Below are 230,686 nucleotides of genomic sequence, written 5' to 3'. Positions count from 1 at the left end.
CACTTGCGGCGCTCAGCGCTGATCCTGCCGGGCCGAACTGGGGTGGCATCAGGTTCAAGGGCTTACCGGCCGGCGAGCGTCGACGCTCGATCAGGACGCTCGAGCTGGTGCTCGACGCGGCCGGCGGAGTGCCGGACGGATTTGTCTTCACCGTTCCCAAACTGCGCGCAGTGGAGCAGGTCACGGCGACGGTGTTGCTCTGTGAAGAACTGGAGAAGGCTCACGGACTCGAGCCGGGTTCACTTCGGTTCGAGTTGCAGATCGAGAGCCCGCAGGCAGTCATCGCTGCCGACGGAACGGTGGCAGTTGCTCCGGCCATCCACCGCGGTGCCGGTCGTCTGACCGGTTTGCATTACGGCACTTACGATTACAGCGCGGCTTGCGGAATTGCATCGCGTCATCAGTCGCTCGAACATCCGGTGGCAGATCACGCAAAGGCTGTCATGTTGGCTGCTGCCGCGCAGACCGGCGTGTGGGTGTGCGACGGGTCCACTCAGGTCGCGCCAGTCGGGAGCGCCACGGCGATCCGCGACGCGATCACTCGGCACCATCGGCTCGTCACACGATCCCTGGAACGCGGTTACTACCAGGGCTGGGACATGCACCCCGGGCACCTGGTCACCCGCTGGCTCGCCACCTTCGGTTTCTACCGCAACGCGCTCGGCGCCGCAGCCCCGCGCATCCAGTCGTACCTGGGGCGCCAAGGCGGCGCCGTGATGGACGAACCCGCAACCGCCCAGGCTCTGGCAGCGGTGGTTCTGCGTGGGCTCGACGCGGGGGCCTATCCGGAATCCGAGGTTCTCCGGCTCGCACCGAGCGCCGACACCGACGCACTCCGCCATCTCGTAGGACGCACCACACCGATCACAGGAGAACACTGACCGATGAGCACCACCGAATTCACCTTGCTGCCCGACCTGGCACTGCGCACCCTCGGCGGAGCCGTCATCTGGGCGAACGACGAGGCATTCGCCGAGCGTGAGGCCCTGATCCGACCAGGTAAAGCTGGATACCAGCCGGCGACGTTCGGTCACAAGGGGCAGGTGTACGACGGTTGGGAAACGCGTCGTCGCCGGGCCGCAGGTCATGACGAGGCGATCGTGCGCCTCGGTGTTCCCGGAGTGGTGCGAGGCGTCGTCGTCGACACCGCGTGGTTCAAAGGCAACTACCCGCCTGAGATCTCGGTGGAAGCAATCTCCGTCGACGGGTATCCGGATCCTCTCGACCTGGCGGGATCCGACGAGTGGACAACCATCGTCGAGCGCTCGACCGTGCACGGTGACTCGGAGAATCCGTTCTCGGTGGCGTCGGAGGAGCGGTGGACGCACGTCAAGCTGACCATTTACCCGGACGGTGGTGTCGCGAGATTCCGTGTTCACGGTGAAGCGCGGCCGGACCCGCGTTTCCTCGACGCCGGGCCCTTGGACCTCGCAGCACTCGAAAACGGCGGCCGCGTGACCGACTGCTCCAACATGTTCTACAGCTCACCGCAGAACATTCTGTTTCCCGGACGCGCTGCTTCGATGGGTGACGGGTGGGAGACGGCCCGGCGTCGCGACGACGGAAACGACTGGGTGCAAGTACAACTCGCGGGTGAAGGCGTGTTGAGCTTCGCCGAGATCGATACCTCGTACTTCCTCGGAAACAGTCCGGGTGAGGGCGCTCTGACCGGCCGAACGCCGGCAGGGGAGTGGAAAGAACTGTTGCCGCGTACGACGCTGCGTCCGGACACGCGCCATCGCTTTCCGATCGAATCCGAAGTCCCGGTCACCGATGTCCGTCTGGACATCTTCCCGGATGGTGGCCTCGCGCGACTGAGAGTCTTCGGCGTACTCACCGATGCTGCTCGCGCTGTGATTTCCGGGCGCTGACGGTAAAATTGTTGGCATGAGCGACTATCCGCGCGATGACTATCCCCGGGACATGGTGGGATACGGGCCTCATCCGCCGCACCCACACTGGCCCGGCGACGCGCGGATAGCTGTTCAGTTCGTACTCAATTACGAAGAGGGAGCCGAGAACAACGTCCTGGACGGGGACGCGGCTTCGGAGACATTTCTGTCGGAAATGACTCCGGCAGAAGCATTTCCGAATCGCCACATGAGTATGGAATCGCTGTACGAGTACGGCTCTCGGGCCGGGCTGTGGCGTGTTCTCCGGACCTTCGAGCGGCGGAACCTGCCTCTCACAGTCTTCGCGGTGGCGCGCGCGATGCAGCGTAATCCGGAAGCTGTCAGTGCTTTTCAGGAATTGGGTCACGAGATCGCGTGCCACGGACTGCGATGGAAGTCTTACCAATCCGCGGACATCGAGCGCGAACGCGCAGACATGGCCGAGGCAGTCCAGATCCTGCGAGATCTGACGGGTTCGACGCCTCTCGGTTGGTACACCGGACGCGATTCACCGAACACTCGCGAACTGGTGGTCGAGCACGGCGGATTCGTCTACGACTCCGATTCTTATGCAGATGATCTGCCGTACTGGGTCGACGTATTGAGTGGCGCAGAGTCGGTGAAGCATCTGGTCGTTCCGTACACGCTCGATACCAACGACATGCGTTTCGCCTCTCCAGCAGGATTTCCCAGCGGCGACCAGTTCTTTGCACACCTACGTGACGCCTTCGACGTGCTGTATGCGGAGGGAACGGCCGGATCACCGAAGATGCTCTCGGTCGGGTTGCACTGCCGCATCGTCGGCCGCCCCGCCCGTGCTGCCGCCCTCGATCGATTCCTGGACCACGTGCAGTCGCACGAGAAGGTCTGGATCGCGCGGCGCATCGATATCGCCGAGCACTGGAAGTCCGCGCACCCCGCTTAGGGATCGGTCGGTCGACCGAAGACTTCATTCGAGCAGTTCGGGTACTCGTTCGGCCACCGCGTATTACGCCACCGAAATCTAGGCCATTGACAACTGGCACGGTTGTGGATGACTCTTTGGAGATGGAGAACCACACGGAAACCGAAGCGTCTTCAGGGTGGGCCGACTAGTGCCATCCAAGAAGTCGACCAAGAACCGCGGATCGAAGTTGTCCCACAATGCCCGCGCAGTGGTGACCGGCGCCGGAAGCGGAATCGGCCGGGCCTTTTCGTTGGAGTTGGCGCGCAGAGGCAGTGAGGTGATCTGCGCGGATATCTCGCTGGAACGGGCAAAGGAAACAGTGGCACTCATCGATGAGATCGGTGGTACCGCGCACGCCGTCCAATGCGATGTGTCGATTCGTGAGCAGGTTCAGGACCTGGCGTTGTTCGCGGAACTCGAACTTGCGGGACCGGTTTCGCTGGTGATCAACAATGCCGGGGTCGGTATCGGTGGAAAACCGGTGGGTGAGATCGGTTTCGACGATTGGGAGTGGGCACTCGGGATCAATCTGTGGGGTGTCGTGCACGGCTGTGAGATATTCGCTCCACAATTGCGTGCGAGCGGCGCCGGGGGATTCATCAACGTGGCCTCGGCCGCTGGGTTTGCGGCTGCGCCGCTGATGGCGCCCTACAACGTCGGCAAAGCGGCCGTGATGTCGCTCTCGGAGACCTTGTCCGCTGAGCTAGCCGGCACGGGAGTGCGGGTGACGGTGCTGTGTCCGACCTTCGTCAAGACAAATGTTGCTCTCGACGGTCGAATCACCGCGGAAGCAACACAATTGGCACAGGCGTTGATGCGACGAACCGGCTTTTCGCCGGAGCGCATTGCCGTCACCACTCTCGACGCCTACGACAAAGGTCGACTCTACGTGGTGCCGCAGTTCGATGCGAAGGTGATCTGGCGACTCAAACGGTATCTACCCGTTGCCTACACATGGTGCTGTGGAGTTCTCAATCGCTTTGCACCGAAACAGAAGCCGGGATCATCTGGAACCTCGGCGGTGCCGGAGACGAACTCGCTGAGCACGAAAGGAGTGTGACATGTCCTTCGATTTCGACGGCATGCTACAGAAAATCAAGGACCGCCAATGGGCTCTGGTGGACATCGACTGGGATGCTCCGGGTGCCGAGACGATCAGTCCAGAGCTTCATGCGAAGCTGAAACCGTTCATGTCGGACCTGATGTGGATCGAGAACGTCGGTGCCCGCGGCTTCGCTGCGATGGCTCTCAAGGCGCCGACTGAAACTCTCCGAGACATCTACCGGCATTTCCATGCCGAGGAACAGAAGCACGCCAACGCCGAACTCGCGCTGATGCGTAGGTGGGGAATGCTCGACGGCGACGAGATGCCCGAGCCCAACATCAACGTCAAGCTCGTCATCGACTGGCTGGACAAGCATTCCGACGGTTTGTCGCTCTCGATTCTCGGGACCGTCATACCGATGCTCGAGGTGGCGCTCGACGGAGCCCTGGTCAAGTTCATCATGGACGAGATCGAGGATCCGGTCTGCCAGGCTGTGTTCAAGAAGATCAATGCAGACGAGTCCAGGCATCTGGCGGTGGATTTTGCGGTCATCGAGATGCTCGGGCACTCGACGACGCGCAAGCTCGTTGTCGAAACCGTCGGCGCCTGGATGAATCCGGCACTGATCATCGGAACGCTTCGTTACATCCCGTTGCTGAACAAGATGCGCGACAACATCGTCGACATGGGAGTGAACGAGGAACGGCTCTACACCGCGATGAAGCGGTTCAGGAACGTAGGCGAACGGAGTCCGGCCGCGCTCCGCGTCCCGATGTATCGGGTGGTGAAGTGGCACGGCAACATGGTCATCAATCGCAACCATCCCTACCATCTGCTTGCCGATCGGATGGTCAAGGTCACGGGCCGACTTTCCGGCAGCAGACTCAATTCCGAGCCGACATGGGCCAAGGAACTTACGTACGAGCCACTCGCATGAGTACTGCCGAGCCGCTGTCAGTGGCGATCATCGGTGGAGGTTTCGCAGGAATCGGAGCGGCGATTCGGTTGAAGCAGAACGGTATCGAAGACTTCGTCATTCTCGAACGAGGCACGGAGGTCGGCGGGACCTGGCGTGACAACACGTATCCGGGCGCTGCGTGCGACATTCCTTCCCGTCTGTACTCGTACAGTTTCGCCCCGAATCCGGACTGGTCGCACACCTACTCGGCCAGCGCGGAGATCCTGGGCTACATCCGAACGATGGTGAAAGAGTTCGACCTCGATCCGAAGATTCGGTTTCGATGCAACGTCGCGGGCGTCGAGTGGGACGAGCAGACCGGTGTCTGGACGATCGCGCTCGAGGGCCGTGAAGGGGTCATTGCCCGGACCGTCGTCATGGCGTCCGGTCCGCTCGCGAACGTCAGCTTTCCTGCTGTTCCGGGTTTGGAGAGCTACGAAGGACACAAAATTCACAGTGCTCGCTGGGACCATGACTACGACTTCACCGACAAGCGAGTCGCAGTGATCGGAACCGGGGCAAGCGGCGTCCAGATCGTCCCGGAACTCGTGAAAACTGCACGATCTGTGAAGGTTTTCCAACGAACACCCGGATGGGCATTGCCGCGAGCAAACCTACGGACCCGACCTCGCACGAAGGAGCTGTACCGTCGTCATCCGGGCGTCCAGACTCTGGCGCGTCGGGCTTGGTACTGGGGACACGAATCGGTAGCGCTCGGGGTGGTCTGGGAATCCCCGTTGACGAGGGTGGTGGAGACAGTCGGGCGTCTTCATCTGCGTATGCAGGTGAAGGACCCGTGGTTGCGGCGACAACTCACTCCCGACTTTCGGGCAGGATGCAAGCGGTTGCTGATGACCAGCGAGTATTACCCGGCTCTCCAGCAGGACAACTGCACACTCGTGACCTGGCCGATCGCGAGATTGGCCCCGCATGGCATTCGCACAGTCGAAGGGATCGAGCATCAATTCGACTGCATTGTGTTCGCGACCGGCTTCGACGTTTCCAAGACCGGAACACCGGTCCCGATCATCGGAAGGGACGGACGTGTGCTCGCACAGGAGTGGAGATCCGGGGCGCGTGCGTACAAGAGCATTGCGGTATCCGGTTACCCCAACCTGTATTTCACCTTCGGACCCAACTCGGGTCCGGGGCACAGCTCCGCCCTCGTGTACATGGAAGCGCAACTCGACTATCTCGCCCAAGCGATCAAGATCGTCCTCGAGCGCAACCTCAAGGCCCTCGATGTTCGTCAAGATGTCGAAGATGCGTACAACGTCGAGTTGCAGCGGCGGCTGTCGAAGACCACGTGGAACTCGGGATGTTCGAGTTGGTATCTCACCGACGAAGGTTTCAACGCCACGATGTTTCCCGGTTTCGCGACCCAGTACGTGAACCAATTGAAATCGGTGGATCTTCGGGACTACACCAGCACGGCGCGCGAGAAAGACACTGCGCAGACCTGATCCCGGGTTCTGATCGGCCTGGTGTTGCCACTAAGTTGGAATCGTGACGACCGACGCGGCAGAGGAGACGAGGCGGTGACCGAGTACCGCATCGACGATCTAGCGCGCGCTGCGGGCACTACCTCGCGGAACGTACGGGCATATCAGGAACGCGGATTGCTTCCTCCGCCGGAGAAGCGGGGGCGGGTGGGCATCTACGGCGACGCGCACCTCGAACGCCTCAAGCTGATCGACACACTTCTTCAACGAGGTTTCACCACTGCGCATATCGACGACTTCATCACCGGGTGGGAAACCGGGAAAGACCTGACAGAGGTGTTGGGTCTGCAGCACGCGGTCACCGAATCATGGTCCCGCAGCGACACCGTGAGTATCGAGATGGCCGTCGTACGCGAATTTCTCGGGGGCGATGCGGATGGTCAACTGGATCGTCTCGTAGATCTCGGACTGGTACAGATCGAAGGAGAGAACTGCGTTTTCACCGATCCTGCTTTGCTCAGCGGGTTTTCGAGTCTCCTCGAATACGGTTTCACTCTCGATCAACTTGTCGATGTGCACGAAAAGCTCCACAACGCTGTGGACGGGATCGCCAAAGACCTGATTCAGGCGGCGAAGGATCGTATCGTCGATCAGCACGGGGTCGGTTGGCTGCCGGAGGGCGACGAGGTTGCCGGAACAGCCGAGATGCTCCAGACGATGCGTGAACTCGGTGTGGCGTCGGTACATTCGGCACTGGCCCGGGCGCTCGACGCGAACCTTCAGCGTGTACTCGGCGACTATCTCGCCGCTGCGATCGGCTCGCGGAGCGACGTCGACGAATCGGACTAGCAGCTTCGATCACGTTCGGGATGCGCTGACCCGTCGCGGTGCGCTCAGCTCTTGCGTGCCTCGATCAGGAATCGGCTCGAGTACGCGACAAACGATCTGTCGCGACGGATCTGCGCGTCGAGTTCGCGGAGTCGGTCTCGGTACTGCGCCACGGTGAATCCCGGAACCATCCAGATCACCTTGCGTAAGAAGTAGACAACGGCGCCGATGTCGAAGAATTCCATGCGCAGACGCTCGAAACGAAGGTCGACGATGGTGAGCCCGGCCGCAATCGCGTCAGCACTTTCGTCCTCGTAGTGCCGTCCGCGACGAGCCTCCGGCTGAGGTCCGAGAAAGTACTCGACAAGTTCGAACACGCTGGCGTGACCCACATGTTGGGCGAAGTACGTTCCCCTGGGTTCGAGCACACGCGCGATCTCGGACCACCACACTGTCGCGGGGTGCCGGCTCGTCACCAGATCGAATGCCGAATCGGCAAACGGTAGCGGTGGCTCGTCTGCGTCCGCGACGACCACCACACCTCGGGAGCGCAGAAGGGCAGTGGCCTTGGCGACATTTGGTGGCCAGGATTCGGTAGCTGCCATCACCGACGGGAGTGATGGTGCGGCGGCAAGGACTTCGCCGCCGCCCGTCTGGATGTCCAGCGCAGCGCCGGCACCGCCGAGACGTTCACCCATCAGTGTCTGGTATCCCCACGTGGGACGCCCGTCGAGCCACGAGAAATCCCACCCGTCGACGGAGGCGGATTCGGCTTCGGCGACAAGTTCGTCGAAACTTCGTGACATCCCCTGTGACTTGCCCTCAGGCGTTCCTTCTGACATCACATCATCATCGTCGCCGCCCACAGACGGTGCCAGTCATTTACGGCTACTTCGGGGTGGCGCCGAGCATCGGTGCAAGTTGGGTGGCGATCGGATTGAGATCGAGCTTGTCCGGGTCCACCTTGGGCTTGCTGTCCCACGGTTGCGAGGTGTTCGGGTCGGCGAAGGCGATGCGGTTGGCGCTACGGACACCCGTTTCACTGCCCTGAGGCGCCTGGCAGTTGGCAGCGGTGTTCAGCGGGAAGTCCTGTGTGGTGTCGTCGAAGTTCGGGTCTTTGCGCTTCATCTCGTCGAGGATCGCCATGGTCCCTTCGTATCCGACGGTGCACGAGAGCGGGTTGTTGGTCTCGAGCACCAAGCCCAGGTGCACGGTTCCATCCGCTGGTGCCACGGTGGGCGCTGCCCCGGCGAGCGCAGGAAGGAAGAGCAAGAAGGGCTGCAGGGTAGGCACTGTCGGAGCCGCTGCCGATGCAACGGCGGCGAGATTGGAGAGGTTGGTCGTGAGCGCGGGGCCGGCTTCGGTGACGAGAGAGCCGACTTGTTCGCTGGCCGGTATGCCGTTGTCGATCACGCGTCGGATGTCGGGATCGCTGGTGCGTAACTGCGCGGTCAGTGTGTCGAGGTCGGTGCTGAACTGCTTGATCGCTGACGATTGATCGGACTGGGTCGTGAGCACCGTCTGGCTGTCGCGGATCAGTCCGAGGGTCTGTGGAAGGGTATCGAGGCCTGACTGGGAAATCCCCGACAGCGAGTCGGCAAGTACCTGCAGATCTTCGCCCTTGCCGTTGAATGCCGCGCCGAGTTCCTTCGCGACGGTGTGGAGTGCGTCGACGGGAACGGAGTGCACCAGACCGTCGGCGCTGGTCAAGACGTTCTCGATCGGGATCGGAGTGGTGGTGTCGCCCACAGCGATCACCGAGCCGTCTTCGAGGAACGGACCCTGGTCGGTATCGGGCTGCAGGTCGACGTACTGCTCGCCGATGGCCGAGCGATTGGCCACTACGGCTCGCGCGGATGCGGGGATCTGGGGAGCACTGCTGTCGATCAACAGGTCGACTTCGATTCCCTCGGAAGTGAGCGACATGTTGCCGACGCGTCCGACGGGTACACCGCGGTAGGTCACTTCGGCATTGGTGAAGATGCCGCCGGATGTCGCCAGTTCGGTCTTGACCGTGTACTGGCCGAATCCCAGAAGATTGTCCAGCCGTACGTATTTCGCACCGACATAGATCAACCCGAGTAGCGCAACGGCGACGAGGGCGACCAGCTGCCATTTGGCGAGCCTCGACATCACCATCAGAGATCGAGCCCGAACTGATGTGGTGTGCTCATGGTTCGACTCCCGAATGACAAGCCGGGTACGGCTGATGTTGAGCGAATTGTGTTCACCCACGGACATTCTGAGGTGAACCGGAAAGTTCCAACAATTCGTTGTTGGCGATAACTATAAACAAGTCGTCACAGATAGAAAGTCGGGGCGCAAGTTTCCGCAGGTCGCTGAAATCCAAGTGGCACAGCTCACTTCGAGTGTCGATGTGTGATGCACGACCTTCCGTGTGCTGTGCAAGCTTGACTTCGCCTGTCGTATCTATAAAAGTAGATGCGTTCCGGTCGGCGAAGGGTGAGGTGTGATCGATGGATGCTTTGGCGATCTTCAAGTCGCTGTCCAACCCGACTCGCCTGCAGATCATGGAGTGGCTCGCACATCCGGCGAAGTACTTCGACGAAGACTCGTACACGCAACAGGATCTCGGTTTTCACATCGGAGTCTGTGTTGGTGACATTCAGTCGCGATCAGGGCTCGCGCAGTCGGTGATCTCGGGGTATCTGCAGGGCATGAAGGATGTTGGCCTGCTCGAGTCCGAACGCATCGGGAAGTGGACGTACTACCGACGGAACGAAGCCTTGATCGCCGAGTTCAGGGAATTCGTTCGCGAAAAACTGTGACAGTTGGGTTTTCCGCGACGATCTTTGTTCTTCAATCATATCTACATATCTAGATATATATCTGTTTTGCGCCCTGTGTGGCGCAGTAGGAGGAGTGTGTTGTGAAGTCGAAATTATTGATTCCCGTTCTGGCATTGGGTGTATTCGGAATCATCACCACGGAGATGGGGATTATCGGGGTTCTGCCCCAGGTCAGCGACAAGTTCGGCATCACCGCGTCCGATGCAGGATGGTTGGTCGGCGTGTTTGCGCTTGTCGTGGCGGTGACCGGTCCGTTCACCACGCTTTTCACTTCGGGAATCAACAAGAAGACCGTTCTGTTGGTGGCGATTGCAGTCTTCGCAGTTTCCAATCTGGTGTATGCGACAACGTCGAGTTTCGAGGTGATGTTCGCTTTCCGGATCATCCCCGCGGTCGTTCATCCGGTCTTCTTCGCTGTCGCGCTCGCGAGTGCAGTTCGTCTGGCGCCACCGGAGGAGGCAACTTCTGCGGTCACGAAGGTATTTGCCGGTGTCACCGTCGGATTTGCGTTCGGTGTGCCGTTGACGTCGTATTTGGCCGAGAACTTCACGGTGTCGACAGCATTCGTTTTCGGCGCCGTGGTCAACGTCCTCGCGTTTCTCGGAATTCTGACACTTCTGCCCTCGACCCCGGTGACACAACGCATGTCGTACGGCGCGCAGGTCGGAATGCTTCGCAGGCCCCGCGTGTGGTTGACCATTCTTTCCGTCACGTTCGTCTTCGCAGCCATGTTCTCGGTGTACGGATACTTCGCCGAATATCTCGGCGGGGTGACCGGAATGAGCGGATCGTGGATCAGCGCGATGCTCTTGGCTTTCGGTGTCGTGATGATCTTCGGGAACTTCGTGTTCGGCGCGATGCTCGGAAAGAGTGTGGTGCGAACGGTTGTGGCTTTTCCATTGCTGTACATCATCGTGTACGTCGTGATCTATCTGGTGGGTCCGTACTTTGCCGCGATGATTGTTGCCGTGTTGGTGTGGGGCATGGTGCATTCCGGTGGACTGGTCGTTTCGCAGAGTTGGATGGGACGAGATTCGGCTGATGCACCCGAGTTCGGTAACAGCCTGTTCATTTCGTTCTCCAATCTGGGGATCACGCTCGGAACAGCGACAGGCGGCCTGTTTCTCACACATCTCGGAACGCGTCAATTGGTCTGGGCCGGAGTCTTGTTCGCCGCTCTCGCCCTGGCAACGATCCTCGCTCGATTGTCGCTCGGGCGGGTTCACAACGAGAACGGCGCCAAGGTTCCGGTGTAGTTCTTGGGAAGTGGCCGCGAGAACTCGCCGCGCGCACTGGTCGACAATCCAAGCGTGATCAAAGATTGAACCATGGTGACGGCAGCGCCAACGCCGTCCACTACCGGCACCCCCACTTCGGCAGACAATTCGTGGCACAGGTCCGCCATACCTGCACAACCCAGAACGAGGACGTCCGAGTCGTCTCGTTCCAAAGCGTCGAAACAGGCTTCCAGGATCACTTTTCGCGCATCGGGATCACGATCGAGTTCGAGAACCGGGATCTCGCAGGAGTGGATACCGCGGCATCGGGCCTGCATCCCGTAACGGTCCACCAGGTCGGCAGCGCGGCCACGGGTCCGACCGAGGGTGGTCACAACGCTGAATCCACGGCCCAGGAAGCCGGCGTAGTTCATCGCCGCCTCGGCAATCGCGACCACTGGACCCTCTGCCAGTTCGCGGGCTGCATCCAGACCTGGATCCCCGAAGCAGGCGATGACGTATCCGTCGACACCGTTCGTCTCGCCGGACGCGATCTCGGCGAGAATACCTGGGACGCTGAGAGCTTCGTCGTAGTGGCTTTCGATCGACGCGGGACCCATGACAGGGCTGACAGCCTCGACGAATGTGCCCGGACCGGCGACGGCCCGGGCGCATTCCTCGATCTTGGCAGTCATCGCCCACGTGGTGTTGGGGTTGATCACCTTGATTCTCATGACGTTCAGTCGACCGTCGCGGTTTCTGAAGAAGAAGCATTCCGGACAGCAAGGGGGGTGCGCGTGGCGAGCAAGTAGTAGACCGCAAATCCGAGCCCGCAACCGATGAACCAGCTGTACTGTGCTGCCGTGTACATCCCGGTGAGATCTTTGGCCAGCACCGGGACCATCGCAACGACTGCTCCCACGGCGGTTGCGATCACTGCGGCCGGGTTGTATCCCTTGCTGTACCAGTAGGTTCCGGTAGGTGACATGCTGAACAGTTCGTCGACGATCACCTTCTGCTTGCGCACGAGGTAGTAGTCGGCGATCAGGATTCCGAACAGCGGACCGATGAAGGCTCCGAGGGTTTCGAGCGTGTAGTGAATGACGTCCGGATTGTTGTAGAGGTTCCACGGGGTGATGAGGATCGAGCCGATCGCTGCGATCATCCCTCCGGCGCGCCAGCTGATCTTCTGTGGGCTGACGTTGGAGAAGTCGAAGGCAGGGGAGATGAAGTTGGCGACGATGTTGATGCCGATCGTGGCGATGGTGAAGGTGAGTGCGCCGAGGACGATGGCGAAAGTGCTGTCGATTCGTGCCACGGTTGCAACGGGATCGGTGATCAGTTCGCCGTACACCGGCAGTGTCAACGATGCCGTGACTACGACCAGCACCGAGAAGACGAGGAAGTTGACCGGCAAACCGAGAAAGTTGCCCTTCTTGACTGCAGCGAACGACTTCCCGTAGCGGGAGAAGTCGCCGAAGTTGAGCATCGGTCCGGAGAAGTACGAGACAACCAGAGCGATTGCGCCGAGCATGACTGGTACGGCGTCGAAACCCGAGTACTTGACGTCGCCGAGCGTGAGATCGATTGCGCTCCAGCCTGCCTGGTAGATGAGGTAGCCGCACAGCATGAACATCACGACATACACTGCCGGCCCGCAGAAGTCGATGAACCGGCGGATCGACTCCATGCCTCGCCAGAACACGCAGGCCTGCAATACCCACAGCAGCATGAAACTTCCCCAGCCGAGAGCGGAGAGTCCGGCGAATCCGTAGTCTTCGACGACGGCATAGGGCGCGAGTGACGGAAAGAGTTTGATCAGTACGACATCGAGTGCTGCCGAAGCGAGGAAGGTTTGAATCCCGTACCAAGCCACGGCAATCAGGCCACGGATTATTGCCGGGATGTTCGCGCCGAGGACGCCGAATACGCTGCGGCAGATCACCGGATAGGGCACGCCGGTGGCCTGGCTCGGTTTGGCGACCAGATTGCAGAAGAAATAGACGACCGTGATACCGACCAGCAAAGCGACGAGGACTTGCCAGCTGGCCAATCCCAGTGCGAAAAGACTACCGGCAGTGACATATCCGCCGACGCTGTGTACGTCGGACATCCAGAAGGCGAAGATGTTGTACGACGACCAGGTCTGCTTGCGAAGCGGCGCCAGATCCTCATTGGTCAAACGTGGGTCGTAGCCGGGCTTGATCAAACCGCTGCCGACAGGGTGGCCCGCGGCTTCGACCAGGTCGCCCGGACCGGTTTCCATTGCGGGAGCTGGGGTAGAGGTCGTACGAGACGGAAGAATGTCGGTCATGACAGCTCCTGTGCATCAGTGCAGGAAATCAGCGGACAGAGCACAAGCTTCCAGCGTCAGTGATGAAAACCGTGTCGAGAGAAAGGTATCGACGCTGTATTGCACAGTTATTGCGCGATCGGTATATCTTTTTCGGCCAGCAGACCGGTGTTTGTGGGCAGAGTCGCGATCACGGTATTGAGTCGGCGATGATGGATTTCGGAAGCACTCAGAAGGGCGGCTGCGTCCCGGTGCAGGAATGCGTCCAGCATCGCGGTGTGATCCGAGTGCAGAACCTGGCGATCGACGCCGGCAACATGGACCATCGGCTGAACCGGTTCGGTGATGTTCCAGGCAGCTTCGAACATGTGCAGAAGTCGAAGCATGTGCGACGGCCGGGTCAGTGCGAGGTGAAAGTTTCGGCTCTCGCAGTGATAGGACTGAGAGTCGTCGTAGCGCAATGCGATCTCCAGACGGGAGTTCACCTCGACGGCGTGTTCGTGATCCTCCTCCGTGGCCTGCTCGACCGCGACGGCCAAGGCAGCTGATTCGAGAGTTTCGCGGACGATGTACATCTCACGCAGTTCCGCTGGCGTCAACTGAGCAACGGTGTAGCCGAATTGATGCCGGTGGTCGACCAAAGACTCTCCGACCAGGGTTTTCAGTGATTCCCGCACTGGTATTCGGCTGACACCGAATACTTCAGCCACGTCGCCGAGAGGAATCGGGGTGCCCGGAGGCGCCGAACCGGACAGAATCACTCGCCGCAGTTCGTCGAGGATCGCTTGTTGCGGACTACCGGGAGCATCGATGACCAGTTGCGTCAGCAGTACCGATCTACGGCGCGGCGGCATGTCGCTCTCCCTTCGTGTATCTGCCAGCGTAGGAATACGTTGTTTCGCCCGCGTGACACCGGTGTGGCCGTCGTGAATCGCGCACTCGAGGGAGAACAAGTGGGCTCCGATCACAAGCACGAGTGAGTGCTGCTCAGGAGGCCGATCGTGGGGGTAGCGTTGTTGTGTAGTGGTATGGCAGAAAGCGAGTCGGTCGATGGCATCCGCTGTGCGCTCAGAAGCCGACCAGCGAGTTGTCGGCAACTTACCCTTGGAGCTGACAAGTTTTGTCGGTCGGCGGCGCGAGTTGGCCGACGCCAGGAGATTGTTCGAGACGTCCCGTTTGTTGACACTGACCGGGATCGGTGGCGTGGGCAAGACACGGCTCGCGATCCGACTTGCGGGCGCGTTGCAACGAGTGTTTCGAGATGGTGCCTGGTTGGTGGAACTGGGGGAGCAGACCGATCCAGATCTCCTTGAAGATTATGTCGCCGTGACCCTTGATGTCCGGTCAGTCTCGTCGGCGGACCCGCTGCAGGCACTGATCGACTACTGCGCCGATCGGAGTCTGCTGTTGGTGCTCGACAACTGTGAACATCTGGTCGATGCAGTTGCACTGTTCACCGGGGCGATCCTGCGTCGATGTGCCGGTGTGAAGATCCTCGCGACGAGCCGCGAGTCGCTGGGTGTGGGTGGTGAAGCGACGATGCGGGTTCCTTCCCTCAGCACCCCGCTGCAATATGACTCGGGAGCGTTCGAGGGGCTGGCTCGGTACGAATCCGTGTCACTGTTCACCGAGCGTGCAGCCACGGTAGTCCCAGGCTTCGTCCTCACGGAAGGGAACAAGCTTGCGGTAGCCCGTATCTGTCACGATCTGGACGGCTTGCCGTTACCGATCGAACTGGCGGCCGCTCGCCTGCGTGGTATGTCTGCTGAGCAGATCATGAACAGGCTCTCGGATCGATACCGCCTTCTTACAACGGGTGGACGCGACGTTCCGAGTCGTCAACAGACGCTGCGATTGTCGATCGATTGGAGTTTCGACCTCTGCTCGCCATCCGAACAACAGTTGTGGGGGAGGCTGTCGGTGTTCTCGGGTGGGTTCGACCTCGAAGCCGCCGAGGGTGTGTGTGGGCAGGATATGAATTCGACCGAAGTGCTCGATCTCGTCACCGCGTTGGTCGAGAAGTCCATCCTGATTCGTGAGGAAACCAGCGGAGATGTTCGCTACCACCTCCTCGATCTTCTCCGGGAGTACGGACATGAAAAGTTGGAGTCCGCCGGTGAGTATTCCGATCTACGTCGAAGGCATCGTGATTGGTTCGAATCGTTTGTTGTACAGGCTGATTCCGAATGGATCAGTAGCGGGCAGGCTGGGTGGATCGAGTGGCTGAGTCGTGAACAGCGTAACGTGCACGAAGCGCTGGAATTTTCGATTTCGACGCCGGGTCAGGCACGGTCTGCGACACGAATGGTCGCAGCGTTGTACCGATTCTGGCTCAACGGCGGCCGGATCGGTTCGGCGAGGCGCTGGGCGGATCGGACCCTGAGCGCCTCCGATGGAGAGTCGGACATGTATCGCCTGGAAATTCTGTGCATCGATGCTGTGGCACACGGCATGCAGGGTGATCTCGTTCGCGCACGCGGACAGGTCGACGAGAGTTGGCGCCTTGCCGAGGTCATCGGAGACGTGCGCTCGCGCGGCCTGGCTGGGTGGGCCGACGGATATGTCGACGCGTTCAATGGCGAATTCGACACTGCCGCCGAGAAGTTGGAACTTGCCGTAACGCTGTTCCGATCAGCTGAGAATCTGCAGCACAAAGTGATTGGGTTGGGCACCCTCGGGCTCGCGTACATCTTTACCGGTGCTCTGGAGCGTTCTGTGGAGTGCTTCGACGAGTCCCTCGCGATCACCGTACCGCTGCACGAAGTGATGTATCAGGCGTCGACGTTGGCCAACCTCGGGCTTGTGGATTGGCTTCGGGGCGACCTCGAGCGCGCCCGTGACCATTTGACGCGAAGTCTGCGGACCACCGACGCCTCGTTGAACTCGGCATGGTGTGTCGAACCGATGGCCTGGGTTGCTGCAGCGCAACGTGATTGGAAGCATGCAGCGGTTCTGCTCGGTGCCGCAGCGATGTTCTGGCAGCGGGTCGGGGGTCGACTGAGCGGGCTTTCGAGTTTGTCAGCCCATCACGACAATGCTGCAGGTTCCGCTCGAAAGGCATTGGGTGAGAGTGCTTTCGAGAAGGAGTTTCGCAGAGGATTTGAGATGGCCGAAAGTGAAGCTGTCGCTTACGCGCTCGATGAGCGTCGTAGCGCCCCGGCTGCATCGCCGATCGACGCACCTCACCTGACCCGTCGTGAACAGCAGGTCGCCGAATTGGTGGCTCAGGGACTGACCAACCGCGCTATCGCGGAGCAGTTGGTCATCTCGCTGCGCACGGCTCAGGGGCATGTGGAGCACGTGCTGACAAAACTGGGATTCACTTCCAGAGCACAGATCGCGGCGTGGTTCGTCTCGACCGCGCAGGAGACCGACTCCCGAGGCTGAGACCGCAGGCAGAGGTGAGTGCTTCTCCGGGTGCAGTTTGCGAGGTCATCGGTTCAGCAGACCGGATCTGACGTCCGATTGCAGTTCGCCTCGAACCGTTCGCCAGGAAACGGCAGTACCGTCTCCGCAACATCGCGTTACGTCCAACCGCACCCCGCGACACCTGGTGCAGACGGCGCTCGCGGGGGAGGATGGCATCGCATTCCGCGCAATGGTGGAGCGTCAAGCATGCGGATCGCGACGAGCGGCCCGAATGTCGCTGCATTACAAGTCCCCTTATCAAGCTGACGTGATACATGTCAGTAACGTCGGGCGAGGTAGTACGGCATGGATCCCCACATGTTCCCCGCCGTAGTACAGGACCACGTCACCCGGTTGGAGGTCGTCCCGGGAAACCGGATCCGCTGTGGTTGCCTCGCCCGTTGCGGCGTCCCTGATGGCCGCCGACAGCGATCTCGTCGCATTGGTGCCCGAAAGACTCGCCCGATACTTTGCCGCTCGCCTCGAAGTCGCCTGGTTTGCGGTGCCGACCGAACTACCGGCCGTCACCATCCACCAACAGTGGCACGGTCAGCTGGATCACGATCCCGCTCACAGGTGGCTACACGGACATGTCCGTGAGGCAAGCGTCTAGCTGGATTCGGTGATCGTTCTGTACTCTCGCAGTCATGCAACAGCGGAGTACGGGAACGGTGACACGATCACTGTTGCTGCTTCTGCTGCCGTTCATCGCCCTCCTGGCCGTGCCGCCGCTCGGTTCCTCGGGCAGCGCCGCGGTGCTGGGAACTGCGATCGCAGTCTTCGTGGTCGCTGCCCTCGCAACCTCCGCGAAGTACGAACTTCTCCAACTGTGTGCGGTTTCGGCCACTGGCCCGTCTGATGACGAACGCTGCCTGCGTGGAGCTTTCCGCAGGCAGAGCAGCCCGGACGCGCCTGGCCGTCCGCAACCTCGAGCACCCGGAATCGGTCTGTAGATCGGCCGTCGGCGGGGTGAACTCGTCGTAGGTCGGTCAGACGTCTTGCGTCCACGACCATTCCCGCGCTCTCGATTGCCTGAGCGTGCCTCTCGGTGAGGTTCATTCGTCATGCTCGATTTTGTCTACTACCCCGTGTCCGGAATCCTCTGGTTCTGGCACAAAGTCTTCTCACTGATTTCCGGATCACCCGACAACGGCGTCGTGTGGGCGTTGTCGGTCGTATTTTTGGTCTTCACACTCAAGGCCTTGCTGTTCAAACCATTCGTCAAGCAGGTTCGCACCCAATTGGTCATGCAAAGGCTGCAACCACAGTTGAAGGCATTGCAGAAAAAGTACGCAGGCGACCGGCAGAAACTTACTGTCGAGATGGCAAAGCTGCAGAAGGAACACAACTACAGTCCGCTACTCGGATGCCTGCCGATGCTCGTCCAGGCACCGGTATTCATTGGTCTCTACCACGTCCTGCGATCATTCAATCGAACCGGAGCGGCATCCCATGTCCCGTTTCTGAGCCCGACCGAACCGATGTCGGTGGCGGACAACGCGAACACGGCCAACTACTTCTTCAGTGCTTCGGACGTCCAGTCGTTTCTCGACGCCAAACTGTTCGGCGCGCCGTTGTCCGCCATGATTTCGAGTCCGGCAGCGCAGCTGGAAGCGTTCGGCGACGTCAGTCGGATCTCCATCATTCTGGTTGCCGTACCGCTGATGATTTTTGCCGCCGTCGCTACACATTTCACGTCGCGGGCGTCCATCGCGCGCCAAGTGGACACCGGAACCGTCAACCCTCAAACGGCAATCATGAACAAGCTTGCTCTGTGGGTATTTCCGGTCGGTGTGATTGCCTTCGGTGCATTCGCGCCCGTCGCGATCCTGCTCTATTTCGTGAGCAACAACTGCTGGACGTTGGGCCAACAGCATTTTGTGTACGGACGCATCGCGGCGGAGCAGAAGGCAGCCGAATTGTCGCCGACACCCGCAGTGGCCACGCCCCCGGCGCGTGGAGCTGCTGCCCCACCGGCGCCAGGAGCAAAGCCGATTCGGGCCAAGCGCAAGCGATGACCGGAAAAATCGGCCCTCCCTACCGACGGGTAAGGCACGTACGCTGGAATGCATGACCAAATGGACCGCAGAAGACGTAGTTGATCAGACCGGCCGCACATTTGTCGTCACGGGGGCGAACAGCGGACTGGGTGAGGTAGTCGCACGAGCGCTGGGCAAAGCCGGGGCCGACGTCGTCCTCGCTTGTCGCGACACCACGAAGGCAGACGCCGTAGCCGCCGAGATCGGGTCCAACGCGGTTGTCCGCAAGTTGGACCTTTCGGATCTGTCGTCGGTACGAGCCTTTGCCGACGCAACGGAGAAGGTCGACGTCCTGGTGAACAACGCCGGCGTGATGGCGGTCCCGTTCCGCCGGACGGTCGACGGATTCGAAATGCAGATCGGCACAAACCATCTCGGGCACTTCGCGTTGACCGGGTTGCTGAAGGACAAGCTCACCGACCGTGTCGTGACGATGTCCAGTGCCTTGCATCAGCTCGGGACCGTCGATTTGGACGATCTCAATTTCGAGCGTCGGAAGTACAACCGCTGGTTGGCCTACGGGCAGTCCAAGCTTGCCAATCTGTTGTTCACGTACGAACTTCAGCGCAGGCTCGCGGCTTCGGGATCTCCGCTCAAGGCGCTCGCTTCGCATCCGGGATATGCGTCGACGAACCTGCAGGGGCACACCGAGTCGATCCAGGACAAGCTGATGGGAATCGGCAATCAGATCTTCGCGCAGTCCGCGGAGATGGGTGCGCTTCCCGAACTGTGGGCGGCCACGGCGCCGGATGCCTTCGGCGGCAGTTACATCGGACCGGACGGTCCGTTCGAGCAGCGCGGGTATCCGAAGGTCGTGGGGTCGAACAAGAAGTCACACGACAAGAAGACCGCCTCGGGCTTGTGGGCACTGTCGGAGAAGTTGACCGGAGTCTCGTTCGGGATCTGATTGGGAAACAACTGTGGCCGCGGACTTCGAGAAGTTCGCGGCCACAGTCATATCCGTTCGAGCTACTGACTGTTCGGGTTACAGCGTGACAACCATCTTGCCGGTGTTCGCGCCGCGCATCAGGTCGATGAAGGCCTGGGGTGCATTCTCGAGACATTCGACGATGGTCTCGTCCCACTGAATCTTGTTGTCGGCGAGCCACCCTGCCATGTGGGTGCGGAATTCTCCGCCGAGGTGGCGGTAGCCGCCCACGAGGAATCCGCGCAGAGTGAGCTGCTTGCCGATCACCAAGGCCAGATTGTGGGGAGCCGTGGGCTTGTCGGTGGTGTTGTACTGAGCGATGGCCCCGCACAAGGCGATCCGGCCGCCCTGGTTCATGGCGTCGATGGCGGCTTCGAGATGCTCGCCACCGACGTTGTCGAAGTACACGTCGATGCCGTCAGGCGCCGCAGCGGCCAGCAGTTCGGTGATCGGGCCGTCGTGATAGTCGAACGCCGCGTCGAATCCGAGTTCGAGAAGTCGGGCAACCTTTGCGGGAGAACCGGCGCTGCCGATCACTCGCTTCGCACCGAGCAACTTGGCGATCTGACCGACGAGCGATCCGACGGCACCTGCTGCGCCGGAAACGAATACGGTGTCGCCTTCCTTGAATTCCGCGACTGCGGTGAGGCCGGCATACGCGGTGAGACCGGTCATGCCGAGGGCGCCAAGGTAGGCCGTTGCCGGCGCGATGGACGTGTCGGCCGGAGTTACTGCGGATCCGTCGAGGACGGCGTATTCACGCCACCCGAGCCCGTGGACGACGACGTCGCCGACCGCGCGATCAGCCGACTTGGATTCGACGACCTCGCCGACAGCACCACCGTCGAGCGCCGCGCCGACCTGGAACGGCGGAAGGTAGGACTTCACGTCGTTCATCCGGCCGCGCATGTACGGGTCGACGGAGATGGCGATGTTGCGGACCAGGATCTGGCCGTCTTCGAGTTCGGGGAGTTCTACTTCGGCGGTGGCGAAGTTCTCCGAGGTGGGCCAACCGTTCGGGCGTGAAGCGAGACGGATTTCCCGGCTTACAGTGGTGGTGCTCATTCGTCGTCCTTACTTACTTCGAGGGTGACCTCGATGTTGCCGCGAGTTGCATTGGAGTACGGGCACACCTGGTGCGCCTTCTCCGTCAGCTCGACGGCTTGATCATGGGGCAGGTGGGGGAGTGAAACTTCCAGCGTCACAGCGAGTCCGAAGCCTCCTTCGCCGTTGGGGCCGATGCCGACCCGCGCGCCGACTGCGGAATCAGCCACGTTGGCCTTCTCGGCGCGGGCGACCATCTGCAGTGCGGAGTGGAAGCATGCTGCGTATCCGGCGGCAAAGAGCTGCTCAGGGTTGGTGCCCTCCCCGCTGCCACCCATTTCCTTGGGAATGGCGAGACCGAGATCGAGGCGTCCGTCCGAGGTGCGAGCGTGACCGTTGCGGCCTTCGCCGGTGGCAAGTGCTTCTGCGGTGTAGACGATGTTCATGACTTCTTCTTTCCGTCGGAGTGGGCATTGGATGCTTGAAGTGACTCGCCGAGACGAGTGAGAACGTCCCGGAGCTCGGTGAGTTCGTCGTTACTCAGACCAGTGGCACCTGCGAGCTTGGCCGGGATGTCTTCGGCCTTGCTACGCAAGGTGGAACCCGACTCGGTCAGGTGGATCTCGACGCGACGCTCGTCGGTGGTGAGGCGTCGACGTTCGATGAATCCCAGACCCTCGAGCCGCTTGAGCAGCGGCGACAGAGTCCCGGTATCGAGATCGAGTGCCTCACAGATCTCGCGCACGCCGCGGCCGTCTCGTTCCCAGAGTGTCAACAGGACGAGGTACTGGGGGTACGTGATCCCCAGGTCGTCGAGCATTGCTCGGTACGCGGCCGTAGTGGCCCGCGACGCCGAATAGAGGGCGAAGCAGACCTGGCGTTCGAGGGCGAGTGGGTTGGTCACGAGAACAACTGTAGCGCACAGTTAAGTTGTGCACAACAAAGAAGTGTCAAACAGATCTACGGATGTGCGGCCGTTCGTCTACGGTGTCGACAGAATCTCGGAGACACACTCGAGGAAGGTGTGCACTGTCCGGGCCGCGGGTGCCGGAAACCTGGTGCGCACTGCCAACCCGTCGTGAGTGCGTGAGAACCAGAACTGAACGTCGTCTGCGCTCGACACGCGACTGAGTTGCTGCGGATTGATCGGCGCAGGCTGTGATTCGCAGGACTGTGATTTACGGGGGCGCGATCCACCAGGCATGCTTCGGTAATCGGCGTAAGACACCGAGAAGATGTCTCTGCGAGTGGGCGAAACCTCGGGCCCCACGCTCTGCAAGACTTGTCTCGACGACACGGACGACAGTGAAAGTGACTCGTGGAAAGCGAGATTGACTGCCCGAGCAGTGCTGTGAAGATTGTCCATGCTCGTCACGGTGATGGGCGCATTGGCCACCAGCCATCCGAAGGTGTGGTTGTGTCGCGGTTCCCGACGCGTGTGGACCGGGAACAGTAGGTGTGTGTCCCTCTTGCCGGTCAAAAGTGTTGTGGCCAAACCGATCGACGCGAGAATCGCGCCGAAAGACGAGTGTCGATGATCGGCGCAGTTCTGGTCGAACAACTCTGTTTCGTCGGCGTCGAGGAGCATTCGGGTGTCTGTGCCCTGGGGCGACATGGTCCCGGCGGGCAATCCCAGATCTACGGGAAAATGGGGAGTGTCACCCCCGCATGATCGGAGGAAGGACCGCCAACCCGCAATGCGGTGGTCGCCGGGCTCTGGATCCGCAGTTGCCGATTCACGGAAGCAGTAGTTGAGGAAACTCCCGGGCTCCGGCAAGAGATCCGACGCGATCGGAACACGGTCCGCCTGCGTGTATTCGCGATACAGAGTGCTGATCTCGGTAATCGCGATGCTCATGGACCAGCCGTCGCAGATGGCATGGTCGAATCCGCAGATCACTGTTGACTGGTCCTCGCGGGTGATGGCACCGAGAAAGTAGGCGGGAAACGCAAAAGGATTGCACCATCGATCCAAACGCTCGCCCAAGAGTTCTCGCACCTGTTCAGGTGTTCGTGCGTCAGCCACTGTTTCCTCACGCAGGCGCAGATCGCCGACGTCGGCGACGAACAGTGCCGAGGATTCGCCCGGTTCTTCGGCCTGGGAGAACGAGCACGACAGGGCGTCGTGACGGGACGTCCATTCCTCGAAGCTGGCCTTGAGTGCGTCCGTGTCGATGGGGCCGGGAACGTCGAAAGTGGCAGCGAGCCACGTCGTATCGCCGCGGCTGCCGGCAAGATGCAGCTGCTGATTGGAGGTCGGAGGAACCGGATACGTCGATCCGGTGGAGATTTCGCTCGGCGTCCACTGCAGGATGCGGCCCGGCCGTGCCTCGAACCTGTCGAGAAAGGTGATGTGCATCAGGCGGTCTCCACTTCCTGACGTGCATCCGCCTGACGAACGACGCGGTAGTCGCCGGTATCAGCGACCGTTCTCAGGACGTTGCGGAGGTGTCGAAGGTACCGATCCACCGATGTGTGCGCCTGCTCGGTGTCGGGAAAACTGACCATCACATACGTACGGTCTTCCTTCCTGTTGATCCACATCGACAGATCACCCGTCGTTCCAGGTCCACCCAGTGCGCGCGCTTCGAGTTCGTCGTGGTGCTCGGCACCTGGAATCAGGCGCATGTCGATGTACGACACCATGGGTGGGACCGACGTTCCGCCGATGTCGGATCCGGTCAACTTCGACACCTCGGCGATCACCGAATGAATGGACACGTCCGCGAGCCCCTTCACTGCGGCGCGAGCAGCGTGGGCGAGGGGGAGTGCATCGGTGAAGCTCGTGACACCACTCAGCGTGAACGAGACCGGGACGAGATTGATGAACCAGCCTTGAGAATAGAGGTATTTCGGATCGGATCGAGTACCGACTGCGTTGAGCGCGAAGTAGTTCGCTCTGTCCGCGACCTCGATCTCTGTGAGGGCGAGGGCTGCGAATATCCCCGTGGAGAAGCCGACGCCAGTGGACTTGCACAGCGCTGCGAACGCCGCCGATTCGTCGCTGTCGAGAACGTCGATATGTGTGCGGGTCGACCGGGTCTGCTCGTCCCGCGCCACGCCGAGGTCGAGGGGGAACGTCGGGAGTTGTCCGGTATTGGCCGCGAGAATCGAAATCCACTGCTGCACAGGCGCTGCGGCCAGGTCGAGGTTCCCTGCGGCTGCCCGTTCTTCGCCGCTGTACTCGACATAGCTGCCGGGAGAGGGGAGTTGATCGTCGATGCCGGCGCTTTCGGCGACGTACAGCGCACGAAGTTCTTCGACGCCCAGCATCAGCGACAGACCGTCGGTGTGCGAGTGATCGACGCCGTAGTAGATGGTGAAGCCGGCGCCCGCACCATGTTCGACGGCGCCACTGATGAACGAGGGCCACTGCAGTGGGCTGGTATCGCCGGCGAAACTTCGGCTCACATGCTCGCGAACCGCATCTGTCGTGTTCAGGGGACCGACGCTGTGCGGCGTGAGTTCGATCGTCGACGCATCCACCACCCGACGGTCGATGACCCCACTACCGGCGGGATCTTCGGATGGTCTGACCTCGAACCAACTGTGCAGTGTGTTGTGCCGCAAGACAAAAGCCTCCACCGCCCGCCGCAGTGCCTCCCGATCGAGATCACCCGGCAAAGTGAAGGTGAATCCGATCCACGGTGACCAGTCGACGCCTTGTGCACGCTTGTGGTCGGCGGTACGAATGTGTCCCTCTTGTAGGAACGAGAGCCGTTGGTCGCTCCGTGGTGCCCTGGATGCCGCCGCCAGGGATTGCTCAGTAGGCCTGAACTCGGTGAGCGTCCCGGCTTTCGGTGCCCAGAGATCGATGGGTGTCATTTCCATGGGAGTTCTCCTCGATCGGTGCAGCGGTGTTGGTCGGAGGTGCGGATGTTTCGGTCAGGAAGGCAAAATCCTCCATCTCACGGCGTAGCAGCCCGGCGAACTGATGGATCTGGCGACTCGTGCGCGCATTGCCCGGGTGACGAATGGCCAGATTGAGCCCTTCCGGCGTCCGCGTCAGCCAGATGTAGACGTCGGTTCCCGAATGATCGCGACTACGAAGGCCTCTGGTCTGCCAGCTCATCCACTGATCGGCGCCGGGAACGTGACGAACGTCCATGTAGGAGAGCACGAACGGCAGGTGCTGCGGGCAGTCGATCAGCTCGCACACTTTCGAATACGGCAAGGCCGCTGCGGGTCGGACCCGTCGTATCTCCGCGCCGGCAATCTGGGCCAGATCGCTCACGGTAGCAGTGGGAGCAATCGGAATCCTCACCGGCACAACACCGATGAACCATCCCAGCGACGCAGCCCATCGAAGCTCCGAACGGGTGTGTTGTGGCACGACAACTCGGAATTCGTCTGCACCGGTGAGATCGCCGGTCACTTTGGCCGCGCACGCGAGTATCGCGGCCAGGAATCCTTGGTTGCTGCGCTTGCTCGCTTCTGCCAGGCGTTCGGCTCCCCGGGCGCTCAGAAGCCAGGCGGACAGGCTTTGCTGAGGAACTCGGCGTCCGGTGACCGGTTCGGGTAACGCCGGAAAGAACGGAGCCGCACCGTGCGTGTAGAACTCACGCCACGTCTGCACCGCAGGGTGGGAGCAGTCCGCGTGTTCCACGAGATCTCGTTCCGTGGCGCCGAAGTCGATGTAGCTCCCGGTCTCCGATGGTGAGGGAGAGCTTCCCCCGCTCAACGATCGGTAGATCGTCTGCAGTTCGTGCGCGGTCAGCGCAACCGAATATCCGTCCAGCAGAGCATGATCAGCGGCGAAAACCACGGTGAAATGGTTGGGGCTTTCAATCGTCGCGAATTGATATGCAGGCCAGACAAGTGGATCGGTCGAGCGGTCGAGCAGTTGCTGCAGATGCGTGAAGACGGACATCGAGGACGCCAGGTGCCCGACTTCGGTGCCCAGAATCCGGACGTCTCCGGGCTCCGCGGTGCGTCGGACTATCGCTTCGCCCTCTGTGGCGACGTGTGTCCGGAGCACTTCGTGGCGATCGATCCAATGATCGAGTGCGGCTGCCCAGATCCTTCGGTCGAGTCGGTCGTGGATGCGAAACGAGGTACCCAACCAGGACGGAGTGCATCCGTCGATCTGATGGTGCACCTGCTGTTTCGCCAGTTCGGCATGTTTCAAGTGTGCTTCGTGAATGTAGCTGGCGGGGCGCTGGTCGACCGGCCACTGCTCGCGCGGATTCACCGCGGCGGGAGTCCACTCGGTGACGGTCCCAGGCGGTAAGGGATAGTCGGCAAGTTCCGTGAATTCCATTGGGAAACCTGATCTCTCGAGATGGCGAAAGGTGGGGATCGTGGACGGGGCGGATGTTTGTAACCGAGAGTGACAGATGATTAGTCAAGGCAAGTAGAACGCGACCCGAGGCTGCGCGCAACTGCTTCGGCCCGGGATGTGACGAGGAACATTCCGCTCGTTATTTCGGACAATTCGAATACTGGACATCCGGTTTACGGCCCTGGTCACCTGTCAGTTTATCGATCAATCACTCTGTGGTGAAACAAATTTCATCAACCTGCTGCAACAGCTGCGAAATCGCGACATATTCGAACATGCAAATAGTGAAATATGTTTGTGTGTAGCAAGTTTCGAAAAGTTGGTGGTGTATCTCTTTTCATTGCAACAAGGTTCGTATGGGGCAGGCGTGCGAACCGGTGCCGCGGATTGTTCACCGAGTATTGACATGCTCGGCATCTGCCGGTCGTATGCAGACGGTATCTGTAAGCGATGACTGATCCGATGGAATACGACCTGGTTGTGATCGGCTCCGGCCCGGGTGGGCAGAAGGCTGCCATCGCGGCCGCCAAGCTGGGTAAACGGGTGGCGATGGTCGAGAAAGGCAACATGCTCGGGGGAGTGTGCGTCAACACCGGCACCATTCCGTCGAAAACACTGCGCGAGGCGGTTCTCTACCTGACCGGGATGAACCAGCGCGAACTGTACGGCGCGAGTTACCGCGTCAAGGAGAACATCACTCCGGCCGACCTGCTGGCGCGAACCCAGCACGTCATCACCAAAGAGATCGAAGTCGTGCGATCTCAGCTCCTGCGCAACCGTGTCGAATTGTTGGTGGGGGTCGGCTCGTTCGTCGACGAGCACACCATCCTCGTCGAGGACGCCTCGCGCGGAGACAAGATGACGATCACTGCGAAATTCGTCGTGATCGCGACCGGGACGTTGCCTGCCCGTCCGTCTGGCGTGTCCTTCGACAGTCACCGGGTGCTCGACTCCGATGGAATCCTCGATCTGACCTCCATCCCGACCACCATGGTCGTGGTGGGTGCGGGAGTGATCGGTATCGAGTACGCGTCGATGTTCGCGGCGCTCGGCACCAAGGTCACCGTCGTCGAGAAGAGAACGTCGATGCTGGACTTCTGTGACCCCGAGGTCATCGAATCGCTGCGGTTCCATCTGCGCGATCTGGCGGTCACCTTCCGATTCGGTGAGGAAGTGACGGCCGTCGACGTCGGAGCGAACGGAACGCTCACGACGCTGCGCAGCGGCAAGCAGATTCCCGCCGAGACCGTGATGTACTCGGCTGGACGTCAAGGTCTCACAGCGCCACTAGCGCTGGAGAACGCCGGGCTGGAGGCAGACGAACGTGGGCGTATCTACGTCGACGACAATTTCCGCACCAAGGTCGAACACATCTACGCCGTCGGTGACGTCATCGGATTCCCGGCATTGGCGGCGACGTCGATGGATCAGGGTCGACTCGCGGCCTACCATGCCTTCGACGAACCCGGCGCGAAGCTGATGGATCTGCAGCCGATAGGCATCTACTCGATTCCCGAGGTGTCGTACGTCGGCGCCACCGAAGTGGATCTGACCAAGGAGTCGGTGCCGTACGAGGTCGGGGTTTCCCGATACCGTGAACTCGCGCGTGGGCAGATCGGCGGTGACACCTACGGAATGCTCAAGATCCTGGTCTCGACGGATGACCTGAAACTGCTCGGTGTTCATATCTTCGGCTCGGGTGCAACGGATCTCGTGCATATCGGTCAAGCGGTGATGGGGTGTGGCGGGACCGTCGAATACCTCGTCGACGCCGTCTTCAACTATCCGACGCTGTCCGAGGCGTACAAGGTGGCGGCGCTCGACGTCATGAACAAGATCAGGGCTCTCAAGCAGTTCCACTAGGGGTCCAGGTGTCCTCAGGTACCGGTCGGGGTTGGTCGGTGTACTTCTCGGGTAGCACTTGTTCGAATACCTGAGGGTGATGTCAGGACTGGGGAATTAGGGCAGGGTTTACCTCTATGACCATTGCCCTGGAACTTCGTGTGGACTTTCGATGCTGATCGGACTGATTGCCGCGATCGTGGCGTGTGTCGGATACGGCGTTGCATCGGTGCTGCAGGCGTACGGTGCGCGCAAGTCGGCAGCTGCCGCCGAGCAGCGGGGCGAGGCCGGGCACGTGACGGCGTCGGGTGGTCCGACCTTGCGTTCGACGTTCGCAGCCGCGCTGACGGCGTCGTTCATCCTGGGCACCGTGCTCGATGCGGTCGGATTCGCCGGTAGTGCGATCTCCGCGCGGCTCATTCCACTGTTCTTGTCGCAGACAGTGGTCAGCGCCAATCTCGTCATCACGGCGGTGCTGGGGACCGTGGTCCTCGGCATCCAGTTGCATCGTCGCGACTGGTTCGCGATCGCCGCTGTGATCGGATCGCTCCTGCTGCTCGGCTTGTCGTCGGGTCACGCGGGCGGCGGGAGTTCCGATGACGTCGTCCACTGGGGTGTCCTTCTGGGCTCGGCGTTGATCTTGTCGATCGGCATCGGTTTGATCCGATGGTTGGGCTCACGCGCAGCAGTTGTCGCCGGGCTGATCTCGGGTGTGCTGTTCGGCTGTCTGGCCATTGCCGTACGCGTGGTCTACGGAATCGATCCGTTCGAAATCGGCACGATGCTCCGCGATCCGGCCGGGTGGGCAATCCTCGTCTCGGGTCTGGGCGGTTTCTATCTGCACACGGTCGCGCTGCAACTGGGGTCCGTCAACGGAGCGACGGCGGCCCTTGTCGTCGGCGAGACGGTAGTGCCGGGAATCGTCGGCGTCGTGGTGCTCGGCGACGCGTCGCGACCGGGCCTGGAATGGCTTGCCATCGTCGGCTTCGTCGGAGCGATCGCCGGTGCCGTCGCCGTGGCCGTCTTCGGCGCTGCGAGCCACGAGGAAAAACCGCTCGAAGAAGTGACCGTCTGATGCGGTAAAAGAAAGTGTCCTCGAGAACACGACCGCGAACACGACTACAGACGTGTTAGAAAGGCAGTTCAGGCCGATCTCGGAGGGGGTAGCGATGCACGGGGCAGAAGCGAAGCACGAGTCCGAAGCCATCGCCGGCAACAAGGCGAATTGGGATGATCGCGCCGATGTGCATGTGCGCTCCGAAATGTATGACGTCGGTGGGTTTCTCGCCAACGGAGCGACCATTTCCACAGTTGTGCAGAACGACTTGTCGATTCTGGCCCCGCATCTGCCGGAGTCAGGAGTGCGGGGTCGCTCGCTCCTACATTTACAGTGCCACATCGGGATCGACACCATCTCCTGGGCGCGACTTGGTGCGATCGACGTGCACGGGCTTGATCTCTCGCCCAACTCTCTGCACCACGCAGCTCGTATCGCAAAGGCCGACGACCGCCGGATCACCTGGGTGGAAGGTGATGCGCGATTCGCTTCGACGCTTGTCGACAGGCGTTTCGACACGATCGTCACCAGCGCCGGGACCATCGTCTGGTTGCCGGAACTCGCCACCTGGGCTCGGTCGATCCACGACCTCCTCGAGCCGGGTGGGGTGTTTCAGATTCGCGACGATCATCCGATCCTCGGCGCAATGGCATTCGAACCGTGGACGATCACCGACGACTACCTCTCCGGAGGCGGCGTGCGTTCGTACGAAGACTCTGCGACCTACACCGGGAGCTCCGACGGACAGATAGCGCACGCCACAAACCACGAATGGCGCCACGACCTTGGCGAGGTCATTGGTTCCTTGCTGGATGCGGGCCTTCATATCGAATCAGTTTCGGAACTTCCCTACATGGACTGGCCGGCCTTCCCCGAACTCATTGCGTGCGCCAACGGATGGACTCTGTCGGACCACGCTCCGAGGATCCCCCTGAACTTCGCCATCGTCGCCAGACGAAATCAACGAAGTGAGTAAGCAGGGCTGATTCCCTTGGGGGACTTCGCCTACTTCCTGGAGTGGCGTCCGCGTTTGGTGCATGATCGACGGATGGCCTTGTCCCGATTGTTGCGAGTTCTTGTCGCGTCGACGATCCTTGTTGCGGGTTGCGCCGAGGTGTCCGCGCCGCCTCGAGCGCCGTTGATCATGTCGTTCGACGACGGATGGGGCCAGGTCTTCGTGGCCAATCTGGACGGCAGCGGCCTCCGGCAGGTCAGCCCTACGGTCGGTGACGACAGCACTGACAGTCTTTACGGCCACTCCGCTGCGCTCTCACCGGACGGCACACAATTGGTGTACATCCGCGGAGGTAGGTTCATCGAACTGGTGGATCTCGATTCGAGTGAATCCCGCACGATTCGTGAGGGCGGTCAATACGCAGTTTTCTCCCCGGACGGCTCCCGCGTCGCCTTCAGCAGTGGCAGCGGTGTCAGCATCATGAACACAGACGGTTCCGACGTCCGCGTGATTGTCGAGGGACAGGGCGGATCTGGCATCACCTTCTCGCCGGACGGTTCGCGGGTGCTCTTCACCGTCGGCGGGTATATCGTTGCTGCACCGATGGCCGGTGGTGAATCGAAGGTGGTTCTGCGGGACCAGTTTTGGAACGCGGACCCCGCCTTCTCACCTGACGGTTCCACCCTGGTCTTCTCGAGCAACCGCGGCGGGAACCACGGCTCCGAGATCTACTCGATGCCATCTGGTGGAGGCGAAATCACTGCTCTGACAGACACTTACGCAGTGCATCCGAAGTTCACGCCTGACGGCTCACGCATTATCTACACCAGGGCAACGACGCAATCGGGTGAGACGGTTGTCGACATCGCTACCGGGAACCGCGCAGAGATTGCGTCCATGAATCCTGATGGTTCCGACCAGAAACGATTGACGCCGCGTTCGATCACTGCCCAGATGCCGAGTATCGGCGGGGGTAGCTGAGCGGTCAATTCGCCCTTATCGCCGTCGGTGCGCTGTGGGTCTTGTGAGCCCGGAAAGCGCGCGGATCGTAGTTCTTTCGAGCTAATACTTTTGGTGGTTGGCGCTTTCCGCTCGAACTCTGCACGGTGCTGTTGCAACAGTTCGACGAATCTGCAGTACCAGGGTTCGCAGGAACCTGTGTCGCTGTTCGGTCGGTCCAGCGGTAACGGAAACCGCATTTTCGCAGATAGTTCCAGTGCGCGACCGATGCCTCGCATACGTCATGCGGTCACAGGCAGCGGACGTAGACCGGAGGAAATCAATGAGCAGCTTGGACATTCAACGTTGGTCGAACGACTTCACCGCCCTCACCAAGGTCATATCGGAAGGCATCGAGCAGTTTGTTCTTCGGTTCATTTCCAGCTGAGGTGATCCGAGCTCGCTGCCTGGTGTGGATAGTTCGTTGGCCGCTACCGCGGTTCGAGTGCTGAATTGTGATGAAGCAGAGTTGCTTACGGAGTTTCGGAGGTCTGGACCGGGGCGAGCACGTAGGAGAACACGTACGTCACTACCGCGATGACCGCCAGTACGATCAAGGACGTCGGGAATCCTCCGGCGTCTCGCACCGGGTCACCCGTAGCGATGACAGCCGACATGAACACTCCGGCAACCAGTAGCGTCACCGCCATTGTCGAGTACGCAGCGAATCGATGCTTCCAGCGGCGGACTGTGCGCGCCGGCCATTTGTGCCCTGTGCTCAGCGCACAACGCCCGCCTGCAACAGCGCTGGATCCAACTATCAGCCCGACCAGCGCTCCGATGAATGCGGGTACGAACAGTCCTACCCAGGACCATGCTCCATCGCCGACTATCGGGATCATCACGGCGACACCTGTGACTGCGCCGGTAAGCGCGGCCAGACTCAGTTCCTTGTCGACCCAGCTCATGGATCAACTAGAACACAGGCACGATCCCGAGGCTGTGAAGTATTGCGATTCAAGGGCTGAAGAACTGGAGGCGGCGGTGCAGACGCGCGATCGACGGGTCTCCGATCGTGCGTCTGCCATCGGAACGGGCCTGGCTCGGGGTCATCCCGTAGAAGCCCTTGAACGCGCGCGCCAACTGGGACTTGGACGTGAAGCCGCAACGCTGCGCCAGCGCTTCGATCGTTTCGTTCGGCATCTCGGCTCGGGTCAACTCGCGATACACGAGTTCGAGACGCTTGCGCCTTATGACAAGAGCAATTCCGCCGTCGGACGCGAATGCACGGTAGAGCTGTGCCCGGGAAACCGACAACGCCGCGCACATGGTCGTCGGCCCCAGCCAAGTCTCGGAGAGATGCTCGGCAATGTAGGCGTACGCACGATCGCGGAGAGAGTGATCGGGCCGCGGCAACAAGTCCGGCTCGGCGATGCCCAAGCTGACGCGCAGAAGGGAAGCGACGACGTCCTCGTAGCCCGCCGCAGCATCGGGGTCGATATGCGGCAGCGCCAGTACGACCGATTGCATGCACTGAGCGAGAACGAAGGCAGGAACGCCGCGCAGGACCGTCCCGTGGAGGGAACGACCCTTGGACTCGGCCTCGACGAGAGAGCGCGGGGCGAGGAGCGTGATGGTGCGCCCTGTCGCCTCGGCTTCGGCGGTCCAGGTGCGCCCTAGGTCGAAGAACGTGACGTCCCCTGGGCGGGCGACAAAATCCACCCCCTCGGCATCACCACTCACCTGCCCGTCGAGGACGACCTGGATCATGTACTGATCGTCGAGTCCGCTCTCGGCGATGACAATTTTGTTTCGGGTGTACTTCTGCGCATTGAAGGTAGTTTCACCGATCAACGAGGTCCCGATGGGCAGAGCGGATATCGAGCCTTCGAGTGGAGTGTCGGCACCCACCGGCTCGGTGACGAAGAACGGACGCGTCGCACCGCGCCAGAAGTCGTCGGCATCTGCAGGGGCGACCGATCGGGTCGACACGCGAATGCGTGCGGAATTCATCGACACGCGGGCATGATATGTCAGATCCCACAGGCTGCAGTCACTCTCCCGCAAATAATCACCGATAGTGACAGAGCCCACATATTGAGACAAAACGGACGAGTTTTTGAGACGCACGGCCCTCGCGTGTTCTGCCGATTCTGTCTAAGTTGTTCGTTATGGGTGGACAGGCTGTGAGTTCGGTTCTCGAACGAAATCTCGAATTCGGCGGGGCTCGGCTGCTCACTGGTCGGCAATCGTGACGTCCCCTTCGAATCGATCACAGCTATCCCGAGCAAAGCGAAACCCGCGCGGAACGGGCTCGCTGCATCGGCGTCTCGCGGGGCGTGGACCCACCGTGGTACGCCCTCGCCTCCTGGCCTTGATGGAGCGCCCCGCGGGGCTGACGGTCATCGACTCGCCCCGAGGGTTCGGCAAGACCGAACTCGCCGCCTTGTGGCTGACGACTCTCGGGACGGTGCCGAGTAGACCGGTTGTGTGGGTGCCGGCACCGTCGAAACGGATGACACCCGTCGACTACTGGAACTCGGCGCGCGCCCTGATTCAGGATTCGTTGGAATCGCTGAAGGCTCCGCCGCAAATACTCGACGATCCAGTGGGAGCCGTCGAATCACTGCTCGACTCCTCGGCCGTGCCGTTCGTATTGGTGTTCAATCGCATCGACCTGGTCGAGGGAGACGAGGTGGGCCACCAACTCGTGGATCTGATCGTGCGCTTGGCCGGGTTGAAAGTGATTGTCACGCTACAGGACCGGTCTGCGACGGACTTGCTCGACGGTGTACGCGTGGACGAGTACCTATGCACGAACGACCTCAGGTACACACTCGACGAGTCCACGATTCTGTTTGCGGACGCCGGGATTCATCTTCCGTCCGGCATCGTGCATTCGATTTGCGAACGCGTTGCGGGCGTCCCTGTTCTGATGAAGGTTGCTCTGAGCGCGGTTGCGGGGTTGAGTGAACCGAATCGTGGGCGCGAACGCGTTCAGAAGCGGGTGGACCAGGCGATCCTCGCTTATGTCAGTCGGACCGCACCTCGATCGGGCAAATTGCTCGAGTTGTTCGACTTCGCGACGACGATCGCCGCCGCGCGCACGGTCACGCCTGCGATCGCGGGCGTCGTGTCCGACGACCTTGACGTGACGGGCAAACTGGACGTGCTCGAGTCTTTCGGACTCATCTTCCGGTACGGTCGTGCCGGGGAGCCGGCCTGGTATTTTGCGCCGTCGATTCGACTGGCATTCATGCAGATACGGTCCGAACAAGGGGCGAGATTCGGAGACCCCTTTCGGGCTCTCGTCGATCACGCTCTCGCGACTTCGGATTTCGCCAGTGCGGTCCGCTACGCGATGGACGGTCGTCAGTGGCTTCGGGTGCTCGACATTCTCGAACGGCACTGGGCCGATCTCTTGGTCGATCACACTGGATTGATTCGGACGGCGTTGCAATCGATTCCCAGTGACATTCTGGCCGAGAACCCTTCGATCCTGGTGGGGCGTGACATACTCGAATCGCGACTGCGTCCACAGTTGATGAACGGTGATTCGCTGCCGACGGAACCTGCGGAGTTGCGCGCAATAGGCGGTAGTTCGCGAGCATGCAGTGTGCTGAATGTCGGGACCGTCCAATCCGTCGTACTGAGAACGTCCGGAAAGTACCAGCGCTCGACCGAGATCACACGCAAACTGGCGCACGTCGTGTACGGACTCGGCGACGAGTCGTTGGGCGCGTTGGGGTCTCAACTACCCGCCCTGCGGCTGATCTGGGGAGTCTCGCATCAATTGACCGGTGACCTCGGTGATGCCGCGGTGGAATTGCGACTCGCGTATCACGGCGCCGTGCAGCACGGTCCGGAGTTCGTCCTGCGGCACGCTGCAGGCAATGCTGCGCTCAACTCCGCGCTGATCGGTGATGTCACACACGCGATAGAGTGGCTTCACCTCGAAAGCACGCACCCGGACGTTTCGGGATGGCTGGGACCACCTTCGCACATGGGCGGAGCGATCGCGCGTGCACTGGTGGCGTACGACAGCGTGGACCGGAATGCGGGCGCTGCCGCGATGGACGTGCTCGCCGAGATCACGCCGCCAGGGGATCTCTGGGCATTTGCCGCCTACGCGTACACGAGATTCGCACTGCTGCAAACAGACCCGTTCTCGGGCCTGATTTCTTTGCAGCGTGCAGTGGCTACGCATGGGCACGTGAATCCGTGTGAACGATCGCTCGGTGACGCACTTCTCGCCGCAGCACGCATTGATCTTCTGTTGGCGTCCGGGGAGGGCACGAAGGCGCTGGAAGAATCAGTTGCTGCCCCGCACACGTTTGCTGTTGTCACGGTTTCTGTCGCTCGTGCGCATCTACTGACCGGAGCGCCGTCACAGGCTTTGGAATTGTGCCGCGAAATTGACTGGAGTGGACAGTATCTCACCAGAAATCGCCTCGAATCGTTGTTGATCGAATGCGCAGCGCTGTGCGAACTGGGCACAATCGACGCTGCCGCGAGTCCATGGGAGCAGGCTCGCGGACTGCTCGAAACCTCGGGTGTCCTGTCGGCGCTGGCGACGATACCGCGGGATCTGATCAGGCGACTCGATGAGCGGGCCGAAGACTCGAGCAGCGCCGTCACGGCCTTTCTCGAATCCGAAGCGCCGCAGATGTATCCGGCGGCGATCGTTCGAGTTCAATTGACGAAGCGGGAGATGGACGTTCTCGTGGAACTGGGTCTCGGCATTCCGATCGGTGAGATAGCGCGAAAGCTGTTCGTATCCAACAACACGTTGAAGAGTCATCTCCGTGCCCTGTATCGCAAACTCGGTGCGCATTCCCGGGAAGAGGCCGTCGCGGCAGCGCACCGACACAACCTGCTCGGCAGCGGGCAGGACTGATTACCGGCTAGTGCAGGTTGCGTTCGGCGTAGACCTTCATCGCATCACGGACCAGCGAAGCGGTGCCTTCTCCGTACTTGTCGTAGTTTGCAGTGAAGCGGGGATCGTCGACGTACATCTGGCCGAGTCCGGTGAAAGCGTCGGCGCTGGGAGTCCTTCCCTGCCAACCGATCTTTATCCACTCGAACTGTCTCTGGGTAATAGACTGGACGTCGTCGCTCTCCGCGGACAGGCCATCTGTCAGTGCGGTGCCGAATGCCTCTGCGATGTCAGCTTGAGTATGCAGATGCGCTTTCCGGTCCTGCTCGGACATCGATCGCCACCAGTTGTCGCCGCTGGTGTAGGCGTCCTTGCCCCAACGCTCGATGACCTCGTCCTTGTATCGGGTGTGGTCGAACCCGTCGAAAACATCTTCCGGCATGAGTGATTCACCTTTCTTCGTTTTGTTCAAGGTCCTGTTGACCGATTCGATCTGTCTCGAGATCCGCGTGCGCTCTTGCTCGAGAAGTTCGAGGTGGGTACGCAGAGCGGAGGCCGTGTCGCGTTCACCGGTGAGGACTTCGGCGATGGCCGGCAATCCGAGTCCGAGTTCCCGGAGCAGCAGGATGCGTTGCAACCGCACCAGGGCGTCTTCGTCGTAGAAGCGGTAGCCGTTGGCGCCGATGCGGCTCGGTTCCAGGAGCCCGAGATCGCCGTAGTGACGCAGCGTTCTGCTGGTGGTACCGGCGGATTTGGCGAGTTCTTGGATGGACCATTCGCTCACGTGGAGTTCCTACTCTCAGATCGGTTGTGCTCATTCAGCATGCAAGTTGACGTTGCGTCAATGTCAAGGATGTCCTCTGTTTGCATTGTCGGGAACGTTTTATGTCCGTTTCGCCGTAGCGCCACGAACGGGTCTCCAACTGATTGATTCGATGACCTAGGTCACGTGATTTGGCTCACAAATTGTCAATTTGAATAGTTGAACAATCCTCTGTTGACGCTTTCACATACCTCGACCACGATCATCTGAACAGATCGAGTTACGCGGTTGTTGAAAATGCACGGTAGTTGAAATGCACTGCAGACGGAACGGTGGTCCACGATGACTGAACTGGTGTCGGGCGTAGCCCAGGCCAAGCCCTATGACCTCGATGATCGGTACCGGTCGGGGTCGGGACCGGTGTTGCTGACCGGTGTTCAGGCGATTGCACGTGGTTTCGTCGAGCAGCACGTTCGCGATATTCGTGCGGGTAAGCGTATTGCTACTTTCGTGTCCGGTTACCAGGGCAGTCCGCTCGGCGGCGTCGACAAGATGCTTCACGGGATGCCCAAGGTGCTCGCAGAGCACGACATCACCTTCATTCCCGGTTTCAACGAGGAACTTGCTGCCACGGCGGTGTGGGGAAGTCAGACGGATCTCCCCGCGGGAACTGCGACCCATGACGGTGTGACCGGTGTCTGGTATGGCAAGGGCCCTGGTGTGGACCGCGCTACCGACACCATTCGTCACGCGAACATGTATGGCGTGAACCCGAAGGGTGGGGTGGTTCTGCTGGTGGGTGACGACCCGGCGTCGAAGTCTTCTACGGTTCCTGCTGTCAGTGAGCGCTCGCTTGCCGCGATGGGTGTGCCGGTTCTGTTTCCGCGTAATGCCGAAGAGATCATCACGATGGGTATGCACGCTGTTGCTCTCTCGCGTGTGTCCGGTTGTGTCGTGGCGCTCAAGATCGTTGCCGACGTCGCCGACGGTGCCTGGACGATCGACGGCAGCATCGCGGATTTCGACATCGTGGTTCCGGAGGTGCAGTTCGAGGGCAAGCCCTTCGTTTACAAGCAGCGTCAGATGGCCGCGCCGCCGGACAGTGTCATCGCGGAGGCCGATTTGTACGGCCCGCGCTGGGATCTTGTGCACGCGTACGGAACTGCCAACAATCTTGATGTGATCGAGGTCAACCCGTCGGGCGCGAAGATCGGTATCGTGGCCACCGGTACAACTTTCGACTCCGTCCGGCAGGCGCTGGCAGATCTCGGTGTCGACGACGCTGCGCTGCACCGCGCCGGTATCCGCCTCCTCCGTATCGGCATGTGTTATCCCGTTGTGGGCGAGAAGGTTCGAGAGTTCGCCGAAGGTCTCGAGCAGATCGTCGTGGTCGAGGACAAGACTGCGTTCATCGAGGCTCAGATTCGGGAAGTTCTGTACGGCACCGATGATGCCCCACGCATCATCGGCAAGCGTGACGGTCAGGGCCGTCTGCTCATGCCTGCCAGCGGTGAGCTGACCGCAGGCCGGTTGCTCGCGCCGTTGCGCCGCGTACTCAAGCCGCACGTCGAGCTCAAGCGCACCCTCCCGGCGCCGCTGTCGCTGAATGTGCTCTCCGCCAAGCGAACCGCGTATTTCTGCAGCGGGTGCCCCCACAACCGTTCCACCGCTATCCCCGAGGGTTCCATCGGTGGCGGCGGAATCGGTTGCCACACACTCGTCACCATGTCCGGCCGTGAGGACAGCGCTGTCACCGGTCTGACGCAGATGGGTGGCGAGGGCAGCCAGTGGATCGGGCAGGCACCGTTCACCGACGTGCCTCACCTGTTCCAGAACATCGGCGACGGCACCTTCTTCCATTCCGGTCAGTTGGCTGTCCAGGCGTGCATCGCTGCAGGCGTGAACATCACCTACAAGTTGCTCTACAACGAGGTAGTGGCGATGACCGGTGCACAGGACGCCGAAGGTGCCCTCTCCGTTGCTCAACTCAGCCACAAGCTGACCACCGAGGGCGTCAAGCAGATCATCATCTGCGCTGACGAGCCTTCGCGTCACAGCAAGCGCGCGCTGGCCAAGGGCACCAAGCTCTGGCACCGCGATCGCCTCGACGAGGCTCAGAAGGAGCTTCGCGAGATCAAGGGCGTCACAGTGCTGATCTACGACCAGCACTGTGCGGCGGACGCTCGTCGTCAGCGCAAGCGCGGCACGCTGCCCACTCGCAACACTCGCGTGGTCATCAACGAGGCAGTGTGCGAGGGGTGCGGTGACTGCGGCGTCAAGTCGAACTGCCTTTCGGTCCAGCCCGTGGACACCGAGTACGGCCGCAAGACGAAGATCGATCAGACGTCCTGCAACACCGACTACACCTGCATGGACGGTGATTGCCCGTCGTTCGTGACCGTCGAACTGGTGCCGGGCAAGAAGGCTTCCAAGGCCGCACGTCCCGTCCCGCCGGTCGTCGCAGATCCTGATTTCGGCCTGCTCACCTCCACGCAGAACATTTTCCTGGCGGGTATCGGCGGAACCGGCATCGTGACCGTCAATCAGGTGCTCGCCACTGCGGCATTGCGCGCCGGCCTCGAGGTGGAGAGCCTTGACCAGATCGGACTGAGCCAGAAGGCCGGACCTGTTGTCTCGCACCTGCGTTTCAGCTCCAGTGCGCTCGAGCCGTCCAACCGCCTGACCCCGGGCAGTGCGGATTGCATCGTCGCATTCGACCTGCTGACCGCGACGGACAACAAGAACCTCGACTACGGAAACTCCGAGAAAACGGTCTCCATCGCATCGACGTCGCAGACGCCGACCGGCGACATGGTCTACGACAAGGCTGTTCGCTACCCCGAGGAGACCTCACTCCTCGCCCGCCTCGACAAGGTCTCGCGCACCCTGCGTTCCTTCGACGCCCTCGCAGCGGCGCAGGAGTTGTTCGGTAACACCGCAGCGGCCAACTTCTTGCTGATCGGCGCGGCCTACCAGAGCGGTGGACTTCGTCTGCCGGCCGAGGCCATCGAAGAAGCGATCGGCATCAACGGCGTTGCCGTGGACGCGAACATCGCGGCTTTCCGTTGGGGTCGTGCAGCAATCGCCGACCCCGCTGCGTTCTCGGCTGTCACCACGCCGGTCAAGTCCGTCCGCGAACCCGTGGTCGCACCGGCTCACATGTTCGCCGGAACCACCTTCTCCGGTGAAACCCTGCGACTGGTGGAACTGCGTGCTGCGCAGCTCATCGAGTTCCAGTCCGTCAAGATCGCGCAGCGTTACATCGATCAGGTCCAGGCGGTCTGGACCGCTGAGCGTGCCGCAACCGAGCGGACCGACTTCAGCGAAGCGGTTGCCCGCGGTCTGTTCAAGTTCACCGCGTACAAGGACGAGTACGAAGTGGCTCGTATGCTGGTGGACCCCGCTTTCATCGAGGACGTCAAGTCTCAGGTGCCGGCCGGGGAGAACCTGACCTACAAGCTCCACCCGCCGATCCTTCGAGTGATGGGCCGCAAGAAGAAGATCGGTCTCGGACCCAAGTCGCATGTTGCGTTGAAGGTTCTGGCCAAGGGCAAGAAGCTTCGCGGCACCAAGCTCGACCCGTTCGGCTACATGCACGTCCGTAAGGTCGAGCGTGAACTGCTCGCCGAGTACGAGGCCATGATCGCTGATCTCTCTCGTACGCTCGGCACCGACGGATACGATCGCGCCGTCGAGATCGCGGCGCTGCCGGACGTGGTTCGTGGCTACGAGGACATCAAGCTCGGCAACATCGAGCTGTACAAGACCCGCCTACGCGAACTCGGCGTCAGCGAGTAACAGCGTCGGTGAGTAAGAGCGTCAGCGAGTAGCTCGAAGAAACTGTGCCCCAGCAACCGTTGTTGCTGGGGCACAGTTGTGTTCGGAGCCGAATCGTACGTAGACAAGTTCAGGAGGGCGGGAACTGACCGTCGGCAACCACGGCGCTTCCGTTCCACGTGAAGTTCACGATGTTCGGTCCGCCTTGGGGGCAGCAGAATGCGTCGTCGTCCAGCAGCCAACGGTATTGGACGGACACCGAACCCTTGTTGCTGTCGATGACGTGTGTGTACGAGTACGGCTTACTGGTAGCCGTGCCCAGGTATGTTCCGTCACGGAAGAACAGAACATGTGTCTGATACGTTGCATCGCCGACGCCGTCGCCGTCGACCGAAACCCAGAGCAGGTCAGGGCAATTACCGACCTGCTCCTCGCTCGAGGATGTCGGTATCCAGTTGCCTCCGTTGACGTCGGTACCCAACGTGCTGATGGCATCGGTGACGAGCGGAGAGCCGACGTCCAGGCAGGGACCCGAAGTGGGGATTTTTGTGGTAGTTGCCGCCGTGGATGCGCTTGTGCGGGTGTCCGATTGGGGCGGGGGAGAACTCGCTACCGTCGTCTCGGATTCGCTTGCCGTCGAAGGTGCCGCTGCGGTTGAACTCGCCGCCGCTTCAGGTGTTCCTTCGGTCGACCCGCAACCGGCGACCATCAGGGCAGTGGCCGTCACCAGTGCAATGGCCGCGGCGACGACCGAAATCGGAGCTTTCCTGCGCATGCGTCCTCCAGAGAGTATGGGTTCACGTGTTCAAGTCCCTCCTTCGTTCTGTCGCCTGGATATGCGCTTGCGTTATCGAACAACTGGTAACGATCGGCTATCGGGCTTCGGTGTTCGCGGCTTCGGTGTTTGCGGCTCCGGTGTTCGCAACTTCCGTTGCGTCGTATCGCACGGATCCGGCAACCACGGTCATTGCGATCTCCGTGGTCAGGAGAGAATCGACCCCTTCGGTGAACGGATCTTGTTTCAGCACGACAAAATCGGCTGCTTTACCCCGAACCAGTTGGCCGGTCACATCCTCCCATCTGCACGAGTAGGCAGCGTCACGAGTTGCGTGCGCCAGCGCGTCCGCGAGGGGGAGGGCGTACTTCGGCAAATTGGGTGCCAGCGACGGATCGATTGCGGATCGGCGGGTAGTGGCGATGAACATGTTCGGCAGCGGCGGGTGAGGCGCAGTCGGAGCGTCCGAACCCAACGCCAGAACCGCTCCGGCCTCGGTGAATTCAGGCCAGGGATACGCGCGATTCACGCGATAGTCGCCGAGCATCGCCTGCCAGTTCTCCTGAATCGCAGGGTCAGCGTGAACTGGCTGCATCGAGGCGATGATGCCCAGGCGGGCCAGCCGTTCGACGTTGTCTCGCGTGATGGACTCCAAGTGTTCCATTCGGTGCCTGCGGGGAATGTCTCCGTTGGCGGCGATCGCGTACTCGAGTGCAGTCAATCCGATTTCCGACGCCTCGTCGCCGATCGCGTGCATGGCGATCTGCAGGCCTGCGGCGTCAGCTGCGGTCACGACCGGGATCAAGGACTCCAGATCCCAGATGGGCTCGGCGTTGGTGCCGTTCGAGTAGGGTTCTTTCATTGCGGCAGTGCAACTGTCGATCACACCGTCGATGATGATCTTGATACCGGCGATTCGGAGCCACGGCCCTTGGATGCGCTTGTGGAGCTCGATGGCATCGTGAACTTGCCGCACGTTGTCGGCCTCGTTGTCTTCGCGGGTCATCAGCCAGTGAGCCGCAACTCGTAGCGGCAGAGTGCCGTCCCCGGCGTCCAAAGCTCGTTCCAGCGAGGCCAATTCGTCCACGCCGAGAGCCATGTCCACCGCGCCGGTGACGCCGTCCTCGAGATAGTGGTGGAACGCGAGCGCGAGGGCAGCGTCCCGGTCTTCGTCCGAAGCGAGTTCCGCCAGTTTCGGCCAGACGTAGAGCATCATGGCCGTCTCGTACAGCATCCCGGTCGCTTCACCCGTTTCCGGGTCTCTGCCGATCCGACCGCCGATCGGGTCGGGAGTGTTGGCGTCGATGCCGAGTTCTCGCAGTGCTGCGGTGTTCACCCAGACCGAATGTACGTCGTTGGCGTCGAGGTACACCGGACGGTCGGGCACTACGGCGTCGATCATCTCTCGGTTCGGGTGCTCTCCGTTCAGTGCCGAGAACAACCAGCTGCGACCCAACAGGCGCGGCGCGTCCGGGTTCGATTCCGCGAATTGCCGGATGCTGGACTGAATGTCGACAAGATCGGTGGCATCGAGGAGATCGAGCTTCTGCAGCGCAAATCCCATCATGACCAAATGTGTATGGGCGTCGACAAAACCGGGGAGCACGACCGCACCTTCGAGATCGACCACTTCGGCGTCGGGAGCAAGGATTTCGGCATAGACGGTTTCGCCCACGAATCTGAACTGTTGGCCCTCGACGACTATCGATTCGGCCCACTCGTCCTCGGCGGCCGTGAAGATCTTTCCGTTGCGGTAGTGAGTGATGCTGTCATTCATGACTTCTACGTGATCCTTACGCGATGACTGTAGTAGTGATGGCGGCGCTGTGGTGACGATACGCACCCTCGGTACGTGCGGAGAGCCGCGATACCAAGGCGAACGGGACCAACAAGACGAAGCTGATCCCTGAGATGATGACTCCGAAGGTCGGATAGCCGAGGCTCGCAGTCACCGAAGTACCGAACAACGGCGCAAACGCGGAGCCGATGAGGTATGTACCCAGTAGTGGGGCGGACCATCGGCCGGCGGCGTCGAGGGCCGCCGAGATGGCAACCAAGACGATGAACGTCGCTGCGTAGGTTGTATTCCAGGCGATCACCAGGATGAGGTAGATCGTGGAATCGGTTGCGAGGCAAGCCGACAGCTTCAGGATTGCCCCGAGTATCAGGAGTGCCGAGATCGACACTGTCCGGCTGACGCGAGAACCCAGCGCGGTCAGGACAACTGCTGCGAGGACGCCACCTGCCGTTGATGCGCTCAGTGCGAGACCCATCTGTTGGTCCGAGAGCCCGGCGTGCTCCGAGCCCATGATGCCGAGTACTGCCCACAGTGAGTCCTCGCTGATCGCCCAGACGGCGAGCATCGCGAGGAAGGCAGTCCCTGCAAAAGTGAGTCGTTTCGCGCTGACTCCGGCAGGCAGAGTCGTGGTTGCCGAGGCGGATTCGTCTTTCTCGGGCGGCTCGTTTACCGAGGACTCTTTCACCGGGGATGACGGCAACCAGGTCACTGTCGCGGCGGTGGCAAGTGCCAGGACCGCGACGATGCCGAAAGCGTTGGTCATGTGTGTGCCGAGGATGGGAATGAGCGCGAGGACCGCTGTGACGACGACCCGATTCACGAGTCCGCTGATGCTTGATACCCGGTCCGGGTTCGTGAGCGCTGCCAGTGCCGCGCCACCGACGGATGCGGCTCCACCAGCGCCGACGCCGCCGATGATGATCGCGGCGCACGCGATCACCGTGGACGGTGCGATGGCCGCGACGCCGAATGCGGCAGCCATCGCGATCAGGCTGATGCGGCCGAGAAGATGACGATGCGGACCCGATGCGATCCGCGTGGTGGCGAGGCAGGTGACCGCGCAGACCAGCAGCGATGCGGTCAGGATGGCACCAGCGGCAGATTCGGTGACACCGAGGTCCTCGACCAGAGCCACGATCATCAGCGGTATGAGGTTCGCGGTGATGAACCCCATGACGCCGATGCTGAAGACGGCAATACCGCGGTTGGCGGTGAGTGGAACCCGGTCGGACTTCGTATTCGCAGAAGCGTTGATTGGCACTAGGGCAACCCCAAGTCCTGAAGGGGGTGGCGGAACCGACCCCTGATGGCGTGATGCGAGTCACTTAATGAATGTGATTCGTTAAGTATGGGGACGGCCGAGGGCTCGGTCAAGAGGTATAACGAATTTGATTCGTTAATTGTATGTTTCGGGATCCCGACTCCCGCAAAGTGGCGTCACCGGTCTGTTTCTTGTTGTGAGGCTTATGCTTCCGCAATGGCTGAGATTGCGGAACGAACCCGCTACTTCGAGCGCTACGTCACTTTCATCGACGCGATTGTCGCCATCGCGATCACGCTGCTCGTTCTGCCGCTGGTCGAGCTGACCAGCGACCACCACGGCACCACGTCCGAGTTGCTGCGCGAGCACGCGGCGCAGTTCTACTCCTTCGCTCTGAGCTTTCTGGTGATCTTCCGCCTGTGGTGGTCGCAGCATCGACTTCTTCGTTTTGTGATCGACGCAGACAAGGTGGTTGTGCGCGGACTGGGGTTATGGGTACTGACCATCGTGTTCTTGCCCTTCCCGACGGCGCTGGTTGCAGCGCCGTCCCAGGACGTGGGAACCAGGGCTCTCTACATCGGGACGATGGCCGCCAGCGCTGCGTGCCTGGCGGTGGTCGCGTGGGGTCTGGTCCGCAACCCGTCGTTGAGCGAGGAGAATGCAAAGCCGCATTTCACGGCCGAGATTGTCACCTTCCTGATAATGCTGGTGGCACTGCTTGTCAGCGTGCTTGTCCCAGTGACGTCGTATTTCCCGCTGTTTCTACTCCTACTGTCGACCCCGATCGAGAAGCTGTGGAACCGAGTGGCGTCGAAATCGAGTGGCGGCAAGCGTGAGATGAGTTAGTCGGCGCGCGCGGTCATCGCGGATTTCTTCGCCTTGTTTCCGCAGATGTTCATCGAGCACCAGCGTCGGTTGTTGCCGCGACTGGTGTCGACGTAGAGGCCGGTGCACCCGTCGCCTTGGCATGCTTTGACGCGGTCGCGGTCGGATCCGCCGAGCACCGCGATGGCGTCGGCAGCCACTATCGACAAAGCGTCGCGGATCGGATTGTCTCCGGTTGATTTCCAGAGGGCTCGGCCATTCTCGAGGACGAGGTGGGCATCACCGAGTTCGGATGCGGTGTTGACGATCCCGACATCGGCGCGTGAGGCGCGGCGGTTCTCGCACACGGCGGTTCCGATGCGATGAATGGCCTCACGTAAATCCTGCGCGCCGCGGAGGTCGTCTGCCGTCGCTCTTGCTGGGGTGTCCATCAGATCGTTGGCGCGTAACCATAATTCGAGTCGCTGCGGGCTCGTGAGTCGCTCGAACCTCGAGCCGTTCCGATTGGTGAGGGTGGCGGTGAAGCGGAACGCGAGCGTGTCGTTGTCGAGCCGAAAGACGTCCCGAGCGGATTGATCAGCTCCTGCTTCGTTCACTTTCGTCCTCCTTCGTGGCGAACCATCTCAACCGGTTCGACAGCAACTGTACCCGTGTGAGAGTCTTGAACCGTCTTAGATGGTTCAACACTTTCGAGAGGGAAATCCATGACTTCTGTTTCCGTGGTCGGGTTGGGTGCGATGGGTCGTCCCATCGCACGAAATCTGATGGGCGCAGGCTTCGACGTGACGGTGTGGAATCGCAGCCCTGAAGCGGAAGCCGAACTGGTCGAGGAAGGGGCGACCGGCGCGAAAACCGTTGCCGAGGCGTTCGAGTCCGGTGTGGTGCTGTCGATGTTGGCGGATGATTCGGCTGTGTCCGCGGCCATTCTGGATCCCGCCGTACTCGCATCCGTTCCGAGTGGGACCGTGCACGTCAACATGGCCACCGTCAGCGTCGACCTTGCCAGGCGCGCCGCCGGACTGCACGCCGAGTACGGCATCGGTTACGTCGCGGCGCCGGTGTTCGGACGCGTTTCTGTTGCTCAGGCTGGTCAGTTGAACATCATCGCCGGCGGCGACAGTGCCCTTCTCGAGCGAGTACAGCCGTTCTTCGACGTCATCGGGGCGCGCACGTGGCCACAAGGTGAGCGTCCGGAGCAGGCCAACATCGTCAAGATCATCGGCAATTATCTCATCCTCGCCGCGATTCAATCCTTGGGTGAGGCAATCACATTGGGGGAGAGGTCAGGTGTGGACGGAAGTCAACTCGTAGAACTGCTGACCTCGACGATCTTCCCGGGACCGGTCTACTCCAGCTACGGAAACCTCGTCGCGACGCGTCAGTACGAGCCCGCGGGATTCACCACAGCTCTGGGCTTCAAGGATCTGAGGCTTGCGCTCGACGCCGCCGGCAGCGTCAATCTGGATTTGCCGTTCGGTGGCGTACTTCGAAGCGTGCTCACTCAGGCTCTGGCGAACGGTCAGGGCGAGATGGACTGGGCGTCGATTGCAGAACTGGTCCGTTCCGGCCAGGCGGGCGAAGGCAGTCCCGAAACACCGACGAGGTGAGCGCGAACTCGGACGAGACTGCCACTTCGGCGCTGGCGGAGACCGATTCCGTCCGGACGCTACCGCTGGCCGGGTTGTCGGCACTCGCAATGGCGGGATTCATCGCGATCACAACCGAAACCATGCCGGCCGGACTACTGGTGCAGATCGGGTCAGGACTGTCCGTATCTGTCTCCGGCGCTGGGCAATTGGTCACTGCATACGCGTTGGGCTCGGTCGTAGGAGCTGTACCGCTGATCGCATTGACCCGGGGATTGCGACGACGCGCAGTCCTGGTGTCGGCGATTGTAGGGTTCGGTGTCTTCAATCTGGTGACAGCGCTGTCGTCGAATTTTGTTCTCACCTTGGGTGTTCGGCTTCTGGCGGGCATGGCGGCAGGTGTGGTGTGGGGATTGCTTGCCGGGTACGCACGCAGGATGGCGCCCCCTCACCTGCAGGGGCGGGCCGTTGCGGTTGCCTCAGTCGGACAGCCGATTGCGTTGGCAATCGGCGTTCCGATGGGGGCGTGGCTCGGGACCTTGGTCGATTGGCGCGTCGTCTTCGCATTGATGTCGGGTTCTGCGCTACTTCTGGTGGTGTGGATACTCGCAGTGATGCCGGACTTTCCCGGGCAACAAGCGGATCGGCGGCTGTCGGTGCGGAAAGTCCTGGTCTTGCCTGGCGTACGACCGATTCTCCTTGTCGCGTTCTTGTGGATCCTCGCGCACAACATTGTGTACACGTATCTGGCGGCGTTTCTGGACCGCATCGGTTTCGGCGATCGATTGGGAATCGTCTTGTTCGTGTTCGGACTTTTCGCCTTCGTGGGCATCGGTGTGGTCGGGGTGTTCGTCGACCGGGCGCTTCGAAGTCTCACCATGTTGAGCTTGGTGGTCTTTGCCGCAGCTTTGACGGCCTTGGGCGTCGGCGGTGACAACTTCGCAGTGATCGCACTCAGCGTTGCAGTATGGGGTGTGGCATTCGGAGGCGCTCCCACTCTCCTTCAGACTGCGCTCGCGGAAACGACGGGCGACGCGGTGGACACTGCGCAATCGGTTTTCGTGACGATCTTCAATTCGGCGATCGCAGCGGGCGGTGTCGTGGGTGGATTGGTCCTGGCGAACAGGGGTGCGGGAGCGTTGCCCTTGGTGGCGCTGGTGCTGATCGTGGTCGGTGTTCTTGCGGCCAGTATCCGACAATTCGGACATAGCTTGTGATTCACTTCACGCATGCGGAAGTCATTGTTGGTGGTTGCGCTGGTTGCTGGTTGGTTTGTAGCAGGGGCGATGCCCGCGGGGGCGGCGGACGCGAACTGGTCCGGTGATTACTCGCTCAAGCGCTTCGCCGCGACCAAGACGGGTACAAGTCTGGCCGCCAGCCAATGGGAGCCGGATTTCTTGGATACGTACACGTTCGAGACGGACTGCTCGGGCGGAGTTTGTGTTGCCACAGTGGTGGGCGGGCCGGCTCCCGCCAATCCGACTTTGCCGCAGCCGGCGCAATATACCTGGGACGGAACCAGTTGGGTGCACCCCTATGACTGGGAGTGGGATTGCTACCAGGGTGAGGGTGTGCCCAAGGTGTGGTCGCCGGCGCACTCGGACGCGTACTACACACCTCAGCCCGATGGCAGCCTGAAGGGTTCGTGGCATACCGACATCAAGAGTGGTCCCTGCGAGGGATCGGTGATCATGCACATCGAGGCGTACCCGGTCGGTCGATCTACCGGATCTTTCGGTAGTTGAGAACGATCTTCGGCCCGAGGGTGTTGAAACAAATCTGAGCCCGCGGGAATTGATCGAGCCCCATGCACGTTAATTGAGTCAGTAACGCTCAACTTTCTGCAAGGAGGCTTCGGAATGCCAGCATTCTTCGGGCCCGAGGGTCCCGGTCGCATCGATATTTCCCGGCTCATGAGCAGGGCCACCCAGCAACTCATGGCTGACGCTGCACGCGTAGCGGCTGCTCGCGGTGATTCGGATCTCGATGCACTGCACGTTCTCCGCGTGATGGCGGAGCAGGATCCGGTCCGCACGCTCATGCAGCGCGCCGGAGCCGACCCGAAATCCGTGGTCGACGCCGTCGACCTGCGACTACCACAGGGGCGTGAGCAGGGTGCATACTCTGCTCCCGCGCTCAGCAGTGCCGTCAAAACTGCTCTACTCGAGGCACATCAACTGGCCCGAGCCCTGGGATCGACGTACATCGACCCCGAACATCTCTTCATCGCACTGGCCGGTGACCCCGATCATGTCCCGGGTCGCCTGCTCGCTTCCGCCGGTATCACGCCGGAGAAGCTGCAGGCCGCTGTTCAGAATCCCGCGGCCGGTCCAGTGGAGGACGAGTCCACCACTCCGACGCTCGACAAGTACAGCGTCGATCTCACCGATCGCGCTCGCAACGGCGGCGTCGATCCGGTGATCGGTCGCGCCGACGAGATCGAACAGACCATCGAGATCCTCTCCCGCCGTACCAAGAACAACCCGGTCCTGGTGGGTGAGGCCGGCGTCGGCAAGACCGCCATCGTCGAAGGTCTGGCCCAGCGCATCGTCGACGGGGACGTACCGGAATCGTTGGTGGGCAAGAAGATCGTCCAGCTCGAACTGTCGAATATGGTCTCGGGTACCCGTTACCGCGGTGACTTCGAGGAACGGCTCACCAAGGTGATCGACGAGATCACCGCACACAAGGACGAGCTGATCGTCTTCATCGACGAGATGCACACCATCGCCGGTGCAGGCGGCGGTGCCGAAGGCGCGATGGACGCCGGAAACATCCTCAAGCCCAAGCTCGCTCGCGGTGAACTGCACATCGTCGGCGCCACCACGCTCGACGAATACCGCAAGAACATCGAGAAGGATCCCGCGCTCGAGCGGCGCTTCCAACCCGTACAGGTCGGAGAGCCGTCGATTGAGGACGCGATCGCCATCTTGAGCGGTTTGCGCAGTCGGTACGAGGATCACCACAAGGTGCACTACACCGACGAGGCGATCACCGCTGCCGTGGAGCTGTCGGCACGCTACATCGGCGACAGGTTCTTGCCGGACAAGGCAATCGACCTGATCGACCAGGCCGGCGCCAGGCTCCGTTTGAGGACGGCCACGGTAGACACCGCTGCCCTGCAGCAGCGTCTCGAGCAGCTCGAGAGCGACAAGGAAAAAGCCGTCGCCGACGAGTTGTACGAGAAGGCGTCGACCCTGCGTGACGAGATCAACGCCGTCGCAAAGCGTCTCGAGAAGGCAGGATCCTCTGCTCCTTCCGAGGAAACTCCGGATGTGACCGCTGAACAGATCGCCGAAGTTGTCGCTCGCGCAACGGGTATTCCGGCCAGCCAGATGACTCAGGCAGAGAAGGATCGTCTGCGCCGTCTGGAGGAGGAATTGCACGGTCGTGTCATCGGACAAGATGATGCCGTTCGCGCCATCGCACGTGCGGTGCGTCGTAGCCGGACAGGTATGAGCGATCCGGATCGCCCCGTCGGTAGCTTCCTGTTCCTCGGGCCTACCGGAGTCGGTAAGACGGAGCTCGCAAAAGCTCTGGCTGCCATACTCTTCGGTGACGAGAACAAGATGCTGCGCTTCGACATGAGTGAGTTCGGGGAACGCCACACGGTCAGCCGATTGGTCGGTGCGCCTCCCGGATACGTCGGCTACGGCGAGGCCGGACAGCTTACGGAGCAGGTGCGTCGTAACCCGTACTCGGTGATTCTTCTCGACGAGATCGAAAAGGCACACCCGGACGTGTTCAACACGTTGCTCCAGGTGCTCGACGACGGGCGCCTGACCGACGGCCAGGGGCGCACAGTGGACTTCAAGAACACCGTCGTGATCATGACCAGCAACCTCGGCTCCGACATCATTTCGAGCAAGTCCGGTGGACTCGGCTTCACCACAGGTGACGCAGAGTCGGCGGAGAAGCCGCTGCGCGACCGCGTGATGGCGAGATTGCGCGAATCGATGCGGCCGGAGTTCCTCAACCGCATCGACGAGATCGTGATCTTCCGCAAGCTCGACACCGAGCAACTGCACCGGATCACTGATCTGTTGCTCGACGACAGTCGGAAGCGGTTGCAGTCGAAGGGCATCGACATCGAGTTCACCGCCGACGCAGTGGACTGGATCGCCGAGCACGGGCATCAGCCCGAGTTCGGGGCTCGCCCGTTGCGCCGTTCGATCCAGCGTGTGGTCGACGACAAGATCGCCGACATGCTGCTCGACGATCTCCTCGAAGAGGGTGGCAGCATCACCGTCGCGGTTGACGAGGGTGAGTTGGTGTTCAGCTAGGAGGGGCGCAGCCCCCGTGAGCGGTTAGGGAGTCCCTGGACTCCCTAACCGCTCACAGGCGCGCAGCGCCCAAAATCTCCACCGCCAGGGCATCGTTGTGCCGGAAGAACCCTGCATTGGTGCGCGGGCGAGGGAACGCCGCCGACCAGTTGTGGCCGGCAACCCACGGCCCGGCAGCGAAGCGACGAGGATGAGCGGTGTTGTCCTGATGAAGAATTCGTGACGAGCCGTCGACTGCGAGCTTCGCGGAACTGTCGGCGGTGGCACGTAGTTCGACTGCCTCGCCCCGACCGTGAAGCATCCGCAGGAGCGAGTCACCGCTCGCGCTGATGGAAGCGACGGGCAAGCGTGCTTCCACGAGGGTGTTCGCGGCCACGATATCGGTGTGCGAGGCACTGCGAGCGACAAAGATCCCAGCCCCCGTTTCCGGATCGATCTCCGTGGAGAACACCGAATCCGGGCCGAGGAACTGGACGACGCCGGCCTCGTTGAGGGCGACCAACTGTTCCAGACGCTCGGGTGGCGGACCACTGGCAATGAAGCTGAAGAACGAATGAAGCCAACCCTCGACGTCCTTGGCTACGGATTCGGCCGGGATTCTGCCGCGCCGCAACAATTCTCCGACAGTCATGTACGTCGAGAGCAGAGCTGAGAAGACAGCTGCGTCGGCGCTGAAATACGGGTCCGACCGGCGCGCGACGTCTGCCGAGATGTATTCGGTGATCCGGGATTGGACCTCGGCAAGTCCGTCGTAGCGCTCGCCGCCGAGTGGGCGGTTCAGCCGTTCGAGATCCATACGGTCTTCCGGCTTCGGGACTGCGTTCTCGACCAGTTCCTGCAATCGAGGCGAACCCCAAGCCAGCGAGGCGAATTCGGCGTCGAACTCCTCCCAGGTGCCCACCGTCCGGTCCGGGTGTGACGCGAACAGTTCGTGATAGTGGGCGCCTGCCAGTTCTTTCGACGCCAAGGGCCAGACGTCGTTTCGGAAATCCAACGTCCCGTCGCCGGGAACAAGATCAGCGGTGAAGAACCGAGGTAGCGGTGGGAGAGCGTCGGCGATCGAGTACGAAATCTTGGAGTGATACGGCACGCCGCGACGAGATCCGGCATACAACAGTGGTTCCCGACCCGAGGGAGCGTAGGAGAGGGCGCCGTCGTCACCGCGTTCGAAAACGCCGCCGCGGCTCTCGGCGAGCAGAACCATCCAGTCGATGAAAGCCAACCCGAGTCCGGCGATCAGCACCGGCTCGCCTGCTGGAATAACATCGGCGTCGAGGTCGGCGGTATATCCCGGACCTACATAGGTCAACCCGTGTTCGGACGCGAAGCTGCTCAGTGCGGATTCGCGCGGGGCAGCCAACGCATCCGGGTGCCCTTGTGCGAGAAGGACGGCCGTCGCCTCGATGACAACGCCGTCGTCCAGATGAACATTTTGTAGTTCGCCGACGTTCACGATGTCGACCACGGATCGTCGATGAACCCGAACATCGACGTGCGCTGGTGCAGAGTCGACCGCGGTCTGGAACACCCAGTTCAGGTATCGGCTTTGCAGTGACCTCGATGCAAACGACGACGGCGTGACGGTCGGCACTTCTGCCGCGATTTCGGGGAATTGGGCAAGCTCAGCCGAGTTCTCGGCGACCCATTCCGCGAGCGTCGGACCCGGCAGTACCGGACCGGTGACTGCGGTGGTCGCGTCGGTGAACATCGTGACGTCCGCGGTTGTCGAATTCATCCACAGGAGCGGCGCCTGGCTGCCTCGCCAAATACGGCCGGCACCTGCCGGATACGGGTCGACGACATGAATGTCGATCGGCGTGGGATCGGCGTTTACCGATTCGTGAGCGAGGATACGCTCGAGTACGCCGGTACCGCGGGGTCCACCGCCCACGATCACGATGACAGTTGCTGTCCCCACTGAGGTACGGGGTCGATCGCCGGGCACGAGTCCTCCATCGGACCTGGCAGAAAGCACCCGCACCTCAGCTGAGGGGGTTGCTGCGACGTCACGGAGCCAGGACTCTCGATCGCTCTGGATGGTTAGTCCAGCTTATCTTCGGAGAATCGTGAGGCAAGGAATTCCGGACATCAGATCAGCGTGAATCAAACAGTTGTCAATCGGTCTCCCGAGTCGACAGATCGACGGTTACCTTTCGGTCTGCGTCGCCGGCAGAATACGGGCTTGAACATCCCCGAAGCCGATTCGTGAACCGCCGACACCGGGAGCGGTGGCTGAGATGGAGATGGTGTCGCCGTCTTCGAGAAAGGTGCGAGTCTCGGAGCCGACTGCGACGGGTTCTTTGCCGCCCCAGGTCAGTTCGATGAATGCGCCGCGCTGATCCTTGTCCGGTCCGGAAATGGTTCCGGACGCAAAGAGATCGCCGGTACTCGCCGCTGCGCCGTTGATGGTGGTGTGCGCGAGCATCTGCGCAGGCGACCAGTACATCTGCGCGTAGGGCGGTCGCGAGACGACGTGACCGTTCCATTCGACGGCCAAATCGATGTCCAGTCCCCACTTCTCCTCACCGCGCAGGTAGGAGAGCGGTTCGGGGTCCTGGACCGGAGTGGCGATTCGGGCTGCTTCGAGGGCGAGCAACGGTACGACCCACGGCGAGATGGACGTCGCGAAGCTCTTCCCCAGGTTCGGACCGAGGGGGACGTACTCCCACGCTTGGATGTCTCGGGCAGACCAGTCGTTCACGACGACGGCGCCGAAGACATGCTCGGCGAATTCGTCCGGGGTGATGGAATCACCCATCTTCGAGGGAGTTCCGACGATGAACCCCATCTCCGCTTCGATGTCGAGGCGACGCGACGGTCCGAAGTCCGGGTTCTCCTGATCGGGTGACTTGCGCTGTCCGCAGGGGCGAATGATATCGGTGCCGGAGACGATGATGGTGCTCGAGCGTCCGTGGTAACCGACGGGAAGGTGCTTCCAGTTCGGCATCAAGGGGGCAGCGTCGGGACGGAACAACCGTCCGAGGTTGGTTGCGTGATTCTCCGAGGCGTAGAAGTCGACGTAGTCGGCCACTGCGATGGGCAAGTGGAGCTTTACCGATTCGACGGAAAACACTGCATCCGAGTCTATTTCACCGGTCACGAGTTCCGAGATCCGGTCTCGCACTGATATCCACTGATCTCGGCCCTGAGCCATGAATGCGTTCAGGGTCGGTTCGGAGAAGACGGAATCACCCAGTGTGGCTGCGAGATCGACCACCGAGTCGGCGACCCGTACACCGATGCGCGGCATCCCTCCCGCGGGGGAGAAGACCCCGTACGGCAGGTTGTCGAGACCGAACAGTGAGTCGGCGGGAATGTCGATGGTCGTGACGGTCATATGAGTGTTCCTTCGGTTTTGTCGGAGCGGACGATCAATCCGAGCCCTTCGAGCTCGGTGAGAGGGTCCGAGATGCTGCAGGTACCGAACGAGAGGAATCGGCGACGCACTTCGGCGGCCTCGTCCTCGGTCAGGCTCGCCAGGGCTCGCGCGATCGATTCCTCATCGCGCTGCGCCAGTGCCGCAATAACTTCCGAGCGGTCAGCGCCCCTCCTCGCAGCGTCGACGGCCACCATGATGTTGAGGAAGCCGTGCTGCTCGAAGCCAGTTTCCGGATCGGTGTTGCGCACGCCGTGGTGCAGTCCCGCAGTTGCCTTGAACGGGATATTCGCTCGGACAACGGATATCACCGCATCGGCGAGCTCTTCCTCGTTCGGGTACGCCTCGGCGACAATTCCGCCGGTGCGAAACTTTGCGGAGTACCCGGCAGTTTCGAGAGCTGTCAGATAGTCCGCGCGCCGATCACCACGGGGTACCTCGACAAAAATGTCGACGTCGGGATGAGCGGCATGTAGTCGAGCGAGTTCCTCGAAGGCGGCATCGGCGTCCAGCCCGTCAGGAGATCCCACCTCGACGGCGGCGACGCGAACACCAGCGATGGCGAGTGCATTCGACAATGCGTCTGCCGTATCGGCTGGACCGGCCGGCACGGTCAGACTCAGCGTCACCGGGTTGTCGGCCGAAACATACGCGGCCAGTTCGCTCAATCGCGGCGAGGGAAAGACGAAGGGTCCGACCAGAGCGTCGTAGTCCGCCTGCAGGTAGGCGGCGTGGGCCGGAACCGACTCGGCGAGAGGAGCATTGCCGGGTGGGAAGAGTGCTGCGTCGTCACACAAGCCGCGGAGGAGTGGAGAGATGATTGTCATTGCCGAGGCCCCCGCCCTGCCCAACTCCAGGCGTAGGCTTCGTCTTCGCAAGCCAAGGCTCCCTCACCCAATTCGAGCGGCCGGAACGTATCGACCATCACGGCCAGTTCGTCGAAGAACTCGGCGCCGATGCTTCGTTCGTACGCGCCAGGTTGTGGGCCGTGGGCGTGGCCGCCGGGATGAATCGATATCGAACCCTGCCCGATACCGGAACCCTTGCGCGCCTCGTAGTCCCCGCCGCAGTAGAACATGATCTCGTCCGAGTCGACATTGGAGTGGTAGTACGGCACCGGGATCGACAGGGGGTGGTAGTCGACCTTGCGTGGTACGAAGTTACAGATCACGAAGTTGTTCCCCTCGAACGCCTGATGTGCCGGCGGCGGCTGGTGAACGCGGCCCGTGATCGGCTCGTAGTCCGAGATGTTGAAGGTGTACGGGTACAGGCAGCCGTCCCACCCGACGACGTCGAAAGGGTGTGTGGGGTAAACCATTCGGGTTCCGACGATGCCTGCCGACGTACGGTGCTTGACCAGTACTTCGACGTCGGTGCCTTCGGCGACCATGGGCGCGTTCGGTCCGTGCAGGTCTCGTTCGCAGAACGGTGCGTTCTCGAGTAGCTGGCCGAAGCGGGAGAGATATCGCTTGGGCGGAACGATGTGACTGTTCGCTTCGATGGCGTAAGCGCGGAGTGGCTTGTCGCCCCTGGGGATCCATCGATGGGTCGTGGACATCGGAATCAGGACGTAGTCACCCTCGCGGGCGTCGAGCGCGCCGAAGACGGTCTCGACGGTAGCCTCGCCGGACTCGACGTAGACCATCTCGTCACCGATTGCATTGCGGTACAAGGGTGATGGTGCGGAAGCAACCACGTAGGAGAGCCGGACGTCGGCATTGCCGAGTATGAGACGACGGCCGGTTACCACGTCGGTCTCGTTCCAGATGCTTTCGGGGAACAGTGCATGGAGTTTCAGATGGCGCGGTTTGAGGGGGTGGTTGGGTGCGGTGCTCTGGTCGCGCAGATCCCAGACCGTTGCGTCGACGATGGCCGACGGAATCTCGCGGTGGTAGAGCAGCGACGAATCGGAGGAGAAACCTTCCTCGCCCATCAGTTCTTCGTAGTAGAGGTTGCCCGACTCGTCACGGTGTTGGGTGTGACGCTTCGGTGGAATGTTGCCGAGTTGTCGATAGAACGCCATGACTGGGCTCCTTCTGTGCTGTTGCGCCTGGCTCACCTCCACCAGATAGTAAATACATTAACTAAAATTGTGTGATGGGCGCAACCCTCGGAGCGATATCGATCTGCGTCAGTTACGTCCGCGTACGTCGAATTGGCTGCGGTTGGTGATCAGTTTGTCCAGGAGCATGACAAGGATGCGCTGTTCGGCTTCGCTCAGGACGCTGACCCAGGCGTGTTCGCGTTCGTTTTGTTCGCGAAATGCTTCGACCATGGCTTCTCGGCCCTTGTCGGTCAGGTACAGCTGGACCGAGCGTCCGTCGTTCTCGGTAGGGCGGCGATCGATCAGTCCATCTGCCAGCAGGGATTTGGACAGGTTGGAGACCGCGGCTCGACTCATCCCGGTGAGCTCGGCGGCAGCCTTCGGCTCGATCGGTCCGGCAAGCCAGGTGACGAACAGTAGTCGGAACGATGACCATGACCAGCCGCGAGGGCGGTGGATCGACGACTCGAGATCGTAGGTGACCACGTTGGAGGCTCGATTGAGCGTCAGCAGTACCTCGGTGGCCAACTGATCGCGAAAGCCGTGTTCAGCGGCCAGTCGCTTGTTGGCCAGTTCGATGAACGACCAGAAGTTGAGTTCGCCGACGGTTGGCTGGTCATCGGTTGTCCGGTCATTCATGGCCTAACCCTAGCGTGGCCCGCAGTTGATCAAGGTATGTATTAGATCGCGAGTCTTCTCATGAAACTTTGTAACCTGGTAATTCGGCGACCTTCCTGAACTATCGTGACGCGCGTGACTGCGCGCAGCGACGAGTCTCCCCTGGATACGGACAGCATGTCGACGCAACTGGAACGGAGACGACGCCTGACGGCGGCGGTGGTCGAGTGGAGCGGGGTCACCACGAGAGGAAAGTTCCGCGGAATGGTGAGTGCCTAGAATTCGATTCTTGTTTCTGCCGCCCCCGATTCGAATTATCGCTTCAGCTTTGTGAAAACAAAGACGCAGGATTGGTCCATACCTAGAATTCACTTACAAATCTGTCGGGTGTCGGATTCAAGGTTCGACGTGTCCGTGAACTGTGAAAGTGAGTCGCAATGAAGCGCTCGTGCCGAGCTCGCGCTCGAATCTGGATGGTTGTCCTGGCGTCGGCGACACTGGTGGTGACCGGGTGCGCGGGTAGCAGCCAAGGTATGACGACGAATGCATCGGACGTGACGGTCGGAGTTGTCGGTGAGCAGAACGACGGGGGAGAGCCGCGCTCGGGTGGCACGGTGTCGTTTGCCACGTACAACGGGATCAGCAGTCTCGATCCTGGCGACCGTCAGGACGGCGGCGCTACCGGTGGAAGCGAAATGGCAGCCATCTACGACCTTCTGATGCGTTTCGATACCGCGGCGGGCGAATACGTTCCCCACTTGGCTCAGTCCTTGTCGGCTAACGACGACAACACAGTGTGGACACTGAAATTGCGCGACGGCGTCACCTTCAGCGATGGCACTCCGATGGACAGTTCGGCAGTCCTGTGGAGCATCGATCACTATCTGCAGAAGAAGGGAACTCACGCCCTGGTATGGAAGACCGCTGTGCGCGAGAACAATTCACCGGATCCGAGTACGGTCGTCTTCACCTTGGCGCAGCCGTGGGACGAGTTCCCGATCATGTTCACCACCGGTCCCGGCATGATCGTCGCACCCTCGTCGATGGCTACCGGCACGTTCACCCCGATCGGGGCAGGACCGTTCACCGTCGAGAAGTTCGCCTCCCAGGACGAATTGGTGCTCGCTGCCCGTCCGACGTACTGGGATGGGGCGCCGTACCTCGAGAAGTTGCGCTTTCCCGCAATCGTCAACGAGAAGAGCAAACTCGAGGGATTGCACACCGACGGAATTCAGGTTGCCTATCTGAAGTCTCCCGATTTCATTCACGAGGCTTTCGAGGCCGGCGACCCCGGATTTGTGTACTCGGCCAGCATGGCCGGAGTTCTGGCAATCAATCAGCGCGACGATCGGGTAGCGAAGGACGAGCGCGTGCGTAAGGCGATTGTCGCTGCGGTGGACCCGACTACGTTCAACGAGCGAGTTCAAGGCGGCTTCGGCGAACCCGGCACCGACATGTTCGCGTCGTGGTCGCAGTGGCACGGTTCGGTGTCCGGGAACGGTTTCGATCCCGAGGCCGCGAAGAAGTATCTGACCGAGGCGAAGGCCGACGGGTACGACGGAAAGCTGACATACGTCGGAATGAACGATCCGGCGACGCAGCGCAGCGCGCTGACGTTTCAGTCGCTCTTGCAGGCAGTGGGTTTCACGGTCGACATCACCTACGCAACCAGCATCAACGACCTGATCTCGATGCTGTACGCAAAGCACGACTACGACGTGTCCTACTTCGCGTTCAACGTGCTGGAAGAGTCACCGTTCGTGCGCATGTACGGCAATCTGTTCAGCGAATCACCGTCGAACATCCTCGGCTACAAGAACGCTCGGATGGACGAGTTGCTCGGCAAGCTGCAAACGGCGTCGGGCGAGGATGAGCGGCGAGCCGTCATCGACGACATTCAGACAGTGGTCAACGAGACGGCACCGATGGCCGTGGTCAACTCGGGCAAGGTTTTCATCCCGTGGCGCGAGAACGTTCACGGCGTGACTCCGAGCGCAGACGGAATCCTGCTCTTCGGCAATACATGGTTGAGCTGACCCCCTGTGCGCCTTTCCGGTAGTGCCCACTACCAAAAAGGCGCACAGGGGCTCTGCGCCTGAGGACCAGAGCATGCGTCGCCGTCACCGACCGGCGGTTGGGGGCGGCCCGACTACTTCCAGGTCCAGTTCGGCACGAGCGCGTCCGAATCCTTCACCCGGGAAAGTCATGTCGCCGCCTTCGACGTGGATGTGAGCCTCGGTCGGACGGTTCATGTATTCGAAGAACTTCTCGAACACACCGGTGGTCAGGAGTCCGAGCATCTGGGTACTGTGGCTGGCGAACGAGAAGCTGTGCACGGTGCCTGCAGGTGCGTGCAGGAAGTCGCCCTTGGTCAGAAGGATTTCCTTGCCGTTCGCGTGCAACAGAATCCGGCCCTCGAGGCAGAAGAAGTTCTCGGTGTGCTGACGGTGGAAGTGCAACGGGATGTATGGACTCTTGCCGCCGCTGGTGTGCATCGCGAAGTACGTCGAATCCGTGTTTCGGGAGCGTGCGAGATAGGTGTTGAGTTGGTCCATGCTCGCCCATCGGTCACCTTCTCCAGCGCGCAGGACATAGGCCGAACTGGACTGGGGCAAAATCGATCCCGGCGACGAGGGGAGATCCTTCTTTTCCAGGTCCAGTACTCGAACTCCGTACTGCGCTGCGAGTTCGGATTGACGCGCATCCGAAACGTTCTGGTCAGCGCGGATGTCGAAGACGTGCGACTGAGTGGCGGTGCCCGATGTTGCACCCCAACTGTGTCCGTCTCCGACGGTGAGCCAACTCAGGAATCGCGTGCGATGCGCGAGCATACGGTACGCGTACGGCGTGCCGGGTGGGATCGACACTGCGTCTCCCGCTACAAGGACGTTGGTTTCGCCCGGAAGCCAGACTTGGAGTCGACCGTCGGTGACGTACAGGAAACGGAATTCGTCAGAGTGCTGGACGAACGGCGTCTCTACACCTGCGCCGCCGTAGACGAAGGCGGCACCGAACTGTCCACCCGTATCCTGCGGGCGGGCGACGACCGTGAGGAGTTGGCCGCCTAGTTGGTATCGCTCGCCTTCGCCGGCAGAGAGGTGATAGGGCACGCAACGCCCTGGCAGAGAATCCGATTCGGGGACTGTGGACTGGACGTCGTCGAGGCTCGGAATGTCGAATGTGGTCATGTGACGGGTGCACCTGCTTTCAGCGTTCCAGAGAAAAATGCTTCGATCGTCGCGAACGACGCGCACGGGTGAAGTTCGACGAACTGCGTCCCGCGGTCGGTGGACGCTCGGATGGTTGCAGGCGCGGACGGATCACGCTCGAGATGCCCCTGATCGAGACTGAGCCCAGGCCCCAACTCCAGCACATGGCCAGGATTGAAGAAGCCGTGGCCGAAACCGTCGACGAGATACAGGATCACGTCGTTTCCGTAGGAGGCGAGCGACTCGTACAGGGCGATGCTTTGGTGGAATGGAACCATCGTGTCCTCGGCCCCGTGCATGACGAGAAACGGGGGTGTTCTGCCTTTGACTACGAGTGCCGGACTCGCGTCGCGTGCGGCGGTGAGGTTGTCTCGAACCGGTCCACCCAACAGTGATGCCTCGGGCGATCGTTCTTCGGCTTCGGAGATCGGATACGAAAGATTCACCAGTGCAGGAAGATCCGCTGGACCATAACCGTTGACGACGGCGTGGACAGCGGAGCTGACGGATGAGGCCTCTTCGTGTTCCAGGCGAAGCGTCGAGGAATGGATGCCGGCAAGCGCTGCGAGGTGCCCTCCGGCCGACGATCCCCAGAGCCCAATTCGATCAGGATCCACAAGATGTTCGGCGGCGTTGCTGCGAAGCCAGCGCACTGCGCTGCGAACGTCGAGCAATTGGCCGGGGTGAATTGTGTCCGGCGCCAACCGGTAGTCGATGCTGACCATCACGTATCCCTCTGAAGCGAAATACTTCGCGAGGTCTGGGCTGGCCGTGCGGTCTTGTAGCCGCCATCCACCGCCGTGGATCCACACGATCGCAGGCAACGGCTGCGGTGGGTCCTTCGGACGGATTATGTCGAGTTCTAAGCTAGGGGCGTACTCGATGGTGGAATGGCGGACATCGGTCGAAACCGTGTCCACGTGGGTGAACTCCTTCGACGTGAACCCGGGCCTGGGTCGTCGCTTTCGCGGTTGTAAGGCCTCTCCTTAGGTCACTGTCTAGTAAGGCAAGGTAACAGGAAAAGTCGGGTTCCGGAAGCGAACGTCCGATTTCTGAGAAGGATCGGCCACAGGGCACGTGGTTCAGCCGACCCCGGTGCGCCTTTCTGGTAGCGCCCACTACCAAAAAGGCGCACAGGGGCTGTGCCCCTAGAGTTCCGCTCGTACCAACTTCGCGGCTTCGACGAGGTTACGCAGCGACGCTTCGACCTCGACGGAACCGCGGGTTTTCAAACCGCAGTCCGGGTTGACCCACAACCGCTCGACCGGAACAGCTTTGAGTGCCTCACGCAGGGATTCGGCAATCTCGTCGACGCTCGGCACACGCGGCGAGTGGATGTCGTAGACTCCCGGGCCGACGCCGAGGTCGAACCCGACCGAACTGAGATCGTCGAGGACCTCCATGTGCGATCGCGCCGCCTCGATGGACGTGACGTCCGCGTCCAGACCGGCAATGGCGCCGATCACCGCTCCGAACTCGGAGTAGCACAGGTGCGTGTGGATGGCGGTGGAATCTGCGACGCCCGAGGTGGCCAACCGGAAGGCGCCGACCGACCAGTCCAGGTAGGCGGGCTGGTCCGCAGTGCGCAGCGGGAGTAGCTCACGCAATGCGGGTTCGTCGACCTGGATGATTCCGATACCGGCGGCCTGCAGATCGACCGTCTCGTCTCGAATAGCCAGTGCGACTTGATTTGCCGAGTCGGCGAGGGGTTGGTCGTCACGGACGAACGACCAGGCCAGAATGGTGACGGGCCCGGTGAGCATGCCCTTGACCGGCTTCTCGGTCAGGGACTGTGCGTAGGTAATCCAGTCGACGGTCATCTGCTTCGGACGCGAGACGTCGCCGTAAAGAATGGGCGGACGCACGCAGCGGGTGCCGTACGACTGGACCCAACCGTTGGCGGTGGCGAAGAACCCGTCCAACTGCTCCGCGAAGTACTGAACCATGTCGTTGCGTTCAGGTTCACCGTGAACAAGTACGTCGAGGTCCAGCTTTTCTTGGAGCACAACAACTTCGGCGATCTCGGCGCGCATACGGTTGACGTACTCGGCTTCGTCGATCTCACCCTTGCGCAACGCCGCGCGAGCGACACGGATCTTCGACGTTTGCGGGTACGAGCCGATGGTCGTCGTGGGGAGCGGCGGAAGAGAAAGCAACTCTTCCTGGGCAGCGCGACGCTCGGCGGCGGGCGCGCGACCGCTCGCCGAGTTCAGCACAGCGTCGAGACGGCCTCGAACACTCGCGTCATTGAGTCTGCGATCGTCCTTTCGCGTCGACGCGGCAGCTCGGGCCAGCGCGAACTCGTCCTCCACCGACTCCCGGCCCTGTGTGAGAGCGGTTGCGAGAGTTACTACTTCCTTGACCTTCTCGGTGCCGAACGCGAGCCACGAGCGCAGGGCCTTGTCGACATCGGCCTCTGCGGCGAGCGTGTACGGCACGTGCAGCAGGGAGCACGACGTCGAGACGGCAAGCGTGTCCACGCTGCCCAGCAAGGCGCCCAAAGTACTCAGTGCCGAATCCAGATCCGACCGCCAGATGTTTCGTCCGTCGACCACTCCGGCGACAACCAGTTTACGGGCGAGTTCGGGGACCGAGCCGACCGAATCCTGACCGGCCACCAGGTCGACGGCAAATCCTTCGACGCCGGTGGACGCGAGCGCGGGCAGCGCGTCACGCAGCGAACCGAAGTAAGACGCCAACAGGATCGACGGCCGCTCGGACAGTGCTGAAAGCTGTTCGTACGCAGCGCGTGCCGCTTCGATTTCCTCGTCGGTGCGATCGCCCACGAGCGCCGGTTCGTCGAGCTGAATCCACTCCGCGCCGGCCTTCGCGAGCCGACCGAGTAGATCCGCGTAGAGGGGGAGTAGTTCGTCGAGCCGCGAGAGCAGCGGCTCGTCGGTGCCGACAGCCTTCGAGAGCAGCAGGAAGGTGACCGGTCCGATGACGACCGGGCGGGCTGCAATGCCGTCGGAAAGTGCTTCTGCGAGTTCGGACAAGACCTTGGACGGGTCGAGTGAGAACGTGGTGGACGGCGAGATCTCAGGCACCAGGTAGTGGTAGTTGGTGTCGAACCACTTCGTCATTTCGAGCGGCGCGATGGTGTCCGTCCCACGGGCAGCTGCAAAGTAGCGGTCCAACGGATCGGCGACGGGTGCGACGCGATCGGGCAGTGCGCCGAGAAGAACTGCGGTGTCGAGCATTTGATCGTAGAAGGAGAAGGTGTTGACCGGGATCGAGTCGAGGCCCAGTTCACGGAGGTCGGCCAAGCCCTGCCGACGGAGGTCACGGGCCACGCTCTGCAAGGCGTCGGCGTCGATGCGCCCCGCCCAGTAGCTTTCGGTTGCCCGCTTGAGTTCGCGATGAGGACCGATGCGCGGTGAGCCCAGCACGGTCGAAGTGAATGTCGTTGTCACGGAGTTTCTCCAGATTGCCAATGCACTGATGGCCACTGCCGGCAGACGGGTACACCTCACGAGACCCCGAGCTTCGGCGGGCAGCACTGCCCGCACCGCACACGAGGTCCGTTGGAGATCTACACGCCCATTCCACGAGGCGGTGGACCGTCGGGCACGGCGTGCCCGACACAGTCGGCAGGTCTTCGGACTCGCGGGCACTCGATCGAGTTGGATCGAACCTACTGGCCGTCGCTTCCCAGGCGGATGCCCAGTGCACATAAACGGCGGTCGTTCCTGCTTACCGCTGCGGGACAGTCCCGGATTTTCACCGGGTTCCCTCTCACTCCGTTAGCTTGCGCTGACGGGGCTTCGACGCCGGGAACGGTCTTCGGGGCTCCTCATGACCGTGCCGGGCGAACCAGCTGCATTGACCAGCATAAGGCCAACCCTCCCGGAGCGGTCAAGGAGTGTCGACGAAGCCCTATGCGCGTGACATGTAGGAATTCGAATCTGGTGGTACGCGCGGAAGATTCTCCGAGGAGCGCAGATTCTCCGCCATTTCCACGAGTAGATCCTGCGAAGACGGTGAGAGGTCGACGACGCGGGAGGTGAGGTTTCGCAGGCGCACGTTGTGCAGCTGTTCGAGAAGCGAGAGGTCTGCCTCGCCGCCGGAGATGGCGGGCGGAGTGTGGTCGGACGGGGCGTAGAAGTAGTCCGGATGGACATTGAAGAAGTGTGCGAGGGCGGCAACCACTTCGGGTGACGGGTTGGTTCGGACGCCGGTGCGCAGCTGTGACAGATACGGAGTCGAGATGCGGCAACCGAACTCGGTCATGCCGCGAACAACCATCGCATTGGTGACGTGAAAGTCGGCAGTCTCGAACAGCGAGTTCAAGCGATCGTTGAACTGGTTCGACATCAGACGTCCCTTCCCCGTTACGCAGGCTCTGTCAATTCAATTAACTGCATCATAGCCAGTTATCGAACGATTAGCTGTTTGGACCTTCGCGGCAGGGTAGTTTTCCGGGCAAATCCCTAGGGTAGAAGGTCCCCACTTTGAGCGATCTGGACAAATTGCCATCAATGAACGAGCGGCGAACTATTTGCCGGGGAAGCGGATTCTCGCCTGCCCTGATCAGAGCCAGCCGTTCGACTCGGCGATTCTGACGGCTTCGGCACGTGTCGTGGCACCGGTTTTACCCATCGCGGCCGACAGGTGATTTCGAACCGTTCCCGGGGAGAGGAAGAGTTTCGCCGCTATGGCTGCCACGGGCGCGCCGTCGTGTGCAGCCCGGAGAACTTGGGTCTCACGTTCCGTCAGGGGCGACTCGCCACTCACGAGACTGTCGGCTGCAAGAGTGGGATCGACGACGCGAAGTCCGGCATGAACACGTCTGACCGCGTCGGCGAGTTGCCTGGCAGGTGTGTCCTTGACGACGAACCCGCCGGCCCCGGCGTGCAGGGCTTTGCGAAGAAATCCGGGACGTCCGAACGTGGTGACGATCAGGACTCGGGTGTCGGGTGCTGCCTCGCGAAGGGCTGCTGTCGCGGCGATACCGTCCATGCCAGGCATCTCGACATCGAGAAGCGCGACATCCGGGCGGTGCTCGAGAACGGCGGCCACTACCTCGTCACCGCGGCCGACCTCGGCCACCACGGACAGATCGGATTCTAAATCCAGCAACGCGGCCAAAGCTCCTCGTACGAGCGCCTGGTCGTCCGCCAAGAGCAGCCGTATGGATGCCCGCTCGCCCTGGTTGCTCACACTTTCTCCTGTTCGACTACCTGAAGTGCAAACCCCTGCGGCTGGGGATGAGTGATGATCACTCGTGCGCCCGACGCACCGGCTCGCTCTCGTAATCCGATCAGACCGTTGCCGGAAGACACCGACCCGGCCCCGTGTCCGTCGTCGACGACAGTCGCGCTTTTTTCGTCGACCGTGATCCGGCAGTGTGTTGCCCCGCTGTGCCGAACCACGTTGGTCACGCCCTCACGGATCGTCCATGCAAAGAGTTCACGAAAGCGAGTAGGAACCATGTCGGTACTGCTCGGCACCTCGTCTTCGATCCCTGCCGCACGCAATGCCTCTCGCGCACGGGCTATCTCGACGGGTAGCGAAATCCCACGAAATCCTTCGACTGCCGAGCGCACGTCTGCCAACGCGTCACGAGAGAGTCTTTCGAGGTCGTCGAGTTCGCTGCGCGCGCGTTCGATGTCCACGTCCAGTAAGCGGTTGGCCAGTTCGGCTTTGATCGTGATGACGGTCAGTGAGTGCCCCAGTATGTCGTGCAGATCGCGCGCCATCCTCGTTCGCTCCTCCATGATCGCCCGCTGCTCCTGCTCTTCGCGTTCATGGAGCATGGCGAAGTTACGGCTGATCAGGGACATGATGCCCCACGTCGCAAATGCGGCCGCGCAGACACCGAGTGAGAGTCCGGAGTAATTCCCCCACCCCGACGAGAGGCTCACTATCTCCACTGAGGCCGCGAACACCAAGGCGAGAATGCCGCCCGCGACGGTCGGCAGCAGCGTCACCGCTGTCACCGCGAGATACGGTGCGGCTGCCAAACCGGTCGGCCCGACGCTGACGATCATGACAGCGGCCAACGCGGTCAATGCGGCCAGAGTCAGTGCAGCTTCGCGAATCGTCGGCCAAGTCATTGTCATTCGGCGCCGCTGCTGCGTTGTGGCGAAGGTGTAGAGATAGAGCGAACTGAAGGCGATCGTCGCGAAAATCCCTGTCCAGCCGCGCAGTTCGTCGCGCAGATTCCACCCCTCGATCAGCGGCCCGCCGAGAAATACCATCCAGACCGCCGCGAAGAGAATGCCGAAACGATTCCGTCGCGGCAATGCGACGGAATCGTTTCGGTCAGTCGTTTCCGACAACTACACACGCTCCGTATCTCGTTGGAACCGCCAGATCGCTCCGCCGGCGAAGATGGCGAACCACACCAGGATATTGACGATCCAGGTCCAGTGAATGCTATTGCCCGTCAGCGGCGCGTGGGCGAGGGCATTGATGCCGAACATCGGTGTGAACTGTGCGATGCTCGCCCAGACCGAACCGTCTTCGAGCGGCACGAAGAGTCCGCCGCCGAAGGCGAGCAGGGCCAGGCCTGGTCCGAGCAATTGCATGACGTTCTCGCTCGGCAGCAGATACCCCATGAACAGGCCGAAGGCCGCGAAGATCGACGATCCCAGCCAGGCGATCAATGCCGTTGTAAACCACAGTGATCCGTCCATCTGCGCGGAGGTGAACGAGCCGACGGCGTAGACCACGAGAATCGAGACTAGACCGAGCAGCATCGCCATGATCAGTTTGACGGCGATGTAGGCCACCGGCGTCAGGGGAGTCAGCCGAAGTTGCCGGCTCCATCCCGACGCTCGTTCGATCGAGACCATCGCTCCGCCACTGGTAGTAGCCAGCATCGCGCCGTACAGCGCCATGCTGATCATGATGTACGCGGCGACATTGCCGTGCCCGATCCCGTGATCATCGTCGCCTTGACCGAGCCCGAAGACGAGGAAGAAGACAACCGGCATGACGAGCGTGAAGATCATCGTGCGCCGATTGCGGGTCAGACGACGGAATTCCAGTCGCAGAAGCGTCGTGTTGAATCCGCCTAGAGGTACGACGGTTCGCTCGGCTCCGTAGGTGCTCGGTTCGGTTTCAGTGGTCATCACTTCTGTCCTTCGGAGTTGTTCGACGTGAGTGCGATGAATGCGTCTTCGAGACCGCGCGAGACGATTTCGAGATCGCGAGCCTGCGTGTTGGTCAACAAGAACCGTGCAACGGCGTCGGTGTCACCCGAGTGCACGAGCAATGACTCGCCACGCACCTCGACGGCGTCCGAGTTCGGTATCGCGCGCAGGAGCTCGTCGGTGATGCCGGGGACTGTCGCGCGCAGGGTCCGTCCGGACGCCATGGACTTGACCTCGGCTGTGGTCCCGTCTGCGACCACGGTGCCTTGCCGGACCAGGATGATGCGGTCGGCGTAGACATCGGCCTCTTCGAGGTAGTGCGTCGCAAAGAGCACAGTGCGACCGTGATCTGCGTCGGCGCGGATGGCGGACCAAAAGTCCCGTCGCCCTTCGACGTCCATGCCGGTGGTCGGCTCGTCGAGAATGAGCAATTGCGGGTCCGACAGCAACGCCATCGCAAATCGCAGGCGTTGTTGTTGTCCGCCCGAGCATTTGCTGACAAGGCGATCGGAGATGTCGAGGATTCCGGCTCGCCCCAGCACCTCGTCGACCGGACGGGAATGGGCGTACAGACTGGCGGTCAGCTGCACGGTCTCGGACACTGTCAGTTCTTTGAGCAGCCCGCCGGTCTGCATGACTGCGGACACGAGTCCGCGAGCGATCGCAGATCGAGGTGACATTCCGAAGACGCTCACCTCGCCAGACGTCGGCCGGGACAGACCGAGAATCATGTCGATCGTCGTGGTCTTGCCTGCGCCGTTCGGCCCGAGGAATGCGACGATCTCGCCGGGGCGGATGCTCAGGTCGATACCCCTGACGGCGTCGACGGTGCCGAAACTCTTGCGAAGTCCGGTCAACCGGACGGCGTCGTGTGTCGATCCTTCACTGAGAGTGTGCAGTGCCTGCGGTGAATGCCGTGCCTGTGCTGAGGTCATACATAGAATCTGCTCGCTACGAGGACGTGAGCCCTCGTCTGTCCGTCATTCTTCTGCCATGACATTTGTCATCGGGTCGGCCGGTATCTGTTTCGGTGCAACCTGGCCGAGCCGGGCGAGGATCAAACCGGCGATGATTGCGGCGCCGCCCGCAGCTTGTAGTGCGGTGACGGATTCCCCGACCAGGATCCAGGCGGCGACAACCGCACACAGCACTTCGGTCAGCGCTACCAGGGATCCGACGGTTGGTCCCAGGAGCGTGATCGCGGCGATGCCGGTGAGATAGGCGACGACGGTGCTGACCAGGACGAGAACCGTCACCGGCAGCCACACGCCCACCGAATGTTCTGCCACGACTGTGTTCGAGGCCGAGAACTGGAAGGGGAGGATGCCGACGAGTCCGAGGGTGCCGATGACCAGTGCGCTGACGGTGAGCCCCGACGCCGCGAGTACAACGGGATGGAGGTCGCCGTCCGCGCGCTCGGAAATGACGAAATAGACTGCAAGACAAGCCGCTGCCGCCAGCCCCCACGCGACACCGACAGCGCTGATCTCCGCCGATCCGAAGACGTCGATCACCACGGCGGCGCCGATCAGGGCAAACGCTGCACCGAGAAGTGTCTGCACGCTCGGCCGTGCGCCTTTGGTGATCCACACCCATCCGATGACGATGATCGGTGCAAGGTACTCGAGGAGCAGCGCGACCCCGACCGAAAGATGTTGCACGGCATTGAAGAAGCACAGTTGAACGCCGGAGATCGCGAACACCCCGTACAGCAGTACCGTTCGCGTGTGGGCCCTCACCCGTCGTAGGCGAGGCCATTGGGTGGCTACCGCGATCACCGTCAACACCAGTGCGCCGCCGGCAACGCGTGCGAACACTGCGCCCCCGGGTGACCACCCTGATTCGATGAGAGATTTCGCGAACGGGCCCGATACGCCGAACGTTGCCGCGGACAGCAGAGCGAAGATCAAGCCGTTGCGAGAGTTCACGTCGTCACCCGTCAGGAGTAAAAGCGATTATGATGCTGACATTAGGTTGACAAGGCTCAGGAGTCAAAGTGCATTTTGCTGGTGACACGGAATCGGCGCTCGTCTTCGCTGCCTCGTTGGTCAACACGGTCCGCGGCGGGGCCGAACTCCTTCCGGGTCAAGAGGAACTGACACGGTTTCTCGACGCGGATCACTGGACCGGCAGGCGGGACGGCACGCTGGAGGAATTGGCGGCGGTTCGTGCACTGCGTCCACGACTGCGAAAGTTCTGGGAAGTCACGGGAGTGGACGACGCCGTCGAGGTGGTGAACTCGCTGCTACTCGAATCGGGCGCGAGGCCGCGGCTCACCAGGCACGACGACCTCGGCTGGCATCTGCACGTCACCGCTGACGATTCGCCCCTGGTGGACCGGATGGCTGCAGAAGCGGCGATGGGTGTGCTCGACCTGATCCGAACCGACGAATTCTCGAGGTTGCGATGGTGCGAGTCCCCGGACTGCGAAGCGGTCTTCGTTGATCTGTCGCGCAATCGTTCGAAGCGATACTGCGACACCGGAAACTGTGGGAACAGGGCGCACGTCGCCGCCTATCGTGCCCGTAGGTCCGGGGCGTAGCCGAGCGGTGTTCGGAGAGTTAGGACCACGCTGAGTGAATACCTTGGCGGGAGCCAGGATCGGTCTAGCGTTGTGAATTCGGAACAGATTTCGCGAAGCCAGGAGGATTTTCGGTGGCTGATCGTAGGCGTCCGCTCAAAACAGTGACCGGTGTCAGCGGGGCGGTGAGTATCTACGACGCCGCGATCGATCCGACGACTTCGACGGTCGCATCCGCGATCGAAGTCGCGAAGACGGCCGAGGCGAACAAGATCGACGGGCTGTTTGCCGCTGACCTGTTGAGTTTCGGTGCGCAGGGCGCGATCGGCGCGCAGGAGCCGTTGATCTTCCTTGCCGCGCTGAGTGCGGTCACCACCCATGTGGGGCTGATCGCCACCGTCACGACGACGTTTCATCACCCTTTCAACCTGGCACGGTTGTTCGGCACCCTGGACCACGTCAGCAATGGTCGAGCCGCATGGAATGCCGTCACTTCCTCACTCGGAGAGGAGAACTACAGCGACCTGGACCTGCCGAGCCCGGAGGAGCGTTACGCCCGAGCGGCCGAATCGCTCGAGGTCGTCAACGCGCTCTTCGACAGCTGGAAGCCCGGCGCCTTGATCCAGGGAGAGGGCTCTGCGGTGCTCGATCCGTCGAGGGTGGTCCCCATCGAGCACCGAGGCAAGTACTTCACCGTGCAGGGGCCGTTGAACATCCCCTCCCTGCCGCAGCGTCGTCCGGTCCAATTCCAGGCAGGCCAATCTGTCGGAGGTGTAGAACTGGGTGCTCGCTTCGCGGAGGTCGTATTCACCTCTCTCGCAACCTTCGAGGACGCGGTTACCTACACGAAGACGATCCGCGCGCGGGCGGCAGAGTTGGGGCGTGGGGACGAACTACCGCTGATATTCAGCTCGTTCCACGCAACGTACGGCGCCACCGAAGCCGAAGTCGAACGATTGGTCAGAGAGGCCGAGGAATCGACGGACTTCGACGCCGGACGCACGCGGCTTGCCGACATGTTCGGCGGCGACGTGGATTTCTCGGACTTACCGCTGGACCGGCCGATCCCGGACTCGTTGATTCCGGACCCGTCGTCGGTGAATCGACGACGGGGCCGGGTAGAGATCTTCGGCAAGCTCGCCGCGCAAGGAAAGACGCTGCGTGAGTTGATCATCGCGTCCAAGGACACCGGCCACTGGGCAGCGGCAGGCACTCCGGAACAGCTCGCGGACGCCATTGCGGAGCGATACGACGCGGGCGTCCTCGACGTCATCACGCTCGGTGACCTTGCCGATCCGCGCGCACGCGATTTCGTCACGAAGGGTCTGCTACCGGAACTACGCAAGCGCGGAATCGTGGGATCCGACTACGTCGGAGGTACCTTTCGCGAAAACCTCGAGTTGCCACCGCTGCCACCTGTTTCCGGTGTCTAGTCGTTGGAAGCGAGTGAGCGCATGAAGAACATGAGGTTGGCCGGTCGTTCCGCGAGGCGACGCATGAAGTAGCCGTACCACTGGCTGCCGTAGGGAACGTAGACCCGCAGGTGATTGCCTTCGGCCACCAATCTGCGTTGTTCGCCGTCGCGGATGCCGTAAAGCATCTGGAACTCGAAATCCGCGGCTGTCCGCTCGGACAGTGTGGCGAGTTCGAGTGCGGCGTCGATCATCGTGGGGTCGTGGGAGGCGACCATCGGGTATCCGTCACCCTCCATCAAGACCTTCAGGCAACGCAGGTACGACGCGTCGACGTCGGCGGCCTTTTGAAATGCGACTCCGGCCGGTTCTTTGTATGCGCCCTTGCACAGGCGAATTCGTGAACCTGGTCCGGAGAAGCGGCGGCAATCGGCCTCGGTGCGATGCAGATACGCCTGCAGGACCGTGCCGAGCGTCGGGAAGTCGCGACGTAACTCCTCGACGATGGACAGTGTCGAGTCGGTGGTGGTGTGATCCTCGGCGTCGACGGTGACCCACGCACCCACTTCGTCTGCCGCTGTGACGATTCGGTGTGCGTTCGCCAGCGCGATCTTTTCGCCGTCACCGGGGAGTGACTGCCCCAAAGCGGAGAGCTTCAGCGAAACCTCGAAGGGGTGTTGCGCCCCGGCAGCTTCGGAAAGCGTTGCATATGAACGGAGAAGTGAGAGATAGGCTTGGACGGTTGCGGTTGCCTGAGCTGGATCGGTGGTGTCCTCGCCGAGGTAGTCGACCGTCGCGAACCGGCCACTGATGAGGATGTCGCGCACGGCGGAGACCGCAGCGGGTTCCGCGTCGCCGGCGACAAACCTGTCTACCAGCTTGCGGGTCAAAGCCATTCCGGAGACTGTCTTCTCCAGTCGCGCCGAGCGCGCCGCCGCCAGAAGTACCGGGCGCAGCGGGTTGGTCAGAGACACGGCGCTCATCAACGGTTCTCGCTCTCGGCTGGATCGACGTCCTGATGGGGGTAACGATGATCGGTGGGAGGAACGAAGGTTTCCTTCACGGTTCGCGTCGACGCCCAACGGAGCAGATTCTGCGGCGAACCGGCCTTGTCGTTGGTACCCGAAGCCCGCGCACCTCCGAAGGGTTGCTGTCCGACAACCGCTCCCGTGGGCTTGTCGTTGACGTAGAAGTTTCCGGCGGCGAACCGCAGACCCTGATGAGCCTGATCGACGGCTGCACGGTCGGTGGCGATCACGGCGCCGGTCAGGGCGTAGGCGGATCCGCTGTCGATACGAGCGAGGGTGTCGGCGTAGGCATTCGGTGCGGAGTCGTCGTAGACGTGCAACGAGAGTATGGGACCGAAGTACTCGGTGCTGAATGCCTCGTCACTGGGGTCGTCGCCGAGCAGGACGGTCGGCGAGATGAAGAACCCTTCGCGGTCGTCGTAGTCGCCGCCCGCTGCGATGGTGAGGCTGCTGGTCGACTTGGCGCGGACGATCGCGGCGGCGTTGCGGTCGAAGGAACGTTGGTCGATGACGGCGCCGCCGAAATTCGTCAGGTCGGTGACGTCGCCGTACTTCAGTGACGACACCGTGTCGATGAACGTGTCGCCCATTCCGGCCCACAAGGACTTCGGGACGAATGCGCGTGATGCGGCCGAGCATTTCTGTCCCTGGTAGTCGAAGGCCCCGCGGATCAACGCCGTCGTGAGTACTTCCGGGTCCGCGGAACTGTGTGCGAGTACAAAATCTTTGCCGCCGGTCTCGCCTACGAGACGCGGATACGTCCGGTAGTTCGAGATGTTGGCTCCGACTTCACGCCACAAACGCTGAAACGTTGCAGTCGATCCGGTGAAGTGGATGCCGGCCAGGCGGGGGTCGGCAAGCGCGACCTCCGACACCATGGGGCCGTCGCCGAGAACAAGATTGATCACTCCGGGTGGTAGGCCTGCGGCTTCGAGTAGTTGCATCGTCAGGTACGCCGCGACGGCCTGCGTCGGTGACGGCTTCCAGATCACGGTGTTGCCCATCAGGGCCGGTGCGGTGGGTAGATTTCCGGCGATGGCGGTGAAATTGAAGGGCGTGATCGCGTATACAAAGCCTTCGAGCGGTCGATATTCGACGCGATTCCACACTCCCGGAGCGGAAACGGGCTGGTCGGCGAGTATCTGACGAGCGAACGCGACGTTGAATCGCCAGAAGTCGATCAGTTCGCACGGTGCGTCGATCTCGGCCTGATATGCGGTCTTGGATTGACCGAGCATTGTTGCGGCGGCGATGGTTTCACGCCACGGTCCGGAGAGCAGGTCGGCAGCTCTCAGGAAGACTGCAGCCCGGTCGTCGAACGAGAGGTCGCGCCAGGCGGGGGCAGCGAGAGTGGCGGCGTCGATTGCGTCTCGAACGTCCGAGTGCGTTGCGCCCGCAAATGATCCGATCACGGAACTGTGGCGGTGTGGTTGAACGACGTTCTCCCGCTTACCTTCCGCGGTTCGGTGGACACCACCGATGACCTGTCTGATGTCGGTCGGTGTTTCGGCCAGTTCGGTCAGTTTCGTGCGTAGGCGAGATCGTTCCGGGCTTCCCGGCGCGTAATTGTTGACCGGTTCGTTGGAGGGGTGGGGGACATTGGTGACGGCGTCCATGACGATCCTTCGGCAGACTCAGGAGTGGGCAGTTGTCGTGTTGTTCACCAGTCAAGTCGAAAGATCTCGGTGAGTAATCCGCTGAGCGGCCAAACATCTGCGGCCGTGTTTGTCCGATCGTCTGAACTGTTTTCGCAGGAAAATGCACTATTCTCGAAATCAAGGCGTAGGAACGGTCCGGAAAGTTGGTGGTACGTGTCTATCCGTGGGGTCAGGCTCGACGCGGTCCTTGGGGCGCTGGGTGGAGCCTTTGTCGAGCTCGTCCTCGCGCCGCCAGGCGACGACTTCTTCGTCGATTCCGTGGTGTTCGCGGAGATCGGGGACCTCGTGCGCCCCAGAACTGCAGACGCCGAATCCTCTGAGCTCTGGCTCACTGTCGGGGTCGGCGCGGCCGAACTGGCGGCCTGGTTGAACCGCCTCGATCAGAGGGGCTCAGCGCCTCGGGCTGTCATGTCGAAGGAGGCCTCGGACACGTCGGTGCAGGAGGCGGCAAAGCGCGCCGGGATCGCCTTGATAGCGGTCCATCCGGATGCTCGGTGGGATCGATTGTTCACCACGATCCGCGGCGTGCTCGATCATTCGGTATCCCGACAGGATTCGGACGACATCGTATTCGGCAGTGACACAGACTTGTTCGAGTTGGCGCAGAACGTCGCAGCACTCACTCGGGGAATGGTCAGTATCGAGGACGAGCGTTCTCATGTCTTGGCCTATTCGGCATCGGGGGATGCTGCGGACGAGCTACGCAAACGATCCATTCTCGGACGCGAAGGACCTCACGAATACCTCCGAAAGCTGCAGGAGTGGGGCGTCTTCGAAAGCCTGCGGCGCAGCGACGACGTGGTCGAGGTGCCTGCCCACGAAGACCTCGCGATCAGGCGACGGTTGGTGGTTCCGATACGCAGGATCTCCGAGAACATCAAGGGGGAGAGTGGTTTCAGCTCTGGCCTGCTCGGCACTATCTGGGTTCAGGAAGGCCCGCTTCCCATTTCCGGCGATGCCGACAGTGTGCTCCGCGGCGCCGCTGCCGTTGCTGCTCGGTTGATTTCGCGTATTCGGGACGCACCGAGTAACGAGGCGATACAGATTCAGCGGTTGCTCGGGGTGCGGGGCGGGGGTGTCGACGTTCCTTCCCTGGCGGCCTCGTTGTCCATTCCGATGGCCGGACCGGCGATGGTGATCGGCGTGGCGAGTGTCGGTGGCGGTGGGCTGCCGTCTTCGGGCGAACTGGTGTCGTCTTTGCGTCTGCACGCCAGCGCCTTTCAGCGTGAATCGCTGGTGAGTGCCGTCGGCACCCGGATCTATGTGCTGTTTCCGCGAACCCAGTCCGTGAAATCCACAGTCTCGTGGACCCGCGACGTTATCGCGCGTTTGGACAAGGTGTCGCCCTCGGGTTTGCGCGCCGCGGTGTCGTCTCCGGTTTCGACGCTCGCCGAGGTGGCCCAGGCTCGGGCCGAAGTGGATCGGGTACTGGACGGAACGTCGGGGGATGTTCGTGTGACCACCCTCGCGGACTCGCGCACCCCGGTGCTGCTGGGCGAAATCATGAACACGATCGCGGCCGACGAGCAACTGCACGATCCGAGAATCGACGCCCTGGACGTCTACGACAGACGTAACGGGTCGAACATGCGGGAAAGCGTCAGCGTCTATCTTGCGCTCTCGGGAGACGTCCGACGCGCATCCGAGCAGCTTCGCATTCACCCGAACACACTCCGGTATCGAATCAAGAGGGTCGAGGAGATCACAGATACCGACCTGTCCGAGCCGTCGGCGAGGCTGTTGATGGAGATTCAGCTGGCGGCGTCTGCTCGCGCAGTGAGGTCGCCGAACCTGTCGGACCCCAGCAGTACTCTTCGCGAATGATCGACTCAGCGGAGGTGCCAGGCGCAGCGCGCGCGTACTTCGACGGCGGCGACGTCCGTGACGTGTTCACCGACGACGCAGTGGTGCGTGACGACGGCCGGACGTATTTCGGCATCGATGAAATCGTGGCGTGGAAGTCCGCCGTGTCGACGGCGTTCACCTTCGCCCAGAAGATCGAGTCGGTGCACACCCCTGGCTCGGCCGTTGTCGTGTCTGTGAAGGTCGAGGGTGATTTTCCGGGAAGCCCCATCCAGTTACATCACCACTTCACTCTCGACGGTGATCGAATTTCCGCTCTCACGGTGTGCCCCTGATGCCCACAGCTGACGAACTTCTCGGGGTATCCGTCGTGGCCGATCTGGCAGCCTGCCTCGAGCGTGCGACTGGTGATACGCCCCTTGCCCTCGTTCGAGGTAGTTCATCCGAATTCGACGGAATGAGTCTCGGCGAGCGCACACGCGTCGTACGGGACGCGATGATCGCCGAACTGCCCGAGGACTTTCCAGTTTTCGCCGAGATCATCCGGCGTGCGCTTGAAGAGGAGACCTTCGCGGGTTGGATGATCTGGCCGGTCACCGAAGCAGTTGCCGTCACGGCGATACGGAGTGGTTCCGAGTCTGATTTCGACGGTGGAATGGCGCTACTCGCTGAGCTGACTTCGCGTCTGACCGCCGAATTCGCGATTCGAACATTCCTTGAAACGGACCTCGACCGTTCACTGACGATTGCACTCGCCTGGACCATGAACGAAGACGAACACGTCCGGCGCTTGGCTACCGAAGGCACTCGCACACGTCTGCCTTGGGGAAGGCGAGTGAAAGAATTGACGGCGCGCCCCGAGTCGACAATCTCCATCCTCGACGAGCTGTACCGGGATGCTTCCGAATATGTACGCCGTTCGGTCGCAAACCATCTCAACGATCTCAGTCGTGCTGACGCAGCGCTCGCAGTGTCGACTGCGAAGCGTTGGTTACAGACACCGGATTCCAACACACTCAAAATCGTCAAACATGCATTGCGGACGTTGATCAAGGCCGGCGACCCAGATGCTCTGTCTCTTCTGGGGTTCTCGCCGCCCACCGACGTCGTGGTCGAAGGGTTCGTCATCGACCGCGAAATAGTCGATGCGGGTGGAGAACTCACCTTCGACTTCGCTGTCACGAACAACGGCAGCGAATCCGTCACCGTCGTGATCGATTACATCGTCCACCACGTGAAGGCCAACGGGACGACGACGCCGAAGGTCTTCAAACTGACAACACGAACGCTCGAGCCTGGGGTGCCGGCCCGCATCGCGAAGAGGCATTCCTTCAAACAGATCAGTACCCGGAAGTACTACGCCGGCGACCATGCAGTCGAAGTGCAGATCAACGGTGTACGTCAGGTGCGAGGCGTATTCCGTTTGGAGGCGTAAGGCAGATCTGACCTGGACGCGGAGACCGGCAAATATCGGGATCGGGACTATTCGGATCACCGTTCAGGCCAACACCAGAATCAAGATGACAGTCGGCGACCATCGCAATTGATGCCAGAGCACGACGGGTCTTCCGCGTGCACGGGCGGACGTCCACGAGGCGTACGTGGACGTGAGTGCAAGCAGCATCACGAGAGCGAAGGCATTGAAGCGCACCGCCGCACCTATATCGCCGTGGATGAAGGAAGGGCGCTTGTAAGGCGTCAGAGCGAGTGATAACGCATTCAGCGTCGACGACCAACAGATCGGGGTCGTAGCTCAGTATCGATTCGGCATTTGGTTCGTTGTTCGTCCCACCGGGGCGAGCTGTCGACGTCCTTCGTCGACTGCAGGGGTGTGGCGCCGATGGAAGGGGAGGCCGTCAATCGGAAGGGCCTCATCAACCTCTTCGGCTGTGACAGCTGACGCCTTACTTGAAAATGCCAACCGCTCACCCGATTTGGACAGGCCTCGATGGTGGGTGTCGCAGAATTCCGTCCTCGAAGTCTGCTCGGGGTAGAGGGGCACGCCCATCCGATCCGAACTCGAGGTATCGTGACCGACATGCAGCGCGTTTATTTCTGGTTTAGCAGGCCGGCCCCGGGTGGGCCTGCCGGCGTAACCACGCGCTGACAACCTCCACCCAAGAGCCGGACTACAGACCGGCTCGCTGGAGTTTCTCTTCACCTCTGGGGTCGGCCTGAGAACAGGAAACCGAAAACCCCATGACTGTCACCATCGACACCACTGCAGCTTCGGACAGCCTCGACGATCAGCGCACTGTGAGTATCAGTCCGCTCGTGTCACCGGCGACTGTCCGTGCTCAGCACGCTCCGGACGAGGTCGCGGCCGCAACCGTGCGAACCGGTCGTGCAGACACCATCAACATCCTCAACGGTGACGACGATCGTTTGATCGTCGTTGTCGGTCCGTGTTCCGTGCACGATCCGGAAGCCGCGATGGACTACGCCCGCCGGTTGGCCGCCAAGGCCGAGGAGTTGCGGGACGATCTGCACATCGTCATGCGCGTCTACTTCGAGAAGCCGCGCACCACGCTCGGGTGGAAGGGACTGCTCAACGATCCGCACCTCGACGGAACCTTCGACATCAACACCGGGCTCGGTATCGGTCGCAAACTGCTTCTCGACGTGTCGAGTCTGGGCCTGCCTGTCGGTTGTGAATTCCTCGACCCGATCATGCCTCAGTACATTGCGGACCTGGTCAGCTACGGCGCGATCGGTGCCCGGACCGCTGCGAGCCAGGTGCATCGCCAGCTGTGCAGCGCACTGTCCATGCCCGTCGGCATCAAGAACTCCACCGAAGGTGACGTGCAGGTGGCCGTCGACGGTACCCGCGCCGCGGCAGCGACCCATGTGTTCCCCGGAACCGACCTGGACGGTCAGGCTGCCTTGATCCGCACCGCGGGCAATCCCGACTGCCACGTCATTCTCCGTGGCGGCAACGACGGACCGAACTACGATGCCGAGACTGTCGCGGACACCCTTGCCCGCCTGCGTAAGTCGAACCTGCCCGAGCGCGTGGTCATCGACGCGAGCCACGGCAACAGCAGCAAGGATCACGAGCGTCAGGTCATCGTCCTGGACGACATTGCCCGTCGTCTGACCGAGGGTGAGCAGGGAATCGCCGGCGTCATGTTGGAAAGCTTCATCGAGGCCGGCCGTCAGGACCTGACCTTGGGTAAGGCGGACGAGCTCACCTACGGTCAGTCGATCACCGACGCGTGCATCGACTGGTCCACCACGGCAGCGCAGTTGGACCGTTTGGCGCAGGCTGTTGAGGCTCGGAGGGGCTGACGCCCCCGTGCGCGCATAGGGAGTGCCTGGACTCGCTAAACGCGCACAGGGCCGCTAGGCCAACACCGCTCGCGTGGTCGTGACCAGGCGTTCCAGCCAAGCGTCCGTGCCGACGGCGCGGCGCAGCGGTTCGTTGGGCAATTCGATGCTGACCGGCAACCCGCCGGGCAAAGTCGACCAGATGTCGGCCACCGCGATACCTCCGGTGCCGAGGCTTCGTGCCCGAGTCGGCAGTGTCGACATCTTGATCAACAGTGCGGGAATTGTCGAGCCGTCAGCGCCGCTGGTCGACGTCGATCTTGCGGCCTGGCAGCGTACGTTCCGCATCAACGTCGAGGGAACATTCCTCATGCGGCGGGCATTCGTGCCGGGGATGGTCGCGTCGGGATGGGGGCGGGTCGTCAATCTCGCGAGTATTGCCGCCAAGGACGGAAACCCGAATCAGAGTGCGTATTCGGCGTCCAAAGCGGCCGTTGTCGCGCTGACGAAATCACTCGGCAAAGAGGTCGCCACCAGTGGTGTGCTGGTCAACGCGATAGCTCCGGCGGCCGTGGAAAGCCCCATGAATGCCGGCACCGATCCGACCATTCTCGCCCGTTCGCAGTCTTTGACGCCGATGGCGCGGATGTGAAAGGCGGACGAGATCGCCGAACTGATCTCCTGGCTGTCGTCGTCTGCGGTGAGTTACTCGACCGGTGCCGTCTACGACGCCAGCGGTGGCCGCGCAACGTACTGAATACCTTCTGGAGGAAGCCGATCAGAATTGGAGCAGCGACTGCCACAGTTCACGAGATGCGTCCTGGTACTCGAGCATGTGCGAGATCAGGTCTCGCAGTGGCTGCGTTGGTTCGAGCTCTTCCGGAAGCAGTGGATTGCGGACGATGACCGCGATGATCGCACTGCCCAGGGCAAGTGATTCGCGGGCGGCTTCCTCGCGGCTGATTGTCGCCAGACGTGCTTCCGCTCGCGTGAGTGCTTCACGGGCCTCGGCGATGTCGGCCAACAGGGCTTCCGAGTTCCAGAGTGTGCGGATTGTCGAATCGTCCTCGGGAGCAAGGTGATCAACTTCCATCAGCGACGATTCGGGAGCGGCGCCGAGTCGGCGGAGAGTGCGGCGAGCGCTGTCGATTCCGCCGTCGAGATTGTTCGGACGGACTGCCAGTGTGGGCTTCCAATCCTCGTAACCCGCCAGGCGCAACGCTTGATCGTGCCGGCGGGCGGCGGTGCGGTCGCTTCGTTTGAGCCCTGAGTGCTCGACGGCGATCCAGGTGCCGTCCCAGGGGCGTATGCGATCGGTACGAGTTCGCCACCCCTCGACCTCGCTGTAGGTGGGGATGCCGTCCGGGTTGAGGACGTACGTTCCCCGGGCGGTGCGACGCAGTTTGTCCTCGCGGCACAGACGGCCCGCTGCCACGCGAATGCTCGATGCGGTGACGCCGACAATCTCGCCGGCCCGGGTCAGCACGGCGGTGCTGAACTCGGTATCCGGGCTCGCCGTTGCGAGGTCCAGCACAACTCGGGTTGCGGACATTCCTCGATCAGTTTGTAACAACTTTTGAACAACTCCTGACAAATTCTGTTACAAGTGGCATGGTGGGTACCGGGAAACCTTATCCGCGAGCAGTGAGGAAATATCGTGACCGACTCCGATCGACCAGGTGGCGATGTCTATGTGGAGTGTGACGGTGGCGTCACCGTTATCGTGATGAATCGCCCCGATCGCAAGAACGCGGTGGACGGACCGATGGCGGCGCAGTTGCGTGATGCGTTCTTGGAGTTCGAGTCGGACGAGAGCCAGAAGGTGGCGATTCTGTGGGGTGCGGGCGGCACATTTTGTGCCGGTGCGGATTTGACCGCAGTCTCCGACCCCGCCCGCGTGCACGAGTTGCATCCGGAAGGCGGCGGCACCGGTCCGATGGGGCCGAGTCGGTTGGTGTTGTCCAAGCCGTTGATCGCCGCGGTCAGTGGATACGCGGTTGCCGGAGGGCTCGAGCTTTCGTTGCTCGCGGACCTGAGGATCTGCGAGGAAGATTCCGTGTTCGGAGTCTTCTGCCGACGCTGGGGAGTTCCTCTCATCGACGGCGGGACCGTGCGACTGCCGCGAATTGTCGGGCAGGGGCGAGCACTCGACATGATCTTGACCGGCCGTCCGGTCGACGCTCCGGAGGCGCTGGCCTTCGGTCTGGCCAATCGTGTTGTTCCAGTGGGGCAATCGCTCCAGGCAGCCAAGGAACTTGCACACCAGTTGACCGCTTTCCCTCAGCTCTGCATGCTCGCGGATCGTGCGTCGGCCTACCGATCTTTTGATCTACCACTCGCCGAAGCGCTGCGCTCCGAGGGCGTTGCAGGAAATCCCATTGTCATCGCTGAAGGTGTGCGCGGCGCTGCTGCGTTCGCCGCGGGCGCCGGCCGGCACGGCCGATTCGCGAACAACCGGAATTCGAACGAGGAAACTGAACCATGATGCCCATAACCAGAGACCTGATCGTCCGTGGCGCGCGACAGCACGGGGCGCGAACGGCCGTCGTCTTCGGCGATCGATCGATGACGTTCACGGAAGTGGATGAACTCAGCAGTCGATTGGCATACGCGTTCATCGCGCTCGGCATCGGGCGTGGTGCACGGGTTGCGTTGCTGGTCAACAACTCTCTTGCCAGCGTGCCCGTCGATTTTGCCTGCGTCAAAGCCGGAATCAATCGGGTTCCGCTCAACTCGCGACTCTCGGTCGACGAGCACGCGAGGATGCTCGAGGACACCGACAGTTCCCACGTCGTCTTCGGTCGTGACCTCGCGGACCGAGCCGCTGAACTCTCAGCCAGGTTTCCCGAGCGGACATTCATCGGGCTGGAAACGAGCTCGGAGGGACAGAGTTCCCTGCTCGACCAAGCGCAGAGCATGCCTTCGGACACGCCGGACGTCGAGGTGGCTCCCGATGATGTGATCCTGACGCTGTTCACCTCGGGAACTACCGGAACGCTGAAGGCCGCGCAGCACACTCAGCGCAGTTACGCAGCCATCTGCCGCAATGTGCTGCTCAATCTGCTTCCGGTGACTCAGGACGACACGATGCTGCACGCGGCATCGCTGATCCATGCCAGCGGTGTGTTCGTGCTTCCATTTTGGCTCCGAGGCGGCAAGACCGTCATCCTTCCCGGATTCGACCCGTCGACATTCTTGAACTCGATAACCGAGCATCGTGCCACCGCGATCAATCTGGTGCCGACGATGATTCAGATGCTCCTCGAGCGCCCTGATTTCGCGAGTGCAGACATCTCGAGTCTGAAATCCGTGATCTACGGTGCCTCTCCGATGCCACTCGCTACCATCGAACGTGCAATGCAGGTATGGGGGCAACACCGTTTCCTGCAGTACTACGGGCAGACCGAGGCGCCTCTGTGTATCGCAGTCCTTCGGCCCGAAGACCATACGGAGGATCGACTACTGTCCTGTGGTCAGCCCGCCATCGACGTCGAGATCAGGCTGCTCGACGGCGAAGGAGACGAAGTGCCGCAGGGAGAACCGGGCGAAATCGTGATCCGCTCGCCATCTGCGATCGCCGGATACTTCAACGCACCGGAACTGAATGCGGACACCTTCACCGAAGACGGTTGGGTCCACACACGCGACATCGGCCAGTTCGACGCCGACGGATTCCTTTTCCTGAAGGACCGGGCTTCGGACATGATCATCAGCGGCGGATACAACGTCTACCCCCGTGAAGTCGAGGATGCGCTCCTGACGCATCCGGCTGTTCGTGAGGTTGCCGTGGTGGGCACCGCCGATGTCAAGTGGGTGGAGGCGGTCACGGCCGTGGTTGTCCTCAAGGGCGGAACCGTCGAAAACGACGCACTGCAAGCATCATTGGTCGCTCACGTCGGCGAGCGACTGGCGTCGTACAAGAAGCCTCGTCGGGTTGTTTTCGCAGAATCCATACCGAAGACGGCCGTCGGCAAGCTCAATCGGAAGGCGCTGCGAGACGAACTCCGCGACGCTATCTAACTCCGCGAGTGCGGAATTGAACGCTGATTCTCGGCCCGAGGGCCCGCGCACTCTTCGGGACACAGTGTTCCCACGTGCGTTGGCAGGATCCGCCCATGACGAGTAGATCTCCGTGTCCGAGATTGAAGCGGATGGATTCGCCGCTCCCACGAGGGCGCAATAGGAGCGGGCGAGCCGCACCGAGAGACAGGATGGCCACCATCGTGTCCTCGGTGCGACTTCGTCCCGTGTCGTCCCCGTGCCAGGCAACGCTGTCGGAACCGTCGCGATAGAAACAGAGACCCGACGTGGCGAATGGTTCACCGAGTTCGTCGAAGTAGTGACTGCTCAGCGCGTCTTTGGCTTCGGTGAGAAGTGCGTCCGGCAGTGGTTGATTCTCTGCGTAGAAACACACCAGACGAGGGACGTCGACAACGCGGTCGTACATCTGACGCCGTTCGGAACGCCACGGCACCGTAGCTTCCAGATTGTCGAACACGGCCTCCGATCCGGTCAGCCAGGCCGGGCGATGGTCGACCCATGCGCCGGCGGTGAGAATACGTCGCTGCACCGTGCCGTCGAGATCGGCCAAAGAAACGCCGAGGTCACCGTTGTCGAACAGAGACGGTTGCATCGTGGCGGTCATAGGCTCCACCGTACACCGGAATCGAACATATGTTCCCATGAATTTTGATTGCAGTGCTGGACGGCTGTTCATCCTTGCTGGGTGATGTCCGTCGGCGTGAACCTTTGAATACTGTTCTCACGCTATTTCGCCGAAGAAGGGGACGTCATGACTGCTCCGCACCAATCTCATGCGAACCATCCTGTCCGACAAGGCTTTGCCATCGGGACCACGGTGGCGGCAGCCTGCCTGCTCCTCGTCGCGGGAATCGTCGCGTTGCTGCAGGGCATCGCGGCTCTCGCAGACAACGACCTGCTGATCGTCGGAGTCAACTACACCTTCGAATTCGATGTCACGACATGGGGTTGGATCCACATCGTGCTCGGAATCATCGGCATCGCGGTGTCGCTGGGATTGTTCGTCGGCATGACGTGGGCCCGCGGCATGGCCTTCGTGATCGCGGCGCTCTCGATCGTGGCGAATTTCCTGTGGATGCCGTACTACCCGCTGTGGTCGATCGTGATCATCGCCCTCGACGTCGCTGTGATCTGGGCCGTCGCGACCTGGCGACCTGACGAGGTGTGATCCTCTGACCGAAGTGAGTGGTTCACCTGCGACAGGTGAACCACTCACTTCGCTGTGTCCGGGCCTCCACGGTTGGCCTCATCCCTACGCGGCGTCAGCGCCGTTTCGGTGATTCGCGATCCTGGTCCTCGCGCGGACGCATGTCCTTCGCCGATCGGTGGGGGAAGCCATGGATCATCGAGCATGAAATCCAGCAGATCACGACCGTTACTATTCCGAGTCCGATCGACGCGAATGGTTCCTGTGTGGCCAGCCATACGCTGAGGCCGATGGCCGTCCCGACGATCAGAATCAGGATGGTGTCGATTCGTGTCGTTTGCATCGAAATCATCGCCTGGCGCAGATTGTTTTCGGCGGCCCGCTTGTTTTTGGCGGCCCGCCACCCGGCGAGTGACAGCCGGGGGCAGACCTTGCGCGGCTGACCCCTCGCTCTGGAAATCGCCGCCGCAAGTGATCAATACCCGCCAAATTCGCCTGCGAAACTCCTCGCAGGAAGAACAGGACCTTAGACCTGTTGCCCGGCATGCCGTGCCTTGACTGTGACGTAGCGTCATAGTTGATCCTGTTCGTATGCGAATCAGTGACGTGGCCAGAGCGGCGGGTACCACTCCGCGGACCGTCCGGCACTATCACCGACTGGGCCTACTGGCCGAGCCGAGACGGCTGTCCAACGGATACAGAACTTACGAACTGCCCGACCTGGTCAGGCTGATGCGCATTCGTTGGCTCTCTGCCGCCGGCATTCCGCTCGGCTCCATTGCCGCCATGATCGAGCCGAAGCCGATCGATGCAGGAGAACCGGACGACTTCGCCGAAGATCTGTCCTCCCTGATAGCAGAGATAGACAGGAAGCAGCGTGTCCTCGCTGACCAGCGGGTGCGCCTCGAGGAAATGCTGTCGGCGCGAGGTGCCGGGCGGGTGGTCTCGCCGCTTCCGGTGGAGTTGCTGTCGGCGTTCGAAGAATTGATCGCGTCGTCGCCGACGGACTCGGTACGGCGCTTGTTCGAGCGTGAACGCGACATGTGGGAATTGGTGGCGATCTCGGGAGCAGCGCCGCATGAGCTGTTCTCCACGGCTGCGCAGTTGCTGTCCGACGAGGGCGACCGGAAGCGAATTGTCGATCTGTACCGCCGCTTTGCTGCATTGGCTGGGCGCGAGGTAGCCGAGGTTGCGGACGAGATCGCGTACTTGTCGGGCGAACTGGAGGAGTCGCTGGCCGAGGTGCTCGGTGATGTGCGCTCAGACGGAGGATCTGCAGGTATGGGCTTCTCGGTCGGGATCGGGGATCTGGTGCCTGATCCGGCGCAACGGGAAGTGGTCGCTCGCGTCGCAACGCGTCTCATGTCTGGCGGTGCGGCGTGATCCGATCACTGTGGTTGCTCTCGACGGGCAGGGTGGACGGAGGTTCCGGTGATACAGCGACTTTCGGCTACACGGCGGGGACCATGTCGATACCGGTGGCTTTTGTTGCGGCGAGTGTGATCGAGGCCGTAGCGATTCACTTCCTGGTTCCGTGGCAGTGGCTTCGCGTCGTGCTGCTCATCGCAACGGTGTTGTCGCTGATTGCGATTGGCGGTTGGCTCGCCGGACGCGTCGTGCACCCGCATCTCGTGTCGGCTCGAACGGTGGTGTTTCGATCCGGCACGGGCGTTCGTGTCGAGGTGGACCGATCACGGATTTCGCGGGCGAGCATGGTCCGAAGATTCGGTGAGACCGCAAATGCGGTGATCGACGAGCGTCTCGTTCTCCCGGGGCCCGACGGGACTGTCGTGGACGTCGAATTCGATCGACCGCTGCCGGTGTCGCTTCCGAAAGGGCTGTCGAAGGGATCTAGTTCCACCATGATCGGTGGGCTGCGGTTGCATGTCGACCAACCCAAAGAATTCTGTGCTGCATTGTTGCCGAACTGAACTCACATCGCGTCGTTTGCTGTCGCTCGTCGTGCGACTGCTGCGCCAGACTGCGCCTGCCACCGTTCTTCGATGCGGCCGTACCGCCACACGAGGAGGGCGATCATCCAGGTGATGACAAAGAGTCCGACGATGATGAAGCCCATCGCGCCGAGATCCAGGTTCCCGATTGCGCCGAGAATTCCGTCGTGGATGTCGAGCTTGTCGGTGAAGATCGAGATGATTTCCTGGGTCCCGATCAGAAGGGCTACTGCCACCGAGAGCCCCGTGATCACCATGTTGTAGTAGATCTTTCGAATCGGTTGGGCAAACGCCCAACCGTAGGCGAAGTTCATGAACGACCCGTCGATGGAGTCGAAAAGCGACATCCCGGCGCAGAAGAGTATCGGTAGGACGAGGATCGAGTACCACGGGAGCCCCGTCGCCGCCGCGCCGCCGGCGATCACCAACAGTCCCACTTCGGTGACGGTGTCGAACCCCAGTCCGAACAGGAGACCGACCGGATACATGTGCCACGGCTTGCGGACCATCTTCATCACCGGTCCCAGGATCTTGTTCAGGGCGCCGCGGTTGTCGAGTTCCTTTTCGAGTTGTTCCTCGTCGAAGGTTCCGGCCTTGTACTTCGTGTATACCCGATGAATCTCGATGAGAGACAAAAGGTTCAGGATTCCGATCAAAATCAGGAACGTGCCGGAAATGGTGGTGCCGAACAAGCCGGTCCATTTCTCCAGATCGGAATTGTCGTCGGAAAGGCTGGTGGCCAGTTGCCGCACACCCAACGCCAGAAGTGCGACGAGAACGAAGACGATGGTGGAGTGTCCGAGAGAAAACCAGAACCCGACGGACATCGGTTTCTTGCCGTCCGCGACCAACTTCCGAGTGGTGTTGTCGATGGCGGCGATGTGATCGGCGTCGAAAGCATGGCGCATGCCGAGCGTGTACGCCGTGACGCCGAGTCCGATGCCGAAGACACTGCCCTCGATCGTGTAATGGCCGGGCACGACCAGACCGAGCAGAATCGCCCACCCGATGACGTTGAGTGCAACCACTGTGACGGTCATTCCGATGATGCTCCGACGCTGGCCTCGATCCAGACTGTGCCAGGCTCCGGCGATTCGGGTGCCCGTCGTCGTACTCGTCGTCGTGGACATCGAACCTCACCGATCTTTCGGTCGTGGCCGGCGGCCACACTACTGAAATCGTATAAGTGTTCAACTGTTCAGATAAGCGCCCGGAGGTTACAAATCACCCATCCAGGAGTAAAGATGCTTTGCTCCCGGATGAGAAATCCTCATGCGAACACGGTATTGACCAGGGCGACGTAGATTGTCGTTCCGACAACGATGCTCAGGACGGCATTCTTTCGCCACAGATGCGCCGCGACCGTGGCGCACACTGCGATCAGTTCGGGTACGCCGTGCGATGGTGCGGTGATCGACACACCTTTGAGCGAATACATCACGAGGATCAGCATGACACCGGCCGGCATGTAGATGCCCAGGTAGCCGACCAGAGCGGAGGAGCGCAGTGGCATGAGCGCGGCAAACGGTATCGCGCGCAGAGCGAAGGTGACCACGGCCATGACGGCGACCGCCGCAAAGATGTACGAGGTGTCAGGCATCGATCTTCGCCTTTCGTGAGTCGTAGACAAAGCGGCCGATCAGGAAGAGTACGAAGGCGCCCATCGCAATTGGCAGCATGTGTTCCGGCACCGCAAGCCGCGCGACCAGAGCGCAGGTGACCGCAGCGACCGGCACCGCGAATCCGTTCTGTGCACGAATAGCTTCGATCGAGAGTACGACGAAAAGCGCCGTCAGAGCGAAGTCGAGACCGACGATCGAGTCCGGAATCCATTGTCCTGCCGTTGCGCCCAGGATCGCGCCACCGATCCAGTAGCCGTGTAGGTACAGCTGGGAGTAGACGATGGTGCGGCCGGTGAGTGCCTTGGGATCGGCAGTCACCGACATCGCGTACGCCTCGTCGGTCAGCGCGAACATGCTGTAGAAGCGAGCGAAGGGATTTCGAATCTTTTCCAACGGAAAGCTCAAGGCGTAGAACACATGTCGAAAGTTGACCAACAGTGCGGTCAGGGCGACGTACGGAAGTGGAGTCATGGCCGCGACCATTCCGACAGCGAGGAACTCCAGTGATCCTGCGTAGATCAGCGACGTGAAAACGACTGCCCACCAAGGATTGAGCCCCTGTTGGACCACAAGAACTCCGAGAGCTATCCCGAGTGGGAGCAAGCCGAACCCGACCGGCAGCGACAGCTGGAAGGCGTGCCGCCACGCCGGGGTTCGCGGCGGGGATTCGACGGCAGGTGCGGCCGTCGACGATGCTGGTTCGATCACGACGCAAATCTATAACAAAGATCGAGGTGATCGATTGCTCAGAATGCCCACATATTGAACAGTGCGCAATAATAGTGCGATGGATGCCATGGACGACGCAATTTTGTTTCACCTTCGCCAAGACTCGAGTCTGACCAACACCGAGTTGGCGGATCTGGTGGGGCTGACGCCATCGCCTTGCCTGCGTCGGGTGAAGAAGCTCGAAGCCGACGGAATCATCACCGGGTACCGCGCGATCGTCAGTCAGGAAGCGCTCGGTCGAGGATTTCAGGTGATCGTCACCGCCGAGATCGGAGTCAACGACCAGGCGACCATCGAGGACTTCGAATCTCAGGTCGCGGCGTTCGACGAAGTGATCGAATGCCGGCGACTGTTCGGAATTCCCGACTACTTCATCCGTGTCGCTGTGAAAGATCTCGCGACGTACGAGAATTTCATGGTCACCAAGCTCAGTGGGCTTCCAGCCGTTTCGCGGGTGACATCGCTGATCACCATGAAGACCATCAAGAGCGTCGACTGACGGCCGGCCTCAGCCGAACCTGCTCTTTCGTGTCGGTGGTCGGCGTTAACGTCGGAACATGGGATACGAATTTCAAGTCACAGTAGATTCGGCGCACCCGCACGAACAAGCGAAGTGGTGGGCCGCAGCACTCGGGTGGGCAGCGGAGCCGAGCGATGAAGACTTCATCAGAGGCCTCGTCGCCGCTGGTCACGCCAAGGAATCCGACACCACGACGTTCGAGGGAGTCCTCGTCTGGCGAGAAGGTGCGGCCATCAGTGATCCGGAACATCCCGAACGCCCCCGCGTTCTGTTCCAACTGGTTCCGGAATCGAAAACGGTGAAGAACCGTCTCCACTTCGACATTCGGGTGGGCGACAAGCGCGAGGATGTTGCAGCCCAACTCGAGAAGGTGGGAGCGACGATTCTGCACCGAGGAGCACAGGGGCCGAGTGTGTGGATCACGATGACCGATCCCGAAGGAAACGAGTTCTGCGTCAGCTAGCGGTAGGAACTCGGAGTGTCGCCGGTCCATCGTTTGAAGGCCCGACGGAAGGCGCTAGGTTCGGAGAATCCCAATCGCGCCGAGAGCACTTCGACGGATTCTCCGCGTCGCAAACCGGCGATGGCTACGTCGCGGAGCACTTCCTCGCGTAGTTGATTCAGTGATGTTCCGTCACGCCGCAGTAGTCGACGCAGATGGGGAACGCTGATCGAGAGCATCTCGGCGATCTCTTCCGCGGTGGAGGTTCGGCCCTTCACTCCGAGTTCGAGGACCCGACGCACCTGCGCCGACGCAGTGCTGTCGTAGTCGCGTTCGGACATGAGCTGAATCGGTGATTCTCGGAGGTACTCCTCCAGTGTCTCTTCGGTCTGGATGATCGGTGCACGCATTGCCGAGTTGTCGAACTCCAGTGCCGCTCGTTGCGCTCCGAAGGTGACGGGCGCTCCGAAGATGTAGTCGTAGTCCTGGGCCAACCGCGCATCCGGTGCAGAGTACGGAAATTCGACTGCCCGCAGTCGGACGCGCTTTCCGATCAACCACGCGGAAAAGCGGTGCAGCAAGATCAGGACAAAATCGGTCGTGACACGTTCTGCGACGTCAGGTTCGGCGACACCTTCGCGAGCTCGGACAGCGAAACTCACTCGAGTGCTTTCCTCACCCTTCTCGATCGACAGTGGGGCCAGAGCCGGTAATGCACGGATCACGTCGGACATTCGAGCGAAGGCTGATCCGAGGTCAGGGCAATGGATCAACGTCAGGCAGATCAATCGGAAAGTGCCACGGGGCACCGGGGCGGATCCGAGGCCGAACAATTCGTCGTCGGTGAGCTGCCAGGTGGATTGGATGAAGGTGGTGACCTGAGTCGGGGTCAGCCGGGCGCGAGGGTCGGACAGTGTCTCGAGGTCGATCCCTGCAGCTCGCAGCGCGCCCGACAAATCGACGTCGTTGTCCGGTGAGAACGCGAGGTAGCGGTGGACGAAGGCGGTCGGGATTGTCCGCGCTGTCATGGGTGCGCCGCTCCTTGGGGGAGGTGGAGACGGCGTGCCGCTTCGGACAGAATGTGGTCCTGCTTGCAGAAGGCGAAGCGCACCAAGTGCTTCCAATCGTCGCGGTTGTCCGCGAACACGTCGACCGGTACGGCCGCGACACCGATTCGCTCGGGCAGCGCGCGGCAGAACTCTCCCGCGTCGGTCTCACCCAACGGTCTGATGTCGGCAAGGAGGAAGTACGTGCCGCCGCCGGAATGCACCGTGAAACCGGCTTCGGTCAGTGCTTTGCCGAGCACGTCCCGTTTGCCTTGCAAGCTCTGTCGAAGTTCGACCACCCACGGCTGTTCGTTGGTCAGCGCATACGCAACGGCAGGTTGGAATGGTGCGCCGGCGACAAATGACATGAACTGCTTGGCAGCACGAACGCCGTCGATGAGTTCGCGGGGGCCGATCGCCCATCCGGTTTTCCAGCCGGTGACGTTGAAAGTTTTTGCGGCACTGGACACCGTGACGGTGCGCTCACGCATACCCGGAAGAGACGCCATCGGTGTGTGGGTGAGACCGTCGAACACCAAGTGCTCGTAGACCTCGTCACTCAACACGATCAGGTCGCGTTCGCACGCGAGTTCGGCGATCGCTCGAAGTTCTTGATCGGTGAACACGGTGCCGGTGGGGTTGTGAGGACTGTTGACGATCAGCATCTTCGTCTTGGCGGTAATTGCGCTGCGCAATGCATCGAGATCGACCGCGAATCCGTCTCCGGAGGCGACCAGAGGAACAGTGCGACGCACCGCGCCGGCCAATGCGACGGATGCTGCGTAGGAGTCGTAGTACGGCTCGATCAGCACTACTTCTTCGCCGGGTTCGACCAGTCCGAGAATCGCAGCACTGATCGCCTCGGTGGCGCCGACGGTGACCAGAACTTCGGAGTCGGGATCACTGTCGAGCCCGTAGCGGATGCGCCGATCCTCCGCGATGGCCTGACGCAAGACGGGCATGCCCGGGCCGGGCGGGTATTGGTTGACGCCTTCGGCGATGGCCCGACGCGCTACTTCGAGCATGGCCGCAGGACCGTCGGTATCCGGAAAGCCCTGACCGAGGTTGACCGCGTCGTGAAGTGTGGCCAACGCTGTCATCTCGGCGAAGATCGTGGATGCGAACGGCTGCAGACGCGAGACGGTGCGGTTGCGGGGCGTCGAAGGCATCTTTGCAGCTTAGTCGGCTGAGACCGCATCCTCACATCTGCTCGGGCGCGGTGCTTGTCACGTTTGAATCGCCGCCATCGTCCAACTCTGTAGAGAGCATCGAATCCGGTGCTGAGAAGATACGGAGGCTTGCCATGACTCGCATTCCCGCAGTGACACCGTCAGAAGCCAGTCCGTTGATCAAGGTGGCCTACAAATTCGCCGCCAGGCAGTACGACGAAGTTCCCGAGCCTTTTGCCGTCCTGGCTAACCATCGGAAATTGTTCGTCGCCGCTGCCCGCCATGAGATGGCCGTGCAGAAGGCGTCGAAGGTGCTGCCGTCGAACATTCGTGAACTGGCTGTCTATCGCGTCGCCTGGACGATCGGCTGCTCGTGGTGCGTCGACTTCGGGACGATGCTTTCCCGTTTGGACGGTTTGGACATCGACAAGCTGAAAGAGATCGCAAATTACCGGGATTCACCGAAGTACAGCGAGGACGAGCGCGCCGCGATCGCCTACGCTGACGCGATGACCGGCGACCCACACGGCGAGCATGGCGTGACGGACGAGCAGGTCGCAGACCTCGAGCGCAGGTTCGGGCGCGCGGGCGTCGTGGAACTGACCTATCAGATCGGGCTCGAAAACATGCGCGCCCGGATGTACTCGGCGTTGGGGATTACCGAGCAAGGGTTCAGTACCGACTCGTGCCGTGTGCCCTGGGCGGAAGAATGATGCGGTAGCTGGTCTACGGCAACTGTCGACAATGCTCCGCAGATACGTGATCAGAATTGACTAGTTCACGCATCTGCGGAGCATTCGTCTTGTTAGGTCCGCACTTGCGACCTACGATCACCTCGTGCCCAACATTCGAATCCGCGAAGCTGCCGGTCTGCTCGGTGTCAGTGACGACACCGTTCGGCGTTGGGTCGACGGTGGGCTTCTCAAAGCGACGACGGACGACTCCGGCCGCAAGGTCATCGACGGCGCCGAGTTGGCAGGCTTCGCCCGGTCCAATGCCGGACCCGCACCGGCCGATCCGCTCACGGGCGCAAGTTCGGCCCGCAACCGGTTCGCCGGCCTCGTCACCAAGGTCGTCACCGACAAGGTGATGGCACAGGTCGAAATGCAGTGTGGGCCCTTCACCGTCGTCTCGTTGATGAGTACCGATGCGGTTCGGGAACTCGGACTCGAAGTCGGAAGCATCGCCGTCGCAATCGTGAAGGCAACCACCGTCATAGTGGAAACCCCGTAACTCTGAAACCCCGTCGGTCTTTCGAAAATACTGGAGGATATTCGTGAAACGCGTACTCGGACTTGTTGCAGCAGGCGCATTTTCGCTTGCCCTGGTGGCAGGTTGTAGTTCCTCCGACAATTCGTCGTCGGAGACGTCGTCGGCTGCACCGACCACAACCACTTCGAGCGAGAGTGCCACGGGAAGCATCACCGTCTTCGCGGCGGCGTCACTCAAGAACACCTTCACCGAACTTGGCAAGGAGTTCGAGTCCGAGAACCCCGGTTCCAAAGTCACTTTCAGCTTTGCGGGATCTTCGGACCTCGTCGCACAGATCACCCAAGGCGCGCCCGCAGATGTGTTCGCTTCGGCTGACGCCGCCAACATGACCAAGGCCACCGCCGCCGGTGTCGTCGCAGGGTCTCCTGCCGACTTTGCAAGCAATACCTTGACGATTGTTGTGCCTCCGGGCAATCCGAAGGGCATCGGGTCGTCCGCTGACCTGGGGAAGGAGGGGACACAACTGGTGATCTGCGCTCCACAGGTTCCGTGTGGCGCGGCGACGAAGAAGGTCGAGACGGCCACCGGTGAGACCCTCTCGCCTGTCAGTGAGGAATCTTCGGTGACCGACGTTCTCAACAAGGTGACGTCCGGCCAGGCCGATGCCGGCATCGTCTACGTCACCGATGCGAAGTCCGCTGGTGACAAGGTGCAGACCGTCGCGTTCCCGGAAGCAACCGCGGTGGTCAACCTGTACCAGATTGCAGTGCTGAAGGATTCGAAGAATTCGGCAACGGCAACCAAGTTCGTCGATCTCGTGAACGGGCCAAAGGGCCTGGCAGTTCTGAGTGACGCGGGATTCGCTGCTCCGTGACACGCCTACGACCGGCAACCCGCGCTCCGCTCGGGTTGCCGGTGTGGATTTACCTTCCCGCGCTGATCGGCGGGGCGTTTGTCATTGCCCCGTTGGTCGCGATGCTGGCCACCGTGCAGTGGTCGCAGTTCTGGGAACTCGTGACTTCCGAATCGTCGCTTGCTGCACTGGAACTGAGTTTGAAGACGGCGGCGATGAGCACGGTGCTGTGCATCCTGTTCGGGGTACCGATGGCCGCGGTTTTGGCGCGCAGTCACTTTCGGGGACTGTCCGTTCTCCGGTCCTTGATTCTGCTCCCGCTCGTTCTGCCGCCGGTCGTGGGCGGCATCGCGTTGCTGTACACGTTCGGCCGCAAAGGCTTGATCGGTGAGCAGTTGGAAGTGCTCGGCGTCCAGATAGCCTTCTCGACAACCGCGGTCGTTCTGGCGCAGACGTTTGTTGCCCTGCCGTTCCTCGTCGTCAGCCTCGAAGGTGCGCTACGCACTGCGGGCACGCGATACGAGGCAGTGGCCTCGACGCTCGGTGCCCGCCCTACCACCGTGCTTCGCCGGGTGACTCTGCCGTTGGTTCTTCCCGGTCTGGTGTCAGGGGCAGTTCTGGCCTTCGCTCGTGCGCTGGGGGAATTCGGTGCGACGCTGACGTTTGCGGGGAGTCTGCAAGGGGTGACGCGTACCCTGCCGCTGGAGATCTATCTCCAGCGTGAGACCGATCCGGATGCAGCGGTGGCGCTTTCGCTGGTGCTGGTAGTCGTCGCGGTCGTCATTGTGGTTGCGGTGCGTGGACGTGGATCGGCGGGTTCGTTGTGAGTGGCCTCCACGTCGACATCGAGATTCCTGAGCGCGACGTCGTCGCGGCGTTCGACGTCGCGGCCGGTGAGGTGACCGCCATCCTCGGACCCAACGGCGCAGGCAAGTCGACGGTTCTGGCGACTGTTGCCGGACTGCATCATCCGCGGCGCGGGTTCATCGAACTCAATTCCCGCGTTCTCACCGATACCAGCAGGGGAGTCGCATTGGCGCCGCATCGGCGCGGAACTGCCCTACTCGCGCAAGAGGCACTGCTCTTTCCACATCTCAGCGCGGCTGCGAACGTGGCGTTCGCGCCGCGCAGCGCAGGGCGGTCGCGTCGCGATTCCGCCGAGTCTGCGCGCCATTGGCTCGACGCAGTCGACGCCGGCGATCTGGCTGACCGCAAGCCTTCACAGCTCTCCGGCGGCCAAGCGCAACGCGTCGCAGTGGCGAGGGCATTGGCTGCTGAACCCGAACTGCTGCTGCTCGACGAACCGATGTCCGCGCTCGACGTCGCCTCGGCCCCGGCGCTGCGGTCGTTACTGCGCAGAGTGCTCCGGACCGGAGATCGCACAGCCGTACTCGTGACGCACGACGCTCTGGATGCGCTGGCCCTTGCCGACACCGTTGTCGTTGTGGACGGTGGTCGGGTTGTCGAACGTGGTGACGTACGAACAGTTCTGACCCGCCCGCGAAGTGCGTTCGCCGCACGCATCGCCGGGATCAACTTGCGCAGTGGCACGATGGCCGGCGACGGTGTACTCAGGAGTCCGACTGGAGTGGACATCGCAGGTCAGACCGAGTCCGAACTACTCGCGGGCAGTGCCGCCGTGGCGGTCTTCGAACCGCGAGCGGTGTCGGTCTACCTGGAACCGCCGCACGGCAGCCCACGAAACGCGTTTGCAGTCACGGTCGCCGAGATCGAAAACCGAGGCGATGTCGTCAGAGTCCGAGCCGAGGACGACGCCGGCCAGCCTGGTTTGTCTGCCGACATCACGGCCAGTGCAGCGGCCGAGCTCGATCTGGTTCCGGGAACGGCCGCTACGTTTGTGGTCAAGGCCACCGAGACACTGATCTACGCTCAGGGCGCCGGTTCGTAGACGTCCTCTGCGATCGAATCAGCATATAGGGCAGCGATTTCGGACGCGTACTTCTCGGTTATCGGCTTGCGTCTGAGCTTCATCGTCGGTGTCAGTTCGTCGCCGCCAGGCTCCCAGAACGTGGTGAGCACGTGAAACCGCTTGATCTGCTCGGCCCTCGAAAGTCGCGAGTTTCCTTCGGCGACAGCAGCTGCAACGATGTCGACGATCCGAGCGTCTTTGGCGAGCACCGCGGCGTCGACCGCAAGTCCCAGTGACCGCGCCGCTCCGACCGCGGCGTCGGCGCTCAGAGTGATCAATGCTGTGTTGAACTTCCGGCCGTCACCGATCGTCACTACTTCACCGATCAACGACGACGACGTCTTCACCGCCGTCTCGATGGCTGCGGGTGACATGTTCTTTCCCGATGCATTGATGATCAGCTCCTTCTTGCGATCGATCACCGTGAGGTACCCGTCCGCGTCGGCGGTAACGATGTCTCCGGTCGAGAGCCAACCGTCTGCACTGATCGCTTCCGCAGTCTTTGCCGGTTCGCCGCGATACCCCTTCATGACCAGCGGTCCTCGAACCAATAGCTCGCCGTCGGCCTCGATGCGCATTTCCATGCCCGGGAGCAACTTTCCGACCGTTCCGAGCTTGGTCGGCTCGACCGGCGCTGTACTCGCGATGCACGTCAACTCCGACATTCCCCAGATCTCCGAGATCGGAACTCCGAGGGCCGCAAAGAATGCCAAGGTGTCCGGCGGAATGGGCGCGGCGCCGGAGATGGCCCACTTCAATTCGGCAAAACCCAGTTTCGCACGCAGAGCGGAGAGAACCATCGCATCGGCTCTGGCACACTCCGCTTCCAGCTCAGCGGGGACGGACTGACCGGCCCGTAAATGTGCGAGACGAGTACGACCGACGTCGAGTGCCCATTGCAACGCCCCCCGACGCGCGTCGTCCGGTTCGTTGGCAACGGCTGATTCGACGGCAACCTTCAGCTTCTCCCACACACGGGGAACGCTGCCCCAGATCGTGGGGCGACAGTCGGGGAGCGCGGCCGCTACCTGGCCGGGATCCGGTACGACGGTGATCTGGGTGCCGAACACCATCTGCATGTACAGGCAGGTGAGCCGATCGGCGATGTGCGCCGACGGCATGTACGACGTGATGCGGTCACCGAATTCGACTGGCAGTACCGCGCTGACGGCGTTGGTCTCGAACAACAGGCACGCATGAGTCGTCTCGACGCCCTTGGGGTTGCCGGTCGTGCCGGAGGTGTAGATCAGCGTGGCGACATCGTTCGGCTTCACCGCACGCCAGGTGCTCTCGAAATCGAAATCGGCGGCGGCAGAGGACTTCATCTGCTCCAGCGTCAGGGTGCCGGACTGCTGGGCATGCGGCTGCGCATCGACGACCACGATCGTGTCGAGTGTGGCACCGGAGCGACGGACGATGTCCACGTACCGGGCTTCGCAGACGAGAACCCGCGCACCGGAATTGGCGAGGATGTAGCCAACGGCTTCGGGTGCCGACGTGTTGTAGATGGAGAAGGACGTCGCGCCGAGGTGTTGGGCGCCGACGTCGATCGGGTAGAACTCGATGCGGTTACTCATCATCAAGGCAACCGTATCGCCATGTCCCACGCCGATTCCGGCCAATCCTGCAGCAACATCGCGGACCTGTTCGGCGTACTCGCGCCACGTCAGTGTCCGCGTATCGCCGATGTCACGTAGGGCCACCGCGTCAGGCGCTACTGCCGACACTCGTTGGAAGGCTGCACACAACGTGGTCATGACGTTCTCCTGGGTACATCCGTCGGGGCTGTTGCTGTGGTTCTGGTTTCGAGTTCGCGGATCAGGTCGTGTGCCTGCTTGTCCCTGGCCAGGTAGCCGTCGGCCAGGACGTTGACGAAACCGCGTCCCCACGCCCAGGGTTCCCAGGCCGCGGGGGCAAGGGTCCGGCCGGCGCGGCGCGCGATCGCGTCGGCGATCACTGTCGCGGCACGGTCAGGGGAGATTCGATGGCGGAGGGGTCCGGGCAGTCGAGCGTCGAGTTTGCGCCCGATCTCGTCGTCGTCGAGAGTTGCGCGCGCAAGTTGTGTGTCCACCATCCCGAAGTACGCGACGCCGGCAGTGGCGCCGTAGCCGGCAACCTCCAAACGCAGTGCCCGCCCGAGCGCTTCGACGCCGGCCTTGCTGATCATGTACGAAGCGCCGCCCAAACCAGGGGCGAACGACGCTGCCGAGGACACGACGACGATGTGCCCACCGTTGCGGATCACCTCGTCGATGGTCGGATGCACGGTGTTGAAGACGCCGGTGAGATTGACGTCGAGCACTCGATCGAAGGTGTCGGGATCGATCTGGCGTAATGTTGCCGGGGGAGGGGTGATTCCGGCGTTGGCCACCACGACGTCGATTCTTCCCAGCTGGTCGACAATCGTGCGCGCGGCTGCTTTCATGCCGTCCCGATCGCGGACGTCGGCCGTCACCGTCACGACTCGCCGTGACTCGAATGCGCGCTCGGCTGCTGCCAGCGAACTCTGGTTGACGTCGACCAGCGCCACCGTCGCCCCACGTCGGTGGAGAGTGCGCGCCAACGCCGCACCGATACCGTCGCCTCCGCCGGTGATCAGTACGACCTTACCGGCGACGTCGTAGTCGATCCGGCGTCCGGGCAGTGGAATGCCCAGATCGCGGACTGTTCCCGCAAGTGCGGACAAGCGTCCCGTCATTGCTTCAGCGCCTTCCGTGGAGAGCGCGGATGAGAACCTTTACCAGCCAGTCGATTCGGGCGGTCCGACGAAACGTCGTCAGCGGTAATGGCGAACGGAACCGTTGCCTGGTCATCGAACGGGCATAGGTGAACTCCTTCAGGCCGTCTGGGCCGTGAACGCGTCCGAAACCGGATGCTCCGACCCCACCCAGCGGCAGGTTGGGAACTGCGGCATACATCACGTAGGAGTTCACCGACGCTCCTCCCGATCGGAGTCGATCGGCGACAGCAGCTCCGTCCTTGCCGAACACGCTTGCTCCCAATGCGTATGGCGACGCGTTTACCAACTCCACCGCCTCATCCATCGAGCTGACTTTGGTGATCGTCATCGTCGGGCCGAAAGTCTCCTCCGTGACGGCGAGGCTGTCTTCGGGTACGTCGACCATGATGGTCGGTTGCACGTACTGACCGGAGATCGTGCCGAGCCCGCCGAGAACGACACGCCCACCCCGCGACACCGCGTCGTCGATGTGGCGCCGGATGACGGCGACTTGTGAGGGCATGGTGATCGGACCGATCTTGTCGTCGGCATGAGAACCCGCATGAATTCGGGCAGCCAGAGTGGTTGTCTTGTCGAGAAACTCGTCGTAGACGTGTTCGTGCACGTACACACGCTCGACGCCCAGACAGGTCTGTCCGGAGTTGGACAACGCACCCCACACCGCAGCATCCGCGGCGGCGCCGACATCTCCGTCGGCATCCAGGACGAGTGCGTCCTTGCCACCACATTCCATCAACACCGGTGTGAGGGTCTCGGCGCAGGACGCCATGACCTTCTTGCCAGTGGCAGTGGATCCGGTGAACCCGATCTTGTCGACGCCGGCCAGGCACAGTGCCGCGCCGACCGAACCGTCACCTGTGACAACCTGCAGCACAGGATGTTCAGGGACGACCTCGGCAAATGCTCGGCCCAACCATTCACCGACGCCCGGTGCGAACTCACTCGGCTTGTAGACCACAGCGTTGCCGGCGGCCAGCGCGAACGAGAGCGAACCGAGCGGGGTGAAGACCGGATAGTTCCACGGACCGATCACACCGACCACTCCGAGAGGCCGATACTCCACCGAGGCGGCCTGATTGATCGTCAACAGACTGGAGCCGACGGTGCGCCTGCCCAACACCTTTCGAGCGTTCTTCGACGCCCACGCGAGATGTTCGAGAGCCATGGCGATTTCGAGCATTGCATCGGGGTGCGGCTTGCCCATGTCTCGGTGAACGACGTCGGCGAGTTCGGATGCTCGACGAGCGATGATTCCTCGCCACCGATCCAGTCGGCGGGCGCGTTGCTCGAATGTCAGTTCTGCCCACCACTCCGAAGCAGTACGTGCGTCGCGCACTGCCTGTGTCACCGTGTCCTCGGTAGCCTGCGCGGTCGTGTCGATCTCGGTTGTTGTCATCGCGGAGTTCCCTGAAGTGTGTGGTGGACGGCGCCGTCGGCCCAGTTGCGGGTCACACGGTCGAGGATCGGTCTGGCCAGGGACAGAATCGGGGCGAACCACGGCTGCGCCTGCACAGCGAACGTCCAGGTGAGAATGCTTCCAGTCGAAGTCGGTTCCAGCACCAGATCTTCGGCGAAACGGTTGAATCCCGGAAGTGACGCCGACTCCACGTAGAACGACATCCGGTTCCCCTCGTCCCAGTGAAAGAATCTCTCGTCCAGTGCAGCGAAAGCGCCGGCCCGCACAGTTCGCGTCGTCCCGATGCCGAATGGTCTTGCCGAGGTCCAGTCGGCTCCGGTGATCCCGCGCGCCCACGACGCGAGCGCACCGTCCGAGGTCAACGTCCGCCACAAGCTTTCGCACGTCGCCACGGACTCGATCCGGTGAGTGACCACCAGCGGCGCGGATCCGATGAAGACTTCGTCGGCCGCCGCAAGATAGAATTTCCGCTTCACAGGTCCACCACCAAAGATCCACCGGTGGAACGTGATCGACAGGTCAACATCGAATCGGTACGTTCCGATTCGGTGAGAAGGGTGTCCCGGTGATCGACGGTCCCGGCGAGCACCCGGACCTTGCACGTACCGCAGAAGCCCTGCTGGCAGGAATACGCGACGCCAGGAAGTGCGCGTCGTATTGCCGCCAAAGCACTTTCGGACTCACCGACATCGACGGTGAGACCGGTGCGCGCCAGGTGCACCGTGAACTCGTTGCCGTCGACTACCGGTAGCGGCGAGAAGCGCTCACTGTGCACCGATCCGGTCGGGTTGCTCGTGAAGGTTGCCGCGCGCACCATGTTCATCAGCGGCGCCGGTCCGCACGTGTACACCGCGGCGCCGGGATCCGCAGCGGAGACCAGTTTTTCGACATCCGGCGAGCCCAACTCGTCGTCCGGTCGGATGGTTACCTGCCCGCTGGAATACTCCTCGATCTCGTTCAGAAATGGCATAGCTGCGCGAGTTCGTCCGAGATAATCCAATCGCCAAGAGATTCCGTGACGGTGACAACGCTGCACCATGGGAAGTAGCGGAGTGATCCCGATTCCGCCTGCGACAAAGAGATACGACGGAGCCGCGACAAACGGAAACGCATTCCGCGGCCCTCTGACGTCCACCGCCATTCCAGGTTTCAGAGACTCGTGGATCTCGCGTGAGCCGCCACCGCCCTCGTCTATCCTCCGGACGGCGATCCGATACGACTTCAAGTCCTCGGGGTCGCCGCACAGCGAATACTGTCGTTGCCTTCCCGAGGGGAGAAAGACGTCGAGGTGGGCGCCGGGAATCCACGACGGCAGGGTGACGCCTTCCCCCGGGGTCAAGGTGACACTCAGGACGTCGTCACACTCGAACCGGACGGACTTCACGTCCAGCGTCATGTCGAACCCGCTGTAGCGAACCGGGTTGGGACGCGAAAGTAGCTGCGCTGCAAGACTGGTTGCAAAGATCCGACGGTATGCGCTGGTGGCCTGCGCGGCAAACCTCAACGACCGGGTCGGCGTGAAGTCGGGTGCATCGTGGGAACTGTCGGCAGTCGTCTTGTTCATCCTTCACTCTCTCCGGAGGAACGATTGGCGGCAGGCGATCGAGCGAGGTAGCGCATGGCGACGTCCATGTCCCCGATCTGAGAAGGGTGGAAGCTCGGCCGCAGATACGGGGGAATTTCGGTGATCAGGAATTTCATGTTCGGTACCAGGCCGCGGCGAGTGGCGCTGATCAGTTGCAGAGGCCACAGTCGGCCCTTCGCCTTCGACGGGTCCTGCCGGAACAGGTAATTCATCGAGGCGATGAACAGCACGAACAACGTGAAGCTGGCCAGCAGTGCCGTGCGAACGCGTCGGGCGTAGCTACCGTCCACGTACATATAGGCGTCGAAAGCGACGTTGCGGTGTTCGACTTCTTCGGCACCGTGCCACTTGACCATGTCGAGCATCATCGGGTGCATGCCGGCATCTTCGAGCGCGGGATCGGTGAGCAGCCATTCGCCGACCACTGCCGTGTAGTGCTCCATGGCAGCAAACAAGCCGAGACGTTCGCAGAGCCAGGCGTGCTTGGCTTTTCCGGTCAGTCCTTTGTCGCCCAATATCTTGTCCACGAGCCAGTCCATGCGGCGTGACATCGGTTTCATGTCCATGCCGAGGTCCGCAAGATGTTCGCGTGCACCTTTGTGCGACGACGCGTGTGTTGCTTCCTGGCCGACGAACCCCACCACCTCTTCGTGCAGTCGGGTGTCTTCGATGAGGGGGAGCGCTTCGGCGAGCGTCGCGGACATGGCCCGCTCTCCTTCGGGTAACACGAGATGCATGAAGTTGATGACGTGGGTGACCATCGGTTCGTTCGGCACGTAGTGCAGTGGTACACCTTCCCAGTCGAATTCGACGTCACGGGCGGCGATCGCATGTGCTTCGTCGGTGTAGCGGCGAGCGCCGGACGGTGCGACGACGGGTGTGCCTCGGAAGGCGTTGATGCCGAGCATTATCGGCTCCTCACGGTTTCTCGAGCAGTGGTGAGTGGTGTGGACGAGACGGGTTGTACCTGCGTGTAGTGAGTGAGGTCGGCCTGTTTGGTCCTGGCGCGGAAGGATCGGTTGAATCCGGGATAGAAGGTGTAATTGCGGCCGCCGTCGACGAGGTAGTAGCTACTGCACCCGCCTGCGTTCCACACGCTGGTGGCGAGTCGGCGGTCGGTCGCACGCACGAACTCCCGCTGCACGTCGGCGCGGACGTCGATTCTGCCGATGCCGCGATCTTCCATTTGGAGAATGCAACTCACGATGTACTCGACCTGCGCTTCGATCGTGACGACCTGCGAGGTGTAGACCACCGAGTTGGGGCCGAGGATCATGAAGAAGTTCGGAAACCCGCTGATGGTGGTGCCGAGGAAGGCCTCGGCACTGCCGTTCCACGCTTGTGCGAGGCTGCGGCCGTCCTTGCCTCGGATGATGTCGAAGGACGGGTTGTCTCCCATGCGAAAACCGGTACCCATGACGATGGTGTCTACTTCGCGGAAAGTGCCGTCCGCGGTGAGTACGCCGCGCTCCTGTACCTCGACGATTCCGTCCGTCACCACCTCCACGTTGGGTGACGCCAGCGCGGGATAGTAGGTATTCGAGAACGTCGGACGCTTGCATCCGAATGCGTAGTGAGGGAGTAGCTTTGCGCGAAGCTCCTGGTCGCGTACCTGCCGACGAAGATGTGCCCGGCCGAGTGCGGCCAACCCTTTGAGCAGCGACGGTTTGTACACGAATCCGGGTACCAGGGCTTCTTGAAGTAGGTCGAGTCCCTTGCGAGCGAGTCGCTGGGTGAGCGGTACCCGCTCGAACAGCGCGCTGGGCCAGCCCGTCATCGGCTGATCCGGGTGCGGCAGGATCCATGTCGGTGTCCGCTGGAATACGGTGAGCGTGTTCGCGAGCGGTTGCAGTCTGGGGATGACCTGTACTGCGGAGGCACCGGTGCCGACCACGGCTATGCGTTCGCCGCGAAGGTCGTGGTCGTGGTTCCAGTCCGCGGTGTGGAACATCTGACCACGAAACGATTCGAGTCCGGGGAGGCCGGGTGTGGCGGGCGCGCTGAACGGGCCGGTGGCCGCGACCAGGAACTGTGCCTCCCACACGGTTTCCGCGGTGTGTACCCGCCAGATCTGGGCCTGCTCGTCCCACGACGCTTCTGTGACGTCCTGGTTGCAGTGGAAATGACCGGCTAGTCCGAAGCGATGGACGCAATCCCGGAGATAGTCGTAGATCTCGGGCTGCAGCGGATACAGCCGCGTCCAGTTCGGATTGGGCGCAAACGAGAACGAGTACAGAATCGACGGGATGTCGCACTGTGCACCGGGGTAGGTGTTGACCTGCCAGGTTCCCCCGGGCTCCGCAGCGCGTTCCAGAACGACGAAGTCGTCGATCCCGGATTGCTTCAAGCGGACAGCCGTTCCGATGCCGCCGAAGCCGGCTCCGATGACGACGACTCGTGTTCGGCGAGTTGGAGTTTCCTCTTCTCCGGCCGATGGCCCCGAGGTTGGGTCGATGTCGACCATGTGTGACGCCTCCTGATTGGTGCGTGAACAACTGAACGAAGAGTAAGTCTGACATCATGTGATGTCAACAGCGGTTGATGTCAGAATTGAATTGGCTGACATCGAGCGATGTCAGTTCGCTCGCGGGAGCCGGCGCGATAACCTGAGGTCGAGAGCACTGCCGGTCAGTGAGAACATGGGGACATGACGGATACCGAGGCTCGGCGCACCGGCCCGCGCAGGTGGCGTGGGCAGGAACCGGAAGATCGTCGCGCCGCGCGCCGGGCACAGCTGATCGAAGCCGGGTTGCAGATCATGGGCACCGAGGGTGCGGCCGCCGCGACCATGCGTGCGACCTGCCGCGAGGCTGCGCTGACCGAGCGGTACTTCTACGAGAGCTTCGCCAATCGTGACGAACTGTTGGTCGCCGTGCTTGACGAGGTGGTTCTCGGCGCGCGAGACACCATTCTGGACGCGCTCGGAGCGGCACCTTCCGAACCGTCGGCACTGATCCGCCACGTGGTGAAGGCCTTCACCACCTACGTATTCAAAGATCCTCGACGTGGACGCATCATGTTCGTAGAATCCCAGGCGGAACCTGCGCTGTGGGACCGAGGGCGAGAACTGATGGCAGAGTTCACCAATCCGATTTCCGCGTCGCTGGAGCTGATGTACGGCGGCGAGGCGGCCGACTCCGCGAACTCCGAACTCAACTCGGTAGGGCTGTTCGGTGCCCTCGCGTTCATCTATCAGGCGCACACCCCGTCCTCCAAGATCTCTCGGAAGCGCTTGGTGGAACACATTTCGCTCATGGTCGAGGCGCAGGCGACGGTCAACAGTACGCCCGCGAGAAAAGAATGACGTCGGTGCCGGTCGCGGGCGGAAAACGCCTCGGGCCCGAGGATCGACGTGAACAGATCATTGTCAGCGCGGCAAAGGTTTTCGAGGAGAAGTCCTATGCCGACGTCTCGATGACCGAGTTGGCCAAGGCGGCCGGGGTCGGTCGTCCGCTGCTCAATCACTACTTCGGCTCCAAACGGGAGTTGTATCTCGACGTCGTGCGGCGATTCGTCTTCATCCCCGAAGTGGCGGTGGACCGCATTCCGCGATCGGCGAGCCCGGAGAAGCGGATCAGCGCCGTGATCGATCGGTGGCTCGACGTCGCCTGGCGTCATCGCGACATGTGGATCTCGACAGTCATGTCCGACGACCTCCGCCGTGATCCCGAGATGGATCGGATCCTGCAGGACGCGGACGACGTTGCCGCGCGACGCATGATGGATGCGCTCGGGATTCAACTGACTGAAGGCAGCGAGGCTGCTGTTCATTCGATGATCGTGGCGTACGGAGGATTGGCGAAGGCCGCCAGTAAGCAGTGGTTGGTGACCGGGTCGCTCGACCGCGAACAGGTGCACCTTCTGCTGGTACGCAGCTTGCTCGCCATCGTGCGTGAAGTGCTGCCGGCCTGCGAGGCAGACTCCTGATTGCTCAGAGTGATCTCGCCACGAGGTCTTTCATGACTTCGTTCGATCCGGCGTAGATTCGCTGAATACGAGCGTCGGCGTACATCTGGGCGATGGGATATTCGAGGATGTAGCCGTACCCGCCGTGCAGTTGTACGCAACGGTCGATCACGGCGCATTGCTGATCGGTGAGCCAATACTTGGCCATCGCGGCGGTGGTCGCATCGAGCTGCCCGGCAAGGTATTTGACGATGCAGTCGTCGATGAACGTTCGTGAGATACGAGCGATGGACGCGCACTCGGCAAGTTCGAAGCGGGTGTTCTGCAGATCGAAGAGTGTTTGCCCGAACATGTTTCGCGATTTGGTGTACTCGACGGTGAGGGCGACTGCACGCTCCATTGCCGCAGTGGCCGCAACCCCACAGATCAATCGCTCGGGCAGTAGTTGCTGCATCAGCTGCGCAAATCCTGCGCCTTCGCGTTCCCCGAGCAGGTTTGTTGCCGGCACCCGCAAGCGGTCGAAGAACAACTCGGTGGTGTCCTGGCCTTTCTGTCCGACCTTCTCGAGTATTCGTCCGCGCTCGAAACCCGGTGTGTTGTCGTCGACCTCGGCCACGATGAGCGATACCCCGCGCGCTCCGAGGCTCGGATCGGTTTTGGCGGCAATGATCACCAGATCGCAATTGCGGCCGTTGGAGATGAATGTCTTTGCGCCGCTGATCAGATAGTCGTCGCCGTCGCGGACGGCGCGGGTGGTGATGTTCTGCAAATCGGATCCGGTGCCGGGTTCGGTCATGGCGATTGCGCCCACCCACTCACCACTTACCAACTTCGGTAGCCAGCGCAGTTTGTGGTCATGATCGGCGTAGGCATTGAGGTAGTGCGGCACGATTCCCGAGTGCACACCGAGTTGGAGTGAATGATCACCCGCCATCACCTGCTCGTGGAACAGCACGGCGTCGTGCGCAAAAGTTCCTCCTCCGCCGCCGTACTCGGTGGGGATCGACATGCCGGCGAGCCCGAGCGTCCCGAGTTCCCGATAGGCGGATTTGTCGGGAAAACCCTGGGACGCGAAGCGTTTCTGATGCGGTGTGACGTGTTTGGCGAAGAAGTTCCTTGCCAGGTCGGCCACGGCCTCCAATTCGTCGTCCATCCACGGGGACCGGCGTTCGGTGGTTCGGGTTGCGGTAGATCTTTGCGTCATCGTGATTCTCCCGATCGATGAAGTGCGACCCGCGAGCGGATCCGACTCCACCTATCATCCACACTGTTGACAGAGTGTCAATAACGGGGTGGTCGAATCGACCTCCGGACCCTCCTCGAATTCCACGTCGGCCGCCCGCAAGAATGGGACGACACAGACACGAACAGGCCGGCGCGAAGGATGGGCAGTGGACCCCGAAGAAACATCAGCGGGTCACGAGTCCAACCTCCCGGCACCGCGTCCGGCGCGCAGCGTCCTGTTCGGATTGCCGCCGGTGGGAAACCGGTACCCCGGAGCGGTTCGCGTCGCCCTCGCCCTGGCGATTCCGGCGGCCATCGCCACACTGCTCGGATTCGGGTCGGCTTCGCTCCTGGTCGGCCTCGGTGCATTTGCATCGATCTACGGTGAGGGTCGTCCGTACCGGAGCAGGTGGAAGGCAGTCGGTATCGCCGCGACGGCGCTGACGATCCTGTCCTTCATCGGGGCATCAGTGGGTGAGCCGGTCCACCGAGCGATCGCCGAGGGCGCGCCGACGGTGCTGCTCGTCTTTGTCGTGCTGATCATGGCCGGGGTGGTGTCGACGTGCGCCTTTACCGTCGACGCGCTTCGATTGGGCCCACCGGGAGCGTTCTTCCTGTTGCTCACCACCGAGATCAGTTCGGTGATCGCCACTCCCGGGCAGCCGCCGGTCACGGTCGCGATGTGGACGGCAATCGGTGGGATCAGCGCGGTGGTCGTCTCGATGACGGGAATCCTGTGGGCATCGCGAGCGATCGAATGCAGCGCGGTACAGGCAGCCGTCTCCGCCGTTGCGGAGTACACGGAAGCGCAGGCGAAGTACGCCCCGCCGGAGCCGACGCGAGGCAAACGCCACGCTGCAGCACTTCGGCTGTCCGTTGCCTGTATGGCCGCGGGAACCCTCACCGTCGTGCTCGGCATCGATCGCCCGGACTGGGCGGTGATCGCCGCGGCGATGGTCCTTCATCAAGGACCGGATCGAATTCTGGGCACCTATCGCGGAATCCACCGCATCGGCGGGACCGTCCTCGGGTTGATTCTGTTGGGCGTCATCTACGCCTGGAGTCCGACCGGTCTGTGGTTGGTGGCGGTACTTGCCATCCTGATGGCGGGGATCGAGCTGTTCCTGGTGCGGAATTACGGGATCGCAGTCATCTTCATCACCGCCGTCGCAATTCTCCTCGGCGCGGCCGGTGGTGCGCACGGGGCCGTCCAACATCTGATCCTCAGCCGCATGCTCGAGACGGCAATCGGCGTCGTCGTGGCGTTAATCGTCCTGTGGACGGTCGGGCGCGGGGCACATCGACGCACTCTGATCTGGGTCGATGAGCGTGCCGGCAGTGTCCTGTTCAAGCTGCTGACCGAAATTCGTTCGAGGCACTATGCACCACAAGCGAATTGGTCCGAGCTTTCGGAGCTTCGTCGCGACCTGGACTTCGAACTACGAGGCAGCACGATGGCCGGGATCGACGCCGCCCACAACGAACCCGAATGGGCGTCGCAGCAGTTGAGAACGCACACCGCACTGCATCATCTGGGATCGGATGTGCTGCACCGACTGTGGTTCGGCACGCAGGTGTCCAGGTCTCACCTCGAAGAATGGGAGTCTCGCTACCTGCGCTCAGGTTCGGTGTGATCGAGCATCGGGACGGCACTGAACTTGGCTGGATTCGCAATGTCGTAGGCGGCACACACAACTCCGTCGCGAACCGTGAAGCCGGCAACGCGAGCGGCGAACTGCGGGTACCGGTCATCTCCGGGTGAGCCGGCGAATACACCACCGAGTTGTCCGTTGACGAGAACCGGTGACATCGAAAACAGCGCTGCCGGTCCGTACTTGCGGGCCAACCCCAGGTAGAACCGCGCCACACGATCACTGCCGCGGACGACGTTGACCGCCGTGCGGGTGGTTCCGCCTGCGTCACCGATCAGTACGGCATCGGGATCGAGTGCTTCGATCACGGCGTTCAGATCTCCACTCGCGATAGCAGTGACCAATCGTTCGACGGCGGCAGAATGCTCCTCGCTGCTGACCGGGACCGGCGCCGACGCTGCGGCTTTACGGGCCCGCGAGGCCAACTGGCGGGCGGCGGCAACCTCGATGTCGAGGATGCGAGCCACCTCGGCGAAGGGTACGTCGAAGCCGTCGTGGAGGACGAAGGCAACGCGCTGAGCGGGCGTGAGGGTGTCCAGGACGACGAGGGCCGCAAAACGATTCTGTTCCTGCGTCACGACGTACTCGAGTGGATCGGGTGTCGCTGAGGGTGTGCTCGCGGTGGCGTCGACGGGTGTGACGATCGGCTCCGGAAGCCACTGTCCTACATAGCTTTCTCTACGCACCGCGGCCGACTTGAGATGATCGAGGCAGATTCGGCCGACGACAGTGGTGAGCCATCCGCGCAGTTCGCGGATCTGCAACTCTCCACCTCGCGTGGTTTCGGCTACTTGAAGCCGTATCCATGCTTCCTGCACCGCGTCCTGAGCGTCGCTGAAACTTCCGGTGAGACGGTAGGCCACTGATGTCAGATGGCCACGATGTTGCTCGAAGTCCTGCGCGGTAGTCGGCGAAAGCATGCCCTCATGATACGGACTTCACACATTAAATCAGGCGTGAATGTAACCGTTGACCCAGGTAGTGGGTGCCGACGTATGGTTTCGGCACTGCTTACTGCTCGATTCTGTCTTCACATTCATTGGAGTGTCACGTGTTTCGGTCTTTCACGCTGATGTCGTTCGACTGTTGTCGTTGAACTGACATTCCCCACACCTGCCTGTGCCGAGCGCCGCGTACGGCGCTCCGGACAGGTGTAGCCGAGAACTGCACCAATCATCTTCTACAGGAAGCAACTTCATGATTCGCCCTCGTTTCGCGCGCTCGGTAGCCGCGGTCGTCGCCTTTGTCACTCTGTCCAGCTTTGCCGTTGCCTGCTCGGGCTCTTCCGACGAAGTCGTCAAGACCGCCGACGGCAAGACCGTCCTGCGGTACGAGGGAAGCACTGGACAGGTCTTGTTCCCCGAACTCGCTGCCGATCTGGGCTACTTCAACGACGTGGAACTCAATTGGATCGGTGACACGACCAGCGGTCCTCAGAGCATTCAGAATGCCGCGACCGGTCAAACCGACTTCGGCGGAGCGTTCAACGGCGCGGTGGTGAAGTTGGCGGCAGCTGGATCACCGATCACCTCGGTGATCGGGTACTACGGCTCCGACAAGCAGAGCTTCAACGGGTATTACGTACTCGACGACAGTCCGATCAAGTCGGCGAGAGACCTGATCGGCAAAAAGGTCGGGATGAATACCCTCGGCGCGCACCACGAGTTCGTCGTTCGTGAATGGCTTGCGCGAGAGGGACTTACACCTGACGAGATCAAGCAGGTGGAACTGATCGTGGTGCCGCCGGTCAACACGGAGCAAGCGCTCCGGCAGGGACAGATCGACGTCGCGACTCTCGGCTCGGTCTTCCGTGACTCCGCACTCGAACGAGGTGGTCTGCGGGAGCTTTTCACCGACGAATCCCTGTTCGGCTCGTTCACATACGGCACGTTGGTGTTTCGTGACGAGTACATCGCGCAGAACAAGGAAGCCGTCGCGGATTTCGTGCAGGGAACCGCGCGAGCCATTCGCTGGACTCAGACGCACCCGCGTGACGAAGTGGTGGCCAAGCTGACGTCCATAGTCAACAGTCGTGGACGCAACGAGGACACCAAGCTGATCAGTTACTGGAAGAGCCCGGGAGTCGCCGGCCCCGGTGGAACGATCACCGACACCGAGATCAGCACGTGGATCGGCTGGCTGACCCGCAACGGGGAACTCGAGGACGGCAAGTTGAAGCCGTCGGACATCTACACCAACGAATTCAACCCGTACGCCAACGGAACGTATTCACCCGACAGCGGTGCTGACGGACAGGCATTGGAGGCCGCAAAATGAGCACAGAACCGAAACTACGGCTCGAGCACGTCACCAAGCAGTTCGACATTCGGGGGACCGACGAAGTTTTCACCGCGGTCGAGGACATCAACATCGACGTGGCGCCGGGGGAGTTCCTGGTCCTCGTGGGGCCGAGTGGTTGCGGTAAATCGACTTTGTTGGACCTTCTCGGTGGACTCAGTTCGCCCACTTCCGGTCGAATCCTTCTGGACGGCAGGCAGATCACCGGACCCGGTCTGGACCGCGGGATCGTCTTCCAGCAGTACGCGTTGCTACCGTGGCGCACTGCGCGTCACAACATCGAGTTCGGACTCGAAGCGAAGGGCGTGAAGAAGAGCGAGCGACGCGAACTCGCCGAGCATTACCTCGAACTGGTCGGTCTGCAGGGCTTCGCGGATCGCTATCCGCACGAGTTGTCCGGCGGAATGAAGCAGCGAGTTGCGATTGCTCGCAGCCTGGCCTTCGATCCCGAGGTGTTGCTGATGGACGAACCCTTTGCGGCGCTGGACGCACAGACGCGAGAGTCGCTGCAGGACGAACTTCTGCGCATCTGGAAGGCCACCGGCAAAACGATCCTGTTCATCACCCACGGAATCGACGAGGCCATCTACCTCGGTCAACGTGTTGCAGTGCTGACGTCGAGGCCGGGGCGCGTCAAGACGATCGTCGACATCGACATCGACCGGTCCGGCGACGACGTGCGATCAGGTGAGGAGTTCCGTGTGTTCCGGCACCGGATCTGGACGCTGCTGCACGGTGAAGTCGAGCGCGCTCGGGCCGGCGAACTCGACCCAGCCAAGGAGGTTGCACATGTCTAGTGCATTGGCGACGCCGGAAGTGGTCGTGGACCCGAAACCGTTACCCGACACAACACCTGACATTCAGCAGCGGAGCCAGGCGGGCGGCAAGGCGGCGCGCTACATTGGTTCCACCGCCTGGCGGATTGCCAAGCCGTCTATTGCGATCGCGATCTTCCTCGGGCTCTGGGAAGCGGCGCCTCGGTTGGGGCTGGTGGACAAGGTTTTCCTTCCACCCTTCAGTGAGGTTGTGTCCGCATTCTTCACTCTTGCCGCGAACGGTCAACTTCAAGAGCATGTTTCGGCAAGTCTGACGCGTGCGCTGACCGGATTCTTCGTGGCCATCGCGATCGCGATCCCGTTGGGAATCGCGATCGCCTGGTATCGCCCGGTCTCCGATTTCCTCAACCCGATTCTCGAATTATTCCGCAACACAGCAGCCTTGGCGCTGCTTCCCGTCTTCGTGCTGATTCTCGGAATCGGTGAGGAATCGAAGATCGCCCTGGTGATCTACGCCTGCACCTTCCCGATTCTGCTCAACACGATCTCCGGTGTGCGCACGGTGGACCCGCTTCTGATCAAGTCCGCGGCCTCGCTGGGCTTCTCCTCGATTCGACTGTTCCAGAAGGTGGTTCTCCCGGCTGCGGTGCCGACGATCTTCACCGGAATTCGTATGGCCGCCGCGTCGTCGATTCTCGTGCTGATCGCCGCCGAGATGGTCGGTGCGAAAGCCGGTCTCGGGTATTTGATCACCGCTTCGCAACTCAACTTCCAGATCCCGAACATGTATGCGGGCATCGTCGCGATCTCGTTGTTGGGTCTGACTATCAACGCGGTTCTGGTCCTGATCGAACGCCGGCTCTCACGTTGGCGCGTCACCACCTGATCTGCACCTTTCACGGAAAGAATCTGCGAACTCATGTCCGAACGACAATTTCATCTGAACGCCTTCCTCATGGGCGTCGGCCATCATGAGGCGGCGTGGCGCCATCCGCGTACAAATGCGGCCAACCTGTTGAACGTCAAGCACTTCCAGGAGTTGGGGAGGATCGCCGAACGAGGAAAGCTGGACTCGGTGTTCTTCGCCGACGGGCTGGCGGTCGGCCCGCGGGTCAAGTACAACACACAGGCGATTTTCGAACCCGTCACCTTGCTCTCTGCGATCGCTGCAGCCACCGACAAAGTGGGTCTGATCGCAACCGCGTCGACCAGCTACAGCGATCCATACACTCTTGCAAGGAAGTTCGCGTCCCTCGATCACATCAGCGGCGGACGTGGCGGGTGGAACATAGTCACGTCAGCCGGCGCCGACGAGGCGGCCAACTTCGGCCTCGATGCAGTACCGACGCACAGTGGTCGGTACGAGCGGGCCGAGGAGTTTCTCGACGTGACACTCGGACTCTGGGACAGCTGGGAAGAGGGGGCAGTTGTCCTGGACGAGGAGACCGGAATTTTCGCCGATCCGGATCGTGTCCATTGCATCGACCATGACGGTGAACGATTCACGGTAGCCGGCCCGCTCAATTCGCCGAGGTCTCCGCAGGGACGTCCGCTGCTCGTGCAGGCCGGTTCTTCCGAGAGCGGCAAGGATTTTGCCGCGCGGTACGCCGAGGCCGTGTTCACCGCTCAACGGACTCTCGAACAGGGGCAGGATTTCTACAACGACCTCAAATCTCGGCTGATCAAGTACGGACGTAGTCCCGACGAGATCAAAGTGCTGCCAGGCATCGTTCCCTTCATCGCGGATACGGAAGAAGAAGCGAAGGCTCTGGAGCAGTCGTTCACGGACCTGATCTCCCCCGAGTATTCACTGCGCCAACTCTCGAACATGGTGGGCGTCGATCTCACCGAGCATTCCCTGGACGCCCCGTTGCCACCGCTGCCGGACATCGATCGGATTCAAGGGAACAAGAGTCGATACCAACTCGTCAAAGATCTTGCAGAGAGCGAAAAGCTGACGGTTCGGGAGTTGATCGGCAAACTCGGTGGCGGCCGCGGGCATCGTACGTTCGCCGGGACACCCGAACAGGTTGCCGACGAGTTGGCCGAGTGGTTCGACAAAGGTGCTGCGGACGGCTTCAACATCATGCCGCCTTATCTGCCAGGTGGGCTGGAGGTCTTCGTGGAACGAGTCGTGCCGATTCTGCAGTCGCGTGGGCTCTTCCGAACCGAGTACACCGAATCCACACTGCGCGGACACTACGGCCTCGACCGCCCGGCGAACCGGTTTTCCCGGGCCGCCGGCGCGGCAGAAGTGAGCGCGTGACGGAAACCCTGCCCAAGGAACAGCCGTCGATCGCCGGACTCAAGCCCTTGATCACAACGGTTTTCGTACCGGCGGCCATTTTCGGAATCGGTCAGGGCGCGGCCGCCCCCATCATGGCCGTCACCGCCCGCGACCTCGGTGCATCGGTCGCCGTTGCCGGATTGATCGTCGCACTCGGAGGTTTGGGGGCCGTCGTCGGCGATCTCCCCGCCGGCCGGATAGTGTCGCGATTCGGCGAGCGTCGGTCCATCATCGGTGGAAGTTCCTTGGGTGCGACCGGAGTAATTATCTGTCTGCTTGCGCAGACTCCCTGGATGCTCGGTATCGGCGCTCTGCTGACCGGACTGGCGAATGCGGTGTGGGGCCTCGCGAGGCAGAGCTACCTCGCCGAGACCGTGCCACGCGGCCTACGGGCCCGAGCGATGTCGTCATTCGCCGCGATGTGGCGGTTGGGGTTCTTCCTGGGGCCGCTCATCGGAGCCGGCGTGATTCTTCTGGTGGGCGCGCGCGGAGGATTCCTGGTCCAATTGGTGGGCGTCGTACTCGCCGGGGCGCTGATGGCCCGCGTCCCCGACCCGCCACGAAAGGCGCAGGCGGGCAACGGTGATCACGCGCACACAACCCTCCCGGACATCCTTCGCCGTCATCGCGTGGCACTGTCGACGCTCGGGACAGGCTCACTGCTGATGGGCGCCGCTCGTGCTTCGCGGGAGGCAGTGCTGCCGCTGTGGGCATTGCACCTCGGGTTGGATGCGGCCCAGGTGAGTGTGATCTTCGGTATCGGTGCGGCCGTGGATCTGCTGTGTTCGTATCCGGCCGGACACATCATGGACCGATACGGGCGCAGGTTGGTCGCGGTGCCTTCGCTGACGGTGATCGGAGTGTCGTACCTGATGTTGCCGTTCTCGACGAGTGCAATGGGGCTGACCGTGGTCGCTGTAGTGATGGGGATCGGCAACGGACTGGGCAACGGCGTGATCATGACTCTCGGCGCTGATATTGCCCCACCCGAAGAACGCGCCGAGTTCCTCGCTGCATGGCGATTGACCCACGACACCGGCATGTTCGGTGGGCCGCTCGCGATCGGTCTCCTTGCCGCGGTGTTCCCGCTCGGGTGGGCGTTCGCCGCACTGGGTGCGACCTCGTTCGCGGGCGCAGCGATGATGTTCCGCTTCATTCCGGTCTACTCTCCGCGGGTATCACCCGAGTCGCGCGTCGGGAAATGATAGGTAGGCTCGCTACATGCGATTCGGACTGTTCGTACCTCAAGGCTGGCGTCTGGACCTGGTCGGTATCGACCCCGCGAAGCAGTGGGAGGTGATGCGAGACTTCACGCTCCGCGCGGAGGCAGGACCGTGGGAATCGGTGTGGGTCTACGACCACTTCCACACCGTTCCCCAGCCGACGGAAGAAGCGACTCACGAGGCGTGGACGTTGATGGCGGCGCTCGGTGCGTCGACGTCGCGTATCCGGTTGGGCCAGATGTGTACCGCCATGAGCTACCGAAACCCGGCGTACCTGGCCAAGGTCGCCGCGACAACCGACCTGATCACGGGTGGACGCGTCGAAATGGGAATCGGCGGCGGTTGGTACGAGCAGGAGTGGCGCGCATACGGCTACGGATTCCCCTCTGCCGGTGAACGTCTGGGTCGGCTCGACGAAGGAATCCAGATCATGCAGCAGGCGTGGTCGACCGGCAGCGCGACGCTCGACGGCAAGTACTACCAGGTCGACGGAGCGCTGTGCCGTCCACTTCCGTTGCAAGAGGGCGGAATTCCCATCTGGGTTGCCGGCGGCGGCGAGAAGGTCACACTCAAGATTGCGGCGAAGTACGCGCAGTACACCAACTTCGACGGCACCCCGGACGGCTTCGCACGCAAGTCGGAGGTCCTGAAGAAGCACTGCGACACCGTCGGTACCGACTTCGACGCCATCGTCCGTTCGGCCAACTACAACGTCGCCATCGGCGCGACGGAAGCCGAAGTGGCTCAGCGGTTGGAGACGCTGAAATCCCGGCTGACGCCGTTGGTCGGCGAAGCTGCTGCGGATGCGTCGCTCGATGAGTTCCGCGGAATGCCGGCAGTGGGTACGCCGGAGCAGATCATCGAGAACCTGTCAGCGCTCAAAGCGCAGGGCCTCGAGTACGGAGTTTTCTACTTCCCCGAGGCTGCGTACGACACGTCAGGGATCGAGATGTTCGAGAAGGAAGTACTGCCCGCGCTCGCGTAGCTGTACGGCTAGCGCAGGGAGTCAGGAAGATCGGCCGGGTTGATCAGAACCCGGCGATCGGGGTGGGTGCGAACTTCTTCGGAATCGGGGATCCGGCTCTGCAGGAAGTTCCACTCGCTCGCACTGACAGCCGCAACAGCCCGTGCCAGCACCGCGGAGTCCTTGGTTCCCCACTCGATCGGCATGGGGCTGACCATCTGCCAGGTGTCCGCCTTGCTGCGGGTGGAACGATCCGAACGCAGTGCAACCGACGGAATTCGGTCGCCGACTCGCCACTTCGGATTGAGACGAACATTGCGGCTGACGAGTGCGTACTTCGGTGCCCCTTTTGCCGGCTTCGCGATGTCGATCAGCGCGGTCAGCGTCGCCGCACGCGGGTGGACCTCGGTGACGATCGCAGGGACCAGCGGGTTGTTCGCATACAGAGATTCGACGCTTCCCACCTTGCGAGGTGCCCACACGGCCACCCACAGGGAACTGGCCGCACCGATGGCCAGGACCGCGCCGATGATGATGGACCACACCTCGCCCATGCTGATCAGCCAGGCCCCGACCGCGGCGAGGACGATCGCGAAGATCACCGCAGAAATCTGCAGGCGGCGTACGTCGGCCAGTGTGTCGTTGACCGACTTGGCGTGAGCCTTGTCGACAGTGAACTGGAAGTCAGCCACGAAAAAATCCTTCGGGTGGTGCCGGACGATCTAGGACCGGCCCCCGATCGCCCGGGGACCGTCCACCAGCGTAGCTAGTTTCGCGCGCGCTCCCACATCTGCAGGTAAGCTTCGGCGCCGCGGCTCATGTCTTCGATGATGGTGTCGCCGTCGGCTCCCGCAGCGATGCGCATGTCCGCGATCCAGTCGGGAATCATCCCGTACTGCGCCACGCCGTCGGTGTTCACGTCGAATACCCGGGTGCCGGCGCGCTGCTGGTCCATGACCGTGCCGTCGAAGGCGGTGTACGGATACTGCAGCGGATTTTCGGCGGCGTCACCGCGCGGTGCGGCTTGGGGACCGAAGCCGTTGGTGTCGGCGCCGTAGCCGAAACCGAAGTAGTAGTTCTCGCTTCGCATTGCCCGCGCGTCGCGCCACTGGTCGATGAATCCGCGCTCTTCGGGCTTTTCGTCCGATGCGTCCAGTTGCCCGGCGTACAGGGCGACGAATCCACCGAGTGCGTAGATCCGCTTGTACAGGCTCGGGTCGCTCCAGCTGTGACTCGAGACGACGCCGGAGTAGTTCGCAGCTTCGAGAATGTCGAGTGCTGCTTCGGCGGTCTTGACGCTCATATGGTCGATGTCGACGATCATTCCTCGGTCCATCAAACCTCTGATCGTGTAAGCACCCAGGTCCGTCAGACCGTGTGAATTGCATTGCGGACCAGCGGGGTACACCGGAAGGGTTACTCCGGGCGGGAGTACAGCGAGAAGATTCTGTGCGCCGTCGACCTTGGTGGGCAGCACGTTGTCCTCGGCAACTCCGGTGCATGGTTCCGACTGCCAGAACTCCCCAGTGCCCAGGTAGTTGCCGATATTGACGGCCACGCCCGTGATCCCGCCGTCGAAACGGGCACCGCCCAGAGCGTTGTCGAACTTGTGCGTGACGATCATCTGCCGGACACCCAGGCCGTACAACTCGTCCAGGCCGCGGTCGATGTCGTCCTCGGTGCACTGCGGAATCCCGTTACGCACAGAGCAACCGAAGGGTTCGGATACTTCCACCCCGAGGGTGACGGCCAGCTTTCCGTCGGCGGCCACCTGCCGGACCTGTTCCGGGGAGCTCACGATGCGGAACCAACCCCGGCCGGGACCGCCGTACTGGGCGTCGATGTAGTCCTGGAGTGCGCGTGTCTGCTGCGCCTGGATTCGGACGGTCTCCATCTCGTCGCAGGGGTTTCGCTTGTTCGGATACAGCTCGCACAGGACGCGGTTGGCGACAAAGAGATTGGTGAAGATTCGCAGCCCGCCGCGCCAGGCCCGCTCGACCCACTTGTAGTACGTCTGCTCGTGCGTCAGCGAATCGTGAGCCGGCCAGTCGGCGAAGCTCGGCCAGCCGGTGGTGTCGTGAGTTTCGAAGGGATTTCCGTACGACAGAACGTTTTCGAGGAGTGCCGGTATGCCGTCGGGTTGATGGTCCGGGCAGTCGACGAGGGCAGCCGTGACACCTTGGGGGTCGAAAGGTCTGCCGCAGTGCAGGTTTCCGCCCATGAACTCGGAAGCATTCATGTGCACGTGTGTGTCGATGAATCCGGTGACTTCACCGTTCGGCCCGATTTCTCCGGGAATACCGTTTGTACCCACTTCGGCTTCGGGGAAATCGGCGCAGCCATCGCGGGGGACGAGAGTGAACGCAGATTCGGGAACGTCACCGGGATCGGACATCGTGAGCATCAAATCTCGCGAGATCAGTTGACGGCCGTTGGAGGTGGCGGTCAGAACGAAGGACTCGCCGGTGGACATCACGGTCCAGTCGGTGGACGGAGTTGCTTCGGAGGTGGCGAGTACGGAGTCTGCGCCGTCGTGCGAGAGCATCGACCCGTCGGGGCCGTACAGCATGAAACGACCCAGCTGAGCCGCATGTAGGCGGAAAGGTTCGGCGTCGGCGACTTTCGTGGCGTCGGTGAGGTACGCCGGTCCGCCACGACGGACGAAGTCGCCGGACTCCGTGCGAAGCGCATAGCAGCCGTTCGCAAGTGCGTACACCGAGTTCTGCGTGGTAGGAGCTGGACTCGGTGCCGCCGCACTGACGCCGGTCGTGGCAACGACGACGGCGGCAGTCAGCAGCGAGATGGTTCCGGCGAGCCGACCCCGTAGACGTGGAACTGAGCGCATGGTGCTGGCGACCCCCGGCCGATGGACACGACTGTGAGGGAACACTCTACAGATAACTGGACGTATGTCCATTTGTTTATGGAACGTGTTGCAGAAGTGCTCAGCCGATTGCAGGTCCGAGCAGGTCGTCGGCGTCGGTGATCCGGTAGGCGTAGCCCTGTTCGGCGAGGAATCGCTGACGATGTGCCGCATACTCCGCATCGAGAGTGTCGCGGGAGACCACCGAATAGAAGTGCGCCTGACCGCCGTCGTGCTTGGGCCGCAGGAGGCGCCCGAGTCGCTGAGCTTCTTCCTGCCTCGATCCGAAGGTTCCCGAAACCTGCACGGCGACAGACGCCTCCGGAAGGTCGATCGAGAAGTTCGCGACCTTGCTCACCACCAGCGTCTGGATCTCGCCGTTTCGGAACTGATCGAACAGGATCTCGCGTTCCTTGTTCTTGGTGGATCCCTTGATCACCGGGGCGTTCAGGGCTTCGCCGAGTTCGTCGAGCTGGTCGAGATACGCACCGATCACCAACGTCGGGGAATCCGGGTGCTTGGCCAGAATCGACTTCACGACAGCAATTTTGGTGTGCGCCGTCGAGCACAGTTTGTAGCGCTCCTCCGGTTCGGCGACGGCATAGGACATGCGTTCGGCGTCCGTCATCGTCACTCGCACCTCGACGCAGTCGGCCGGTGCGATCCAACCCTGTGCTTCGATGTCCTTCCACGGAGCGTCGTAGCGCTTGGGGCCGATGAGCGAGAAGACGTCGCCTTCGCGGCCGTCCTCACGAACCAGCGTCGCGGTCAGGCCGAGACGGCGGCGTGACTGCAGGTCTGCCGTCATCCGGAAGACCGGCGCGGGGAGCAGGTGTACCTCGTCGTAGATCACCAGTCCCCAGTCTCGGGAATCGAAAAGTTCGAGGTGCTTGTACTCGCCCTTCGTGCGACGCGTGATCACCTGGTACGTGGCGATCGTGACCGGTCGAATTTCCTTGCGTTCACCGGAGTATTCGCCGATTTCTTCCTCGGTCAACGACGTGCGCGCGATGAGTTCACGCTTCCACTGCCGACCGGCAACGGTGTTGGTCACCAGAATGAGTGTGGTGGCCTTGGCCTTTGCCATGGCAGCTGCGCCTACCATCGTCTTACCTGCGCCACACGGCAGCACGACGACGCCCGAGCCGCCCGCCCAGAACGAATCCGCTGCCATCTGCTGATAGTCGCGCAGTTCCCAGTGGCCTTCTTCGAAGGCGAGATCGATGGGATGCGCTTCGCCGTCCACGTAACCGGCGAGGTCCTCGGCCGGCCAGCCCACCTTGAGCAGCATCTGCTTGAGGCGGCCGCGCTCACTCGGGTGCACGATCACGGTGTCGTCGTCGACCTTTTCACCGAGCATCGGCGAGATCTTCTTGTGTCGCATCACCTCGGTGAGCACTGCGCGGTCGAGGCTGACCAGGATGAGGCCGTGCACCGGGCTCTTGACCAGCTGCAAACGTCCGTACCGGGCCATCGTGTCGACGATGTCGACCAGGAGGGGTTGCGGCACGGCGAATCGTGAGAACGAGACCAGTGCGTCGACAACCTGCTCGGCGTCGTGCCCGGCGGCGCGGGCATTCCACAATGCCAGGGGAGTGATGCGATACGTGTGGACGTGTTCCGGGGCCCGTTCGAGTTCCGCGAAGGGGGCGATTGCCTGCCTGGCATCGCCGGCACGCTCGTGGTCGACCTCCAACAGCAGCGTCTTGTCGGATTGGACGATCAACGGTCCGTCGGTCACGGAATCCTCCTAGTGAAGCAAACGAGGCAGCCACAGAGCGTTGCGCCGCGTTGTCGGCTGACGCCAACCCTGCCATTGTCCTGGTAACGGAGCACATACGCCAACAGGCGGCGCTCGCACAGCCCGAAGCGGGGGTGCCCGAGTGCGGGCACCCCTACGTCAACAGGGCAGGACCGACCGCTATTCCGGGAGGGCGGCGCCGGGCAGTACGAGGATCTTCACGTGTTCGTCGGGTGTGCGCAGAGCTGCGAAAGCGTCCGAGACACCTTCCAGACCGACCCGGCCGGTGATGATCTCTTCCGCGTCGATCTCTCCATCGGCGAGTCTCTGCAGGGTGATGTCGTAGGCATTCTCGTAGGGGCCGTGACCGAAGTTGATCGAGATCCTCCGGAACTGCCCGACGACGGGAATGATCGTCTCGTCGCCGAACGGCGCAGCCAGCACCTGTATCCGCGAGTTGAACGGCAAGGTGCGCATCAGCTCCCCGATAACCCCCGCCCGGCCGCTGCATTCGTAGGCGATCAGAATGCCGTTTGCGGCCTGACCGACGAGCGGGTTGCCCTCGGCGACCATCTGATTCCACAGTGCGATCGGATCCTGCTCTTCCGGATCGACGACGACGTCCGCGCCCATCTTCTTGGCGAGCTCGCGTCGCTTGGGGGAGGGCTCGGACGCGATGACGATCTGTGCTCCTCTCGCCTTCGCCGCGACGATGGCACCAAGCCCGATCGTCCCGCAACCGATGACGAGCGCCGAATCGGCCGAGGTGAGGCCGGACTGTTGAAGGTGCATCTCGCCGACGTGGAGAGGTTCGGCAAGTGTGGCGTGCTCGAGTGACAGGTGGTCGGGAACCTTGCGGACCCAGAACGCGTCGACGACGATGTGATCGCCGAACGCGCCGTGGTATTCGTTCGAGTAGCCGATGATCGTCGGGATCCCGGTAGCAGTGTCGGTGGCCAGGCCGATGCCCGCCACCCTGTCTCCGATCGTGAAATCTTCCACTGCAGAACCGGTTTCGGAGACGATGCCCGCATACTCGTGCCCCAGGACTACGGGGCGGTCAGGGTCGAAGGTGGCGAGCGGGTAACCCCCGCTGTCTGCGACCTCGACGAACCGGCACGGGTCTTTCGACATACTCAGATCACTGCCACAGATCCCGCAGGCGACGACGTCGATGCGGATCTGATGTGGTGCCGGCGGAGGTGCGTCGGCTACCACCGCTACTGCGAATTCACCGTTCTGGAATCGGACGGCCCTCATGCGCGTACGGCTCCCGTCTCGGCCGGCTGGCCGTAGTAGTCGGTATGGGCTTTGGTGAGCGCTCCGACCAGCCCGCCGATCAGGTATTCGCGGTTGTCCACGGCGAATTGCATGCTTGCCTGACGCCCGACGTTCCGCTTCCGGAAGTGCGGGACCACCTCCGACGCGAACAATTCGTAGCTGCGTTTGGTGTCCTCCCAGCTCGCCATGTCGACATGAAGGATCAGGAACGTGCCGAACCCTCCCGTCTTCTCGATCAGACGCTCGATCTGTGCGATCGCATCCTCGGGGGTACCGATGATCGCCTGACCGAACTCGCCGAGAGTGTCGTTACGCCACTGGTCGATGATCCCGGCCGGCGTATCTGCCCAGGCCGGGTTCTGGCCGGTCTGCCGATTCACGTAGGAGGCCATCGATCCGATCCGTCGGCTCACGGCGCGCTCGGCCTCGGCTCGGGTCTCTGCGATGAACATCGGAGTGACGACACGCCACGTCGCTCGGTCAGCGTGGTGGCCGTGCTCGGCCGAGACCTTCTCGTACACATCCCAGTTGCGATCCAATGCGTCGAATCCGCTGGGTGAACTCGCCGCCAATGAGAGCAAGGAGAGGCCGTTCTTGCCTGCGAGTACCGAACCGTTGGGCGAAATCGTCGACGCTGTCACGGTCTCGATGCCATCCGCGCGGTAGGTGGGCAGCTGTGCACGAGCATCACGCAACGTGAACCAGTCGGTTTCCATATTCACGACCTCGCCGCGGAGCAACGCGAGAATGGCCTCGAGCGCTTCGCCCTGGCGGCGACGCTGGTCCGACGGGTTGATACCCATCATGTGTGCGTCGAGGGGGATCTTGCCCGGACCGGTGCCGAAGATGAGTCGTCCGCGGGTCTGCAGATCGAGTTGAGTGATGCGGTCGGCCGTGATCAGAGGGTGGTGATAAGGCAGCGACGTCACGCCTGTACCGAACTGGATGCGCTCGGTCCGCTCTGCGGCGGCGGCGATGAACATGTCCGGCGCGGGCACGATTTCGGCGCCGGTCGAATGATGCTCACCCATCCAGGCTTCCTCGAAGCCGAGGTGATCCAGGTGTGCCATGAGATCGATATCGCGTCTGAGCTGCAAGGCGGGATCGGCGTCGAGCGGATGGTACGGGGCAAGGAAGGCTCCGAAGCGGATGGACGATGCGGACCACATGATGACATCTCCTGTCGACAGGGAAGTGATTTGGCTCACTCGCTCTGATAGAGATGTCTAACATGGATCAACTGATCCAATAAGTTGAATCTCCCGCAGAGTGGGAGGTTTGTAATCACTTGTAGTTCAACAATATATAGAGCATTTACGTCGTCTAAGGTTCTTCTAAGTCGATCAACTGAACCAGGCATTCTCAGAAGGAGCGTTGAAGAGGGCATGCAACTAGACGTCACAATCACCCCCACCTCCTCGACCGTCGAACTGAACGGCGTCGACGACTTCGCCAGTCTGTCGGTCGTCGTAGGCGGCGTCGATCAACCCGAGACTCTGAGTCGGGTATTGGAACCGTGGGGGGAAATCGAGGGGGATCACGTCTGGCTCGACATCGCTCAGCTGGAGCAAGCCGTCGCGGCCCAGGTCGGAAACGCGCAGTGGAGGCAGAAGTTCTCCGCGATGGTGGATTACGCACGCGCCCACGGCTGGGTTGACCACGACAACGGAGTGCGGGCACACCGTGAATCACTCTGACTCCGCGTCCGCCACTTCGGAGACGTTTGGCGAGCCCGTGCGAAGCTCGTTCGTATGACCGACTCCAGGCAGAACCGACAAGGCGACGCAACGCGAATGCGCTTGCTCAAAACTGCCGAGCGGCTTTTCGCGACAGAGGGATTGGATGCAGTCTCGTTGCGCTCGGTCAACGCCGCGGCCGGTCTCGGTCCGTCGTCTGTCCACTACCATTTCGGCACCAAGGACGACCTGGTCGCCGCGGTGCTGCTGGACTTGGGAACGTCGGTGCGAGATCAGATCAGCGCGAACGTGGACGCCCTCGCCGCCGAACAGACGCCGCCGACGGTCGAGGAACTGGTACGGGCGGTCACGGCGCCCTACAAGGCGTTGCTCCTTCGCCACCGCACGCGGGGAATGCGATGGATCAGGATCGTCACGCAGATCTCGCAGCCGCAGATGTCACGACCAGGACATCCCGCCCTCGAGGCAACCGAGCTGCACCTCCGCGATCATCTTCTCGACCAGGTCCGTCGTACCTTTCCCGCTGCCGATCCCGAAAGGCTCGAGACTCGCTGGGCGATCGCCTTGATGGGCTTCCTCCAAGCATTGAGCCGGGCGGACGATTGGAGCGGAAGCAGCAAGCTGCTCGCGCCGGAGCGGCTTGCCGACTTCTACGAGGACCAGGTCGTCTTTCTGATCGGTGGCGTGCGGCATTTATTGGGATGAACCCCTTATTTTTGCGCGACGACAGACTTTCGCATTTCCATTACATGAGTAATAGCCTCGGAAATTCCGGATCGATAACCGATATTCTTTTCGGAATCGCCCGGAGTGGAATCAAGCTCCGATTCGAGTCTCGTTTGAATACGGTCCAGGGTGTGGATTGTTCTTTTCACGATGGTTAATTCTCTTTCTGCGGAGAATCCGAAAGTAGTATTCCGGACTGCCGAGCGTGTTCGTCGAGGACGCAGAGTGAAGCGAGGGTCATGCCCGCTGCGTAGCCGCGCGAGCGCGCGTCAGTTCCTCGACTACGTGACTTGAACAGGTTGAATGTTTCGTGCAGGTGCACGAGGGTGTCGGTGGGGGCCGGCATTGGTCAGCTTCGCAGTCAGCTCGTCTTCCTCTGAACTGTGATGTCAGCTCCGCTTTCTCTTACGAATGAACTCGGAAGACTCCGCAGTTTTCGCCCGCTTTTCCGCACGGCGTTCCTTGATCGACTGGGCGGGTTTCTTCATGTTTTTACCCGGCGCCTTGTCAGCCATTGTCGCTCCTCATTTTTCGAAGTGGCAATCACAAACTGACCTCGACCATACTTCATTTACAGAAAAAAGCCAGTTACATCTTTTCTACTACTTTTTTCCGGAGTCGACGGGGCTGACGGAAGTAATGCGGTGCAACGTGAAACGGCGTACCGCACCACTTGCCGGGTCGAAGGCGTCCAACTGTCCGCCGCCCACACTGACGGGATCGACGATGCGATGGGTCGCCACCCCCTGAGCGTCGACGTAACCGATGTTGACGCTGGAATTGTCTCGGGCCGCCGTGGCCAGCAAGGCGACGGTGGCAGCGTTGTTCTCCCTCGAACCGTCCGTTCGAACGCCGCCACGGCCGGGGGCGGAAGCGCGGTCGCCCGCCCGCATCGTGCGTACCAACGACGCCAGCTGATCCGCCGACGGGCTCGCGGGCATTCTTGACGCCGGTCGGCTGCGACGGTTCGGTACGCGCGCCCCACGTGGGCGAAGATCGACCAGCGTTCCCGAGGAGTCTTCGCCGGCCGGCGCAAATCCCGCTGCGCGCAGTTCGGCGAGGACCTCACGTAGGGGGGCCTGGGAGATTGCGACCGTGGGAGCCAATGCGCGCAAAGCCAGGGGCTCGGCCACCGCCGATACGAGGACCTCCGCCAACAGTGACGCGTCCTCGCATCGGATGAACGACGCTGCAACCCCGGCACGCAGTCGTCCGTGCCGACGGGCAACGTCGTCAATGAGATACGAAAGTGATTGGGGGACAGGTGTCTTCGATTTCGAGGCGAACATGGCATGCAGTTCGGTGGCCGTCAGACCGGCGTCGAGAGCACGACGCACGCTGTCCTCGCTGATGCGGTACATGGACGCCGATCCTGCCGACTCGATGTCCGCGACCAGGCTCACCTGCTCGAGCAGGTCCGGTACGAGTGGGCCGGGCGCAACCAAAGTCAGATCTGCCTGGACCAGGATGTAGTCGATGGGCTCGGGTAGCGCGGACTGCATTTCGGCTTCGGCGTCCCCGCCGTGCAGCAATGCTCGTCCCGGTGACGACAAAGCGCCGCGGGCTACCAGTCCGAGCGCGGCGGCCTCGTCCAGAGTCCGCTCGATCGCGAAGGTCCGTAGGCGCCCGCTCCACCGCGGACGTCGCCACGCCAGTAGCCGACTGACCTCGACGGCCGACGCAGTCTGACCACTGTCGAGTTCGGAGAGCAACCCCAGAATTGCCTGGCGATCTCGCGGAGCCGCCGGAGCCCGGCCCTCCTCTGACAGCGCCGCGATCGGCTTGTCGGTGGAATCCCGCAGCCCGATCATCCACGGAACTCGCGGTACGTCGACCCAGGCGGATGCCAGGACCTCCCACCGTCGCGCTGTGGACGCGTTCAGCCAGCCGTCGACGGCGAGTGTGGGCGTCCAGTATTCGTCCCCGTTGTCCGAGATCGGCGCTGGGTCCGGCGTTCCGCTCGCAATGAGTCCGGCTGCCGAGAGCAATTCGACAAGCAGGCTCACTCGCGCTTCGTCGAGATCGGCCGTCTTGGCTACGCGTCTTAGTTCTCGAACACCGAGTCCGCCGGCTCGCAGCGCGGGGGCCGGTGCTGCTCCCAGAACTACGATCACGTTCTCGCATTGGCGTACCAACTCGAGCGCTTCGCCGGCTGCTGCGGCGTTCACGTCCGCCGGTTTGAGTTTGTCGCCCCCGATGACCGGCGCAGTGAGAGTCGTCGGATCGAAAACCGGCTCGCCGCGGATGACCTGACGAACCGTCGCCGGAAGCTCGACAGTCTGCTCGTCGAGCCACCGCAGCAGGCCGGCTGCCAGCAGTCGCTGAACCGGGCGATCGGGCGGCGTTCCAGGGGCAGCGTCGCGGGTGCGGCCGATCGGGCTGGAGTTGGCGAGAGTCTCGAGGAGATCCCGTTCGCGGGTGTCCAGAGCGTCGAGGGCTGCCGAGATTTCGGTCTCGGTCATCGCCTCGGCAGGTTCGAGGGCACGCCCCACACGCCAGGGAATCATCCCGATGACTGCCGGGACGACACTGATGGGATCTACACCCCAGATGAGGGCGGACTCGCGCATCTTCGCCAGTGACTTGTCGACGGCCTTCTTGGTGACCTTGCCCTTGCCGGTCAGTGCGCGTTCGGCGATCGCACTGTTGAGCTCCGCCCGCGTCATCGGGGTTTCCTCGGCGCCGCTCAGTGTCAACAATTCGAGAAGACCGAAATCGAGGGTGTCGAGTTCGTCGGCCGCTCGGCTGACCGACGCGCGTTGCTGCGCGCGTCCGCTGAGAACAACCATCGTGCTCGGCGGCGGTACGGCCAGATCGGGGCGCAGACGCAGCAGCTCCGTCAATTCGGCGTCACTGCGCGCCGAGAGCCAATCGGTCAGACTTTCGGCTGCGGAACTGCCCGCCGGGGTGCCACGTGTTTCGGTCATCAGGTATCAGATTAGAGACCTGGTCTGTACGGCGTAACGGCGTCCTGTCAAAATGACTTCGTGGCCAACAATTCGAAGCAACACTATGTAGATCCAGGATGGCCGGAAACTGCAGACGGAGATCACGCAGTGACCGAATTGTCATCGACCCGTGCAGGTGGACTTTCACCCTTCGGCGAGGACACCACCTTTCCGGTTCCGGTGGAGTCACTCCCTTACGTACACCCGCATACCGTCATCAACCGATAACAACTCGACACGAAGAAGGCCCGCACCGAATCGGTGCGGGCCTTCTCGAGTTCGAGCGTCCGAGCGGACAGTCTTGCCGGTGTTACTTGAGGAACGTCTTCGCGGTGTCGGCGACTGCGAAGATCTGCGGGTCGACCGGGATGCCGTTGGCCTTGGCGAACGCGATTGCCTGATCGATGGCGTCGGCAACCGGGTGTGCAACGGTCTGAGCGACCTGCTGTGCCGGAGCCGGCGCTGCCTGAGGGGCCGTGGTGGCCGGAGCGGAACGCTCGGTGGCGCCGCTGCTCAGTCCGAGGCTGGAGGAGCAGGACGGCCATGCGCCCCAACCCTGGTTTGCGAGAACACGCTCGGCGACAGCGATCTGCTGCTCGCGAGAGGCCTGGTTTGCGGTGGCTGCATACTGTCCGCCGCCGTGTGCGTTCCACGTGCTGGGGGAGAACTGCAATCCGCCCTGGTAACCGTTGCCGGTGTTGATGGCCCAGTTTCCGCCGGCCTCACACTGGGCGAGACGATCCCAGTCGGAGTCGGGGGCAGCGTTTGCGGTTCCGGTGGCTGCAATTCCTGCTACGCCCATGATGGCGCCGGTGACGGCGACCTTGGCGACAGTGCGGCCGGTGGTGGTGGGCTTGCGATGGCGTCCGCTCATGATGGTCGAAATCCTCTCCACACGCGCCTGCGAGGTCAGCTGTCGGGTTCGGGCTGAGAGGTCGCCCGGCCTCGCCTTTCCTGGCTGGAAAGGGTCTGGCTTCACCCCAAGATCCGGTCTTGCGACCGAACCGGTGTCCACTGGAGAACTTTTCTGTTCTCACAGAGGACTTTGGGTCCCCCGTCCTCGTCCCTGGAATGCTCTGTCGGAAGTCCGGTACCCGCGGGACAAGGCTTGGCGCGGCGGGCCGGAGGTGGCCGAGTTTCCCGGCCGAAAACGACGGTAACGGCTCGAGTCTCTCGTGTCACCATTTGATAACGCGGCGTGGCGAAAGACGTACAACGCGTCACACAAAGCGCAGGAGACTCTTCCCAGGTAGGTGGGGGTGCCTCAGTGAATGTCCGGTTGTGTCCGTTCCGTTATCCATCCGTAATGTGATCAAGGTCACAGCGTTATCGGGATGGATCCAACGGCTACGCGTATTGAGGCGCTCGACGGCTATGCGTAGTTGACGCGGTCCACGTCGACGATCTCCTTGCCGAGTGGCATCAGCGAGATCGGAATCATCTTCAAGTTCGCGACGGCGAGTGGAATTCCGATGATCGTGATTGCCATCGCGACGGCGGTGACGATGTGTCCGATCGCCAACCAGATGCCGGCGATGATCACCCAGATGACGTTGCCGATCATCGAACCGACACCGGCGGTCGGCTTGTCGACGACGGTCTTACCGAACGGCCACAGCGCGTAGATGCCGATGCGGAACGCTGCGATTCCGAAGGGAATCGTGATGATGAGGATGCAGCAGATGATGCCTGCGGCGAAGTAACCCAATGCCAGCCAGAAGCCGCCGAACACCAGCCAGATCACGTTCAGGAGGATTCTCATGGTCGGTGACCTTTCGGTTGGAGGCGGGAGAGATCAGCGCACGCGTCGACCGGATCTCAGCGTGTAGACGATCGCGAGAAGGAAGCCGATCGGGCACGCGAGTGCAACGAGATACAAGGCCAGGCCGGGCGGAGTGTCACTGAAGATGTGGACCGCGAAGATGGCCACGATCGCGAGGAATCCGACGATGAACAGTGCCATCGCCGTACGGAACAGACCGTTTCCGGTGCCGGAAGTGCGCGGGTTCGGTTGAGGGTCCACACCTACGAGGATAGTGCCTGTAAACCTGGGTGCCGACCCGGGTTCGTCACAGGTAGACTGTTAACAGACTGCGCGCCCCGCTGAAGCAAGTGTGGGGCGCGTTCTTTTGCATTCTTCCACCGGAAGCGATGCGAGCAAGGCCATGAGGCTCTTCCGAGAGCCTCCCGAGCACATTGGGGCAGATGCCCCAGTCGAGTGATGAGCAGGTGAACGCGGTGCCGACCGGCAAGGTGAAGTGGTACGACGTCGAAAAGGGTTTCGGCTTTTTGTCGCAGGAAGAGGGCGAGGACGTCTACGTCCGCGCTTCCGCTCTCCCCGAGGGCGTCGAGGGCTTGAAGGCCGGCCAGCGCGTCGAGTTCGGCATGGCTGCAGGTCGCCGCGGTCCTCAGGCGCTGAGCCTGAAGGTGCTCGAGCCGGCGCCGTCGTTGCGCGGCGCTACGGCGACGCGTCGTGAGCCCGTCGAGCGTAAGCACACCCCTGACCAGTTGCACGGCATGGTCGAGGACATGATCACGTTGCTCGAGGCGAAGGTCCAGCCGGATCTGCGCAACGGCAAGTACCCGGACCGCAAGACCGCTCAGCGGATCTCCGAGGTCGTCCGGGCCGTCGCTCGCGAGCTCGACACCTGATCGCTTCGATACGAGCCGGCATACACAGCTGCTGACAAAATGCCCTGCACACCAATCGGTGTGCAGGGCATTTTCATGGTCCGGGGATCAGGCGGTCTTGATCGACCAGATCAGCAGTCCCTGTTCGCTTCCCTCACCAACGGCGAGGTGGATTTCGACGCCGACGAGTTGCTTGACGGGATCACTCGAAGATTCGACCGTCACGGCCAAGGCCTCACCGGGCTCGAAGACTCGGGGCTCGCCGGTCTGGTTGCCGTCGGCATCCTCGTAGACGGCCAGCAGTGCCCACTGCGCATCCGAGACGTCCGTCGACATTGACAGCTGCAGCGGATAGCCCGCAGGAACGTCGAGTGCGTAGATGTCGCCCACCTGGGCGCACTGGGACAGATCGATGGTGCAGAACCCGGCAGGGTTCGTCTCGATGGTCTTGCCGTGCGCGTATGCGGTGATGACCGGCAGATTGTCGGGTTCGTCGTTGATGTTCTTGATGATCACGAAAAGAACGGAGACGTAAGCAACTAGTGCCACCACCATCAGGACACTGATCGCTGCCACGATCTTCTTTGTTCTCGAGCGCATCATCACTGCGGAGTACTTCCTTGTCCTCGGTTGGATTTACCGGTGTAAATCACTTCGGTCACTTCTTGTTCGGCCAGATCGGGTCGCTTCCCGCCGAGGCCTGGCAGGAGGCTGTTTCCTCGGTAGCTCAGGAAGGTCTGTAGGAGCCCGATCGTCAGGAACACCGATACAACAGTGAACCCGATCCAGTATTCGGTCGGAAGCAGAACCCCCAATGCGCCGCCGAGTACCCAGCTCAACTGCAGAACCGTCTCCGATCTGCCGAATCCGGACGCGATCGATTCTTCGGGCAGGTCGTGCTGCAGTGACGCGTCGAGTGAGACCTTGGCGAGTGCGCTGGCGGCAGAAGCGATGAGCGTGGCCAGCGCCGCGGTCATGAGGTTGTCCGTCAGAGCGGCGATCACGGCGATGATCCATACCGAGGCCGTGCACCGAAGCACGATCAACGCGGGCCGGCCGAGCTTGAGGCGAGCGCCCGCCGCATTTCCGGCGAAGTTACCCAGACCGGCGGCGGCGCCGACCAGGCCGAGCATCATGGCCTGCTGGAGTGGCTCGTGATCGGTACGTGATTTGGCGACGAACGCGATGTAGAGCGTCAGAAAGCCGGTGAGCACTCGGATGGTTCCGTTGCCCCAGAGACCGATGATCACTGCCCGTCCGAGAGGCTGACGGACCTTGGCCGGTTTCGCGTTCGGCTGTGGTGGGGCGCTGCCGGCGTGATGTGCCTCGTCCGGGTGGTAAGTGATGGTCGCGGGGACCTCACCCTCGGTGACCTCGACCCATGACGGGATTCGCATGCTCAGATACGCGCCGAAGACGGTCACGGCAACCGCGAACCACAAGGCTCCGGTGGAACCGAAAGCGAGGGCGAGCGCACCCGCGACGGCACCGGCCCCGATCGTCCCACCGATCAACCCGAAGACCGTCAGACGCGAATTGACTCGTACCAGGTCTATTTCCGGTGGTAGCACGCGTGGCGTCACCGCACTCTTGAGCACCGAGAACGATTTACTGAGCACCATCATTCCGAGCGCTGCCGGATACAGAATCCAGCTGTCGAAGTTGAAGACCAGGATCACCGCGAGGAGCGTCCGGACCCCGAACGACGACGCGAGCGCGATTCGGCGGCCACGCTGCAAGCGGTCGAGCATCGGACCGATGAGCGGCGCGATCACGGCGAACGGCGCGATCGTGATCAGGAGATAGAGCGCGACCTTGGTCTTGTCCTCGCCCGTCGCGGCCGAGAAGAACAGCGTGTTGGCGAGGGCGACGGAGATGGCCGCGTCGGTGGCATTGTTCGTCATCACCGCGTAGGTGAGAGCGGTCAGACCGGACTTGTCCGCGCCGTCGGCCTTCGCTGCGCGCTGGAAAGTCGCGATGCCCTTGTTCGTCAGCTCACGGCTGCGCATCGCTGCGACGCGGGTGACGGTGAGCTTGCGAGGCATCGGGGGAGCCTTGGGAGCGTCCGCACCCGGTGCCTTCGAACCGGACGCGGAATCCGAGTCTCCCCGTGACTCGGGGATCGGATGCAGCGGCGGCAAAGGCGTGCGGCGGGCAGCGGGACGGGCCGAAGGTGGGTAGTTGTCCGGGCGGGCCGCGGGTGGGTAATTGTCGTAACCGGGGTGCACCTGTTGCCCCTCCGGCTCGTCGTGGATTCGCCGAGTTTCGGGGTCGTAGGGTTCGCGCGGTCCGGTCACCACTTAATTCTGTCCTAGTGTCGGCGCGGCTACCACGCACACCCCTGCGAGTCCTCTGTCATGTCGGACTCAGTTAACAAAACGGACTTCGAACATCTGCGGCCAATACTTGCCGGTGAGCAGGAATCGATCGGTACCGGGAATCTGCGCGATGCCGTTGAGAACGTCGACGGTGCTGGTCGATCCGTCCGCGACGAGTTCTTCGCGTAGCGGCGACGCGTCGTACACGTTCGTGACGCTGCCGTCCGACGGGTCGATTCGGACGACGGTGTCCGTGGTCCAGACATTGGCGTAGACGGAGCCGTCTTCGGCGCATTCCAGTTCGTTCAGTTTGCCGACGGACTCTGAAGATCTGGTGACGTCGATCGTGGAAATCGACGCGAAGGTTTCGGGATCGCGAAAGGTCAACGTGGCCGAACCGTCGCTGGAGACCAGCCGATCCCCGAGCGAACAGATTCCCCATCCCTCGGTGTCGAGTGGGAACCGCCCTCGTTCGATCAAGGTGTCCTTGTCGCGGGCGATGGCAACGCCGTCTTTCCAGGTGAGTTGCCACAGTGTGTCTCCGACGACCGTGATGCCTTCACCGAACAACGGAGGGTCGAGATCGGCACGTGCAACTTCCGGTCCCGAAGCGGGGGACTGCTCGTCCGAGATCTCGTTCGAGCGGACCCAGGACCGGCCGACGCGCCCGGTACTTTCGTAGAGGCGATTTCCGTCGATCTCGAGGCCTTGTGTGAACGCGTCGGGATCGTGCGCGGACACTCGAACGATCTCGACGGAGCCGGTTTCGGTCGTGAGGTTGTCGGGAGCGCTGGGGGAATCGGAGCACCCCGTCAGCGCCGACGCGATCACGGCGACCGCTGCGAAACTGCGCACGGAATTGGCGTGTGACCTACTCATCTGCCCAGCATGGCAGCCCAGTGCGTTGCGGACTTGCGGTGGTGCGGCAAACTGGAGGAGTGAGTGTTGCTACTTCTCCAGAGCGTGCAGTGCCGCGCCCAGTACTGGCCGATGCGGTCGAGCTTGCCCGAACGGCAGTCGTCGACCTGCATGAAGGCGGTGTGGGGGCATACCTCGGCGTGACGTCGGAGGACGAATTTGCCGCCACCCATCGATTTGCAGCAGACATTCCGGGATACCGGGGTTGGCAGTGGGCGGTTGTCGTCGCTGCCGGGCCGGAGGACACCCACGCCACGGTCAGTGAGTTGGCGCTGTTGCCAGGTCCCGACGCGTTGGTTGCGCCGGAATGGCTGCCATGGGATCAGCGGATTCGTCCCGGCGATCTCTCCGTCGGTGACCTGTTGGCACCGCCGGCCGAGGATCCTCGGCTCGTTCCCGGCTACGTCGCCACCGGTGACCCGGAAGTCGACGAGGTAGCTCTCGAAATCGGGCTCGGCCGCAAACAGGTCATGAGCCTCGAGGGCCGACTCGATGCCGCGCAGCGTTGGTTCGACGGTGACTTCGGCCCGGAGTCGGAAATGGCGAAGGCCGCGCCGTCGACGTGTGGGCTGTGTGGGTTCTTCCTTCCGCTCGCCGGTTCGCTGCACGCAGCGTTCGGCGTGTGTGGCAACGACCTTTCCGCAGACGGTCGTGTGGTCAGCGTGTCCTACGGTTGTGGCGCGCACTCGGATACCAGCTTGCCGCTCGGTGCGGGTTCGCCGCAGTTCGACGCATTCGACGACGGAGCAGTCGAGCTGATCGCGGCGACTGCTCGCCCGTCGAGCGTTGTTGCAGTTGAGGATTCGGTATCCACCGAGTAGAAGATCCGTTCGGCACGGACGCACTCAGGGCGGCGACGCTGCGCGCGTGGTCGGAATCTCCGACGCGATTGCGTGAGGACGCGGCTGCTGAATCCGACCTCGCGAAGGCTGGGTACCGCGACCGTCTGCTCACCGAGTTGGCGCAGAACGCTGCCGATGCGGCTGCACGTGAGGGCATTGCCGGCTCTCTGTGGGTGGACGTGGACGGTCAGACGCTGACCGTGGCGAACACGGGCCGTCCGCTGGACGAATCCGGCGTACATGCGCTCACCGCGCTGCGAGCGTCGAACAAGGTCGACGCCGACGAAGGTGTGACGGGCCGGTTCGGCGTCGGATTCTCGGCAGTTCTCTCGGTCGGTGACGAGGTGGAACTTCGCTCGTCGACGGGATCGATTCGATTCTCTGCCTCGCAAACTCTGCGCGAGATCGAGTCTCACGAACTCCCGGTGCCGGAAACCGGTGTCCCCGTCCTTCGTTTGGTGTGGCCCTCTGGCGAATTGCCGAGCGACGGTGCCGATTCAGAAGTGGTGCTGACGCTTCGGCCGGAGGTCGATGCCGTAGCGCTGCTTGCGCAGATGACGCGCGAGGCCGTCGACTTGCTGCTCGAACTCCCAGCTCTCGGATCTATTCGATTGGGCGAGAAGATTTTTCAGCGCTCGGAACGAGTGCTGAAATCCGGTCTTGTCGAGATAGCTATCGGAGATCGCACGTGGTGGCAGTACTCGGCGCCGAACGCGCGATGGTTGGTTCCGGTCCGCGACGGGGTCGTCGAACCGGTGTCCGACGACGTCCTGCGGGCTCCGACGCGATCCGACGAGGAGCTGTCGATTCCGGCGATCGTCATCGCCGACATAGCGATGCAACCCGATCGCCGACGCCTCATGCCCGCTGCACCGATCGCTCCGCTTGCCGAGGGGTACGCGAAGTTCCTTGCTGCACTACCTCCTCGGCAGCGAACCGCACTCGTCCCGATTCCTGCCTTTGCCCGCAGCGAAACCGATTCGCTTCTGCGCGAAGCGCTTCTGAAGGAGCTGCAGGAAAACGAGTGGCTTCCGGTGGTCGGTGAACCCGACCGCGCGCCGCAGCGAGCATCCGTGGTGCCCGGGCTCAGCGATGACCTCGCCGAGTTGCTCACCGACATCATCGGCGGCCTGGTTGTTCCCGAGCTCTCCGGCCCCAAGCACGAGCGAGCACTTGCGGCGGTGTCGACGCACCGCATCGGGCTCGCGCGCATCGCCGAACTGCTCAGCGGCTTGGAACGTGAACCGAAGTGGTGGAATCGACTCTATTCGGCTCTCGAGCCCATGGTGATCGACACTCTTGCGGTGGAAGAGCTTGGAACGCTGCCGGTTCCGCTCTCCGACGGACGAACGGTGACCGGTCCACGGACCGTCGTCGTCGGTGTCGAACTGGGCGAAGAGGCACCGTCGGTGCAGTGGACGAGGTTGGTTCATCCCGTCGCGGCTCACCCCTTGCTGTCTCGATTGGGAGCACAGACCGCAAGCGCCACCGACCTGCTGTCCGATCCGGCACTGCGAGCATTGGTCGAAGATGCTGCGGATCAAGATGATTCGGTAGTGACGGACTTGGCGCAGGTGGTGCTCGGATTGGCGGCCCACGTGGCTCCAGGGGCGCTACCGTCGTGGATCGGTGAAGTGCTGCTTCCTGATTCGGAGGGCGAATTGCGTTCTGCCGATCAGCTTCTACTTCCGGGTGCTCCCCTCGCAAGTGTCCTGGTCGACGATTCTCCCTTCGGCATCGTCGACGCTGATTTCGTTCAGCAGGTGGGGGAGCAGGCACTTCGGGTAGTCGGTGTCGGGTGGAGCTTCACGGTGGTCCGTGAGGAATTGCCGTCCGGCCCGGATCACGATCTCGACGCCGAAGACGCATGGTGGGACACCCTCGACGAGGATCCCGAATACATCGAAGCCGTGCGCGATCTCGATCTCGTGGACGAAGACCGCTGGGCGCAGGCGTTGTCGCTATTGGTCGAGTCGCCGGCGACGCGGGAGCTGCTCGTCGACCGCCGCGGATACACGGCGTGGTGGTTGCGTTCGAATGCAGAACTGAGCGGTGAGGTTCTGGGACTGCTGCGCGCTCCGGGCGATCGCACCTTCGAAGGACTACTCGACGCTGCCGAACACCCCGACGCCGGATTCTTTTCCGGACTGCTGGCATCGGATACCGTCGATGATCCGGAACTGGCTCAGTTGCTGCTCGATCGGCTTGCCGACCCGCTACGGATGCCGGCCTCCGCCGTCGTCGCGCGGACGCACCGACTACTGGGTGAGGCAGCGCAGCGACGGGTTCTCGACCTGGAGGAACTGCACCTGCCGCCGTTCGTGCGCGGTCTTTCCGGCGATCTGGTCGATCCCGGCGACGCCCTTGTTCTCGACCGGCCGTGGCTGGGAGCGGCACTACCTGCACAACGAGTGGTGCTCGGCAGTTTCGAGACGGCTGACGCACTGGCAGATCTCCTCGATGTCGCGACGGCGTCCACATCCGTTCACGGACGAGTGAGCAGCACCGGCGTCGTGACTACGTGGGCGAACGAACCACAGGCAGTTCTCGGCTTCGCAGCCCTCGGCCGTGAGGTTCCCGGCGGCGAGGTAGTGATCCATCATGAACTGTCGGTGGAACTGACAGGGGCAGTGGAGGCGACAGTGACCGTGCCGTGGTGGGTGGACTCGGACGGCGTTCATCACGTGATGCGCACGTGGACACTGCCGCAAGGGATGTGAGGGCAGATGTCTTTTGATCAGTGGGTACTCGACAGCGCAGTGAGTCAGCGGACGGCGTGGCTCGTGGACGTGGTCGACGTCATCACCGACAGCGGCGGAACCCTCGCGTCGTGGCTGATCGCGACGCTGCTCACGATCGTGCTTCTGTTTCGGGGGCTCCGAACGGAAGCTCTGCTGATCGCCGGATCGATGTTGACCGGTCTGCTCGTGATGAGCGGATTGAAGCGCATCTTCACACGAACCCGCCCACCCGTTCCGGAGCGTTTGATCGAAATCGATTCGTACTCGTTCCCGTCGGGCCACGCGATGATGAGCGCGATCCTCGCGACTTCGGTTGCCGCCGTGATTCTTCGGCTTGCCTTGCCGAGGCTCGCGAAGATGGCAATGCTCGCGAGCCTCGGCCTGTACACGATCGCTGTCGGATTCTCCCGCGTCTACCTGGCTGCCCACTGGATGACCGATGTGCTGGCAGGTTGGGCGTTCGGGATGGCGTGGGCCGGAGTGTGGATCTGGGGAACTGCGCAGATCAGGACGCGGCGGGCGCTGGTTACTTCGTGAGCTCGGCGAGTAGTTGGCTTGTCGCCCACGGCAAGCTCAGTGCCGAACTCGCGGTCAGTGCCGCACCGACCTGCGGGGCCTGATCGTCGTTGACGTAGACGACGCGATTGTTCTTGACCACGTCGAGTTGCTGGAAACCCGGATTGTTTCGGACCGCCTGGGCGGCATCGGGATTGCCGATGACGACGAGACGGTCCACGTCGAGGAGATCTAGTCGCTCGGTGGAGATGGGCGCGTAGAACTCTCCGTTCATCAATGCCTCGACCGCGGGAGCAGGTTTGAATCCGAGACTTCCGAGGACCCGTCCGCGGGCGTCCTCGGAGGAGAAGGCGTAGAACTCCGGGGTCGTGTCGACGCTGATGATCACCGCGGTCTGGTCTGCAAATTCCGGGTGAGCGCTTCTGGCGTCGGCGAACTGCTTGTCGATATCGGCGACCAACTTCTCGCCGTCGGCTTCGCGACCCACTGCCTTCGCTGCGGTCTTCGTCGTGATCTGCCACGGAGTTGCGTAATCGCCGTAGGCCGGATCCTTCGCGACGGTCGGGGCGATCGCGGAAAGTGTGCTGTACAGGTCTTTGTCGATGCTCGAGTAGAGCGCGAGGATCAGGTCAGGCTCGAGCGCAGCGATCTTTTCGACGCTGATCGTGGTTTCGGGATTGCTGCCGACGACGGTCGGTTCGGTTCCGCCCCAAGGGCCGGTGACCCACGGCCACGTGCGGTTGACGTCCGGCTCGCCCGGGTACTGGTTGACCATTCCGACGGGCTTGATGCCCAAAGCCAAGAGAGCCTGCTCATCGTTGTAGCCGACGGTGACGATCCGCTGTGGTTCGGAATCGATCGTGGTGCTGCCGAAGGCGTGATCGATCGTGACCGGGAAGGCGCCGCCACCGGAAGTCGACGAACTACTTGTCGCGTCGTCGTCGCCCGATCTGCAGGAGACGAGTGCTGTGCCGACCAGTGCGACCAGGGCAACGGACGTCAGTCTCGTCCGATGTCCTCGGCTTTTACTACGGTCGAGGCTTTTCCAACGATTTCGGAGGGAGATATTCACGGTGACGTGTTTCCTTTCAGCGGCGGCAAGCCGGGGTCCGCACAACCGTGCAGGGTAGGCTTACCATACTGAAAGAGGTTGAATCGACTCGCTCAGTCGACCAGACCGGCGCCCTGTTGCGCGCCCTTGTCGCCGCGTACGGCTGCGCGCCGTTGAATCGAGAACAGAGCGAAACCGAGGAAGCCGACTCCGATACCCGCGTAACAAATCGGAAGTGCATCCGACCAACGGTCGCCGCTCACCGCGACCACGATCGTGGCGATCACCCACAACGCGGTGCCGATGATCAGTGCCGGCGCGGGTGCGGACAATTTGCCGATCAGGCCAGTTGTGTTGCGAGTCTCCGTCACAAAATTAACGCTACCCGTACCCCGGTGGCCTACTCTCCCTAGTGCGACCGGCTTCATGTGCGCCGGCACACGGCGACCTACAGCGATGGGGAAAGAACAAACATGGCGGCACCCGGCAAGATCCTCGACACCTATTTCAAGATCAGCGAACGAGGGTCGACGATCTCGACCGAGATTCGCGGCGGTGTCGTCACCTTCGTGGCGATGGCCTACATCGTGGTCCTCAACCCCCTCATTCTCGGCAGTTTCTCGGCAGACGACGCTGCGGCGAAGACCGACGTTCTCGGCAACATACTTCCGGTCAACCAGGTGGCTGCAGTCACCGCGCTGGTAGCCGGCCTGATGAGCATCGTCTTCGGTGTCGTCGCCAACTATCCGTTTGCCATCGCCGCGGGTCTCGGCATCAACAGCCTCCTCGCAGTCACCATCGCACCTCAGGTCACCTGGCCCGAGGCGATGGGCCTGGTGGTCATCGACGGTGTGATCATCGTTCTGTTGGCGCTCACCGGCTTCCGAACTGCGGTGTTCAACGCGATCCCCGCAGCGCTGAAGTCCGCGATCGCGGCCGGTATCGGCATGTTCATCGCCTTCATCGGGCTGGTCGACGCCGGGTTCGTCCGCCGCATCCCCGACGCCGCCGGTACGACAGTTCCCGTCGGACTCGGAATCAACGGCTCCATCGCTTCGTGGCCGACCGTGGTGTTCATCTTCGGCGTGCTGCTCATGGGTGTTCTGGTCGTGCGCAAGGTTCGTGGCGGACTGTTGATCGGCATCGTCGTCACGACGATCCTCGCCGCGATCATCGAAGCAGTTGCCGACGTCGGACCCTCACTCGGAACCAACCCCAAGGGCTGGAACCTCAGCATCCCCGCCATCCCGGACATGCTCGGCGGTATGCCTGATCTGAGCCTGGTCGGCGACGTCAGCATCTTCGGTGCGTTCACCCGCATCGGCGTTCTGGCCGCCAGCCTGCTGGTCTTCACCCTCGTGCTCGCGAATTTCTTCGACGCCATGGGCACGATGACGGGTCTCGGTAAGGAAGCCGGCCTGACCGACAAGGACGGAAACCTCCCCAACGTCGGTCGCGCGCTTGTCGTCGAAGGCGCGGGCGCGATCGTCGGCGGTGGCGCTTCGGCGTCGTCGAACACCGTGTTCGTGGAATCCGCGTCGGGTATCGCCGAAGGCGCCCGCACGGGCCTGGCAAACGTGGTCACCGGACTGCTCTTCCTCGTCGCGATGTTCCTGACGCCGCTTTACTCCGTCGTGCCGATCGAGGCAGCTGCGCCTGCCCTCGTCGTCGTCGGTGCATTGATGATCGGACAGGTCCGAGACATCGATTTCACCAAGTTCTCGGTGGCTCTCCCGGCGTTCCTGACCATGATCGTCATGCCGTTCACCTACTCGATCGCCAACGGCATCGGCGTCGGCTTCATTTCGTGGGTGGTCCTGCACGCTGCCAGCGGTGGTATCAAGAAAATCCACCCGTTGCTGTGGATCGTGGCGGCACTTTTTGTGGCCTACTTCACTGTCGGACCCATTACCGACGCCCTTACGTGAAATCGGGGTTGACCGGTATTCGATTACGTGAGCTACCGGCCAGCTCTTGACGTATTGTCTGACGCGTGACCACCGAAACTCGTGCGCTGGCCAGCGATCTTTCCCTGGCTGTAGTGCGTCTCACCAGGCATCTGCGCGGCCGCAGAGTCGACGCTCAGGTATCGCTGACGCAACTGTCCGCTTTGGCGAGCCTGGATCAGTACGGCCCGATGACTCCTGGCGTACTCGCAGCACGTGAGAAAGTTCAGCCGCCGTCGATGACACGGGTTGTTGCTTCTCTCGCCGAGCTCGGTCTGGTCGAGCGCTCGCCGCATCCCACGGACGGTCGTCAGATCATCGTGAATCTCTCCGACGCCGGGCAGGCGTTGCTGGCGGACGAGACCCATGCTCGTGAAGCGTGGATGAACGAGCAGCTGGCCGGGTTGGGTGGCGAAGAACTCGTGACGCTGCGCGGGGCTGTCGAGATCATCACGGAGATGGTCAACAAGACGGAGTAGCTCCGCAATGCCATAGGTTGCGTAGCTCCGCTACATGGAGGTCGTTGCCCAAACGAATTACTCGAGGGGCAAGATGGTGTGGTGCCTCGAGACCCCGATTCCGGCATGTTTGCCGCGCTCCACAACCGTAACTACCGCCTTTGGGCTTCCGGACAGATCGTTTCTCTGGTCGGCACGTGGATGCAACGCATCGCCCAGGACTGGCTGGTACTGACGCTCTCGGACGGCAACGCGTTGGCGGTGGGCATCGTCATGGCCTTGCAGTTCGGCCCGACGCTGTTCCTCTCGGTGTGGGGTGGTGTGCTGGCCGATCGGTACGACAAGCGTCGGATCCTGATCTTCACGCAGTGGGCGAGTGCGGTGTGCGCGCTCGTACTGGGTGTGTTGGACGTCGGTGGACTGGTCGCGTTGTGGCACGTCTTCCTGATTGCCTTTGCGCTCGGCTGTGTCTCGGCGCTCGACGCACCGGTGCGTCAGTCGTTCACGATCGAAATGGTGGGCAAGGAGCACCTTTCCAACGCCATCGCGCTCAACTCCATGACATTCAACACGGCCCGCATCGTCGGTCCGGCCATCTCGGGTGTTCTGATCAACCTGATCGGTACCGGGTGGGTGTTCCTGCTCAACGTCGTGACGTTCGGTGGGGTGCTCATCGCGCTCTACCTCATGAACAAGAAGGAGTTGATCCCGTCCGAACCGGCTCCGCGTACCAAAGGACAGGTGCGCGACGGGTTCCGATATGTGTGGGGCCGCAAGGATCTTCGGGTGATCATGGTGTCCGTCTTCATGGTCTCGACGTTCGGACTGAACTTCGCGATCAGCCTTGCGGTGATGGCGCGCAACACGTTCGGTCTCGAAGCCGACGGCTACGGACTCCTGTCGACGACGCTCGCTGTGGGAACCCTTGCCGGCGCTGCGTATGCCGCGAGGCGGAAGGAAGCGCCGCGACTGCGGACGTTCCTCGGTGCCGCCGTGGCTTTCGGTGTGTTCGAGGTCGCGGTGGGATTGATGCCCACCTACGCGTTGGTGGCACTGATGCTGATTCCCACGGGCGCACTGACGTTGACGTTCACGACGTCCGCGATGAACATCCTGCAGATGTCCGTGCCCTCCGAGATGCGCGGGCGGGTGATGGGCATCTACATGCTCAGTTTCCTCGGTGGCACACCGCTGGGAAGTCCACTGCTGGGTTGGCTCGCCGACTCCGTGGATCCTCGCGCGCCCCTGATCGTGGGCGGAGTGATATCGCTGGTCTCGGGCACTGCCGCCGGGGTGTACCTGCTGCGTAGCGAAGGACTGAAGCTTCGGCTCGCGAGGCCGGAAGACGGTGGCAGGCTGCCGGTGTTCGTCCTGCGTCCGGTGATCGTGTGCGATGCGACCGAACAGGCAGTCGAGGCTAGCCGCGCGCCATGACCTTCTCGCGCTTGGGAAATACCGTGTAGCTCGAGGCGATTGCTCCCCAGATCCCCAGATCCCCAGCACCACAGTCAGCTTGCTGATCCATCCGTCGAGGGCTCCCGTACGGGCAGGGTCGTCGACGAGGAAGATAGCCGCGGCGAGAAGTCCGCATGCGATGGCCCAGGCGATTGCGGCTTTACCGAACTCGCGCCATTCGCGCAGCGCCCGCGCACTCCCGTACTTGGGCGGTGCCACGGGCGCTGGGCCGCCGGCGAATCGGTGGGCGAACCTGGCGTCGGCCCAGGAGATGAGGCTGTGTCCGAACGCAACGGAGAAGCCTATATAGGCCGCAGCAAGCCCGTGGGTGAAGTTCGCCTCGCCACCGCCACGAAGATCGAGGGCTGTGGCGACGAGCAGTACAACGTCGACCAGGGGCGCGCAGATGAGCAGCGCGGCGCCCAGTGTCTTGCGGCGCAGCAGATAGCGGGCGGCGAGACCGGCTGCGATGAACACCCAGAACATGATTTCGCACGCGATGATCAGGTGGACGATCATGACTTCAGCTCATTTCTAGTACGACTGTGTTAGTGACAGAAAACTAGCACAGTTGTGTTAGTTTTGTGAAGTGGTGAAACGAAGCAGCCCCGATGAGCGCCGGGAAGAGATCGCCGAGGCGCTCTGGCGTGTGATCCGTCGAGACGGTGTGGCGAGCGCCAGCGTCCGGGCCGTCGCGGACGAGGCGAAGATGTCGACCGGTTCGCTACGGCACTTTTTCGCGACACAGTCCGAACTCTTGCTGTTCGCGATGCGGCTCGTGACCATCCGGGTGGAGGAGAGAATTGCCAGCATCGATTTCGATCCCGACATCCGCCGCGCGATCCGTCAGTTCACCGATCAGTTCGTTCCCCTCGACGAAGATCGGCGTGAAGAAATGCAGGTCTGGGAGGCCTTTGCTGCTGCCGCTCAGACCGATCCGGCGTTGACGGCGTTGCGTGACGAGACGGATCGGACTTTGTTCGAGCACTTCTTTTCGTTCGTCGAAGCAGTGGACCAAGCGGGATTTCTACGGCCGGGCGCCTCGGTCGAGATCGAGGCGATGAGATTGCATGCGGTGGCTGACGGGCTCGCGTCGCACGGCGTCGACAATCCCGAGCGAACCAATCCGGACGTGATCAGCCAGGTGCTCGACGCGCATTTTGCCACGCTCCTGCGCTAGGTCGGGAGTACTGACGGGGGCTTGCGGTGCGTACGGCACGATAGACCCGTGGTTCACGTCATCGACATCTCAGATCCCGCCGACCCCCGGCTGGATGACTTTCGCGATCTCAACTCCTCGGATCGACGCCCCGACCTGCCGGAGGGCAAGGGGCTGGTGATCGCCGAGGGAGTCTTCGTCACTCAGCGCCTGCTGACCTCGCGGTTCGAGCCGATCAGTCTCCTCGGCGTCGAACGACGGCTCGTGGAGTTGGCTGACGATCTCGACAATGTGGACGTGCCGTTCTATCGTACGAGCGCCGAAGTGATGGCCGAGGTCGTCGGATTCCACCTGAACCGTGGCGTCCTCGCTGCAGCAGCACGTCCGGCACCGCTCGCAGTCTCGGACGTGTTGAAGGACGCGAAGACGGTAGCGATCCTCGAAGGCGTCAACGATCACGAGAACCTCGGCTCGATGTTCCGCAACGCTGCGGGGCTCGGCGTCGACGCCGTTCTGTTCGGGAAGGGTTGTGCCGACCCGCTGTACCGGCGCTCGGTCCGCGTGTCGATGGGGCACGTGCTGAGAGTGCCCTTCGCGCATGTGGCGAAATGGCCGTACGACCTGGAGGAGCTGCGTGGCAACGGTTTTCAGCTGATCTCCTTGACCCCGAACCCGGAGGCGGTCACTCTCGCCGAAGCGATGACCGGGGAGAAGGTAGCGCTACTGCTGGGCGCCGAGGGGCCAGGACTGACTGAACATGCGATGCGGGCCACCGACATTCGCGCCAAGATACCGATGGCGCCAGGCACCGATTCGCTCAACGTCGCGACCGCGGCGGCGATGGCCTTCTACGAACGTGTGAGGACCGGCCAGTGACTCAGGACCGCACGCCCTGGTTCACCGGAATCGCGGTGTCGGTATTCGCCGCGATGCTCTCGACCAGTGCCGTCGCTGCGTTCTGCATCGCACTGGGCAACGTGAACGTGCTCCTGGCAGTCGTTGTCAATCTCATTGCGGTAGGCGGACTTGCGCCGACCGTGTGGCGCTGGCGAGCGATTCCCGTCTGGCGATGGGTGGTCTACGGCGCAGTTGTCGGCGTGCCGCTCGGGTGGATCGCAGCGATAGCCGTTTGAACGTGTGATGCCGGATCGAGCTACTTGAATCCGAAGTACCGGGCGAGGCGGCTGCGCGGCTTGGCTGCCGGTGCTTCGTGGATCGGCGGCATGTTCTCAGGTACGGGCGCCTCGGTCGGTGCCTGCTCGGGTACCGGCGCGGGAGCTGGGGGCGCAGGTTTGGGTGCCTCGCCGGAGCGGTGAATCTTGAAGCCCCACAGGAGAATCTGCGTCGTGTCGAGTTCGTGTTCTCGTGGAGCGCCGGTGTATCGGAATCCCAGCCACTCGAGGTTGGCGGACTCCGCGAACTGTTGCGGGTGGAACGGCAGTGACTGTGGATCGGGCAGGATCCCGGGCGGGTAGCGCAGGGGATGATCGCCGGCCCAGAATTCCCGTTCCCAGGTCTGCGGGATCCCCAGATTTTCGACGATGTCGATCGGGATGGCACTGAACGAGCGTCGTAGCTCGCCGTCCTCCCACAGTGCAAACGAGCCCTGCGCGGTTTCGGGGACGGAGCTGATCAGCAGCGTCGAACCGCCCTCGGCCGAAAGGTGCCAGGAATCAGGCAGTTTCGAGGGGACGAAGGTGCTGAGTTCGGCGCTGCAAACGACGCTCACCCGGTTGTACGCGCCGATGAAGACGTAGCCGGGGCTCACCGTCGCGGCCATCGACAGCGGCTGGGGCCCGAGGGATTCGAACTCCTTGTCCGGGTACAGCGACATGGCGATTTTCAGCGCCTCTGTCTGATCCGGCTGAGGGTACTTGCTCAATTCGGTGCGAGCGTCTGCGCCGCCCAGAAACCAGATCGTCGATACCCGTGCAGCCACCGGCAGCCCTCTCTCCTCAGCCTCGCTCGAAAGAAGAATACTTTCCTTCGGGTCAGCGACCGCTGCTGCGGACCCCGAGAAGAACGTCGTCCCACGAGGGCAAAGCAGGCCTTCCGCGCTTGTCCTTAGTCTGCGTCTGTTGCGGCGCGGTTTTCGGCGTCACATCCGGTGCGGGTTCGGGAACCTCTTCGGCGACGACGATTTCCGGTTCGACAGCAATCGGTTCGGGCGCCACGATTCGTTCCGCCACCACCGTCCGCTCGGGTACTACTGCGGGCTCCGGCTCGATCTCCGCCACCGGTTCGACGTCGAACCTGGACAGTTCGAGCTGTTCCGGCTCGTTCGAGGCCACCGGTACCAGGCCGCGGAGCGGGCGACCGAAGTCGGGATCGATCAAGTCGAATGCTGCGTCGTCGAGCGCGACGATTGTTCCGCCGTGCGCGTCGGGCTGGTAGCGCCAGTGCGCGGCGTTGGTGGTGCGGCCGGCCTGCCACTGCAACTGTGCTACCCACTGATTGTCCTCGTCGCGCCAGGCATCCCAGGTGGCCTCGTCGATGCTGTGGCCACGGGCACGGAATGCGTGCGTCACGATTTCGGAGAGGGTGGGAACCGTCGGACCGTTGTCGCGGACCGGGTGTCCGCCCTGCGCCATTTCCGCGGCGCGAGAGCGCTCGAGCAGAACGGGGTACGCAAAGCGCTCGACCTTGCTGATGGGGATCTTCGCTTCTTCGGCGACCTGTTCTACGGAAGCACCGGAACGGATGCGCGCCTGGATTTCGCGGGGACGGAGTTGGCTTTCCATTTCGATCTCAATCTGGCCGAGTCGAGCCACGTCTCCGCGGGAAGCTGCACGAAGTTTGTCATCGGCGGGAAGCCGGAATTTCTGGCCGGTTTCAGCATCTGCGCACACCACATGCGATCCATCGGGTTCAAGTCCGATCACTCTAAGCTCTCGCACATTGACCTCCTTATCGCGCCGGCTCGCGACTTTGCGCCGCGCTCAACTGTAATTCATTCGTGACCATGGGCTCGGCAGGACACGCAGGGCGAGATGACCTCGGATCCGCCTGCCGGTGTGGTAGCTCACAAGGTCTTGCACAAACGACGCTCGGCCCCCGACATGATGTCGAGGGCCGAGCGGTGAAGCAGTGTGAAAATCAGCCGAGCTGAGAAACGACCCAGTCGATGCTCTTGGTGAGGGCGGTGACGTCATCGGGGTCGATGGCCGGGAACATGCCGACACGCAACTGGTTGCGTCCGAGCTTGCGGTACGGCTCGGTATCGACGATTCCGTTGGCGCGCAGGATCTTTGCCACCTCGGCAGCGTTGACGTCGTCGTTGAAGTCGATGGTGCCGACAACCTGCGAGCGGTGCGCCGGATCAGCGACGAACGGCGTTGCGAACTCGCTGGCCTCGGCCCAGTTGTACAGGCGCGAGGACGAATCCGCGGTGCGAGCGGTGGTCCAGTCGAGGCCGCCGTTGCTGTTCATCCACTCGATCTGGTTGGCGAAGAGCAACAGGGTGGCCAGGGCCGGGGTGTTGTACGTCTGATCCTTGGAGCTGTTGTCCACGGCGATGGGCAGCGAGAGGAAGTCAGGCGTCCAGCGTCCCGAATCTTTGATCTCCGCGACGCGCTCGAGGGCGGCCGGGCTCATCAGCGCGATCCACAGTCCGCCGTCCGCAGCGAAGCACTTCTGCGGAGCGAAGTAGTAGACGTCGGAATCGGCGACGTTGACCGGAAGTCCACCGGCGCCCGAGGTGGCGTCGATGGCGATCAGGGCGTTCTCCGAACCCGCGGGACGCGAGACGGGGATCGACACACCGGTGGAGGTCTCGTTGTGCGCCCAGCCGATGAGATCGACGGACGGGTCGGAGACCGGCACCGGTGCGCTGCCCGGATCTGCGGAAACGACGATCGGGTCACCGATGAACGGGTTGGCCTTGGCGACCGAAGCGAACTTGGAGCTGAATTCGCCGTTGGTCAGGTGCAGCGACTTCTCGCGGATGAGGCCGAATGCAGCCGCATCCCAGAACGCAGTGGTTCCGCCGTTACCGAGGACGACCTCGTAGCCCTCGGGCAGTGAGAACAGATCGGCGAGGCCGGAACGAATGCTGGCGACAACGTTCTTGACCGGCTTCTGGCGATGGCTGGTGCCGAACACCGAAGCGCCCACCTCGACCAGGGACTGCAGCTGCTCGGGGCGAACCTTGGAAGGACCGCAGCCGAAGCGTCCGTCGGCGGGCTTGAGGTCGGCGGGGATGATCGGTGTGGAGGTCATCGCTTCTTTCTGTTCCTTCACTTGTGTTCTGTACTACCGTGATTGGCGAATTCGAGCGGGTGTCACGCGTGGCTGATCTGGTCCCAGCCTTCGACGGACTCAGGAGTGCGGGGCTCCGGGCCGGTGTAGATTGCGGCCGGGCGCACCAGTTTACCGAGACGCTTCTGCTCGAGGATGTGTGCACACCAGCCGGCGGTGCGACCACAGGTGAACATGGCGGGCATCATGTGTGCGGGAACCTCGGCGAAGTCGAGGATGACTGCAGCCCAGAACTCGACGTTGGTCTCGATCGCGCGATCGGGACGACGCTCACGCAGTTCCGTCAGTGCTGCCTGCTCGAGAGCTGCGGCAGCCTCGTAGCGGGGAGCGTTGAGGCGCTTCGCGGTAGCGCGGAGCACGCGTGCACGGGGATCTTCGGCGCGGTAGACGCGGTGTCCGAAGCCCATGAGCTTTTCCTTGCGGTCGAGGATTCCCTTGACCAGTGCGCGGGCGTCGCCGGTCTTCTCGGTCTCTTCGATCATCGGAAGAACGCGGGCCGGAGCGCCACCGTGCAGCGGGCCGGACATCGCGCCGATGGCGCCGGAGAGCGAGGCCGCGACGTCGGCGCCGGTGGAGGCGATGACGCGGGCCGTGAAGGTGGAGGCGTTCATGCCGTGCTCGGCTGCGGAGACCCAGTACGCGTCGATTGCCTCGACGTGTGCCGGATCGGGCTCACCCTTCCAGCGCACCATGAAGCGTTCGGTGACCGTCTTGGCCTCGTCGATGCGGCTCTGGGGGACTGCGGGCTGGTAGATGCCGCGAGCGGACTGCGCGACGTAGGACAGTGCCATGACGGATGCGCGGGCGAGCTGGTCGCGGGCGGTGTCGTCATCGATGTCGAGGAGCGGCTGGTAGCCCCAGATGGGAGCAAGCATCGCAAGTCCGGCCTGGACGTCGACACGGACGTCGCCGGTGTGAATGGGGAGGGGGAACGGCTCGGCCGGCGGGAGGCCGGGGCCGAAGCGGCCGTCGACGAGAAGGGCCCATACGTTGCCGAAGGTGACCCTCTGGCCGACCAGGTCTTCGATGTCGACTCCGCGGTAGCGCAGTGCGCCGCCGTCTTTGTCGGGTTCTGCGATATCGCTGGTGAAGGCGACGACGCCTTCGAGTCCGCTCACAAAATCGTCCGGTATTGCTGCGCTCGCTGCCATTCTCGTGGACTCTCCTCGTTCGAGTGCGCCAGGTCTACAGTCGCACTGCCTCAGCTTCAGTGACTGCGCCTCGGTGCTCGCAGGGATGAGCACGCACCGTGTTTAGTACTGCGCAATCGTCTCGTCCCGATTCGGTTGCTGTCGCTGGAGCGGCTCGCGGTCCGGGTCGGGTCTAGCCACGGCAAACTTTAGCGCGTGCCGCGTAGCCGTTGGCCAGTGAGTACCCGGGAGTAGCGTTCTCGGCTGTGTCGAATGAACGTCAGGACCCGCAGGCGGTGGACAACGAACTCGCGGCCATGCGTGTGGGCTATCCGCAAGCAGGCAGCGAATCGGAGTCCGTCGAGGACCGCATGAGTGCGGAATTGGATACCTCGGTGGTCGAGACCGGATGGCTGCCCCTCATGCGTCAATGGCTCGTGGACGCCGTCGAAGCGGACGCGCCGGAACCGAACGCCATGACTCTGTCGACGGTGGACGGCCGTGGTCACCCGGCGTCGCGGACCGTGCTCTGCAAGGGCCTCAGCGAAGACGGCGTGCTCTTCTTCACCAACTACGGATCCGACAAGGCTCGTCAACTCGACGCCCATCCGTACGCGTCGGTCAACTTCACATGGCTGACCCTTGCCAGGCAGGTGATCGTCCGCGGTGCGACCGAGCGGGTGAGTGCTCAACTGACGCAGGAGTATTGGCGAACCAGGCCGCGCGGATCGCAGCTCGGGGCGTGGGCGTCGTCGCAGTCTCGTCCGATCGACTCGCGTGCCGATCTCGACGAGCAACTGCGTGAGGTCGCTGCCCGATTCGGCGTGGACGGGGAGATTCCGGTGCCACCGAACTGGGGCGGGATTCTGATCCGGCCGGAGTCTGTCGAGTTCTGGCAAGGACGCGCGAACCGCATGCACAATCGAGTTCGCACGAGCCTGGTCGACGGACAGTGGTCCGTCGTCCGTCTCCAGCCGTGAGCCGGGTACTCGCGGACACGACTCCGCTCGAGAATCGCGACTATCGACGGCTGTGGACGGCCGGCATCGTCACCGTGATCGGCGCGCAGCTCAGTGTGGTCGCCGTACCGCAGCAGGTGTACGAGATCACCCGAAGCTCGGCCTACGTCGGTCTGACGGGAATCTTCGGTCTGGTACCGCTGATCGTTTTCGGTCTGTGGGGCGGGGCACTCGCCGACGTCATGGATCGACGACGGCTGTTGATGATCACCTCGGTCGGACTCGGTGTCACGTCGGTGCTGTTCTGGATCCAGGCTGCCCTGAACGTGAACAACGTGTGGTTGGTGCTCGGCTTGTTCTCGGTTCAACAGGCGTTCTTCGCGGTCAACCAGCCGACGCGGGCGGCGATCATTCCCAGGCTGATTCCTGGCCGGCAGTTACCTGCTGCGAACTCGCTGAACATGACCGTCGTGCAGTTCGGTGCGATAGCCGGCCCGCTGCTGGCCGGCGTCCTCATTCCGTCGGCTGGTCTGCAACTGCTGTACCTGCTCGACTCGATCTTTCTGCTCGCCACGTTGTGGGCAGTGTGGAAGCTCCCGGCGATTCCGCCGACCGGAACCTCTCGGCGGGCCGGATTGAGCGAGGTCCTGGGCGGTTTCACGTATCTGGCGACGCAGAAAGTTCTGCTCGCATCGTTCGTGGTGGACATCATCGCGATGGTGTTCGGGATGTCGCGAGCCCTGTTCCCGGAGATCGCACACGAATCCTTCGGTGACCCTGCCAGCGGTGGTTTTGCGCTCGGACTGCTGTTCGCGGCGATGTCGGTGGGAGCTGTTCTGGGCGGAGTCTTCTCGGGCTGGTTGCCGCGGGTGCAGTACCAGGGGCGCGCCGTGCTGGTCTGCATCGCACTGTGGGGCCTGTCGATGGTCGGCTTCGGCGTTGCCGTGTACTTCGCGAGTCCCGGTTCCAGCGTGATTCTGCTCTGGGTCGCGGTGGCGTTCCTTGCGTTCGGCGGCGCCGTCGACATGGTCTCGGCCGCATTCCGCAGCACGATGCTCCAGCAAGTGGCAACCGACGACATGCGTGGACGATTGCAGGGCGTCTTCATCGTGGTCGTGGCAGGTGGTCCGCGCATCGGTGACGTACTGCACGGCGGTGCGGCCTTCCTGTTCGGGACCGGTGTCGCGGCGGCCGGCGGCGGCTTCCTGGTGATTGTCGGCGTTGTCCTTTCTGCTCTCGCATTTCCGGCGTTCGTTCGTTACAAGGTGGGACGCGCCGCCTGACGTCCTGGTTAACCGGTCGCTCGTGGTGGAAACTGGTACGTATGACTGCGCCGCACAGCACGGGTAGGGGAGGGTTCGAGATCCGTGGTGGCGGTTACCGCGCCGAGATCGCGGCGGCCGGTGCAGGATTGCGGCTTCTTGATCACGAGGGTCCCAACGGTCAACGCGCGCTGACCGAAACCTGGGCCCTCGGATCGAAGCCACCGCTCTCTGCCGGATTGGTTCTCGCGCCATGGCCCAACCGGATTCGGGACGGGCACTTCATGTTCGACGGAATCGAGCATCAACTCGAGATCACCGAACCGGCACTGGGGAACGCAAGCCACGGGTTTGTCAGACGTCGTAATTGGACCCTCGTCGACCACACCTACGAGCGCGTCGAACTGTCGGTGGATGTCGGACTGCACAAGGGTTGGCCGTATCCGTTGCAGCTGTCGGTCGCCTACGAGGTCGGTGTCGACGGGTTGACGGTGACGCATACGGCCACGAACAAGGGCGCGACCTCGTCGCCGTTCGGGCTCGGAATGCATACGTTCATCCGCGCCGGCGACTTTCCTCTCGACGAATGTGCTCTGCATCTGGCCGCCGGCACGCGGCTGCCGATCGATCCGGCGAGGATGCTGCCGAATGCGTATTCGCAGGCAGTCGCCGGTACGGACTACGACTTCCGGACGCCGAGACTGCTCGCCGGGGTTCAGTTGGACACTCCGTACAGCGCGTTGGACGTCGTCGACGGGAGTGGTCGCACTCAGCACGAATTGCTCGCGCCGGATGGAACGGGCACCGCGCTGTGGACCAACCGCGAGTTCCCGTGGATTCAGGCATTCATCGCAGATCCTGCCAATGACAAGGGATATCCGGACCGTGGACGCGCATTGGCATTGGAACCGATGACCTGCCCACCTGACGCCTTCAACTCGGGCATCGATCTCCTGGTGCTTCAACCGGGTCAGACGTGGACGGGTAGCTGGGGCATCAAGGCTCTGTGATCCGTCTCTCATACCGTGGGATCGTGTAACGCCGCCCAGGCATCGGCCGATATCAAGCAGTTTTCAGTATCTCGTGTCAGTGGTCCGGAAGGTCCGTCGTTCGTCCACGTCTCGGGCTGCTGTCGAGATTTGCAGATCAGTGTGGGTAACCCACGACTCAGTAGACTGGAGTACCGGTCACGCGAGTGAGAAAACTCAACCTGAAACATGTTTCAGTTTCGGTGGGTATGTCGGGTTCGCGAGTACCCGGAAAATAGCCGTGGGGCGACCCTCCTTCGGCACGATATCTCCCGTGCGACTAGTTTCTAGTTGATCGCATGTAGTTACTCGTTGGTTCGAGCTTGAGAGGGATCCTTCGTGCCCGCTGACAATGACACAAAGCCCACGCTTACTTACCCCGGTGGTGAGTACACGATGTCCATTGCCAGGGCAACTGAGGGCAATGACGGCATCGAGCTGGGAAAGCTGCTGGCCACAACGGGGTACACCACCCTTGACCCCGGTTTTGTGAACACTGCATCCACCAGTTCTGCAATCACCTATATCGACGGTGAGAAGGGAATCCTGCGTTACCGCGGATATCCCATCGAGCAGTTGGCTGGTAAGTCGACGTTCATCGAGGTCAGCTACCTGCTGATCTACGGCGAACTGCCGACCGACGCCCAGCTCGAGTCCTTCACGGACCGCATTCGTCGACACACCCTGCTCCACGAGGACCTCAAGCGGTTCTTCGACGGTTTCCCGCGCAACGCTCATCCGATGCCGGTTCTCTCGTCCGCAGTGAACGCACTGTCGGCGTACTACCAGGATTCGCTCGATCCCGAGGACCCGGAGCAGGTGGAACTGTCCACCATCCGTCTTCTCGCGAAGCTGCCGACCATCGCTGCGTACGCGTACAAGAAGTCCGTCGGACAGCCGTTCCTGTACCCGGACAACTCGTTGAACCTGGTCGAGAACTTCATGCGTATGACGTTCGGCTTCCCCGCCGAGCCGTACCAGGGCGATCCCGAGGTCGCCAAGGCACTCGACATGCTGCTGATCCTGCACGCCGACCACGAGCAGAACTGCTCCACGTCGACCGTGCGTATGGTCGGCTCGTCGGACGCCAACCTGTTCACCTCCGTCTCTGCCGGCATCAACGCACTGTGGGGCCCGCTGCACGGCGGCGCGAACCAGGCAGTGCTCGAGATGCTCGACGAGATCAAGGCCAGCGGCAGTACCGCAGCCGAGTTCGTCCGCAAGGTCAAGAACAAGGAAGACGGCGTGAAGCTCATGGGCTTCGGGCACCGCGTCTACCGCAACTACGACCCGCGCGCCGCGCTGGTCCGCGAAACCGCGCACACCATCCTCGCCAAGCTCGGCGGCGACGATGAACTGCTCAACATCGCAATGCAACTCGAGGAAGCCGCCCTCACGGACGACTACTTCATCGAGCGCAAGCTTTACCCGAACGTCGACTTCTACACCGGCCTCATCTACCGCGCGATGGGCTTCCCGCCGCGTATGTTCACGGTGCTGTTCGCCATGGGCCGTCTGCCCGGGTGGATTGCGCACTGGCGTGAAATGCACGAGGATCCGGCTACGAAGATCGGCCGCCCACGCCAGATCTACACCGGCTACACCGAGCGCGACTATCGGGACATCACCACCCGCTAGCCCCTGCCCACAATTTTCGCCTCAACGAGGAGGACCCATGAGTAGCAAGCCCGTAATCGAGTTCCAGGAAGGCCCCGCGCCGACCGATCTGGTCATCAAGGACCTGGTTGTCGGAGAAGGCGCCGAAGCCGTTCCCGGTGGCACCGTCGACGTTCACTACGTCGGTGTCGAGTTCGAGTCCGGCGAAGAGTTCGACTCTTCCTGGAGCCGTGGCGAGTCCATTCAGTTCCCGCTTCGTGGCCTGATCAAGGGCTGGCAGGACGGCATCCCGGGCATGAAGGTCGGCGGACGTCGTCAGCTCACCATTCCGCCGGAGCTGGCATACGGCCCCGCCGGTGCAGGTCACCAGCTTTCCGGCAAGACCTTGGTCTTCGTGATCGATCTGCTGGACGCCAAGTAATCTACTGTGCGCCTTTATTAACCGCCGGCGGTTAATAAAGGCGCACAGCACGAGGGCCCCGCACCGTCAGGTGTGGGGCTTTCTTGTGTGATCAGCGCGCCGTCTTTCGTCGGTAGAGCCAGTTCGACCACACGAATCCCGAGGCCGCGATGCCCAGGCACCATGCGAGCGCGATGACGGCACTGTTTCCGATCGGAGTACCCATCAAGAGTCCGCGCACCGTCTCGATGATCGGTGTCACCGGCTGGTGGCGGGCGAACCCTTGCAGCCAGGACGGCATGGTCTCGGCCGGCACGAAGGCAGTGCTGACGTAGGGCAGGAACATGATGGCGAAGGTGAAACCACTTGCTGCCTCAGGGTTCCGGGCCAGGAGCCCCAATGCCGTTGACAGATATGACATCGCGAACACGAAGGCGACGATCACGGCGGCGACACCCAGCCACCGTAGAGGATCACTGGTCGGACGAAACCCCATGATGAGCGCGACGAGAACCACGATCGCTGTCGTCAGAACATTGCGGACGACGCTGGCGAGCACATGTCCGGTCAGGACGGACGACGGTGAGATCGCGAGCGTCCGGAAACGGTCTATGATCCCGTCCTTCATGTCGCTCGAGACGCTGACGGCGGTGGTCGAGGCGCCGAAACCGGCGCACAGAAGGATGATTCCGGGCACGACGTAGTCGATGTACTCGGTACCGGTGTTGATGGCGCCACCGAAGACGTAGACGAACAGCAGCATGAGTATTACCGGCAGTGCTATCGCAGTGATCATCGAATCCGGGCTGCGCAGAACGTGTTTGAGATTACGGCGAAGCATCACAGCGGAATCGACTGCAATGGTGGACGTCATCGAATGCTCGCAATCTCGGGTTGGCCGGATCCGGTGAGCGCGAAGAACACGTCGTCCAGGTCTGGGGTATGAACGGAGAACTTCTCGACGGTGATCGACGGGTCGTCGATAGAGTCGAGGATGGCCTTGATCGACGGAACGGTTCCGTCGGAAGGGATGTGCAGGGTCAAGGTCTCGGCATTCGAGTGTGCTTGTGGCAGTGACGCCGCGGCGAGATCGAGTTGGGTCAGGTTCTCGAATTGCAGTGCGACATGGCCGCCGGGAACAAGACGCTTGAGTTCGTCGGGTGTTCCCTCGGCGACCAGACGGCCACCGCTGAGCACGCCGACGGTGTCGGCCAATTCGTCTGCCTCGTCGAGGTATTGGGTGGTGAGGAAGATCGTGACACCCGACGCTGTGAGACCACGAACTATCGACCACATTTCGTGGCGGCTTCTCGGGTCCAAGCCAGTGGTGGGTTCGTCGAGGAAGACGACATCCGGCTGCGCGACCAGGCTCATTGCGATGTCGAGTCGTCTGAGCATGCCGCCCGAGTAGTCGCCCGCTCGCTTGTCGCCGAAGTCCGTCAGGTCGAACTGGTCGAGCAGTTCGTCGGCACGTCTACGAGAGTTCCTCCGGCCCAGGTGATGCAGTTCGCCCAGGAGAGTCAAGTTCTCGGAGCCGGTCAACAGTGTGTCGACGGCAGCATATTGCCCGGTGACGCTGATGCGTCGGCGAACGTTCTGGGGATCGCCGGGGAGTGAATGACCGGCCACGGTGACCTCGCCGGCGTCGAAAGGAATGAGGGTGGTGAGAATTCTTACCGCTGTGGTCTTTCCGGCGCCGTTCGCGCCGAGGAGGGCGTACACCGATCCTGCTGGTACCGACAGGTCGAGTCCGCCCAGAACCTGTTGATCGCCGTAGTGCTTGCGGAGTCCGCGGACCGAGATTGTGGGGATCGTTCCTGGCATTGAAACCTCCGAGGTAACTGTGTATGGCATAAACTCGTGTTTATAGCGTACACAGTTCTAGGATGATGGCAAGAGCGAAGAGTGGGAGCTGTATGGATGGCGGCGCGCTACCGAGAGCGGTCGAACTGGCATGGGGACTGGATCAGCCCGGAACTCGGGGTCCCAAGAAGGGGCTCAGTCTCGAGCACATTCTCGACACCGCGATCGAGTTGGCCGACGCGGAAGGCGTCACGGCGCTGTCGATGGGCCGGGTGGCCAAAGCGCTCGGGTTCACGACGATGTCGCTCTACCGCTACGTGGCGAGCAAAGATGAACTGATCGAACTGATTTCGGATCGAGTGATAGGCCCACCGCCGATAATTCCCGACGGCGTGACCTGGCGCGTCAAGCTCGAGGCGTGGGCGAACCAGGAGTACGCCACGATGCTGAGTCGGCCCTGGTGGCTCAAGCTGCCCATCACCGCCCCGCCGACCGGACCAAACAACATGGCGTGGCTCGACGCGGGGCTGAGCGCACTCGACGGCGTCGCTCTGAGTGCCGCATCGAAGTTCCAGGTGGTGACCAATGTGTCGTTGTTCGTGATCGGCCGCGCCCGATTCTCGGCTGACCTGGCTTCGCGGTCGGCGCAGTCTGCAGATGACGACGTGGCTTACGGCGCCCTCATCGCGCGAGTCATCAACCGCGAGGACTTTCCCTACCTCAGTGCTGCAATCGAGGAGGGCGGCTTCGAGGACGGCAGCCCGGAAGGCGAGGCGGCCGGCGATGATGCTTTCGATTTCAGTTTCTCGCTGGGCCTTCTGCTCGACGGAATCGAGAAACTGGTGCAGCGGTCAGGACACCAGCGCGGTGGCACTGACGTCGTCGATGATCAGGTCGGTGATCAGCCCGCCCCGTAGTGCTCCCGCCAGGGCGGGCAGTTTTGCTGTTCCGGCGACGATGCACACGCGTCTGGCGACCTTCTCGAAAAGGTCAAGTCGCGGACCACTCGCGCGCTCGTTGAGTTCGATGCCGCGATAGCTCCCGTCGGACCGGAAGAACACGGTTGCGATGTCCCCGACCACTCCGTCGCGTCGAAGTGCTTCTGCTTCATCGGGTTCGAGGTATCCGGCGGTGTAGACGTGACTCGGCACATTGCCGCCCGGGACGCCGATGCTGAAGACTGCCAGGTCCATTCGCTTCTGCATGTCCAGTACTCGCTTGATGCTGCGTTCGCGCCACAATTGTTCCCGGGTTTCCGGGTAGTCGAAGAATGCAGGTACCGGAAATCCTTGTGGCAGAGCGCCGTAGGCGTCGGCGATGGTTCTGATGATGTCGCTGGCGTAGGAGATTCCCGTGGTGCGGGTATTTGCGGCACCGTTGAGTTGCACGACGTAGGAGTTGTACGTGCGTTTGGGGGCGAGGTGCTTGCTGACTTCACTGAGAGTGGTTCCCCAGGCGATTCCCATCACCATGTCGCTGTCGAAGAACGAGGCCAACAGGCGCCCCGCGAAAGTGGCGACCTTCTCGAGTCGCTCGAGATCCCCCACCAGTTCCGGCACGGTCACGACGTGTGCGCGTACTCCGTACCGTTCCGAGAACTCGCGTTCGATGCGAGGCGCCTGGCCGTGCGGCGTGCTGATCTTGATCTCGACGAGTCCCGAAGTGCGTGCGTAGGTGATCAACCTGGAGACGGTGGATCTGGAGACTCCCATGTCGCGCCCGATGGCAGCCATCGTCTGATCTTGGAAGTAGTAGAGGCGAGCGGCCTGAACGGCGTCGGCGATACGCGGGTCCGCGGGATCGGAGGTCGGGGAGTCGGAAGTGGGAGTTGGAGTTTCCATGGTTCCGTCCTGTCTGCACGTACGTGCAAGAGCACTGAACCGAATCTTATCCGAGTAGGACCAGGCTGAATCGTTCGATCAGGCGAAGTCCCTGAAGTGTGTCTGTTACCCGCGTTACGGTGCGTAAATGGGCAACTTGCACATATGTGCACGGGCTATGCGTGAATGTGCAAAGGGACTTACGCTACGAGTGCAGCAGTCAAAACTGTGACATGCATCACAATCAAGTGAGGGTGGGATGGAGAAAGCCAAGCGATTGGGGCTTCCCGGCGAGTTGGCAGCCGAGTTTGCAGGAACGATGATCTTGATCTTGTTCGGCGTCGGGGTAGTGGCGCAGGTGGTGTCCGGCGGGAGCGCAGGGGGTCTCGGTGGACACGACAGCATTGCGTGGGCCTGGGGACTCGGCGTGATGTTCGGCATCTATGTCGCAGGCCGGGCGACGGGTGCTCATCTGAATCCGGCAGTCACGTTCGCCTTCGCGATCTTCCGGGACTTCTCCTGGCGCAAGGTGCTGCCGTACACGCTGGCGCAGACTGCGGGAGCCTTCGTCGCGGCGTTGATCGTTCGGTGGAATTACAACGACATGCTCAACGCCATCGATCCCGGACACACCACGGCCACTCAGACGATCTTCTCGACGATGCCCGGAAACGGAACGCTTCCGGTCAGTCTCGGCTCGGCGCTGATCGATCAGATCATCGGTACGGCCATCCTGCTGTTCCTCATCGTTGCCGTGACGGATTCCCGCGGCACCCCGCCGCTTGCGAATCTGGCGCCCTTCGTCGTCGGATTGATCGTGGTGGGAATCGGATTCGCCTGGGCGACCAACGCGGGTTACGCCATCAATCCGGCCCGTGACTTCGGCCCGAGACTGGCGTCGTACCTCACCGGCTACGGCAGTGCGTGGCGGGACCAGTACGGAAGTTTGTATTTCTGGGTGCCTATCGTGGGACCGCTGATCGGCGCTCCGATCGGGGTGTTCCTCTACGACAAGCTGGTTGGACGATTCCTGCCTGACGAGTCGGTGGAGAAGGCGACCGAAGAGCCGGCCACAATACCGGCGTGATGGCGAATCATCATCTCTGACAGTAAACCTTTCGCACTTTCTTCGACACCAAAGGGGTAGCACGATGGCGCAGTTCGTAGCCGCGATAGACCAGGGAACCACCTCCACTCGTTGCATGATCTTCGATCACAGTGGGCACGTGGTTGCCGTCGAACAGCATGAGCACTCGCAGATCTTCCCGCAGGCGGGTTGGGTCGAGCACGATCCGATCGAGATCTGGGACAACGTCCGCAACGTCACCGCGGGCGCTTTGGCAAACGCAGACCTGACCGCGGCCGATATCGCGTCCGTCGGCATCACCAATCAGCGTGAGACAGCGGTGGTGTGGGAACGCGCCACCGGAAAACCCGTCTACAACGCCATTGTCTGGCAGGACACACGCACGGATCGAATCTGTACTGCACTCGCCGGCGAGGACGGGCCGAAGAAGTACACCGAAGTGACCGGATTGCCGTTGGCCACGTACTTTTCGGGTCCCAAGGTCAAATGGATTCTCGACAACGTCGAGGGTGCGCGTGAGAAGGCCGAAGCAGGCGAGTTGTGCTTCGGCACGATGGACACCTGGGTGCTGTGGAACATGACCGGCGGCGTCGACGGCGGAGTGCACGCAACCGACCCCACCAACGCGTCGCGCACCCTGTTGATGGATCTCGACACTCTCGCTTGGGATTCGGCGATCTGCGCCGACATGGGCATCCCCGAATCGATGCTCCCCGAGATTCGCAGCTCGTCCGAAACTTTCGGATTCGTGCGCGAGCGTGGAACGTTGTCCGGCGTGCCGATCGCCGGAATCCTCGGCGATCAGCAAGCAGCGACTTTCGGTCAGGCCTGCCTCTCACCCGGAGAAGCGAAGAACACCTACGGAACCGGCAACTTCGTGCTCCTCAACACCGGCACCGAAAAAGTGATGAGCAAGAACGGATTGTTGACGACGGTCTGTTACAAGATAGGCGAGCAGCCCACTGTCTATGCGCTGGAAGGATCGATCGCCGTGACCGGTTCGCTGGTGCAGTGGCTTCGGGACAACCTCGGCATGATCGACAACGCGGCCGACATCGAGGTGAACGCACGCTCCGTGGACGACAACGGTGGCGCGTACTTCGTGCCCGCGTTCTCGGGTCTGTTCGCACCGCACTGGCGCGCGGATGCCCGCGGGGCGATCGTGGGTCTGACCCGGTTCGTGAACAAGGGGCACCTTGCCCGGGCGGTACTCGAAGCGACTGCGTACCAGAGTCGTGAGGTGATCGAGGCGATGAACCTCGACTCGGGTGTCGACTTGAAGGTACTCAAGGTCGACGGCGGAATGGTCGCGAACGAACTCCTCATGCAATTTCAGGCCGATCTGCTCGACGTCGAGGTGATCCGCCCTGTCGTTGCGGAGACCACGGCATTGGGCGCTGCGTACGCCGCTGGTCTCGCAGTCGGGTACTGGGAGAGCGAGGACGACATTCGCAGCAACTGGGCGAAGGACAAGAGCTGGACGCCGTCGATGGATTCGGCCGAGCGCGAGCGACTGTACGCAGGCTGGCAGAAAGCCGTCACTCGGACACTCGACTGGGTCGACGCAGACTGATCGCGGCGCCCGCATTTCTACCTATTTTCAAGTGAAGGAACAGTTTTCATGAGCACAGCACAAGCATTGAGTCCGTCCTCGCGGGCGGAGTCGTTGAAGAAGTTGGAAGAAACCGAACTCGACGTCCTGGTCATCGGCGGTGGCGTGGTCGGTGCGGGTAGCGCGCTCGACGCCGCAACTCGCGGTCTGAAGGTGGGCTTGGTGGAGGCTCGCGACTTTGCATCCGGAACCTCGAGCAGATCAAGCAAGTTGTTCCACGGCGGACTGCGTTACCTCGAGCAGTTCAATTTTGCGCTCGTGTTCGAGGCGCTGCGTGAGCGGTCGCTGGTTCTGAACTCGCTGTGCCCGCATCTCGCGAAGCCGGTGCCGTTCATCTACCCGCTCGAGAAGCTGATCGACCGGCCGTACGTCGGATTGGGCATCGGTGTCTACGACGTGATGGGCGCAGGCCGCGGGGTTCCTTCACACCACAAGCATGTGGGCAAGAAGAAGACTCTCGAATCCTTCCCTTCCGGGAAGCGTTCTGCTATCCGGGGTTCGGTCAAGTTCTACGAGGGTCAGGTAGATGATGCCCGCCACACGATGATGCTGGCGCGCACGGCGGCCGAGTACGGCGCCCTGTGCGTCAACAGCACCCGCGTCGTCGGTTTTCTCCGTGAGGAGGACCGCGTCGTCGGTGTGGAGGCGGTGGATCTGGAAACGGGTCGCGCCTTCGAGATTCGTGCTCGCCAGGTCATCAACGCGGCCGGTGTGTGGACTGACGAGATTCAGGAAATGGTCGGTGGGCGAGGACAATTCCAGGTTCGCGCCTCCAAGGGCGTTCACCTGGTTGTCCCGCGCAACCGGATCAACTCCTCGACCGGGATCATCACGCGGACCGAGAAGAGCCTGCTGTTCGTGATCCCGTGGGGAAGCCACTGGATCATCGGTACCACGGACACCGATTGGAACCTCGACCTCGCGCATCCGGCAGCGAGTCGAAGCGATATCGACTACATCCTCGGACATGTCAACAAGCTCCTTCAGGACGAGTTGACGCACGAGGACGTCGTCGGTGTGTATGCGGGATTGCGTCCATTGCTGTTCGGCGAATCGGATTCGACCAGCACTCTCTCGCGTGAGCACGCGGTGTCGAGTCCGGTCCGAGGTTTGACGGTGGTCGCTGGTGGCAAGTACACCACCTACCGCGTGATGGCCAAGGACGCAGTCGATTCCGCGGTGCACGGATTGGAACAGAAGGTGCCGAAGTCCTGCACCGAGCGTATCCAACTTGTGGGTGCCGACGGTTACTTTGCCGCGCACAACAATCGGCATCTCACCGCTGAGCGCACGGGACTGCACGTTTCGACCATCGAGCATCTACTGGGTCGGTACGGCACTCTGGCCGACGAGTTGTTCGAACTCGTCGAGGCGCGACCGGAACTGGGGCAGCCGTTGGACTCCGCCCCCGAGTACCTCAAGGCGGAGATTCACTACGCTGCGAGCCACGAGGGTGCGCAGCATCTCGACGACATCCTGACCCGTCGTACTCGCATCTCCATCGAGGTTACCGATCGCGGCGATGCGGCAGCTGCCGAAGTGGCGGAACTGGTTGCGCCGGTGCTCGGTTGGACTCCCGAGCACATTGCCGAGGAGATCGAGCACTACCGGTTGCGCGTTGCAGCCGAGCGGGAATCTCAGGAGCAGCCCGATGACCTGACGGCTGATGCGGCGCGCCTCGGTGCACCGGACGTTCGCACCGGAGTTACTGTCGGACAGGTTTGAGCCTGATGCACCAATGATCGGCCGGGGCACTGTGTCCCGGCCGATCGGGCGAACTACCTCGGTGTCAATCGAACTCGTCCGACGAGCACTCCGGAAGGTCGATCGTCACCACCGCGCCCCCGTTCGGATGGTTCGCGAAGTCGATCCGAGCGCCGATGACCGCCGCTTGCCCCACTACGATCGTCAAGCCGAGGCCCAGGCCCGAGTTCGGGCCGCGTTCGACGCAATCGGTCTGAAATCTCCTCGGCCCCTGGCGAAGCCACTCTTCAGTGAAACCGCTGCCCCGATCCTGCACCGTGATGCGGGAGTGATCGACGTCGACATTGATCGGCGACTTTCCGTGATTGCGAGCATTCAAGATCAGGTTGGCGATGATCCGCTCGAGTCTGCGTGCGTCGGTGTACGACGCAGGGGTGCCGTGAACACTCACTTCACAATCGACCCCGGTGGTGGAAATAGCGTGGCGCACCACCGGTGCCAGTTCCACCGATTGGATGTCTGCCTGCTCGGAGGTGGTGTCGAGGCGGGCCACTTCGATGACGTCCTCGGCGAGTCTCCTGAGTTTATGGACGCCGTCGCGCACCAATTCGGTTGGCCTACCGGGTGGCAGAAGCTCTGCGGCGCCGACCAATCCGGAGATTGGTGTCCTGAGGTCGTGCGCGATGTTGGCTGTCACGCGCTTCTCGGCGTCGAGCTGTCCTCGTAGCGCATCGGACATCGCGTCGACTGCATCCGCCAGTTCGGTGATCTCGTCGTCGAAGAGTGACCAGGTGACGGAGCGGACGCGGATGTCCGCTCCGGTAGACACTTTGCGTGCCGCACGGGCGGCCGAGCGCAACCGATACGACATCGCGAGTCCAAGCAGCACGCCCAGGACGGCTCCCGCTGCGATCACCGCGACGGTGGCATTGCGAAGTGTCCGATCGACGCTGGCGATCGATTCCCGCTGCGCGGTGTACGGGACGCGAATCGCCACCACCTGAGTGTTCACGTCGGCCGCTGCCCAGACGAATGGTTGGTCCCCGCTGTTGACGAGGTAGGTGGCGCGTTTGCCGCCGGCGACGGCCTCGCGCAACTCTTCCGGAACGTCCAGGCCATCCGTGGTGGCGCGGAACAATGCACGCATGCTGCCTGTTTCGTCCTGCAGCACCAGTTGGAGATTGCGATCAGCTGCCGCCCGGGCTGCGTCCTCCTGGTTGTGTGAAAAGGTTTGATGCATCACGGTACTGAGGGTGATCGAGGCGACGGCGATCACGAACGTGATGGCCGCAGCGATCTTCCACTGAAACGACAACCGCCTGCCGGTGGACGGGAGCTTGGCTGCCAGATCCCGCGATCTCACCGATGGTTGTCCATCGTGTAGCCGAACCCTCGGACGGTGCGGATCTGTTCGGAGCCGATCTTCGTGCGCAATCGCTGAACGTGAACGTCGACGATTCGGGTATCGCCGCCCCAGTCGTAATCCCAGACGTCCGAGAGCAGTTCGGAGCGAGACCAGACTTTGCGCGGCACACTCACCATGACCAGCAGCAGCTTCATCTCGGTGGGAGTGAGTGCCACTTCGTCACCAGAACGAGTGACCGTGACCAGCTCCCGATCGATCTCCAGATCGCCGAGAGTCACGATGTCTTTCTCCGTACCGGAATGGGATTCGACCCGCCGGAGCACACTTCGGATGCGTGCCACCAGGACACCGCTGTCGAACGGCTTGGTGACGTAGTCGTCGGCGCCGGCTTCCAATCCGAGAACTATGTCGACCGGGTCGTCGCGCGCGGACAGCATGATGACCGGCACCGAGAGTTCCTCACGAATACGACGGCACAGGCTGATTCCGTTGAGGTCGGGAAGCATCACGTCGAGGACGGCGATGTCCGGCTTGGCGCCGACGGCCAATTCCATTCCGGTCAACCCACCTGATGCGGTGATCACCCGAAAACCGTTGCGTTCGAGATTCAATTGTGTGGCTTCGCGGATGACGGCGTCGTCTTCGACCAGCAAAATCAACGGATCACTCATCGGCATTCGCTTTCATGGGAACGGAACACTCTCAAACCCTTCACCGGTCCACCTGTACGCAGTCGACGATTGACAGAACTCCGGAATGCCAGGGTCTTTGCACAGGTCGACCATGACCGACAGACCTCCGGGGGAGCCGACGACGTAGCGTCCTGGATCTTGCACTTCGAACACTTTGTGCGCGCCGGCTTCGTCGATCTGATAGACGAAGCCGGCGATTGTGAAAGCGACTGGCGGTGTGGGGCGTCCCCAGGCGCCGAGAGACTCGCAGGTGAAAACATTGACGACGGCATCTTGCCAAACGGCATCCGTCACAGGGGAGTATCGGATTTCGTAGGGGAAGTTCGCATCACCGCACAGCCGGAGACTGTCCTTGACCACATCGGATACCTCTGGGTCTGCTCTGATGAGGGCAACAGGATCGATGCTCAGTCCCTGCGATAGATCCGAAGGGTCGAGTGATGCCGCGACATTCGGAGCGGGTTCGGATTCTGGTTCGGTGGTACAGGAGGCGAGAGCAATCACGACCGGCAGGCAAACACCGGCGAGCATCACGCGACGACGGCGATCAATCACGGATGAACTCCATTCCATCCCAGTGGAACTCGGTTCGCAGCGGTGGACGTGGGCAACATTTGAACTCTGGAGGTCGCGGATCCGTTTCCAGGACTGACAAACTCGCGGCGCGCTGACCGCTGACGATGAACTTTCCGCGCTCTTCGACGGAGAACAGGCGCTCACCCAGTTCGCGATTGTCTTCACTCGAACCGGCCTTGCCGCTGCGGTAGACGTAGCCGGCAAGGTTGACCGAAATCGACACTCCGGTTCCGGGTTGGTGGGCCGGTTGGCACGGATACACATTCATGACGACGAGTTCGGTCTCCGGCACGATACGAGGTGCGCCTGGATCGAGAAGGATGGATCCGACCGAGATCGGATACCAGTCCGGGCAAGATCGAAGTTCGGTTTTCACTCCCTCTGACACCCCGGGATCGTCGAGGAGCGCTCGTCCCAATCTCGAATTTTCGGCAACCCGTCTGGCCAGGTCTGCGGGCTGCGTGACGGGCAACCCGGTGGACGCGACATCGCCTTCGATCACAACGCCCTGGGTGGATGCGCACCCGGTGATCACGGAAGCTCCGAGGGCTGCTGCCGCGAGCGCTGTACCGAACCGTCTGCGACTGCGGTCTGATCGACCGCCGCAGATGTCATTCCGATACAACACTTTCCCTCCCTGGCCGGTGCGAACTGTCTCATCGGCATGTGCACTTTCATACGATCACACGTGATCTCGATATCGGGATTTCGCCACCTACCGTTACGTAATCGTATGAATGTCAGGACCGTCGAGAGTTGGTACGCGACCGACGGAATTCTGTTACGAAACCGATGGAATCAGGCTCCTAGAGTGAGTCACGTCGGTGTTCACCGCGTGGGCGGAACGATCTGATCCGCGTATCGAGGAGTGTGAGAGCAAATGCCTGAAGTATTGCTGACCAACAAGACTCGGCGTCTGCGAGTGCTGCTGGCCGTACTGACGATCGGAGCGGTGTGTGCGATGACCGGGTGTTCGAGTGACGACACCAGCGTCCCTGGACACGAATCGACGACTACGTCGGTGGTCGCGGCGTCGACGACCGCACCGCCGCTGACCGCAGCGACCACGTCGGAGACAGTCGAAAGCTCGAGCTCTGTGGGCGGTGGTGCGGACACATCCACTCCCGGAGCCCCGGCAGGCGGAGCAGCGCCGGCCTGGACCCCGGTCTCGACCAGCGCGGTTGCCCCTGCGACCCCTGGTCCGGCTACTGGGCCGACCAAGTGCACCGATCAGATCAACTATGCAGGTGATCCTCGTTCGAATGCGGAGATCAACAGCATCGGAGAGCGGACGGGTTCGTGCCCGGCGCCGCTCCCACCCGATGCCGTCGAGCCCTCCGAGAAGTGCACCGACCAGATCAACTACGGCGCTGATCCTCGTTCCAACGCCGAGATCAACATCATCGGGGAACAAACCGGGATCTGCCCCGAGCCGATACGCCCCTGACGAGTTCAAAACCTGAGCAGTGTCGGGAATTCGACCGAGGGCCGAACCAGGGGGAGATCGGAATGACAAGCAGGGCAGGTGGACATTCGATCGACAGTGTTGCCGACGATGCGTCCCGAGGGGATCGGGATGCGATTGCGGAACTCCTTCAACGCATCGTGCCTCTGGTGACGCGGCGCTGTCGTGCCGAACTGCGACCGCTCGACGCTGATCGTATTGCCGTCAGGATCTGCAGATCCGTCCTGGCCGACATACGGCGACGAAGACGCGCCGGAGAAGCGTTCCTCGCGCATCTGTCCGACGCGATCAGTCGCGAAATCGATTCGCTACCCGCATCGAGTCGACTCACTCTGCCGTTCGGCGATCTGTCGGCCGTCGAACGCAATGTTTTGGTAGCTCGCATCGTTGTCGGCTTCGACGTGCGCGAGACGGCGCTGTCACTGAGAACGACAACGAGCGCCGTCGAACTCGTCCAACACCGCGCGCTGGCCAAGATCAGACGCGGCAGCCTGAGCGGCGCCTGAATCAACGCTCGAAAGTCAACAGCTGCAACCCTTCGCAACTCCCGGCAACCGTACGCAACTCTTTCTCTTCGCCCGTGACCTACACGAGACTGCATGGCGACGAGTGATCGAGAACGAGGAGTGTGACGGTGGTTCAACGGACGGTGCAGAAGCCGACAACGCCAGGCTCGAAAAAGACCGGGGCCTCTACTCGGGCCAGGAAGCCATCGCCGTCGGAGTGTGCGAGAACCTCAGCGACGCCGACTACATCGGATCCACTCACCGCGGTCACGGGCACTGCATTGCCAAGGGCTGTGACCTGAACGGAATGATGGCGGAGGTCTTCGGCACGCGCAGAGCAACGGCTGGGTCGACGAGGACGGAGAAGTGCTGCAGGCGCACGTCGTTCGCCGGCAGTAAAAGGGAACGGCTCAGACCATGTCGTTCTTCTGCAGCCATCGCAGCGTCGGCCAACCGCAGAACACCGGGAGCCAGCAGGTCAGTACTCGGTAGAGCAGGACCGACGGGACCGCGATGCTTGCCGGCAGTCCGAATGCGGACAGACCGCCGATGAGGGCGGCCTCGACGGCTCCGACGCCACCCGGTGTCGGAGCTGCCGAGGCGAGCGTGCCGCCGATCATCGTCACGATGGTGACGGTGATGAACGTCGTTCCGCCGCCGAATGCTTCGACGCTCGCCCACAGCGCCAGAGCGGCACCCAGAGTTGTTGCGGCGCTGCCGCCCACGATGATGAGGAAACGCGTGGGGTTTCGCGCGAGCTGGCTCAGTTCACCCAACACTTCGGTGATCTGAGGACGCAGATCGTCACGCAGCCACCCACGGAGCTTCGGGATGAACATGAATGCGCCGAGAACTCCGAGCGCGACTCCGCCCGCCAGATACAGAACAGTGGATCCCGGGATGAAGTGCGAGAGATTCGTATCGCGTCCGGCGACGACCGAGAAGAAGATCAGCAAGCCGACGTGGGTGACCACCTGAACCGTCTGTTGAAGCGCGACAGCGGCCGTTGCGCGGACGGTACCGAGCCCGCCCTTCTGCAGGAACCGCACACTCAGTGCGAGCCCGCCGACTCCGGCGGGAGTTGTCGTCGCCGCAAAGGTGTTGGCCACCTGCATGATCAGGAGGTTGCGGTAACTGACCATCGACGACGCGCACGCCCACAGGGCCGCTGCTGCGCCGACGTACGTCAGTGCGGAGACGCCGAGGCCGAGCAGCGCCCACCACCAGTTGGCTGTCTTCAGTTCGGTGATGAATGCCGGTACCTGGCTGATGAAGGGATAGGCGACGTAGACCAGACCGATGAGCAGAACGAGCTGGATGAGTTGATTGCGACTGAACCGGGTGACCTGTGCGGGAGCGACCTTCTCGATCCCGTTCTTCGCACCGACCTCGTCTCGGATCTCGGTCATCAGTTTCGCGGAATCCGCGACGGTCCGCCGAATGCGGTTAGGCAACGCCGCAGTGGTCAATCGGCCCGACGCCGCGAGAATCGTGTCTGCGCCTTGCGCGCGAATCGCGGCGTCCACCGCGGCGTCGACGCCGAACAGTGATGCGGTGGCGAAGAGAAGCTGGGCGTTGTCGGACTGCATCTGAACTTCGGTGGCGCCGAATTCGGAGTACGCGTATCCGCCGAAAAGGATGGTTCCGCCTTCGACACGAATCTCGGAAGCGCGCAGGTCACCGTGCGCCATCTGGTGCACATGAGCGGTATGCAGTGTTTGCCACAGCGCGTCGATCAGTTTGGTGGATTCTTCCTCGCCCGCCTGGTTCTCGACGGCGACGGTCAGGGGGATACCGCGAGGGCTCGGACGCGCGTACATTTCCCATCCGCGATCGAGGACCGAGATGGCGACGGCTTTGGAGCTGGCCAGACCGATGTCGGCGAACGCGATACCCATGAGCGCTCGGTGTTCGACGGCACGCCGAAGCGATCCGTAGGGCGGAGGAGTTTCCCGGTTCCGGAACGAGATCCAGCGAAACGTCTGTCGAATTGCTCCGCTGCTTCGCTGGTTCTGCCCGTACAACTCGACGATCAAGTCGTCGAAGGGGTCGTCGTCCGGTGCCTTGTCGATGGCGGCGGACATGACGAGAGGCCCGATTCCGGAAGGGCTCACGACGCGGAAAGTGGTGACCCGGTAACCACGCCGCGCGAGTACGCGCACTGCCGAGTCCAGCGGCACTTCGAGGGCTGGTGTGCCGACGACCAGAACGATCACAGCGCCGATCAGATAGCCGACCGCCAGACCCAGCATCGAGCGGGCAGGAACGATCGAGCTGACGATCAGGTGAATGGGAGCGAAGAGCAGAAGCAGCGTCCACCAGGCTCGTCGCCACTTTTTCGGAAGCCACGGGCCGGAGACGGTGAGCACCGCCGCGAGCATCGCGATCCATCGTGGATCGTCGAGGAATTGAGACAGGAACGTGGCGTCGAGTCTGTCCGGGACGTCGAGGTGCCACTTGGGCGCGGCGAGGCCCGTTCCGGTGAAAGAGAGCGCGACACCGGCGCACAGGCCGGCGGCGGCGTATCCGGCCAGCAACTTCCATCGGCGACCGACGATCAGTCCGATCAGAATGGCGAACGGTAGCGCCAGAATTGCGATGCCGTAGAGCAGGTACACAGTGTCGGACAGGCTCGGCGACAGAACGCCGACGATGTTGGACACCGACGTTTCGAGGGCGTCCCATTGACTTCGAGTAATCAGAGATCCCGCGATGACGCCGCCGAGCAGCACGGCAGCGATAGCGACCCGCATGATGTCGCTCGTACGGCGGTGCAGTGGTGGCAGGAGACTTCCCGTTACCGGGATCTCCCGTCCGTCTACTCGCATCTCGCCAGAACTCGCTTCTCTCGGGGTTACCGACCGTCTCAGTTACCTCGATCAAGGTACCGCGTGGGGGTTCGGCGACTGGGAAGCCGGACCTGTCGTTACCTCCTCGATGCCAAGCAACATTCGCTTCGGCCCCGCGGTGGTGGGCTTCGGCGCGTAAAATTCACTTTCCGGACGCTCGTTCATTTCTACGACAGGGAGTGCGTATTCATGAGTCCCGACGCCAGCGGTGTGGACGGTCGGGTTCCTGACCTGCCGACCCCGTCGACCAGAATTTCCGTCACCGAGGACTACGCGGCCGAGATCGATGAACTCTCGAGTCTCAAGCACAAGCTCGGCGAGCTGGAGCCTTCGGAGTTCGCGGATGCCTGGAAGCAGGGTTACCCCTACGAGAAGAAGATGTCGCGCCGCGAGTACGAGCGGAAGAAGCGGCGCCTGCAGATCGAGCTGCTCAAGCTGCAGCTGTGGGTCAAGGAAACCGGTCAGAAGGTGCTCATCATCTTCGAAGGTCGTGATGCTGCCGGTAAGGGCGGCTCGATCAAGAGGTTCACCGAGCATCTCAATCCCCGTGGTGCCCGCGTCGTCGCGCTCGAGAAGCCCACAGACATCGAGCGAACCCAGTGGTATTTCCAACGCTATGTCGCACACCTGCCCAGCGGCGGCGAGATTGTGATGATGGACCGGTCCTGGTACAACCGCGCCGGCGTCGAACGAGTGATGGGTTACTGCACGCCGACGCAGTATCTCGAGTTCATGAGAGAGACCCCGGACTTCGAGCGGATGCTCGTCAACTCCGGGATTCATCTGCACAAGCTGTGGTTCTCGGTCAGCCGCGAAGAGCAGTTGGCGCGGTTCGCGGCCCGTCGAACCGACCCGGTGCGTCAGTGGAAGCTCTCACCGACTGACCTGGCTTCGCTCGACAAGTGGGACGACTACACGCAGGCCAAGGAAGCGATGTTCTTCTACACCGACACCGGGGATGCGCCCTGGACGGTGATCAAGAGCAACGACAAGAAGCGCGCCCGCCTCGAAGCGATGCGTCACGTGCTCGCCAGCTTCGACTATCCCAACAAGGATCACCGGGCAGTCGGTACTCCGGATCCCTTGATCGTCGGGCAGGCCTCGGCCGTATTCGAAGAGGGCGAGCACGTGAACGTGGAGTTGCCTGCGCTCTAGCTGAAGTTCTCACTCAGATCGAGCTGGCCTCTGCCCACAGATTGATGCCGCTGTCCTTGGCGTGCTGATCGATGGAGGCCAGCTCCGCTGCACTGAATTCGAGATTGTCGAGCGCGCCGACGTTGGCTTCGAGCTGCGCGACGCTGGACGCACCGATCAGTACCGAGGTGACCCGCGAATCGCGAAGTGCCCAGCTCAGTGCAAGCTGGGCCAGCGACTGGCCGCGGGCTGCGGCGATGTCGTTGAGTGCGCGAATGTGGGTGAGAGCGTCGTCGGTCAGCCACGACGGGTCGAGTGACTTGCCTTGGGCGGCACGAGAATTCTCGGGAACACCGTTCAGGTAGCGGTCGGTGAGCATGCCTTGCGCGAGCGGTGAGAACGCGATGACGCCCACTCCCAGATCGTCGACAGCCGAAAGCAGTTCCTGCTCGATCCACCGATTCAGCATCGAATAGCTCGGCTGGTGGATCAACAAGGGAACCCCAGCATCGGCGAGCAGTGCGGCGATTTCACGGGTGCGCTCCGGTGAATACGAGCTGATACCCGCGTACAGGGCCTTGCCCTGCTGGACGGCACTGATCAAGGCGCCTGCGGTCTCGTCGATCGGAGTCTCGGCGTCGGGGCGATGGCTGTAGAAGATGTCGACAAAGTCGACTCCGAGTCGGCCGAGCGACTGATCGAGAGACGAGAGCAAGTACTTGCGGGAACCGCCGAATCCGTAGGGGCCGGGCCACATGTCCCAGCCCGCCTTGGACGAGATGACCAATTCCTCGCGGTACGAGGAGAAATCCTCACGCAGGATCCTGCCGAAGTTCGTCTCGGCGCTTCCGTACGGAGGTCCGTAGTTGTTGGCAAGATCGAAGTGGGTGATTCCGAGATCGAACGCCCGTCGCAGAACTGCGCGCTGGTTGTCGATCGGTACGTCGTCGCCGAAGTTGTGCCAGAGGCCGAGCGAGATCGCCGGGAGTTTGAGACCGCTCCGACCGGTCCGGCGGTAGGGCATGGCTTCGTAGCGGTCCTGCGCGGCGACGTACTGATCGGACATGGTGCCTGCCTTCACATCGTTGTGTTTGCGGTTGAGCGTTCATTCCCGACCATTATCGCCGATGGCGCTCAGGTGTGCTGGTCGCTGGGAGGTATCTCAGTCAAAATGCTTGCGGTTTAGAGCAATTCGATTCTTCTTCTGGACTGACGTTCAGGTTCGAGTCACAGTGTCAGGCGCCGGTGACGTCGACCACGTCTGAGTTCGCATCTAAGGGAACGGTAAGGAATCGCGGTTACCATGGTCACAGTCGATCGGCGATACCGGTCGCCGATTCGCTTCGAACATGTTGCCCAGCAGCCGGATCCGGGGTCCGGCGAGGAGATCTATGTCGACGCAGTCCGTAGTGCACGCACAATCACCCGCAGACGAGAGCGTCGTCGGGGATCCGTCTCCGCCGGGTGGTGGAAGCCGGCGTTATCTCGAGCAACTGATCAGATACGACGTGCCGGCGTCGCTGGTCGTCTTCCTGGTGGCGCTTCCCCTGTCCCTGGGAATTGCGATCGCGTCCGGGGCGCCGATCATGGCAGGTCTGATCGCCGCCATCGTCGGCGGAGTGGTGGCCGGAGCGGTGGGAGGTTCACCGCTGCAAGTAAGTGGTCCCGCGGCAGGCCTGACCGTGGTGGTCGCCGAACTGATCGGCAAGTTCGGGTGGAAAGTCACCTGCTTGATCACCGTCGGCGCCGGTCTTCTGCAGATCGTGTTCGGGCTCAGCCGAATTGCCCGGGCGGCACTGGCTATTGCACCGGTGGTGGTGCACGCGATGCTTGCCGGTATCGGCATCACCATTGCGCTACAACAGGTTCACGTGTTGTTGGGCGGAAGCTCTGCCAGTTCCGCGCTGGACAATCTACGGCAGTTGCCTGCGCAGATCGGTGCCTTGCACGTCGAGGACTTGATGATCGGACTCGTCGTCGTCGCCACCCTTCTCGGCTGGCGATACCTCCCCGCAGCCGTCCGAAAGGTGCCGGCGGCATTGGTCGGCATCGTATTGGCAACTCTCGCTTCACTCGTGCTGCCGATCGACGTCGAGCGAATTGCTCTCGACGGGTCCCTGCTGGACTCGATCGGACTTCCCGCCCTGCCGGACGGCCAGTGGCTCGGAGTCGCAACCGGCATCCTGACCATCGCCCTGATTGCCAGCGTCGAGAGTCTGCTCTCGGCTGTGGCCGTGGACAAGATGCACTCGGGCCCGCGTTCGAACTTCGACCGCGAGATGCTCGGTCAAGGAACTGCGAACATGGTGTCAGGGGCGATCGGCGGGCTGCCCGTCACGGGAGTGATCGTGCGCAGCGCCACCAACGTCGAAGCCGGTGCGAAGTCCCGTGCGTCGTCGATCATGCACGGCCTGTGGATCCTGCTGTTCTCGGCCGCGTTGGCCGGGTTGGTACAGCAGATTCCGAAGTCTGCACTTGCCGGTCTGTTGATCGTCATCGGTATTCAACTGGTCAAGCTGGCGCACATTCGGTTGGCCCGGCGGACCGGTGACCTGTGGGTGTACGGCATCACGGTGGTCGGCGTCGTGTTCCTGAACCTGCTCGAGGGCGTGCTCATCGGACTGGCGCTGGCGATCGCCCTCCTGGTCTGGCGTGTCATCCGCGCGTCGGTCACGGCAGAAGAGCTGGGTGACAAGGAATCCGGGAAGTGGCGGGTGCTCGTCGAGGGGTCGTGCACCTTCCTCGTGCTGCCCAAGCTCACGTCGGTACTCGCCGGCATCCCGCCGCGGTCGGACGTCACGGTCGAACTGTCCGTCGACTTTCTCGACCACGCCGTCTTCGACGTCATCGAGGAGTGGGCGAGGCAGTACGAGTTGGCAGGTGGTTCGGTGATCATCGACGAAGTCGGATCGGTGAGCATGGAGAGCGCGACTACCGGACCGCCCAAGCGCGGCGCAGCAGTCACCGACCTGAGAGGCCTGCTCGCTCCGTGGGGGAGTTGGCAACCACAGGCTTCGGGAAGGAATCTGAGTAGCCCGCCTGCCCTGCGGCCCATTCTCGACGGGGTGTCCAACTACCATCGCCATCGCGCCGAAGCGATACGGCCACACATGGATCAGCTGCGAGACGGGCAGAATCCGGACTCCCTTTTCCTCACCTGCGCAGACTCGCGAGTGGTGCCGAACATCATCACGAGCAGTGGCCCAGGTGACCTGTTCACTGTGCGCAACGTCGGAAACCTGGTTCCTGCCGGTGGCCGCGATACGTCGGTGGAAGCGGCATTGGCATTCGGGATCGACGAGTTGGGTGTCAGTTCGGTTATCGTGTGCGGACATTCAGGCTGCGGAGCGATGCAAGCACTCCTGACCAACAGTTCATCGGAATCGGGAGCCATCGGGGAATGGCTGCGTCACGCCGAAACGAGTTTGCAGGCCTACACGAGTGGCCACCCGGTTGCTCGCGCTGCCGCCGAGGCGGGTTTCTCGGAGGTCGATCAGCTCGGAATGGTCAACGTTGCAGTGCAATTGCAGACTCTCGAACGACATCCTCTAGTCGGTTCGGCCCGCGTCGACGGTCGCCTGCGTATCGCCGGGCTGTTCTTCGACATCGGATCCGCTCGGGTCATCGAAGTGACGGCGTCCGGGATCGGTGAGCTGATCGAGACCTGAAAGGGCTATTCGGGTCCGGGTTGATCCCTGAGTTCGACCAGCAGGCGAGCCCCGCCGAGCGGACTGTCGTGGAACGTCGTGCGGCCGCCGTGCAGGGCCGCCTGCTGCGCCACCAGCGCCAGGCCCAAACCGGAACCCGTCTTGCCTGCCGTCGACCCGCGGGTGAACCTTTCGAAGACGCTCGAGCGTTCCTCGGCCGGTATTCCGCAACCGTTGTCGTCGATGGTGATCGTGACCGTGTCCGGTGAATCGCTCGGGCGTGCGAGGGTGATGCGCACGGTGCTCGCGCCGCCGTGGCGGACGGCATTGGTGATCGCGTTGTCGAGGATCAACCGGATTCCGCCGGGAAGGGCCCGGATACAATAGGGGAGTGGGGAATCCACGGTGACGACGCTGACGTCGAGGCCGCGATGATGTCGGCGTGCGTCGTCGGCAGCGATGTCGCAGACCTCGGTCAGATCCGTGTCCTTGAAATCCTCGGCAGTCGACAGTTCACCCTTCGCCAGTCGCTCGAGGTCTCGCAGAGTTGATTCGACGCGGCCCTGCGCGCGGGCCAGATCTGTGAGGATCTCGCGTCTTTGTTCGTGATCGAGGTCGTGAATGGACAACACTTCGATGTCGGTTCGCATCGCCGTCAACGGGGTTCGGAGTTCGTGAGCCGAGGCGGACGCGAAGTCCCGAGCGGCGGCCAGGGCCGAGTTGGTCGCGGCCTGTGCCCGGGCGACATCGCTGAGCATCGATTCTGCTGCTGCGGCAAGCTCGTCCGCTTCACGGATGCCGGAAATTTCGGTGGCGAGATCGGGATCGCGTCGGGCGATCCGGCGGGTCAGTTCCACGAGTGGGCGCACCGCCGGACCACCGAACAACCACCCGAGAGCCGCAGCGGCCCCGACGGCTCCGACGCCGAAGAATGCGACCTGGCGTTGTTGGTCGACGGTGATGTCCCGCGCTTCGGCGTAGGGAACTGCCAGTGAGACAAGGGCATTGACGCTGTCGGCCTCGGCGGTGTATGCCCGGTACTTGGTGCCGTCGACGTCGACGGTGGCCGAGCCGACCGGGAGTTCGGGCAGACGGGTCGGGGTGCTGGATTTGACGGTTCCGTCGGTGTCGGAGCGGATGGTCACGGAAAACGCGCCGCCGTCTCCGAATGCTCCCAGGAAAGGCCCGGCAGTGGCTGCATTGGCCACGATCACTGTCGATGCCGTCTCGAGTCGACGGTCCAGCTGGGACAAGTTGTTTCGTGCGATGGCCAACGCAACGACTACGCCGAGAGCGATGACGATGAACGTCGCTCCCAGTGCCGCGGCTGCGGCAACGCGGGTTCGTAGTGAGAAGCGGCGACGCTTCACGGGTTCTCCCGAAGCACGAACCCGACGCCGCGAACGGTATGGAGCAGGCGAGGTGAGCCGCCGGATTCGAACTTTCGACGCAGGTAGCCGATGAACACGTCCACGACGTTCGTGTCGGCGACGAAGTCGTAGCCCCACACCAGTTCGAGGAGACGTTCGCGTGTGAGCACTATGCCGGAATTGTGAGCGAGTACTTCGAGTAGCTCGAATTCGCGTTTTGTGAGAGGTACTTCCTTGCCGTCGACACGAACCCTGCGGCCGGAGAGGTCGATGTCGAGGTTGCCGACGCGCAGGGTGTTCGTTCCCTCGGTGTGATCGCGGGCCGGAGTGTTGCTGCGCCGGAGCATCGCGCGGATCCGGGCAACCAGTTCGGCGAGGACAAACGGTTTGACCATGTAGTCGTCTGCACCGGATTCGAGCCCGGCGATGCGATCGTCGACCGAGTTGCGTGCGCTGAGCACACAGATCGGGATTTCGTTGCCGGCGGCACGAAGCGCCGTCACCACTCCCGTGCCGTCGAGCACCGGCATGTTGATGTCGAGGACTACCGCGTCCGGTCGCTTGTCGGAGATCACTCGGAGCGCGTCGGCACCGTCCACTGCCGTAAGTACGGTGAACCCCGAGAGCCGCAATCCACGTTCGAGTGAGGTGAGGACGTCTGCGTCGTCGTCGACTACGAGGATTTTCGGTATCTCGGTCACAGCCCCATTGTGCCTTGCCTGGTACGTCGTGTTTCGCCGATCAGACCGGCAAGTCGGTACCGTCTGGACGCAGACCGGCCATGAACACCGCGACCAACCGCGGAACCAGGTTCGGCATGGCCTCGTCGGATAATTCGATTTGCGGGCGCGTCAGTTTGGCCAGAGCCATGACGAATTCGAGCGGTTGCAGATCGGCGCGAACCAGTCCGGCGCTCTGAGCGGCGCCGATTGTCGCGGTCATCTTCGCTTTCGTCACCTCACGCACGGCCAGAACTTCGGGGGCCAACTCGGTGAAACTGCGTTCCACCAGTGCGGGAATGAGTGCACCCAGTCGCAGTTCCACGAGCCGATCCACCAACGTGTGCCAAGCGCTTGCCGGATCGGTGGGCATCGCCGCAAGCGCGATGTCGGCAGCCTCTCGGACGTCGGTCAGCGTTGCGACGGCGACGGCGGTCACCAGGTCCTCGCGCGTCGGAAAGTTCCGATACAGCGTGGCTATGCCCACTTTCGCGAGTTCCGCGACGGCGTCGAGGGGCGCATCGTGCCCGCGCTCGGTGAACACCGCTCGTGCGGCGTCGACTATTGCGTTCCTGCGTTCACGTGCATCGGCTCGCACATTCACCTCCGGTATTGACAGCTCATCATAACTGGAGGAATATCTTCCATAAATAGTGGAGGAAAAACTTCCACTTAGGGAAGGTAGTGATGAACGTCGAAGTCGAAGCACGGGACCGTAAGAAGCTGGTGGCCGTGGTGTTGGGCCTGTCTGCTGCGATCGGGCTGATGCTGCTCGCCTTCGTGTTGCCGTCGGTGAACGGTGGCCCGCACGAGCTGAAGTTGGGTATCGCCGGTCCGGCTCAGGCAACCGCACAGATCAGTGCCTCGCTCGAGGCGAGCAAGCCGGGTGCCTTCGACACCCAGGACTTCGCCGATGCCGACGCGCTTCGTGACGCGATTCGTAATCGAGACGTGGTCGGCGGAATCGTTGTCGATGCGACCGGCCCTCACGTGCTGATCGCGACCGCGGGCGGTATTCCGATCGCGCAAACCCTGACCGGTATGGCCAGTGGGCTCTCGGATGCGTCGGGAACAAAGGTTCCCGTCGAGGACGTGGTGCCTTTGACGGCGGAGGACCCGACCGGTGCGGGGCTCACAGCCCTGGCCTTGCCACTGGTGTTCGGTGGAATCATGCCCGCTGTTGTTCTTGTACAGCTGTTTCCGCGCAGCATTGTCAAGCGAGTGCTGGGCGCCGTCGGCGTTGCGGTTGTCGCAGGTTTTGCCCTGACTGCCATTCTGCAGTTCGGCACCAACAGCCTTGACGGAAACTACCTGCTTACCGCGCTCGCACTCACCATGGGCATTTCGGCCATCTCGCTTCCCATTCTGGGACTCGAATCCCTGCTCGGGATGAAGGGATTCGCGTTGGGAGCCGTCACGATGATGTTCGTCGGCAATCCGCTCTCGGGGATGGCAACAACTGCGGCGTGGTTGCCCGCAGGTTGGGGTGCATTGGGGCAACTGCTCCCGCCTGGTGCCGCTGGGGCATCCGTCCGATCGATGGCTTTCTTCGACGGCCACGGAGCCGTCACACCACTTCTGGTGCTGGTGTGCTGGATCGCCGTCGGGATCGCGCTGTGCGTGGCTGCCGGCCGGAAGAAGGCGTCGACGCCGGTGGTCGAATCGGAGGCTGCGCTGGTCTAGCCGGTGTGGGTTGCGTACGGGGTCAGGTCGGGAATCGGCCAGGCCCCGTCAACGCGTTCCACGGCCAGTTCGGCGACCACGGTGTCCTCGTCCATCGGTAGAGGTCGGAGGATTCGGGGCTTTCCGGCCTCCCATGCGACGTCGATGCCCGCGCTGGTCAAAGCGTCCTCGTCGATGACGGCGACGATCAGTGGCAGTGTCAGGTCGCCGAACACCAGATCGAGCACCGAAGCGAGTGTGTCCGGGGTGCTTGCGCGGATGAATCCCGCTTCGTCGTAACTGATTCCGCGCGTGGAGACCTCGTACTCACCGAAACGCTTGCATGCTTCCCAATCGTCGGCGATGGCGACGTGGACGAGTCGTTGTCCGGTCATGCGGTGCTCCTGTAGTGTTCGGGGTAATGAAACGTCAACGTAGCATTAATTGAATGGCACTGTATTAATTGAGCGGCACGGCAATGGGGGACTTGATGGAGCAACCTCGCAGGCGTGGGCGAACCAGCGACGCCGAGCGCGCCGATCGACGCAACGAGATTCTCGACGTCGCGGTCGACTCGTTTCGAGAAGTCGGGTTCGCTCGAACGACGATCGACGCGATTGCCACGGCGGCCGGCGTCGCCAAGCGCACCGTGTACAGCTACTTCGGCGACAAATCTGCGGTCTTCGCAGCTGCGGTTGCGCGTCAGCACGCGTATGTCGAGAATGCCGGCGCGGGTCAGTCCGACCTGCTGGCTGCCGCAGTGGACATCGTCATCGCCTTGCACAGCGACAACTCGATTGCGCTGCACCGCATGATGATCGGCGAGGCACTGCAGTTCCCTGAGCTGGCTGCCGCGTTCTACGAATCCGGACCGGCCAAGTCGATTGCCTTCCTGGAGAAAATCTTGCTCGATCAGCACGGCCAGAAGGCCGCGCTGAGTGCGGATCAGTTGTACACATTGCTGCTCGGTGAGGAACACCGGCGGCGACTGCTCGGGCTGGCCCCAGAGCCGACACCCGAAAGAGCTGCGCAACTTGCTGCTCGTGCGACAGGGTGCGTTCTGGGATCTGATCGGTAGGCTCGACGGGGTGAACAACTCTGTGGTCTGGTTTCGACGCGATCTACGGGTAGGTGACCTTCCCACCTTGAGCGCGGCGTCGGATGGCGGCGGGCAGACATTGGGGCTGTTCGTTCTCGACGCGAAACTGCTCGGACCGGCAGGCTCGCCCCGCCAGGATCAACTGTTTGCCAACCTGACGGCGCTCGATCACCAACTCGACGGAAAATTGATGGTTGTTCGAGGTGATCCGGCGGACGTGGTGCCCCGAGTGGCGGAATCCGTTGGCGCCGAAGAAGTTCACATCAGTGCAGATTACGGTCCGTACGGCCGACGGCGTGACGCTGCAGTGGCGGAGAAGGTGGAGTTGATCGCCACCGGTTCTCCGTACGCCGTCGCACCCGGACGCGTCACCAAGGCCGACGGTGATCCGTACAAGGTGTTCACACCGTACTTCCGTCAGTGGATGGAACACGGTTGGCGAGGCCCCGCGTCGACCGATGCGCGGACCGTCAGTTGGTTCGATCCGAGCGAGAAGGACGGTGGCCCGCGCCGGGTGAATATTCCCGTGCCGTCTCGCGAGGTCAGCCAATTCGTGGGCGAGGCCGGTGCGCTCGAGCAGTGGAAAGAATACTGCGAGAACGATCTTGACCGGTACGACGACGAACGAAATCGACCTGACCTCGACACCACGAGCCGGATGTCGATCCCGCTCAAGTACGGCACGATCCATCCGCGAACCATGTTGGCAGATCTTGCCAAGCGGCTCGGCGACGGCGCTCAGGCTTACCGTCGCCAGCTGGCTTGGCGAGACTTCTACGCAGACATCCTGTTTCAACGCCCGGACAGCGCACGGAAGAACTACGACAACAAGTTCGACCGCTTACGTCACGACGGCGGAGTCGACGCAGACGCTGCCTTCACTGCCTGGTGTGAGGGCAAGACCGGCTTCCCGATCGTCGATGCGGGCATGCGGCAACTCGCGGCCGAGAACTGGATGCACAATCGGGTGCGAATGATCGTCGCGTCATTCCTGGTGAAGGACCTGCACATTCCGTGGTGGCGTGGCGCACGATTCTTCATGTCGCAACTGGTGGACGGTGACTTGGCGTCCAACCAGCACGGGTGGCAGTGGACTGCGGGGTCGGGCACGGATGCCTCGCCGTTCTTTCGGGTCTTCAACCCGATCACTCAGGGGGAGAAGTTCGATCCCGACGGCACATACGTCCGTCGGTGGGTCCCCGAACTCCGCGATGTTCCCGGGAAAGCTGTCCACTCGTTGAAGGCGATGCGCCCGGTCGACTATCCGGATCCGATCGTCGACCATGCGCACGAGCGTGAGGAAGCCCTCCGTAGGTACGGCGAGATCAAGGGCTGAGTGCTCAGTGATCGGCGGGCGCTACGCGGAGGCGGTTTCCGTCCAGATCTGAAATGACGAATGTCAGACCGAAGACATCTTCGTTGGGCTCTTCTACGACCTCGACGCCCTTGGCCACCCACTCGTCGTAGATCGCCCGAATTTCGTTGCTCCCGCCGTCGACCAATATGCCGACTTCGAAATTTCGCGGTGTCGCGGGATCGAGGTCGCGTGACTTGCCGCTCCACAGTGCAAGGACCACACCGCCGCCCAGGTCGAAGGTCATGTACCGAGGGCTGAGGACTTCGGGCTTCGCGTCGAACAATTCGCCGTAGAACGCGGCTGCGGAGGCAGCATCGCTGACGTAGATCAGAAACTGATTGGGTAGTCGCACTGTTGTTTTCCCTCTCCCGTTGATATTCGGACCACCTGCAACGAGGCGTGTGCCTTCTCGTGCGGGGCTCTGTTCAACAATCCCCTCGCGCCGGACGAATGTCCAAGAACGAGTGCGTCTGAGAGGCAGATGGATTTCTTATGACGACGCCGCACTGAGGTGGTACCCGACGCTCAGGTTCGGGTAATAGCCGTCGATGTAGCTCGAGATGAAGTAGTGATCAGGGTCGGTGGTGCGAGTTCCGTCGCTGTCGAACTGCGGATAGTCGTTGGCCACGAAGACTGCTTGTCCGCCGCCGGGAGTGGAGTAGACGACGTCGACCGTCAGGCCTCGCGGGTCCTGATTGTATGCCGTGACGATCTCGGTCTCGTGGGGTGCGAGCGACTGGCGTGGGCTCTGCATCCACTGTCCGTAGGGGTTGTCGGCGCCTTCGAGATGAATTGTCTGTTCGGAGTCGTTGCTGATCGTCATCGTGATGGTATTGCCGGTTGCGGGAAGAGTTCCGGCGCTGGCGATTCCGCTCAACCCCAAAGTGAGGGCACCAGCGGCCAGGGCCGTGATTGCGGCAACTACGTAGCGTGGATTCGTCATCGTTGATGTCCTTGTCCGGGTGGGCGATCGGTTGTCTGTCTCGAAGACAACTATGTCGGAGCCGGCCGATACCGTATGTCCACTACCCGGACCGTACGAAGGAGGAATGGTGTGTCCACCGATCGGGGGACATCTACTCCGAGACGGAGACAGCTTTGACCTTTTTCTCGCCGGTGACCAGCAGTCCGATCAGTGCGGCGGCCGCGAGAACCATGACGAGCGCTCCGTAGCCACGCGTCGTATCCACCAATCCCACCTTGCCGACCAGGTAGCCGGCCAGCAATGCCGGAAGGCTGTTCGCCAGATAAGCGATGACGTAGACGGTAGACAACAATCCCGCGCGTTCGTGGTTCTCGGCTAGCGGCATGACTGTGAGGATGGTTCCCTGGAATCCTGCTCCGAAGCCGATACCTGCAACAGCCGTACCAACCAGAATCAATACTGCAGAGGATGTTTCAGCACCGATGAGTGTAATGGCCACCCCGAGCACCAAGGCGGTGGTTCCGATCAGCATCACGGTTCGGCCGCCGAGTTTGCGGAAGGTGAGCACCGCTGCAGCTCCAAATCCCGTCAGTGTTGCGACCATGATGGCACCGATGAGTGAGCTGTGAACGTCAAGTGCGTTGCGTGCCAAGGCCGGCCCGAGTGAGAGGTAGAAACCGCCCAGCGCCCAGACCGCGATCAGGCACGGTGCGGTGAGCGCAATCATCGTTCGGGCTTCGCGAGGAACGGCAAGGGTGGGGCGTAGCGACTGCCAGGCTCCGGGTCGTCCGCCCGATGTTTCGGGAGCGGTCCAAACTCCGAGGATTTCGAGAACGACCAGTACGAGAAGGACCAGGTAGACAGTGCTGGTGGGCCGGGGGAGGTGCTCGCTGATGAGACTCGAACCCACGGCTCCGACGGCAAGTCCCACTGTCGGAGCGACGCTGTTGATGATCGATCCGCGGCCCGGAGTGCGTTCGAGGTCGATCAACGCCGAACCTAGAGCGCTGATTGCAGCGCCGGTGGCAACACCTTGTACGACGCGGGCGATGAGCAGAATGGTCAAACCGTCGGCCGAGGCGAACAGTGCAAGTGAGATCGCCTCGAGAGCGAGTGCTCCGAGCAGGACCGGGCGCCTGCCGATGTGATCGGACAGGGATCCGGCGGTCAAGAGTGTGGCGAGCAATGCGAGAGCGTAGATACCGAACACGAGCGTCGACGCGAGCGAGGAGAATCCCCACAACTGTTGATAGTGCTCGTACAACGGTGTCGGGGTCGCGGAGGCGCCCAGGAACGTAGCGATGATGACGGCGATGAGTGTGAAAGCGGCGCCTCGCCCCAAGCGTGGGCGCGAGGTGCTCTCGGCCGGTGGTGAGATGGTCGTTGTCATTGTCGTAGCGCTTCCCGTGCGGGTGGTGAAGACTTCAAACGCAAATACTTTGCGTTTGGGACGCTACGCCTGGACGTAGCCTAATGCAATATCTTTGCGTTAGTATTGGATTTATGAGTCCGTCCGCAGGTCCGCGCCCCGGTGGCCGCAGTGCGCGTATCCAACAGGCTGTGCACGCGTCGGCGCGCAAGTTGCTCGAACAGCGTGATCGAGCCGAGATCACGGTGCCGATGATCGCGACCGATGCGGGAGTGACCCCGTCGACCATCTATCGGCGTTGGGGCGACATCAACGAAGTTTTTGCCGATGTCTCGATCGAGAGATTGCGCCCGGACGCCGACCCGCGTGAAACGGGTTCGCTCCGAGGAGATCTGACGGTCTGGGCGCAGGACTATCTCGAGGAGATGTCTGCGCCCGTCGGTCGTGCGTCGCTGCGAGATGTGTTGATGAGCGACGATCAGACGCACGCACCGGACGGTACGAAGAAGTTCAAGTGTGCCTTCTTCTGCCGGACGCAGATCGATGTGATCCTCGCGCGTTGGCCGGAAGCTGCCGGCGTGGATGGTGATTCGGTGGTGGACCATGTGGTGGCACCGATCATCTACCGAATTCTGTTCGACCTCGAACCGGTCGCGCCGCAGAGAGTTGCGGAATTGGTGGATCAGACACTTGCCCTCGCGGCGCGGGTAGTTGTCGAGTGACCTGCGGCTGATCGCTGCGTAGTCGGGCGTGGACGTGCATGTCGTGCCAGCCGTCGGCGTGCTTGGCGGAGCCTCGTCGAACACCTTCTTCGCTGAACCCTGCTTTGGTGGCGACTCGGCACGATCGTGGGTTGTGGATCGAGTGCTCGAGTTCCAGTCGGTGAAACCCTGCTTCGCGGAATGCCCACTCGGACAGTGCGGTTACAGCCTGGGTGCACAGTCCACGGCCGCGCGCCGCTGGGGTCATCCAATACGCGAGCTCAGCAGTGCCGTCCCACAGATTCACCCCCTTGGCTGCGATTCGGCCGAGGAGTTCATTCGTCTCGGGGGCGGTAATCGCCCAATGGCATTCGGATTCGCTTGCCCACCCGTCTCGCCACTTGGTGAGCCAATCCCGCGCCTCGTCGATCGAGTCCGCACGGCGGACGTGCCAACGCTGAATCGACGGATCCTGGAACGCCTCCATCACGGCCGGAGAATCGCGGAAGTCCCCACTCGTATCGAGGGCTGGTCCATCCCCTCGAGATAGCCGGTGGCGATCGCGGGCGTGGTCAACTTGGGCATGTGAAGCATTGTGTACTGCCTGTCGATCAACTGAACCCATCGATCGTCGAGTACGTCGACTTCACGAAGACGTTTCGGGGGAGCACTGTTGTCGAAGGTGCCTCGTTCAGTGTGGAATCGGGATCTGTGGTGGGTCGGCTAGGTCCCAACGGTGCGCGGAAAAGCACGATTCTTCGCGGGCTTGTCGGGCTCATACGGCCGACATCTGGAACTGCTCACGTTTTCGGAAAACCATTTCGGGAGTAATCCAACCCAGGTCGACGCGTCGGCGTTCACATGGAAGGGTTGGGTTTCGAGAGGGGAATCACTGCGCGCAGGCATCTGGAGATATGTCGACTAGCGCTCGCAGTACCGCGGACACGTGTCGACGACGTTCTGGAAGAAGTCGATCTCACTGCACACGCCGACAAGCGTGTGGGAAAGTTCTCCACGGGGATGCGGCAACGGTTAGGGTTGGCAACTGCGCTCCTCGGGGATCGGGAGCTGCTGGTTCTTGACGAGCCGGCAAATGGATTGGATCCCAGCGGCATTCGATGGCTCCGAGTCCTCCAGTGGAGCGCCTTTCATTCATGGACATAGCGCGCTTGCTGGAGCCGACGATATTTACAGTGCTGGCAGTATTCGGCGCACTGCGTATCGCCATCGCCCACAGACAGGGCGCTCTCGCCAGAGACGAAGTCCTCGCCTCACCCTCCTCGGTGGGTCGAGCCGCGTCGAGCTCGGCCCTGTCGGCGATCCTGGGCGGATTCGGCCTGATCGCGGTCGTCGTGACCGCACAATTTGCCGGTGCGCGAAGCGATGTACCAGTTCTGGCTGTCTTCACTTCAATCGCGGCGTGTGCGCTCGCAGGGTTGTGGGGGCACTGGGTCGGATTGATAGTTCGCAATCCGATGATCGCGATGTTTGTGGTTCCGGTTTTGCTGGTCGGTCCGTCGCTGGTAACGGGGTTGCTACCGGGCACGGCCGACGTTTCGTTGTCGCATGGGCTGGAGGAACTTTCGGCGATCAGAAGCGTGGACGACGGCAGGCTTCTCGGAATAGTGCCGACAGTGGTGTGGCTCGGAATGTTCGCAGTCCTCTCGCGAGCAAGCAGCAATCGGCGTGATGCGCTGTAAGTTCCCGACTCGTTCTCGAGTCGGGAATCAGCTCTGGCCTCATGAAGCATGCGTACTGCTCAACCCGCGGATCCCGATGTCGACCCGATACGGATCTGTCGGCGCACTTGATCGCGTTTGGTGCGAACTCTAGCCAGTGGCTCGGTTGTCGACAGACTTCGTGATTGAACATTGCCCTGTGAAGGGCGCGCGACGAGGTCGTCTCGGTTCGCGCGTACGGGCTCGTTCGATGCTCCCGACGTGCAGTTGAATCGAAGTGGGTGTGATACCGAGGGATGCCGCGATGGTCAGACTAGATTGCCGACAACCCAATCCATTGCCTCGGTGACAGCCGCTCGCGAAGCATCGGTGGCCTCTAGCATGTCGAATCCGTGACGGCCGTCGGGTACGTCGATGATATCGAGGCCGATGCCGTTAGAGTTCGCAGCGGCGGCGAATGCTTCTACACCGGCGGCGAATTCGGGTTTTTCGATACCGACGCGTGTTAGGAGAATCGGTAGGCTGCCAGCCGAATGTGCCTCGAGTGCAGTGATCGGGTGGAACCGTGAATCGACCTCCCACTCGGGAAGAAAATCGAGAACGGGGTAGGTCAATGCAACGCAGGTGAGCCACGACGGAGGATCGCGAAGCCAATCCGAAACGAGTATGCCGCTGCCGGAGAAGAACCACAGGGCCACCTTGTCGGGATCGACGTCGGGAAGGGAGCGCGCCTGTTCAATTGCCGTTGAGATCTCCTCCACGGTGGCGGCACAGTCTGCGAGGGAGTGCATGTGATGCTCGAGGGTGACCCCGACAGCTCCTTCATTCGCAGCAAGTGAACCATAGCCGACGAATGCCGGCCAATCTCGCGGAGCCGGTTGCATATTGGGTGGTAGGGGACCGCCGTGCACAAAAATGATCAGCGGCCTGCGGTGGCCGTCGTCAACTCCGTGATCGCGGTAGACATCGATGAAGGCGTGTTGCTCTCGATCGACTTCGGGGACGGTGAGTACAAACGACTTGGATTTCATTCGTTCTCCTAGATAGGCGGACTGGGGAGTGGATCGGTGGGTGATACGCGACGCTCGAATTGGCCGATTGCCCACTTTGCCCATCCGACAACAGCTTCGTCGGCGCGCAGGCCGTATTCGGCTGCAATGTGACCGAAACCGGCAGGTCCCGCCGGAATCTCGTCGGGGTAAGTGTGGCGAATGAGACGCATTTCTTCGGCCTCGGATTCCGCGTGGGTAACGATTTTTTGGAGGATGTTGATTGCATCGTCGGGATCGAGTGACGAAAGCAGAAACATTCGGAGCACGATCTCGTTGCGGGCGACAGGCGGTGTTACCGGCGCATCGACCAGCCAGGTACGTAGCTCATCGTGGCCATCGCCGGTTATTCCGTAGGTACGCTTTCCTCGAGCCCCTTCGTCTGTGACCTCGATCAGACCCAATCGGTGGAGTCGATTGAGTTCTGGATAGATGCTGGAGTGTCCCGCGTGCCATGCGTGTCGACCGATCCCCGTATTGCCCAGTGCTTCGGTTAGCGCGTACCCGCTGCGCGGTTCGACGGCAAGCAACCCTAGTAACGCATGAGGTAGTGACACATTCACAGAGTAGATTACATTTTCAACATGTCAATTACGACATGTCAATTACGACATGTGTGGAGACCCTGCGTCCTTGGGCAAAACAATCGCAAGGGACTTTCGCGTTGTCGTGAATACTGCAGTAATGCGACCCATTTATATGGCGGGTCCACGACCGGAAGTGCACAAGTCCTGTTGCGTCGAACTGGCGCGGTGATGGAATGTTTCGTTTCCCTGTTCGACTCCGGTCAAACCCATTCGAGGTTCAGTCGGCGCGCAGATTCCAGAGTTGCGATCGCCTCTTCGGTATCAACTCGCGCGAGGACCAGTGCACTTACCGTGCAGGAGAGAAGGATTCGAGTGCGATCCGAGAGCGTGGCGTCTGTCTCGGCCGGAAACGCGGTTTGTAACCCGCTGCGAATTGCAACGGTAAGTTCTTGCCGGTAAGCGCGGATCACGGCTGCCACCGCGGCGTCGTGCGCGCCGAGTCCGGCAGCAGTATTGAGAAGTAAGCAACCTCGCCGCGGTGAGTCGGCGGTCATGGTGCCGATCGCTTGTTCCAGCGAGGAAAGGTAGGCGTCGACGGCGTCCGGTCCCGGATCCGTAGTGAGGTTGCGCAGACGTGGACGGATGAGATCTTCGAGGTACATCTGCACTGCGGCGTCGAACAATCCGCGCTTGTTGGTGAACGAGTTGTAGAGACTTGACCGACTCAGTCCCGTCGCGGATTCCAGGTCGCCGAGCGATGCGCCTTCGTACCCATGTGCCCAGAACACGTCCAAAGCGGCAGCGACCACGGCTGTCGTGTCGAATTCTTGTGATCTGCCCATCAAGGCCTCGCTCTTTCTGTATCGTTCGTTCCAGTATATATTGGACCGAACGATACAGAATTCACTCGAAGCAACAGGAGCTCACCGATGAACGTCGCCGGCTACATCTTCGCGGGACTGGCCGCAGCAGTGCACGTATACATTTTTGTCCTCGAATCGATTCTCTGGACTGCCCCGAAGACCCGCGCCACATTCGGCGTCAAGTCGGAGGAGGAAGCGATCACCACGCAGCCGCTTGCCTTCAACCAGGGCTTTTACAACCTCTTCCTGGCAATCGTGTCCGTGATCGGCATCGTGATTGCGGCGACCGGTTCCGCGTCGGTCGGAATCGCCCTCGTACTGGCAGGCACAGGATCGATGGTTGCCGCGGGGTTGGTGTTGATTCTCTCTTCTCCTGACAAGGCCCGCGCAGCCGTCGTGCAGATGCTTTTCCCAGCTATTGCCGTTGTTTTGCTGGTAATCCACCTGCTCTGAGACCGTCTCTACCCGCCGCCGAGCACCAGTGATTCGATCAGAGCAAAGGCGCCGTTGAGTGCTCCGCAGTCGAATGCTTCGGCCAGGGCGTAACCGATGACGAGTTCGTCGTTGCTCGGAGTGCTCGACCAGACTGCGTCGGTCTGTCTGGGGTCGGATTCCTCGTTCTTGGAGAACAGAGCGATGCGAACCCCGTCCCGGGTGAAGGCGCTGTTCGCGTCATCGACTGGGGCGAAGTTCAAACTCACACCGTCGACGAGTGCAGAGACCGTATACGAGCGCCGGGACAGAAAGCCTTTGCCGACAGTGAGTTCGACCTCGTCGCCACCGAGAGTGAAGAACAGGTCGGCGGCAGCCCGCGTTCCGATGGGTGTGCCTTCGCGGCGCGGGGCGTCGACTCGGCGCGTCAACAGAGCGCGTGATTCGCCGTTTCGGACGTCCACGACCCCGGTGTCGACGTCGAAGGAGATCTCGACTTTTCCGTGAATCGGGTCCATCGCGGCGTAATTGACCGTCACTGTGCCTACCCCCTGTATGTGTGAACTCGGGTCCATAATACGTGGTGGGAGCGTTGTCCAGTATGCCCGAATCCAAAAAAATACTGCCGAATGACGCGCGTTTGCGGCCAAATGCTTCTACTCTGGATCTTGGGTTTGTTGCGCATCCCACAAAGGTTTTTCCCACGCCAGACGAGGAGCGCCTATGAGGTTGTCGACTACTTGTTCTGTTGCTACGAAGGCTTGATCAAGCCGGAATTGCCTCTGCCGGATGGTGCTCGAGACCCATCCGGCAGAGGCAATTCTGTGCCGGTCGAGCAGAGCAATTCTGTGTCTGTGCAGGCCTTTAGCCGCCGGCGAATTTTTCGGAGGTTCCGAGATCGATCGGCAGTGCGATCCCGGTGATCCCGCGTCCGGCCGGCCCCACCAGATAGAACACCGCATCCGCAATTACTTCGGGGTCGACCCACGGATGGGGCAGCAGATTCAGCTTCGACATGATCGGAGCGGTATCGGCGAGGACGGGATTCTCCAAGTCTGGACGGAACGCGCGAACCATCGGTTCGTTGTCGATCATCGTGGTTCGCACATTGCCCGGGTGTACGGAATTGACCCGAATGTCCGCCCAACCGAGTTCGTTGGCCAGAGACTTCGCCAAACCGCGAACGGCGTGCTTGGACGCGGAATAGTGTGCGATACCCGGCACGCCGCGAAGGCCGGCCATCGAGCTGATCAACACGATCGACCCACCTCGATTGCCGTTCATGATGTGCGGAATCGACACCTTGGTCGTCAACCAGACACCAGTGACGTTGATGTCCATCAGCTCGCGGAACTCTTCGGCGCTCAGATCCCAGGACAGCTTTGCCGACGCCGCGATTCCCGCGTTGGCGATCACAATGTCCAGTCGGCCGAGTTTCTCGACTCCGGCGTCGACCGCTGATTTCAGGGCATCGAGGTCGCGAGTGTCCGCTACGGATGCGACGATGCGCCGGCCTTGAGCTTCGACCAGGGCGACGGTCTGGGCGAGGTCGGCCTCGGTGGCCATGTCGTACCCCGCCGTTGCGACCGGCGCGCAGAGATCCACCGCGATGATGTCCGCGCCCTCGGACGCGAGCTTGACGGCATGCGCGCGCCCTTGACCACGCGCCGCTCCGGTGATGAATGCGACCTGACCGTCCAAATTGCCCATCGAACTTCCCCTGCCCGTGCGAAGCGCCAAAACTGGAACGTGTTCATACTGCTACGTCCGGAGCCGGGCAGGTAGGGGAATTCGCGAAATCCTTATCCGCGAAGGAGTTTGGACAGCTCGTCCAATACGCTCGCGTCCTCGATGGTCGACGGGACCGTGTACTCCTCGTTGTCAGCGATCTGCCGCATGGTCTTGCGGAGGATCTTGCCGGAACGAGTCTTCGGTAGTGCGGCGACGACGGTGACGTCCCGGAAGGTGGCGACGGCACCGATCTGGTCGCGCACCCGCGCGATTAGTTCCTGTCGGAGAGTTTCGGGATCGATGTCGACGCCGGACTTGAGCACGACGTAGCCGCTCGGCCGTTGCCCCTTGAGTTCGTCGTGAATGCCGATGACGGCGCATTCTGCGACGGCCGGGTGGCCGGCGACTACTGCTTCCATGCTTCCTGTCGAAAGGCGGTGTCCGGCAACGTTGATCACGTCGTCGCTGCGTCCGAGGACGAAGACATAGTTGTCCTCGTCGATGTATCCGGAGTCGCCGGTGAGGTAATAGCCTTCGAATGTCGACAGGTAGGACTTCACGTACCGATCGTCGTCACGCCACAGTCCGGCGAGTGTTCCGGGAGGAAGCGGCAGGCCGATCACGATGTTGCCCTCGGTGCCCGGTCCCACGAGTTCGCCCTTGCCGTCGACGATTTCGACGCGGTATCCGGGGCAGGCGACGGTGGGTGAGCCCGCTTTGATCTCCATGGGTTCGAGGCCGCGCAGGTTCGCGCAGATGGCCCAACCGGTTTCGGTCTGCCACCAGTGATCTACCACCGGGCGATCGAGAATCCGAGTAGCCCACTCGTAGGTGTCGGGATCCAAGCGCTCGCCGGCGGCGAACAGTGTGTCGAGCGACGAGATGTCGTACTTGGCAAGCTCTTTTGCATCCGGGTCGGCCTTGCGGACCGCCCGAACGGCGGTGGGGGCGGTGAAGAGTGCCGACACCTTGTACTCGGAAATGATGCGCCAGAATGCACCGGCGTCTGGGGTGCCGACGGGCTTGCCTTCGTACATGACCGTCGTGGCTCCGGCGAGCAAAGGTCCGTAGACGATGTACGAGTGGCCGACCACCCAGCCGACGTCGGAGGCGGTCCACCAGACCTGGCCGGGGCTGATGTCGTAGAGATTCTTCATCGTCCACGTCAACGCAACAGCATGGCCACCGTTGTCCCGGACGACGCCCTTGGGCTTACCGGTCGTTCCCGAGGTGTAGAGGATGTAGAGCGGATCCGTCGCGGCGACCGACACCGGGTCGGCAGGGGCGGCATCGGCGATCATCTCGTCCCAGTCGAACCAGGCTGCGGCACTTGACTTGTAGTCGGCAGCAGCGCCGGGAATCTGCTCACGGTTCTTCACGATCACGGTGTGAGCGGGAGTGGCGGACAGTTGCAGAGCCTTCTCGACCATCGGCAGGTACTCGATGGTTCGGCCTGGCTCCAGGCCGCCGGACGCCGTCACGAGCACCACGGGGCCGGCGTCGTCGATACGCGTGGCGAGTTCCTTGGCAGCGAAGCCGCCGAACACCACTGAATGCACAGCGCCGATACGTGCACACGCGAGCATCGCGATCGCAGCCTCGGGGATCATCGGCATGTAGATGATGACGCGGTCACCCGCCACCACACCCTGATCTTTCAAGACACCGGCGAAGAGTGAGACCTGCTCGAGGAGTTCGGCGTAGGTGTACGTGGCCTTGGTGGGGACCATCGCGGAGTCGAAGATCAACGCGGTCTGATCGCCGCGGCCGTCGCGGACGTGCCGATCAAGGGCATTGAAGCTGGTGTTCAGCGACGCATCCGGGAACCAGCGATAGATCGGTGCGGCGGAATCGTCGAGTGCCTTCGTGGGCGCGACATCCCAGTCGACGGCACGCGCTGCATCGAGCCAGAACTTCTCCGGCTGATCCATGCTCTCGCGATATGCGTCGGCATACGTGGTGTGGGACGACTGCTCAGAAGAGCTCATCGACGTGTGTCCTCTCGTGAACTTCGCTAACCCGTGACCTGAAGCACCTTAGGTTACCGTCAGTGCCGTGCGCCTCAGTGTGGGTGCGGGTGCGGTCCGTTTGCGCCGGACGGGCCTGTCCCGTCGGCCAGTGGTGCGTCGGCGGGTGGGATCGGCGGGTGGGATAGGCCAGGGATTGAAGGGGGAATCGGTGTGACGGATACAGCGCAACGTGCGGGCTTGTGGGGAGTCCTCGCTCAGCGTGATTTCCGACTTCTGTGGACCGGCGACGCCGTCAGCGGCATCGGAAACGGTGTCACGACCGTTGTGCTGCCGTTGATCGCGCTTCGCGAATTGGAAGCGAGTAACTTTCAGATCGGTGCGCTGGCCTCGGCGGTGTGGTTGCCGTGGTTGATCGTCGGACTACCCGCCGGTGCCTGGATCGACCGGTTGCCTCGCCGTCCGATCATGATGATCGCGAACGCTGCGTGCGCGCTGCTCTTCGCGAGCGTCGCGATCGCCGGCCTCATGGGGGCGGTGACATATGGCCACCTGCTTCTGGTCGGGCTGCTCACCGGCACGGCCACCGTTTTCTTCCAAGCGGCCTACCACGCGTATCTCCCCACGGTCCTCGACGAAGCGGATCTTGTCGAAGGGAACTCGAAGATACAAGGCGCCGAGGCCGCGACCCGGGTGATCGGCCCGAGTTTCGGTGGGCTGTTGGTAGCGACTGTCGGGCTAGCAGCCGGTCTGCTCGTCGATGCGTTCACCTTCGTCTTCTGCTTCGTGTGCATGTGGCTGATTCGTGTGCAGGAGACCGTTGATCGCGGACGCGGCCGCCGAGAACCGTTTCGGCGCGAGATAGCGCTCGGCCTGCGATTCGTCGCAGCTGATCCGTATCTGCGGCCCATCGTCGTTTACGGGACTCTTCTCAATTTCGGCCTTGCCGGGTACACCACGATCCAGATCGTTTTCCTGGAAAAGACGGTTGGTGTGGGGGAATTCGGACTCGGGCTTCTGTTGGCGATTGCCGGGGTCGGCGGAATTGTCGGGTCGATGATCGCGCGCCCGCTCGGGCGCCGATTCGGTACTGCCCGAAGCGTTCTCATCTGTCAGTTGGTGACGGGACCGTTCATCCTGTTGGCCCCTCTGACGTCGTACGGCGCCGGCCTGCTCTGGTTCTGTGCGGGAGGAATGGTGATGATTGCCGGCGTCGTGTCCTGCAACGTAGTGCTCGGCAGCTTCCGTCAGAGTTACTGTCCGCCAGACCGTCTCGGTCGAGTAGTGGCGACGAGTATGTTCCTGTTGCACAGCACTATTCCGCTGGGTGCGCTGCTGGCGGGGTTCCTGGGCGATCTCGTAGGTTTGCGCGGAACCATGTGGATCATGGCCGGACTGATCGCGCCGTGTGGATTGGTCTTGCTCTTCAGTCCACTGCGCGGCATCCGCGATCTACCGAGTCGGCCCCCCGAGTCACTGCGCTAGAGATTCACTGCGCTAGAGAATCACTGCGGTAGGGCTGCTGCGGACTCTTCGCTTCGAATCGCGATGCGAAGAGTCGCAAGCATGAACAGCGAGACGGCAAAACCGAACAGCGCGCCGAACTGGTCCTGCGTGAACAGGTACACCTGCGTCACCAGAAGGCTCACCACGATCGATGCCCGTAGTAGCCGCAAGGCCCGGAGGTAAGGACCGCGGAAGAGGAACCACACTCCCAGGACCACAAGAACTCCGGTTGCAGCCGTGGAGATCTGGACGACGAGATCGGAGACGTCGTCAGCTTCGACGCCGTTCTCGGAGACGAGTGCGTAGATCACCTGTACTACCGCGAGGAGGGCCTGCAATACGAACAGAGTCAGTACCAGTCGGCGGACGATGCGGTGCCCGAGCAGTGCTTCGGCCCGTTGGAAGAACACGTTGCGAGCACGCGTGATCTTCGATTCGATACCGCCGACCGGCGGAGTCTGTGTGTGCAGGCCGGCCTTGATCGAGTCGACGAGGTCCGTGAGGCTGCGGTCTTCGACGCCGTCGAGCACTCGGAGGGCGTGGTTGTACTGGATCTCGTCGAGCTGACCGAGAGCGAGGTCCGAGAGCGCTCGCGCACCGATGGCAAGCCGATGACGATCATTCATACCGCGCCGAATCACCACCTCGCGCGCGGCCAGATAGAAGACTACGAAGACGACGTACATGATCGCGATTGCAGGCTGGTAGAAGTAGTCGACGTCGGCGGTGACAAACTTTCCGACCTCGTCGATGAAGAGGCCGAATCCGATTCCGCCGACGAGGGTCGCCAGATCGCGCGTGCGAGAGCCTTCGGTGATGGCGGTCGAGACGATGGCGACGGCCATCAGCAATCCACCCCACAAAACGTGGGCGATGTGGAGGGAACCGCCCCCGATCTGGGGATAGCCGGTTGCCGCCAGGTAGGCACGGGTGATCAGCACGGTCGCTATGGCGGCGAACAGGAACAGCTCGAAACGAGCCAGTGCCGCACGGTCGTAACTGTGCGGCAGCGTCAGTGCAGTCCGGTCGTTCGTCGTCATTGCGGAACTCCCAGGTTTCGATAGCGCGCGATACGGGAGGACTGGCGATCGGTGTCTGACTCCTCGGCGAGAATGAAGAGTTCGTGCGCGATTGCTGCCCCTACTCTCTTGGAGAATTCCACGGGCTCGTCGGCCGCGTCAGGGGTTTCGGGAATGATGGCGTCGATCACGCCGTCTCGTAGCAGATCCAACGAACGAATTCCCTGCGCAGCGGCCATCTCCGGGGCATGACTGATGTCGCGATGAACAATCGCGCTTGCGCCTTCCGGCGGCAGGGGAGCGAGCCACCCGTTCTGTGCCGCGAGTACTCGGTCTGCAGGTAGCAGAGCCAGAGCACCACCGCCGGTTCCCTGACCGAGCAGCACTGACACTGTCGGGGTTCTCAGCGTCACGAGGTCGGCGATGCAGCGGGCGATCTCAGGGGCAAGTCCACGTTCCTCCGCTTCCTTGGACAGCGACGCGCCCAAAGTGTCGATCACGAGGACAAGCGGGAGTTGTAGTTCTTCGGCAAGTTTCATGCCCCGTCTTGCTTCACGAAGTGCGGCCGGTCCCATCGTGGTGAGCGCGGATTGTCCGCTGCGGTCCTGGCCGAGCAGGATGCACGGAAAGCCTCGGAAACGGGCGAGCGAGAGCAAGATCGTCTTGTCGGTTTCACCCTGCCCGGTGCCGCTGAGTGGTACCTGTTCGGTCGCGGCATGGCGGAGCAACTGCCGGATGCCCGGTCGATCCGCCCGGCGCGAGAGCATCACCGACTGCCAGGCAGGGACATCGGGAATCTCGGGCGAGGGAATCGGGTCCGCGACTGCCGGAGCCGGGGGATCGGTGAGCACGCACAACGCTCGATTGACCAGTAGGCGGAGGCGGTCCACCGGGACGACGCCGTCGATAACGCCGTTGCGGTACAGGTTCTCGGAGGTTTGGATCCCGTCGGGAAACTTTTCGCCGTAGAGGGATTCGTAGACACGGGGTCCGAGGAAACCCACCAGGGCGCCCGGTTCCGCGACGGTGATGTGGCCGAGAGATCCCCACGACGCAAAAACCCCGCCGGTGGTGGGATTACGCAGGTACACCAGGTAGGGCAGGTGCGCAGCCTTGTGAACAGCCACTGCCGCAGCGATCTTCACCATCTGAACGAACGCGACGGTCCCCTCCTGCATTCGTGTTCCGCCGGAGGTGGGCGAGGCGAGCAATGGGAGTTGTTCTGCCGTAGCACGTTCGACGGCGGTCACGATCCGTTCGGCTGCAGCAACTCCGATCGAACCGGCGAGAAAGCTGAATTCACAGGCAATTACCGCGACCCGACGCCCCCGAACTGTACCGACACCGGTGACGACGGACTCGTCTACTCCACTTTTGTCGCGGGCCTTCTTCAGGTCTTCCGCGTACTTCGGCCCAGGCCCGACGTCGACGGGCGGGGAGTCCCAGGAGACGAAGCTCTTGGGATCGAGTACCGCAGTGAGTAGTTCTTCGGCCGAGATTCGCACAACGTCCTCCAAGTAAGCAGCACCCCGTCCAGGATGAACCTACCTGGACGGGGTGCCGCCGGGATCGCGTGGCGTCAGTTGTGCGCCGGAGAATCAGCGTCCGAACGCTTCCTTCCATGAAACGACCTTGCCGATGCGAAGGATGGAGCGCTGGTAGATCTTTGCCGCGATCATCGACAGCGCAGCAGTCACGACCAGCATCAGCAGAATGGTTCCCACGATCTGGAACGGAGAAGCAACACCGGCAGAAATGCGCAGGGGCATGAGGATTGCAGAGAACGGCGGAATCCAACTCAGCACGTTGCTCAGGGTTCCTTCGGGATTGCTCACCGAAACGAAAGCCACGCTGACCATTGCCATGACGAGCAGCGCGAGGGGCATCGCGGTGGCATTGACGTCCTCCTGTCGCGAGACCATAGACCCGGCAGCGGCGTACAGCACGGCGAAGAAGAGGAAGCCGAGAATGAACCACCCGAGAGTGCCGAACAGAACGCCGATCGCAGTGCCCGTCACGGTCAGGACGCCCGTCGCCAATCCGGTGGCGACGCCCGCGACAGCGTAGGCAGCCATCTGCATCAGACCGACAGCGCCGATTCCGAGAACCTTGCCCCACAATAACTGCAGCGGACGCAGAGTGGAGAGCAACAATTCGACGACGCGACTGGACTTCTCCTCGACGACGCCCATCGCCACGTACGTTCCGAAAAGCAAGATCTGCATGTACAGGAGCACCACAGCAGCGATCGACATCGCTATACGTTGGCCCTGTTCGGGATCCGGGGGATCGATGGCATCGATGGTGACCACAGCGGTGGACGTGGCTTCGGCGAGCTGAGCCGGATCGATCCCTGCGGCGGAAAGCGCATTCGATTGTGCCTGTTGTGCAACGGAACTCTCGATGACGGCCCGCAGATTCGTGGGCACTTCCTTCTTGGTCACGACAGTGACGGCGCCGCCCGATCCAGCGATCACGGCCACGTCGAGGTCGCCGTCCTTGACCTGATCACGCGCGGTTCCGTCGTCGGAAACCTCCGTCACCGTCACCGGATTTCCGAGGGTGTCGCCGATGGACACCATCGTGGCACCGAGTGACTGGTTGCCGACCAAGCCGATCTTCGACTTGTCCTCGTCGCCGCCGGAGAAGAGTGAGAAGGCGATGATGCCGCCGATGATCGCGACCAGAATGATGACATTGCTGATCACAAAACTCTTCTTCGAGATCTGCGTCATGAATTCGCGTCGGGCGACCAACCCGATGGCTCGACCTCCGCTCAACTGGTTGCTCATGCGGCTACTACCTCTCGGAACAGATCGGTCAGTGACGGACGTCGTAGCGTGAACTCGTGCACCGGTCCGGTTTTCAACGCGGCGTGCAGGATCTGCTGATCGTCGGCTGTGCCGTCGACGCTCAGGAGCGTTCGACCGTCGAGGTGGCTCAGTGTGGTGACACCGATCAGATGGTGTGCCCAGCCGACCGGTGCGTCAGGAGCGAAGACTTCGATTCGGCCGTCCCCCTTACCTCGTAGTTCGTCGACAGTTCCGATCTCCCGCATGCTGCCGCGGCTGATGATGCCGACGCGATCACACAGCCGCTCCACCAGATCCAGCTGATGGCTGGAGAAGATCACCGGAACGCCGGTGCGAGCCTTCTCGACCAACACGTCACTCATGACGTCGACCGCTACCGGGTCCAGGCCCGAAAACGGTTCGTCCAGAACGAGTACCGCTGGATCGTGAACAAGCGCGGCCGCAAGCTGCACTCGTTGCTGATTACCGAGTGAGAGGGAGTCGACGGTGTCCTTGACGCGTTCGGCAATGCCCAGACGTTCGGTCCACCGTTCAGTGGCCGCATGCGCGTCGGCTTTCGAGAGCCCATGTAGCTCGGCCAGATAGGAAAGTTGCGCGCCCACCTTCATCTTGGGGTAGAGGCCGCGTTCCTCCGGCATGTATCCGATAGTGCGACGCACGTCGAGGTCGACGGGTTTGCCGCCGAGGCGAACTTCCCCCGAATCTGCTCCGAGTACACCCAGCGCAATGCGCATCGTGGTCGTCTTGCCGGCGCCGTTGCTGCCGACGAATCCGAAGATCTCGCCTGCGCGCACTTCGAAACTCAGGTTGTCGAGTGCAACGACATCGCCGTAGCGTTTCGAGATGCCGTCGATCGTGAGGGTGGCTGACATGGGTCCTTCCCATCGGTCGAGTGGTGCGCTTCGGTAATGCGGGTCAGAGGTCGAACTCTTCCGAATCAATCGGATCCGGGTCTGGATTGGTCCACGAGAGAATCATCGCGGGCGTGCACGCGCCGATCAGCATTGCAGTCAGTGCCAATAAACCTCCCGTGTAAGGCAGCCTCTCTACATTCCACTGCACCGACGAGGTGAAAATGAGGAAAATGGCGACAATGAACACCAATGTTTGGGTCACGCTGAGCCCGACGGAGCGAGCGTCGTTGCGTTGCTGGATCTCCCATTCGTCCAAAGCCTGCCGCGGTGCATCCCCTTGCCGGCCCGACACGATTTGAAGTGAGGACCACGTCGGCAGGAACAACAGGGTGAGAACCGGCCACGCGACCGCGAAGAGCGGATTGAACAGGCACGCTATGCTGACGGCAACCATCGTGGTGAACAGGACCGCGAGGGCGACGACGAGCATGCGGCGACGTCGACGGCTTCGCCAATTCGGGAGCCAATGTCGGAACGTCTCCTCGTTCTGCAGGAACCGCCGAGTGCGGTGGGCCTGGTAGCGGTCGACCAGATTTGATTCAGGCACTGGGCTTTTCACTCCCCCCGGTAGTAATGCGGTCATTCGGGTAGACCTCCGTCGACGGTGTATTCCGGTAGACCTCCGTCGACAGCGGACCGAACTCAGTCCGAGAGAACACCGCCTCGACCGGTAGGTCGAATACCCAGCAGATCCTGAATGCAAGATCCAGGCTGGGGTAGTGGTCGCCGCGTTCGAGCGCCCCCACCGTCTGCGGATTGACGTCGACGAGTTGTGCAAGCTGGGCCCGACTCATCTTCCGCTCGGCGCGAAGCACTCCGATGCGATTGAAGATGGGGAGCGCGTCTCCCCGCCGGACTGGGCTCATGCATCAAAGTGTTGTAAAAACCCAACATTTTGTCAACACGAACCGCGATTGTCCCGCTTCTGGGTGATGCCGGCGGATAAGGTTCGGGCAACGGAAGGGGCTTCACATGGTCGTCGAACAGTTGGTGCTCGAGAAGTCCCGCCTGGTCGTGCAGGTGCGCGAGGACGGTAGCTACTGCGTGGGACCACAAGGGCGCGAAGCGCTCTGGCGCGATCCGATGGAGAAAGGTGCCGTCATCGGTATCGGTCAGCACACTCCGGGGGATGTCGAAGGTAAATCATGGTGGGTCGTGTACGGCCAGTCGGACACCACGGCTGACGTCGCCGTTCGGCTCGAGGATGGATCGCACGTGCCGGTTTCGCGTCTCGGTGAGATCTTCGCCAGTGAATGGGTGAGCGCCCCGCAGCAGGCGCTGCTGTACCGGTCCGATCGCCCGGTGGAGTCGCAGCCCACCAAGCTGTCGGTGTTGTTCGCCAGGCCGAAGTTCATGCCCGAGGCGGCGTTTCCGGAGAATGATCGTTTGTAGCTCTCGCGAGGTCGGCTGTGGACGGGAGGCCTGGCCTACGCTCGAATTGTTACGGTACGTACTGTACCGTTTAACCATGACGACTTGGCCGAACGACCTCGCAGTAGTGCAGGTGCGCGTAGCTCGACCCACCGACCGACTCGACGACGTGATTGCGTTCTATCGCGACTGCCTGGGGTTGCCGGAGCTCTACCGGTTCTCCGGGCACGCCGGCTACGACGGGATCATGCTGGGACTGCCGGATGCGAACTATCACCTCGAATTCACCACCCACGAAGACGGAAGCCCGTGCCCGGCGCCGACGCAGGACAATTTGTTGGTGCTCTACTTTGCCGGCGAGTCGGCGATGTACGAGGTGGTTCAGCGACTGGGTGAGGAGGGGCACGAACCCGTCGAAGCCGAGAATCCGTACTGGGAGGAGAATGCGGGAATGACTTTCGAAGATCCTGACGGCTGGCGTCTGGTGCTCATGCCGCGTCCGGTGCTGTAGATGGTGCGCGCCCGCGACGAGCGGATCGACGACGCTGTACTGTCCGCGACCCTGGAAGTGTTGGGGGAGAACGGGTATGCGGAGCTGTCGATCGGATCGGTGGCGACGAGGGCGGGTGTACATCGCCCCGCCATCTACCGGAGATGGCCGTCGAAGCGGCATCTGGTGGTAGACGTCGTCGTGGCGCATATCGGCACCGATCCGACGCCGGACACCGGCGATCTCAGGGCAGACCTGGTCGCCGGCATCACGACATTGGTTGTAGGACTGAGTGAAACGGTAGTTGGTCGGATACTGCCCGCGTTGGTCGCGGATCTGGCCGCGGACCCGGAATTGGCGCAGGATTTCCAGTCGGCATTCTTTCAGCCGCGACGCGATTCCACTGCGGCAGTGCTGGAATCGGCGCGTCTACGCGGCGACATTCGGAGCGACTTCGACCTGGACTTCGTCCTGGACGCCTTGGCGTCCCCGATCTATTACCGGGCGTTGTTCCGTCACTTACCGCTGGACGCGCTCCTGGCTGAGCAGGCTGTCGATTCTGTTCTGCTGACGTTGGCTCCGCACGAGAATCTCTGAAGTCGTTTCGACTCAGTTTAATTCGAGTGGATCGGGTCCGACACGGCTGTCGGTGTTCAACGCTGCGATGGCAGCTGACTCGTCGGCATCGAGTGTGAAGTCGAAGATCGCGGCGTTGTCGCGCATGCGGGCAGGTGTGACCGACTTCGACAGCACTGTGTGTCCCTGTTCGAGATGCCAGCGCAGAATGATCTGCGCCGGGCTCTTTCCGTGTGCTGCAGCAATTTTCCCGATGGTCGGGTCGTCGAGGATAGTTCCCTGTCCCAACGGACTCCATGCCTCGATTTCGATGCCGTGGCTCTGTGCATACTCCCGTGACGCGTGCTGTTGCAGTCTGGGGTGCAGTTCGATCTGGTTGACGGCTGGGGTGATGGAGCTGTGCTGGGCCAGCAGGTCGAGGTGTTCGGGGAGGAAGTTCGACACACCGATCGCACGGGCGCGGCCGGAGGCGAGAATTTCCTCGAAAGCGGCCCAGGTCTCCACGAACAGGCCCTTTGCCGGTGCCGGCCAGTGGATCAGATACAGGTCGACGAAGTCGAGGCCGAGCTTGTCGAGGCTCGCGTCGAATGCGGCGAGTGCTCGGTCTTGGCCTTGATCGTCATTCCACAACTTGGTGGTGACAAACAGCTCTGACCTCGGAATATCCGAACCTGCGATGGCACGGCCGACCCCGGCCTCGTTGCCGTAGATCGCGGCCGTGTCGATGTGACGGTAGCCGATCTCGAGAGCGGTGGCCGTGACCTCTTCGGTCTGGGCGTCCGGTACCTGGAAAACGCCGTAACCGAGTTGCGGGATGGTGATCGGTTCGCCGGTGGTTCCGTGAGTCAGTGTTCGGTCGGGGATCGACAACATTGAAAAGTGCCTTTCAGGACTGTGCGTGGCGGTTCGACCGGGGATTGTGTCGCCTGTGAACCATCTATGCCGCGCATGCAACTATTGCGTGCGCCTGATAAATAGTTGCACACGCGGGTTGTCTGCGCAAGCAGCGCCGATCGGCTACTCCTCGAAGAGTTGTCCGTTCTCCATCCGCCACCGGCGCGTGCTGCGGGTGGATTGGAGCATGCGTCGATCGTGAGTGACGAGGAGGAGGGTTCCCTCGAACGACTCCATCGCCTGCTCGAGCTGTTCGATCGCCGGAAGGTCGAGATGATTCGTCGGCTCGTCCAATACCAGTAGATTCACGCCGCGGGCCTGCAGTAAAGCCAGTGCAGCCCTCGTTCTTTCGCCGGGGGACAGTGAAGCGGCGGACCTGAGTACGTGGTGTCCGCGCAGGCCGAACTTGGCGAGGAGAGTGCGAACATCGGCATCGGGCCAGTCCGGTACCTGAGCGCCGAAGGCCTCGACTACTGGTTGATCGCCTTCGAACAATCCGCGCGCCTGGTCGATCTCACCGATCGCGACACCGGAACCCAGGGACGCGATGCCCTCGTCCGGGACGAGTTTGCCGAGCAGGACGTTCAGGAGGGTGGTCTTGCCGGCACCGTTCGCACCCGTGACGAGGATTCGATCGCCCCAGTCGATTTGAGTCGTGACGGGACCGAACGTGAACTGACCGCGAGTTACCGTGGCGCCGTTCGTGGTTGCGACAACGGAACCGGACCGCGGAGCGGCCGCGATCTCCATGCGAAGGTCCCACTCTTTACGAGGTTCCTCGACAACTTCGAGTCGCTCGATGCGGCGTTGAGTCTGGCGGGCCTTCGCGGCTTGCTTCTCCGTCGACTCGGTCCGCAATCCGCGTCCGATCTTGTCGTTGTCCTTGGCCTTACGACGCGCGTTCCGGACACCGTGTTCCATCCAGTTGCGCTGCATCTGTGCGCGATCTTCGAGATCGGAGCGGGTGCCGGCATATTCCTCGAAGGCCTCGCGTGCGTGCTGGCGGGCTATCTCGCGTTCGGCGAGGTACGACTCGTAGCCGCCGTCGTACACGGCGATGTCCTGTTGTGCCAGATCGAGTTCCACGATCCCCGTGACGGTGCGCGAGAGGAACTCGCGATCATGGCTCACGACGACCAGCGCCGCTCGGGTCTCGGCGACAAATCGTTCCAACTGCCCGAGACCCCGCAGGTCGAGATCGTTGGTGGGCTCGTCCAACAGGAGAATGTCGTAGCGTGAAAGCAGCAGCGACGCGAGGCCTGCGCGTGCGGCCTGACCGCCGGACAATGCCGTCATGTGAGCGTCGAGGGATACGCCCAGTCCGAGCTCTTCGACTACCTTCTCGGCGCGCTCGAACAGATCGGCGCCGCCGAGAGCGAGCCACCGCTCCAGTGCCGGGGAGTACAGATCCTCCTCGGCTTCAGCCAGCGTCTCGGCTGCGGTGTTCATGACCGCCTCGGCGTACGCGACGCCGGTGCGTCGGCCGAGGAATTCGAGGACGGTCTCGCCCTCGATGCGGTCGGGTTCCTGTGCGAGGTAACCCACCGCAGCGTCTGGCGGGCTGAGGATGATCGAACCCTCGACGTCGGCAGTTCCGATTCCGGCCAGTGCGGTAAGAAGGGTCGACTTGCCGGCGCCGTTCGCCCCGACAAGACCGATGACGTCGCCGGGCGCGACTGTGAGATCGAGGTCGGAGAACAGGGTGCGTTCTCCCCGGGAAGCAGAGAGGCCGCTGATGCGCAGTGTTGCAGTCACCTGAGAAGTATCCCTGGTGCTGTGCGCCTGTGTTAATCGGTGCTGTGCGCCTTTATTAACCGCGGGCGGTTAATAAAGGCGCACAGCAGTCAGTCCCGAACCAGGTGGTACCAGCACGGATGCGCCGCACGGACCGGAAGTGGCGATTCGCTCACGTCCGCGGCCGTTCTCGAGGCCGTCGACCAACCGTCGAATGCTCGCATGACGTCTTCTTCGGAGACGCCATGTGGCATCGGCCAGCGGTGACCTGGTCCGAACGCGAACATGACCATGGACGCGCCCGGGGCGGTGATCGCGTTGACCGACCTCCCGTAGTCCCGTCGTTGATGTTCGGACAGCCCGTGAAAGCAGCCGATGTCGAGTACCAGCATGTGCCCACCGTCGACGGCTATGTGCAGGTCTGCCGCGTCCTCGTGGAGGAACCGGACGTCGACGTGGGCTTCACGTGCATGTATGCGCGCTTTGTCCAACGGCTCCTGCTCGGCGTCGACGCCGGTGACGTGCCAACCGCGTTGCGCCAGCTCGATGGAATGCCGTCCGGTGCCGCAGCCGATATCGAGTGCACGGCCACCTTCCGGAACAGGAATCGAGTCGAGAAGTCCGGACAGTTGAGCGTCGAACCCATGCCCGGTGTGCTCCCACGGAGTGACGCCGACCTTGTAGGCGAGACGATATGAAAGATTCATCGCTCTCTCTTTTCTCGAGGCGATTCCGATACTTGTCTTCCAAGGTAGACCGGCCTTTCGGGCGGTACAAGGGCACTGCCCGGAGGTTCTGCGGGGAATGCCTCCAGGCTCTCGCGCGTTGGTTCCGAATATGACCGAAACCAACGATGTGACCTCTGTACCGACAATTGTTCTGAACGACGGTAAGACGATCCCCGCACTGGGATTCGGTGTGTTCCAGGTTCCGGACGACGAAACACAGGAAGCCGTCTCCACCGCCCTGAAGACCGGTTACCGCAGTATCGACACCGCCAAGATCTACGGCAACGAGGTGGGCGTCGGCCGCGCTATCGCCGAATCCGGCATCGCCCGCGAAGACCTCTACATCACGACGAAACTGTGGAACGACGACCAGGGTTACGACTCGACGCTTGCCGCATTCGACGCCAGCCTCGACAAGTTGGGTCTCGACTACCTCGATCTGTACCTGATCCACTGGCCGGTTCCGTCCAAGGACCTGTACGTCGAGACGTTCAAGGCATTCCAGAAGCTCAAGGCCGATGGACGGGTTCGATCCATAGGCGTCTCCAACTTCACCATCGAGAACCTCGAGCGCGTCATCGGTGAAACCGGTGAGGTGCCGGTCCTCAATCAGATCGAGCTCCACCCCAAGTTCAACCAGGCAGAACTGCGCGCCTTCCACACCGGCAAGGGAATCGCGACGGAGGCGTGGAGCCCACTCGGCCAGGGAACCGTTCTCGGCGACCCCGTCATCACTGCCATCGCCGACGCTCATGGCGTCACCGCGGCCCAGGTCATCATTCGCTGGCACTTGCAGATCGGCAACGTGGTGATCCCGAAGTCGGTGACCCCCGAACGTATCGCCGCCAACTTCGATGTCTTCGGCTTCGAACTGACTCCGGAACAGATCAACGCGATCGGTGCTCTCGACGACCCGGCCGGCCGTATCGGCCCCGACCCGGTCACGCTCGGCAGCTAGAACTTCCGGTAGATCCACAAACGGCACTCCCGCAGTTGCGGGAGTGCCGTTTGTCGTGTGCGGTCAGTTCAGATGTGTTCGATGTTCTGCAGTGAATGCGATGTGCTCGTCTGTGCGTCCGGTGCGGAGCTTGTCGACCCACTCGGGATCGGCGAGCAGTGCGCGTCCGATGGCAACCATGTCGAATTCACCGTTCTCGTACTGAGCTTCGAGACGCTCCAGTCCGGTGACCGCCGATGCGGCGTCGCCGGTGAATGCCGTGGTGAACACGGAATCGAGTCCGACCGAGCCGACGGTGATGGTCGGCAACCCGGTCAGCTTCTTCGTCCAACCGGCGAGGCCGAGCTTGCCGTCTTCACCTTCGAGTTCAGCGAATGCCGGCTCCCAATGACGCCTCGTCGACGGATGCAGGACGTCGACGCCGGCGTCGACCAGGGGAGTCAGGATGTGGCCGAGTTCTGCCGGGCTCTGAGCGATACGGGCGTCGTACTGGCCGGACTTCCACTGCGAGAATCGGTAGACGATCGCGAACTCGTCCCCGACTGCCTCTCGGATTGCGGCGACGACCTCGGCCGGGAAACGGGTGCGAGCTTCGAGTGATCCGCCGTATCCATCGGTCCGGACATTGGTTCCTGCCCAGAGGAATTCGTCGAGCAGGTAGCCGTGTGCTCCGTGCAACTCGAGGCCGTCGAAGCCGGTGTTCTTCGCGTTGAGCGCGGCGTCCACCCACGACTGCTTCAAGTCGTCGAGATCCGACGTGGTGAATTCTCGTCCCAAATGGGTGCCGTCCAGCGCCAGACCGGAGGGGCTGACGGTTTCGACCTCGGGGTTCAGGCGCGAGTTCTCACCGCGCTCGACTCCGAGGTGCCACAGCTGAGGAATGATCGATCCACCCTCGGCGTGGACTGCGTCGACCACCGATTTCCAGCCGCCCAGGCTCGAATCACCGTAGATGCGCGGTACCCGAGTGTGCGGGCCGGCTGCCGGATCCGGGATGTACGTGCCTTCGGTGATGATCAAGCCGACACCACCTGCTGCGCGACGACGGTAGTACTCGGCCACGTCGGCGCCGGGGATTCCGTCCGGCGAGAACGCGCGAGTCATCGGGGCCATGGCGAAACGGTTGCGCAACGAGAGTGATTTGACCTCGAAAGGCTCGAAGAGGCCGCGCAACGCGGGGGCCTCGGGTGCTGTCGATGTGTCGGGAAGAGTCACGGGTTTGTTCAACACAGTGGACCCTCGACCTATTCCGCCGCTTGAGTTTATCTCTCCGAAATCCGCAAAAGCTTGCGTCCGTTCGGTTTTCGATCAGTGTATATGTAAACCGAATTTAGTTTGTGCATTAATTATTAACATGCGATATGGTCGTGCAGAAAGTTTCTGAGGGCGGGATCGAGCACGAAAGAGGACGCGCGAGCATGACAACGACGGTGCCGAACGAGCGGGCCGGAGAGCTGGAGCCGATTCCGGAGCGGCCGTATCCGAAGCGTCGTGATCCCAAGGGGTCGTGGATGCTCGAGATGATCAAGACGACCGATCACAAGAAGATCGGGATCATGTACTTGATCACTGCGTTCGTGTTCTTCCTGATCGGCGGCCTGATGGCGCTGTTCATGCGTGCAGAACTGGCCGTTCCCGGGATGCAGTTCCTCTCCAATGAACAGTTCAATCAGCTGTTCACCATGCACGGCACGATCATGCTGCTGCTGTACGCGACCCCAGTCGTCTTCGGATTCGCGAACTACATCCTCCCGCTGCAGATCGGTGCGCCCGACGTGGCGTTCCCGCGTTTGAACTCATTCGGGTTCTGGCTCTTCACTTTTGGTGGCCTCATCGTCCTCGGTGGATTCCTCACGCCGGGCGGCGCCGCCGACTTCGGTTGGACGGCGTACACCCCGCTCTCCGGCGCGGTACACAGCCCCGGCGTCGGAGCTGACCTGTGGGTCTTCGGTTTGACGGTTGGTGGCCTCGGCACCATTCTCGGTGCAGTCAATATGATCACCACCGTGATCTGCCTGCGAGCACCCGGCATGACGATGTTCCGCATGTCCATCTTCACCTGGAACATCTTCATCACCAGCATCTTGATCTTGATGGCGTTCCCGCTCTTGACGGCTGCGTTCATGGGTTTGTTCGTCGACCGTCACCTCGGTGGACACATCTTCGACCCGGCGACGGGTGGAGTTCTGTTGTGGCAGCACCTGTTCTGGTTCTTCGGTCACCCCGAGGTGTACATCATCGCGTTGCCGTTCTTCGGCATCGTCTCGGAGATCTTCCCGGTCTTCAGTCGTAAACCGATCTTCGGTTACACCGGATTGGTCTATGCGACGCTCGCGATTGCCGCCCTTTCGATCGCGGTGTGGGCTCACCATATGTATGCGACGGGTGCTGTTCTCCTGCCGTACTTCTCGTTCATGACGTTCCTGATCGCCGTGCCGACCGGTGTCAAGATCTTCAACTGGATCGGAACGATGTGGAAGGGGCAGTTGACTTTCGAGTCGCCGATGCTGTTCTCGGTTGGCTTCTTGATCACCTTCCTCTTCGGCGGACTGTCCGGTGTCATCCTCGCGAGCCCGCCCATCGACTTCCACGTCACCGATACGTATTTTGTTGTCGCCCACTTCCATTACGTGGTCTTCGGCACCGTCGTGTTCGCCACTTACGCCGGGATCTACTTCTGGTTCCCGAAGATGACGGGGCGCCTGCTCGACGAGCGTCTCGGCAAGTGGCACTTCTGGACCACGTTCGTCGGCTTCCACGGCACGTTCCTCGTCCAGCACTGGCTCGGCGGCGAGGGGATGCCGCGTCGTTACGCCGACTACCTGCCCTCGGACGGATTCACCGTCCTCAACTCGGTGTCGACGATTTTCGCCTTCGTGCTCGGCGCCTCGACGCTGCCCTTCCTGTGGAACGTATTCAAGAGTTACCGGTACGGCGAAGTTGTCACCGTCGACGATCCGTGGGGTTACGGAAACTCGCTGGAGTGGGCGACCACCTGCCCGCCGCCGCGTCACAACTTCACCGAGTTGCCGCGCATTCGCAGCGAACGTCCGGCCTTCGAGCTGCACTACCCACACATGGTGGAGCGAATGAGGGTGGAAGCGCACGTGGGTCTCACCGGGCAACCCGCGTCGACGCTGGAGAAGAGTGACGATCATCGCCGAATTAATTAGTGCAATAATAGTTACTGCACTAATTAATCTGATAACATCGGATTCATGACGACGAAGGCTCCGCAGATGCAGATGGATGATCCGCTGGCTCTCGACCGGCAGGTGTGCTTTGCACTTGCAGTCGCGAACCGAGCGGTGCTGTCCGTCTACCGGCCACTGCTCGAGCCGATGGGCCTCACGCATCCCCAGTATCTGGTGATGCTGGCACTGTGGGGAAAGTCGCCGATGGCGGTCAAGGAAATCGGGCAGGCACTGCAGCTCGATTCGCCGACGCTGTCGCCGCTCCTCAAGCGACTCGAGGCGTCCGGGTTGATCACGCGAACCCGTAGCCGCGCCGACGAACGTCAACTGGACGTGGACCTCACCGAAGCCGGTGTGGCACTGCGCGCGGAGGCGGAGAAGATCCCGCCGGCGGTTGTCGCGAAGCTCGGCGTCAGCCTCGCCGAACTCGAAGAACTACACAACGTTCTGACGCGGGTCAACGAGGCCGCGCTCCGCGCCGGAGCCTTGGACCAATGAGAGAAATGTGATGACTGCATCTGAAAGAAACGTGATGACTGCGTCAACGCTACCGATGCGTACCGAACAGGTGACTTCCGTGACTTCCAAAAACCAACGTACGAGCCCGAATCCTCTTCAGTGGTTGGGTTATTCAGTGGGGCGCAAGCTACCGGACTCCATGCAGGACTGGGTGCGAAACGACCTGATCGGTGACTGGGCTGTGCCGCGTCACCTGATCCGCAGCATGGTTCCGTTCCTTCCGGTCTTCACGGCCTTCATGCTCTTTCCCGGGCCGTGGGCCCTGCGGGCATCGATGGTGCTGCTCGGAGTGCTTCTGGCACTGTTTTATTCGGTCTCCTACATGGCTCAGAACAGGTCGCGTCGCCTCGAGCGTCACGGTTTGCCTTCCGACCTCGAGAACCCGAAGAAGATCTCGCGCCACGACGCCGAGAAGGCAGCCTACGAGAAGTTGCACGGCGGCCCCGCGACCTAGACACCTCGGTCAGAAGCCGTGGCGGGCGCTGCCGCCGTTCATTTCGCAGACGCGTTGCTCCACGGCCGCCGAGAAGCCACCCTCAGGCTCGGTCGAACGAAGAGCCGATTCGACATCTTGCTCGACCAGGTATCCGTTGATCGCGATTGCCGCGGTCGAACCGGCAGCGGCAGCGCCTATTACCTGAGCGCGAGGGTCGACGACGTTGCCGGCTCCCCAGACGCCTGGAACGCTGGTGGCGCCGGAAGGGTCGACAGCCACGAATCCCGTAGGGCCAGTTTTGCACCCGAGTCGCGTCAGATGCGTGTCGTTCGGAATGAAACGCGGCGCAACGAACAGTGCTGAGCGAGGGACTAATTGCCCGTTGTCGAGTTCGACGGCCTTCAGTTCGCCTCTCTCGCAGATTAATCCAGATACTTGTCCGACGACAACGGTCACCCCACGCGCAGCCAGTCGCGCGCGTTCGTCAGGGGTGAGTGAGATGTGGTGAGGGAAGAACATCACATCCGACGACCACTGTCGGAGTAGAAACGCCTGGTGAAGTGACATCTCGCGAGCTTCGCCGCCGAGAACGCCGATCGGTTCGTCACTGATCTCGTATGCATGGCAGTACGGGCAATGAAGCACGCTCTGTCCCCAAAGCTCCTGGATACCTGGTATTTCCGGGAGTGAATCCCGTAGTCCGGTGGCAACGAGCAGAGTGCGAGTCTCGAGGGTTGTGCCTCCTGAAAGTTCGACGACAAAGCCGGGTTCGATACCGCGCCAGGAAACGTCGACTACATCATCCTGTTTGAATTCCACTCCGTACGTCTGTGATTCGCTGCGTCCGACGGTGAGCAACTCACCGGGCGCCATGCCGTCTCGCGAGAGGAAGCCGTGCACGTGTGCTGCCGGCGCGTTGCGCGGTTTGCCGGAATCGATGACGGCGACCGTGCGCCGAGCACGACCCAACACCAGGGCTGCGCTGAGTCCGGCGGCGCCACCGCCGACGATCACGGCGTCGAGGATCTCTGTTTCGGTGTGTGTTCGCATGAGCACAGGTTGCCTGCGGACGAGTAGCTTCAGCAACTAGTGTTGCCATTTCTGGGAATCGTCGTCAGACTCGGACCATGAATGCCAACGGTCCGCACATCGATACCGCAATCTCGCAGATCGGCGCGCGCCTCAAACGCATTCGTACACAGAGGAACGTCACGCTCACAGCGCTGTCAGAGTCCACCGGTATTTCGAAGAGCACTCTGTCGAGGCTCGAAGCGGGGGAGCGTCGCCCGAGCTTGGAGTTGCTGCTTCCGATCGCGCTCGCCCACCAAGTGCCGTTGGACCAACTGGTGGCGGCACCGCAGGTCGCCGATCCACGCATCCAGAGTGCGCCTCGAAGCGTCAGCGGCCGAACGGTCTTGCCGCTGACTCGGCAGCCGGGTGGGCTGCAGGCATTCAAGATGACGATCCCGGCAAGCCAGACGGAACCGGACCCCCAAGTGCACGACGGCTACGAATGGCTGTACGTGTTGTCGGGGAGGTTGCGGTTGGTGTTGGCCGACCACGACATCATGATGGGTGCGGGTGAAGCTGCTGAATTCGACACCCGAAACCCGCATTGGTTCGGCAGTGACGGCCGCGGCCCGGTCGAGGTGCTGAGTCTGTTCGGCCCGCAAGGAGAACGCATCCACGTACGGGCCAAGCCTTCGACGAAGTGACGGACAGTCATACTTTGTTCGATGCCGGCGGAAGCGAAGTGGACAGTGAGGGATCTGTGCGAATCGAAGTTGACGACCTGAGTCGGGATGCGGTCCGTGCTCTACTGTCCGAACATCTCGCCGACATGCATGCGACGTCGCCTGCGGACAGCGTTCACGCGCTGGACGTCGCAGGTCTGACGGATAGCTCAGTCACCATGTGGACGTTGTGGAGCGAAGGTGACGAGCTACTCGGTTGCGTAGCGCTCAATGAACGGTCGTCGAGCGGCGGCGAAATCAAGTCGATGCGAACATCTTCGGCAGCTCGTGGGCGCGGAGTGGGAACGCGACTTCTTCAACACGTCGTGGACGAGTCGAGACAACGAGGCTACCGGCAACTCGAATTGGAGACCGGCACGCAAGACTTCTTCGATCCGGCACGTCGACTGTATGCGAAATTCGGGTTTGTGCCGTGTCCACCGTTCGGGAACTACCGCGAAGATCCGAACAGTGCCTTCTTTGTTCTCACGCTGTGAACAGTTCTCACGCAATGAACATTCGGGCAGTGATGCGTTGTACTGCGCTGTCGGAGTTCATGATTGAGGTGTCGAGCACCAGCCGTTCCATGGTCCACGGCTCGTAGTCTCGATCCAGGATTTCCTGCCACGTAGGTAGTACAAGATCCGGGATGTCGACGACACGCTGCTCCGCGCGTCTGCGATGCTCGTCGGGATCCGAGCAGATGACCTCGACGTTGAGCAAGCGCGCCGAATTATGTTGTGCGGTAGCGGACCAGGCCTTTCGTGTCATTTCGATCGGGTTGACGCATTCGACCACGACCGAGAGTCCCAGTCGCAATTGTTCGGCGGCGAGCGCGTACCCGGTGAAGTATCCAGCGGTCCCGGACACATCAGCAATAATGCTGCGGGTCAGTACCTGTTCGATGGTATCGATCCGCACGTAGGGAATCCGGTGATGCTGAGCAAGTGCCCGGGCGATCGTCGACTTTCCGGTGGCCGGCAATCCTCCGATCACGACCAGTGTTGCGCGGGCCGACAGCTGGGGGTTGTGTCCGGCATCCACCATCCTCGAAATGTACGGGGCGTCGTCGATTTACATCGACTCGCCCCGTACTCCTCTCAGTTCGAGATCGCGAACCTTCGTGCTTCGTACGCCAGGTCGTCGGCGGCGGATTCCATCCGAGCCGTCGCACGGTCGGGCGCTGTCAGCACTGCGACAATCGGAACTGCCAACGCCAGCAAGCCGAGAACGAAGACGGGGAAGAGGAAGGAGAACGCATCGAGCCCCTGCGGCGCCGGGGCTGCCGCGTCGTGGACAACCTCGACTGCGGCCATTCCGGTGAAGTGCATACCGACGACGGCGATACCCATGATGATTCCGGCGACAAAACGCAGAATCGTGGACTCGAGCGACATGGTGAACCACAATGCGGCGGTGCCGGCGACGACTGCGATGAGAACCGACAGTGCAACGAAGAGCATGTCGTAGTGGATCTCACCCTGAAAGCGTAAGGCGCGCATACCGGTGTAATGCATGACGTTCACGGCGAGACCGGTCACCACGCCCCCGATCAGAAGCCGAGACCAGCGGAATTCGGTCCCGATGATCAGCAGACCGACAAACACGGCACCCACCGAGATGATCGCAGAGATCACGGTCCATCCGAGGTTGTATCGAATGGGACTGCCGGGGACTGCGAAGCCGAGCATGGCGATGAAATGCATCAGCCAGATGGCGACGCCACCGATCGACAGGGCAGCCATGACGAGCCATCGCATGCGTGCGGCGGTTGTCGTCGCAGACGCTGAATGCCTGGTGCACGCCAGGCCGACTACCGAACCGACCACGGACACGACGTAGGCGAGCCCGAGCAGCCAGATTCCCATCGAGAAATGGTGCATTTCATCCGACATGCCAGTTCCTTTCGGCGACGATTCGCATCTGATGATTCATCTAGACGACTGCTTCGGCTGCAAGTCGTTCGAGGGAGTACTCGGTGACGACGATCAGCGCGCGTTTGGCCGATTCGCGGTTACGGGCGTCGATCTCGATCATGGGAACGCGGTTGGGCAGTGCCAACGCTTGCCGGAGATCGCTCGCAGAATGGATTGGTGCGCCGTCGAAACGGTTGACCGCCACGATGAACGGGAGACCTCGCGCCTCGAAGAAGTCGACTGCGGCGAAGCTGTCTTCCAGGCGGCGAGTGTCGACCAGAATGACCGCACCGATCGCACCGGTGATGAGGTCGTCCCACATGAACCAGAAGCGGCGCTGCCCCGGGGTTCCGAATAGATAGAGGACCAGGTCGTCGGCGAGAGTGATGCGTCCGAAGTCCATCGCGACCGTTGTGGTGCTCTTGTCTGGAGTCGATCCGAGATTGTCGATACCGTCGCTCGCGTCGGTGACCATGGCCTCCGTGCGAAGGGGGACGATTTCGGAGACGGTTCCCACAAGCGTTGTCTTGCCAACACCGAAACCCCCGGCGATCACGATTTTTGTCGATTTCACGCGAGACGATGAGTCAGAGTGCCCGAAGTCCACTGAGGGTCCTTTCGATCAGTTCGCGTCGCTCGACTCGAGATGCGTCGCTTCGCAGAGTGGCATGTATTTCCAGTGATCCGGCTACTACAAGGTCGGCAACCAGTACCCGCACGACTCCGATCGGAACACCTAGGTGGGCAGCGATCTCGGCTATCGATATCCGCTGCTCACACAGTGCGACGATCGACGCACGAATATCCTGCGGTGCAAGATTGTTCGAGACCACGTCTTCGATCGTCGCGATGATCGCTTCGAGCGGGAGGTCGATGGACGGCAGGGTCCGACCTTCGGTGAGCGCGTACGGCCGGACCAAGTTCGGTTCGGCGTCGTCGTACTCGGATTGATGGTGAGGCATCGAAATCAAATACCCTGCGATGTTCGCGGGGCAATGTCCATGGTTGCCCCGACGCGATCGACGAGAGTCGCCATTTCGTAACCGATCTGGCCGATGTCGCATCCGGCGACGGCGAGGGCGGCAAGGTAAGAACCACTACCGACACCCATGAGAAGCAGGTACCCGTTCTCCATCTCGACGACGGACTGCATGACGGCCCCACCGTCGAAGAGGCGTGATGCGCCCGCGGACAGGCTGGCGAGTCCGGAAGTGACAGCGGCCAATTGATCCGCTCGATCGAGCGGAAGGTGTGTGCTCGAGGCCGTCAACAACCCGTCGGCTGAGACGATGATCGCGTGACTCACACCCGGCACGTCTCGGGCAAAAGCAGAAACCAGCCAGTCGAGTGCGCGGGGAGTCTCTTGTGCTCCGACAGTGTTCACTGTTCTCCTTGATCGTTGTGCAACATCGTGGACGATTCGAAAGACTGTCCGCCATCGTGCTGATGGTCGGCGGCGTTCCGACGCCCTCGTTGTACTCCGGATTGGTAACTGCTCCAACCACGTTGGACGTCCGCCGGATTGGATGCATGACGCTGTGTCGAGCCGCCTCCGCCGACGGCGCCAGGAACCAGCCGGGCTCCGCGGTCCCGGATGGGAAGTCCGGAATCGGCGATCTTGGTGACCGGCATTTCGAATGACGTTCGGGCAGCCACCCAGCCTTGATCGGCGTCCGTGGTCCACGAACTGCCGGTGGAAGCCGCTGACGTCTCCGCCGTTGGATCGACGAGCCACTCCGACACCATCCGAGCAAAAATCGGCATCGTCGACGGGGCAGCGGGCGCGCCGTTCGAGTTACCGTCGCCGGCGCTGTCAGCGCGCACCGATGGTCGGGCAGAGAGCCCGTCACGGGTACGCGAGGAGAAGAACGCCGCGGTATTTGTCGGCGTCGGGGCTGAGAGCCGGTGCCGCGGCGGCGGAGTTGTCGACGGTTGTGGACCCGCCGAGATCTCGGGACCCTGTGCCGGCCAGGTGAATTCGTGCGACGGAGCACGAACGGGAAGGGCCGTCGATGCGTTTGTCCCTGCGGGATCGAGCAGAGGAGCGAAGGATGACACCGACGTAGCGGGTGCCGGAGTAGTCGAAGTCGAGGTACTGACCGCAGGTACTCCGCTTGTGCCCGGGGTGCGACGAGGTAACCCCGAAGGCGCTGTTGCCGGCGGCGTCGATTGCGGTGTGATCGGGTCGAACGCCTCAGTCTGATCGGTGCTGTTACCGGGCGTTCGACGCGGGAGATCAGCGAAACTTCTGGTCGCAGGCCGTGGGGGTGCGGATTCGGTCGGGACGGGCTGTGACCATGACGGTGCAGACTGTGCGGACTGTGCGGTCGGTGTGGGAGGAGTCCGATCGAGCGTGGGAACGGGTCCGGTTTGTGGCGTGCGGATCTCGGGTGTCCGAGAAGAATCGAGAATCGACGTCGGTAGGAGCACCGTTGCGGTGATGCCACTGTGCGTCGACGACGTTGCCGTCGGGCGCAGGCGCACAGAGATGTTGTAGCGACGACTGATTCGGCTCACGACGAACAAACCCATGCGACGCGCTGTGTCCGCGCTCATCTCGGCGCCGGCCGCGAGGCGCTCGTTGGCATCGAGGATATCGGCAGGTGACATGCCGATACCGAGATCTGCGATCTCTACGATCATGGAGCCGTCGATGGTGGTGGCAGCGTTGATGGAGACGGTGGTCTCCGGTGGGGAGTACCGCAGCGAATTGTCGAGCAACTCGGCAATGAGATGAACGACGTCCGGGGCCGCATGACCGGTGACGACTCCGGGCGGAGTCTGCCCGAGTTCGACGCGTCGATACTCCTCGACGCCTGATACCGCGGCGCGAAGGGTATCGCCGAGAGCGATGGGGGCGGTCCTGGCACGGCGTACATCGGTTCCGGCGAGAACCAACAAGTTGTCGCCGTTTCGGCGCATTCTCGCGGCGATGTGGTCGAGCCGGAACAGATTCTCGAGGCGACGCGGATCGTCTTCGTCCTGCTCCAACTGTTCGATCAATCCGAGTTGCTGGTCGACGAGGGACTTGTTGCGCCTCGACAGCGTTTCGAACATGTCGTTGACCTGGCGCCGCAGCGTGGCCTGCTCGCCGGCGAGCGTGATGGCCTGACCGTGCATGTCGTCCACGGCGCGTGCGAGCTCGCCGATTTCCTCGTGGGTGCGGATCGGGACACGGGCAAAGTCGAGTTCGTCGGTACTGGCACCTGCTCGTATTCGTTCGATCGCGTCGGGAAGTCCGCGTCTCGCTGCCTGCAAGGCGGCAAATCGCAACCGGCGGATCGGATCGATGAGCGATCGGCTGATGACGAGGGCGATGGCCAGTGCCAGCAGGACCGCGCCGAGCACAATTGCGGTGTCGCGAAGTGCTGCAGTTCGTGCGGCGTTGGATTCAGCGGTGACGGCGTCGCCGAACTCGGTGACGGTGGTGTCGGTAAGGCTGTTGTACTGGTCTTTTCCAGATTTCAGATCGGCGCCGACGCGGCTCCCCGGCGGAGAAGTCGACGGAGTTGATCCCAGTTCGTTGATCCGGTTCTGAGCCGAGTTGCTGAGTGCCTGGACGGTGTCGTTGGTTCCGTCGATCGCGAGGATGTTGTTCAGAGCGACCAGTTCGGCGCCGGCAGCGCTGACCATCGAGGTACGGGCCTGTTGGTCCGGATCGCCTGAGCCGAAGAGGATTCGTTGTTCGGCCAGGGCTCGTCGCGCTTCCCAGAGCGCGGAGAGTCGACCACCCTGTTCACGCAGGACTGGGCGCTGAGAATGCTCGACGACGCTGGTGAAGGTGCTGGAGAGGGCTCGTGAGACCTCACCGACCCGCGAAACCAAGCGTGCGGGTGCCACCGCGCCGGCGGCGATCTCCTCGGTGATGGAACGGCTCTCGGTCAACGCCGAAGTCACTTGGTCGTTGAGGGCATCGTCGGACTGGAACGTGCGGGCGGCATCGACGAGTTGGTCCATCGCGTCAGAGACTGCTTGCGTGGCAGGCCGGGTGTCGGGGCGTGCCGATGCAGCTTCGGCGAGTTCGTACAGCGCCGATTCCAGGTTGATCGCGGCAGGCACGGCGAGGGCGCGCTCGGACGAGGAACTCAGCTGTGCGGCTTCTTCGAGCTCCGTTTGAACTCGAAGGGCGCCTAGGACAACGGCGACGATCATCGGCAATGCGAGGACAGCGATGACCTTCCATCCCAGGCGCCATTCGCCGATCGACCACCGAGAGGTTGTCGTGTGTGAATCGTGTTTCATGCGGAACATGGCCCCTTCACGTCAACCCCCCGTGGGTCATTGCCCGAACCCTTCGACCCGGTTTGACCAGAAGGAGTAGTTAGCTGAACGGTAACAGGCTGTTTGCTGGCTCGCTACAGTCCAGTGGTCTTCTTGGATCGACAATGACTATATCCTGATTGTAAGACCAGGTGAAAGGCTAAACGGACAAGTGCGGCGAATGGGATAGCCGGGCTGTTCGATTTGGTAACTCGTTGATCCGTGGTTTGCGGCACGAGGGAATCTTCGTGGGAGATCTGCCTCTGCGCCGTACGTCGAGGACAGGTCCGTATGACGCGGACTCGCATGTCAGACTGTGGAAACCGCACCGATAACCGAATCGAACCTGGGAGCCATAGTGGGTGGACCTGCTCGCGACGCATTGCGCGCAATCGCGGAACTGCTGGCCCCGAACAGCCCGACAGTCATCGATCGTGTGACTCTCGCAATGGACTACCCGGAACGGTATGTCGAAGTACAGAACGAGCTGTACTCACAGTCGCTCGAGAAGCCACACCCCGAATTGGCGTGGTTCGCTCTCGTCGACGCGTTGCACGAACAAGAACTCCTGGTCTGGGTGGACTGGAACGAGGACGCGGCCGAAGTTCTCGGCCAGCTGCGAGAGCTGAAGTCGGCGCCCGCAACTGCGGGATCGTGGGAGTGGGCAGGCAGCCTTGCCGCGGCCTTTGATCGAGCTGCCGGACTGGAATCGCTTCTCGCTCGAGTCGGCGACAACATCGCCGGGGCAGGCGTTTCCGTGGCCTGGCTCGACAGCGACAGCGATACGTTTCTCGTCGTGCTGGTCCCGAGCGATCGAGCCGCAGTACTCGTCGAACTCGCGCTGACAATCGGGCACTGCGTGCGCGTGCTCTAGTGCCTCAGCGTTTGCCGAGGAGACGGCGTAGTCCTTCGATTCGGTCGCTCAGTCTGGGCGGCGTGCGCTCGGGATCCATCAGTGCGTTTTCAGCGAGTACGTGGTCTTCGCCTTCCACTGTGTTCCGGTCGAACTCGCGCAGACTGCGAGCGTTGGAGGTCGCAAGGGTGCGAACCGTCGACAACAGAGAGCGCTCACGCAACCCTTCGTCGACTTCTTCCTCGGTGACGTCGAGGTGCTCGCTGAGTAGCCGGCGCCTCAAACCGATGATCGAGGCTCGCAACTCGACGTCTGCGTCGTCGTCGGATTCGACGGCGATGTCGCACTCGGTATCGAAGCCCATCGAACGGTTGTTGAGGTTCGACGACCCGATTCGCAGGAGACGATCGTCCATCACAAGAACCTTGGCGTGTACGTAAATAGGTGCGCCAGAAGAGGTCACGGGATAAAACGCACCGAACCGGTCGTGGATATCGGCGGACCACAGCAGATGCAACAAGTCGTGGCGCGCCCCGTCCATCGCCTTTTGTTCCAGCCATCCGTCCGCGTTGCGCGGAATGACCAGAACGATCTCCGGTCCGTCGTCCTCACGGAGGCGCGCGGCGATCGCCTCGGCCAGAGTGCGTGAGGCGAGGTACTGGCTTTCGATGTACAGCGTGTGCTCGGCCCCGGCGATGGCCGCGAGATACAGCGCTTCGATCTCACGAACCTCTGTGCGCTCGCCGAGTTCCGGCAGTGTCCTGGCGACGGCTACGTCGACAACCCGCAAGGTGGGCGCCAGATTGACGGGCCACGGCGTCGCAGTGCTCTTGACGGGTGTCAGATCCTCGCCGGTTGCGGATTTCCAGCGTGCCCGCGCCAATTCGCCGATGGCCGCAGCCGCATTGCCATCGACCGCCGTGGTCGCGTCATGCCAAGGGCCGTAACGCCTTCCGCTCGGCGTGATTCGGTAATCGTTTCGGTCGACGTGATCCGAGGTGTCCCAGCGGTCCACCGTCATGTCGATGCCGCCGCAGAACGCCAGGGCGTCGTCGATGACGATGATCTTCTGATGGTGCGCCGCGCCCACCGGATGGGCGCCGTCGATCTCGAACCGAAGGCGCTCGTCGGTCAACCAGTTGGACACGAAAACGGGGGTCATACCGCGGCCGATTGCGGTGAACGCCCCGATGTTCCATTTGAGTACGAGGATTTCGAGGTCGGGTTTCTCGCGGACCAGCCAGCGGAGGAACATTCCCAACCGGTTGGGGCCGTCGAGCGTCTGCTCACCTGGTTCGAGTTTGATGCGCGTGTCGAAGTCCCAGCCGATCAACATGATTCGTTTCTCGGCTTGCAACATTGCGGACTTTGCATGATGAAAGTAGTCAGCGGCGTCGACGATGCAGGCAAGATTGTCCGCCGGCTCGATGCGCCAGCAGGTTTCGCCCGGAACAAGAATTCTGTTCATTCGCCGATTCCCAGGTAAGACGTCAGTTCGCGAGCAGCTGCTTGGCCGGCGCGGTTGGCCCCGATCGTCGACGACGACGGCCCGTATCCCACCAGGTGTACGCGAGGGTCGGCTTCGACCTGCGTCGCGAGGCGCCCGGTCATCGGGATTCCGCCACCCGGCCCGCGTAGGTGCAACGGTGCCAGGTGATCGAGCGAGCTACGAAAACCGGTGCACCACAGGATGACATCGGCATCGACGACGGTTCCGTCGGCCCACTTCACGCCGTTCGGAAGGATTTCGGAGAACATCGGAAGTCGATTCATCACACCGCGCTCACGTGCTGCGCGGATGGCAGGCGTTACGGGGTGGCCGGTCACCGAAACAACGGATCCCGGTGGAAGACCGCGTCGTACACGATCCTCGACCATGGCAACTGCTGCGCGGCCGATGTCCGGCGTGAACGGCTCGTCGCGGAACTCCGGTTCGCGGCGCGTCACCCAAGTGGTGGTCGTGACGCGTGAGATCTCGTCGAGCAGTTGGACGGCCGAGATCCCGCCGCCGACCACGACGACATGTTTGCCTTCGAACTCCGCGGCGGTTCGATAGTCCTTCGTGTGGAACTGTCGGCCACGAAATGATCCGGCCCCGGGGTAGTGGGGAATGAAGGGTCGCTCCCAGGTTCCCGTCGCGTTGATCAAGCCTCGGGCCGCGAACACTCCGTGGTCGGTCTCGATGCGCAGTCGCTCTTCCCTCGGACACACCACTCGCGTGTGTACCGGGCGGTGGACGGGAAGTTCGAATTGCTTTTCGTACAGTTCGAAGTAGTGGGGGACCGCCACCGATGCAGGCACCTGTTCGGCGTCGGTGCCGGTGGTTTCCGCGAAAGACATTTCCGGGAGGTCATGCACACCGTTGACGGTGCTCAGTGTCAGGCTCGGCCAACGGAACTGCCACGCTCCGCCCGGACCGGACGCATGATCGAGCACCACAAACCCCGATTCGGGTTCGATCCCGAACTTGCGCAGGTAGTACGCGGCGGAGAGTCCGGCCTGTCCTGCGCCGATCACCACCACGTCAACCAGTTGTGGTTGTTGGGCGGCAAGGTCGTCTGTACTCATCGGTAATCTAACCTCCTGATGTACAGAACTTAGCTGCAGAGAAGTATGTGGACGGTATCGGCGCCTCGGAACATCCCGGTGTCGCGCCTTCCGGAAACGAAAGTGAGCGGACATGATCGGGTTCTCCCGTGACGGCAACGTCGTGACCATCGAGTTGCAGCGTCACGAGCGTCGTAATGCGCTCAGCGCGGAACTCTGCATCGCGATACGGGACGCGATGAACGCGGCCGTCGCCGAGCACGCGCACGTCGTCGTCATCACCGGTGAGGGATCGGCGTTTTGTGCAGGCGCAGACCTCTCCGGCGATGTCTACATGGAGGGCTTCACCGACCGCCTGTTCGAGATGCTCAGGTCTATCGACACGGCGCCCATCCCGGTCATCGCCGCAGTCAACGGTCCGGCCATCGGCGCGGGTACGCAGGTGGCCATCGCGTCGGATCTGCGCGTCGTAGCACCGAGCGCTCGCTTCGGAATCCCTGCAGCCACCCTCGGTGTCTCGGTGGACAAGTGGACCATGCGCCGGCTCGCGTCGCTGGTCGGCGGCGGTCCGGCGCGCACCATCCTGCTCGGCATCGAACAGATCGGCGCGGAGGAAGCCTTCACCCGCGGCCTCGCCAACAAGATCGGCACCCTCGCCGACGCCCAGGAATGGGCGCACCGCATCGCGAATCTCGCACCGCTGTCCTTGCGTCACATGAAGATGGTCCTCAACGACGACGGCACCATGGAGGAGCAGTCTCCCGAGCAACTCGACGCCCTTCACGCCGCCTGGCTCAGCGAGGATGTCCAGGAAGCCCGCGCCGCCCGCATCGAAAACCGCCCTCCCGTATTCAAGGGAAAGTAAAGCCAGTTGCAGGGTAAACAGGCGCCACGCGCGCGGGGCAGATAGTGGCTACGCTCGTCTGAATGAAGAAGACGACGCTTCTCGGAGTTGCTGCTGTTGCCGCGGCAACAGGATGGGTGGCGCGAGCCGCATGGGGAATCCCGACACAGATCGGGGCATCGCGGAACACGGTGCAACCGTATGCGGCGATGTCCCCGCGGTACCGGGACCGGCAGTTCCACAATTCGGAGCCCAGCAGCACACTGGTTCCGGGCACCGATGCCGGGATGTTCAAGTCGATGGCTACGCGAGGGTCGACGGGTCGGCCGCGTCAGCCGATTCCGTTGGCCACTCCGCTGGCACCGGCGGTAGCGGGCGACGCGGCGGTGACGTGGTACGGCCATTCGAGCGTTCTCGTCGAGGTCGACGGTTACCGTGTTCTCGCCGATCCGGTGTGGAGCGAACGCGTATCACCCTCGGCCACAGTGGGTCCCGCACGAATGCATCCCGCTCCGGTTGCCCTGGCTGATCTTCCGGCAGTAGATGCGATAGTCGTCTCCCACGATCATTACGACCATCTCGACATGGCGACGGTCAAGACTCTGACTCGTACACAGACGGCTCCGTTTGTCGTGCCGATCGGTATCGGTGCTCACTTGCGGCACTGGAAGGTGCCCGAGAACCGGATCGTGGAATTGGACTGGGACGAGTCGACGAAAATCGACGACCTGGTTCTCACGTGCACCGAGGCTCGTCACTTCTCCGGTCGCGGCCTCGTCCGGAACACGACCCAGTGGGCGTCGTGGGTGTTCGCCGGTCCGAAGCACCGGGTGTTCTTCGGCGGTGACAGCGGATACACGTCCCGATTCGAGCAGTTGGGTGAAACGTACGGACCGTTCGATCTGACGCTTCTCCCCGTCGGCGCGTACGACGTGCGGTGGCCGGACATTCACATGAATCCGGAAGAGGCGGTGCAGACGCACATCGACCTCAACAAGGGCGACGGGGCGCGCGGTGTATTCGTCCCGATCCACTGGGCGACCTTCAACCTCGCGTTTCACTCGTGGTCGGAGCCGATCATTCGCCTCGACGAGGCGGCCGCAGAGGCAGGCACGACCGTGTCGGTTCCGATGCCGGGCGGCAGGATCGACGCGTTGTCGCCCACACCTCCGTCGAAGTGGTGGATACCGCTGGGATGACCGAGGCAGTTGCTCAAAAGCCGCCCTGGTCTTCCTCAATCCAGTCGGATTCCGAACCAACCCCCACGTTGATATTGCGGTTGGTGCGTCACTTGTTCACTGGTGAGGTCGGGTTTGGGTTGTCGTTTCGGTTCCCAAAGTTGCGTGACACTTTCGGACGCGGAGGCGATGAATTCTCCGTCGAGGGTGACGACCTTCTCGTCCATTCCCAGCTGTGGCCATGCTGTCGCGACTTCGATCGGCCCGGCAGGAGGTGTCGGAGCCAGCAGGTATTCACCCCGCACTGAGCCCGAGCGGCTTTCGGCCGAGCGCAACTCCAGCAGAAGGCCCCGCGTTTTCCGCGCGGTGGTCACCGATGTTCCGTCGGCGAAACCGAGACCGAGGAGTAGCGGTGCGCTGAAATGTGTGAACGTGGGACGCCCGTCGAAAGAGCCGAGGCTCAACGAGAGTGCCGGATCTTTGTAGCGGGCATCAATCGCGAACATCATCCCGAACGAGTAGACCCGCACTGCCGACAACCAGAGAACCAAGTCGTCGGTCCGATGGAGGTCGAGAGAAATCGGCAGGTCGACGGGCCGTTCGCACCGAAGCGCCTCGTCGAGACCTTTGTAGACGTATTTCATACCGTTCCTCGCTGGTCTTCTCTGCTCGTGCCGACCAGCATCGCAGAACCGCGGCGCACGGGTGTGATCTTCGTATAGCAGTCATTGCCACACGAGTCCGGCCCTGACTAGTTGCTCCGGGTGCGTAATCTTTGACCATGGCTCACGAGCACACCAGTTCAGAAGAGACAGCAGTGGCGGTTGCCCCTGAGCGATTGCCGGACGACGTCGACGTCGCCCGCGGTCTGACCGCCGATCAGGTTGCGGCCCGCATCGCGTCGGGACAAACCAACGATGTTCCGGACCGGGCGTCCCGCTCGGTCAAGGACATCATTCGCGGCAACGTCTTCACGCGCATCAACGCGATCCTGACCGTGTTGTTGGTGATCGTGCTCGCGACGGGCTCCATCATCGACGGCATGTTCGGACTGTTGATCATCGCGAACAGCGGCATCGGCATCATTCAGGAGATCCGCGCGAAGCGCACGCTCGACGCGCTGGCCATCGTGAGTCAGGCCAAGCCCATGGTCAGGCGTGACGGTGTCGCCGTGGCAATGGCGCCCAAAGATGTTGTGCTCGATGACATTATCGAACTCGGATCCGGTGACCAGATAGTCGTTGACGGTGAGGTGGTCAGTTCTGCCGCCCTCGAGGTCGACGAATCGCTGCTCACCGGTGAAGCTGATCCGGTTCACAAGGCGAGCGGTCAGCAAGTGCTGTCGGGCAGTTTTGTTGCCGCCGGCAGCGGTGCGTACCGCGCCACCAAGGTCGGTGGAGATGCATACGCGGCCAAGCTGGCTGACGAGGCGAGCAAGTTCACCCTCGTGCACTCGGAACTGCGCAGCGGTATCGACAAGATCCTGAAATTCATCACCTATCTGATGATTCCGGCGGGAGCGCTGATCATCTTCAATCAGCTCTTCACCATCGGCCTGCCGATCCGACCTGCCCTCAACGGCATGGTGGCAGCGCTGGTTCCGATGGTTCCCGAAGGCCTTGTGCTCATGACGTCCATTGCATTTGCGGTCGGTGTCATCCGATTGGGCAAGCGCCAGTGCCTCGTTCAGGAGTTGCCGGCGATCGAAGGCTTGGCCCGTGTCGACGTGGTGTGCGCGGACAAGACCGGAACGCTGACCGAGAACGGTATGCGGCTGTCCGAGGTCGACGTCGCACCGAGCGGTTCGGGGGAGTCTGCAGTCAAGTCCGCGTTGAGCGCGATGGCCGCGTCCGATCCTCGCCCCAACGCGAGTGTCTTGGCGATTCGCGAGTCTCTCTCCGACGATTCCGGCTGGGGCGAAGCCACCGCTGTCGCGCCGTTCTCCTCGGCGAAGAAGTGGAGTGGCCAGTCGTACGGCAGTAACGGCAACTGGGTGCTCGGTGCCCCGGACGTGCTGCTCGATCCGGACTCGGAGATGGCCCGCAAGGCAGAAGAAGTGGGTTCGAGCGGACTTCGTGTCCTCATGCTCGGCAGCAGCGACCTTCCCGTCGACGACGCCGACGCGCCGGGCACCGTCACCCCCGAAGCTCTGGTCGTCCTCGAGCAGAAGGTGCGTCCGGACGCCCAGGAGACGTTGGAGTACTTCGCCAGCCAGAAGGTCGCGGTCAAGGTCATCTCCGGTGACAACGCGGTTTCCGTCGGTGCCGTTGCAGGTTCCCTCGGGCTCGAGGGTGGTGACCGTCCGATCGACGCGCGGGATCTTCCCAGCGATCGGGAAAAACTGGCGGACACGCTCGACGGTGCAACAACCTTCGGGCGCGTGCGACCGGATCAGAAGCGGGAAATGGTCGCTGCCTTGCAGTCTCGCGGGCATACCGTCGCGATGACCGGTGACGGCGTCAACGACGTCCTCGCACTCAAGGACGCCGACATCGGAGTCTCGATGGGTTCGGGTAGCCCGGCTACCCGAGCCGTGGCCCAGATCGTGTTGCTGGACAACAAGTTCGCGACGCTTCCGTACGTCGTCGCGGAAGGCCGCCGAGTGATCGGCAACATCGAGCGTGTGTCGAATCTGTTCCTGACCAAGACCGTCTACTCGGTGGTGCTTGCGTTCCTGATCGGCATCACCGGCGTCTTGTCTCAGGTCTTCGACTTCGAGCCGCTGCCGTACCCGTTCCTGCCCCGCCACGTCACGATCGCAGCGTGGTTCACGATCGGTATCCCGGCCTTCATCCTGTCTCTGGCCCCCAACAACGAGCGCGCGCGAACCGGTTTCGTCTCCCGCGTCATGCGCTTGGCGCTGCCGTCAGGTTTGATCATCGGCATCACCACGTTCATCTCCTACGTGCTGGCCTACCAAGGTCCGGACCAGACGGAGACCCAGAAGATCCAGGCCGGAACCAGCGCGCTCATCACGTTGATCATGATCGCCGTGTGGGTTCTGGCCGTCGTGGCCAGGCCGTACGTCTGGTGGAAGCTCGTTCTGATCGGTGGATCGGTGGCCGGCTATCTGATTCTGTTCGCTCTGCCGTTCACCCGAGAGTTCTTCAAACTGGATCCGAGCAACGTCGCTGCCACGACGCTCGCGATCACCCTCGGCGCGATCGGCGTTGTACTGGTGGAACTCTCGTGGTGGATCAGTGCACGTATTCACGGGGAAAAGCGGAAGATGTTCGCCACGCCCGACGACCTACCCGGCGAGCATCACCACGCGCACAGCGAGTAAGTAGTTTCATCGCCTGAACATCTGCACCCAGGCAATGCGATCGCCGCCGCGCTTCTTGGCCCGGTACATCGCATTGTCTGCATGCTCGATCAGTTCGTTGACAGCTCGATCGGGTAAGTCCGTCTCGGGACAGAGGTAGACGCTGACGCCGGTACTGGCGGATACGGGATAGGGGTCGGAGTCGGACGAGACCGCCGAATGTATCTCGGTGGCGACCTGTTCGATTTCTCCTCGATCGACTCCGCGCAGGACGACGAATTCGTCCCCGCCGATTCGCGCCACCACCGCTTCGGGTCCGGCGGCAGCGATGAGGCGGTCGGCGACGGCGGTCAACGCGTCGTCGCCCGCGACGTGCCCGTGCGTGTCGTTGAGGATTTTGAACGAGTCGACGTCGATGAGCAGCGCGATCAGCGCCTGCGTTCGGTCGCTGCGAAGCAGATGCTGGGCCTCGTCCTGGAGTCCGCGGCGATTGAGCGTCGCGGTGAGGTAGTCCCGGTGTGCATTGCGTGCGTCGTCGGTCAGACGCAGCCAGACGATCTGCAGAATCCAGGCGGTGGAGAACACCACGCCGGCAACCATCAGATAGAGGTTCACGACCGCCCAGTTGTCGTTGACCGGTTCGGACATTGCCATGGCGGCCAGCGTCGTACAGACAGCAAGAGCCCAGCCGATGTGGGTGATGGCAACGCGTGGGCTGTGAACTATCGCCGCGTAGAAACCGATCGTGATGAACAGGATGCAGCCGATGGTTCCGACGAAAGCGGTGCGTATGGCGAAGAAAAGAGTGACGGCGAGCCACAGGTCGGCCCAGATGACGAAGGCCACTGATTGTTGCCAGGTGGGCCACGATTCGTTTCGTGCCCAACAGCAACCCGCGTAGATCCCGCTGATCGTTCCGACAGCGAGGACCGATCGTGCAAGGGCCGTGTCGGAACCGAAACGGCTCAATTGCATGGTCGTCGCGATCAGGGCGAAGAGGAAACACCACACGGCGACCAACTTGCGTCCGGGAACGGTCAGCCCGCGGGCGTCGAGGAACCGGGGGAGCCAAGTGAAATCAGTGTGGTCTGACCACCACCGAGACAGCAGTTCACGCGTCGGGTGGGGGTCGCTCCCCGTCCCGCGCAGTCCTGCATTCAAACCGGGCACCTGTCGATGTCGATGGGAGGTCAATCAGCTATTCGCGGGTTAACGCTACCTCGAGTAGCGCGCGGCTCGTGAGCACGGACCTGCTTTCTGGCGCAGAGGCCGTCGGCCTGTGAGAATCGAAGGGCGCGGAGGAACGATTCCGCCGAAGGATGTGCGTCAGCACCGGGAGAGGACACGGACATGGGTTTCTTGGACAACGTCAAGGGATTGGTCGAAAAGGGCCAGGAGCTCGCAGCGGAGAACTCCGACAAGGTTCACGACGCGATCGACAAGGTCGCCGACATCGCCGACGACAAGACCGGCAACAAGTACGGCGATCAGATCGACAAGGCAGCCGAGGCCGCCAAGAAGGCTGTTCCCGAAAAGCAGTGACTTCGGATTCGGAAACACTGTTATTCGGTAACGCTGCTTTTCGGTAACACTGTTTTTCGGTAACACTGTTTCTCAGGAGCCCGTAACCGAAAAGGTTGCGGGCTTCTGTGCGTCCGCTGGGTGAACTCGCAGGGTCGGCGGGCAGAATGAACGCGTGAACTTCACCTGGATTCTGCTGGTCGTCATTGCCGCCATCGCAGTCACCGGGCTGTCCAATCGACGAAACCTGCAGGCCCCGCTGGTTTTGGTGACGGTAGGTTCGGTCGCATCCTTCATACCCGGTATGCCGCGGCCCGAACTCGACCCCCACGTCATTCTCGGTGTGGTCCTGCCGCCGCTTCTCTACTCGGCCGCTCTCAAATTTTCGGTGGCGACCTTCAAACGCAACCTCGCACCGATCCTGCGCCTCGGCGTCGGAATGGTGTTGGTGACGGCGTTCGTGGTTGCCTTCTTCGCCGAATGGATGGTGCCCGAGTTCACGATCGGCGCCGCACTCGTGCTCGGGGCCGTGATCGCGCCGACCGACGCCGTCAGCGCGGTGGCGGTCGGTCAGAAACTCGGGCTCCCGAAACGGGTCATCGCCATCCTGACGGGCGAAGGGCTTGTGAACGACGCCACCGCGCTGACGCTCTTCACCGTCGCCGTCGCAGCAGTGACCGGAACCCGAATTGCCACAGATTCGCCCCTGCTGTTCTTCGCGTATGAAGTGATCGGCGGCGTCGTCGTCGGCTTGGTGCTCGCGTTTGTCGTCAAGTTCGTTCGTGCCCGCATGTACGACTCTCCACTCGAAACCGGATTGGGGCTGGTGCTTCCCTTCGCCGCGTACCTGGCCGCTGAAGAACTGCACGCGTCAGGTGTTCTGGCCGTCGTGGTAGCCGGTCTGGTGATCGGGCACTATTCGACGGATGCGTCGATCATGACGAGACTGCAGGAACGGTCGGTGTGGTCGAGCCTGGACACTCTCCTCGAGATGTTCGTCTTTGCGTACATGGGTCTACAACTGAGCTTCGTGATCGACGATGTTGTCGCCGACGGGCTTCCGGTGCTTCACGTGTTCGCATACGGTCTCGCAGTCCTGGCCGTGGTCATCGTGATTCGACCACTGTGGCTGTTCCTGAGTTACTCGCGTGTCCGATTCGGTGTAACCCTACGTCGCGATCGCGAGAATCAACTGACCTGGAAACAGAATCTGGTGGTCTCGTGGGCGGGGATGCGCGGCGTCGTCACTCTTGCTGCCGCCGGCGGTATTCCGTTCGCGCTCTCGTCCGGCGATCCGTTCCCTGGACGCGGCGTCATTCAGGCGATCGCGTTCATCGTCGCGGTCGGGACCCTGCTGATTCAGGGATCGACTCTGCCGTTCATGATTCGTCGCCTCGACGTCGCGGATCCCTACGAGCAGTTGCGCACGCAGGAACAAATGGAGTTGGCACGCAACATTTCTCGGAAGGCCGGTGAGAAAGCGCTGGCCGACGCTGCGGCGCACCCTCCGCCGGGGATCGACGGAAAGGAACTGCAGGCAATCGTCGAACGTGTGCGGCGTTCGATGCAGGCGAGGCTTCAACTCCAGGAGGTCGACGAAGACGCCGATCGCGAGGCTGCCCTGTGGAACGCGGGAGCGTTGTTCGACAAGTTCCGGCATCAGTCGCTGCGCTCGCAGCGAGTTGCCTTGATCGCCGCACGTGACGACGGCGATCTCGACGACGAGGTATTGCGTACCGTATTGGAAGGACTCGACATCGAAGAGGCCGCAGCCGAGGAACGTGTCAGGCGTCGCCGAGCAGGCAGCGCGGGCAAATAGAGGGGAACACTGCGTATGACGGTTCGGAGTTCGAGAGTTCGCGCAGGCTGGGGAGTATTGGTGGCGAGCGCACTTCTCGTGAGCGTCGCCTGCGGATCGGATGCGTCGCCTGACATTTCTGTCACCGACACCGAGACCTCCACCAACCCGCCGGTCGAGAGCAGCGCTCAACGCGGCGTCGTGTTCGACAGTCAACCTTTTACCAGCACAGCGGAAGTGGCGGCGTCCGGAGCGAGTGCGGTCAAGATCCTGTACGGCTCCACCTCCGGCATCGACGGCCGGGAGACTCAGGTATCGGGAACGGTGTTCACGCCGGCTGGAACTCCGCCGGAGGGTGGCTGGCCGATCGTCTCCATCGGCCATGGCACGACGGGTATTTCGGACGACTGTGCGCCGTCGACGTCGCCGACTCTCTTCGGCACGATCGGTCTGGTCGCGCCGTTCCTCGACTCGGGATACGTTGTCGCTGTCTCCGACTTCGAGGGCCTCGGCACTCCGGATCCGCATCCTTACCTGCAACCCGACACCGCGGCGTTCAACGTCATCGACGCGGTTCGAGCGGCGCGCAATGTAGTTCCGGACACCTCGACTCGGTGGGCAACTCTGGGGCTTTCCCAAGGCGGGCAGGCCTCCTGGGCAGCAGCCGAGGAAGCCGACACGTACGGTGACGGCCTCGAATTCGTGGGTGCGGCAAACCTGTCCCCGGCAGCGGACATCTCACCGATCATCTCGAGTGATTCCGAGGTGAATCTGTCTCTCCCTCAGCAACTGCTGCTCCCGTACGTGCTCGAAGGACTCTCCCTCACCCATCCCGACCTCGAACGAACCGACTACGTGCGCGGAGCATTCGAGCAGAACTACGAACTACTCACCTCGTGCCTGACTTCTCGCGCGACCGAGAAGTTGGGTCTTGTCGGAAAGGTCACGCCGGCCGACACCCGGCCCGCTACCGCCGAGGACGCGGATCGAATTCACGCGTGGCTCAGCGACGTTGCTCTCCCACGTCAACGGGCGAGCGGTCCCATGTACGTCGTCGTCGGCACAAATGACAACCTCATTCGTCCGGAATGGACCGAGGCGGCAGTCGAACGTGCCTGCGCCGACGGTGACGTCATCGAGTTCCAGGCGCGGGCGGGCGAAGGTCACGCGGACGGCGCCGCTGTGCCGGGAGCTGTTGCGTGGGTCAAGGATCGATTTGCAGGTGTGCCGGCGCCGAATACCTGCGGGTCGTGAATCGATGACGCCGTTGGAGCGAATCCGCGCGCTTGCGCTGGCATTGTCGGAGGCAACCGAGTGGGTCAGCCACGGTGAAGCGTCGTGGTTCGTGCGCAAGGCGCCGCAGTTCGTCACCATGGCAGATCACCACCACGACGATCGTCTCGCGATCTGGGCCGCGGCACCACCTGGGGCGCAGGCAGATTGGGTCAGCCGCGATCCGTCGAGGTTCTTCGTCCCGCCGTACGTGGGTGGCCGCGGATGGATCGGCGTGCACCTCGACGTTCCGAGCGCCGACGAAACCGAGGACGAGAAATTCTGGAACGACGTCGCCGACGTCGTCGAAGATGCGTACCGCACGGTGGCTCCGAAAACTCTGATCCGGAAACTGGACGAGGATTCGCGTTGAGCCCGGCCGTGGTCGCGCTTCTCAGCGTGCTGATTCTCGCAGTGGCCGGGGCGCTGACAGCGGTGTGGATGCGCACCAGACGTGAGGTGACCACCCCCACCGAGCGTGCCGTCCACGCAGCGCTCCACACGGCTTCGCTTGCCGCGCGGCCACTTCGGCGCGGACTCGACAAGAATTCGGCGGCCGAGGCGGCGCCTCACCTGCGCGAGCTGACCGGCGGCGCCGGCTTGGGCCTGGCGGACGCGTCGGGAAATCTGCTGGCGTGGGACGGTCGTCACGAAGCGTTGGCCGATCAGTTCCACGACGCCGCCATTCGCGCGATCGAAGGCGAGCGCCGGGTGCTCGTCACTCACGCAGACCTGGTGCGCGGATCGAGCGATCACAGCGTGCGAGCGCTGATCGCGCAACCACTGCTGATCGAGGACATCGGCGTCGTCGGGGTGATGGGAATCGTCACCAGCGAAGACCCGTGGCCGGGAATGCTCGGAGCTGTCACCGAGGTTGCTCGGTACGCCTGCAGTCAGATCGAACTCGCGGACCTCGACGCGTCCCGGGCCCTGTTGGATCGAGCGGAAGTGCGGGCTCTGCGCGCACAGATCAGTCCCCACTTCATCTACAACGCCCTCAACACCGTCGCGTCGTTCGTGCGGACCGACCCGGCGCGTGCCAGAGAACTGATTCTC

221 protein-coding genes, 4 pseudogenes and 3 riboswitches (2 of these 228 only partly in view) are annotated in these 230,686 nt (G+C 62.1%); of the genes and pseudogenes, 110 read left to right on the top strand and 115 right to left on the bottom strand.

Features of this window, described 5'->3' with window-relative positions:
- From QM716_RS03945 to QM716_RS03915, 7 genes are all read left to right on the top strand, one after another.
- Nucleotides 1-881: the 3' portion of a DUF6986 family protein gene (locus QM716_RS03945; RefSeq protein WP_283302529.1), read on the top strand. The gene continues 364 nt to the left of window position 1, outside the view; only the last 881 of its 1,245 coding nucleotides appear in the window; its start codon lies beyond the left edge, outside the window; its stop codon occupies nt 879-881.
- A gap of 3 nt (nt 882-884) precedes the next feature.
- Complete coding sequence (gene alc, locus QM716_RS03940) at nt 885-1,871, top strand: allantoicase (RefSeq protein ID WP_283302527.1); 987 nt, start codon at nt 885-887, stop codon at nt 1,869-1,871.
- 16 nt (nt 1,872-1,887) lie between these two features.
- Nucleotides 1,888-2,817 (top strand): allantoinase PuuE, encoded by a 930-nt coding sequence (puuE, locus tag QM716_RS03935; protein ID WP_283302525.1) that lies wholly within the window; start codon nt 1,888-1,890, stop codon nt 2,815-2,817.
- A 169-nt stretch (nt 2,818-2,986) separates the two neighbouring features.
- On the top strand, nt 2,987-3,898 hold the full coding sequence (locus QM716_RS03930) for an SDR family NAD(P)-dependent oxidoreductase (protein ID WP_283302523.1): 912 nt from the start codon (nt 2,987-2,989) through the stop codon (nt 3,896-3,898).
- Nucleotide 3,899: 1 nt separating this feature from the next.
- Nucleotides 3,900-4,820: a ferritin-like domain-containing protein gene (locus QM716_RS03925; RefSeq protein WP_283302521.1), complete on the top strand. Its 921-nt coding sequence runs from the start codon at nt 3,900-3,902 to the stop codon at nt 4,818-4,820.
- Entirely contained in the window at nt 4,817-6,304 is a 1,488-nt protein-coding gene (locus QM716_RS03920; protein WP_283302519.1) for a flavin-containing monooxygenase, read from the top strand. The genes QM716_RS03925 and QM716_RS03920 overlap by 4 nt, the downstream gene beginning before the upstream one ends.
- A gap of 75 nt (nt 6,305-6,379) precedes the next feature.
- Nucleotides 6,380-7,132 (top strand): MerR family transcriptional regulator, encoded by a 753-nt coding sequence (locus QM716_RS03915; RefSeq protein WP_283302517.1) that lies wholly within the window; start codon nt 6,380-6,382, stop codon nt 7,130-7,132.
- A 44-nt stretch (nt 7,133-7,176) separates the two neighbouring features.
- Here the strand turns inward: QM716_RS03915 and QM716_RS03910 are convergent, their stop codons facing one another.
- Both QM716_RS03910 and QM716_RS03905 read right to left on the bottom strand, forming a co-directional pair.
- Nucleotides 7,177-7,917, bottom strand: a complete 741-nt coding sequence (locus QM716_RS03910; RefSeq protein ID WP_283303051.1) for a class I SAM-dependent methyltransferase — start codon at nt 7,915-7,917, stop codon at nt 7,177-7,179.
- Between the two features lie 82 nt (nt 7,918-7,999).
- On the bottom strand, nt 8,000-9,250 hold the full coding sequence (locus QM716_RS03905; RefSeq protein ID WP_502941957.1) for an MCE family protein: 1,251 nt from the start codon (nt 9,248-9,250) through the stop codon (nt 8,000-8,002).
- A 338-nt stretch (nt 9,251-9,588) separates the two neighbouring features.
- Here QM716_RS03905 and QM716_RS03900 point away from each other — a divergent pair, with 338 nt between their 5' ends.
- Together QM716_RS03900 and QM716_RS03895 are read left to right on the top strand one after the other, a co-directional pair.
- Entirely contained in the window at nt 9,589-9,900 is a 312-nt protein-coding gene (locus tag QM716_RS03900) for an ArsR/SmtB family transcription factor (protein WP_283302515.1), read from the top strand.
- Between the two features lie 101 nt (nt 9,901-10,001).
- A complete protein-coding gene (locus tag QM716_RS03895) occupies nt 10,002-11,177 on the top strand; it encodes an MFS transporter (protein ID WP_283302513.1) in 1,176 nt (391 codons plus the stop codon).
- On the opposite strand, the gene QM716_RS03890 is transcribed toward QM716_RS03895, so the two are convergent.
- From QM716_RS03890 to QM716_RS03880, 3 genes are all read right to left on the bottom strand, one after another.
- Nucleotides 11,144-11,872, bottom strand: coding sequence for an aspartate/glutamate racemase family protein (locus QM716_RS03890; RefSeq protein ID WP_283302511.1), 729 nt, complete (start codon nt 11,870-11,872; stop codon nt 11,144-11,146). The two genes, QM716_RS03895 and QM716_RS03890, sit on opposite strands and share 34 nt — an antisense overlap.
- Nucleotides 11,873-11,877: 5 nt before the next feature.
- Nucleotides 11,878-13,452: an NCS1 family nucleobase:cation symporter-1 gene (locus QM716_RS03885; RefSeq protein ID WP_283302510.1), complete on the bottom strand. Its 1,575-nt coding sequence runs from the start codon at nt 13,450-13,452 to the stop codon at nt 11,878-11,880.
- A gap of 107 nt (nt 13,453-13,559) precedes the next feature.
- On the bottom strand, nt 13,560-14,285 hold the full coding sequence (locus QM716_RS03880; RefSeq protein ID WP_283302508.1) for a GntR family transcriptional regulator: 726 nt from the start codon (nt 14,283-14,285) through the stop codon (nt 13,560-13,562).
- Nucleotides 14,286-14,481: 196 nt separating this feature from the next.
- On the opposite strand from QM716_RS03880, the gene QM716_RS03875 reads away from it, so the two are divergent.
- The 5 genes from QM716_RS03875 to QM716_RS03855 all read left to right on the top strand — a co-directional run bounded on the left by QM716_RS03875 (nt 14,482) and on the right by QM716_RS03855 (nt 19,785).
- Nucleotides 14,482-16,818: an ATP-binding protein gene (locus QM716_RS03875; protein ID WP_283302506.1), complete on the top strand. Its 2,337-nt coding sequence runs from the start codon at nt 14,482-14,484 to the stop codon at nt 16,816-16,818.
- Nucleotides 16,819-17,224: 406 nt separating this feature from the next.
- Nucleotides 17,225-17,452 carry a type 2 periplasmic-binding domain-containing protein gene (locus QM716_RS03870; RefSeq protein ID WP_283302504.1) on the top strand — a complete coding sequence of 76 codons (228 nt, stop codon included), beginning with the start codon at nt 17,225-17,227 and terminating at the stop codon, nt 17,450-17,452.
- Nucleotides 17,453-17,486: 34 nt separating this feature from the next.
- The gene (locus QM716_RS03865; protein ID WP_283302502.1) at nt 17,487-17,792 is read left to right on the top strand and encodes a DUF6412 domain-containing protein; all 306 of its coding nucleotides are present in this window, start codon (nt 17,487-17,489) and stop codon (nt 17,790-17,792) included.
- A 111-nt stretch (nt 17,793-17,903) separates the two neighbouring features.
- Nucleotides 17,904-18,857 (top strand): membrane protein insertase YidC, encoded by a 954-nt coding sequence (yidC, locus tag QM716_RS03860; protein WP_283302500.1) that lies wholly within the window; start codon nt 17,904-17,906, stop codon nt 18,855-18,857.
- Between the two features lie 52 nt (nt 18,858-18,909).
- Nucleotides 18,910-19,785 carry an oxidoreductase gene (locus QM716_RS03855; RefSeq protein ID WP_283302498.1) on the top strand — a complete coding sequence of 292 codons (876 nt, stop codon included), beginning with the start codon at nt 18,910-18,912 and terminating at the stop codon, nt 19,783-19,785.
- Nucleotides 19,786-19,863: 78 nt separating this feature from the next.
- On the opposite strand, the gene QM716_RS03850 is transcribed toward QM716_RS03855, so the two are convergent.
- The 6 genes from QM716_RS03850 to QM716_RS03825 all read right to left on the bottom strand — a co-directional run bounded on the left by QM716_RS03850 (nt 19,864) and on the right by QM716_RS03825 (nt 26,110).
- Entirely contained in the window at nt 19,864-20,871 is a 1,008-nt protein-coding gene (locus tag QM716_RS03850) for an NADP-dependent oxidoreductase (protein ID WP_283302496.1), read from the bottom strand.
- Nucleotides 20,868-21,296: an organic hydroperoxide resistance protein gene (locus QM716_RS03845; RefSeq protein WP_283302495.1), complete on the bottom strand. Its 429-nt coding sequence runs from the start codon at nt 21,294-21,296 to the stop codon at nt 20,868-20,870. Before QM716_RS03845 ends, QM716_RS03850 begins: the two co-directional genes overlap by 4 nt.
- On the bottom strand, nt 21,293-21,754 hold the full coding sequence (locus QM716_RS03840; RefSeq protein ID WP_095968728.1) for a MarR family winged helix-turn-helix transcriptional regulator: 462 nt from the start codon (nt 21,752-21,754) through the stop codon (nt 21,293-21,295). The genes QM716_RS03845 and QM716_RS03840 overlap by 4 nt, the downstream gene beginning before the upstream one ends.
- A 78-nt stretch (nt 21,755-21,832) precedes the next feature.
- The gene (locus QM716_RS03835; RefSeq protein ID WP_283302491.1) at nt 21,833-23,209 is read right to left on the bottom strand and encodes a condensation domain-containing protein; all 1,377 of its coding nucleotides are present in this window, start codon (nt 23,207-23,209) and stop codon (nt 21,833-21,835) included.
- Nucleotides 23,209-24,681, bottom strand: coding sequence for a condensation domain-containing protein (locus QM716_RS03830; RefSeq protein ID WP_283302490.1), 1,473 nt, complete (start codon nt 24,679-24,681; stop codon nt 23,209-23,211). Before QM716_RS03830 ends, QM716_RS03835 begins: the two co-directional genes overlap by 1 nt.
- Complete coding sequence (locus QM716_RS03825; RefSeq protein ID WP_283302489.1) at nt 24,614-26,110, bottom strand: condensation domain-containing protein; 1,497 nt, start codon at nt 26,108-26,110, stop codon at nt 24,614-24,616. The genes QM716_RS03830 and QM716_RS03825 overlap by 68 nt, the downstream gene beginning before the upstream one ends.
- Before the next feature lie 471 nt (nt 26,111-26,581).
- Here QM716_RS03825 and sthA point away from each other — a divergent pair, with 471 nt between their 5' ends.
- The 4 genes from sthA (at nt 26,582) to QM716_RS03805 (ending at nt 30,966) form a co-directional block, all read left to right on the top strand.
- The gene (sthA, locus tag QM716_RS03820) at nt 26,582-27,994 is read left to right on the top strand and encodes a Si-specific NAD(P)(+) transhydrogenase (RefSeq protein ID WP_283302488.1); all 1,413 of its coding nucleotides are present in this window, start codon (nt 26,582-26,584) and stop codon (nt 27,992-27,994) included.
- A gap of 151 nt (nt 27,995-28,145) precedes the next feature.
- The gene (locus QM716_RS03815; protein ID WP_283302487.1) at nt 28,146-29,048 is read left to right on the top strand and encodes a hypothetical protein; all 903 of its coding nucleotides are present in this window, start codon (nt 28,146-28,148) and stop codon (nt 29,046-29,048) included.
- Nucleotides 29,049-29,142: 94 nt separating this feature from the next.
- Nucleotides 29,143-30,006, top strand: a complete 864-nt coding sequence (locus QM716_RS03810) for a class I SAM-dependent methyltransferase (protein ID WP_283302486.1) — start codon at nt 29,143-29,145, stop codon at nt 30,004-30,006.
- 72 nt (nt 30,007-30,078) lie between these two features.
- The gene (locus tag QM716_RS03805) at nt 30,079-30,966 is read left to right on the top strand and encodes a TolB family protein (RefSeq protein WP_283302485.1); all 888 of its coding nucleotides are present in this window, start codon (nt 30,079-30,081) and stop codon (nt 30,964-30,966) included.
- Between the two features lie 491 nt (nt 30,967-31,457).
- Here QM716_RS03805 and QM716_RS03800 read toward each other — a convergent pair whose 3' ends face one another.
- Entirely contained in the window at nt 31,458-31,892 is a 435-nt protein-coding gene (locus QM716_RS03800) for a hypothetical protein (protein WP_283302484.1), read from the bottom strand.
- Between the two features lie 49 nt (nt 31,893-31,941).
- Nucleotides 31,942-32,937, bottom strand: coding sequence for a helix-turn-helix domain-containing protein (locus QM716_RS03795; protein ID WP_283303047.1), 996 nt, complete (start codon nt 32,935-32,937; stop codon nt 31,942-31,944).
- 337 nt (nt 32,938-33,274) lie between these two features.
- On the opposite strand from QM716_RS03795, the gene QM716_RS03790 reads away from it, so the two are divergent.
- Entirely contained in the window at nt 33,275-35,821 is a 2,547-nt protein-coding gene (locus tag QM716_RS03790) for a helix-turn-helix transcriptional regulator (RefSeq protein ID WP_283302483.1), read from the top strand.
- Nucleotides 35,822-35,828: 7 nt separating this feature from the next.
- Here QM716_RS03790 and QM716_RS03785 read toward each other — a convergent pair whose 3' ends face one another.
- A complete protein-coding gene (locus QM716_RS03785; RefSeq protein WP_283302482.1) occupies nt 35,829-36,584 on the bottom strand; it encodes a MerR family transcriptional regulator in 756 nt (251 codons plus the stop codon).
- A gap of 321 nt (nt 36,585-36,905) precedes the next feature.
- Here QM716_RS03785 and QM716_RS03780 point away from each other — a divergent pair, with 321 nt between their 5' ends.
- A complete protein-coding gene (locus QM716_RS03780; protein WP_283302481.1) occupies nt 36,906-40,361 on the top strand; it encodes an indolepyruvate ferredoxin oxidoreductase family protein in 3,456 nt (1,151 codons plus the stop codon).
- A 109-nt stretch (nt 40,362-40,470) separates the two neighbouring features.
- Here QM716_RS03780 and QM716_RS03775 read toward each other — a convergent pair whose 3' ends face one another.
- The 3 genes from QM716_RS03775 to QM716_RS03765 form a co-directional block, all read right to left on the bottom strand.
- A complete protein-coding gene (locus QM716_RS03775) occupies nt 40,471-41,115 on the bottom strand; it encodes an LppP/LprE family lipoprotein (RefSeq protein ID WP_283302480.1) in 645 nt (214 codons plus the stop codon).
- A 97-nt stretch (nt 41,116-41,212) separates the two neighbouring features.
- Complete coding sequence (locus QM716_RS03770; protein WP_283302479.1) at nt 41,213-42,892, bottom strand: amidohydrolase; 1,680 nt, start codon at nt 42,890-42,892, stop codon at nt 41,213-41,215.
- A 16-nt stretch (nt 42,893-42,908) separates the two neighbouring features.
- Nucleotides 42,909-44,174, bottom strand: a complete 1,266-nt coding sequence (locus QM716_RS03765) for an MFS transporter (protein ID WP_283302478.1) — start codon at nt 44,172-44,174, stop codon at nt 42,909-42,911.
- A gap of 216 nt (nt 44,175-44,390) precedes the next feature.
- Between QM716_RS03765 and QM716_RS03760 the strand changes: the two genes are divergently transcribed.
- Nucleotides 44,391-45,020 (top strand): TMEM175 family protein, encoded by a 630-nt coding sequence (locus QM716_RS03760; protein ID WP_283302477.1) that lies wholly within the window; start codon nt 44,391-44,393, stop codon nt 45,018-45,020.
- Here QM716_RS03760 and QM716_RS03755 read toward each other — a convergent pair.
- Entirely contained in the window at nt 45,017-45,595 is a 579-nt protein-coding gene (locus QM716_RS03755) for a CGNR zinc finger domain-containing protein (RefSeq protein ID WP_283302476.1), read from the bottom strand. The two genes, QM716_RS03760 and QM716_RS03755, sit on opposite strands and share 4 nt — an antisense overlap.
- 108 nt (nt 45,596-45,703) lie before the next feature.
- Here QM716_RS03755 and QM716_RS03750 point away from each other — a divergent pair, with 108 nt between their 5' ends.
- The 4 genes from QM716_RS03750 to QM716_RS03735 all read left to right on the top strand — a co-directional run bounded on the left by QM716_RS03750 (nt 45,704) and on the right by QM716_RS03735 (nt 50,868).
- The gene (locus QM716_RS03750; protein WP_283302475.1) at nt 45,704-46,606 is read left to right on the top strand and encodes an NAD(P)-dependent oxidoreductase; all 903 of its coding nucleotides are present in this window, start codon (nt 45,704-45,706) and stop codon (nt 46,604-46,606) included.
- Nucleotides 46,603-47,802 (top strand): MFS transporter, encoded by a 1,200-nt coding sequence (locus tag QM716_RS03745; RefSeq protein ID WP_283302474.1) that lies wholly within the window; start codon nt 46,603-46,605, stop codon nt 47,800-47,802. Before QM716_RS03750 ends, QM716_RS03745 begins: the two co-directional genes overlap by 4 nt.
- 12 nt (nt 47,803-47,814) lie before the next feature.
- On the top strand, nt 47,815-48,330 hold the full coding sequence (locus tag QM716_RS03740) for an Rv2253 family sensor-like surface protein (protein ID WP_283302473.1): 516 nt from the start codon (nt 47,815-47,817) through the stop codon (nt 48,328-48,330).
- Between the two features lie 114 nt (nt 48,331-48,444).
- Complete coding sequence (locus QM716_RS03735) at nt 48,445-50,868, top strand: ATP-dependent Clp protease ATP-binding subunit (protein WP_283302472.1); 2,424 nt, start codon at nt 48,445-48,447, stop codon at nt 50,866-50,868.
- Nucleotides 50,869-50,920: 52 nt separating this feature from the next.
- Here QM716_RS03735 and QM716_RS03730 read toward each other — a convergent pair whose 3' ends face one another.
- The 5 genes from QM716_RS03730 to QM716_RS03710 all read right to left on the bottom strand — a co-directional run bounded on the left by QM716_RS03730 (nt 50,921) and on the right by QM716_RS03710 (nt 56,927).
- Nucleotides 50,921-52,786 (bottom strand): FAD/NAD(P)-binding protein, encoded by a 1,866-nt coding sequence (locus QM716_RS03730; RefSeq protein WP_283302471.1) that lies wholly within the window; start codon nt 52,784-52,786, stop codon nt 50,921-50,923.
- A gap of 31 nt (nt 52,787-52,817) precedes the next feature.
- Nucleotides 52,818-52,911, bottom strand: a riboswitch (SAM riboswitch).
- A 103-nt stretch (nt 52,912-53,014) separates the two neighbouring features.
- Nucleotides 53,015-54,205, bottom strand: a complete 1,191-nt coding sequence (gene fahA, locus QM716_RS03725) for a fumarylacetoacetase (RefSeq protein WP_283302470.1) — start codon at nt 54,203-54,205, stop codon at nt 53,015-53,017.
- Entirely contained in the window at nt 54,202-55,071 is an 870-nt protein-coding gene (locus tag QM716_RS03720; protein WP_283302469.1) for a hypothetical protein, read from the bottom strand. The genes fahA and QM716_RS03720 overlap by 4 nt, the downstream gene beginning before the upstream one ends.
- Nucleotides 55,068-56,267, bottom strand: coding sequence for a homogentisate 1,2-dioxygenase (locus tag QM716_RS03715; protein ID WP_283302467.1), 1,200 nt, complete (start codon nt 56,265-56,267; stop codon nt 55,068-55,070). Before QM716_RS03715 ends, QM716_RS03720 begins: the two co-directional genes overlap by 4 nt.
- 108 nt (nt 56,268-56,375) lie before the next feature.
- Entirely contained in the window at nt 56,376-56,927 is a 552-nt protein-coding gene (locus QM716_RS03710) for a MarR family winged helix-turn-helix transcriptional regulator (protein WP_283302466.1), read from the bottom strand.
- A 114-nt stretch (nt 56,928-57,041) separates the two neighbouring features.
- On the opposite strand from QM716_RS03710, the gene QM716_RS03705 reads away from it, so the two are divergent.
- Together QM716_RS03705 and QM716_RS03700 are read left to right on the top strand one after the other, a co-directional pair.
- A complete protein-coding gene (locus QM716_RS03705; protein ID WP_283302465.1) occupies nt 57,042-57,185 on the top strand; it encodes a hypothetical protein in 144 nt (47 codons plus the stop codon).
- A 158-nt stretch (nt 57,186-57,343) separates the two neighbouring features.
- Nucleotides 57,344-58,942, top strand: a complete 1,599-nt coding sequence (locus tag QM716_RS03700) for an ABC transporter substrate-binding protein (protein ID WP_349307341.1) — start codon at nt 57,344-57,346, stop codon at nt 58,940-58,942.
- An 84-nt stretch (nt 58,943-59,026) separates the two neighbouring features.
- Here QM716_RS03700 and QM716_RS03695 read toward each other — a convergent pair whose 3' ends face one another.
- The 9 genes from QM716_RS03695 to QM716_RS03655 all read right to left on the bottom strand — a co-directional run bounded on the left by QM716_RS03695 (nt 59,027) and on the right by QM716_RS03655 (nt 69,140).
- Nucleotides 59,027-60,094: a quercetin 2,3-dioxygenase gene (locus QM716_RS03695; RefSeq protein ID WP_283302461.1), complete on the bottom strand. Its 1,068-nt coding sequence runs from the start codon at nt 60,092-60,094 to the stop codon at nt 59,027-59,029.
- Nucleotides 60,091-61,035, bottom strand: coding sequence for an alpha/beta hydrolase (locus QM716_RS03690; RefSeq protein WP_283302459.1), 945 nt, complete (start codon nt 61,033-61,035; stop codon nt 60,091-60,093). Before QM716_RS03690 ends, QM716_RS03695 begins: the two co-directional genes overlap by 4 nt.
- 228 nt (nt 61,036-61,263) lie before the next feature.
- Nucleotides 61,264-63,528 carry a 5-methyltetrahydropteroyltriglutamate--homocysteine S-methyltransferase gene (gene metE / locus QM716_RS03685; protein WP_283302455.1) on the bottom strand — a complete coding sequence of 755 codons (2,265 nt, stop codon included), beginning with the start codon at nt 63,526-63,528 and terminating at the stop codon, nt 61,264-61,266.
- A 159-nt stretch (nt 63,529-63,687) separates the two neighbouring features.
- Nucleotides 63,688-63,896, bottom strand: a riboswitch (cobalamin riboswitch).
- 95 nt (nt 63,897-63,991) lie between these two features.
- Nucleotides 63,992-64,429: a helix-turn-helix domain-containing protein gene (locus tag QM716_RS03680; protein WP_030535308.1), complete on the bottom strand. Its 438-nt coding sequence runs from the start codon at nt 64,427-64,429 to the stop codon at nt 63,992-63,994.
- A 216-nt stretch (nt 64,430-64,645) separates the two neighbouring features.
- Nucleotides 64,646-65,275: a response regulator transcription factor gene (locus QM716_RS03675; protein WP_283302453.1), complete on the bottom strand. Its 630-nt coding sequence runs from the start codon at nt 65,273-65,275 to the stop codon at nt 64,646-64,648.
- Nucleotides 65,272-66,396 (bottom strand): sensor histidine kinase, encoded by a 1,125-nt coding sequence (locus QM716_RS03670; RefSeq protein WP_283302451.1) that lies wholly within the window; start codon nt 66,394-66,396, stop codon nt 65,272-65,274. The genes QM716_RS03675 and QM716_RS03670 overlap by 4 nt, the downstream gene beginning before the upstream one ends.
- Nucleotides 66,397-67,191 (bottom strand): ABC transporter permease, encoded by a 795-nt coding sequence (locus tag QM716_RS03665; protein ID WP_283302450.1) that lies wholly within the window; start codon nt 67,189-67,191, stop codon nt 66,397-66,399. It abuts the gene before it with no gap.
- Nucleotides 67,191-68,147, bottom strand: coding sequence for an ABC transporter ATP-binding protein (locus QM716_RS03660; protein WP_283302448.1), 957 nt, complete (start codon nt 68,145-68,147; stop codon nt 67,191-67,193). Before QM716_RS03660 ends, QM716_RS03665 begins: the two co-directional genes overlap by 1 nt.
- 45 nt (nt 68,148-68,192) lie before the next feature.
- Nucleotides 68,193-69,140: an EamA family transporter gene (locus tag QM716_RS03655; RefSeq protein ID WP_283302446.1), complete on the bottom strand. Its 948-nt coding sequence runs from the start codon at nt 69,138-69,140 to the stop codon at nt 68,193-68,195.
- A 68-nt stretch (nt 69,141-69,208) separates the two neighbouring features.
- Between QM716_RS03655 and QM716_RS03650 the strand changes: the two genes are divergently transcribed.
- Both QM716_RS03650 and QM716_RS03645 read left to right on the top strand, forming a co-directional pair.
- The gene (locus tag QM716_RS03650) at nt 69,209-69,754 is read left to right on the top strand and encodes a CGNR zinc finger domain-containing protein (RefSeq protein ID WP_283302444.1); all 546 of its coding nucleotides are present in this window, start codon (nt 69,209-69,211) and stop codon (nt 69,752-69,754) included.
- 113 nt (nt 69,755-69,867) lie between these two features.
- Entirely contained in the window at nt 69,868-71,166 is a 1,299-nt protein-coding gene (locus QM716_RS03645) for an NtaA/DmoA family FMN-dependent monooxygenase (protein ID WP_283302442.1), read from the top strand.
- Here QM716_RS03645 and QM716_RS03640 read toward each other — a convergent pair.
- Together QM716_RS03640 and pruA are read right to left on the bottom strand one after the other, a co-directional pair.
- Nucleotides 71,163-72,128 (bottom strand): proline dehydrogenase family protein, encoded by a 966-nt coding sequence (locus QM716_RS03640; RefSeq protein WP_283302440.1) that lies wholly within the window; start codon nt 72,126-72,128, stop codon nt 71,163-71,165. The two genes, QM716_RS03645 and QM716_RS03640, sit on opposite strands and share 4 nt — an antisense overlap.
- A complete protein-coding gene (pruA, locus tag QM716_RS03635; protein WP_283302438.1) occupies nt 72,128-73,789 on the bottom strand; it encodes an L-glutamate gamma-semialdehyde dehydrogenase in 1,662 nt (553 codons plus the stop codon). The genes QM716_RS03640 and pruA overlap by 1 nt, the downstream gene beginning before the upstream one ends.
- A gap of 195 nt (nt 73,790-73,984) precedes the next feature.
- On the opposite strand from pruA, the gene QM716_RS03630 reads away from it, so the two are divergent.
- The 3 genes from QM716_RS03630 to QM716_RS03620 are packed head-to-tail and all read left to right on the top strand — an operon-like array spanning nt 73,985 to nt 77,069.
- Nucleotides 73,985-75,655 (top strand): PucR family transcriptional regulator, encoded by a 1,671-nt coding sequence (locus tag QM716_RS03630; protein ID WP_283302436.1) that lies wholly within the window; start codon nt 73,985-73,987, stop codon nt 75,653-75,655.
- Nucleotides 75,652-75,969 carry a nuclear transport factor 2-like protein gene (locus tag QM716_RS03625; RefSeq protein ID WP_283302434.1) on the top strand — a complete coding sequence of 106 codons (318 nt, stop codon included), beginning with the start codon at nt 75,652-75,654 and terminating at the stop codon, nt 75,967-75,969. The genes QM716_RS03630 and QM716_RS03625 overlap by 4 nt, the downstream gene beginning before the upstream one ends.
- Entirely contained in the window at nt 75,969-77,069 is a 1,101-nt protein-coding gene (locus QM716_RS03620; protein WP_283302432.1) for a DNA alkylation repair protein, read from the top strand. The genes QM716_RS03625 and QM716_RS03620 overlap by 1 nt, the downstream gene beginning before the upstream one ends.
- A gap of 63 nt (nt 77,070-77,132) precedes the next feature.
- On the opposite strand, the gene QM716_RS03615 is transcribed toward QM716_RS03620, so the two are convergent.
- Nucleotides 77,133-77,285: a hypothetical protein gene (locus QM716_RS03615; protein ID WP_283302429.1), complete on the bottom strand. Its 153-nt coding sequence runs from the start codon at nt 77,283-77,285 to the stop codon at nt 77,133-77,135.
- A gap of 548 nt (nt 77,286-77,833) precedes the next feature.
- On the opposite strand from QM716_RS03615, the gene QM716_RS03610 reads away from it, so the two are divergent.
- Nucleotides 77,834-78,922 carry a 3-deoxy-7-phosphoheptulonate synthase gene (locus QM716_RS03610; RefSeq protein ID WP_283302427.1) on the top strand — a complete coding sequence of 363 codons (1,089 nt, stop codon included), beginning with the start codon at nt 77,834-77,836 and terminating at the stop codon, nt 78,920-78,922.
- A gap of 54 nt (nt 78,923-78,976) precedes the next feature.
- Here QM716_RS03610 and QM716_RS03605 read toward each other — a convergent pair.
- Nucleotides 78,977-79,132, bottom strand: a pseudogene (locus QM716_RS03605) (sugar phosphate isomerase/epimerase family protein); the annotation flags it as partial.
- On the opposite strand from QM716_RS03605, the pseudogene QM716_RS03600 reads away from it, so the two are divergent.
- Nucleotides 79,128-79,658: pseudogene (locus QM716_RS03600) on the top strand (SDR family NAD(P)-dependent oxidoreductase); the annotation flags it as partial. The pseudogenes QM716_RS03605 and QM716_RS03600 overlap by 5 nt on opposite strands.
- A 21-nt stretch (nt 79,659-79,679) precedes the next feature.
- Here the strand turns inward: QM716_RS03600 and QM716_RS03595 are convergent.
- The gene (locus tag QM716_RS03595; RefSeq protein WP_283302425.1) at nt 79,680-80,453 is read right to left on the bottom strand and encodes a hypothetical protein; all 774 of its coding nucleotides are present in this window, start codon (nt 80,451-80,453) and stop codon (nt 79,680-79,682) included.
- 105 nt (nt 80,454-80,558) lie between these two features.
- Here QM716_RS03595 and QM716_RS03590 point away from each other — a divergent pair, with 105 nt between their 5' ends.
- Together QM716_RS03590 and QM716_RS03585 are read left to right on the top strand one after the other, a co-directional pair.
- Nucleotides 80,559-81,386, top strand: coding sequence for a crotonase/enoyl-CoA hydratase family protein (locus QM716_RS03590; protein WP_283302423.1), 828 nt, complete (start codon nt 80,559-80,561; stop codon nt 81,384-81,386).
- Entirely contained in the window at nt 81,383-82,921 is a 1,539-nt protein-coding gene (locus QM716_RS03585) for an AMP-binding protein (protein WP_283302421.1), read from the top strand. The genes QM716_RS03590 and QM716_RS03585 overlap by 4 nt, the downstream gene beginning before the upstream one ends.
- Here the strand turns inward: QM716_RS03585 and QM716_RS03580 are convergent.
- Entirely contained in the window at nt 82,914-83,546 is a 633-nt protein-coding gene (locus QM716_RS03580; protein WP_283302419.1) for an alpha-ketoglutarate-dependent dioxygenase AlkB, read from the bottom strand. The genes QM716_RS03585 and QM716_RS03580 overlap by 8 nt on opposite strands.
- Before the next feature lie 147 nt (nt 83,547-83,693).
- Here QM716_RS03580 and QM716_RS03575 point away from each other — a divergent pair, with 147 nt between their 5' ends.
- The 4 genes from QM716_RS03575 (at nt 83,694) to QM716_RS03560 (ending at nt 86,020) form a co-directional block, all read left to right on the top strand.
- Nucleotides 83,694-84,110, top strand: a complete 417-nt coding sequence (locus QM716_RS03575; RefSeq protein WP_283302418.1) for a DUF7144 family membrane protein — start codon at nt 83,694-83,696, stop codon at nt 84,108-84,110.
- A 140-nt stretch (nt 84,111-84,250) separates the two neighbouring features.
- Nucleotides 84,251-84,532, top strand: a complete 282-nt coding sequence (locus QM716_RS03570) for a hypothetical protein (RefSeq protein ID WP_283302416.1) — start codon at nt 84,251-84,253, stop codon at nt 84,530-84,532.
- 148 nt (nt 84,533-84,680) lie between these two features.
- Nucleotides 84,681-85,472, top strand: a complete 792-nt coding sequence (locus QM716_RS03565; protein ID WP_283302414.1) for a MerR family transcriptional regulator — start codon at nt 84,681-84,683, stop codon at nt 85,470-85,472.
- The gene (locus QM716_RS03560; RefSeq protein WP_283302412.1) at nt 85,469-86,020 is read left to right on the top strand and encodes a hypothetical protein; all 552 of its coding nucleotides are present in this window, start codon (nt 85,469-85,471) and stop codon (nt 86,018-86,020) included. The genes QM716_RS03565 and QM716_RS03560 overlap by 4 nt, the downstream gene beginning before the upstream one ends.
- 2 nt (nt 86,021-86,022) lie before the next feature.
- Here the strand turns inward: QM716_RS03560 and nicT are convergent, their stop codons facing one another.
- The 3 genes from nicT to QM716_RS03545 all read right to left on the bottom strand — a co-directional run bounded on the left by nicT (nt 86,023) and on the right by QM716_RS03545 (nt 88,371).
- Entirely contained in the window at nt 86,023-87,171 is a 1,149-nt protein-coding gene (gene nicT, locus QM716_RS03555) for a Nickel transporter NicT (RefSeq protein WP_502941940.1), read from the bottom strand.
- A gap of 140 nt (nt 87,172-87,311) precedes the next feature.
- On the bottom strand, nt 87,312-87,641 hold the full coding sequence (locus QM716_RS03550; RefSeq protein WP_283302410.1) for a branched-chain amino acid transporter permease: 330 nt from the start codon (nt 87,639-87,641) through the stop codon (nt 87,312-87,314).
- Entirely contained in the window at nt 87,634-88,371 is a 738-nt protein-coding gene (locus QM716_RS03545) for an AzlC family ABC transporter permease (protein WP_283302408.1), read from the bottom strand. Before QM716_RS03545 ends, QM716_RS03550 begins: the two co-directional genes overlap by 8 nt.
- A gap of 79 nt (nt 88,372-88,450) precedes the next feature.
- On the opposite strand from QM716_RS03545, the gene QM716_RS03540 reads away from it, so the two are divergent.
- Both QM716_RS03540 and QM716_RS03535 read left to right on the top strand, forming a co-directional pair.
- Nucleotides 88,451-88,891, top strand: a complete 441-nt coding sequence (locus tag QM716_RS03540; RefSeq protein WP_020970517.1) for an Lrp/AsnC family transcriptional regulator — start codon at nt 88,451-88,453, stop codon at nt 88,889-88,891.
- 58 nt (nt 88,892-88,949) lie between these two features.
- Nucleotides 88,950-89,375: a VOC family protein gene (locus tag QM716_RS03535; RefSeq protein ID WP_095968800.1), complete on the top strand. Its 426-nt coding sequence runs from the start codon at nt 88,950-88,952 to the stop codon at nt 89,373-89,375.
- Here QM716_RS03535 and QM716_RS03530 read toward each other — a convergent pair.
- Entirely contained in the window at nt 89,372-90,382 is a 1,011-nt protein-coding gene (locus QM716_RS03530) for an AraC family transcriptional regulator (RefSeq protein WP_283302404.1), read from the bottom strand. The two genes, QM716_RS03535 and QM716_RS03530, sit on opposite strands and share 4 nt — an antisense overlap.
- Nucleotides 90,379-91,569 (bottom strand): pyridoxal phosphate-dependent aminotransferase, encoded by a 1,191-nt coding sequence (locus tag QM716_RS03525; protein WP_283302402.1) that lies wholly within the window; start codon nt 91,567-91,569, stop codon nt 90,379-90,381. Before QM716_RS03525 ends, QM716_RS03530 begins: the two co-directional genes overlap by 4 nt.
- A gap of 134 nt (nt 91,570-91,703) precedes the next feature.
- Between QM716_RS03525 and QM716_RS03520 the strand changes: the two genes are divergently transcribed.
- From QM716_RS03520 to QM716_RS03500, 5 genes are all read left to right on the top strand, one after another.
- Complete coding sequence (locus QM716_RS03520) at nt 91,704-92,282, top strand: carboxymuconolactone decarboxylase family protein (RefSeq protein WP_283302400.1); 579 nt, start codon at nt 91,704-91,706, stop codon at nt 92,280-92,282.
- A gap of 124 nt (nt 92,283-92,406) precedes the next feature.
- The gene (locus QM716_RS03515) at nt 92,407-92,802 is read left to right on the top strand and encodes a TOBE domain-containing protein (protein ID WP_283302399.1); all 396 of its coding nucleotides are present in this window, start codon (nt 92,407-92,409) and stop codon (nt 92,800-92,802) included.
- 43 nt (nt 92,803-92,845) lie between these two features.
- Nucleotides 92,846-93,655 (top strand): molybdate ABC transporter substrate-binding protein, encoded by an 810-nt coding sequence (gene modA / locus QM716_RS03510; RefSeq protein WP_283302397.1) that lies wholly within the window; start codon nt 92,846-92,848, stop codon nt 93,653-93,655.
- The gene (locus tag QM716_RS03505; protein WP_283302394.1) at nt 93,652-94,461 is read left to right on the top strand and encodes an ABC transporter permease; all 810 of its coding nucleotides are present in this window, start codon (nt 93,652-93,654) and stop codon (nt 94,459-94,461) included. Before modA ends, QM716_RS03505 begins: the two co-directional genes overlap by 4 nt.
- Nucleotides 94,458-95,543: an ATP-binding cassette domain-containing protein gene (locus tag QM716_RS03500; protein WP_283302392.1), complete on the top strand. Its 1,086-nt coding sequence runs from the start codon at nt 94,458-94,460 to the stop codon at nt 95,541-95,543. Before QM716_RS03505 ends, QM716_RS03500 begins: the two co-directional genes overlap by 4 nt.
- On the opposite strand, the gene fadD11 is transcribed toward QM716_RS03500, so the two are convergent.
- From fadD11 to QM716_RS03465, 7 genes are read right to left on the bottom strand one after another with little or no spacing between them, the layout of a single operon-like run.
- Complete coding sequence (gene fadD11 / locus QM716_RS03495) at nt 95,525-97,321, bottom strand: fatty acid--CoA ligase FadD11 (protein ID WP_283302390.1); 1,797 nt, start codon at nt 97,319-97,321, stop codon at nt 95,525-95,527. The genes QM716_RS03500 and fadD11 overlap by 19 nt on opposite strands.
- Nucleotides 97,318-98,262, bottom strand: a complete 945-nt coding sequence (locus QM716_RS03490; RefSeq protein WP_283302388.1) for an SDR family oxidoreductase — start codon at nt 98,260-98,262, stop codon at nt 97,318-97,320. Before QM716_RS03490 ends, fadD11 begins: the two co-directional genes overlap by 4 nt.
- Nucleotides 98,263-98,266: 4 nt before the next feature.
- Nucleotides 98,267-99,700 (bottom strand): aldehyde dehydrogenase family protein, encoded by a 1,434-nt coding sequence (locus QM716_RS03485; protein ID WP_283302386.1) that lies wholly within the window; start codon nt 99,698-99,700, stop codon nt 98,267-98,269.
- Complete coding sequence (locus tag QM716_RS03480; RefSeq protein ID WP_283302385.1) at nt 99,697-100,197, bottom strand: SRPBCC family protein; 501 nt, start codon at nt 100,195-100,197, stop codon at nt 99,697-99,699. The genes QM716_RS03485 and QM716_RS03480 overlap by 4 nt, the downstream gene beginning before the upstream one ends.
- Entirely contained in the window at nt 100,194-101,285 is a 1,092-nt protein-coding gene (locus QM716_RS03475; RefSeq protein ID WP_283302383.1) for a PDR/VanB family oxidoreductase, read from the bottom strand. The genes QM716_RS03480 and QM716_RS03475 overlap by 4 nt, the downstream gene beginning before the upstream one ends.
- Nucleotides 101,282-102,214: a metal-dependent hydrolase gene (locus QM716_RS03470; protein WP_283302381.1), complete on the bottom strand. Its 933-nt coding sequence runs from the start codon at nt 102,212-102,214 to the stop codon at nt 101,282-101,284. The genes QM716_RS03475 and QM716_RS03470 overlap by 4 nt, the downstream gene beginning before the upstream one ends.
- Complete coding sequence (locus QM716_RS03465; protein WP_283302379.1) at nt 102,214-103,770, bottom strand: flavin-containing monooxygenase; 1,557 nt, start codon at nt 103,768-103,770, stop codon at nt 102,214-102,216. Before QM716_RS03465 ends, QM716_RS03470 begins: the two co-directional genes overlap by 1 nt.
- A gap of 183 nt (nt 103,771-103,953) precedes the next feature.
- Here QM716_RS03465 and QM716_RS03460 point away from each other — a divergent pair, with 183 nt between their 5' ends.
- Nucleotides 103,954-104,610 (top strand): TetR/AcrR family transcriptional regulator, encoded by a 657-nt coding sequence (locus tag QM716_RS03460; RefSeq protein WP_283302377.1) that lies wholly within the window; start codon nt 103,954-103,956, stop codon nt 104,608-104,610.
- Complete coding sequence (locus tag QM716_RS03455; RefSeq protein ID WP_283302375.1) at nt 104,607-105,233, top strand: TetR/AcrR family transcriptional regulator; 627 nt, start codon at nt 104,607-104,609, stop codon at nt 105,231-105,233. The genes QM716_RS03460 and QM716_RS03455 overlap by 4 nt, the downstream gene beginning before the upstream one ends.
- Nucleotides 105,234-105,237: 4 nt before the next feature.
- Here QM716_RS03455 and QM716_RS03450 read toward each other — a convergent pair whose 3' ends face one another.
- Nucleotides 105,238-106,416, bottom strand: coding sequence for an acyl-CoA dehydrogenase family protein (locus QM716_RS03450; protein WP_283302373.1), 1,179 nt, complete (start codon nt 106,414-106,416; stop codon nt 105,238-105,240).
- 187 nt (nt 106,417-106,603) lie between these two features.
- Here QM716_RS03450 and QM716_RS03445 point away from each other — a divergent pair, with 187 nt between their 5' ends.
- Nucleotides 106,604-108,070 (top strand): FUSC family protein, encoded by a 1,467-nt coding sequence (locus tag QM716_RS03445; RefSeq protein ID WP_283302371.1) that lies wholly within the window; start codon nt 106,604-106,606, stop codon nt 108,068-108,070.
- Here the strand turns inward: QM716_RS03445 and QM716_RS03440 are convergent.
- Entirely contained in the window at nt 108,046-109,008 is a 963-nt protein-coding gene (locus QM716_RS03440) for a sigma-70 family RNA polymerase sigma factor (RefSeq protein ID WP_283302369.1), read from the bottom strand. The two genes, QM716_RS03445 and QM716_RS03440, sit on opposite strands and share 25 nt — an antisense overlap.
- 277 nt (nt 109,009-109,285) lie before the next feature.
- Here QM716_RS03440 and QM716_RS03435 point away from each other — a divergent pair, with 277 nt between their 5' ends.
- From QM716_RS03435 to QM716_RS03410, 6 genes are read left to right on the top strand one after another with little or no spacing between them, the layout of a single operon-like run.
- On the top strand, nt 109,286-110,365 hold the full coding sequence (locus QM716_RS03435) for an ABC transporter substrate-binding protein (RefSeq protein WP_283302367.1): 1,080 nt from the start codon (nt 109,286-109,288) through the stop codon (nt 110,363-110,365).
- The gene (locus tag QM716_RS03430) at nt 110,362-111,183 is read left to right on the top strand and encodes an ABC transporter ATP-binding protein (RefSeq protein WP_283302365.1); all 822 of its coding nucleotides are present in this window, start codon (nt 110,362-110,364) and stop codon (nt 111,181-111,183) included. The genes QM716_RS03435 and QM716_RS03430 overlap by 4 nt, the downstream gene beginning before the upstream one ends.
- Nucleotides 111,176-112,048, top strand: a complete 873-nt coding sequence (locus QM716_RS03425; protein ID WP_283302363.1) for an ABC transporter permease — start codon at nt 111,176-111,178, stop codon at nt 112,046-112,048. The genes QM716_RS03430 and QM716_RS03425 overlap by 8 nt, the downstream gene beginning before the upstream one ends.
- Nucleotides 112,049-112,081: 33 nt before the next feature.
- Nucleotides 112,082-113,428, top strand: coding sequence for an LLM class flavin-dependent oxidoreductase (locus tag QM716_RS03420; protein ID WP_283302362.1), 1,347 nt, complete (start codon nt 112,082-112,084; stop codon nt 113,426-113,428).
- Nucleotides 113,425-114,654 (top strand): MFS transporter, encoded by a 1,230-nt coding sequence (locus tag QM716_RS03415; RefSeq protein ID WP_283302361.1) that lies wholly within the window; start codon nt 113,425-113,427, stop codon nt 114,652-114,654. Before QM716_RS03420 ends, QM716_RS03415 begins: the two co-directional genes overlap by 4 nt.
- 16 nt (nt 114,655-114,670) lie before the next feature.
- Entirely contained in the window at nt 114,671-115,657 is a 987-nt protein-coding gene (locus QM716_RS03410) for an LLM class F420-dependent oxidoreductase (protein ID WP_283302360.1), read from the top strand.
- Nucleotides 115,658-115,665: 8 nt separating this feature from the next.
- Here QM716_RS03410 and QM716_RS03405 read toward each other — a convergent pair whose 3' ends face one another.
- The 5 genes from QM716_RS03405 to QM716_RS03385 all read right to left on the bottom strand — a co-directional run bounded on the left by QM716_RS03405 (nt 115,666) and on the right by QM716_RS03385 (nt 122,690).
- Nucleotides 115,666-116,328 carry a DUF3239 domain-containing protein gene (locus tag QM716_RS03405; protein WP_283302359.1) on the bottom strand — a complete coding sequence of 221 codons (663 nt, stop codon included), beginning with the start codon at nt 116,326-116,328 and terminating at the stop codon, nt 115,666-115,668.
- 74 nt (nt 116,329-116,402) lie between these two features.
- Nucleotides 116,403-118,481, bottom strand: a complete 2,079-nt coding sequence (locus QM716_RS03400) for an amidohydrolase family protein (protein WP_283302358.1) — start codon at nt 118,479-118,481, stop codon at nt 116,403-116,405.
- A gap of 100 nt (nt 118,482-118,581) precedes the next feature.
- Nucleotides 118,582-120,240, bottom strand: a complete 1,659-nt coding sequence (locus QM716_RS03395; RefSeq protein ID WP_019744947.1) for a DNA repair helicase XPB — start codon at nt 120,238-120,240, stop codon at nt 118,582-118,584.
- A 180-nt stretch (nt 120,241-120,420) separates the two neighbouring features.
- Nucleotides 120,421-121,500: an alcohol dehydrogenase catalytic domain-containing protein gene (locus QM716_RS03390; RefSeq protein WP_283302357.1), complete on the bottom strand. Its 1,080-nt coding sequence runs from the start codon at nt 121,498-121,500 to the stop codon at nt 120,421-120,423.
- Entirely contained in the window at nt 121,497-122,690 is a 1,194-nt protein-coding gene (locus tag QM716_RS03385; protein ID WP_283302356.1) for an LLM class flavin-dependent oxidoreductase, read from the bottom strand. The genes QM716_RS03390 and QM716_RS03385 overlap by 4 nt, the downstream gene beginning before the upstream one ends.
- Before the next feature lie 216 nt (nt 122,691-122,906).
- Between QM716_RS03385 and QM716_RS03380 the strand changes: the two genes are divergently transcribed.
- Nucleotides 122,907-123,218, top strand: coding sequence for a hypothetical protein (locus tag QM716_RS03380; protein WP_283302355.1), 312 nt, complete (start codon nt 122,907-122,909; stop codon nt 123,216-123,218).
- Between the two features lie 54 nt (nt 123,219-123,272).
- A complete protein-coding gene (locus QM716_RS03375; RefSeq protein ID WP_283302354.1) occupies nt 123,273-123,923 on the top strand; it encodes a TetR/AcrR family transcriptional regulator in 651 nt (216 codons plus the stop codon).
- A gap of 410 nt (nt 123,924-124,333) precedes the next feature.
- Here the strand turns inward: QM716_RS03375 and QM716_RS03370 are convergent, their stop codons facing one another.
- Both QM716_RS03370 and QM716_RS03365 read right to left on the bottom strand, forming a co-directional pair.
- Nucleotides 124,334-124,459, bottom strand: coding sequence for a hypothetical protein (locus tag QM716_RS03370; RefSeq protein ID WP_007733507.1), 126 nt, complete (start codon nt 124,457-124,459; stop codon nt 124,334-124,336).
- Nucleotides 124,460-124,546: 87 nt separating this feature from the next.
- Nucleotides 124,547-126,871 carry a helicase-associated domain-containing protein gene (locus QM716_RS03365; protein WP_283302353.1) on the bottom strand — a complete coding sequence of 775 codons (2,325 nt, stop codon included), beginning with the start codon at nt 126,869-126,871 and terminating at the stop codon, nt 124,547-124,549.
- Between the two features lie 60 nt (nt 126,872-126,931).
- Here QM716_RS03365 and QM716_RS03360 point away from each other — a divergent pair, with 60 nt between their 5' ends.
- Nucleotides 126,932-127,120: a hypothetical protein gene (locus QM716_RS03360; protein WP_019744939.1), complete on the top strand. Its 189-nt coding sequence runs from the start codon at nt 126,932-126,934 to the stop codon at nt 127,118-127,120.
- A gap of 82 nt (nt 127,121-127,202) precedes the next feature.
- Here the strand turns inward: QM716_RS03360 and QM716_RS03355 are convergent, their stop codons facing one another.
- The 3 genes from QM716_RS03355 to QM716_RS03345 form a co-directional block, all read right to left on the bottom strand.
- Nucleotides 127,203-127,766 carry a transglycosylase family protein gene (locus QM716_RS03355; RefSeq protein WP_283302351.1) on the bottom strand — a complete coding sequence of 188 codons (564 nt, stop codon included), beginning with the start codon at nt 127,764-127,766 and terminating at the stop codon, nt 127,203-127,205.
- Nucleotides 127,767-127,774: 8 nt separating this feature from the next.
- Nucleotides 127,775-127,984: riboswitch (cyclic di-AMP (ydaO/yuaA leader) on the bottom strand.
- 280 nt (nt 127,985-128,264) lie between these two features.
- Nucleotides 128,265-128,654: a YccF domain-containing protein gene (locus tag QM716_RS03350; RefSeq protein ID WP_003939919.1), complete on the bottom strand. Its 390-nt coding sequence runs from the start codon at nt 128,652-128,654 to the stop codon at nt 128,265-128,267.
- A 33-nt stretch (nt 128,655-128,687) separates the two neighbouring features.
- Nucleotides 128,688-128,915, bottom strand: a complete 228-nt coding sequence (locus QM716_RS03345) for a hypothetical protein (protein ID WP_003940194.1) — start codon at nt 128,913-128,915, stop codon at nt 128,688-128,690.
- Between the two features lie 215 nt (nt 128,916-129,130).
- Here QM716_RS03345 and QM716_RS03340 point away from each other — a divergent pair, with 215 nt between their 5' ends.
- Nucleotides 129,131-129,544, top strand: a complete 414-nt coding sequence (locus QM716_RS03340) for a cold-shock protein (protein WP_007733502.1) — start codon at nt 129,131-129,133, stop codon at nt 129,542-129,544.
- 87 nt (nt 129,545-129,631) lie between these two features.
- On the opposite strand, the gene QM716_RS03335 is transcribed toward QM716_RS03340, so the two are convergent.
- From QM716_RS03335 to QM716_RS03325, 3 genes are all read right to left on the bottom strand, one after another.
- Nucleotides 129,632-130,099 (bottom strand): DUF2771 domain-containing protein, encoded by a 468-nt coding sequence (locus QM716_RS03335; RefSeq protein WP_283302350.1) that lies wholly within the window; start codon nt 130,097-130,099, stop codon nt 129,632-129,634.
- Between the two features lie 26 nt (nt 130,100-130,125).
- Nucleotides 130,126-131,820, bottom strand: a complete 1,695-nt coding sequence (locus QM716_RS03330) for an MFS transporter (protein WP_283302349.1) — start codon at nt 131,818-131,820, stop codon at nt 130,126-130,128.
- 69 nt (nt 131,821-131,889) lie between these two features.
- Complete coding sequence (locus QM716_RS03325; RefSeq protein WP_283302348.1) at nt 131,890-132,720, bottom strand: glutaminyl-peptide cyclotransferase; 831 nt, start codon at nt 132,718-132,720, stop codon at nt 131,890-131,892.
- Between the two features lie 38 nt (nt 132,721-132,758).
- On the opposite strand from QM716_RS03325, the gene QM716_RS03320 reads away from it, so the two are divergent.
- The 3 genes from QM716_RS03320 to QM716_RS03310 all read left to right on the top strand — a co-directional run bounded on the left by QM716_RS03320 (nt 132,759) and on the right by QM716_RS03310 (nt 136,879).
- Complete coding sequence (locus QM716_RS03320) at nt 132,759-133,580, top strand: DUF3027 domain-containing protein (protein ID WP_283303042.1); 822 nt, start codon at nt 132,759-132,761, stop codon at nt 133,578-133,580.
- 68 nt (nt 133,581-133,648) lie between these two features.
- On the top strand, nt 133,649-136,321 hold the full coding sequence (locus QM716_RS03315; RefSeq protein WP_283302347.1) for a sacsin N-terminal ATP-binding-like domain-containing protein: 2,673 nt from the start codon (nt 133,649-133,651) through the stop codon (nt 136,319-136,321).
- Between the two features lie 6 nt (nt 136,322-136,327).
- On the top strand, nt 136,328-136,879 hold the full coding sequence (locus QM716_RS03310) for a phosphatase PAP2 family protein (protein ID WP_283302346.1): 552 nt from the start codon (nt 136,328-136,330) through the stop codon (nt 136,877-136,879).
- Here the strand turns inward: QM716_RS03310 and QM716_RS03305 are convergent.
- Together QM716_RS03305 and QM716_RS03300 are read right to left on the bottom strand one after the other, a co-directional pair.
- Nucleotides 136,869-137,930 carry an iron-siderophore ABC transporter substrate-binding protein gene (locus QM716_RS03305; RefSeq protein ID WP_283302345.1) on the bottom strand — a complete coding sequence of 354 codons (1,062 nt, stop codon included), beginning with the start codon at nt 137,928-137,930 and terminating at the stop codon, nt 136,869-136,871. The two genes, QM716_RS03310 and QM716_RS03305, sit on opposite strands and share 11 nt — an antisense overlap.
- A gap of 92 nt (nt 137,931-138,022) precedes the next feature.
- The gene (locus tag QM716_RS03300) at nt 138,023-138,280 is read right to left on the bottom strand and encodes a DUF2530 domain-containing protein (protein WP_007733492.1); all 258 of its coding nucleotides are present in this window, start codon (nt 138,278-138,280) and stop codon (nt 138,023-138,025) included.
- Between the two features lie 102 nt (nt 138,281-138,382).
- Here QM716_RS03300 and QM716_RS03295 point away from each other — a divergent pair, with 102 nt between their 5' ends.
- The 7 genes from QM716_RS03295 (at nt 138,383) to QM716_RS03265 (ending at nt 144,060) form a co-directional block, all read left to right on the top strand.
- Complete coding sequence (locus QM716_RS03295) at nt 138,383-139,837, top strand: NCS2 family permease (RefSeq protein WP_283302344.1); 1,455 nt, start codon at nt 138,383-138,385, stop codon at nt 139,835-139,837.
- A gap of 65 nt (nt 139,838-139,902) precedes the next feature.
- Nucleotides 139,903-140,334 carry a MarR family winged helix-turn-helix transcriptional regulator gene (locus QM716_RS03290; RefSeq protein WP_283302343.1) on the top strand — a complete coding sequence of 144 codons (432 nt, stop codon included), beginning with the start codon at nt 139,903-139,905 and terminating at the stop codon, nt 140,332-140,334.
- Between the two features lie 105 nt (nt 140,335-140,439).
- Nucleotides 140,440-141,747 (top strand): MFS transporter, encoded by a 1,308-nt coding sequence (locus QM716_RS03285; protein ID WP_283303041.1) that lies wholly within the window; start codon nt 140,440-140,442, stop codon nt 141,745-141,747.
- Nucleotides 141,748-142,047: 300 nt separating this feature from the next.
- On the top strand, nt 142,048-142,320 hold the full coding sequence (locus QM716_RS03280) for a hypothetical protein (RefSeq protein ID WP_283302342.1): 273 nt from the start codon (nt 142,048-142,050) through the stop codon (nt 142,318-142,320).
- A 40-nt stretch (nt 142,321-142,360) separates the two neighbouring features.
- Complete coding sequence (locus tag QM716_RS03275; protein ID WP_283302340.1) at nt 142,361-142,948, top strand: TetR/AcrR family transcriptional regulator; 588 nt, start codon at nt 142,361-142,363, stop codon at nt 142,946-142,948.
- Nucleotides 142,949-142,996: 48 nt separating this feature from the next.
- Nucleotides 142,997-143,803, top strand: coding sequence for a TrmH family RNA methyltransferase (locus QM716_RS03270; protein ID WP_283302339.1), 807 nt, complete (start codon nt 142,997-142,999; stop codon nt 143,801-143,803).
- The gene (locus QM716_RS03265; RefSeq protein ID WP_283302338.1) at nt 143,800-144,060 is read left to right on the top strand and encodes a DUF2537 domain-containing protein; all 261 of its coding nucleotides are present in this window, start codon (nt 143,800-143,802) and stop codon (nt 144,058-144,060) included. The genes QM716_RS03270 and QM716_RS03265 overlap by 4 nt, the downstream gene beginning before the upstream one ends.
- A 20-nt stretch (nt 144,061-144,080) precedes the next feature.
- On the opposite strand, the gene QM716_RS03260 is transcribed toward QM716_RS03265, so the two are convergent.
- The 4 genes from QM716_RS03260 to QM716_RS03245 all read right to left on the bottom strand — a co-directional run bounded on the left by QM716_RS03260 (nt 144,081) and on the right by QM716_RS03245 (nt 148,335).
- Nucleotides 144,081-144,866: a DUF6928 family protein gene (locus QM716_RS03260; protein WP_283302337.1), complete on the bottom strand. Its 786-nt coding sequence runs from the start codon at nt 144,864-144,866 to the stop codon at nt 144,081-144,083.
- A gap of 52 nt (nt 144,867-144,918) precedes the next feature.
- Nucleotides 144,919-145,824 carry a septation protein SepH gene (gene sepH, locus QM716_RS03255; RefSeq protein WP_283302336.1) on the bottom strand — a complete coding sequence of 302 codons (906 nt, stop codon included), beginning with the start codon at nt 145,822-145,824 and terminating at the stop codon, nt 144,919-144,921.
- Between the two features lie 199 nt (nt 145,825-146,023).
- Nucleotides 146,024-147,145, bottom strand: coding sequence for a phosphoserine transaminase (serC, locus tag QM716_RS03250; RefSeq protein WP_283303039.1), 1,122 nt, complete (start codon nt 147,143-147,145; stop codon nt 146,024-146,026).
- Between the two features lie 62 nt (nt 147,146-147,207).
- Nucleotides 147,208-148,335, bottom strand: coding sequence for a citrate synthase 2 (locus QM716_RS03245; protein ID WP_283302334.1), 1,128 nt, complete (start codon nt 148,333-148,335; stop codon nt 147,208-147,210).
- 245 nt (nt 148,336-148,580) lie between these two features.
- On the opposite strand from QM716_RS03245, the gene pdxH reads away from it, so the two are divergent.
- From pdxH to QM716_RS03220, 5 genes are all read left to right on the top strand, one after another.
- The gene (gene pdxH / locus QM716_RS03240; protein WP_283302333.1) at nt 148,581-149,294 is read left to right on the top strand and encodes a pyridoxamine 5'-phosphate oxidase; all 714 of its coding nucleotides are present in this window, start codon (nt 148,581-148,583) and stop codon (nt 149,292-149,294) included.
- Nucleotides 149,291-150,556 carry an MFS transporter gene (locus QM716_RS03235; protein ID WP_283302332.1) on the top strand — a complete coding sequence of 422 codons (1,266 nt, stop codon included), beginning with the start codon at nt 149,291-149,293 and terminating at the stop codon, nt 150,554-150,556. The genes pdxH and QM716_RS03235 overlap by 4 nt, the downstream gene beginning before the upstream one ends.
- A 41-nt stretch (nt 150,557-150,597) precedes the next feature.
- A complete protein-coding gene (locus tag QM716_RS03230) occupies nt 150,598-151,545 on the top strand; it encodes an aldose 1-epimerase family protein (protein ID WP_283302331.1) in 948 nt (315 codons plus the stop codon).
- A gap of 357 nt (nt 151,546-151,902) precedes the next feature.
- Entirely contained in the window at nt 151,903-153,201 is a 1,299-nt protein-coding gene (locus tag QM716_RS03225; RefSeq protein ID WP_020908786.1) for a citrate synthase, read from the top strand.
- Nucleotides 153,202-153,238: 37 nt separating this feature from the next.
- The gene (locus tag QM716_RS03220; protein ID WP_003940440.1) at nt 153,239-153,601 is read left to right on the top strand and encodes an FKBP-type peptidyl-prolyl cis-trans isomerase; all 363 of its coding nucleotides are present in this window, start codon (nt 153,239-153,241) and stop codon (nt 153,599-153,601) included.
- A 91-nt stretch (nt 153,602-153,692) separates the two neighbouring features.
- On the opposite strand, the gene QM716_RS03215 is transcribed toward QM716_RS03220, so the two are convergent.
- Together QM716_RS03215 and QM716_RS03210 are read right to left on the bottom strand one after the other, a co-directional pair.
- The gene (locus QM716_RS03215) at nt 153,693-154,454 is read right to left on the bottom strand and encodes an ABC transporter permease (protein ID WP_283302330.1); all 762 of its coding nucleotides are present in this window, start codon (nt 154,452-154,454) and stop codon (nt 153,693-153,695) included.
- Complete coding sequence (locus QM716_RS03210; protein ID WP_283302329.1) at nt 154,451-155,404, bottom strand: ATP-binding cassette domain-containing protein; 954 nt, start codon at nt 155,402-155,404, stop codon at nt 154,451-154,453. The genes QM716_RS03215 and QM716_RS03210 overlap by 4 nt, the downstream gene beginning before the upstream one ends.
- A 92-nt stretch (nt 155,405-155,496) precedes the next feature.
- Between QM716_RS03210 and QM716_RS03205 the strand changes: the two genes are divergently transcribed.
- Entirely contained in the window at nt 155,497-156,300 is an 804-nt protein-coding gene (locus QM716_RS03205) for a TetR/AcrR family transcriptional regulator (protein ID WP_283303037.1), read from the top strand.
- Here the strand turns inward: QM716_RS03205 and QM716_RS03200 are convergent.
- Nucleotides 156,235-157,224: a sugar-binding transcriptional regulator gene (locus tag QM716_RS03200; protein WP_283302328.1), complete on the bottom strand. Its 990-nt coding sequence runs from the start codon at nt 157,222-157,224 to the stop codon at nt 156,235-156,237. The genes QM716_RS03205 and QM716_RS03200 overlap by 66 nt on opposite strands.
- Before the next feature lie 238 nt (nt 157,225-157,462).
- On the opposite strand from QM716_RS03200, the gene QM716_RS03195 reads away from it, so the two are divergent.
- The 3 genes from QM716_RS03195 to QM716_RS03185 all read left to right on the top strand — a co-directional run bounded on the left by QM716_RS03195 (nt 157,463) and on the right by QM716_RS03185 (nt 161,627).
- The gene (locus QM716_RS03195) at nt 157,463-158,290 is read left to right on the top strand and encodes an MIP/aquaporin family protein (protein ID WP_283302327.1); all 828 of its coding nucleotides are present in this window, start codon (nt 157,463-157,465) and stop codon (nt 158,288-158,290) included.
- Between the two features lie 64 nt (nt 158,291-158,354).
- Entirely contained in the window at nt 158,355-159,863 is a 1,509-nt protein-coding gene (glpK, locus tag QM716_RS03190; protein WP_283302326.1) for a glycerol kinase GlpK, read from the top strand.
- 48 nt (nt 159,864-159,911) lie between these two features.
- A complete protein-coding gene (locus tag QM716_RS03185) occupies nt 159,912-161,627 on the top strand; it encodes a glycerol-3-phosphate dehydrogenase/oxidase (RefSeq protein WP_283302325.1) in 1,716 nt (571 codons plus the stop codon).
- Nucleotides 161,628-161,691: 64 nt separating this feature from the next.
- Here QM716_RS03185 and QM716_RS03180 read toward each other — a convergent pair whose 3' ends face one another.
- The 4 genes from QM716_RS03180 to QM716_RS03165 are packed head-to-tail and all read right to left on the bottom strand — an operon-like array spanning nt 161,692 to nt 164,868.
- Nucleotides 161,692-162,969, bottom strand: a complete 1,278-nt coding sequence (locus QM716_RS03180; protein WP_283302323.1) for a sensor histidine kinase — start codon at nt 162,967-162,969, stop codon at nt 161,692-161,694.
- Entirely contained in the window at nt 162,966-163,643 is a 678-nt protein-coding gene (locus tag QM716_RS03175; protein WP_283302322.1) for a response regulator, read from the bottom strand. The genes QM716_RS03180 and QM716_RS03175 overlap by 4 nt, the downstream gene beginning before the upstream one ends.
- A 12-nt stretch (nt 163,644-163,655) precedes the next feature.
- Nucleotides 163,656-164,219, bottom strand: coding sequence for a hypothetical protein (locus QM716_RS03170; protein ID WP_283302321.1), 564 nt, complete (start codon nt 164,217-164,219; stop codon nt 163,656-163,658).
- Nucleotides 164,212-164,868 (bottom strand): hypothetical protein, encoded by a 657-nt coding sequence (locus tag QM716_RS03165; RefSeq protein ID WP_283302320.1) that lies wholly within the window; start codon nt 164,866-164,868, stop codon nt 164,212-164,214. Before QM716_RS03165 ends, QM716_RS03170 begins: the two co-directional genes overlap by 8 nt.
- Before the next feature lie 252 nt (nt 164,869-165,120).
- Between QM716_RS03165 and QM716_RS03160 the strand changes: the two genes are divergently transcribed.
- The 3 genes and pseudogenes from QM716_RS03160 to QM716_RS03150 form a co-directional block, all read left to right on the top strand.
- On the top strand, nt 165,121-165,687 hold the full coding sequence (locus QM716_RS03160) for a hypothetical protein (protein WP_283302319.1): 567 nt from the start codon (nt 165,121-165,123) through the stop codon (nt 165,685-165,687).
- Nucleotides 165,688-165,749: 62 nt separating this feature from the next.
- Nucleotides 165,750-166,211: an RNA polymerase subunit sigma gene (locus QM716_RS03155; protein WP_283302318.1), complete on the top strand. Its 462-nt coding sequence runs from the start codon at nt 165,750-165,752 to the stop codon at nt 166,209-166,211.
- Nucleotides 166,212-166,339: 128 nt separating this feature from the next.
- Nucleotides 166,340-166,545: pseudogene (locus tag QM716_RS03150) on the top strand (thiamine pyrophosphate-dependent enzyme); the annotation flags it as partial.
- A 76-nt stretch (nt 166,546-166,621) separates the two neighbouring features.
- Here the strand turns inward: QM716_RS03150 and QM716_RS03145 are convergent.
- Entirely contained in the window at nt 166,622-169,039 is a 2,418-nt protein-coding gene (locus tag QM716_RS03145; protein WP_283302317.1) for a lysylphosphatidylglycerol synthase transmembrane domain-containing protein, read from the bottom strand.
- Between the two features lie 210 nt (nt 169,040-169,249).
- On the opposite strand from QM716_RS03145, the gene ppk2 reads away from it, so the two are divergent.
- Nucleotides 169,250-170,215, top strand: coding sequence for a polyphosphate kinase 2 (ppk2, locus tag QM716_RS03140; protein WP_283302316.1), 966 nt, complete (start codon nt 169,250-169,252; stop codon nt 170,213-170,215).
- A gap of 13 nt (nt 170,216-170,228) precedes the next feature.
- Here the strand turns inward: ppk2 and mgrA are convergent, their stop codons facing one another.
- On the bottom strand, nt 170,229-171,260 hold the full coding sequence (gene mgrA, locus QM716_RS03135) for an L-glyceraldehyde 3-phosphate reductase (RefSeq protein ID WP_283302314.1): 1,032 nt from the start codon (nt 171,258-171,260) through the stop codon (nt 170,229-170,231).
- 325 nt (nt 171,261-171,585) lie between these two features.
- Between mgrA and QM716_RS03130 the strand changes: the two genes are divergently transcribed.
- Nucleotides 171,586-173,862, top strand: a complete 2,277-nt coding sequence (locus QM716_RS03130) for a SulP family inorganic anion transporter (protein WP_283302313.1) — start codon at nt 171,586-171,588, stop codon at nt 173,860-173,862.
- 5 nt (nt 173,863-173,867) lie between these two features.
- Here the strand turns inward: QM716_RS03130 and QM716_RS03125 are convergent, their stop codons facing one another.
- Genes QM716_RS03125 through QM716_RS03115 form a run of 3 tightly spaced genes read right to left on the bottom strand, consistent with a single transcriptional unit; the run spans nt 173,868 to nt 176,528 of the window.
- On the bottom strand, nt 173,868-175,211 hold the full coding sequence (locus QM716_RS03125; RefSeq protein WP_283302312.1) for a sensor histidine kinase: 1,344 nt from the start codon (nt 175,209-175,211) through the stop codon (nt 173,868-173,870).
- Nucleotides 175,208-175,912 (bottom strand): response regulator transcription factor, encoded by a 705-nt coding sequence (locus tag QM716_RS03120; RefSeq protein ID WP_283302311.1) that lies wholly within the window; start codon nt 175,910-175,912, stop codon nt 175,208-175,210. Before QM716_RS03120 ends, QM716_RS03125 begins: the two co-directional genes overlap by 4 nt.
- A 40-nt stretch (nt 175,913-175,952) precedes the next feature.
- Nucleotides 175,953-176,528, bottom strand: a complete 576-nt coding sequence (locus tag QM716_RS03115) for a TetR/AcrR family transcriptional regulator (protein ID WP_283302310.1) — start codon at nt 176,526-176,528, stop codon at nt 175,953-175,955.
- 89 nt (nt 176,529-176,617) lie between these two features.
- Between QM716_RS03115 and QM716_RS03110 the strand changes: the two genes are divergently transcribed.
- The gene (locus QM716_RS03110) at nt 176,618-177,613 is read left to right on the top strand and encodes an ABC transporter permease (protein WP_283302309.1); all 996 of its coding nucleotides are present in this window, start codon (nt 176,618-176,620) and stop codon (nt 177,611-177,613) included.
- On the opposite strand, the gene QM716_RS03105 is transcribed toward QM716_RS03110, so the two are convergent.
- On the bottom strand, nt 177,610-177,987 hold the full coding sequence (locus QM716_RS03105) for a DUF952 domain-containing protein (RefSeq protein ID WP_283302308.1): 378 nt from the start codon (nt 177,985-177,987) through the stop codon (nt 177,610-177,612). The genes QM716_RS03110 and QM716_RS03105 overlap by 4 nt on opposite strands.
- 95 nt (nt 177,988-178,082) lie before the next feature.
- Between QM716_RS03105 and QM716_RS03100 the strand changes: the two genes are divergently transcribed.
- Nucleotides 178,083-178,670 (top strand): TetR/AcrR family transcriptional regulator, encoded by a 588-nt coding sequence (locus QM716_RS03100; protein WP_283302307.1) that lies wholly within the window; start codon nt 178,083-178,085, stop codon nt 178,668-178,670.
- A 10-nt stretch (nt 178,671-178,680) separates the two neighbouring features.
- Nucleotides 178,681-180,027, top strand: coding sequence for a cryptochrome/photolyase family protein (locus QM716_RS03095; protein WP_283302306.1), 1,347 nt, complete (start codon nt 178,681-178,683; stop codon nt 180,025-180,027).
- 4 nt (nt 180,028-180,031) lie between these two features.
- On the opposite strand, the gene QM716_RS03090 is transcribed toward QM716_RS03095, so the two are convergent.
- The 3 genes from QM716_RS03090 to QM716_RS03080 all read right to left on the bottom strand — a co-directional run bounded on the left by QM716_RS03090 (nt 180,032) and on the right by QM716_RS03080 (nt 182,363).
- Nucleotides 180,032-180,400 (bottom strand): VOC family protein, encoded by a 369-nt coding sequence (locus tag QM716_RS03090; protein ID WP_020970460.1) that lies wholly within the window; start codon nt 180,398-180,400, stop codon nt 180,032-180,034.
- Between the two features lie 138 nt (nt 180,401-180,538).
- Nucleotides 180,539-180,991: a hypothetical protein gene (locus tag QM716_RS03085; protein WP_283302305.1), complete on the bottom strand. Its 453-nt coding sequence runs from the start codon at nt 180,989-180,991 to the stop codon at nt 180,539-180,541.
- Nucleotides 180,992-181,124: 133 nt separating this feature from the next.
- Nucleotides 181,125-182,363 carry an MFS transporter gene (locus QM716_RS03080; protein ID WP_283302303.1) on the bottom strand — a complete coding sequence of 413 codons (1,239 nt, stop codon included), beginning with the start codon at nt 182,361-182,363 and terminating at the stop codon, nt 181,125-181,127.
- Between the two features lie 113 nt (nt 182,364-182,476).
- Between QM716_RS03080 and QM716_RS03075 the strand changes: the two genes are divergently transcribed.
- On the top strand, nt 182,477-183,064 hold the full coding sequence (locus QM716_RS03075; protein WP_283302302.1) for a TetR/AcrR family transcriptional regulator: 588 nt from the start codon (nt 182,477-182,479) through the stop codon (nt 183,062-183,064).
- On the opposite strand, the gene QM716_RS03070 is transcribed toward QM716_RS03075, so the two are convergent.
- Nucleotides 182,961-183,530 carry a GNAT family N-acetyltransferase gene (locus tag QM716_RS03070; RefSeq protein WP_283303035.1) on the bottom strand — a complete coding sequence of 190 codons (570 nt, stop codon included), beginning with the start codon at nt 183,528-183,530 and terminating at the stop codon, nt 182,961-182,963. The genes QM716_RS03075 and QM716_RS03070 overlap by 104 nt on opposite strands.
- Nucleotides 183,531-183,628: 98 nt before the next feature.
- Between QM716_RS03070 and QM716_RS03065 the strand changes: the two are divergent.
- Together QM716_RS03065 and QM716_RS03060 are read left to right on the top strand one after the other, a co-directional pair.
- Nucleotides 183,629-184,207 (top strand): annotated as a pseudogene (locus tag QM716_RS03065) (ATP-binding cassette domain-containing protein).
- A 29-nt stretch (nt 184,208-184,236) separates the two neighbouring features.
- On the top strand, nt 184,237-184,743 hold the full coding sequence (locus QM716_RS03060; RefSeq protein ID WP_283302301.1) for a hypothetical protein: 507 nt from the start codon (nt 184,237-184,239) through the stop codon (nt 184,741-184,743).
- A 287-nt stretch (nt 184,744-185,030) separates the two neighbouring features.
- On the opposite strand, the gene QM716_RS03055 is transcribed toward QM716_RS03060, so the two are convergent.
- The 3 genes from QM716_RS03055 to QM716_RS03045 form a co-directional block, all read right to left on the bottom strand.
- Nucleotides 185,031-185,753 (bottom strand): alpha/beta hydrolase family protein, encoded by a 723-nt coding sequence (locus QM716_RS03055; protein ID WP_283302299.1) that lies wholly within the window; start codon nt 185,751-185,753, stop codon nt 185,031-185,033.
- An 8-nt stretch (nt 185,754-185,761) separates the two neighbouring features.
- Nucleotides 185,762-186,328 (bottom strand): PadR family transcriptional regulator, encoded by a 567-nt coding sequence (locus QM716_RS03050; protein ID WP_283302298.1) that lies wholly within the window; start codon nt 186,326-186,328, stop codon nt 185,762-185,764.
- Between the two features lie 230 nt (nt 186,329-186,558).
- On the bottom strand, nt 186,559-187,140 hold the full coding sequence (locus QM716_RS03045; RefSeq protein WP_283302297.1) for a TetR/AcrR family transcriptional regulator: 582 nt from the start codon (nt 187,138-187,140) through the stop codon (nt 186,559-186,561).
- Between the two features lie 87 nt (nt 187,141-187,227).
- Here QM716_RS03045 and QM716_RS03040 point away from each other — a divergent pair, with 87 nt between their 5' ends.
- A complete protein-coding gene (locus QM716_RS03040) occupies nt 187,228-187,614 on the top strand; it encodes a DUF1304 domain-containing protein (protein ID WP_200316373.1) in 387 nt (128 codons plus the stop codon).
- Between the two features lie 8 nt (nt 187,615-187,622).
- On the opposite strand, the gene QM716_RS03035 is transcribed toward QM716_RS03040, so the two are convergent.
- The 3 genes from QM716_RS03035 to QM716_RS03025 form a co-directional block, all read right to left on the bottom strand.
- Nucleotides 187,623-188,132, bottom strand: a complete 510-nt coding sequence (locus tag QM716_RS03035; RefSeq protein WP_283302296.1) for a hypothetical protein — start codon at nt 188,130-188,132, stop codon at nt 187,623-187,625.
- A 325-nt stretch (nt 188,133-188,457) separates the two neighbouring features.
- A complete protein-coding gene (locus tag QM716_RS03030) occupies nt 188,458-189,303 on the bottom strand; it encodes a mycofactocin-coupled SDR family oxidoreductase (protein WP_020970454.1) in 846 nt (281 codons plus the stop codon).
- A gap of 92 nt (nt 189,304-189,395) precedes the next feature.
- Nucleotides 189,396-191,312 (bottom strand): propionyl-CoA synthetase, encoded by a 1,917-nt coding sequence (locus QM716_RS03025; RefSeq protein WP_283302295.1) that lies wholly within the window; start codon nt 191,310-191,312, stop codon nt 189,396-189,398.
- 192 nt (nt 191,313-191,504) lie between these two features.
- On the opposite strand from QM716_RS03025, the gene QM716_RS03020 reads away from it, so the two are divergent.
- Nucleotides 191,505-192,776 (top strand): MFS transporter, encoded by a 1,272-nt coding sequence (locus tag QM716_RS03020; protein WP_283302294.1) that lies wholly within the window; start codon nt 191,505-191,507, stop codon nt 192,774-192,776.
- A 20-nt stretch (nt 192,777-192,796) separates the two neighbouring features.
- On the opposite strand, the gene QM716_RS03015 is transcribed toward QM716_RS03020, so the two are convergent.
- The 6 genes from QM716_RS03015 to QM716_RS02990 all read right to left on the bottom strand — a co-directional run bounded on the left by QM716_RS03015 (nt 192,797) and on the right by QM716_RS02990 (nt 198,409).
- Nucleotides 192,797-193,837 (bottom strand): hypothetical protein, encoded by a 1,041-nt coding sequence (locus QM716_RS03015; RefSeq protein WP_283302293.1) that lies wholly within the window; start codon nt 193,835-193,837, stop codon nt 192,797-192,799.
- On the bottom strand, nt 193,834-195,321 hold the full coding sequence (locus QM716_RS03010; RefSeq protein ID WP_283302292.1) for an acetyl-coenzyme A carboxylase carboxyl transferase subunits beta/alpha: 1,488 nt from the start codon (nt 195,319-195,321) through the stop codon (nt 193,834-193,836). The genes QM716_RS03015 and QM716_RS03010 overlap by 4 nt, the downstream gene beginning before the upstream one ends.
- 93 nt (nt 195,322-195,414) lie before the next feature.
- Complete coding sequence (locus QM716_RS03005) at nt 195,415-196,608, bottom strand: ABC transporter permease (RefSeq protein WP_283302291.1); 1,194 nt, start codon at nt 196,606-196,608, stop codon at nt 195,415-195,417.
- Nucleotides 196,605-197,501 (bottom strand): ABC transporter ATP-binding protein, encoded by an 897-nt coding sequence (locus tag QM716_RS03000; protein WP_283302290.1) that lies wholly within the window; start codon nt 197,499-197,501, stop codon nt 196,605-196,607. Before QM716_RS03000 ends, QM716_RS03005 begins: the two co-directional genes overlap by 4 nt.
- 43 nt (nt 197,502-197,544) lie before the next feature.
- Complete coding sequence (locus QM716_RS02995) at nt 197,545-198,090, bottom strand: hypothetical protein (RefSeq protein WP_283302289.1); 546 nt, start codon at nt 198,088-198,090, stop codon at nt 197,545-197,547.
- Complete coding sequence (locus QM716_RS02990; RefSeq protein WP_283302288.1) at nt 198,083-198,409, bottom strand: helix-turn-helix transcriptional regulator; 327 nt, start codon at nt 198,407-198,409, stop codon at nt 198,083-198,085. Before QM716_RS02990 ends, QM716_RS02995 begins: the two co-directional genes overlap by 8 nt.
- Before the next feature lie 106 nt (nt 198,410-198,515).
- On the opposite strand from QM716_RS02990, the gene QM716_RS02985 reads away from it, so the two are divergent.
- The 3 genes from QM716_RS02985 to QM716_RS02975 all read left to right on the top strand — a co-directional run bounded on the left by QM716_RS02985 (nt 198,516) and on the right by QM716_RS02975 (nt 200,001).
- Nucleotides 198,516-198,935: a hypothetical protein gene (locus QM716_RS02985; RefSeq protein WP_283302287.1), complete on the top strand. Its 420-nt coding sequence runs from the start codon at nt 198,516-198,518 to the stop codon at nt 198,933-198,935.
- A 76-nt stretch (nt 198,936-199,011) separates the two neighbouring features.
- A complete protein-coding gene (locus QM716_RS02980) occupies nt 199,012-199,425 on the top strand; it encodes a VOC family protein (RefSeq protein WP_283302286.1) in 414 nt (137 codons plus the stop codon).
- Nucleotides 199,426-200,001 (top strand): TetR/AcrR family transcriptional regulator, encoded by a 576-nt coding sequence (locus QM716_RS02975; protein ID WP_283302285.1) that lies wholly within the window; start codon nt 199,426-199,428, stop codon nt 199,999-200,001.
- A gap of 12 nt (nt 200,002-200,013) precedes the next feature.
- Here QM716_RS02975 and QM716_RS02970 read toward each other — a convergent pair whose 3' ends face one another.
- The 3 genes from QM716_RS02970 to QM716_RS02960 form a co-directional block, all read right to left on the bottom strand.
- Nucleotides 200,014-200,853, bottom strand: coding sequence for an aldo/keto reductase (locus tag QM716_RS02970; RefSeq protein ID WP_283302284.1), 840 nt, complete (start codon nt 200,851-200,853; stop codon nt 200,014-200,016).
- Between the two features lie 144 nt (nt 200,854-200,997).
- The gene (locus QM716_RS02965; protein ID WP_283302283.1) at nt 200,998-202,629 is read right to left on the bottom strand and encodes an ABC-F family ATP-binding cassette domain-containing protein; all 1,632 of its coding nucleotides are present in this window, start codon (nt 202,627-202,629) and stop codon (nt 200,998-201,000) included.
- An 89-nt stretch (nt 202,630-202,718) separates the two neighbouring features.
- Nucleotides 202,719-203,315 carry a class I SAM-dependent methyltransferase gene (locus QM716_RS02960; protein WP_283302282.1) on the bottom strand — a complete coding sequence of 199 codons (597 nt, stop codon included), beginning with the start codon at nt 203,313-203,315 and terminating at the stop codon, nt 202,719-202,721.
- A 130-nt stretch (nt 203,316-203,445) separates the two neighbouring features.
- Between QM716_RS02960 and QM716_RS02955 the strand changes: the two genes are divergently transcribed.
- A complete protein-coding gene (locus QM716_RS02955) occupies nt 203,446-204,294 on the top strand; it encodes an aldo/keto reductase (protein WP_019744860.1) in 849 nt (282 codons plus the stop codon).
- A 63-nt stretch (nt 204,295-204,357) separates the two neighbouring features.
- On the opposite strand, the gene QM716_RS02950 is transcribed toward QM716_RS02955, so the two are convergent.
- The gene (locus QM716_RS02950; protein ID WP_283302281.1) at nt 204,358-205,509 is read right to left on the bottom strand and encodes an NADH:flavin oxidoreductase; all 1,152 of its coding nucleotides are present in this window, start codon (nt 205,507-205,509) and stop codon (nt 204,358-204,360) included.
- A 203-nt stretch (nt 205,510-205,712) separates the two neighbouring features.
- Between QM716_RS02950 and ctaD the strand changes: the two genes are divergently transcribed.
- The 3 genes from ctaD to QM716_RS02935 are packed head-to-tail and all read left to right on the top strand — an operon-like array spanning nt 205,713 to nt 208,461.
- Nucleotides 205,713-207,467: an aa3-type cytochrome oxidase subunit I gene (gene ctaD / locus QM716_RS02945; protein ID WP_283302280.1), complete on the top strand. Its 1,755-nt coding sequence runs from the start codon at nt 205,713-205,715 to the stop codon at nt 207,465-207,467.
- A 45-nt stretch (nt 207,468-207,512) separates the two neighbouring features.
- Nucleotides 207,513-207,986, top strand: coding sequence for a MarR family winged helix-turn-helix transcriptional regulator (locus tag QM716_RS02940; protein ID WP_042921411.1), 474 nt, complete (start codon nt 207,513-207,515; stop codon nt 207,984-207,986).
- A gap of 55 nt (nt 207,987-208,041) precedes the next feature.
- Nucleotides 208,042-208,461, top strand: coding sequence for a DUF5313 family protein (locus tag QM716_RS02935; protein WP_283303033.1), 420 nt, complete (start codon nt 208,042-208,044; stop codon nt 208,459-208,461).
- A 9-nt stretch (nt 208,462-208,470) separates the two neighbouring features.
- On the opposite strand, the gene QM716_RS02930 is transcribed toward QM716_RS02935, so the two are convergent.
- Complete coding sequence (locus tag QM716_RS02930) at nt 208,471-209,499, bottom strand: NAD(P)/FAD-dependent oxidoreductase (protein WP_283302279.1); 1,029 nt, start codon at nt 209,497-209,499, stop codon at nt 208,471-208,473.
- 71 nt (nt 209,500-209,570) lie between these two features.
- On the opposite strand from QM716_RS02930, the gene QM716_RS02925 reads away from it, so the two are divergent.
- The gene (locus QM716_RS02925; RefSeq protein WP_283302278.1) at nt 209,571-210,158 is read left to right on the top strand and encodes a helix-turn-helix domain-containing protein; all 588 of its coding nucleotides are present in this window, start codon (nt 209,571-209,573) and stop codon (nt 210,156-210,158) included.
- A 56-nt stretch (nt 210,159-210,214) separates the two neighbouring features.
- Nucleotides 210,215-210,673, top strand: a complete 459-nt coding sequence (locus tag QM716_RS02920) for a GNAT family N-acetyltransferase (protein WP_283303031.1) — start codon at nt 210,215-210,217, stop codon at nt 210,671-210,673.
- 7 nt (nt 210,674-210,680) lie between these two features.
- Here QM716_RS02920 and QM716_RS02915 read toward each other — a convergent pair whose 3' ends face one another.
- From QM716_RS02915 to QM716_RS02890, 6 genes are read right to left on the bottom strand one after another with little or no spacing between them, the layout of a single operon-like run.
- On the bottom strand, nt 210,681-211,223 hold the full coding sequence (locus tag QM716_RS02915) for a P-loop nucleotide/nucleoside kinase family protein (protein WP_283302277.1): 543 nt from the start codon (nt 211,221-211,223) through the stop codon (nt 210,681-210,683).
- A gap of 53 nt (nt 211,224-211,276) precedes the next feature.
- Entirely contained in the window at nt 211,277-212,071 is a 795-nt protein-coding gene (locus tag QM716_RS02910; protein ID WP_283302276.1) for an MHYT domain-containing protein, read from the bottom strand.
- Nucleotides 212,072-212,111: 40 nt separating this feature from the next.
- Nucleotides 212,112-212,699, bottom strand: a complete 588-nt coding sequence (locus tag QM716_RS02905) for a GTP-binding protein (RefSeq protein ID WP_283302274.1) — start codon at nt 212,697-212,699, stop codon at nt 212,112-212,114.
- Nucleotides 212,680-213,054 (bottom strand): DUF742 domain-containing protein, encoded by a 375-nt coding sequence (locus QM716_RS02900; protein WP_283302273.1) that lies wholly within the window; start codon nt 213,052-213,054, stop codon nt 212,680-212,682. Before QM716_RS02900 ends, QM716_RS02905 begins: the two co-directional genes overlap by 20 nt.
- A gap of 5 nt (nt 213,055-213,059) precedes the next feature.
- Nucleotides 213,060-213,476 (bottom strand): roadblock/LC7 domain-containing protein, encoded by a 417-nt coding sequence (locus QM716_RS02895; RefSeq protein ID WP_283302271.1) that lies wholly within the window; start codon nt 213,474-213,476, stop codon nt 213,060-213,062.
- Nucleotides 213,473-216,334, bottom strand: a complete 2,862-nt coding sequence (locus tag QM716_RS02890) for a HAMP domain-containing sensor histidine kinase (RefSeq protein WP_283302269.1) — start codon at nt 216,332-216,334, stop codon at nt 213,473-213,475. Before QM716_RS02890 ends, QM716_RS02895 begins: the two co-directional genes overlap by 4 nt.
- Nucleotides 216,335-216,710: 376 nt before the next feature.
- Here QM716_RS02890 and QM716_RS02885 point away from each other — a divergent pair, with 376 nt between their 5' ends.
- Nucleotides 216,711-217,226, top strand: coding sequence for a DUF6630 family protein (locus QM716_RS02885; RefSeq protein WP_283302267.1), 516 nt, complete (start codon nt 216,711-216,713; stop codon nt 217,224-217,226).
- Nucleotides 217,227-217,230: 4 nt separating this feature from the next.
- Here the strand turns inward: QM716_RS02885 and QM716_RS02880 are convergent, their stop codons facing one another.
- Nucleotides 217,231-218,673: a phospholipase D-like domain-containing protein gene (locus QM716_RS02880; RefSeq protein ID WP_283302265.1), complete on the bottom strand. Its 1,443-nt coding sequence runs from the start codon at nt 218,671-218,673 to the stop codon at nt 217,231-217,233.
- On the bottom strand, nt 218,670-219,773 hold the full coding sequence (locus QM716_RS02875) for an NAD(P)-binding domain-containing protein (RefSeq protein WP_283302263.1): 1,104 nt from the start codon (nt 219,771-219,773) through the stop codon (nt 218,670-218,672). Before QM716_RS02875 ends, QM716_RS02880 begins: the two co-directional genes overlap by 4 nt.
- 112 nt (nt 219,774-219,885) lie before the next feature.
- Here QM716_RS02875 and QM716_RS02870 point away from each other — a divergent pair, with 112 nt between their 5' ends.
- Both QM716_RS02870 and QM716_RS02865 read left to right on the top strand, forming a co-directional pair.
- Nucleotides 219,886-220,617 (top strand): enoyl-CoA hydratase, encoded by a 732-nt coding sequence (locus tag QM716_RS02870; protein ID WP_283302261.1) that lies wholly within the window; start codon nt 219,886-219,888, stop codon nt 220,615-220,617.
- Nucleotides 220,618-220,679: 62 nt separating this feature from the next.
- Nucleotides 220,680-221,795 (top strand): MBL fold metallo-hydrolase, encoded by a 1,116-nt coding sequence (locus QM716_RS02865; protein ID WP_283302260.1) that lies wholly within the window; start codon nt 220,680-220,682, stop codon nt 221,793-221,795.
- Between the two features lie 35 nt (nt 221,796-221,830).
- Here the strand turns inward: QM716_RS02865 and QM716_RS02860 are convergent, their stop codons facing one another.
- On the bottom strand, nt 221,831-222,418 hold the full coding sequence (locus QM716_RS02860; RefSeq protein ID WP_283302258.1) for a hypothetical protein: 588 nt from the start codon (nt 222,416-222,418) through the stop codon (nt 221,831-221,833).
- A gap of 137 nt (nt 222,419-222,555) precedes the next feature.
- Between QM716_RS02860 and QM716_RS02855 the strand changes: the two genes are divergently transcribed.
- Nucleotides 222,556-225,060, top strand: coding sequence for an HAD-IC family P-type ATPase (locus QM716_RS02855; protein WP_283302256.1), 2,505 nt, complete (start codon nt 222,556-222,558; stop codon nt 225,058-225,060).
- 6 nt (nt 225,061-225,066) lie between these two features.
- On the opposite strand, the gene QM716_RS02850 is transcribed toward QM716_RS02855, so the two are convergent.
- Nucleotides 225,067-226,209 (bottom strand): GGDEF domain-containing protein, encoded by a 1,143-nt coding sequence (locus tag QM716_RS02850; RefSeq protein ID WP_283302254.1) that lies wholly within the window; start codon nt 226,207-226,209, stop codon nt 225,067-225,069.
- 180 nt (nt 226,210-226,389) lie between these two features.
- Here QM716_RS02850 and QM716_RS02845 point away from each other — a divergent pair, with 180 nt between their 5' ends.
- The 5 genes from QM716_RS02845 to QM716_RS02825 all read left to right on the top strand — a co-directional run.
- Nucleotides 226,390-226,581 (top strand): antitoxin, encoded by a 192-nt coding sequence (locus tag QM716_RS02845; RefSeq protein WP_003940164.1) that lies wholly within the window; start codon nt 226,390-226,392, stop codon nt 226,579-226,581.
- 154 nt (nt 226,582-226,735) lie between these two features.
- Complete coding sequence (locus tag QM716_RS02840) at nt 226,736-228,379, top strand: Na+/H+ antiporter (protein ID WP_283302251.1); 1,644 nt, start codon at nt 226,736-226,738, stop codon at nt 228,377-228,379.
- A 15-nt stretch (nt 228,380-228,394) separates the two neighbouring features.
- A complete protein-coding gene (locus tag QM716_RS02835) occupies nt 228,395-229,612 on the top strand; it encodes a lipase family protein (protein WP_283302249.1) in 1,218 nt (405 codons plus the stop codon).
- 4 nt (nt 229,613-229,616) lie between these two features.
- Nucleotides 229,617-230,003: an MmcQ/YjbR family DNA-binding protein gene (locus QM716_RS02830; protein ID WP_283302247.1), complete on the top strand. Its 387-nt coding sequence runs from the start codon at nt 229,617-229,619 to the stop codon at nt 230,001-230,003.
- Nucleotides 230,000-230,686 carry the 5' portion of a sensor histidine kinase gene (locus QM716_RS02825; protein WP_283302245.1) on the top strand. It continues 531 nt past the right edge of the window, so the window shows 687 of its 1,218 coding nt (coding positions 1-687); its start codon is at nt 230,000-230,002; its stop codon lies beyond the right edge, outside the window. Before QM716_RS02830 ends, QM716_RS02825 begins: the two co-directional genes overlap by 4 nt.

The organism is Rhodococcus sp. IEGM 1409, assembly GCF_030056735.1.
Taxonomy (GTDB): Bacteria; Actinomycetota; Actinomycetes; order Mycobacteriales; family Mycobacteriaceae; genus Rhodococcus_F.
The sequence above is the reverse complement of the archived record's forward strand: the minus strand, read 5'-3'. Positions and strand labels throughout refer to the sequence as shown.

Coding starts and splice junctions, on each gene's coding strand:
- alc (WP_283302527.1), top strand. CDS start 885: ATGAGCACCACCGAATTCACCTTGCTGCCCGACCTGGCACTGCGCACC.
- puuE (WP_283302525.1), top strand. CDS start 1,888: ATGAGCGACTATCCGCGCGATGACTATCCCCGGGACATGGTGGGATAC.
- QM716_RS03925 (WP_283302521.1), top strand. CDS start 3,900: ATGTCCTTCGATTTCGACGGCATGCTACAGAAAATCAAGGACCGCCAA.
- QM716_RS03920 (WP_283302519.1), top strand. CDS start 4,817: ATGAGTACTGCCGAGCCGCTGTCAGTGGCGATCATCGGTGGAGGTTTC.
- QM716_RS03910 (WP_283303051.1), bottom strand. CDS start 7,917: ATGTCACGAAGTTTCGACGAACTTGTCGCCGAAGCCGAATCCGCCTCC.
- QM716_RS03905 (WP_502941957.1), bottom strand. CDS start 9,250: ATGGTGATGTCGAGGCTCGCCAAATGGCAGCTGGTCGCCCTCGTCGCC.
- QM716_RS03900 (WP_283302515.1), top strand. CDS start 9,589: ATGGATGCTTTGGCGATCTTCAAGTCGCTGTCCAACCCGACTCGCCTG.
- QM716_RS03890 (WP_283302511.1), bottom strand. CDS start 11,872: ATGAGAATCAAGGTGATCAACCCCAACACCACGTGGGCGATGACTGCC.
- QM716_RS03885 (WP_283302510.1), bottom strand. CDS start 13,452: ATGACCGACATTCTTCCGTCTCGTACGACCTCTACCCCAGCTCCCGCA.
- QM716_RS03880 (WP_283302508.1), bottom strand. CDS start 14,285: ATGCCGCCGCGCCGTAGATCGGTACTGCTGACGCAACTGGTCATCGAT.
- QM716_RS03875 (WP_283302506.1), top strand. CDS start 14,482: ATGGCATCCGCTGTGCGCTCAGAAGCCGACCAGCGAGTTGTCGGCAAC.
- QM716_RS03865 (WP_283302502.1), top strand. CDS start 17,487: ATGCAACAGCGGAGTACGGGAACGGTGACACGATCACTGTTGCTGCTT.
- yidC (WP_283302500.1), top strand. CDS start 17,904: ATGCTCGATTTTGTCTACTACCCCGTGTCCGGAATCCTCTGGTTCTGG.
- QM716_RS03855 (WP_283302498.1), top strand. CDS start 18,910: ATGACCAAATGGACCGCAGAAGACGTAGTTGATCAGACCGGCCGCACA.
- QM716_RS03850 (WP_283302496.1), bottom strand. CDS start 20,871: ATGAGCACCACCACTGTAAGCCGGGAAATCCGTCTCGCTTCACGCCCG.
- QM716_RS03845 (WP_283302495.1), bottom strand. CDS start 21,296: ATGAACATCGTCTACACCGCAGAAGCACTTGCCACCGGCGAAGGCCGC.
- QM716_RS03835 (WP_283302491.1), bottom strand. CDS start 23,209: ATGCACATCACCTTTCTCGACAGGTTCGAGGCACGGCCGGGCCGCATC.
- QM716_RS03830 (WP_283302490.1), bottom strand. CDS start 24,681: ATGGAAATGACACCCATCGATCTCTGGGCACCGAAAGCCGGGACGCTC.
- QM716_RS03825 (WP_283302489.1), bottom strand. CDS start 26,110: ATGGAATTCACGGAACTTGCCGACTATCCCTTACCGCCTGGGACCGTC.
- sthA (WP_283302488.1), top strand. CDS start 26,582: ATGACTGATCCGATGGAATACGACCTGGTTGTGATCGGCTCCGGCCCG.
- QM716_RS03815 (WP_283302487.1), top strand. CDS start 28,146: ATGCTGATCGGACTGATTGCCGCGATCGTGGCGTGTGTCGGATACGGC.
- QM716_RS03810 (WP_283302486.1), top strand. CDS start 29,143: ATGCACGGGGCAGAAGCGAAGCACGAGTCCGAAGCCATCGCCGGCAAC.
- QM716_RS03805 (WP_283302485.1), top strand. CDS start 30,079: ATGGCCTTGTCCCGATTGTTGCGAGTTCTTGTCGCGTCGACGATCCTT.
- QM716_RS03800 (WP_283302484.1), bottom strand. CDS start 31,892: ATGAGCTGGGTCGACAAGGAACTGAGTCTGGCCGCGCTTACCGGCGCA.
- QM716_RS03795 (WP_283303047.1), bottom strand. CDS start 32,937: ATGAATTCCGCACGCATTCGCGTGTCGACCCGATCGGTCGCCCCTGCA.
- QM716_RS03780 (WP_283302481.1), top strand. CDS start 36,906: ATGACTGAACTGGTGTCGGGCGTAGCCCAGGCCAAGCCCTATGACCTC.
- QM716_RS03775 (WP_283302480.1), bottom strand. CDS start 41,115: ATGCGCAGGAAAGCTCCGATTTCGGTCGTCGCCGCGGCCATTGCACTG.
- QM716_RS03770 (WP_283302479.1), bottom strand. CDS start 42,892: ATGAATGACAGCATCACTCACTACCGCAACGGAAAGATCTTCACGGCC.
- QM716_RS03760 (WP_283302477.1), top strand. CDS start 44,391: ATGGCTGAGATTGCGGAACGAACCCGCTACTTCGAGCGCTACGTCACT.
- QM716_RS03750 (WP_283302475.1), top strand. CDS start 45,704: ATGACTTCTGTTTCCGTGGTCGGGTTGGGTGCGATGGGTCGTCCCATC.
- QM716_RS03740 (WP_283302473.1), top strand. CDS start 47,815: ATGCGGAAGTCATTGTTGGTGGTTGCGCTGGTTGCTGGTTGGTTTGTA.
- QM716_RS03735 (WP_283302472.1), top strand. CDS start 48,445: ATGCCAGCATTCTTCGGGCCCGAGGGTCCCGGTCGCATCGATATTTCC.
- fahA (WP_283302470.1), bottom strand. CDS start 54,205: ATGACCGTCACGACCATCGACATTCCCGCCGACTCACTGTTCGGTCTC.
- QM716_RS03720 (WP_283302469.1), bottom strand. CDS start 55,071: ATGACAATCATCTCTCCACTCCTCCGCGGCTTGTGTGACGACGCAGCA.
- QM716_RS03715 (WP_283302467.1), bottom strand. CDS start 56,267: ATGGCGTTCTATCGACAACTCGGCAACATTCCACCGAAGCGTCACACC.
- QM716_RS03710 (WP_283302466.1), bottom strand. CDS start 56,927: ATGAATGACCGGACAACCGATGACCAGCCAACCGTCGGCGAACTCAAC.
- QM716_RS03700 (WP_349307341.1), top strand. CDS start 57,344: ATGAAGCGCTCGTGCCGAGCTCGCGCTCGAATCTGGATGGTTGTCCTG.
- QM716_RS03695 (WP_283302461.1), bottom strand. CDS start 60,094: ATGACCACATTCGACATTCCGAGCCTCGACGACGTCCAGTCCACAGTC.
- QM716_RS03680 (WP_030535308.1), bottom strand. CDS start 64,429: ATGTCGAACCAGTTCAACGATCGCTTGAACTCGCTGTTCGAGACTGCC.
- QM716_RS03665 (WP_283302450.1), bottom strand. CDS start 67,191: ATGACCACTGAAACCGAACCGAGCACCTACGGAGCCGAGCGAACCGTC.
- QM716_RS03660 (WP_283302448.1), bottom strand. CDS start 68,147: ATGACCTCAGCACAGGCACGGCATTCACCGCAGGCACTGCACACTCTC.
- QM716_RS03640 (WP_283302440.1), bottom strand. CDS start 72,128: ATGAGCGCCGTGTCTCTGACCAACCCGCTGCGCCCGGTACTTCTGGCG.
- pruA (WP_283302438.1), bottom strand. CDS start 73,789: ATGGACGCCGTCACCAATGTCCCCCACCCCTCCAACGAACCGGTCAAC.
- QM716_RS03625 (WP_283302434.1), top strand. CDS start 75,652: ATGATCGACTCAGCGGAGGTGCCAGGCGCAGCGCGCGCGTACTTCGAC.
- QM716_RS03620 (WP_283302432.1), top strand. CDS start 75,969: ATGCCCACAGCTGACGAACTTCTCGGGGTATCCGTCGTGGCCGATCTG.
- QM716_RS03610 (WP_283302427.1), top strand. CDS start 77,834: ATGACTGTCACCATCGACACCACTGCAGCTTCGGACAGCCTCGACGAT.
- QM716_RS03595 (WP_283302425.1), bottom strand. CDS start 80,453: ATGTCCGCAACCCGAGTTGTGCTGGACCTCGCAACGGCGAGCCCGGAT.
- QM716_RS03585 (WP_283302421.1), top strand. CDS start 81,383: ATGATGCCCATAACCAGAGACCTGATCGTCCGTGGCGCGCGACAGCAC.
- QM716_RS03580 (WP_283302419.1), bottom strand. CDS start 83,546: ATGACCGCCACGATGCAACCGTCTCTGTTCGACAACGGTGACCTCGGC.
- QM716_RS03575 (WP_283302418.1), top strand. CDS start 83,694: ATGACTGCTCCGCACCAATCTCATGCGAACCATCCTGTCCGACAAGGC.
- QM716_RS03570 (WP_283302416.1), top strand. CDS start 84,251: ATGTCCTTCGCCGATCGGTGGGGGAAGCCATGGATCATCGAGCATGAA.
- QM716_RS03565 (WP_283302414.1), top strand. CDS start 84,681: ATGCGAATCAGTGACGTGGCCAGAGCGGCGGGTACCACTCCGCGGACC.
- nicT (WP_502941940.1), bottom strand. CDS start 87,171: ATGTCCACGACGACGAGTACGACGACGGGCACCCGAATCGCCGGAGCC.
- QM716_RS03550 (WP_283302410.1), bottom strand. CDS start 87,641: ATGCCTGACACCTCGTACATCTTTGCGGCGGTCGCCGTCATGGCCGTG.
- QM716_RS03540 (WP_020970517.1), top strand. CDS start 88,451: ATGGATGCCATGGACGACGCAATTTTGTTTCACCTTCGCCAAGACTCG.
- QM716_RS03535 (WP_095968800.1), top strand. CDS start 88,950: ATGGGATACGAATTTCAAGTCACAGTAGATTCGGCGCACCCGCACGAA.
- QM716_RS03530 (WP_283302404.1), bottom strand. CDS start 90,382: ATGACAGCGCGGACAATCCCGACCGCCTTCGTCCACCGCTACCTCGCG.
- QM716_RS03525 (WP_283302402.1), bottom strand. CDS start 91,569: ATGCCTTCGACGCCCCGCAACCGCACCGTCTCGCGTCTGCAGCCGTTC.
- QM716_RS03520 (WP_283302400.1), top strand. CDS start 91,704: ATGACTCGCATTCCCGCAGTGACACCGTCAGAAGCCAGTCCGTTGATC.
- fadD11 (WP_283302390.1), bottom strand. CDS start 97,321: ATGACCACGTTGTGTGCAGCCTTCCAACGAGTGTCGGCAGTAGCGCCT.
- QM716_RS03490 (WP_283302388.1), bottom strand. CDS start 98,262: ATGACGGGACGCTTGTCCGCACTTGCGGGAACAGTCCGCGATCTGGGC.
- QM716_RS03485 (WP_283302386.1), bottom strand. CDS start 99,700: ATGACAACAACCGAGATCGACACGACCGCGCAGGCTACCGAGGACACG.
- QM716_RS03475 (WP_283302383.1), bottom strand. CDS start 101,285: ATGAACAAGACGACTGCCGACAGTTCCCACGATGCACCCGACTTCACG.
- QM716_RS03470 (WP_283302381.1), bottom strand. CDS start 102,214: ATGCTCGGCATCAACGCCTTCCGAGGCACACCCGTCGTCGCACCGTCC.
- QM716_RS03465 (WP_283302379.1), bottom strand. CDS start 103,770: ATGGTCGACATCGACCCAACCTCGGGGCCATCGGCCGGAGAAGAGGAA.
- QM716_RS03460 (WP_283302377.1), top strand. CDS start 103,954: ATGACGGATACCGAGGCTCGGCGCACCGGCCCGCGCAGGTGGCGTGGG.
- QM716_RS03455 (WP_283302375.1), top strand. CDS start 104,607: ATGACGTCGGTGCCGGTCGCGGGCGGAAAACGCCTCGGGCCCGAGGAT.
- QM716_RS03450 (WP_283302373.1), bottom strand. CDS start 106,416: ATGACGCAAAGATCTACCGCAACCCGAACCACCGAACGCCGGTCCCCG.
- QM716_RS03440 (WP_283302369.1), bottom strand. CDS start 109,008: ATGCTTTCGCCGACTACCGCGCAGGACTTCGAGCAACATCGTGGCCAT.
- QM716_RS03435 (WP_283302367.1), top strand. CDS start 109,286: ATGATTCGCCCTCGTTTCGCGCGCTCGGTAGCCGCGGTCGTCGCCTTT.
- QM716_RS03430 (WP_283302365.1), top strand. CDS start 110,362: ATGAGCACAGAACCGAAACTACGGCTCGAGCACGTCACCAAGCAGTTC.
- QM716_RS03425 (WP_283302363.1), top strand. CDS start 111,176: ATGTCTAGTGCATTGGCGACGCCGGAAGTGGTCGTGGACCCGAAACCG.
- QM716_RS03420 (WP_283302362.1), top strand. CDS start 112,082: ATGTCCGAACGACAATTTCATCTGAACGCCTTCCTCATGGGCGTCGGC.
- QM716_RS03410 (WP_283302360.1), top strand. CDS start 114,671: ATGCGATTCGGACTGTTCGTACCTCAAGGCTGGCGTCTGGACCTGGTC.
- QM716_RS03400 (WP_283302358.1), bottom strand. CDS start 118,481: ATGCGCTCAGTTCCACGTCTACGGGGTCGGCTCGCCGGAACCATCTCG.
- QM716_RS03390 (WP_283302357.1), bottom strand. CDS start 121,500: ATGAGGGCCGTCCGATTCCAGAACGGTGAATTCGCAGTAGCGGTGGTA.
- QM716_RS03385 (WP_283302356.1), bottom strand. CDS start 122,690: ATGTGGTCCGCATCGTCCATCCGCTTCGGAGCCTTCCTTGCCCCGTAC.
- QM716_RS03380 (WP_283302355.1), top strand. CDS start 122,907: ATGCAACTAGACGTCACAATCACCCCCACCTCCTCGACCGTCGAACTG.
- QM716_RS03375 (WP_283302354.1), top strand. CDS start 123,273: ATGACCGACTCCAGGCAGAACCGACAAGGCGACGCAACGCGAATGCGC.
- QM716_RS03370 (WP_007733507.1), bottom strand. CDS start 124,459: ATGGCTGACAAGGCGCCGGGTAAAAACATGAAGAAACCCGCCCAGTCG.
- QM716_RS03365 (WP_283302353.1), bottom strand. CDS start 126,871: ATGACCGAAACACGTGGCACCCCGGCGGGCAGTTCCGCAGCCGAAAGT.
- QM716_RS03355 (WP_283302351.1), bottom strand. CDS start 127,766: ATGAGCGGACGCCATCGCAAGCCCACCACCACCGGCCGCACTGTCGCC.
- QM716_RS03350 (WP_003939919.1), bottom strand. CDS start 128,654: ATGAGAATCCTCCTGAACGTGATCTGGCTGGTGTTCGGCGGCTTCTGG.
- QM716_RS03325 (WP_283302348.1), bottom strand. CDS start 132,720: ATGAGTAGGTCACACGCCAATTCCGTGCGCAGTTTCGCAGCGGTCGCC.
- QM716_RS03310 (WP_283302346.1), top strand. CDS start 136,328: ATGTCTTTTGATCAGTGGGTACTCGACAGCGCAGTGAGTCAGCGGACG.
- QM716_RS03295 (WP_283302344.1), top strand. CDS start 138,383: ATGGCGGCACCCGGCAAGATCCTCGACACCTATTTCAAGATCAGCGAA.
- QM716_RS03285 (WP_283303041.1), top strand. CDS start 140,440: ATGTTTGCCGCGCTCCACAACCGTAACTACCGCCTTTGGGCTTCCGGA.
- serC (WP_283303039.1), bottom strand. CDS start 147,145: ATGACCTCCACACCGATCATCCCCGCCGACCTCAAGCCCGCCGACGGA.
- QM716_RS03245 (WP_283302334.1), bottom strand. CDS start 148,335: ATGGCAGCGAGCGCAGCAATACCGGACGATTTTGTGAGCGGACTCGAA.
- QM716_RS03230 (WP_283302331.1), top strand. CDS start 150,598: ATGACTGCGCCGCACAGCACGGGTAGGGGAGGGTTCGAGATCCGTGGT.
- QM716_RS03220 (WP_003940440.1), top strand. CDS start 153,239: ATGAGTAGCAAGCCCGTAATCGAGTTCCAGGAAGGCCCCGCGCCGACC.
- QM716_RS03215 (WP_283302330.1), bottom strand. CDS start 154,454: ATGACGTCCACCATTGCAGTCGATTCCGCTGTGATGCTTCGCCGTAAT.
- QM716_RS03210 (WP_283302329.1), bottom strand. CDS start 155,404: ATGCCAGGAACGATCCCCACAATCTCGGTCCGCGGACTCCGCAAGCAC.
- QM716_RS03205 (WP_283303037.1), top strand. CDS start 155,497: ATGGATGGCGGCGCGCTACCGAGAGCGGTCGAACTGGCATGGGGACTG.
- QM716_RS03200 (WP_283302328.1), bottom strand. CDS start 157,224: ATGGAAACTCCAACTCCCACTTCCGACTCCCCGACCTCCGATCCCGCG.
- QM716_RS03195 (WP_283302327.1), top strand. CDS start 157,463: ATGGAGAAAGCCAAGCGATTGGGGCTTCCCGGCGAGTTGGCAGCCGAG.
- glpK (WP_283302326.1), top strand. CDS start 158,355: ATGGCGCAGTTCGTAGCCGCGATAGACCAGGGAACCACCTCCACTCGT.
- QM716_RS03185 (WP_283302325.1), top strand. CDS start 159,912: ATGAGCACAGCACAAGCATTGAGTCCGTCCTCGCGGGCGGAGTCGTTG.
- QM716_RS03175 (WP_283302322.1), bottom strand. CDS start 163,643: ATGAGTGATCCGTTGATTTTGCTGGTCGAAGACGACGCCGTCATCCGC.
- QM716_RS03160 (WP_283302319.1), top strand. CDS start 165,121: ATGCCTGAAGTATTGCTGACCAACAAGACTCGGCGTCTGCGAGTGCTG.
- QM716_RS03155 (WP_283302318.1), top strand. CDS start 165,750: ATGACAAGCAGGGCAGGTGGACATTCGATCGACAGTGTTGCCGACGAT.
- QM716_RS03145 (WP_283302317.1), bottom strand. CDS start 169,039: ATGCGAGTAGACGGACGGGAGATCCCGGTAACGGGAAGTCTCCTGCCA.
- ppk2 (WP_283302316.1), top strand. CDS start 169,250: ATGAGTCCCGACGCCAGCGGTGTGGACGGTCGGGTTCCTGACCTGCCG.
- mgrA (WP_283302314.1), bottom strand. CDS start 171,260: ATGTCCGATCAGTACGTCGCCGCGCAGGACCGCTACGAAGCCATGCCC.
- QM716_RS03130 (WP_283302313.1), top strand. CDS start 171,586: ATGTCGACGCAGTCCGTAGTGCACGCACAATCACCCGCAGACGAGAGC.
- QM716_RS03110 (WP_283302309.1), top strand. CDS start 176,618: ATGAACGTCGAAGTCGAAGCACGGGACCGTAAGAAGCTGGTGGCCGTG.
- QM716_RS03105 (WP_283302308.1), bottom strand. CDS start 177,987: ATGACCGGACAACGACTCGTCCACGTCGCCATCGCCGACGATTGGGAA.
- QM716_RS03100 (WP_283302307.1), top strand. CDS start 178,083: ATGGAGCAACCTCGCAGGCGTGGGCGAACCAGCGACGCCGAGCGCGCC.
- QM716_RS03085 (WP_283302305.1), bottom strand. CDS start 180,991: ATGACGAATCCACGCTACGTAGTTGCCGCAATCACGGCCCTGGCCGCT.
- QM716_RS03080 (WP_283302303.1), bottom strand. CDS start 182,363: ATGACAACGACCATCTCACCACCGGCCGAGAGCACCTCGCGCCCACGC.
- QM716_RS03075 (WP_283302302.1), top strand. CDS start 182,477: ATGAGTCCGTCCGCAGGTCCGCGCCCCGGTGGCCGCAGTGCGCGTATC.
- QM716_RS03070 (WP_283303035.1), bottom strand. CDS start 183,530: ATGGAGGCGTTCCAGGATCCGTCGATTCAGCGTTGGCACGTCCGCCGT.
- QM716_RS03055 (WP_283302299.1), bottom strand. CDS start 185,753: ATGAAATCCAAGTCGTTTGTACTCACCGTCCCCGAAGTCGATCGAGAG.
- QM716_RS03045 (WP_283302297.1), bottom strand. CDS start 187,140: ATGGGCAGATCACAAGAATTCGACACGACAGCCGTGGTCGCTGCCGCT.
- QM716_RS03040 (WP_200316373.1), top strand. CDS start 187,228: ATGAACGTCGCCGGCTACATCTTCGCGGGACTGGCCGCAGCAGTGCAC.
- QM716_RS03030 (WP_020970454.1), bottom strand. CDS start 189,303: ATGGGCAATTTGGACGGTCAGGTCGCATTCATCACCGGAGCGGCGCGT.
- QM716_RS03025 (WP_283302295.1), bottom strand. CDS start 191,312: ATGAGCTCTTCTGAGCAGTCGTCCCACACCACGTATGCCGACGCATAT.
- QM716_RS03015 (WP_283302293.1), bottom strand. CDS start 193,837: ATGACGACGAACGACCGGACTGCACTGACGCTGCCGCACAGTTACGAC.
- QM716_RS03005 (WP_283302291.1), bottom strand. CDS start 196,608: ATGAGCAACCAGTTGAGCGGAGGTCGAGCCATCGGGTTGGTCGCCCGA.
- QM716_RS03000 (WP_283302290.1), bottom strand. CDS start 197,501: ATGTCAGCCACCCTCACGATCGACGGCATCTCGAAACGCTACGGCGAT.
- QM716_RS02990 (WP_283302288.1), bottom strand. CDS start 198,409: ATGAGCCCAGTCCGGCGGGGAGACGCGCTCCCCATCTTCAATCGCATC.
- QM716_RS02985 (WP_283302287.1), top strand. CDS start 198,516: ATGGTCGTCGAACAGTTGGTGCTCGAGAAGTCCCGCCTGGTCGTGCAG.
- QM716_RS02980 (WP_283302286.1), top strand. CDS start 199,012: ATGACGACTTGGCCGAACGACCTCGCAGTAGTGCAGGTGCGCGTAGCT.
- QM716_RS02975 (WP_283302285.1), top strand. CDS start 199,426: ATGGTGCGCGCCCGCGACGAGCGGATCGACGACGCTGTACTGTCCGCG.
- QM716_RS02970 (WP_283302284.1), bottom strand. CDS start 200,853: ATGTTGTCGATCCCCGACCGAACACTGACTCACGGAACCACCGGCGAA.
- QM716_RS02960 (WP_283302282.1), bottom strand. CDS start 203,315: ATGAATCTTTCATATCGTCTCGCCTACAAGGTCGGCGTCACTCCGTGG.
- QM716_RS02955 (WP_019744860.1), top strand. CDS start 203,446: ATGACCGAAACCAACGATGTGACCTCTGTACCGACAATTGTTCTGAAC.
- ctaD (WP_283302280.1), top strand. CDS start 205,713: ATGACAACGACGGTGCCGAACGAGCGGGCCGGAGAGCTGGAGCCGATT.
- QM716_RS02940 (WP_042921411.1), top strand. CDS start 207,513: ATGACGACGAAGGCTCCGCAGATGCAGATGGATGATCCGCTGGCTCTC.
- QM716_RS02935 (WP_283303033.1), top strand. CDS start 208,042: ATGCGTACCGAACAGGTGACTTCCGTGACTTCCAAAAACCAACGTACG.
- QM716_RS02925 (WP_283302278.1), top strand. CDS start 209,571: ATGAATGCCAACGGTCCGCACATCGATACCGCAATCTCGCAGATCGGC.
- QM716_RS02915 (WP_283302277.1), bottom strand. CDS start 211,223: ATGGTGGATGCCGGACACAACCCCCAGCTGTCGGCCCGCGCAACACTG.
- QM716_RS02910 (WP_283302276.1), bottom strand. CDS start 212,071: ATGTCGGATGAAATGCACCATTTCTCGATGGGAATCTGGCTGCTCGGG.
- QM716_RS02900 (WP_283302273.1), bottom strand. CDS start 213,054: ATGCCTCACCATCAATCCGAGTACGACGACGCCGAACCGAACTTGGTC.
- QM716_RS02890 (WP_283302269.1), bottom strand. CDS start 216,334: ATGAAACACGATTCACACACGACAACCTCTCGGTGGTCGATCGGCGAA.
- QM716_RS02880 (WP_283302265.1), bottom strand. CDS start 218,673: ATGAACAGAATTCTTGTTCCGGGCGAAACCTGCTGGCGCATCGAGCCG.
- QM716_RS02875 (WP_283302263.1), bottom strand. CDS start 219,773: ATGAGTACAGACGACCTTGCCGCCCAACAACCACAACTGGTTGACGTG.
- QM716_RS02870 (WP_283302261.1), top strand. CDS start 219,886: ATGATCGGGTTCTCCCGTGACGGCAACGTCGTGACCATCGAGTTGCAG.
- QM716_RS02865 (WP_283302260.1), top strand. CDS start 220,680: ATGAAGAAGACGACGCTTCTCGGAGTTGCTGCTGTTGCCGCGGCAACA.
- QM716_RS02860 (WP_283302258.1), bottom strand. CDS start 222,418: ATGAAATACGTCTACAAAGGTCTCGACGAGGCGCTTCGGTGCGAACGG.
- QM716_RS02855 (WP_283302256.1), top strand. CDS start 222,556: ATGGCTCACGAGCACACCAGTTCAGAAGAGACAGCAGTGGCGGTTGCC.
- QM716_RS02845 (WP_003940164.1), top strand. CDS start 226,390: ATGGGTTTCTTGGACAACGTCAAGGGATTGGTCGAAAAGGGCCAGGAG.
- QM716_RS02835 (WP_283302249.1), top strand. CDS start 228,395: ATGACGGTTCGGAGTTCGAGAGTTCGCGCAGGCTGGGGAGTATTGGTG.
- QM716_RS02830 (WP_283302247.1), top strand. CDS start 229,617: ATGACGCCGTTGGAGCGAATCCGCGCGCTTGCGCTGGCATTGTCGGAG.